Raw genomic sequence first — 176,331 nt, 5'->3', positions numbered from 1 at the left:
GGAAGATCACCAAGTCCACCCCCATGGGCTCGGTCGACCACCCCTTCAACCCCATCTCCCTCGCGCTGGGCGCCGAAGCCAGCTTCATCGGCCGCGCCCTCGACAGCGACCGAAAGGGCCTCACCGAGGTCCTCGGCGCCGCCGCCGCCCACCGCGGCTCCGCGCTGGTGGAGATCTTCCAGGACTGCCCCATCTTCAACGACGGCTCCTTCGACCTCCTGCGCAAACCCGAGACCAAGGACCAGCGCCTCGTCCCGATCCGCCACGGCGAACCCATCGTCTTCGGCCCGGAAGACAACCGCCAGGCCGTGATCCAGAACGGGTTCCGCCTCGAGGTCGTCCCCGCCGCCTCGGTCGACCAGTCACAGATCGTGGTCCACGACCAGACCAGCCACGAGCTCGCCTTCGCGCTCTCGCGACTGTCCGACCAGGACCTCACCCACACCGTCACCGGCATCTTCACGGGCGTCGACCGCACCACCTACGACGACGCCGCCCGCGCCCAGGTCCAGCAGGCCAAGGACAGGGTGGGCGGGGAAGGCGCGGCGAACCTCCAGGCCCTGCTCGACGGCCGCGACACCTGGACGATCGGGACCCCGGAGCCCGATGTGTCGCGCTAGTCGTCGCTGACGGGCATCGGGGTGCGGGCCGAATCCGAGTGGTGCACAGCTACTCCGCCGGAACCGGCTCGACGAAGGAACGCACGACGCCCGCGCCCAGCATGTCGTCGATCTCCTCGGCCGTGAAGCCGTGCTCGGCCAGGATGTCCTCGGTGTCCGCGCCTGCCAGCGGCGCCATCGAGCGGGGCGATCCCTCGCTGATGGGCAGGCCGGCGAGCCCGGGGATCGGCACGGGGATGTCGATCCCGGGCTGCCGCAGGTGCGCGAACAGTCCCTGCTCCGCGACGTGCGGCTCCCGGAGGAAGGTGAGCGAGTCGTTGATCGGCGCGCACATGATCCGGTGCCGGGTGAACCGTTCGGCCCACTCCGCGCTGGTTCGGGCCAGCAGCAGCTCGCCCACGAGTGCCCGCAGCTCCGCCGAGGCGCCGGTGTGCGGTTCGGGGGCCCGCAGGGCGTCGTAGGGGCGGAACCGGTCGGCGACCAGGCGTTCGTCCTCCCCGAGGGCGGCACGGAACCGCGTCCACTCGGCCTCGTTGAGGGCGGCGACGAAGATCTCGCCGTCCGAGGTGCCGTAGTTGCCGTAGATCGCGGGCTGCGGGGCGAGCCGGCCGTCGTGCAGTAGCCGCTCGTGGAGGGAGTGCAGGTCGAGCCAGGCCGCGGCCTGCAGCAGGGTGAGATCGAGATAGGTGCCGGTGCCGTGGACCCGCTTGTCGTACAACGCCGCCGAGAGAGCGGAGAAGGCGAACAGCGCCGCGGTGAGGTCCACCGGGATGGTGATCAGCCGGTGCGGTCCGTCGAGGAAGGTCCCGTGCTCGGCCATCAGGCCGCCGTACGCCTGCAGGACCGGATCCATCGCCGGGCGCTGTGCGTGCGGCCCGGACTGGCCGAAGCCGGAAACCGACGCGTAGACGATCTCGGGGTTGAGCGCGGTGACGGCCGCGTGGGAGAAGCCGAGCCGGTCGATCACGCCCGGCCGGTAGGATTCGACGAACACCGACGCGTCCGCGACCAGCCTCCGCAGGACCTCGGCGCCGCGCTCGGACTTGAGGTCCACGCAGATGCTGCGCTTGCCCATGTTCCCCGACACCGTGACCCCGGTGTTCCCGCCGGGGATCCGCGCCGTGGCCCGCAGCCAGTCGCCGCCCGGCGGCTCGACCTTGACCACGGTGGCGCCGTACTGCGCGAGCATCATCGTGGCCAGTGGACCGGCGATGCCCTGGCTCAGATCGACGACCACGACACCCTCGAACGGCAGGCCCTGAGTCATGTGACCCTCCGGATGACTGGGGAGTGGCCACCGTACGAGACAGGATCCGATAAGTCTACTATTGGATTCAAATGTGCTAGCGTCACCGCGTGCCTCACGGTCGGCCGGTGCGCGGACGAACGAGGTGTGCACGACGAGTCGTCCCGGACCGCGGACGCCGGCGCGTCCAGAGGCGCCGATGACAAGACAGGGACTCGCGATGGATGCTGCGATCGTCGGCCTCGGGATGACCGAGGTCGGCCGTGTGTACGGCCGCAGCGCGCCCGACTTCGCCGCGGACGCGGTGCGCCGGGCGGTGGCGGACGCCGGCCTCGTCCTCGCCGATGTGGACGGACTGCTGGTCAGCTCCGGCACCACCCGGGACGTCGACGTCTCGCTACAGCGCCGGCTCGGCCTGCGTGACCTGCGGCTGCTCAGCGAGATGCAGAGCTTCGGCGCCACCGCCGGGGCGATGCTCGGATATGCCGCAGCAGCCGTGACCAGCGGCCTCGCCGAGGTCGTGGCCTGCGTCTTCGCCGACTCCCCGCGACAGCCGGGCGAGTCGGCCGGGGCTGCGTACGCCGCCCGCCGCCGGTTCGCCCTCACCGGTGCCCCCGCGCTGCGGACCGTCGCGGGAGGGAATCCGACGGTCCAGTACGCCCTCGCCGCCCGCCGTCACATGGAGGCCTACGGGACCACGAGCGAGCAGTTCGGTGCGGTCGCGGTCGCGCAGCGGAGGTGGGCCGCGCTGAACCCGCTCGCGGAGATGCGGGAGCCGCTCACCCTGGGGCAGCACCAGGCCTCGCGGTGGATCGCCGAGCCGCTGCACCTCCTCGACTGCTGCCTGGTGTCCAACGGCGGCGCGGCCGTCGTCGTGACCAGGGCGGATCGTGCGGCCGACCTGGCACAGCCGCCGGTGCACGTCCTCGGGGTGGGGCAGGGACATCCGGGGCATCCCGCCGCCCGCGGATCCGGTTTCGGCCTCACGACAGGCGCTGCGACCTCCGGGCCGGACGCGCTGCGGATGGCCGGGATCCGGATCGAGGACGTCGACATCGCCGAGCTCTACGACTGCTACACCTACACGGTCGTCGTCACGCTGGAGGACTACGGGTTCTGCGGCAAGGGCGAGGGTGGCTCCTTCGTCGCCGAGGGTCGCACCGCACCCGGCGGCCCGCTGCCGGTGAACACCGGTGGCGGCCAGCTCTCGGGCTACTACATGTGGGGCATGACCCCGTTGACCGAGGCCGTGATCCAGGCCCGCGGCCGGGGCGGCACGCGCCAGGTCCCGAAGCACGACGTGGTCCTGGTCTCCGGCAACGGTGGCGTCCTCGACCACCACTCGACCGTGATCCTGTCCCCGCATCCGCGGGAGGGACGACGATGACCGCGTTCGGGCCACCGATCGAGTCCGACGCCGCGACCGCCCCCTTCTTCGCCGCCGCCGCGAGGGACGAGCTCGTGCTGCCGCGCTGCGCGTCCTGCGGCGGCTGGTACCCGCCGGAGGTCACGATCTGTTGCGGCGCACTGGAATGGGCCGCTGCGGCGGGGCACGGCATCCTCGTGACCTGGGCGGTCGTGCACACCGCCCCCCATCCGGCGTTCGCCTCCCTGCTGCCCTTCCGCACCGCGCTCGTGGAGCTGGCCGAAGGGCCCTGGCTGCAGGTCCGGCTCGTGGGCCCGGGTGAGCCGGCAGCCGGGTGCCCCGTCCGCATCACCTTCGCGCACCCGGCCGAGGGTGCGTCCTACCCCGTCGGCACCCTGGAGGGACCGTGATCGCAACCGTGACCGACCGTCGACCGATGGCCGGGATGCGTGTCCTCGACCTCACGTCCAACGTGGCCGGCCCGCTCGCCGGCCAGGTTCTCGTGGACCTCGGGGCCGAGGTGATCAAGATCGAGCCGCCTGCAGGCGAGGCGGGCCGCAACATCCGCTCGACGATCCCCGGCCAGGAGGACCTGCGGCCCTATTTCCTTCCTCATCACCGGGGGAAGAAGTCGGTGGTCCTGGATCTGCGGAACGCGGACGACGTCGACCGGCTCCTCGCCCTGGCCGACACCGCGGACGTCTTCGTGCAGGGCTTTCGGCCGGGCGTCCTGGACCGGCTGGGGCTGGGGCCCGACGCGCTGCGCCGGCGCAATCCCGGGCTCGTCTACGCCTCGCTGTCGGCCTTCTCCGGACACGGCGAGCAACACCGCCGGCCCGGGATCGACGCGCTGATCCAGGCGGAGTCCGGCCTGCTCACCGGCTTGACGAGGGCGGACGGGGCACCGTCGCTGCCCGCGCCGACCGTGGTCGACGCCAGCAGCGGGCACGTGCTCGCGCAGGCGATCCTCGCCGCGCTGCTGGGGCGGGAGCGGCACGGCGAGGGGGACGTCGTCGAGGTCGCGCTCTACGACGTGGCGGTGAGCCTGCAGGCCCCTCACGTCACCCGTCAGCTGCACACCGCGCCGGAGCACGCCCATCTGACCGAGACCGGGCGCGCCTCCCTCGCGGTCGCCCCGTCCGGTCCCTTCCGCGCTGCCGACGGCTGGCTGATGCTCTTCGCCTACGTACCGAAGCACTGGAACCTGTTGGTCGAGGCGCTCGACCGCCCCACGCTGCGGACCGATCCGCGGTTCGCCGAGCAGGTCGAGCGCGCCCGGCACCCCGTCGAGCTGGCCGCGGCACTGGAGGAGGCACTCGCAGGGCACACCGTGGCCGAGTGGGTGGAGATCCTCACGGCGGCGGGGGTGATGGCCTCGCCGGCGCGGAGCTGGAGCTCGGTGATCCGCTCGGCGGCCTTCGTCGAGGCCGGGCTGGCGGTCACCGTGGGGGAGGGGGAGCGCACCGAGCTCGCCGTCCGCACGCCCGCCCGGTACCGGGGTTTCACCCCGGCCGGTGTCACCCCGACGCCGCGGCTCGGCGAGCACACCGACGAGGTGCTGGGAGCGGTGCAGGCGTGAGTGGGTGCGACGCGGTCCTGGTCGAGGAGGCCGACGGCATCCTCGTGATCACGATCAACCGGCCGCGGGTCCGCAACGCCGTGAACAGCGCGGTGGCGCAGGGGCTGGCCGCGGCGATGGACCGGCTCGACTCCGCTCCCGGGCTGCGTGCCGGGATCATCACCGGCGCCGGCGGCTACTTCTGTGCCGGGATGGACCTCAGGGCCTTCGGGGCGGGCGAGCGGGCGAGCGTCGAGGGACGCGGATTCGCTGGCCTGGTGGAACGGCCGCCGGACACCCCGCTGATCGCGGCCGTCGAGGGCCCCGCGCTCGGTGGCGGCACGGAGATCGCGCTGGCCTGCGACCTCGTCGTGGCCGCGGAGTCCGCGACGTTCGGGCTGCCCGAGGTCAAGCGCGGTCTCATCGCCGCCGGCGGCGGCCTGCTCCGCCTCCCCGGGCGGGCGCCGCACCACCTGGCGATGGAGATCGCGCTGCTCGGCGACCGGTTGACCGCGACCGCGGCGCATCGCTTCGGCATGGTCAACCGCCTGGTGCCGGACGGCGCCGCGCTGGGCACCGCTCGTGAGCTCGCTGCCCGAATCGCCGCGAACGGCCCGCTCGCCGTCGCCGCGACCAAGCAGGTGCTCACGGCCGGATGGGCCGCCGACGCCACCGGCTTCGCCCGGCAGGCGGAGCTCGCACACCGGGTGCGGACGTCCGAGGACGCGGCCGAGGGTGCACGAGCCTTCGTGGAGAGGCGGGCACCCGTCTGGAAAGGTCGGTAAGAATAGGATCCAAGATTGACTAAGCAGTATCCCAAAGGTTAGCGTTCCCCTGAAGTGAGGCGGCCCGCCGCGCGCGCACCGATGCGCCGTCCGGCCGGTCGCAAAGGAGTCGGCGAGTGAACGAGACCGAACGCCGCGCCGCGATCATCGCCCGGCTGACCGGCGGGGACGGCGAGTTCGCGCTCCGGCACGCCCGGGTCGGCGGTGTCGGGCAACCCGTCTACGAGTACGCCCCCGCGAGCCTGCGTGAGGTCGTCGCCGGAGGCGGGCGCTGGGGTGAGCGGCGCGCCCTGACCTACGAGGACGACCACCGCACCTGGGTGGAGCACCAGGAACTCGTGGACCGGTTCGCGATGCTGCTGGTCGACCGGTACGGGATCGGCAAGGGCGACCGGGTCGCCGTGGCGATGCGGAACTACCCCGAATGGATCGTGGCCTTCGCGGCCACGGTGAGCGTCGGCGCGGTGTGTGTGCCGCTCAACGCGTGGTGGACCGGCGCCGAGCTGGCGGGCGCCCTCGCCGACTGCGGGGCCCGGCTGCTGGTCGCCGACCGCGAGCGCACCGAGGCGGTCCAGCTCCGGCGCCGCGAGCTGCCCGCGCTGCGGGCCGTGGTGGAGGTCCGTCCCGGCGACACCGTGCGAGGTGACGACGAGTGGGCCGCGGTGCTGGCGGGGGAGCACCGCCGGTTCGACCCGGCCACGGTCCCGCTCGAGCCGGACGACGACGCGACGATCCTCTACACCTCCGGCACGAGTGGCCGACCCAAGGGCGCGGTGGCCACCCATCGCGCACACCTCACGACCCTGATGAACATGCGGGTCCACGCCCAGGTCGAGGCGGAGCTCGCGCGCGCCCGCGGCGAGGATCCGCCGCCGCCCCCCGAACGGCCGACGATGCTGGTCACGGGCCCGTTGTTCCACGTGGCCTACCTGCCGCGTGTCATCGCCGCCGCGACCACCGGGCTGCACCTGGTCCTCATGTACCGCTGGGATGCCCGGCGGGCGGTCGAGCTGATCGGGAGGGAGCAGGTCGACTCGCTCACCGCCGTGCCGCCGGTGGCCCGGCAGCTGCTGGACGAGATCGAACGGTCCGGCGTCCGGCTGCCGTCGCTGCGGACGCTCGCCACCGGCGGGGCACAGTCGACCGCCGCGCTCATCGGCCGGATCGGGAGCCTGTTCGGGGGCCGGACGGGCACCGCCACCGGCTACGGCCTCACCGAGACCACCGGCGCGATGATGATGATCGGCTCGAGGGACTACTTCCGCCGCCCGCTCTCCGTCGGCCGGGCGTTCCCGACCTCGCAGGTCAGGGTCGTCGGGCCGGACGGCGCGGACGTGGGCACGGACGAGGTCGGTGAGGCCTGGTTCCGCGGCCCGAACGTCGCCCGCGGCTACTGGAACCAGGACCCTGCGACCAGCACCGCGTTCACCCCCGACGGCTGGTTCCGCTCCGGTGACCTGGTCCGCCGGGACGCCGAGGGCTTCGTCTTCATCGTCGACCGGATCAAGGACGTCGTGATCCGCGGCGGCGAGAACGTCTACTGCGCCGAGGTGGAGGAACGCCTCGGCGACCATCCCGGTGTCGAGGACGTCTCCGTCGTCGGTGTGCCCCATCCGCACCTCGGTGAGGAGGTCGCCGCGGTCGTGCAGGTGCGGCCCGGAGCGGTCGTGACCGCCGAGGACCTGCGCGCGCACGCCGGGCTCCACCTCGCACCGTTCAAGGTCCCCACCCGGTTCCTCATCGGGTCGGACCCGTTGCCGCGCAACGCCGCGGGCAAGGTGCTCAAACGGGAGCTCCGCACCCGCATGGACAACCTCGGCCCAGCCGGCCCGGCCGGGCCCCTGACCAGATCGGACCGCTCGTGAGTACCACAGACCCCGAGCCGGCGTACGAGGAGATCCTCTACGCGGTGGCGGACCGGGTGGCGACGGTCACCCTTAATGTCCCGGACAAGCGCAACCGGCTGAGCTACCTGATGCGCCGCGAGATCATCCACGCGTTGCGCACCGCCGAGGCGGACGACGACGTGGCGGTCGTGCTGATCCGGGCGAACGGGCCGTCGTTCAGCGCGGGGTACGACCTCTCGACGGGCCCGAAGACCAGCGGCCGGCAGGACGGCAGCTACTACCGCGACGACGGGATCCGGCCCGAGCGCTGGGTGGACGCGGCCGAGTTCGACGGGTGGACCGACCAGTGGGCGCGCAGCTGCGTGCGCGACTGGTACACGGTCTGGGACCTGCTCAAGCCCGTCGTCGCGATGGTGCACGGGCACTGCGTGGCGGGCGGCACCGAGCTGATGTCGATGTGCGACATCGCCTTCGTGGCCGACGACGCCCGGATCGGCTACCCGCCGATGCGCGGGATGACCAGCCCGGACGTGCCGTACTTCCCGTGGAAGATGACCATGGCGCACGCCAAGTACCTCCAGCTGACCGGCAACTCGGTCACCGGCGCCGAGGCCGCGCGGATGGGCTGGGTCGTGAAGTCCTTCCCCGCCGAGCGGCTGGAGGAGGAGACGCTCCGCGAGCTGCGCGCGATCTCGTCGATCGCCCCGGGGTTGCTGGCCGCCAACAAGCACTCGGTCAACCAGGCCTACGAGATCCAGGGCATGAAGACGCACTTCGACCAGTCCTGGTCCTGGCACTCCTTCAGCGGCAACTTCCGGCCGGGCGCGCGTGGCTTCCGCGAGCGGCTCGACGCCGGTGGGCTGCAGGCCGCTCTCGACTGGCGGGACGGCGCCTTCCGGGCCGAGGGATTCGTCTGATGGCCGACACCGACCTGGTGATCGGCAGGGTCGAGGAGCTCCTCCGCGACCACCCGCCCGCGACCACCGCACGTCGCGACTTCCTGGGGGCGCAGTTCGAGGCCGGGCTGGCCTGGGTGCACTTCCCGGAGGGCCTGGGCGGTCTGGGGGTGGCGCCACAGCTGCAGCGAGAGGTCGTGCTGCGGTTGGCCGAGGCGGGCGCTCCCGACGGTGCCGGGACCAACCGGCTCGGCTACGCGATGGGTGCCCCGACGGTCGTCGCCTGGGGGGACCGCGCGCAGCAGGAGCGCTACCTGCGGCCGCTGTTCGTCGGCGACGAGCGCTGGTGTCAGCTCTTCTCGGAGCCGGGTGCCGGCTCGGACCTCGCGGGCCTGACCACCCGCGCGGTGCGCGACGGCGACGACTGGATCGTCAACGGGCAGAAGGTCTGGAGCTCGATGGCGACGATCTCGGACATCGGGATGCTGATCGTCCGCACCGATCCGGACCTGCCCAAGCACCAGGGCCTCACCTACTTCCTGCTCGACATGCGCGCGCCCGGCGTCGAGGTCCGGCCGCTGAGGCAGATGACCGGTGAGGCCGAGTTCAACGAGGTCTACCTCACGGACGTCCGGGTCCCCGACCCGGCGCGGATCGGCGCACCCGGGGCGGGCTGGAAGGTCGCCATGACGACGCTCATGGAGGAGCGCGTCCTGTTCAACCGGGAGCGCGACGAGAAGGGCCCGACGGACATCGCGCTCGAGCTGTACCGGCGCCGGGAGCGGGACGCCGGGCAGCGCACCCGGATGATCGAGCTGTGGATCCGGGGCCGCGTCCAACGGCTCAACACCGTCCGTGCCGCCGCCAACCGGACGGACGGCATCCCCGGTCCGGAGGGTTCGATCGGCAAGCTGGTGTACGCCGAGCTGAACCAGGACGCCCTGGAGCTCTGCCTCGACCTGCTCGGCGACGAGAGCCTGCTCTACGACTCCTACGAGCCCGTCGCCTACACCGAGGAGTCGTTGCGGCGCAGCGGAGAGGCCGATCTGCGGCGCCGTTTCCTGCGCTCGCGGGCCCAGACGATCGAGGGCGGCACCTCGGAGATCATGCGCACGATCCTGGCCGACCGGGTGCTCGGCCTGCCGCCCGAACCCCGCGGCGACAAGCACCTCCCCTTCTCGCAGATACCTCGGGGCTGACACCGATGAGCAGCAGCGATGCCCGCGAGGACCTCCGTCGGGAGGTCCGCCGGTTCCTGGAGCGGCGGTCGACCGAGGCGGACGTCCGCCGGTTGATGGCGGATCCCGAGGGGTACGACCGCGAGGTCTGGACCGTGATGGCGGGCCAGCTCGGCCTGCAGGGGATGGCGCTCCCGGAGGCCCACGGCGGTGCCGGGTTCGGCTACGAGGAGCTGTGCGTGGTGTTCGAGGAGATGGGCCGGGCCCTGCTGCCGTCTCCCTTCCTCGCCACCATCGCCCTCGCCGCGAACGTGCTCCTCGAGAGCGGGGACCCCGCGGCGTGCGAGCGCTACCTGCCCGCCATCGCGAGTGGGGAGCTGGTCGCCACCCTCGCGCTCGGCGAGGAGGAGGGCGGCTGGGACGACACCGCCGTCCGGATGCGTGCCGAGCCGGACGGCACCGGATGGACGCTGACCGGGGTGAAGCGGTTCGTGCCCGCCGCGCACGTCGCGAACCTGCTGCTCGTCGTCGCGCACACGGCGGACGGGCTCTCGCTCTTCGCGGTCGAGCCACCGGCGGAGGGGTGCACGGTGGAGGTCGAGCTGACCCTGGACCTGACCCGGCCGCTCTCGCTCGTCACCCTCGACCGGGCGCCGGCGGTGCTCGTCGGGCGCAGCGGACAGGCGTGGGACGGTGTGCGGAGGGCGCTGCGGTTCGCCGCGGTCGCCCTGGCGGCGGAGCAGGTCGGTGGCGCGCAACGGGTGCTGGAGATGACCGTCGACTACGCGAAGGTCCGGCACCAGTTCGGCCGGCCGATCGGGTCCTTCCAGGCCGTCAAGCACAAGCTGGCGGACATGCTCGTCGCCATCGAGTCGGCCCGGTCGGCGGCGCAGGACGCCGCACGGGCCGTTGCCCAGGGCGATCCCGAGGTCGAGCTGGCCGCCTCCGTCGCGAAGGCGGTCTGCTCGGACACGTTCACCCGGGCGGCCGCGACGGCGATCCAGCTGCACGGCGGCATCGGCTTCACGTGGGAACATCCCGCACAGCTGTACTTCAAGCGGGCCAGGAGCAGCGAGTTCCTGCTGGGCACCCCGGGTCACCACCGTGACCTGGTCGGCCGGTCGATCGGAGTCTGAGCAGATGGAGCGTTTCCGCGAGGTCGGCCGCCGGCTGAGCAACTGGCACCGCTGGGGGCCGGACGACGAGCTGGGCACCCTCAACCTCATCACCCCCGAGACCGTGGTCGCGGCCGCCGGGCTGGTCCGGACCGGCCGGATCTTCGATCTCGGCATCCCCTTCGCCCCGGACGGGCCGCAGCCGGGCGGTGGCCGGATCAATCCCGTCCATCTCATGCGGGACACCGGAGCGGGCCAGGTCTACCCGGGCGGGATGCACTTCGCCGACGACTACATCTTCATGCCGCTGCAGGCCGCGTCGCAGTGGGACGGGCTGTCCCACGTCTTCTACGACGACCTGCTCTACAACGGCTATCCGGCGGCGGAGGTGGGCCCGCGCGGGGCCGGGAAGCTGGCGATCGACAAGTTCGGGAAGGGCATCGCCGGCCGTGGGGTGCTGCTGGACATCGCCCGGCTCAAGGGCGTCGACCGGCTCGAGCGCGGGTATGCCATCACGCCGGCGGATCTCGACGCGGCCGCCGACGCCCAGGGAGTGCGGGTGGGGCCGGGGGACATCCTGCTGATCCGCACCGGCTGGCGGAGCCTGTTCACCACGACCGGGGACGCGAAGGCCTTCATGGACGGCGAGCCGGGCATCGGGCTGGCCTGCGCCCAGTGGCTGTACGACCGGGACGTGGCGGCGCTGTGCTCGGACAACTGGGCGATCGAGGTGCTGCCCGGCGAGGGGGACGAGAAGTTCGCCGTGCACTGCGTGCTCATCCGGGACATGGGCATGCCGCTGGGCGAGATCCTCGACTTCGAGGAGCTCGCCGCGGACTGCGCGCTGGACGGGGTCTACGAGTTCCTGTTCTCCGGCCCGCCGATCAAGTTCGTGGGCGCGGTCGGGTCCCCGGTGAACCCGCTCGCCATCAAGTAGCCGCACGGGGTGGCGGCGGTCGCCCGGCGACCGCCGCCACCCCGCGATGCGGTCAGCCGACGCCGCGGGCCCACTCCTCCAACGAGGTCGGCCGCAGGCCGAAAGCCCGCAGGTACTCCGGGAACGCCGGCGCGGGGTGCGCGCTCAGGTAGCCCTGGGACTGCTGGAACACCTCCGGCAGCCCGTCTGCGATCGCGGCCGTCCGGCTCTGCGGCAGGGTCAGCGACCGGCCCCAGACCCGGGACAGGGTCGCGACGGCCTCCCGCAGAGCCAGCCGGTCGCCCGCCAGCTCCAGCTCGACGGCGTCGAATCGCCGCGGGTCGGCGAACGCGGCGGCCGCGGCGGCCGCAATGTCCGCGACCGCCACGAAGGCCTGCGGCACGTCGATGTCGTAGCCCACGAGGATCTTCTCGGTGGAGCCCGGTGCGTAGAAGTACGAGGGCGCCAGGAAGTTCTCCATGAAGGCGGACGGCCGCAGGATGGTGGTCGACGCGGCTCCGGCGTCCCGCAGCGCGTCCTCGGTCAGGGTCTTGACCCGGAAGGCGTGGCCGACGAATGGGCCCCAGCGGTCCTCGTCGATGATCCGGGTCGCACCCGACGCCGACGTGTGCACGATCTGCGGCACGCCGGCCGCCGTGGCCGCCGTGGCGAGGGTGCGGGCGCGCTCGATCTCGGTGTCCCCGCCCAGGTTCGTGAAGTCCGGCGTCTGGACCGAGAAGAGGCCGCGGGCCCCGTCGAGGGCGGGCTTGAGCGACTCCGGCTGGTCGAGGTCGCCACGGACCAGCCGCACGCCGAGATCGGCCAGTGCCCGCGCCTTCGCGCTCGTGGGTTCGCGGACCAGCGCGTGGACCGGTGTCCCGGCCGCGACGAGGGCTCGGGCCACGGCACCGCCCTGTTGCCCTGTCGCGCCCGTGACCAGGACGAAATCGCTCATGATCGTGCTCCTCACAATAAGTGGGGTGGTACCCCGGTTATACCTGGGCTACGATATCGAGGGCCACCCCACTTGTCGAGGAGAGGAGCGCCGTGCCTCCGGTGAAGACGTTGCGCGCGGACGGGCGCCGCAACCGGGAGCGGCTGCTCGTGGCCGCCGCGGAGCTCATCCGCCAGGAGGGTGCGCAGGCATCGCTCGAGGAGATCGCGCGCCGCGCGGGTCTCGGCTCGGCGACCCTGCACCGGCACTTCCCGTCCCGGCACGCGCTCCTGGAGGCGGTGTACCGCGAGGGCGTCGAGCAGCTGTGCGACCACGCCGCGGCGCAGCCCGGCACGGACCCGGCCGCCGAGCTGGACACCTGGGTCGAGCAGACGACGGCCTACATCGCCGACAACCGCGGGCTCGGGATCGCCCTGCTCGGCGGGTCGGACGGGGACGGCCTCTCCGCGGACGAGATCTGCGTGACGGACCGGCTGATCGACGAGCTGCAGATCCTGGTCGACCGGGCCGCGGCCGCGGGCGTGCTGCGCGCCGGCGTCACCGGTGCCGACCTGATGACCCTGATGAACGCCATCGGGGCGGCGACCGAGAAGGACTCCGTGACCGCCCGGCGCCTCGTGCGCCTGGCGCTCACGGGCGTCCACCCCTGCCCCTGACCGGCGCTCAGGGGTCGAGGCGGCGCGCCACGGCGGCCATCCTCGCCAGCTCGACCAGGACGTCCCGGATGTGCGGGGGATGGGCATCGGGATCCTCCAGCGGTGGCCGGCTCAGCCCGTAGGCGTCGACGAGCGGCGCCGGTCGGTCGACCGTCCGCTCCCTGCGGGCCAGCGCGGCCTCGACGTACGGGGCCAGTTCCGCGTCCCGCCGTGCCCGGATCGCGGCGTGCTCCGCGGCGAAGGCGGGCAGCACCTCGGCCGCGAACAGCTCCAGCGAGGCCCGGACCTGGTCGTACGGAAGCCGTCCGAACTGGTGGAGCAGGATCGTCTGGTCGAGCCCGGCCTCTTGGTACTCGCGCAGCCGCTCGGTGAGCTCGGACGGGGAGCCGATGGCGTGCCCGCCGCGGTGCGGGATCGTGCCGCCCAGCTCCTCACGCACGATCTCCGAGCGCTCCCACACCTCCGTCGCGCCGGGCCGGTGCCGACCGAACACGTGGTAGTGCCGCACGGCGTAGGTGAAGAAGCTGCCGGCGCGCTCGCCACGGTCGCGCGCCACGTCGGCGTCGGGGTGGCAGTGGAAGGGCACCATGGTCGCGACCCGTGGGTTCACGGTGTGCCCGATCGGCACGCACTCCCGCCGGAAGATCTCGTGGTACTCCTCGACGACGGCCCTGGCCTCGGCCGCGTCGAAGAAGGAGTGGGCCAGGGCGCCGAGACCGAGGCGTGCGGCGAGCCGGACCGTCTCGTCGTCCGAGCAGGCGATCCACAGTGGTGGATGGGGGCGCTGCGTCGGCTTGGGCACGACGTTGCGCGCCGGCATGGCGAAATGCGTGCCGGTGTACCCGGGATAGGGCTCCCGGGCCATCATCTCGGTGACCTGACCGAGTGCCTCCAGCGACATCGCCTGTCGCAGTACGGGATCGACGCCGAAGCCCTCCAGCTCCACGCGGGTCTTCGAGTGACCGACGCCGAACTCGACGCGGCCGCGCGAGAGCAGGTCCAGGGTGGCGATCCGCTCGGCGACCCGCGCCGGCTCGTTGTACCCGGGGGGCAGCAGGACGACGGCGTGCCCCAGCCGGATCGTGCGCGTCCGCTGGCTCGCGGCGGCGAGGAAGACCTCGGGGGCCGACGAGTGCGAGTACTCCTCCAGGAAGTGCTGCTCGGGAGCCCAGGCGTAGCCGAATCCGAGCCGGTCCGCGAGCTCGACCTGGTCGAGGCTCTCCTGGAACAGGTCCAGCTCGGCATCGGGTCCCCAGGGCCGGGGGAGCTGCTGGGCGAAGTAGAGCCCGAACTCCACCACGGCCTCCTAGCTCGCCGGGACGGCCACACGGACCGTCTCGACCACCGACTCGGTGGTGCCCGCCGCGATGGCCTCCACACCACCGAGCAGGCACAGGACGAACAGGGTGCGGCCGTCGTGCCCGCCGAGCGCGCACGCCAGCGGCATCTTCGCCGTGATGTCGTCCGAGATCGGGACGACGTCGGTGACCGTGCCGCCCTCCACGATCCGGCGGAGCACCCCCTGCAGCGGCGACGCCGTCCAGATCGCGCCCTCCCGGTCGGCGGCGATCCCGTCGGCGCTGCCCGGGGCCAGGTCGGCCCAGACGCGGCGGTTCGTCAGGCGGCCGTCCGGCTCGCGGTCGAAACCGATGAGCCGGGCCGAGGGGAACGAGGCGACGACGTAGGTGCCGTCGGGGAGCAGGACCGGGCCGTTGGGATCGTCGACCTCGGTGGCGACCACGCGCGCCGAGCCGTCGGGCTCGACCAGGATCACCCGGCCGTCCGCGGCGACCGGGCGCGGCGCGGCGGGATCGTGGGTGCCCATCGAGCCCACGTACGCGCGGCCCTGTGCGTCGACCACCATGTCGTTCAGCCCGCCGACGGCCAGCTCGGCGAGATCGGCGTGCACGGCGACCTCGCCCGGCGCGTCGAGGCGGAGGATCTGCGGGCGCGCCATGTTCGCGACCAGCAGCCGGCCGTCCGGGAGGAACCCGAGGCCGCAGGGGTGCTCCCCGTCCGCGAACTCGTGGACCGTCTCCAGGTTGCCGGCCTCGTCGACGCGCAGCACGCGATGGCCGAAGATGTCGGAGAACCAGAGCCGCCCCGCGTGCCAGCGAGGCGCCTCGGCGAACCGCAGGCCGCCGACGAGCGGGACGGCCGGGCTGGTCAGGGTCGGATCGGGCACCTGGGCTCCTTCGCGGACAGCGGCGTCGGGACGCGAGATTCGAACGTGAGTAGGTTCGAAGTCGAGTCGGAATGAGACACCTGCTCACGAGTGCGCGTCAAGTGGGGGACCCCTCCGTTCCGGTCTTGACGGGGGTGGGGCCGCCTGCGATCCTGGCTCGACCAGATTCGAATCGGATTCGAGTTGCTGTGCTCCCGCGCCTCGGCAACCGCTCCGCCCGCGGCTGCCGTCGTCGGACTCCCGAGGAAGTGACCATGAAGATCGGCGTCCATCTCTACTTCCAGAACTACACGGACTGGGACCGCTTCAAGTCGAAGCGGCCCGGCCCTCCGGCGATCACCGACCAGCAGATCTACGAGGAGGACCTCCACCTCGCCGGCCTGGTCGAGCCGCTCGGCTTCGACTCCTACTGGGCGGTCGACCACCACTTCACGCCCTACGCCATGACCGGTGGCGCACTCCAGCACCTCACCTACATGGCGGGGAGGACGACCACGCTCGACTTCGGCTCGATCGTGGTGGTCCTTCCCTGGTACGACCCGCTCGCCGTGGTCGACCAGATCAGTGTGCTGGACAACATGCTGCAGGGCCGGCAGCTCACCATCGGCCTCGGCCGGGGCGCCGCGAAGCAGGAGTTCGACCGGTTCCGCGTCCCGATGCCGCACGCCCGCGGCCGGTTCGCCGAGTCGGTCGAGATCCTCCGCCGGGCGCTGACGAACGAGTGGTTCTCGTTCTCCGGCGAGCACTTCGAGATCCCGGAGACCTCGATCCGCCCCGGCTTCCGCAATCCCGAACGGTTGCTGGAACGGATGCGCATCGCCTGGCAGAGTCCCGACACCCTGCCCATCGTGGCCAACTCCGGCCACGGCGTGATCATGACCAACACGAAGAGCTGGGACGAGTACGCCGAGGACATCCAGCAGGTCAACAAGATCCGCCGGAGCATCGGTCTCGAGCCGACGCAGCCCACCGTCCAGGTCATGCTGTCGTGCTTCGACACCGAGGCCGAGGCCTGGGACGTCATGTCGACGCACATGCTGGAGAGCTACAACAGCAGTGCCAAGCAGTACGGTCTCGACGACCCGTCGCAGTTCATCGGGGTCAAGGGTTACGAGCACTACGCGAAGGTCCCGCCGTACCTGGGCCCGGGCACGGACCCGGAGAAGGACGCGCAGATGCTCGAGTACGCCGCGCGTCCACAGGCCTGGGGCACACCGGACCAGGTCTTCGAGAAGCTGCAGTTCATCCAGCAGAAGACGGGCGCCGTCGAGTTCATCGTCAACCCGCGGTTCGGCGGGATGTCCGCCGAGGCGGCGGAGCGCTCGATGCGGTTGTTCGCCGCCGAGGTACTGCCCCGGCTGCAGGCGATCGACGCCCCGTTGCCGGAGACCCTGCAGGGGGAGTGATTCCCCGGGCGCCGGTGCACGCCCGCACCGGCGCCCCGTCACGACCGAGGAGAGCAGTGACCAGCACGCCGACCAGCACGGCGACCGAGCTCGACCGCCCCCGCTTCTTCGTCGACGGCGAGTGGGTGACCCCGCGGGGGAGCGAGACGCACCGCGCGATCGAGGCCGCGACGGGTGAGCCGTTGGGCACCGCCGCACTCGGGACGGCGGCGGACGTCGACGACGCCGTGCGTGCCGCACGCCGGGCGCTCGACGCGGGCCCCTGGGGCCGCACCACCCCGGCCGAGCGGGCCGCGGTGCTCCGCCGGGTCGCCGACGCGCTCGCCGCGCGGGCCGCGGACACGTCACGGCTCGTCAGCCGCGAGAACGGGATGCCGATCCGGCTCTCGGAGGGCAGCAACGGCATCGTCCCGCCCGTATTGCTGCGCATGTACGCGGACCTGGTCGAACGCCTGCCGTTCGAGGAGGTACGGCGCAGCCCGACCGGCGCGACGATCGTGCGGCGTGAGCCGGTCGGCGTCGTGGGCGCGATCACGCCGTGGAACTACCCGCAGGCCCTGGCCATGTTCAAGATCGCCCCGGCCCTCGCGGCGGGCTGCACGGTCGTGCTCAAACCCTCGCCGGAGACCGCGCTGGACTCCTACGTCCTCGGCGACGCCGCGGTCGAGGCCGGTCTCCCGCCGGGTGTGCTGAACATCGTGCTGGCCGGACGCGAACCCGGGCGCTCGCTGGTGTCCCATCCGCTCGTCGACAAGATCGGGTTCACCGGCTCGACGGCCGCGGGCCGTGCCATCGGTGCCGAGTGCGGCCGGCTGATCCGCCGCTGCACCCTCGAGCTGGGCGGCAAGTCCGCGGCGATCGTGCTCGACGACGCCGACCTGGACCTGCTGCGCGCCGGGCTGTCGACCGCGGCCTTCCAGAACAACAGCCAGACCTGCACCACCCAGTCCCGCATCCTCGCCCCGCGCTCGCGCTACACCGAGGTCGTCGACGCCGTCGCCCAGTTCTGCCGCGAGCTGGTGGTCGGCGACCCGCTCGACCCGGCGACCACGCTCGGCCCGATGGTCAGCGAGGACCATCGTGACCGCGTGCTCGGCTACGTCGACATCGCGCGGGCCGCCGGGGCGCGGCTCGTCACCGGAGGTGGCCGGCCCCGAGGTCTGGACCGGGGGTGGTTCGTCGAACCCACCGTCTTCGCCGACGTCGACAACGCCGACCGGCTCGCCCGGGAGGAGGTCTTCGGCCCGGTCATCGCCGTGATCCCGTACGACGACGACGAGGACGCCGTCCGGATCGCCAACGACTCGGAGTACGGCCTGGCCGGGTCCGTCTGGACCGCGGACGAGGACCGCGGGCTCGCGCTGGCCGGCCGCGTGCGTACCGGCACGATCGGGCTCAACCGCTACAGCATCGACCTCGGCGCCCCGTTCGGCGGGATGAAGGCCTCCGGGCTGGGCCGCGAGCTGGGACCCGAGGCCCTCGACGCGTACCTCGAGTACAAGTCGCTCTACGTCGGTGCGGACCGTCTGGGCTGATCGCCCACGAGATCGGGGAGCCGGTGTTCCACCGCCGGCTCCCCGGCTCTGCTGTGACCGCGGTCTCGACAAGTGGGGGGCCACTCCCTATGCTGGCCGAACCAACCGGGGGGATACCCCGTTTTCGTGTCGGTCGGCGGTGGGCGGGCCGGCACGGAAGGGAGATCACCATGTCGCACCTGACCGTCACCCTGGCCGAGGGGATCGTGCAGGGAGGCCGGGATCGCCGGTTTCCGCAGGTCCGCACGTTCTTCGGGCTTCCGTACGCCGCTCCGCCCGTGGGCTTCCTGCGCTTCGCCCCGCCCGTGGCGTGCCCGAGCTCCGACTCCTGGTCGCCGCTCGGGAGTGCCGGCGCTCCCCGGGCCCTCGATGCGGCGTTCGCGGAGGCCTCCTGTCTCACGCTCGACGTCTGGGTTCCCGCCGAGGCGCAGGACCGCCCGGTGCTCGTGTGGCTCGACGACGAGCCGCAGCTTCCGGGGCGGACGCACCGGTTCTGCGCCGAACTCGCCGCCGAGCAGGGGATCGTCGTCGTCGCGCCCCGATACCGCCGGGGTGCGCTGGGCTATCTCGACCTGACCGCGCTGCATCCCGGTCTCGGCAACGGCAACTTCGGACTGCTGGACCAGATGGAGGCCCTGACCTGGGTCGCGACCCACGCTCGCGCCTTCGGTGGTGATCCGACCGCCATCACGGTCTCGGGACGGGGGGAGGGGGTGCACGCCGCAGCGCTGCTCGCCGGCCTGCCGCGGACGAGCCCGCTGGTCCGCCGGTTGCTGCTGCCGGCGGGCGCACCCTCGATCCGGGTGCAGACCCCGGTCGCGGCGGCCCGGGTGGCGGCCGCGTTCCTCGACGTCCTCGCCACCGATCCCGCCGCACGGGGCGACCTGCGGGAGATCGACGCGGGGGCGATCATCCGGGCCGAGGCCGCGCTCGGGTGCCCCGCGGGGAGCTCCCCGTTCGGCCTGGTGGCCCACGACGACCTGCCCTTCGGTGACCTGACCGCGCTGCTGCGCGGGGCGATCTCCCCGGTGGAGGTCCTGGCCGGGAGCTACTGCACCGAGTACCGCGGGAGATCGGCGATGTGGACGGTGTGGCGCTGCGGCGAGGACCGCGCCGCCGAGCGACTCCCGACGGCGGTCCTGCGTACCCCGGCCGATCGCGGCAGCGGGTTCGGCGCGGTGGTCGGGGCCTTCGTGCGGACGGGTGAGCCTGCGATCGGTCGATCCGCGCTGCCGCTCGTCCGCAGCGCGGTCGGAGTGGTGCCGCGGGATCGCGCCGTCCGGTAGGCCGGTCGGACCCCGGGTGTCACCGGCGTCCTTGTTCGGAGCGCGAGCGCCGTGTTAGTTTCAAAGTGCGTTCGAAAGCTGCGGCGGACCGATCCGGGGTCGGCAGCATGCTGCAGCCGGGCCCGGACGTCGAGGCCTTCCGTCGCAACGGTTCCTCCGCGCCCGGCGTGTGGCTGCGAACGGATCGTGGAGCCCTGGCGCCCCGCCGGGCGCCGCGGCGACCTGCTCGTCGACGGATCCCCGCCTCCCGGCCGCGCTGACCGACACCACCACTACCCGAGGGTGAGGAACCGATGACCGCACCAGAACTTCCCCAGATCATTTCCGTGGACGACCACCTGGTGGAGCCCGCGCACCTCTTCGAACAGTGGTTGCCGAAGAAGTTCCACTACGGAGCACCCCGCGTGGAACGCCGGACGGTCAGCATGGACACCGATCTGTTCGGCTTCGAGGAGGACCCCGACGGGATACCGAGCGACGTCTGGGTCTTCGGCAGGTCCGTCTACGTGCCGCGCCGTGCCGTGGTCGTGCTCGACGGCGTCCACACCTCCTCCGAGATGCGGGACAAGGAGCCCGTCACCTTCGACGAGATGGACCCGGCCTGCTACGACCCGCAGGCGCGGATGAAGGCGATGGACGAGCAGGGGGTCGAGGCGTCGCTCGGGTTCCCCTCGTTCCCGCGGTTCTGCGGGCAGGCCTTCAGCGAGGAGACCGAGAACGACCGCGACCTGGGCGTGGCGCTGATCCGCGCCTACAACGACTGGCAGGTCGAGGAGTGGGGTGGCGACTCGGGCGGACGGCTGGTCCCGGTCCCCGTCGTCCCGCTCTGGGACGCCGGGCTGGCCGCGGCCGAGGTGCGGCGCAACGCCGCCCGGGGGGTGCACGCGGTGGCCTTCAGCGAGGTCGTCGGGCACCTGGGCTACCCGAGCATCCACCACGGCAACTGGGATCCCTTCTTCGCCGCGTGCCAGGAGACCGAGACGGTGGTGTGCATGCACATCGGCTCGTCGTCGCTGCTGATGCCGCTGCCGCCGCAGGCACCCCTGCTCCTCCTGCCGGTCATGCAGTTCGCGAACTCGTACGCGTCCATGGCGGACTTCGTGTTCTCGGGCGTGCTCGACCGGTTCCCGAACCTCAAGCTCGCCTACTCCGAGGGCCAGGCCGGCTGGATCCCGTACGCCATGGAGCGGATGGACCACGCGTACGCGCACCACACCTGGGCGCTGGGCGACGAGAAGCTGAAGGAGAAGCCCTCCACCTACGTGCGGCGCAACATGTGGGGCTGCATCTTCGCGGACAAGCACGCGATCGCCAGCGCGGAGCACATCGGCGTGGGCAACCTGATGTTCGAGGTGGACTTCCCCCACAGCGACGGGCCGTTCCCGCACACGCGCAGCCACCTCGCGGACCAGTTCGCCGGTGTCGATCCGGTGACCACCTACCGCATCGTGCGGGGCAACGCCATCCGTCTCTACCAGCTGCCCTTCGACGAGCACCTCGACGCCGACGGCCGCCCGCTGGACACGGCGTGACCGTGCCGGACAGACCGGTCCCGCATCCGTCGCCGCTCACCGCGCCCTTCTGGGCCGGATGCCGGGAGAACCGCCTGCTGGTCCAGCGCTGCGACAAGTGCGGGACCCATGTCTTCACCCCGCAGGAGTTCTGCCGGGAGTGCCACGCCGATGCCCTGACCTGGGTGGAGTCCGCGGGTACCGGGAGTGTCCTGACCTTCACGGTCGTGTGGCGCCCCCAGACGCCGGCGTTCGAGGTGCCGTACGTCGTCGCCGTCGTCCGCCTCGACGAGGGCTACGAGATGCTCACGAACATCGTCGACGCGGCCCCCGACGCGGTCGCGATCGGCGCGCCCGTGCGGGTGCGGTTCACCCCGGTGACCGAGGCGATCACGTTGCCCTGCTTCGGGATCGCCGCGTGAAGCGCCGCGAGGTCGTCGTGGCCGGGGTGTACAACACACCTCAGGCACGGGTGCTCGAGGGTCAGACCTCGGAGTCGGTCACGCTGGCCGCGATCACCGGGGCGCTCGACGACGCGGGCCTGACCGTCGCCGAGATCGACGGGCTGACCGTGCTGTCGGGCCTGCAGTACCGCGGCGGCGCCGACGCGTTCGGGTACGCGCTCGGCATCGCGCGCTTCTGGACCGGTGCGCAGGTGCCCGGTCCGGCCGCGGTCGTCGAGGCGGCAGCCGCGATCGAGGCCGGGGCGTGCGACACCGTCGTGCTCGCGGGCGGACAGGCCGGGGTCTACACGGACCGGTCCGCGGTCGCCCCATGGGCGCGGCCGGCACACGAGTTCATCGAGTGCTGGGGCCTGATGACCCCGGCGGAGTGGGCGCTGGCGGCACAGCAGTACCTGCACCGCTTCGCGGTCCCGCGGGAGAAGATCGCGCACGTCGCCGCGGTCATCCGCAACAACGGCTCCCGCAACCCCGAAGCCGTGTACCACGGTCGCGGCCCCTACACGGCCGAGGACGTCCTGGCGTCGCGGATGATCGCCGATCCCTACCACCTGCTGGACTGCGCCACGACCAGCGAGGGCGGTTCGGCGCTGGTGCTGACGACCGCGGAGCGTGCCGCCGATCTCGACGTGCACGCCGTGCGCGTGCTCGGCGGGGCCTGGGACAGCTGGGGGCCGACCTACACCCACCCACCGACCTACGACCGGGTCGCGATGTGGGGCCGCAAGGCCGGGGACGCCGCGTTCGCGCAGGCCGGGATCGGCCGCGAGGACGTGGACGTCTTCGAGCTCTACGACAACTTCTCGTGGGAGATCGTCCGGTACTTCGAGGCCCTGCGGTACTGCGACGTCGGCGAGGGTCCCGATCTCGTCGCCGGGGACGCGATCGAGGCGACCGGCCGCTATCCGATCGTCACCGACGGCGGGACGATGTCGCACTCGCACACCGGCGAGTCCCAGCGACTGCAGCGGGTCGTCCAGGCCGTGCGCCAGCTCCGCGGGGAGAGCGCGGCGAACCAGGTCGCCGGGGCCGAGATCGCGCTGGTCGCCGTGATCGGCGAAGTCCTGCTGCTCGGGGCCTGAGATGACGGGTACCGATCTCTCACCGATCCGTCCGCCGTTCGATCCGGAGCTCGCCGCCGCGCTCGCCGCCGCCGAGGACGTCCCGACGACGGTCACCCCGGAGATGCTGGCCGGGTTGCGGGAGTCCGCATCGGCGTCCGCCCCGTCGCTCACCGCGATCGCCGCCACCCACGGGGTCGCGGTCCGGACCGTCACCGTCTCGCGGGCGGGGGCCCCGGACCTGCGACTCCTCGTGGCCGAGCCGCCGACCGTCCGCACCGCATCGCCTGCGGTCTACTGGATCCACGGCGGCGGGGTCGTGCTCGGCGACTTCCGCTTCGGTCTCGACCTGGTGCTGCCGTGGGCCGTCCGGTTCGGGGTGCCGGTCGTGTCCGTCGACTACCGGCTGGCGCCGGCCCACCCCGATCCCGCTGCCGTGGAGGACTGCTACGCGGGGCTGGCCTGGCTGGCCGTCCACGCCGACGAGCTCGGTGTGGACGGTTCCCGGCTGGTCCTCGCCGGGCACAGCGCCGGCGCGGGGCTCGCCGCCGGGACCGCCCTGCTGGCCCGGGACCGCGGTGGCCCCCGGGCCGCAGGGCAGCTCCTGCTGTGCCCCATGCTCGACGACCGCGAGCTCACCCCCGCGAGCCGCCAGCTCGACGGCGTGGGTGTCTGGGACCGGACCGCCAACCGCACAGCGTGGGAGGCCCGGCTCGGGGCGCGCCGGGGCGGCCCCACGGTCTCGCCGTACTCCGCCCCGTCGCGGGCCGGGGACCTGAGCGGGCTCCCGCCGGCCTTCGTCGACGTGGGCTCGGTCGACACGTTCCGGGACGAGGCCGTCGACTACGCCACCAGGATCTGGCAGGCGGGCGGCGCGGCCGAGCTGCATGTCTGGCCGGGCGCGTATCACTGCTTCGAGATCCTGGCCCCCGCCGCCGCCCTCTCGGTGGCCGCCACGGAACGGCGCACGGACTGGCTGCGGCGGATCCTCCGGCCGTCCTGACCGGCCGGAGGTGCGACGGTCAGCGCCGGCCGCGCGGAGCGGGACCGACCGCGACCGGGACGTTGCTCATCCGCGGCTGGCCCGAGAAGCGGTCGAACACGCCGTCGTCCGCGATGAGCCGGCCCGGGTTCGAGCCCAGTGCCCGGACGTCCTCGTCGTGGCCCGGCAGGTCGCCGAAGGAATGGCTGAGCGACACCGTCCCCGGCCGGACGGTGTCGTCCGCCTCCGCCACGGCGAGGATCGCGGCCCGGTCCGAGCGGATCTCGACGACGTCGCCCGCCTCGATGCCGAGCCCGGCGAGGTCACCGGAATGCAGGAACGCCGGATTGTGGCGGCTCCGCCCCGCGGGCACGGCGTAGGTCGGGGCGTTCATGACGTGCATCAGGCGGCGCGAGACCAGCCGGAACGGGTAGTCGCCGGGATCGTCCGCGGCGGTCAGCTCGGCCTGCAGATCGGCCATCATCACCGCGTTGCCGACCTCGAGCCGGCCCTCCCAGCCGGGATCGCGGGGCTTGACGTGCACGGGCGGGTCCGGGAACAGCGCGCCGCGCGGATGCCGTCGGATCTCCGCCAGCGGGATGCGCGAGCCCGTGTGGATGTGCTCCAGCAGCTCGTCGATGTCCGGGTCCCGTGACATGTCCGGCACGAGCGGGACGCTGCCCTCGATGTGGATCACCTCCCCGAGCGCGGGGTACAGCTCGAGCTGCAGGCCCATCCGGCCCGCGAGCCGGTGGAGCAGGCGCCACTGCTCGATGACGTCCGAGCCGGCCGGTGGGTCGACGATCGCCGGGGTGTAGTGCGCGTAGGACTCCGGCAGGCCGACGCCGTTGGCGTACAGGGGCAGGAAGTCCACCATCAGGTTCGTGCCCGGCATCTCGAAGGGCAGCGTGGTGGCGATGACGTAGTCGGCGAGCGCGGCGGTGGGCGACATCTGGATGTCCACCTGCACCAGCAGGTCCAGCGAGCGCAGCGCCTCGACCATCTTCAGCTGGTCCGGCACGCACGCCGCCGGGTTGCCACCGAGGCTGACCACGGCCCGCACCTGGCCGTCGCCGGGGAGCAGGATCTCGTCCGCCATCGCGGCGGTGGGCAGACCCGCCGCCGTCATGGTCAAGCCGCGCACCCGCAGCTGCTCGCCGTAGCCGTACGCGGGGAAGGGCGACAGCGCCTGCGCCTTGTCCGGCTGAATCACCGCCGGGACCAGCGACAGGGCGTTGCGCACCCGGTCACCGGCACGCATCCAGTGCCCGCAGAGGGTGTCCAGGCACAGCAGCAGGTACTCGACGAGGGTGCCCTTGGCGGACATGTTCGGCCCGGTCCCCGCCGCGGCGTAGCCCTTGCCGGCGCCGGCGAAGATCCGGGCGGCGGCCACGACGTCCTCGGCGGGGACGCCGGCGCGCTCGGCAACGAGATCGGGGGTGAAGGGCGCCACCGCCTCGCGCAGGGCGTCGACCCCGGTCACGTTCTCGGCCACGAACTCCGCGTCGCCGAGCTCCTCCGCGAGGACGACCCGCAGCATCCCGGCGAGGAGGGTGGCGTCCTCACCCGGGCGCGGCTGCAGGTGCAGGGTGGCTCGTTTCGCGGTCTCCGTCCGGCGCGGGTCGATCACGATCAACCGGCCCCCGCGTGCGGCGAGCCCGCGGAAGAAGTCGGCGGGGGCGCCGTTGCGGCCCTGGTGGCTCACGAACGGGTTGTTGCCCACGAGCAGGGCGACGTCCGGGTCGTCGAAGGCCTGGCTCGGGGCCATCCAGGCCCCGTGGAAGCCCTTGGCCAGCGGCTTGCCCGGCTGGTCGATCGTGCTCGTGGTGAAGGTGAGCGGCGAACCGACGGCCGTCATGAAGGCGTCGATCATCGACAGGTTCACGGGGCTGTCCATGGCCATGTAGGTGCCGCCGAACAGCGCGACGGCACGGGGCCCGAAGCGGTCGACGATGCCGGTCAGCTTCTCCGCGATCGCGCCGATCGCCTCTGCTGTCGGGATCGGGACGAACGTTCCGTCCGGACGGCGCTCCAGCGAGTGCAGCAGGCGTGCCGGGCTGGTGTAGCGAGCCGCCTGCGTGCGGCCCTTCACACACGTGTAGCCGCGGTAGATCGGGTTGGTGCGGTCTCCCGAGACGCTCTGCACGACGCCGTCCGCGATCTCGACGTCGACCGGGCAGAAGTTCATGCAGACCCGGCAGATCGACGGCACGGTGCGGCTCACCCGGAGACCTCCCGCCCGCGCACGAGCGGCCGGAACACACTGAACGCCAACGGGTACAGGTTCGCCGCGAACTCCGGCCGTCCGCGCCACCGGCAGATCCCGGGCGTCCGCTCGATGGGCTCGAACGCGACGCCGCCGCCGATCTCGCCGGCCGGGAAGACGAAGCCGACGAGATCGAAGAAGCGGGCAGTACGGTTCAGCTCGGGGTGGGCGTGCAGCACGGCACCGCCTTCCTGCAGGTTCGCGCCGACCTCGTCGGGTGCCAGCGCCGCCCGGGCGTCGTCCGGAGAGGTCGGCCCGGGGAAGCGCCGGCCCCACCTGGTGAACCAGGCCGCGTAGGGCGCCTCCCGGTGCGCCGAGTCCGGGTGCCAGGGCACGGGTTCGGGGAAGAACGCCATGAACGGCGAGACCCGGATCCCGGTGAGCTCGTACTGGCGTCTCCACGGGATCCGGGTCTCGACGACGACGGGAGCGTCGAACCGGCCGCGGTACGCGGCAGGCTGGGCCGCGAAGCGGGGGAGCGACGCGACGTAGTCCGGGCCGCTCATGCCCAGCTCGGCGGCGAAACCGGCGGCGACGAGCCCGTCGACCTGGCGCCGCCACTCCGCGTCGAGGTCGAGCTCGACCTCCTGCGAGGGATGGACCCCGCGCTGCGGTGCGGGGGGTTCCGGCGGGAACCCGACGTCGCGCTCGCGGCGGGCGACCCCGGCCGAACGACCGCCCGTGTAGGGCGCGCGGAAGTCTGGGTGCAGGTCGTACCCCGTCAGCAGCGAGCCGGGTACGGGTGGTTCGTCGCCCAGCCCCTCGGCCATCTCGTCGCCGTCGAATCGCGCGCAGACGATGCGCCCGCTGACCCGGATCCCGATCCGGGGCCACGTGCGCCGCTCGTCGAGGTAGTGGCCGGTGAACAGCCTGCTGTCCTGGGCGGCGACGATGTACTGGTTCATGCTGAGCAGCTCGCGGCCCTCGGCCCCCACCTGTTCGAGCAGCTCGGCCTCGTCGGTCCCCGGGTACGGGGCGTCGATCGCGGCCTCGTAGTCGAACCAGCCGGGCCGGCCACCGATGTTCTCCACCTCGGTGTCGGGATGGAGGCTGTAGCAGTCCATCGCCGGGAAGATCACCCCGAGCAGGTGGCGCGTGGCCCGGGTGGCGACCGCGGGCGGCAGGTACCCCACCCGGCGGCCCGCCCGGTCCAGCTGCGCCAGCTCGTCGGCCGTGTACGGGCACGGCGCGACCACGAGGCGCAGCCCCGCGATCTCGCCGCGCGCCGTCCAGATCCGCTGGTGGAGCGCAGTGAGGTGCGCCGGTGTCAGCTCCCCACCGCGTGGCTCGTCGAGGGCCTGGCCCGGAACCGTCACAGCGACATCCCGCCCCCGACGTCGACGGTCGTGCCCACGATCGAGCTCGCCGCGTCCGAGGCCAGGAAGGCGACCATGTTCGCCACCTCCTCGGGCAGCTGGTAGCGCTGGATCGCCGTGCGGCCGTGGTCGTAGAGGGTCTGCCAGGTGTCGGGCAGCAGCTCCCGGTCCGGGCCCCACATGCTGCCGGCGTTGACCCCGTTCACGAAGACGCCGTGCTTGGCCACCTCCTTGCCGAGGTGCCGGTTGAACGCGGCGACACCGGCCTTGAGCGTGCCGTAGAGGCCCAGGTCCGGGAGCACCGTCCGGGAGGCCTCCGATCCGATGTTGACGATGCGGCCGTAACCCTGCGGGATCATGTAGTCCAGCGCCGCCCGGCACGAGTGGATCGGCGCGGCGAGGGTCCCCGCGACCGCGGAGTCGATCTGCTCCGGGGTCACCGTGGCCAGCTCGCCCACGTAGGTCGTGACCGCGCTGTTGACCAGGATGTCGATCCGGCCCAGCCGCTCGTTCGCCTCGGCCAGGATCGCCCGGATGCCGGTGTGGTCGAGGGCGTCGCCGTAGATCCCGATCGCCTCGACGTCCCACCGGTCGGAGACCGTCTTGGCCAGCTCCTCGGCCGACGGTCCGGGCTTGCGGCCCCACGACTCCTGGAGCGCCGCCGCCGCGGCGGGCTCCATGTCGACGATCGCGACGTCCGCGCCCAGCCCGGCCAGCCGGTGGACGATGGCCTGGCCCAGGTTGATCCCCGCGCCGCCGGTCACGACCGCCTTGCGGCCCTTCAGGCTCATCACGTCCGTGACGCGCTGGTCGATGGTGTGGAGCGGGATGCGTGCCTCGTCCCACCAGACGGTGTTGTCGGAGCCCGCCGCGACGTGCTTCTCCAGCACGTCCTTGAGGAAGTCCTCGGGCATCGGTGTGGTCCTCTCCTCGTGCGGGTCAGAGACCGGCGCGCGTGCGGACCAGGTCCAGTGCGCGGAGGGTCTCGTCGGGGGTGGGTGCCGGGGAGGTCGCGGCGACCGCGCTGACCTCCAGCCACTCGTCGGGGGTCACGGCTCGGCCGGGATGGTTGTAGAGCATCACGACGAGCCGGTCGGCGCCGGCCTCGGCGTACGCCTCCTGCAGCGCGGGGTCCGCCTCGTGCGTGAGCACCGAGATCTCGATCTCCGCCGGGTCCCGCCCGATCGCCTCGCACTCCGCGGTGATCGCTTTGCGCCCCACGGCGATCTGCTCGGGCGTGGGGAGCGTGGCCAGCCAGCCGTCCCCCCAGCGTGCGACGCGCCGGTAGGTGTACTCGGTGTTCATCCCGCCGATGACGACCGGCGGGCCCGGCCGCTGCGCGGGCAGCGGATCGATGATCACCTCGGGATACCGGAGGATCTTGCCGTCGTAGTCGGCCTGACCGTCCTTCCAGAGTCTGCGGCAGAAGTCGATCGTCTCCCGGGTGTAGGACCACCGGGTGTCGAAGTCGACGCCGAAGAGCTCGATCTCCTCGCGCATGTAGCCCACGCCGATGCCCAGCAGCAGCCGGCCGCCGGAGAAGTTGTCCACCGTGCTCGCCGCCTTGGCGAGGTTGAGCGGATGGCGCCCCGGCACCACGCAGACGCCCGTCGCCACCTTGAGCGTGGTCGTGGCGGCGGCGAGGAATCCCATCGTCACGAACGGGTCGGCCATCTCGCCGTAGAGCCGCGGGAAGTCGCCCCCGGTCATCGGGAACGGCAGATCGGTCTTCACGGGCAGAGCGGGATGGTCGGGCAGCCAGACCGAGTCGAACCCGGCCGCCTCGACCGCCCGGCCTAGCGTCACCGGGTCGATCGTGTACCCGGTGACGTAGAACAGCACTCCAACCTGCACGGCAGGGTCCCTTCGGAAGAGGTCAGGCCTGGGCGGGCGTGAGCGTCGCGGCGGTGGTCCGCGCGGAGCGCCGCCCGGCGAGCAGGTAGCTCAGGCCCACGCTCGCGACGCCCAGCGCGACGAGGAACAGGATGTTGGCGAGGATCGCGCCCCAGGACGGCGCACCCTCCGGGGTCAGGCCGCCGGAGAAGATCGCCGCGGCGATCTGGCCGCCCAGTACGCCACCGACGGACCGGACCACGTACACCGCGCCGCTGGCGCTGGCGACGCGTTCGGCGGGCACCACCCGGACGATCGTGTTGAGCGACTGGGTGAACCCGATGCCCAGGCCGAGGCCCATCAGCGCCGAGCACAGGTACGGCGTCCACGGCGCGCTGCCGATCGGCAGCAGGACCAGACCGGCGGCGACGATGAAGACCGCGCCGAGGATCATGGTGCCGCGCCGGCCGAGGAGCGGCTCGAGGCGCTGCGCGGTCGGCCCGGCGACCACGACCAGCAGGGCGTACGGCAGCAGGACGAGGCCTGCGGTCGAGGCGTCCCCGCCCATTCCGTAGCCGATCGCGACGGGCAGCAGGGCGATGGTCGGCAGGATCACGTACATCACGAAGGTGGCGATCGCGTGGGCGAAGTTGATCGACATGACGCCACGGATCTCCCGCTCGGCCAGCCCGTGCAGATCGACCAGGGGCGAGGAGTGCCGGCGCTCGACCACCACGAACAGGGCGAGCAGCAGGATCGTCGCGACGAGCAGGCCCAGCACGAGCGGAGAACCCCACCCCAGCGTCGTGGGGAAGGTGAGGCCGAGCAGGAGCGCCACCAGGGCCGCACCGAGGATCAGCGCGCCGGTCCAGTCGACCTTGCCCCCGACGACCGGCGGGCAGGTGGGGAGGGCACGTAGACCGATCAGCACCACGGCGGCGATCACGATCGTCGGGAACCAGTAGATGTAGGAGTAGTGCAGGTGCGTGACGATCGGGCCGACCGCGACGTAGGCGACTGCCGCGCCGAGACCACCACTGACCACGAAGATCGTGTTGGCGGTCCGTGCCCGCTCCAGCGGCTGGCTGTCCCGCATGATGCCGATGGCGATCGGGACGACGGCGACGCCGACCCCCTGGAGCATCTGCCCGGCGATGAGCAGCGGTGCGGTGCCGGCGAGGGCGGCGATGACGGCACCGAGCCCGGAGAGCCCGAGGACGACGAGGAAGACCTTCTTCTTGTCCGCGATGTCGGCGTACCGGGTCGCGAGCGGGAGACAGACCGCGCCGACGACCAACAGCCCGGTCAGCATCCACGCGCTCTGGGACCCCGTGATCCCGAGCTCCTTCTGCACGAACGGAACGATCGGGGCGACCATCATCTCCATCGTGAGATAGGCGAAGACGCCGAGTACGAGCAGGACGAGGGTGGTCAGGGATCCCTGGGACCCGGCGCCGTCCGCCGTCCCGGCGGCGACGGCGGGTGGCGCGTCCTGGGGATCGTTCGAGGTGGGGAGGCCATGACTGGACATGCTGATCCTCTCGACGGGTGACGTCCGGCCCGCGTGCTGCGGGCCGGACCAGGGACGCGGCGCGCCCCGCCACGAGGGCACGGCGGCGCATCCGCTCGGGACCGTGCCGAACGGTGCGGAACGGGCCGGTGCGGCCCGTTCGCGGAGTGCAGGGGTCGAACGAAGCGGCTGCCGCGTGGGGCCGCCGGAACCAGCCGTCGACGGGGCGCGCTCCGGATCCGTGGGTGCGCCCTGTTCGCCGGCGTCGGACGGCAGGACCTACCGGCCAACAATTCGAATCGCCTTCGAAATATGGCACGCGACACGTTCGGGGTCAAGCGCCGCGCAGGTCACGCTCCGGGCACGGTCCCGCGGCCGTCCTCCCGACGGCGTGGCCTGGCCGGTCCCGGCTCCGTGGTCAGGCCGGACCGGCCTCGGCGTCGTCCGCAGCCGAACCGGCGGCGAGCCCCGACCAGGCGATGTGGAGCTGGAGGGCGGCCATGGTGGCGGGGGAGCGACCGGGACCGGGCGGGGGCCAGGCGGCGGGCGAGATGCACATGCCGAGCAGGGTCAGCACGGTGATCGTGGGGTCGATGCCGGGCGAGATGTCACCGGCGGCGATGCCGTCCTTCAGGATGGACTTCCAGGCCTCGCGGTAGCGGGCCAGCAGCCGGGTGTCCTCCTCGGCCTCGATCTCGGTGCGCCGCGGGTCGTGGGCCTCGGTGAACCAGCGCGGCGAGGCCGTCCGGTGCCGGTCGACGTAGCGGTGCTGCGCCAGGATCGCCTTCTTGAGCTTCTCGCGAGGCGGCTCCTGGCCGGTCACGAGCTTCTCCAGCTTCACCACGACCTCGGTGAACTGCTGGCGGGTCACGAGCCGCAGCAGTGCCGCCTTGCTGCTGACGTGGTAGTACAGGCTGCCCTGGAGGACGCCGAGCTCCTTGGCGATGTCCTCGATCCGGGCGTTGTCGTAGCCCTTCTCGGCGAACACCTTGGCGGCCGCGTCGACGACCTGCTGCCGGCTGCGGATCTTGGTCATTCGCCCCTGCCCCTGCCCCCGCCACGATGGCGACCGGGTCAGCATAGCGAGAAAACCGAACCCAGCTCGAGAACCTGCCGGGCGGTGCTCCGGTCGGTTCAGCCGGCGCGGGGGACGGCGATCCCGGACCAGACGAGCTCGTGCTGCAGCGCCGCGACCTCCTCGATGCGCTTGTCGCCGTCGCGCCGGAACCAGTAGGAGACGTAGTCGCACATGCTGATCAGGGAGATGGCGACCGCCGTCGCGTCCGTGCCGGCGACGATCTCGCCCCGGGTGATCGCCTCCTCGACGACCGCCGCCCATCCGGCCCGGTACCGCAGCACCAGCTCCCTGTGCTCGGCGGTCTCCTCGTCGGTGATGTCCGTCGAGCGGGTGGGGTTGCTGAACCAGTCCGGCGCCTCGAGCAGATGCTGCTCGACGTGGACGAGGTGGCCGAGGATCGCGAGCCGCAGCTTCTCCGCGGGCTCGGCGCGGGACTCGACGATCGCCTCGAGCCCCGAGGTCAGCTGCCGGAGGTGGTGCTGGACCACGAGGCGGTGCAACGCCGCCTTGCTGCCCACGTGGTAGTAGAGGCTCCCCTGCATGACGCCCAGCGCGGCCGCGATGTCCTCGATCCGGGTGGCCGCATAGCCCTTCTCCTCGAACACCTTGGCGGCGGCGTCGACGAGCTGCTGCTTGCTGCGGATCTTCGTCATCGGTCGTCCCTCGGCAGGTGTCGCGGAACGTCGAGTCTAGGCCGGGACGCCCCCGGGACTCAGTCCGACGCGGGGAGCGGTTTGGCGGCCTTGAGGCTCAGCGCGATGCCGCCGAGGCTCAGCGGTCCGGCGCCGGCCTTCGTGACGAGCACCTCCAGGGTGCGGGACTCGTCGGTGTAGCGCTTGCCGAGCAGGACGCCCGGGCCGGTCGCCGGGACGGTCGCAACGGCCGGGGCGTCGTCGGAGGTCATGGGCAGGCCTCCGCATTCCAGGGTTCCGGACGCCTCCCCGGGACGGACGACGACGACCTCGGTCGTGCAGGTGCGGCTGCGGAGCCGGACGCCGGGGCGCAAGGGGGGTGTGGTCATGACTCGCCTCTCCGAGGGGGAGTGCGGCGGTGACGACCAGCGGTCACCTCCGCCGCGGGGTGCTGTCCTGTGCGATCTCGTCCACCGTGCGGACGAGCAGGTCGCTGGCACGCCTGACGTGCTCGGTCAGTCGGTCGCGGGCCGCGGTCGCGTCTCCGCGGCTGATGGCGTCGAGGATGCCGGCGTGCTCCGCCGCGTCCTTCTCGAGCCGCCGGACGTCGTTGCCCAGCGCGATCCAGGTCAGGTTGCGGGGCACCTTGTGGTGCAGGTTCTCCAGCACCTCGGCGAGGTGCCTGTTGCCGCCCGCCTCGATGATCACCAGATGGAAGTCGGTGTTTGCCTCGTGCCATCGGTGCTGGGCCGTCGAGGTGTCGCCGTCGGCCGCGCGCAGGTCCTCGACGGCCACCCGGAACATCGCCTCGGCTGCCGCCAGCCGCTCGAGCTGGTCCGTGGTGATCAGCTCTGCGGCCGCTGCGCCGGCATGGCCCTGCAGGATCCCGTGCAGCTCGTAGACCTCGATGATGTCCCGGGTCGAGGGCAGCCTGACCCGGGCACCGCGGTTCGCGATCAGCTCGACCGTGCCCCGCACCTGGAGCTGGCGCAGCGCCTCCCGCACGGGCATGCGGCTGACACCGAGCTCCTTCGCCACGGCCTCCTGCCGCAGCCACGACCCGGCGGGGATCTCGCCGGAGTTGATCCGTTCCTGGAGTGCGGTGACCAGGGAGTCGACGAGGTCGTGCTCGTCCGCCCGGCGCGGGGTCCCGGGCTGGGCGGAGGCGCTGTCGGTGGCTGTCACCTCGGACGTCATGGATCCAGTCTACGGCCTGACGGATCTCGGACGTGTCCAGGACGCGCCCTCGGACCCGCATGGTCGTCCTCCGATCGACTCTCGACTATCGTCAAACTGGATCCTAAACTGCCAATCATGGATACAGCAAGCGTCTGCGATCGGCCATGAACATCACGATGCTCTCGGCGATGGCCGCCGACGGGATGGGGGGACGCGTCGCGGCGGGCCGCCTGACCGACGGGCTGACCTTCGCGGAACTGGACCTGCGCGCCCGACGGGTCGGCACCCTGCTCGCGGGGCGATCGGTCGAGCGGCTGGGCATGGTGGACCTCAACTCCGACGCCGTCCCGCTGGCGTTGCTCGGCGCGGCCTACGCGGGCGTCCCGTTCGCACCGCTCAACTACCGGTTGACGGACGAGCGGCTGCGCGCGGTCGTCCGTCGTCTCGCCCCGGCGACGATCGTGGTCGGGGACGACGCCGTCGCCGACCGGATCGGGGCGCCGCCGGGCATCACCGTGCTGTACCGCCAGGAGCTGCTGGAGGCCGCGGGCGATCCCGGGGTGCCGCCCGTCGCGGAGGCGCCGGCCGACCCGGACGCGATCGCCGTCCTGCTCTTCACCAGCGGAACCTCCGGCGAGCCGAAGGCCGCGATCCTGCGGCACCAGAACCTGGTGTCCTACATCCTGTCCACCGTCGAGTTCGCGGGCGCGGCGCCCGACGAGGCGGCGCTCGTCGGCGTCCCGCCGTACCACGTCGCGGGCGTCTCGGCGGTGCTGTCGAACCTCTTCGCCGGCCGGCGCGTCGTGCGGCTGGAGTCCTTCGACGCCCGGGTCTGGATCGACCTGGCGCGCCGCGAGCGGATCACGCACGCGATGGTCGTGCCCACCATGCTGGGCCGGATCCTCGACGAGCTCGACGGCGCGGGCCTGCCCGATCTGCGCGCCCTCTCCTACGGGGGCGGGCCGATGCCGCTGCCCGTCGTCCGGCGTGCGCTGGAGGCGCTCCCCGGCGTCGGGTTCGTCAATGCGTACGGGCTCACCGAGACCTCGAGCACCATCGCGGTGCTGGGGCCGGACGATCATCGGGTGGCCCTGGCGTCGCCGGATCCGGAGGTCCGGGCGCGGCTCGGTTCGGTGGGCCGGCCGGTGCCGGGGCTCGAGGTGACCGTCCGCGGTGCGGGCGGCGAGGAGCTGCCGGCAGGGGAACGCGGCGAGATCTGGGTGCGCGGGGAGCAGGTGTCGGGGGAGTACGTCGGCCATCGCGCCACCAGGGCCGACGGCTGGTTCCCCACCAAGGACGCCGGGATGCTCGACGCCGGCGGCTTCCTCCACGTCTTCGGCCGGCTCGACGACGTGATCGTCCGGGGCGGGGAGAACCTCTCGCCCGGCGAGATCGAAGCGGCCGTCCAGGAGCACTCCGCCGTCGCGGACGTGGCCGTCTTCGGGGTGCCCGACCCCGAGTGGGGCGAGGCCGTGGCGGCGGCGATCGTGCTGGAGCCCGGTGCCGAGCTGACGGTGGACGAGCTGCGCGCCCACGTCCGCGAACGGCTGCGCTCGACGTGCGCGCCGGCCGTCGTCGAGTTCCGTGAGCTGCTGCCCTACACCGACACCGGGAAGCTGTTGCGACGGGTCGTCCGGGACGAGATCCTGAATAGGATCCAATCTTGACTAGACTGAATCCTAAAGGGTAGCGTCGCTGCACTGTCCACAGATACGGGAGGCGCCCTCGTGGGAACGAAGAACGACGGGGTGTCCGGGGACGCGTCCGCAGACGTGATCGTCGTCGGTGCCGGCCCGGGCGGGATCTGCACCGCGATCCAGCTGCGCCAGGCCGGGATCGAGCACGTCCTCGTCCTGGAGCGGTCCGCGGGGATCGGCGGCACGTGGTTCAACAACCGCTACCCGGGCCTGGCCTGCGACGTCTCCACGGACCTGTACTCCTTCAGCTTCTTCCTCGACCACGAGTGGGTGCGGCCCTTCGCCACCCGGGCGGAGATCGTCGAGTACCTGGAGGCGGCGGTCGACCGCTTCGGCGTCCGGGACACCATCCGGCCGGACACCGAGGTCGTGTCCGCCCGGTGGGACGAGGAGGCCGGCCTCTGGAGGGTCCTCGACACCCGGGGCCACCGGTGGACCGCCCGGGTGCTGGTCGGGGCCGTGGGCATGTTCAACGAGTTCGTCCCTCCGGCCATCCCCGGCCTGGACACCTTCGCCGGCCCGGTCACGCACACCGCCGAGTGGCCCGACGGGGACCTCGCCTTCCTGGCGGGCCGGCGGGTGTCGGTGATCGGGACGGCGGCGAGCGCGACCCAGGTCGTGCCGACCATCGCCCCGCACACGGGTCACCTGACGGTCTTCCAGCGCACGTCGAACTGGGTGTTCCCGAAGGACCACGGGCTCTACAGCGAGGAGCAACGGCGCAGCCGCCGCGAGGACCGGTCCGTCGTCGAGGCCGGGCGTGCCAAGGCCGCCCGGGAGCTCGACGACCTCTTCGTCGACCTGAACAACGAGGCCAAGACCGCCGAGCAGGCGGCCTTCGCCCTCGCGAACCTGGAGGCCGTCCGCGATCCCGCCACCCGCGAGGCGCTGCGACCCACCGCCCAGCTCGGCGCGCAGCGGCCGCTGCTGTCCTCGGAGTTCTACGAGGCCTTCAACCGGGCGGACGTGACCCTCGTGACCAGCCCCATCGCCGAGATCACCGCCACCGGGGTCCGCACCGCCGACGGCGAGGAGCATCCGGCCGACCACATCGTGCTCGCCACCGGCTACCTGGCGCACAAGTTCCTGTCGGTCGTGGACGTGGTCGGGCGGGACGGTGCGGCGCTGCGCGAGCAGTGGGCCGACGGCGCCTACGCCTACCTGGGCATGACGGTGGAGAACTTCCCGAACCTCTTCATGCTGTACGGCCCCAACACGAACGGCGGGTCGATCATCGACAAGCTCGAGACCCAGACCCGCTACATCGTCGGCAAGACGGCGTACCTGCTGAAGAACGGGGTACGGACGCTGGAGGTCCGGCCCGAGGCCGTGACCGAGTACAACGAGCAGCTCCAGGCGGACATCGGGGCCGTCCGGGCGTGGCAGGTCGAGGGCAGCCGCTACTACCGGGCGCCCTCGGGCCGGGTCGTCACGCAGTGCCCGTACACGGTAGTCGAGTACGACCGGATGACCCGCGAGGACGATCTCGCCGCCTACTCCGTGACGCACGCCGAGCCCTCGTGATGTCCGGCGGAGGAGGACCGATGACCGACCGCGCGCAGATGATCCTGCAGGCGGGTACGCGCGGCTTCGTCGCGACCCGGACCTCGGCGGGGCTCGCCGTCGTCCACCCGATCTCGGTGTTCCACCGGGAGGACGGGCTCTGGATGAACACCTACCTGAAGTCCGCGAAGGCGCGCAACATGATCCGGCACCCGGCGGTGGCCGTCGTGGTCGTCGGGTCCGGGACGGGGCCACCGCGCCCGCCCGGGGTCGTGGTGCGCGGGCGGGCCGAGCTGATGCCGGAGGACGCCGGCCCGCCGCCCGCCACCGTGGAACCCACCTATCTGCTCCCCGGTGTGACGGCCCCGAACCCCGGCGATCCCGCCTGGTCCCTGGACGGGCGGCGGCGCTGGTTCCGGGTCCCGCTCACCGAGGTGAGGCTGCTGGAGGCCCCCGATGCCCAGGCATGACGTCCGGATGACGCCGGCGGAGGTCGAGGCCTTCCTGCACGCCGAGGAGGGCGGGGTGCTCGCCCATCTCGACGAGCTCGGCGACCCCACCGCGAGCCTGGTCACCAGCCGCGGGCTCGGGGGCGGTCTCGCGATCGGCCCGGCCACCACCGCGGACCCGCTCCCGCCGGACAACACGGAGGTCTGCGTGGCCTACGAACGGGAGCCCTCGTACTCGGGCCTGCAGGCGGCACTCGTGCTCGGCCGACTCGCCGGTGGCCGCCTCGTGCCGCACCGCACGATCAGCTTCGACTTCGGCAAGATCCCCGCCCCTGACAGCCCCGCCCCTGACAGCCCCGCCCTCGTTCGGGAGGACGACCACTGATGGCCGGGAACCGGTACACCATCGCCACCGACATGGGCGGCACCTTCACCGACCTCGTCCTCGAGGACCGGCACACCGACCAGGTCCACATCGTCAAGAGCCCGACGGTGCTCGACGACCCGATCCGCGGCATCCTCGACGCCGTCGACCTCGCCGCGGCCGAGACCGGTGTGGGCCGCCGCGAGCTGCTCGCGGACACCGACACCTTCGTGCACGGCACCACCCGCGCGCTCAACGCCATCCTCACCGGCACCACCGCCCGTACGGCCTTCCTGACCACCCGCGGCCATCCCGACGTCCTGCTGTTCCGGGAGGGCGGACGGGTCGATCCCTTCGACTTCACCCGCCCCTACCCGGCCCCGCTGGTCCCGCGGGCGCTGACCTGGGAGGTCGCCGAGCGCATCGGGGCGGACGGTGGGGTCGTCACCCCGCTCGACGAGGCGGCGCTGGTCGCCCAGCTTCGGGAGATCGTCGCGGCCGGGGTGGAGGCGGTCGCCGTCTGCCTGCTGTGGTCGATCGCCAACCCGGCCCACGAGCGGCGGATCGGCGAGCTCCTCGAGGACCATGCGCCCGGGATCCCGTACACGCTCTCGCACCGGCTCAACCCGATCGTCCGCGAGTACCGGCGGGCCTGCTCGACCGTGCTCGACGCCTCGCTCAAGCCGCTGATGACCGAGTACCTGGAGGCGATGAAGCGCCGGCTCACCGCCGAGGGGCTGGCCGGGCGGCTGCTCATCGTGACCTCGGGCGGCGGGGTGATGGACTCGGCCGCCGTGGCCGCGGCTCCCGTCCACGTCATCGGGTCGGGGCCGGCGATGGCGCCGATCGCCGGGCGCGACGTCGTCGACCGGACGACCGGGCACCAGACCGTGCTCGTCGCGGACACCGGCGGGACCAGCTACGACGTCGGTGTCGTCCGCGACGGCGACGTCTCGTCGACCCGCGAGGCCTGGCTCGGCGCGCCTCACCTGAGCCACATGACCGGGCTGCCGTCCGTCGACATCAAGAGCGTCGGCGCGGGCGGCGGGAGCATCGCCGCGGTCGTGTCCGGGCTGCTCACCGTCGGGCCGCGCAGCGCCGGGGCCCGCCCCGGTCCGGTTTGCTACGGCCAGGGCGGCACCGAGCCGACCGTCACCGACGCCGCGGTCGTCCTGGGCTACCTGGACCCCGACTACTTCCTCGGCGGCCGGGTCACCCTCGACATCGCCGCGGCGACGCGGGCGATCGAGGAGAAGATCGCCGGGCCGCTGGGATTCTCGACGTCGGATGCGGCCGCCGCGATCATGCGGCTGGCCACCGAGCACATGGTCCGCGCCATCGAGGACACCACGGTGCAGCAGGGCATCGACCCGGCCGCCGCCGTGCTCGTCGCGGGTGGTGGCGCGGGCGGGTTCAACGCGGTCGACATCGCCTCCCGGCTGCGCTGCGTCGCGGCCGTCATCCCGGACACCGGCAGCGTGCTCAGCGCGGCGGGAGCCGCGATCTCCGACCTCTCGTCGGACTTCGCCGCCGCCTGCCCGGCGACCACACAGGACTTCGACTTCGCCCGCGTCGGCGCCGTCACCGACGGGCTCGTGCAACGGGCCCGGGAGTTCGTCGCCTCCACCGGGGTCGCCGACGAGCTCGCCGACATCCGGCTCGTGGCCGAGGCCCGCTACCCGCACCAGGTCTGGGAGGTCGAGGTGCCGTTGCCCACGCTGCGGATCTCCTCGGCCGCCGACGTGGCGGCGCTCGCGGACGCCTTCCACAAGACGCACGAGAAGCTCTTCGCGATCAGCGATCCCGCATCGGTGGTCGAGGTCGTCGGCTGGCGGGTCCGGGCCTCCTGCCGGACGCGCACCACCCCGCTCGGCCAGGTCGACGCCGGCCCGGCGCGGCCCCGGGGCCAGCGTACCCGGCCGGTCTACTTCACCGGGCACGGCGAGGTCCAGGCCGTGGTGCGGGCGCACGACGACATCGCCCCGGGTGAGGTCGTCGAGGGCCCGGCGATCGTCGAGACACCGGTGACGGTCGTGGTCGTCAACCCGCACGCGACGGCCACCCGGGCCTCGACCGGGGCGCTCATCCTGCGACGGAACGGAGACGACCGATGACCCCCGGGACCCTCGACGGCCTGCAGCTCGCGGTCCTCACCAGCCGGACCGAGCAGGTGGTCCGAGCGATGGCCAACACGCTCGCACGCACCGCGCGGTCCGGCGTGATCAACACCGCGCGCGACTTCTCCTGCTGCGTCCTCACCGCGGACGCGCAGCTGGTCGCGACGGCGGAGTCGCTGCCGGTGCACGTCATGCGGGGGCCGGACATCATGGCAGCCTACACGGCCGAGATGCATCCCGACCTGCGCCGCGGGGACGCGTACCTGCACAACTCGCCCTACCACGGCAACTCGCACGCGGCCGACCACTGCATCCTCGTCCCGGTCGTCGATCCCGAGGGCCGGCACCGGTTCACGGTGCTGGTGAAGGCCCACCAGGCGGACTGCGGGAACGGGACGCCGACGACGTACTCGACCTCCGCCGCCGACGTCTACGAGGAGGGCGCGCTGATCTTCCCCGCGGTGCGGGTGCAGCGCGACTTCACCGACGTCGACGACGTGATCCGCATGTGCCGCATGCGGATCCGGGTTCCGGACCAGTGGTGGGGCGACTACCTGGCCATGGTCGGAGCGGCCCGGATCGGCGAGCGGGAGGTCGAGCGACTCGCCGCGGACGTCGGCTGGGACGCGCTCGAGCAGTACGCGGCGGAGTGGTTCGACTTCTCCGAGCAGCGGGTCGCCGCGGCGATCCGCGAGCTGCCCGGCGGGCGCGTCACCCTCGGCGGGGCGCACGATCCCTTCCCCGGGGTGCCGGACGGCGTGCCGGTGTCGGTGACCGTCGACGTCGATCCCGCCGCCGGCCGGGTCACGGTGGACCTGCGGGACAACCCGGACTGCCAGCCCTGCGGGCTCAACCTGACCGAGAGCACCTCCGCGAGCTCCGCGCTGGTCGGGGTGTTCAACTCGCTCCCGGCCTCGGTGCCGGCCAACGCGGGCAGCCTGCGCCGCGTCGAGGTGCTGCTCCGGGAGAACTGCGTCGTCGGGATCCCGCGGCACCCGGCCAGCTGCTCGGTGGCGACCACGAACGTCGCCGACCGGGTGACCAACCTCGTGCAACGGGCGATCGCGGAGCTCGGCCCGGGCGTCGGGATGGCCGAGGCGGGGCTCGTGCAGCCCCCGGCCTGGGCCGTGATCTCGGGTGCCGATCCGCGGACCGGCGCTCCCTTCGTCAACCAGATCCTGTTCCCGGGCGTGACCGGCGGCCCGGGCACCCCGTGGGCGGACGGCTGGCTGACCTTCGGCCACGCCGGCAACGCCGGGATGATGCTGCGGGACAGCGTGGAGATCGACGAGATCCACCATCCGATCCTCGTGACCGCGCAGCGCATCCTCCCCGACACCGAGGGCGCCGGTGAGTTCCGTGGTGCACCCGGCGCCCTCGTGGAGTACGGCCCGACGACCGCCCCGCTCACCCTGACCTACGGCAGCGACGGCGCGGTCCACCCGGCCCGCGGAGCGGGCGGAGGAAGGGCGGGCGCCCCCGCCCGTCAGCAGCTGCGGCGTGCGGACGGCACCGTCGAGGACCTGCCGGCGAGCGGGCTCGTGCAGCTGCGGCCCGGCGAGACCGTGGTCTCGGAGAGCTGCGGGGGTGGGGGCTACGGCGACCCCCACCGACGGGACCCCGCGACGGTCGCCCACGACGTCGCCGAGGGGTGGATCACCCCGGGCCGGGCACGGGAGGTCTACGCGGTCGCCGTCGTGGCCGGGCGCGTCGACGAGGCGGAGACCACCAGGCTCCGCGAGGACGTCCAGCGAGGAGAGAGATGAGCACGAGCGTGACCCCCGAGTCCATCCTGACGGCGCAGGGTCTGCCGACCGGCGACGACTACGAGCTGCCGACCTCGCCGCGGTCCTTCGCCGACGGCGGCCGGTTCCGGCTCGAGGTGTCCGGCGTGGAACGGCTGTCCAACCTGGAGAGGCTGCTCACCGAGGCCAAGGCGCACGACGTCTTCGTCCACCGGATCATCTCCTTCGGCGGCGGCGCGACGCTGCTCGACAAGGGGGAGCTGCGGGCGTTCGGGCAGCTCGCGGCCGAGAACGGCATCGAGGTCGTCGCCTGCCCCGGCCCGCGCGCGGGCTGGGACTCCGGCCGCCAGCTGACCAGCCGCGAGGGGATCACCTCGGGCAAGCGGATCCGGGGCGTGGACAACATCCGCTATCTGCTGCACGACGTCCTGCGGATCTTCGACGCGGGCCTGCGCGGCCTGCTGGTGATCGACGAGGGTGTCCTCGACGTGCTGAACGAGGCCCGCGCGCGCGGCGACATCCCCGAGGACGCCTTCTTCAAGGTCTCCGTCTACGCCGGCCACGCGAACCCGGCATCGGTGCGGGTGCTGGAACGGCTGGGTGCGGACAGCGTGAACCCGGTCGGCGACCTCAGCCGGCCGATGCTCGCCGCGATCCGGTCCGCGGTGTCCGTGCCGCTGGACATCTGGGCGATCACCTTCGACTCCTTCGGCGGCATGACCCGCCTGTGGGAGGCGGCCGACATCGCGCGGGTCGCCGCACCGGTCTACTTCAAGATCGAGCCGGGCGAGTCCGAGGAGGTCATGTACAACGGCTACACCGACGCCGAGTTCCACGACCGCCTGATCGTGCACAAGGTGCGGCAGGCCGCGATCCTGCGCGAGCTGGCGTCCACCGTGGACCCCGGCGTGCCGATCTCGCCGCGTCCCGCGGCCTGATGGCCGCGCTGCGCAGCAGCCGGTGGTTCTCGGGCGAGCACGTCCCCGGTTTCGTGCACCGCACCGCGATGCGGGCCTCCGGTTTCTCCCGCGCGAGCTTCGAGGGCCGGCCCGTCGTCGGGATCTGCAACTCCTGGTCGGAGCTGATCAGCTGCAACCTGCACCTGCGGGCGCTCGCCGACAGCGTGCGGCGCGGGATCCTGCAGGCGGGCGGGGTGCCGCTGGAGTTCCCGACGATCTCGCTGGGCGAGCAGCTCATGAAGCCCACCACCATGCTCTTCCGCAACCTCATGGCGATGGACGTCGAGGAGTCGTTGCGCGCCTACCCGTTCGACGCCGTCGTCATGCTGGGCGGGTGCGACAAGACCATGCCGGCACAGCTCATGGGGGCGGCGAGCGCGGACGTCCCGACGATCGTCGTCCCCGGAGGGCCGGCCGACCCGGCGACCTTCCGCGGGCGTCAGATCGGTGTCGGCACCGATCTGTGGGGCTACGTCGACGACGTCCGCGCGGGCCGGATGTCGCAGGCCGAGTACGAGGCGCTGGAGGCGTCCGCCGGGCCGTCGGTGGGGCACTGCCCGGAGATGGGGACGGCCTCGACGGTCGGGGCGGTCGTCGAGGCACTGGGTATGACCCTGCCGGGGGCCAGTGCGGTCCCGGCCACGGACGCCCGGCGGAGCCAGGTCGCGGAGGACTGCGGGCGTACCGCCGTGCGGCTGGCCGAGGAGGGGGTCCGCCCGTCGCGGATCCTGACGGCCGAGGCCTTCCACAACGCGATCGTCGTGCTGGTGGCGCTGGGCGGGTCGACGAACGTGATCCTGCACCTGCTCGCACTGGCCGGACGCGCCGAGATCCCGCTGCGGCTGCAGGACTTCCACGACATCGCCGCCCGGGTTCCGCTGATCGCGAACGTCCGGCCGGCGGGGGAGCACCTCGTCGAGCAGCTGTTCGAGGTCGGGGGGCTGCCGGTGGTGCTGCGGGAGCTCGCACCGCTGCTGCAGCCGGGCGCCCTGACCGTGAACGGCCGGACGATCGGCGAGAACCTGGCGGACGCCCCGGCGGTCGACGGCGAGGTGGTCCGGCCGCTCGCCGACCCGGTACAGCCGCCGGGAGGGCTGGCCGTGGTGCGGGGCAATCTGGCGCCGGGCGGGGCGGTGGTGAAGTGCAGCGCGGCCAGCGAGGCCCTGCTGGTCCACTCCGGGCCGGCTGTGGTCTTCGACGACATGGACGACCTGCGCGCGCGGATCGACGATCCCGACCTGCCGGTCACCGCGGACTCGGTGCTCGTGCTGCGCAACGCCGGGCCGGTGGGGGGCCCCGGGATGCCGGAGTGGGGTGCGCTGCCGATCCCGCAGAAGCTGCTGCGCGAGGGTGTCCGGGACATGGTCCGCGTCTCGGACGCCCGGATGAGCGGCACCGCGTACGGCACGACCGTCCTGCACGTGAGCCCCGAGTCGGCGGTCGGGGGTCCCCTCGCGCTCGTCGAGGACGGGGACGTGATCCGGCTCGACGCCCGCGCGGGAGTGCTGCATCTGGAGGTCGACGACACGACGCTCGCCGCCCGGCGCCGCCGCCGCGCGAGCGGTCTCGCCCGACCGGCGTACCGGCGCGGCTACGGCGCGCTCTACGCGGCGCGGGTCCTCCAGGCCGACTCGGGCTGCGACTTCGACTTCCTGCAGGGCCGGTCGGCCGACCCGCAGGCGGAACCGTACGGGATCTTCGACGGCTGGATCGGAGGGTGGTGACGCCGCACCCGACGCGGCCACGAGCAGCGGTCATCACGTGGCCGTACGGCGGATCCCGGGTCTCCACCCGATGAGGCGGTAGCGCCGGTGCCCCGCGTGCGGGCCGAGCTCGGGGCACCGCTCGTCGGCGTCGCTCCGTCCGGCGCCTGGCATCCTGGTCCCGTGAGCACGGCGAACGACACCAGCGCGACCGACGACCCGGCGGCCGTGCCGCGCCGCGGTGGCCCACCCCGCGGATTCCTGGTCCCCCTCGCGGTCGTCCCGGCACTGCTGTTCGGGGTACCACTGTGGACGGTGGTGCTCGGCGGGCAGGGCTGGCCGCTCGGGGTCCGGGTCGCCGGGATCGTCCTCGCGGTGCTCGCCTACGCGGGCCTGCCCCTGCTGATGGCCGCGGGCCACGGTCGGCGGCGGTCCGACGCCGCGGCGCGCGTCGGCGACACCCTGCTCGGTCTGGCCTGGCTGTTGTTCGCCTGCAGCGTCCTCGGGCTGGTCCTGGAGCTCGTCCTGCTGGTCGCCGGGACACCGGGGCGGGAGCGGATCGTCGCGTACGCCGTCGTCGCCGCGTGGGTGCTGCTCGTCGGGTACGGGCTCGTCGAGGCCCTGCGGGTGCCCCGGGTCCGTGAGCGCGAGGTGGTGCTCGACCGTCTCGGCCCCGGGCTCGACGGCGCCCGCGTCGTCGTCCTGACGGACACCCACTTCGGCCCGCTCGACCGGACCCGCTGGTCGGAGCGGGTCGCCGCCGTGGTCCGGGGGCTGGAGCCGGACCTGCTGGTGCACGCCGGGGACATCGCGGACGGCGACGTGGCCCGGCGCGGGGGCCAGGCGCGGCCGATGGTCGAGCTGACCGCCCCGCTGGGCAGGTTCTCCATCGTCGGCAACCACGAGCACTTCTCCGGTGCGGAGCAGTGGGTCGCGCACCTGCGCGACCTCGGCTGGCAGGTCCTGGTCAACGCCCATGCCGTCGTCGAACGCGGCGGAGACGAGCTGGTCGTGGCCGGCGTCGACGACCCCGCCGGGCGGGGCCGTCCCCTCTCGGGTGGCCCGGACCTCGACGCCGCCCTGACCGGCGCCGCCCCGGACCTGCCGGTCCTGCTGCTCGCGCACCAGCCGAGCCAGGTTGGTGCGGCCGTCGCCGCCGGCGTCGACCTGCAGGTGTCGGGCCACACCCATGGCGGCCAGATCTGGCCCTTCCACCTGATCGTCCGTCTCGAACAGCGCGCCCTGGCCGGCCTCAGCCGCCGCGGTGAGCGCACCCAGCTCTACACGAGCCGGGGTACCGGCTTCTGGGGCCCGCCCCTGCGGGTCTTCGCCCCGAGCGAGATCACGGTGCTGGTACTGCGCGCCGGTCGGTGAGCCGGGCGTGACCTCACGGTGCGGGGCGACCCGTGCTGGCTCCGCCTCCCCGTGCGCGAGCCCGGGACCCCCTGAGGCCCCGTCCGGCTCGCCCACTACCGTCGAGGGTTCGGTACCGGCGAGGGGGGCTCGTGGCTGAGTTCGGGGAGCGGGAGCCCGTGGGGCTCGTCATCGGCACGGAGGACTCGACGCCGCTGCTGTTCTCCGTCGGCCTCGCCCCCGGCCAGTACCTGCAGCTCGACGACGTGGTCACCGCGCGACGCGGGGTCCCCGGCGTCGGCGAGGTGACGACGTCCGGTGTGGTGACCGAGGTCCGGGCCCGCCACGAGGGCGCCACCTTCGGCTCGGACGTCTTCCTGATCGCGGACGGGGTGCTGCCCGCCCACGTCCAGGAGGTCGCCGAGGTGACCACCACCCGTGTCGATCCCGAGTGCTACGTCCCGCCACTGCCGGGCTCGCGCGCCTTCCGCGCGACCGGCGACGAGCGGGCGCGGGCGCTGTACTTCGACCAGATGGAGAAGACGGTCGCGGTCGGCCTCGGGCGCGACGGCGAGCCCGTCTACCTCAATCTCGAGTTCCTCGACGGCACCCGCGGCGGCCACGTCTCGATCAGCGGCATCTCCGGCGTCGCCACGAAGACGAGCTTCGCGTTGTTCCTGCTCTACTCGATCTTCCGCAGCGGTGTGCTCGGCACGCGGTCGCTCAACACGAAGGCGCTGATCTTCAGCGTCAAGGGCGAGGACCTGCTGTTCCTCGACCAGCGCAACACCAAGCTGGTCGACGTCGAACGCTACGCGCGGCTCGGGTTGCCGGCCGAGCCCTTCGCCTCGGTCGGCTTCTTCGCCCCGCCCGTCCCGGACGACCCGACCGGGCGCCCGTACGTCACCGGCCGGACCAGCGGGGTCACCCCGTTCTGGTGGACCCTCGCCGAATTCTGCCGCGGCGAGCTGTTGCCCTACGTCTTCGCCGACGCCGAGGACGAGCGCAACCAGTACACGATGGTCATCCACCAGGTCGCCTCGCAGCTCAAGCGGCAGGCGGTCGAGGTCGGCGAGGGCGCCGTCAGCCTCGGCGGCCACACCCTGCGCACCTACGAGCAGCTCGTCGAGTACGTCTCCGACCAGCTGACGGACGAGGAGCTGCGCCGGGACTGGGCCGGTCCCGTGACCGGCACCGGCACGATCAACGCCTTCCTGCGCCGCCTCCGGTCGAGCCTCAAGCCGATGCGCACGCTGGTCCGCGGCGACCTGCCGCTGCTCGCCGGCCGCGAGGTGACGACCGCGAACCACCAGGTCACGGTGGTCGACCTGCACAACCTGCCGGAGCGGGCACAGCGGTTCGTCGTGGGCGTCGTGCTGGCCTCGGAGACCGCCGCAAGGAGACGGCCGGCACCAAGGGCCTGCTGTTCACGATGCTCGACGAGCTGAACAAGTACGCCCCGCGCGAGGGCTCCAGCCCGATCAAGGAGGTGCTGCTGGACATCGCCGAGCGCGGCCGCTCGCTGGGCATCATCCTGATCGGCGCCCAGCAGACCGCGAGCGAGGTCGAGCGGCGGATCGTGTCGAACTCGTCGATCAAGGTCGTCGGGCGGCTGGACCCGGCGGAGGCCGGGAGGCCCGAGTACGGCTTCCTCCCGCCGTCGCAGCGCGCGCGGGCGGTGCTGGCCAAGCCGGGCGCGATGTTCGTGTCGCAGCCCGAGATCCCGGTGCCGCTGGCGATCGAGTTCCCGTTCCCGGCCTGGGCCACACGGGAGTCGGAGTCCGCGGGCGATCCGCTCCCCGCGCGCAACGGCGACCCGTTCGCCCGGCTCCCCGCGGTCGACGACGAGGCCCCCTTCTGATGCGGTTCCTGCACACCGCCGACTGGCACGTCGGGAAGACCCTCAAGGGCCACAACCGGATCGACGAGCAGGAGCAGGTCCTGCGCGAGATCGTCCGGATCGCGCGGGAGCGGGAGGTCGACGCGGTCCTCGTGGCCGGCGACCTCTACGACTCCGCCGCGCCCTCGGCCGCCGCGCAGAAGCTCGTCGTCCGCACGCTGCTGGGGTTGGCGCAGAGCGGGATCCGGGTCGTCGCGATCGCCGGCAACCACGACCACGCCGCCACGCTCGACGCCTACCGCCCCTTGGCCGACGCCTCGGGCATCACCCTGGTCGGCGCGCCCCGCAGCGCGGAGCAGGGCGGCACGATCCAGTTCACCGCACGGACCGGTGAGCCGGTGACGATCGCGTTGCTGCCCTTCGTGTCCCAGCGGTTCGCGGTGCGCGCCGCGGAGATCGTCGCGCGCACGCCGGGGGAGAACACCAGCGCCTACGACGGGGAGCTCCGCCGGATCCTCGCCGCGCTCACGCAGGGCTTCCGCACCGACGCCGTCAACCTCGTGATGGCCCACCTGACCGTCCTCAACGGCACCATGGGCGGCGGCGAGCGCATGGCCCAGTCGATCTTCGAGTACGCCGTCCCCTCGGCGATCTTCCCGGTCGACGCGCACTACGTCGCCCTCGGGCACCTGCACCGCCGCCAGCGCATGGAGGCCGCGAGCCCGGTGCACTACAGCGGCGCCCCGCTCGCCGTCGACTTCGGGGAGCAGGAGAACACCCCGGTCGTCTGCCTGGTCGAGGCCGCACCCGGTACCCCGGCGCAGGTCACGGACATCCCGATCACCGCCGGCCGGCGGCTCCGGACCGTGCGCGGGACGCTCGACGAGCTCGGTGCGTTCGCGGGCGACGACTTCCTCCGGGTCTTCGTGCGCGAGCAGGCCCGGGCGGGTCTGCGCGAGGACGTCCTGAACGTCCTGCCGAACGCGCTCGAGGTGCGGATCGATCCCGAGTTCGCCGCGCCCGTCACCCCGTCGCGGCCCGCGGGAACCGCTGCGCGCGAACGGCATCCGTCCGACCTCTTCCACGAGTTCCTCACCGCGAACGGCATCGCCGACGAGCGGGTCGAGGCACTCTTCGCCCGCCTCCACGACGAGACCACCCACGACCAGACGGGGAGCAGCGCGTGAGGCCGGTCCTGCTGCGGATGGACGGGTTCGGCTCCTTCCGCGAACCCACCACCGTGGACTTCGCGGACACCGACTACTTCGTCCTCGTCGGTGCCACCGGCTCCGGCAAGTCCACCGTGATCGACGCGATGACCTTCGCGCTCTACGGCTCGGTCCCGCGCTGGGACGACCAGCGCGCCGTCTCGTTGGCGTTGGCGCCCACCGCGAGCCGCGGCACCGTCAGCCTGGAGTTCGCGGTCGACGGGCGCCGCTACGTCGCGGCCCGCGAGCTGCGGCGCAACGCCTCCACCGGCAAGGTCACGGTCCGCGAGGCCCGTCTGGAAGAGATCGTCGGGGAGGACACGACCCCGCTGGCGGCGGGCCGGGAGGTGACGCCGCACGTCGAGAGGCTGCTGGGCCTGCCGTTCGCGGACTTCTGCACCTGCGTCGTCCTGCCGCAGGGCGACTTCGCGGACTTCCTGCACGCCCCGACCAACGAGCGCCAGCAGAAGCTCGAGCGGATCCTCGGCATGGGGATCTACGACCAGATCATGCGCAGGGCCAACGCCGAGGCGGCCACCCAGCGCAGCCGCGCCGAGCTCCTCACCGAGCAGCTCGGCCGCTACGCCGACGCTACGGAGGAGGCGGAGCAGCGGGCCGCGGCCCGGGTCGCGACCGTGCGGGAGCTCGCGGCCCGCGTCGACGCGCTGCTGCCCCGGATCGCCGCGGCGGACACCGATCGCGCCGCGGCACAGGCACTCCGCGACCAGCTGGTCGCCGAACACGGCCTGCTCGTCGCCGTGTCCACACCGGACGGCGTCGGCTCGCTCGACGAGCGGCGCAGCCGGGCCGCCGCCGCGGTCGACGGGGCCCGCACGGCCGCGGACGAGGCCGAGCAGCGCCGCATCGCGGCGACCGAGCGGGCGGCGGCCGGCCCCGACGCCGCTCGCCTGCAGCAGGTCCGCCGCGATCACGCCGACCACGGCGAGCTCACCGCCGCCCGCCCCGCACTCGAGGGGCGCCGGCAGGTCGCCGAGCGCGAGCACGCGGCGGCCTCCGCCGGGACCCGGGCGGCCGAGGAGGCGGGGGAGAGGGCCCGGATCCGTGCCGACGCCGCGGCGGACGCGCTCACGGTCGCGCGGGAGACCGTCGAGCGGGTGGTCGCCGAGCTGGCCGCCCTGCGCCGGCCCACGCTGCCGGCGGGGCTCTACGATCTCGCCGGGTCGCTCGCGGAGGCGACCGCGGCGCTCGGGACCGCCCGGACCGCCTCCGACGCGGCGGAGGTGGCCGAGAGCGCGGCCCGCTCGGCCGTCGGGACCGCCGCCGAGCGCGCCGACCTGGAGAGACTCCGCCGTGACCAGCAGGCCCTCGTCGCGGCCCGCGCCGCCGCCGACCGCGCCGCCGGGGAGTGGGAGGCGGCCCGCAAGAGCGCCGAGGCCGGGGCCGTCGCGGCCGCGGAGGCGGGGCACCTCCTGCACGAGCACCGCGCCCGGCTGACCACCGCCCAGCGGCTCGACGTCGCGGCGGCGCTGCGCCCGACCCTGACCGCCGGCGACGACTGCCCGGTCTGTGCGCAGACGGTCGCCACCCTGCCCCCGCCGCTCGCGGGCACGGACCTCGCCGGGCTGGAGAAGGCGGTCGCCGAGGCCGAGGCGGCGTCGCGGACCGCCATGCAGGAGAGCGGCGCCGCGGAGTCGGCCCAGGCCACGGCGCTTCGGGCGGCCGAGCGCGCCCGGGCCGCGGTCGCGGAGCTCGAGTCGGCGGTGGCGGGCCGCCCCACCGACGCCGAGGCGCAGCGGCTGCTCACCGGGCTCGACGACCGGTCCCGGGCCGCCGAGACCGCCGCGGACGCCGCCCGGAACGCCCGGCGCGACCGCGACCGCGCGGCCGCTCGGGTCGACGAGCTGCGCTCGGCGCTGTCCGGGGCCGAGGTCGCACTGCGCCGCAGCCGGGATCCGCTCGTCGGGCTCGGGGCCCCGGACCCCGGCGAGGACGTCGCGGCCGGTTGGCGGTCCCTGATCGCCTGGGCGGCAACGGAAGCGGCCGATCGCGAGAAGCGGATCGCGGACCTGCGCACGGTCGTGGCGGGCGCCGAGACGGAGGAGAAGGTCGCCCGCCGGGACCTGGGGGCCGCCCGCGCCACCTGGTCGACCGCGCGCTCGGCCGAGTCGGCAGCGCTCACGGCGGAGCAGCAGGTCCTCGGGGAGATCGAGGCGGCGGACAAGCGCTTGCAGGCGCTCGCCGCGGCCCTGGCCGGGCAGCCGGACGACGCCACCGCCGCCGCCGAGATCACCCGTGCCGCCGAGCTGGCCGCCGCCGCACAAGCCGCCGACCTCGCCGCCCGCGGTGCCCGGGACACCCTGCGGGACACCGAGTCCGCGGCCCGCGCGGTCGAGGCCGGGTTCACCGCGGCCTGGGACGTCGTGCGTCGCACCCGGGACCCGCTCGTCGGCCTCGGCGCCCCGGCCCTCGCCGGCGACGACCTCGCCGGCGCCTGGGCCGCCCTCACCACCTGGGCGGCCGAGTCCGCCGCACAGCGCGTCGCCCACCGCACCGAGGCGGCCGCCGCGGCCGCGAAGGCCGCCGAGCTCCGATCCGTTCTCGAAGCAGAGCTCGCCGAGGACCTGACGCAGGCAGGCCTGCTCGACGACCAGGCGGACAGCGACCCGCCCGCCGCCGAGTCCACCCCCACCCCCCGCGAGTCGGCACTTTCGGTAGCCCGAAACACACAGCCACGACGCGTCCCCGGGGGCCCCGAGAGCGCCGCGGCGCTCGTCGCCGCCGCGCTCCAGGAGGCCCGCGGCGCGCTGGCCCGGATCGTCGAACGCCGCGCCGAGGTGAGCGACCTGATCACCGAGCGGGACGGGGCCGCGACCGCCCACCAGGTGGCCAAGCTGCTCGGGGACCAGCTGCGCTCCAACCACTTCCCCCGCTGGCTGGTGGCCTCCGCCCTGGACGTCCTCGTCGCCGACGCCTCCGAGAGCCTGCGCGAGCTCTCCGGCGGACAGTTCGAGCTGACCCACGACAACGGCGACTTCCTGGTCGTCGACCACGCCGACGCGGATGCCCGCCGGCCGGTCAAGACGCTGTCCGGCGGTGAGACCTTCCAGGCCAGCCTCGCCCTGGCGCTGGCCCTGTCCTCGCAGCTCGCGGGCCTGGCGGCGGAGGGCGCACCCCGGCTGGAGTCGATCTTCCTCGACGAAGGCTTCGGGACCCTGGACGAGTCGAGCCTCGAGACCGTCGCCGGCACGCTGGAGAACCTGGCCACCCGCGGCGACCGGATGGTCGGCGTGATCACCCACGTCCCGGCCCTGGCCGAGCGGATCCCGGCCCGGTTCGCGGTGACCCGCGACCAGCGCACCTCGACGATCGTGCGGGAGGGCCCGTGAGGTTCAGCGTCGACCCGTGGGACCCGAGCTACGGCACGAGCGACGACGGTGAGCGTGGCGAGTCGACCTCGGAGGTCGACGCGGCCGTCGAGCTGGCCCCTGGGCAGTGGCGGCCGATCCCGGTCGATCCGGCGGTCGTCGCGCCGCAGGCGGTCCTGTTCGTCGACGGCGTCCGACGGGTCGACGCCCAGGTCTGGGTCGACGACGGCGATGGCGGTGCCGCGCCCGGCCTCTGCGCGTCCTACGCGGCCGGGGTGATCTGCAGCTGCGACGAGCAGGGCGCCCACCTCGTGGATGCCGTCGTCCGCCACGGGGTCTTCACCACCGCGACCGACGCCGAGGACATCGCCACCCCCGCGGGCCGGTACGCGGCCCACACCGCGTCGCCCCGCCGGGACATCCCACCGATGCAGGCGCTCTCCTTGGCCCTGCAGGTCGACCTCGCGGCGGCCGAGCTCTGGGCGGCCGGGACGGCGCGCGACCTCTCGGGATCCGCCGACGACCTGCTCGTCGTCGACGGGCCGCTGCACGGCCGCGAGAACCTGCCCCGCGCGATCGGTTTCATCAAGAGCCACCGCACCGAGTACCTGGAGAACGGGCTCCGCAAGGTCGTCGGGACCCTGGGGCCGCGGGAGCGCACCCCGGTGTTCCGCATCGACGGCTCCTGGGCCCGTTACAGCTGGTACCTCCGCCTGCCGTGCCCGCCGGGCACCCCGTGGGCCGGGATCGTGCGCATCGAGTGCAGCGCCACCCTGCCCGCCGCGGGCGCGGCGCTGCTGGCCTCGCTGAGCCAGACCACGTTGCCGCGCTTCGCCTCCACCGCCTACAAGGACTCCCGCGCCCCGCAGAACCTGTATCCGATCGGCGGGCTCGAACGGGCGCTGCGCCGCCGCCTCGGCGATCCGGCGTTGATGTACCGGGCCCTGCGCCGGGCGGCCGCGGCCTGACTCAGGAGGCGGTGAACGGTGCCGGCGCGAGCGTGGCGGCACAGGACGTGTCGACCCGGCCCGGATCGGCGAGGAAGCCCTGCATGATCTGCAGCGAGCACGTCGGGGACCAGAGCAGGACGTCGTGGGCCGCGTCCGGGAACAGCACCCGCGTGGCGTTCGGGAGGGTCCGGGCGACCTCGGCGCCGTTCGCGGGCGCGGTGATCGCGTCGAGGCCGCCGTCGAGGACGAGGACCGGCCGGTCGCTCGTGGTGGGAACCGATGCCGGCGCCGCCGGGACGTCCCACGCCGCGCAGTCGCCGGCGAGGTGCGGGGACTGCGGGGTCAGCGCGAGCAGGGCGTCCGGCAGCTCGGGCAGGGCCTTCCGCCCGGCGGCGAGGGTCGCCTGCTCGTCGAAGGGCGACTCGGAGCAGAACACCCCGAGGGCCAGGCCGTAGGCCGTGACGCCGGCCGGTGGGCGCCCGGCGAGCAGCGCGGCTGCGGTGACCTTCCCGTCGCCGCGGGCGAGGTCGTCGACGACGGCCGGGATGCCGGCGATGGTGCCCGGCACCAGGCTCGCCGTGATCGCGAGGTTGACCAGCTTGTACCCGTCGACGACCACGGCGGTCGGTGCCCCGGTGGCCGGATCGGGCACGGTGACCGTCCGCGGGGCGGTGGTGAGGTCCGAGGCCAGCTTGAAGAAGTCCGCCCGCAGGTCCGGATGGGCCGTGCGGCAGGCGGGTTGCGCGGTGCAGGCGTCGAACAGCGCGGACAGCCCGCTCGCGGCGGAGGGCCAGAAGCTCAGCGGCGTGTTCGTCTGCGGCGGCACCACCGAGTCGAGGACGACGCCGCGGATCCCCTCCGGATGGTCGCGCAGCGTCTGCAGCGCGAGATCGGTGCCGTAGGAGACCCCGTAGAGGTTCCAGCTCGCGATGCCGAGCGCGGTGCGCAGGTCGGCGACATCGGCGGCGTTCTCGCGGGTGTCGTACGCGGCGAGGTCCCGGCCGGCGCCGGCGAGCCGGGCGCGGCAGGCGGCGGTCGCGTCGGCGCTGCGGCGGGCGGTCTCCGGCGCCGCGGTGACCAGGCCGACCGAGTCGGCCAGGAACGCGTCGATCTCCGGGCAGGACAGCAGGGGATCGGACTTCCAGGTGCCCCGCTGGTCGAGGAAGATCACGTCCCGGTCGCGGTTCCAGCCGGCGGCGATCCGCGGTGCGGCGCTGAGCAGGCCGCTGCCGCCGGGCCCGCCCGCGAGGTAGACCAGCGGATCAGGTGCCGGGTGCGGCGAGGTCGCCCTGGCCCGCGCCACCGCGAGCCGGACGGTGCGCCCGTCCGGCCGGTCGCGGTTCTCCGGCACGGTGAGGTAGCCGCATTCCACGCCGGCGCCGAGGTCGAGCTGGGGCACCCCCGGGTAGATCGGGTTCGGGCAGGCCGCGGGTGCGTACGAGGCGGCGGGCCCGGAGGGGGCGGAGGTGGCAGCGGGGGCAGGGGGCGCTGCAGGGGTGGTCGGCGAGCCGGCCGGACCCGCGCATCCCGACAGCGCCCCCGCGACGACCACCGCGACCGCGAGAGCCGGCCCCCACCGATGGGTGCGGAATCGCGGGTGCACGCCCATTCGCCGTCTCCTCCTGGCCGTCCGGCTCGCCGACGGAGATCGTCGCTGCATCCCGTGGGGCGGACAACCGATCTGTGTCCGTACGGGAGGGGACCCAGGTCCTCCACCGTCCGGGCCACGGGGGTGCCGCGGATGCCGCAGCGCTAACGCCGTCGGACGGGGCCACGACGGTTCGACTGTGACGACTCCTGCGCGACTCGACGGCGAGACCCATCGGGCCGACGGGCTCGCCGGAACGGACCGGCCGGCGATCCCGTCGCAGCCGACGTCGCTCCTGATCGTCGCGTTCGCGGTCGTGCTGGGCGCGGTCGCCGCCGGCGGGGTCGCGGCGGCGAAGCCGGACGGCTGGTGGGACGCCACCGAGGCGCTCGTCGGGCTCCTCTACGTCGGCGTCGGCGTGGTCGCCCGCAACCGCCGCCCGGCGAACGGGATGGGCCTGCTGATCTGCGTGACCGGGCTGCTGTTCCTGCTCGCGACCCTGTTCAACGGCGAGCAGCCGGTGATGGTCCTCCTCGGCGTGTTCGGCGGGCAGGCGGTGCTGGCGGGGGTCCTGCACCTGCTGCTGGCCTTCCCGTCGGGCCGCCTCGCCGGCCGCGCCGACCGGGCGCTGGTGCTCGCCGGCTACCTGAGCACCGTCGTCCCGCTGTTCGTGCAGTACGCGGTCAGCGGGAACCCGGGCGTGCTGCTGCCGTGGCCGGCGCCCGGCGCGTACCCGGAGATCGCCGCCCTGGCCGACCTGGCCCACCGGGTGGTCGCGACCGCGGTACTGCTGACGGCCGCGGTGGTCCTCGCCCGGCGGTGGCGGGCGGCCCGGTCCCCCGCGCAGCGGCGCAGCCGTGCCCTGGTGTCGCTGTGGGGGATCGGGGTGCTGGTCGCGATCCCGGTGAGCGCCCTCGTGGTGGCGCCCGCGGCCGGCATGGGCGCGCAGGCCCTGTTCCTCGTCCAGCTCGGGTTGCTCTCGACACCGCCCCTCGTGATCGCCGCGGCGATCCTGCGCGGTGGTTTCGCGCGCACGCTGCGGATCGAGGAGCTGGGCCGGTGGCTCGGCGTGGGGGCCACCGAGCCGGTCCGCACCGCCCTGGCCGTCGCCCTGGGCGACGACTCGGTGCAGCTCCACTACCCCGGACCCGACGGCGCCCTGATGGATGCCGACGGCCGGACGGCCGATCCGCCCCCGGGCGCGCGGACGACGATCGCGTCCCGCGACGGCACCGGGGTGCTCGCCGTGATCACCTACGACGACGCCCTGATCGCCGATCCGTCCACGGTGGAGCAGGCCGGCCGCGTCGTCGCGCTGGCCCTGGAGGGGGAGCGCCTCACCGCCGAGCTGCTCGCCCGCGGCCGCGAGCTGCGGGAGTCCCGGGCCAGGCTCGTCGAGATCGCCGACGTCGAGCGGCGCACCGTCGCCCAGGACCTGCACGACACCCTCCAGGGTCGGCTGGTCCTCGCGACCCTGCGCGCCGGGACGCTCGCCGAGCGTCCCGGCCTGGACGAGCGCAGCCGCCGGGACGCCGAGGCCCTGCGCGCCGAGCTCACCGACGGCATCGCCGAGGTTCGCCGGCTCGTGCACGGCCTGATGCCCGCGCTGCTGCTCGAACGCGGCCTGCACACCGCGGCGGAGGACCTGCTGGACCGCTCGCCCATCCCCGTCGACGCCCGCTGGCACGGCCCGCTCGACGCGCTGCCGCCCGCGGTCTCGACCGGCGCCTACTTCATCCTCGCCGAGGCCCTCGCCAACGCCGTGAAGCACTCCGGGGCGTCGCGGATCCGGGTCCGGATGGCCCGGACGGCCGACGGGCTCGAGCTCGACTTCGCCGACGACGGCATCGGCGGGATCGGCGGTCTCGCCCCGACCGGCGCGGGCCTGCGCGGCCTGCGCGACCGCGTCGACGTCCTCGGCGGCCACCTGGCGCTGGCCGGCCCGGCCGGGGGCGGGACGACGATCGAGGTGAGGCTGCCGTGCGCGTCGTGATCGGGGAGGACGAGACCCTGCTGCGCGAAGGTCTCACCCTGGTGCTCAGCGGCGCCGGCATCGAGGTCGTCGGCTCGGCCGGGGACGCCGTCACGCTGCTCGACGTCGTCGACCGGACGCATCCGGACGTCGTGGTCACCGACATCCGGATGCCGCCCGGGCGCGCCGACGACGGCCTGGTCGCCGCCACCCGGATCCGGCGCACCCGGCCGGGCACCGGCGTGCTCGTGCTCTCGCAGTTCGTGCAGCGCCGCTACGCCCTCGAGCTGATCGGCACCGATCCCGCCGGGGTCGGGTACCTGCTCAAGGAACGGATCGGGGAGGTCTCGCGGTTCGTGGCCGACGTGCGCCAGGTCGGGTCGGGCGGCACGGTGCTGGACCCGGAGGTGGTGCAGGCGATGATCACCACGGCCTCCCGCACCCACCGCGACCTGGACCGGCTCACCCCGCGGCAGCGGGAGGTGCTCGAGCTTGTCGCGCAGGGCCGCAGCAACGCCGCGATCGCCTCCCGGCTGGCCATCGCCGAGAAGTCCGTGGTGCAGCACGTCTCCCGGATCTACGACGAGCTCGGCCTGGAGACGAACGCCGGCGACCACCGGCGGGTGCTCGCCGTCGTCCGCCACCTCAGCGGCTGACCGTCCCGATCACCCTCCCACCCCTCCGCACGAGATCGAGGCGGGCGATCTCGGGCAGCCCGCTGCGCAGTCGCTCCAGGAACCGGACGACGGTGGCGGCCGCGGTGCGGTGGCTCTGGTCGTTGAGCGCGTCGTGCCGCCCGCCGACGATCCCGACGAGCTCGACCTCGGCCAGCCGGCCGTACCAGTCGCGGGCAGCGGCGACCGGGGCGACGGTGTCCGCCAGCCCGTGCAGGCCGAGGACCGGCACCGTGATCCGCGCGGGATCGGCCGCGGTCGGCCATCCGGGCGGCACGGCCTCCGCGAGGGTGCCCCGCCGTACCGAGGGGTCGCCGTCGAGCAGGGCCTGGTGGACGGGGCAGGCGGTGCGCGCCTCGAGCTCGCTGCCCCAGTCGACCTCGACCGTGGGCGCGGCGATCGGGAGCGCGGCGAGGACGAGGGCGTCGACCTCCACGGCGCCGCTCGCCACGAGACCCGCCGCGAACAGGGCGCCCGTGTCCGACCCGACCAGGACCCGGGGATGCGGACCGGAGCCGGTGTCGCCGAGGAGCTCGCGGATCCGGCCGGTGGTGGCCCCGGGATCGGTCGTCGGGTCGTCGACGACCAGGACCCGGTAGCCGTCCGCGGAGATCCGGCGCCCGAACCGGGCATACACCGCGGGGTGCTCGCCGCGCCCCGGGACCACGAGCAGCGTGCCGCGGGGGACCACGCCCTCGGGCTCGGCCCAGGCGGCCACGAGCTCGGTCGTCGCGGTGGTCATCGGGTCGCCTCGCGACCACTGTGGAAGGTCGGGATCCGCTCGCCGGCCTCGACGGCGAACGGCAGGTGGTTGCTCGCCGGGGCGAGCGGGCACGGCGCGTGGTCGGTGTAGGCGCACTGCAGGTTCTGCGCGCGGTTGAGGTCGAGGACGAGCCGGCGCTCGCCCGCCGCCGGGAGGGTGACGAGCAGGCTGCGGCTCGCACCGTAGGTGGTGACCCCGCTCGTGGCGTCCCGGAACAGCACGATCCCCAGTTCGTCGGCACGGTCGTCGGCGCGGTCGTACGCCAGCACGACCAGCCGGTGCTCGGCGCCCTCGTGGCGGAAGACGATCTCGCCGAGGGCGTCGTGCACGTGCTCGATGCCCTCCACCGCCGCGCGGATCCGCTGCGGCCGCGCGGCCGGGTGCCGCTCGAGCTCCGCCTCGATCACCCAGGCGGGGTCCGGCGCGTAGGCCGGGGTCTCGATGTAGTCCGCGCGAAGCCCGTTCGCCGGGTCCAGCGGCCGCAGCAGGTCGCGTCCGCCCCGCTTCGACAGCTCCAGGACGACGTCGCCGTCCCGGAGCGTCGCGGCCCGGCGGAACTCGCGCTCGGCGACCGGTCCGAAGACGTGGCGCCCGCCGATCTCGTGGCCGTCGACGGTGAGCGTCTCGCCCGGTCCGAGCTCGACGGCGGGGCCCTCCTGCCCGGTCGTCCACCGGCCCGGTACGCCGGTGAAGGCCTGCGGTTCGGCGGTGAGGAAGTGCACGTCGCGGTAGGCGAGGAAGCCGTGCGGCTCGCGGCGCTGCCGTTCGCGCTCCGCCTGCCACGCGGTCCAGTCGCCGACGAAGGTGCCGGGCTCCAGGGTCTGGGTCATGGTCGCTCCAACGGGTCGGGGGTCAGGAGACGGGGCTGGTGGCGCGCACGCGCGGATGGATCTCCTGCGCGATCTGCCGCAGGCCCTCTGTGAAGGCCGGCGATCCGGCCGGGACGGGCAGCGAGAAGAGGTGGTCGGTGGACCGGACGAACGCGGCGTCCTGCCCGAGCTGCTCGACGATGTCGTCCGCGGTGCCGTACTTGACGTTCAGCGCGCGCAGGTAGTCCTCGGGGGTCTGCACGGCCGGCCCGGCGAAGGTGACGAACCGCTCCGGCGTGCGCTCCCTCTCGCGCGCGATCAGGGCGACGGCCGCCGCGCGCGACTCCGCCGGCAGCACCCCGCGCGAGATCCCGATCCGGGGCGTCGCGCCGAGCGGGAGGGCCTCCAGGTAGGCGTCGACGAGGCGGGCCTGGACCTCGCCGGGATCGCCCTGCGGGGTGGTGCGGAACAGGAGCAGGCCGTCGCCGGAGCGCCCGATCCCCGCCGCGGTCACGGGGTTCCCGGTGGCCTGCCACACCCGGCCGGCGAGCGCGCCGGTCGGGGGGTAGAGCTGCACGTGCCGGTCGCCGGCCGGAATCCCGTGGGAGACAGCCCCTTTCAGGCCACCGAGAGCGTCCGCGTACAGGGTCTCGCGGTCGTCCTCCGAGAGCCCGAAGGCGGTGAAGATCGCGGTCGAGGCGGCGCCGGGGTTGCTCTTGCCGACCCCCAGCTCCAGCCGGCCGCCGCTCAGCGCGTCGACCAGGGCCGCCGTCTCCGCCACCCGGACCGGGTTGTCGAAGGCGAGCGGCAGGACCGCTGTCCCGAGCCGGATCGTGGTGCTGACCTGGGCCGCGGCCGCGAGGAAGGTCAGCGCGGAGGGCACACCGAGGAACTGGAAGTGGCCCTCGGCGACCCAGGCCGTCTCGAATCCGAGCTCCTCGGCGAGCCGGAGCGAGGCGAGGGCGTCGGCGTAGACGCGGCCCGGATCGGGATCGACCGGGATCGTCAGGAAGAACGACAGACCCGGGACGGGCGGGTGGCCCCCGATCTCCTGTGCCGTGCGCAGGGCGGCGGCGGTCATGCCGGCACCGACCCGATCAGCGCCGGGACGTCCGCACGGCCGAGGGCGACATCGAGGACCCGGCCCGCGTCCACCGACGTCCCGTCCCCGCGCCACGCCACGTGGTGGTCCGGGCGGACAAGGGCGTAGGCCGCGCCGTAGCGCCGGTGCGCACCGGGATCGGGCAGGTGGATCACCTCGATCTCGGTCCCGCGGTCCGCGGCGGCGGCCTCGAACGCGGCCACGGCCGCGGTGTCCGTGGTGAGCACGAGCAGGGCGAGGTGCGAGCCCAGCCGGTCGTAGACGGTGTAGCCGAAGGGATCGAGGTTGCCGTTCGGGGCGCGGTGCCCGGGGCGGCCCTCGTCGGTGTAGGCGTGCGCGTCCCAGGGCTCGTCGCTCTCGAGCTGATCGTCCTCGTAGGACACGACCGAGGAGCTGTCGTACCGCTCGTCGAACACGACCCCGAGCGGGATCGCGTGCTCGGCGCCCAGGATGTCGCCCACGGCCGTCCGCCGCCGGGCGGCGTCCTCGCTGGTGTCGGCGTCGTCCGGCACCCCGATCCCGAGGATCCGCCGGTACGCGTCGGCGCCGCGGCGGTCCCGGTCCAGGGCGTGCGCCGCGATCCGCTCGTTGTGCGGCCGTCGTTCCTCGTCGTAGGAGCGCAGGAGTGCCTCGCCCGCCTCGCCGCGGAGCACGGCCGCGAGCTTCCAGCCGAGGTTGGCGATGTCGCCGATGCCCTCGCACAGGTTCCCGCCGGGCGTCCGGACGTGGGCGGCGTCCCCGACCAGCGCGATCCGGTCCCGGTAGAAGGTGTCCGCGATCCGGGTGCTCTTGTAGAACGGGGTGAGCGACACGACCTCCAGCTCGACCTCGAACCCGAAGGCCGCCTTCACGTGCTCGACCAGCTCCCGCTCGTCGGGTTCGTGGTCGAGGGGGTACGGCCCGGCGTAGGTGCGCCAGTCCGTCGCGTTCAGCGCGGCGAGGAAGCCGGTGTAGCGGTCGTTGTAGACGATCGACGTGCCGCGCGGGAACGGGCCCAGCACCGCGGAGGTGTCCGAGGTGGTCCGGACGACCACGCGGTAGTGGCGCTGCGAGGCGTACTCGCCGGAGCGGGTGATGCCGGCGAGCGTGCGGACGGTGCTGCGCGCCCCGTCCGCCCCGACGACGTAGCGGGAGCGCACGGTGCGCCGCCGCCCGCTGCCGACCTCGGTCACCGTCGTCGTCACCCCGTCGGCGTCCCGGGTCAGGTCCTCGACCCGCCAGCCGGCGGACACCACGGTGCCGAGCTCCGCGAGCCGGTCGAGGAAGGCCTTCTGCAGCACGGTCTGTGGGCGGCGCAGGGGGATGTGGGTGGAGTACCGGGGGCCGCCACCGAGCTCGAACGAGCGCGTGTGGCTACCGCCGAGCTGGTGCCCGGCCAGCGAGGTGAGCAGGAGGTTGCCGGTGTTCCACTCCGGCGGGAAGGTCCATCCGTCGCGGATCTGTTGCAGCACACCCCAGCCGTGGATGATCTCCAGGGCGCGCGGGGTGTACCCGGCCGCACCGGCGCGGACCAGCGTGGCCTCCGTCGCGGCGTCGACCACGGCGGCGCGCACCCCGTGCCGGGCGAGCTCCAGCGCGGTGCCCAGCCCGTTCGGGCCCGCCCCGACGACCAGCACGTCGACGTCGTCGACCGGCTCGGCCCGGGGATAGTGCAGGATGTCGACCTGCCGGCGTCCACGGGTGATGTCGTTGTGCGCCAACATCAGACGCGGTCCTTCCCGGTCGGGACCGCTCCTGCGACGAGCGGACGGGGGGACACGCCGAGGTTCTCCCGGAGCGTCTCGTGGGTGTACTCGCGGCGGAAGCGGCCGCGGTCCTGCAGCTCCGCCACGACGCCCGCGGCGAAGGCGGCGAACCCGGCGGGCTGGACGTCGATGTTGATCGTGAAGCCGTCCGCGGCGCCGGTGTCCACCCAGCCCACGATGTCGTCCGCCACCTGCTCCGGCGTCCCGACGATCATCCGTTGGCCTCCCGAGAGGTTGTTGAACAGAAGCTGGCGGACGGTGAGCCGGCGGCGCCGGGCGTCGGAGATCAGCTGGTCGCGGCGGGCGAGGCCGGCCGGGCTCACCGCGCGGTCCTCGAGCGCGGAGTACGGCAGCTCGGCGTCCAGGTCGAGGCCCGAGACGTCGAACTCCAGCTGCGCGGTCAGGGCGTCCTGCAGCGGCCCGAGGGCGAGGTGCTCGTCGAGCGCCTGCCGGCGGTCGCGGGCCTCGGCCTCGGCGGCGCCGAGGATCACGTAGAGGCCGGGCAGGACCAGCAGGTCGTCCGGATCGCGCCCCTGGCCGGCGGCCAGGGCCTTGACCTCGGCGGAGAACTCGCGGGCGAGCTGGGGTACCCGCTGGGAGGTGAAGAGCGCGTCCGCCCAGCGGGCCCCGAACTCCTTGCTGCGCTGCGACGACCCGGCCTGGAAGAGCACCGGCCGCTGCCCTCGGTACCCGCCGGTCAGCGGCAGCACCCCCGAGGCCCGGACGAACTCGCCGTCGATCTCGACGGGCCGGGTGCGGCCGGGGTCGATGTAGGTGTCCGCGGCCGGGTCCGCGACCACGGCCTCCTCGGGCAGCGAGCGCCAGAAGGCGTCGACGGCCGCGACGAACTCGCCGGCCTTGCGGTAGCGGGTCTCCGGGTCGAGCACCTCGCCGCCGCCCAGCGCCCGCCGGGTGACCTCCTCCTGGCTGGTCACGATGTTCCAGGCCGCGCGGCCCTTGCTGACGTGGTCGAGCGTCGCGATCGCCCGGGCGCGGGTGAACGGATCGCCCCACAGCGAGGGCTGCGTCGCGACGAGTCCGATGTGGTCGGTCTCGCGGGCGAGTGCGGCGAGCAGGACGACCGGATCGGCACCCCGCCACGGCCGGCGGTGCGAGGCCTCGTCCAGCGACCCGAGCCGGTCGGCGATGAAGATCGCGTCGAAGCGGGCGCGCTCGGCCAGCCGGGCGATCTCGATGTAGTAGTCGATGCCGGCGAGCCAGTCGCTCGTCGGGTCCAGGGTCTTCCAGGCGGCGTCGTGCCGGCCGGTGGCCTGCAGGTTGAGGCAGAGCCTGATCTGCCTCGGGGGAGGGGTGGCCATGACGGGGTCCTTCCTCGGATCAGGGGACGAGCAGCTCGGCGCGCAGCCTCGCGCGCTCGGTGCCGTCGACGGGGCCGGAGCGCAGCGTCGGGGCCGACCCGACGAGCAACCGCGTGTACGGGTGCTCCGGGGCGGTGACGACCTGCGCGGTCGGCCCGTCCTCGACGATGCGGCCGCGGTAGAGCACGATCGTGCGGTCGGTGATCCCGGCGACGGACCCGAGATCGTGCGAGATGAACAGCAGCGTGACGTCCGTGGTGGCGCGGAGCCGTTGCAGGAGGCGGAGGATCCGCACCCGGTTCGCGGAGTCCAGCGCGCTCACCGGCTCGTCGAGGATCAGTAACCGGGGGCCCGCGACCAGCGCCCGGGCGATCGCCACCCGTTGTCGCTGCCCGCCCGAGAGCTGCGCTGAGAAGCGGCCGAGCAGCGACTCGTCGAGCTCCACCGCGAGGAACTGCCGGCGGACGGCCTCGGCGATCTCCGCCCGCGACAGCTCACCCTGCAGCTGCAGCGGCTCCGCCACCGCGGCCTCGACCGTGCGATCGGGATCGAGGCTGCGCAGTGGGTCCTGGAACACGTACTGGACCAGCCCGCTGCGGCCGAACTCGCGTCGTTCGCGACGGGAGAGCCGGGCCACGTCGCGGCCGAGCACGCGCACCGTGCCGGCGGAGACCGGGGCCAGCCCGAGCACCGCCCGGGCGAGCGTCGACTTGCCGGCGCCGGACTCGCCGATGATCCCGACGGCCTCGCCGGGCGCGACCCGCAGCGTGGCCCCGGACAGGGCTTGCCTGCGGGCTCGCCGTCCGAAGTGGACGCCGAGGCCGTCGATGTCGAGGACCGGCTCAGACATAGTCGAACTCCTGGGCGTCGGACCTCGCGGGAGCGGTCGGGCCGAGGTAGCGCTCCAGCCCGAACTCCTCGTGCTCGGCGACCAACAGGCGCGTGTACTCCTCCTGCGGGTCGTGCAGGATCCGCGAGGTGGGGCCCTGTTCCACGACGCTCCCGTCCCGCATGACCAGAACCTCGTCGCACAGCTGGGCCACGACGGCGAGATCGTGCGACACCACCACGAGCGCCAGCCCGAGCCGCTCGCGCAGCTCCACCAGAAGGTCGAGGATCTCGGCCTGCACCGTGGCGTCGAGGGCCGTGGTGGCCTCGTCCGCGATCAGGACGTCCGGCTCGAGCGAGATGGCGATCGCGATCAGCACCCGCTGGAGCATCCCGCCGGACAGCTCGTGCGCGTACTGCTCGTACACCCGCTCCGGCTCCCGCAGGTGCACGGCGTCGAACAGGTCGATCGCCCGTCGCCGGGCGTCGGCCCGGTTCAGGGCCCCGCGCACCCGCAGCACCTGCTGGAGCTGCTTGCCCACCTTCACCGACGGGGTGAGGTAGGAGGCCGGGTCCTGGAACACCGCGGCGATCGAGGCACCGCGCAGCGCCGTCCACTCCTTCGGGGTGAAGCCGGCGGTGTCGCGCCCGAGCAGCGAGACGGACCCGCCGGAGACCTCCAGCAGCGGGGGCAGGAGCCCGAGCACGGCGCGGCAGGTCAGCGACTTGCCGCTGCCGGACTCCCCGACGATGCCCACGACGCCGCCGCGGGGCAGCCGGAACCCCACCCCGTGAACGAGCTCGGTGTCGTCGAGATCGTTGTGGATGCGGAGATTCTCGACGACGAGGACGGGCTCGGCGGGGGCGACGGCGGGGGCGACGGAGCCGGCGGAAGCGGTGGCGCTCATGCGGTTTCCTCTCGGACGCCGGCGGCCAGGCGCCGGGCGCGGTTGGCCCGGGCGTTGCGGGTACCGGCGAGCGTGCGGCCCGCCGCCCCGGTCGCGTCCCGGATGGCGTCGGCGAGCATGTTGAAGGCGAGCACGGTGACGAGGATCAGGACGGTCGGGAAGATCGGCGCGTACGCCTTCTGCGCCAGGTACTCCAGGTCCGAGGCGAGGATGCCGCCCCACGTCGGGACCGGCGGCTGCACCCCGATCCCGAGGAAGGTGAGGCTGGAGATCACCACGAGGCCCACGCCGAGGGTGCTCGCGAGGGTGATCGCGATGGGCGGCAGCACCTTCCCCCACACGTGCTTGCGTACGACCCAGGCCGTCGACGCCCCGGCGAGGAGCGCGGCCTCCACGTACTGGGAGCGGGCGACGGTGAGCGTCGCGGCCCGCGCGACCCGGTAGAACAGCGGCGCGACGAGCAGGCCGACGGCGATCATCGCCTGGGTCACGCCGTTGCCGAGCAGCGCGGTCATGGACACGGCGAACACCAGGAACGGCAGGGCGACGAGGGTGTCGATGACGCGCAGCGACACCCACTCGAACACCGAGCCGACGTAGACGGACAGGATGCCCGGGACCGTGCCGAGGACCAGCGCGATGCCGGCCACCTCCAGCGTGCTGAGGATGCTCAGGGGTGCCCCGGCCAGGATCCGGCTGAGCACGTCACGGCCCAGGTAGTCGGTCCCGAGCCAGTGCGCGGCGGACGGCGGGGCGAGCGTGAGGTCCGTGCCCTGGATCGGGTCGTACGGCGCCAGGGCGGGGCCGAACACCGTGAGCACCACGACGACGCCGAGCAGCGCCAGCGCGATCCGCGCGCTGCGGAGCTTCAGGAGTGTCTTCAGCACCGGTCACACCCCCCGCGCCGCGGCCGGCGAGAGCCGGTTGAGGGCGACGTTGACGATCAGGTTGAACACGACGACGAGCACCACGGACGTGACCAGCACGCCCTGGACGGACGGGACGTCGCCCCGGACCGCCGCCTGGCTGGCGAACACCCCGAAGCCGGAGAGCCCGAAGATCGCCTCGGTGACCACCGCGCCGCCCAGCAGGTTCGGGAACTTCAGCCCGAGCACCGCCAGCGAGGGCCCGACCGCGTTGCGGAGCACGTGCCCGAAGAAGACCTGCCGGCCGTCGAGCCCCCGCACGAGCGCGCCCGTCACGTAGTTCTCGCGCTTGGCGGACACGAGCCCGTCGCGCAGCTGGCGGGCGACGTCGGCCACGGTGTCGAAGCTCAGGGCCAGCGCCGGCAGGATCAGGTGGCTCAGCCACGGGCCGAAGCCTCGCCCAAGCGGGATGTAGCCCGCCGCGGGCAGCAGGTGCAGGCTCACCGCGAAGATCGCGACGAGCGCGATGCCGACGATGAACGGCGGCAGCACGGAGATCGCCGTGGTGAACCCGGTGACGGCGCGGTCGACCCAGCGTGTGTGGAAGGTCGCGGCGAGCGCCCCGAGGGCGGAGCCGACGACCACCCCGATCACGAGGGCGAGCCCGGCCGCGGACAGCGTGATCGCGGCCCGGTCGAGGAGGACCTGCGCCACGCTGTGGCCGTTGAACCAGCTCTCGCCCAGGTCGCCGTGCAGGATCCGGCCGAGCCAGTCGACGTACTGCACCAGGAACGGCCGGTCGAGCCCGTACTGGTGCTCGACCTCGGCGACGGCCTCCGGGGTGGCCGCGTCGCCGAGCTGGATGTAGGCGGGGTTGCGCCCGGACAGGTGCCCGAGCAGGAAGGTGAAGAAGGTGCCGAGCAGGAAGACCGGCACGAAGATCGTCAGGGGGCGCAGGACGGAGGTCAGGACCCGCCGGACGCGGTAGCCCAGCAGGTTCGGGGTGGTCGGGGGTCGGGTGGCGGGGATCGGGGGTGCGGGCGGGGCGAGGGTCACGGCTCTCGGGCTCCGGGGATCGGGGGAGGGACACCGGTCGCGGGGCGGGAGGCCCGCCCCGCGACCGCGGCGGTCAGCTGCTGGACGAGATCCGGACGCCCTTCCAGCTCTGGAAGCCGTCGATGGCGGGCGGGTCCGAGATGGACTTGTCCTTCGCCACGACGCTCGGATAGGTGTAGAGCGAGACGGTGCTGCCGTTCTCGTACCCGGCTTTGGCCGCCGCCTGGAGCTTGGCCTTGTAGTCGGGCGCGTCGATCGGCGTCGCGCGCACCGCCTTCAGCGCCTCCTGGAACTGCGGCGAGGTGGTCGGCGAGCTGAGGTTCAGCACGCCGCCCGTGTCGTAGTGCTCGGTGAGGGCCTGGACGTTCGAGTCGCGGCCGACGTAGCCGTAGAGCGAGGCCGCGATGGTCTTGCCGAAGTAGCCCTTGCCCCAGTTGGCCTGGTCCTGCAGGCGGATGTTCGCCGTGATGCCCACCGCCTTGAGCTGCTGCTGCAGCACCTCGGCCGCCTGGTCGAAGTTGTTGGCGATGCCGCCGAGGTCGAACGAGATCGCCCCGTCGGCGTAGCCGGCCTTGGCCAGGATGTCCTTCGCCTTCGCCGGGTCGTACCTGTGCTCCGAGTCGAGGTCGGTCACGTAGGCGGGGTGCCCGGTCGGGAAGGGCTGGTGCGCGGGCTGACCCAGCCCGAAGCTCAGCTTGCTCGCGAACTCGTCGGGGTTCACCGCGTAGCGGACGGCCTCGACGACGGCGGGATCGGTGAACGGCGCCTTGTTGATGTTGAGGCTGAGGAACGTCGAGCCCCAGTTGCGGTCGACGCCCGCCAGCACGTCGAGTCCGGCCCGCTTCGCCTCGGCGGTCTGCTGCGGGTCGAGCTGCGCCCAGTTGTAGACGCCCGACTGCAGGCCGGCGACCAGAGTGGACGGGTCGATGCCGAAGTTGATCTCGATGCGGTCGACCTTGATGTTCGCGGCGTCCCAGTAGCCCGCCCACTTCTCGAGGACGATCTTCGACTCCGGCTGGAGCTCGACGACCTTGAACGGCCCCGCGCCGACGGGCGTCGCGGAGTTCAGCTTCGTCGGGTCCTGGGCCGCGGCCTTGCTGGGCAGCATCCCGCCGCGCACCGCGAGCAGGTACGGGATCTGGTAGTCCTGCTGGGCCAGGTCGAGGCGCACCGTCAGCGGGTCGACGACGGTGGCGGCCTTGACGTTGTTGTACGAGCCCTTCAGCGCCGAGTTGGCCTGGGACTTGATCCGGTCGATGTTGAACTTGACGGCGTCCGCGTCGACGGGCGAGCCGTCCTGGAAGGTCAGGTTCGGCTTGAGGCGGACCGTGATCTGGTCGCCCGCGGCGTTGTACTCGTAGCCCGAGGCGAGTGCCGGCTTGACCGCGCGCCTCTCGTCGAGGGTGAACAGCGACTCGTAGATCGGCGTGAGCAGGATCGTCGCGCCGGTCGAGCCGGTCACCACCGGATCCCAGTTGGCCTGGATCTGCTTGGTGCCCCAGCGGATGGTGGCGTCCCCCGATCCGTCGCCACCGGCCGCGGAGCTCCCGCATCCCGCCACGACCGTCGCGATCACGGCGGCCAGCGCGGCCACCGTCACGGCGAACGATCGCCTTCTCCTGAGGGTTGTCATGTCTCTCCGAATCGGTTGTCTCACGGGGATGGGGAACTCAGGCGGTGAGCGTCGCGGTGCGCTCGCGGGCCGCCGTATGGACGTTGCGGGGGATGGGCAGGCCGAGGTTGCCGCGCAGCGTGTCCGACTCGTAGGCCGAGCGGACCAGGCCTCGTGCCCGCAGGATCGGCAGCACCTCGTCGGTGAAGCGGGCGAACGCGCTCGGCACCGTGACCTGCACGTTCAGCCCGTCGAGCGCGCCGGCCTCGAACCATTCCTGGATGCGGTCGGCCACGGTGGCGGGCGAGCCCACGAAGGGCGCCGGCAGCGGCCCGGAGAACCGGCGCACGGTCTCGCGCAGGGTCAGGCCCTCGGCGGTCGCGACCTCCACGATCCGGGTGGTCTGGCTGCCGAAGTTCCCGTGCCCGATGTGCGAGACGTCCGGGAAGGGGGCGTCGAGGTCGTACTGCGAGAAGTCGTGCCAGCCGAAGGGGCGGCCGAACTGGGCGAGGTCCTTGGCGAAGTCGCGGTCGGTGCGGCGCCGTTCCTCGATCTCCCGCGCCTGTGCATCGGTGTCGGCAACGATCACGTCGACCCCCGGGAGGATCACGATGCCCTCCGGATCCCGGCCGTTCGCGGCCGCCCGGTCCCGGATGTCCTTGGCGAACGCGACGCCCTCGTCGATCGTCGGATGGTGCGTGAAGATCCCCTCGCCGATCGCGCCGCCCAGCTCGCGACCCTCCTCGGAGTTCCCCGCCTGGAAGATCACCGGATGGCCCTGCTCCGACCGGACGAGGTTGAGCGGGCCACGGACGTGGAAGTGTTCGCCGCGGTGGTCGAGCCGGTGCTGGCGGTCGGGATCGACGAAGACACCGGTCGCGGTGTCGCGCGGGAAGGCGTCGTCCTCGTAGGAGTCCCAGAGGCCCTGCGCGATCCGCACGGACTCGAGGGCCCTCGAGTAGCGGGTCGGGTGGTCGAAGTGCTCGTCGCGGCTGTAGTTCGCGGCGGTGCCGCCGTCGCCGGTGGCCACGACGTTCCAGCCCGCCCGGCCGCGGCTGATCACGTCGAGCGAGGCGAACCGGCGGGCGAGGTTGAACGGGCTGTTGTAGCTGGTGCTGACCGTGGCGACCAGGCCGATGTTCCGGGTCGACACCGCCACCGCCGACAGCAGCGTCAGCGGCTCCAGCCGGGCGAGGTAGTGGGGCGGCGAGTCCGGCGTGATGAACGCACTGTCCACGATGAACACGAGGTCGAACAGGGCCGCCTCGGCCTGCCGGGCGCGGGCGATGTACCAGTCGATGTCCACACTGGCGTCGCCGGGGATCTCGTCGTCCTTCCAGACGTCGTGCTGGCCGGGGCCGCCGACGCCCATCAGGACCGCACCGAGCTTGAGTTGACGGGCCATGCCACGTCCTTCCTGGAGATCGTCGAGAGCGCAGGACGATGCCGCCCGGGCGCGACGGAGCGCACGGGCGGAACGGGAGGGGAACCGGGGGAGATCAGGAGATCGCCGGTCGGGCCGCGCGCGGACGCCGGACCGCGTCCGGCACGGCGGAGCCCGAGCGGCCGATGCCGTGACGGCGACGACGGCGGCGTGTCAGCGACGAGAGCGCGGCGGGATCAGCGACAGGGGCGCGGACACGCGGCGGCCGTGGTGCGACCGAGGTCGATCGCGAGGCGCCGGGTCAGGCCGGCCGAGAGCACACGCAGGCGCAGGTCACCCGACAAGGTGACGAGCGCGAAGGGGTGCACGGCAGGCATGCACAGATAGTGACATCCCGGACATGGTCCGTCCAACTCACGGAACTGATCGCTACCGATAGAGGAACCTGATCGGCCGGCGCGGGGCGGAAGCGGCTGTGCCGCAGGGGAAGGTGTCCGGACCTTTGCCCGTTCCGACCTCGTCCTCCCGCCCCTCGGAACCTGAGCGTTCATGTTCTTGACAGGGTCGTTCCGCTCGGGGTTCAGTGCAGGGGACTCCATCCGGAGCGGCCGAGAGACCCGGCTCTGTGACGCCGCAGCAACCCGCAGACCACTGCAGGGTGCTTCCGCCGGGATTCGATGGGAGAACATCGTGCTCGCCTCACCGCGCGTGCCGGGCTTCGGTGCCTGGTCGAAGAGGCGCCATGTGGACTTCTGCCGGACCGGGGCCGCGCTCTGTCGGTGACGGCCGCCCCCGCCTGCCGTCCACCTCGCGCCCCGCCCGGAGACGATCATGTCCGCATCCCTGTCCTCGCCCTTCTCCTCGCCGTCGTCCGCGTCCTTCCCCACCCGCGACGACCGCCTCACCGACATCGGCGACCAGCTGCTGGAGTCGCTCGAGGCCCTCGTCGACCGGCACCGCTCGCTGCGGGCCGCCGCCGGGGAGGCCTCACCCAGCGAGCTGATCGCCGCCGAGGTCGCCCAGCACCTGGCGACCGCCCGCTCGGCGCTGCGGCGCACCCCGCGCCTCCACTGACCGGGCCGGTCAGCGGAGCGGGTGGATCGCCCAGCCGGCGAGGTCGGTGCCACCCCGCCACGCGTGCAGCACGGCGGCGCTGGGGGAGAAGAGCGGCTCCGGGAGGTCGTCGGGCCGGCACCACCGCCACTCGTCCATCGCGTGGGGTTCGAGCACCTCGGGCCGGGCATCGGCACCGACCTCGGCGTGGACCGCGAAGGTCACGTTGCTGCCCGCGGTGCGGACGCAGACGGCCAGGACCCGCGTCCCGGCCACCCGCAGCCCGGCTTCCTCCGCAGTCTCCCGGACGGCGGCGGCCACCGGCGTCTCCCCACCCTCGAGATGTCCGCCGGGCAGACACCAGCTCGGCGACTCGCCCGCGGTCACGCGATGCCCGACCAGGACGGTGCCGTCGGGCCGGGTGAGGACGACGCCGACCCCGACGGCCGGGCGGGGGAGGGGCGCGTCCACGGAGCGAGGGTCTCACCTCGCCGGCCCACCCGGCAGCCGGGCGTCACCGACAGCACCGGCTCCGCGACCGCCGCACCGAGTCAGTGGATCTGGCGCTCCCGACCCGCCCAGTGGACGGCCCGGAGCTCCCGCTTGAGGATCTTGCCCGCCGCCGAGACCGGCAGGGCGTCGACGAACTCCGCGCTGCGCGGTGCCTTGTACCCCGCGATCAGGGTCTTGGCGTGCTCGCGCAGCTCCTCGGCCGTCAGGGTCTGCCCCGGCCGGAGGACGACGACCGCGTGCACCCGCTCGCCCCACTCGTCGTCGGGCACCCCGATCACGGCGCAGGAGGCCACGGCGGGGTGGGCGGCGAGGGCGTTCTCGACCTCCGCCAAGTAGACGTTCTCCCCGCCGCTGACGATCATGTCCTTGATCCGGTCGACGACGTGGACGTAGCCCTCGTCGTCCATGAAACCGCCGTCGCCGGTGTGCATCCACCCGTCCCGCACCGCGGCCGCGGTGGCCTCGGGCTGCTCCCAGTAGCCGAGCATCACGTGCCCGCCGCGCGCGACGATCTCGCCGACCGTGCCCCGCGCCACCTCCCGGTCCTCGGCGTCGACGATCCGGACCTCGGAGTGCGGCGCCGCCCGGCCCGCGGCGCGCAGCCGCTCGGTGCGGCGGTGGTCGTCCGGGCTCAGCAGGGTGGCGACGGGGGACAGCTCGGTCATCCCGTACGCCTGGGTGAACGCCGCGTTGGGGAAGGCCTTCATCGCACGCTCCAGCACGGCCTGGGCGATCGGGGAGGCGCCGTAGAGCACGGTGCGCAGGCTGGTGAGGTCGTGCTCGGTGATCTGCGGGTGGTCGATCAGGATCTGGATCATCACCGGGACCAGCAGCGCGTCGGTGGCGCCGTGCGTCGCGATCGCCTGCATCACCGCGACGGGATCGAACGCCGGGACGATCACGTGCGTGCCGCCGGCCGTGGTCGTCGCGTTCCAGGCCGCCAGGTCGGCGAGGTGGAACATCGGTGCGGCGTGCAGGCACCGGGTCCCGGGGCCGAAGAGGTAGCCGGTCGAGAGGAGGCCCATGGCGGACACCATCAGGTTGGCGTGCGAGAGCATCACGCCCTTCGGGTGCCCGGTCGTGCCGCCGGTGTAGAAGAGGCCGGCGAGCGCGTCCCCGCCGCGGCGGGCGTCGGGAACCGGATCGTGGCCCGCGACGAGGTCCTCGTAGGAGACGGCGTCCCCGGGTGTCGGGCCGTCGCCGGTGTGGATCACGGTGCCCAGGTCCGGGGCCGCCTCGCGCAGCGCCGGGATCATCGGGGCGAACGCGTCGTCGACCAGCAGCACGCGGGTGCCGGAGTCGCGCAGCGAGTAGGCGATCTCGACCGGGCTCCACCGGATGTTGACCGGGTTGAGCACGGCGTCCGCCCACGGCACCGCGAGCAGGTACTCGTGGTAGCGGTCGGAGTTGAGGGCGAGCATCGCGACCCGGTCCCCGGGGGCCACGCCGTGAGCCCGAAGGGCCGCGGCGAACCGTGCCACCCGGTCGGCGACCTCGGCGAAGGTGCGCGTCCGGTTCCCGAAGACCGTCATGACGGCGTCGGGATGCTGCTGGACCGCGCGGTGCAGACCCTGCGTGAGGTACACGAGACCACTCCTTCGTGAATCGCCGTGAGTGTGTGGAGCCCCACACTACGACGAATCGGCCAGAAAGTGAACCGGTGCTAGTCCAGATCCAGCGTGGCGACGGCGAGGGCGGCGGTGTGGGCGACGTGGCCCGGCCGGGCACGCAGGTGGGGGATCCGGCACAGGCTGTTGACCACCGAGAGCGCGGCGTGGGCGCGCAGCCGGCACTCGGCCTCGTCCCGGTCGGGGCGGTCCCGGCGCAGCAGGGCGACCCACTCGGAGACGTAGTCCCGCTGCGCGCGGCGGAAGGTGCTCCGCAGGTCCGCCGGCACGTGGACCACCTCGCTGAGCAGCACGCCCACGATCGCCGGATCGTCGGCGACGAAGGCGCTGTAGCGGGCCGCGAGCCGGCGCAGGGCGTCGGCGGGGTCGGTCGCCCTGGCGAGGTCGTGGTGCAGGGTCAGCCAGAGTGCCTCGTTGCCGCGCTGCAGCACCGAGGCGAGCACGTCCGCCTTGCTGGCGAAGTGGTTGTAGACACTCGGGCCGGCGATCCCGGCGGCCGCGCCGATGTCGTCGAGGCCGACCGACGGGTAGCCCCGCTCCGCGAACAGCCGGGCCGCGACACCGAGCAGTGCCTCCCGGCGCGAGGCCGGCCGCAGGCCGCCGTCCATGGGGGCGACGACCCCGTCGGCCTCGGGCAGCGGCGCCGAGCACACGGCGCGGGCGGCGCCGAGCAGCACGGCGGAGAGCCGGTCCGGGTCGACGTCCATCCCGTGGTGGGCGGGGCTGTCCAGCACCGAGAGCGCGGCCCAGGAGCGGAGGTCGCGCTGGTCCGCGGGGGCGGCGGGGATCCCGGCCGCCACGGTCGCGGCGATCCCGCGCAGCCGGTGGCGCACCGCCCGGCGCGCCTCCGGGCGGAGGTGGCCGGCCTCCCGGCCCCACAGCGCCCCGAACTCGCGCAGGTCCGCGGTGTGCGCGGCGAGGGCGGCCACCGGATCCGCGGAGGCGGAGGCCACCTCCTCCATGCGTGCGAGCTGCCCCTCGAGCACGGTGAGCAGCAGCTCCTCCTTGCTCCGCACGTGCCGGTAGAGCGCTCCCGCCCGGATCCCGACGTCCTCGGCGATGTCGGCCATCGCGACCTGGTGGTAGCCGTCGCGGCGGAACCGGCGGGCGGCCGCGGCGAGGATCTGTGCGCGCCGGTCCGCCGGTCGCCGCCGCGGGACCTCGCGGGCCTGCACGGTCATCGAGTGCCTCCTGCTGGTGTCGGCCCGAACTCTAGCGGTTGTTCTCTTCCGTCGGACGGGATCGGTGTTACCGTGCTGCTGCTACTAACCATAATTCACATAGGAGGACCGACATGGGCCAGCGGGTGACGGTCGCGGGAGTGGGCATGGTGCCCTTCGCGACACCCAGCCGGAGCGAGCCCTACGACGTGCTGGCCGAGGGGGCGGTCCGCGCCGCGCTGGCCGACGCGGGGGTGGAGCTGGACGCGGTGCAGCAGGCCTACGCCGGCTACGTGTACGGCGACTCCACCAGCGGTCAGAACGCCCTCTACCGGGTCGGGATGACCGGCGTCCCGGTCGTCAACGTCAACAACAACTGCTCGACGGGCTCGTCGGCGCTGTTCCTCGCCCGGCAGGCGATCGCGTCGGGTGCGGCGGACTGCGTGCTGGCCTTCGGGTTCGAGCAGATGCAGCGCGGTGCGCTCACGGAGCACTGGGACGACCGGCCGAGCGCGTTCGGGCGGTTCGAGGTCGCCCTCGGGGACGCCGGCAACCCGGACGTCCCGCTGGCGCCGCGGTACTTCGGTGCCGCGGGACAGACCTATGCGGACCGCTACGGCACGGCCCCCGCCGTGTTCGCGCAGATCTCGGTGAAGGCCCGTCAGCACGCGGCGAACAACCCCTACGCGGTGTTCACCGGCCAGCTCACCGTCGAGGAGGTCCTCGCCTCCCCGCACATCACCGGCCCGCTGACCCGGCTCCAGTGCTGCCCGCCCACCTGTGGTGCGGCCGCGGCGGTCCTCGTCAGCGAGGAGTACGCCCGGCGGCACGGCCTGCGCACGGACGTCGCGATCAAGGCCCAGGCGATGACGACCGACACCCCGTCGAGCTTCGCGGGCGACCCGATCCGGCTGGTCGGGTACGACATGTCGAAGGCCGCGGCCACGCAGGTCTACGAGGCGGCCGGGGTCGCTCCCGAGGACGTCCGGGTCGTCGAGCTGCACGACTGCTTCACCACCAACGAGCTGCTCTCCTACGAGGCGCTCGGGCTGACGCCGGAGGGCACGGCGGAGAAGTTCATCGCCGACGGCGACAACACCTACGGCGGCCGGGTCGTCACGAACCCGTCGGGCGGGCTCCTCTCCAAGGGCCACCCGCTCGGCGCCACGGGGCTCGCGCAGTGCGCCGAGCTCACCTGGCAGCTGCGCGGGGCGGCCGGCGATCGCCAGGTCGACGACCTGTCGATCGCCCTGCAGCACAACATCGGTCTCGGCGGCGCGGCCGTGGTGACCCTGTACGAGAAGGTGTCCCGATGATCGATCCCGACCGGGCCAGGGCGGTGGTGTTCGAGCCGGTGACGGTCACGCTCGACCGCGGCCGGCTGGCGTTCTTCGCCGCCGCCACCGGACAGGAGGACCCGGTCTACTCCGACCTCGACGCCGCGAAGGCCGCCGGTCACCCGGACGTCCCGGTGCCGCCGACGTTCCTCTTCGGACTGGAGACCGAGCGGCCCGGCGCCTTCGCCTACCTGGTCGAGCTGGGCGTCGACCTGCGCCGGGTGCTGCACGGCGAGCAGTCCTTCACCTACCACTCGCTCGTGCACGCCGGGGACACCGTGACGCTGCGGCCGAGGATCACGGAGGCGTACCCGAAGAAGAACCTGGACTTCCTGGTGAAACACACCGAGATCACCCGGGACGGCGAGCCCGTCCTGGACGCCGTCACGACGATCGTGGTGCGGTGATGGACGTCGGCGACACCCTGGAGCTGGGGGTCCCGGCGATCAGCCGGACCACGCTCGCCCTGTTCGCCGGCGCCTCCGGCGACCACAACCCCATCCACATCGACCTCGACGTCGCCCGCGGCGCCGGCCTGGACGACGTCTTCGCCCACGGCATGCTGTCGATGGCGTACCTGGGCCGGCTGCTCACGGACCGGTTCCCGCAGGAGCGGATCCGCTCGTACCGGGTGCGCTTCACCGCGATCACCCCCGTGCACGCGCAGCCGACCTGCACCGGACGCGTCACCGCCGTGGCCGACGGGCTGGCGACGATCGAGCTCGCCGTCACCCTCGCGGACGGCACCACCACCCTCACCGGCGACGCCGTCGTCGCCCTCGACCACTAGGGACTCCTCATGGGAAAGCTGGACGGCAAGGTCGCACTGGTCACCGGCTCGGGCCGGGGGATCGGTGCGGAGATCGCCCGGAAGCTGGCGGGCGACGGGGCCGCCGTGGTGGTCAACGACCTCGACGACGCCCCGGCCAAGGAGACCGTCGCCGCGATCGAGGCGGCGGGTGGGCGGGCGGTGGCCTGCGTGGGCAGCGTGACCGAGGACGGCTTCGCCGAGCGCTTCGTGCAGACCGGCGTGGACGCGTTCGGCGGGCTGGACATCCTCGTCAACAACGCCGGCTACACCTGGGACTCCGTGGTCCAGAAGATGTCCGACGAGCAGTGGGACGCCATCCTCGACGTGCACCTCAAGGCGCCCTTCCGGATCCTGCGCGCCGCGCAGCCGGTGATCTCCGGCCTCGTCAAGCAGGCTCGGGCGGCCGGGGAGCCGGTGCCCTGCCGCAAGGTCGTGAACATCTCCTCCATCGCGGGCCTGGGCGGCAACGCCGGGCAGGCCAACTACGCCGCCGCCAAGGCCGGCGTCACCGGGCTGACCAAGGCCCTGGCCAAGGAGTGGGGCCGCTACAACGTCACCGTGAACACGGTGGCGTTCGGGCTGATCGCCACCCGGCTCACCGAGACCCCGGCGGGCGGCGACGGCACGATCGACATCGAGGGCCACGAGATCAAGGTCGGGGTGAACCCGGACCTACTGGTCGCGATGGAGCAGCTGATCCCGCTGGGCCGCAGGGGAACCGCGGCCGAGGCGGCGGGTTCGGTGTACCTGTTCTGCATCCCGGAGTCGGACTACGTCAGCGCCCAGACCGTGATCTGCGGCGGCGGTCTGCTGCTGTGAAGCGGCTCCTGTTCGGCGCCGACCACGAGGACTTCCGCGCCGCCGTGCGGACCTTCCTGGCGAAGGAGGTGGTCCCGCACGCCGCGGAGTGGGCCGAGGCGAAGATCGTCCCGCGCTCGTTGTTCGCCCGGGCCGGGGAGCTGGGACTGTTCGCGGCGGTTCCCGAGGAGCACGGGGGAGCGGGCGTCGCGGACTTCCGGTTCAACGTCGTCGTCGCGGAGGAGGCGGCCGCCGCCGGGGTGGTCGCGCCGATGCTCGGCCCGCAGCTGCAGGCCGACATCTGCATGCCCTACTTCCTCGGGCTCGCCGATGTGGCACAACGGGAGCGCTGGTTCCCGGGCATCGCCGCGGGCGGGCTGATCACCGCGGTGGCGATGACCGAGCCGGGTACCGGATCGGACCTCGCCGGGATCCGCACGACGGCGGTCCGGGAGGGCGACCACTACGTCGTCGACGGGGCGAAGACGTTCATCACCAACGGCATCAACGCCGATCTGGTGATCACCGCCGTGCGAACCGGCGACCATCCGCACCGCGGGCTGTCGCTGCTGGTGGTCGAGCGGGACACGCCGGGGTTCGCGCGCGGCCGCACGCTCGACAAGATCGGGCTGGCCGCGCAGGACACGGCGGAGCTCTCGTTCACCGGCGCCCGGGTTCCCGTGGCGAACCTGTTGGGGGAGGAGGGGACCGGGTTCGCCGGGCTCACCCGCAACCTGGCCCAGGAGCGGCTGTCCTGTGCGGTGTCCGCCGTGGCCCAGTCGGCCGCGGCACTCGGCTGGACGGTCGAGCACGTGCGCTCCCGGCAGGCGTTCGGCTCACCGATCGGCGCGCTGCAGAACACCCGTTTCCGGCTCGCCGAGCTGGCGACCGAGATCGACATCGCGCAGCAGTGGGTGGACCGGTGCGTCGCCGAGCACCTCACGGGGGAGCTGACGGAGGTCGACGCGGCGAAGGCCAAGTGGTGGACCACCGAGCTGCAGGGCCGCGTGATGGACACCTGCCTGCAGCTGCACGGCGGCTACGGCTACATGCGCGAGTACCCGATCGCGCACGCCTGGATGGACTCCCGGGTCTCCCGGATCTACGCCGGGACCACCGAGATCATGAAGGAGATCATCGGGCGGTCGCTCGCCCTCACGTGAGCCCGTCCCCGACGACCGTGTCCGAGGGGGGCTCGACCGTGAGGCCGTGCGCAGCCGCGGCTGCGGCGAGCCGGTCGTCGCAGGTCACGAAGGACCCGAGATCGTCGCGCACCAGGAGCGCCGTCGCGAGGTGGATGGCGGAGAGCGAACGGAGCCGAACGGCGGCAACGGCTGACCCCCGCCGCCGCCGTTGCCTCCACCATCGCCTCTACTGCGCTCACAACCCGTGGACCGGGCGCCCGTCCCAGGCGGTGCGTTCGGGGCCGGCGGCGTCGGACACGGCGGCGGACACCGCGTCGAACACCATGGTGGTGCGCGCCGAGGGCTCGTAGCGGGCCCAGCCCGGGTCTCCGGTGCTCGCGAACCTCACCCAGGTGGAGTGCATCTCCCCGGCCAGCTCCTTCGGGGGTTCCGGGCCGAACAGCTCCCGGGCCGCGGCACCGCCCGTCGTCAGGAGGTCGAGGTCGTCCCGGACGAAGGGCAGCTCGAGGCCGTGTGCCGCGTGCCGCAGCGGCGGCAGTGTGTCCGGCTGCCAGCGGAACTCGTAGATCCACGTCGGTGCCGGGCGAGACTCCGCGAAGCGCAGCGTCGGGATGCGGAAGCCCCAGTCCGTCCAGGCGGCCTCGACCAGCGAGGCGTGGTCCGTGATGCCGCGCGTGCCCCGGTAGACCGCGCGCAGGGCGCCGTCGACGCGCACGGCCCGCCCGATCCCGCGGCGCAGCATCGGGGCCAGCGGCCCCGCCACGTCCGCGATCGCGGCGGTGAGCCCGATCATCTCGTTGCGCGTGGTGCCGGCCAGGACGGGCACGTCGGCGGTCCCGGGGACCGACGGCAGTGTCTCGGTGTCGTGCACGCCACGGAACGGGCTGATCAGCAGGGGTGCGCGGCGCCCGACGAGCAGGCCGAGGGCGAAGCGTTCGAGGGCCTTGCGCGTCGCCTCCGCCGTGCGCGGGAGCGACACCCCGGACAGCCCCTCCACCGTGGGCGCCACCCGCAGCATCCGCGCGACCTGCCGGGTGACCTTCCGGGCCTCGTCCGCGTCGACCGTGGCCGCGGGATGCCCGCTCTGCGCGATCGCCCGCGCGAACAGGCCGCGCGAGGCCGGCATCGCGAGCTGGTCGAACGTCGCCACCGCCCCGCCGGACTGCCCGAAGACCGTGACGTTGCTGGGGTCCCCGCCGAACGCGGAGATGTTGCGCTGCACCCACTCCAGCGCCGCGGTCTGGTCGCGCAGCCCTCGGTTGTCGGCCGCGCCGTCGACGTGGAGGAAACCGTCGATGCCCAGCCGGTAGTTGACGCCGACGTGCACCACCCCGGAACGCGCGAACGAGTGCCCGCGGTAGCCCGGGAGCGAGCCGGCGCCGAACACGAAGCCGCCGCCGTGGAAGTGCACGAGGACCGGGAGCCCGCGGGCGCCGGGGTCCGGCGTGGTCACCTCGAGGGTGAGGCAGTCCTCGCCGGTCTCCGGCGCCGCGTACAGCGCGGTCATCGGGTTCGGGTCGGACGGCTGCGGCGGGGCGACCCCGGGCCGGGTGGCGTCCCGCACGCCGTCCCACGGTTCGGGCGGTTGCGGCGCCCGGAACCTGTTGCGGCCGAACGGCGGCGCGGCGTAGGGAAGCGCGCGGAAGAGGTGGACGCCGTCGTCGAGCAGGCCCTCGACGGTGCCGTACTCCGTGCGGACGCGGGTCATGGGTGCTCCCGTCGTGCGTTCGCGGTCAGCTCGGCCACGATCTCGGGCCAGAGCGGGCGGGGCAACTCGTGGCCCATCCCCGGGAGGATCGTCAGCCGTGAGCCGGGGACGGCCTCGTGCAGCGCCTTCGACGCGACGGCGCTGATCAGCCGGTCCCCGTCGCCGTGCAGGATGGTCGTGGGCACCGTGACCCCGCGCAGGGCGTCGGTCCGGTCCCCGGAGGTCAGCACCGCCGCCATCTGGCGTTCGACGCCGTCCGGGTCATGGCCGCGGTCGTCCATGAGTCCGCCCAGCTCGCGCAGCCAGTCCAGGTCGGCCGGGTAGCCGGGGGACAGGCACGGCTGCTCGTTGCGCAGGTACAGCTCCACCGCCTCGGCCCGGTCGCGGGCGCGGGGCGCCGCCATCCGCTCGTCGACCAGGTCTCGGCCGGTGAAGTACGCCGAGCCGGGCGCCGTGTAGACCAGGCCGAGCGAGCGCACGTCCTCCGGATGGTCGAGCACGAGCTGCTGCGCGATCAGCCCACCCATCGACTGGCCCACGACGTGCGCCGGCGCGAGCTCCAGGGCGGCGAGCAGGCCGTGGGCGTCCCCGGCCATGTCGGCCACGCCGTACCCGCCGGCGGGGAACTTCTGCGACAGCCCGACGTCCCGGTTGTCGAAACGGACCACCCGGAACCCGGCGTCGGCGATCTCCCGGCACAGCTCCGCCCGCCAGCCCAGCAGGTGTGCCCCCAGGCCCTGGATCAGCAGCATCGGCTCCGCGCCGGCGTCCCCGATCGCGTCCCAGCAGATCCGAACGCCCGACGGGGTGGTCGCGATCGGCATCAGCGGACCCCTCGCACACCCATGATCACCGCACCGGCGACGATGGCGCACACCGCCCCGAACACGTACAGCGCCACGTACCCGCCGAGCCAGGTGATCAGGGCGCCGGCCAGCGCGGCGGACAGGATCTGCGGCAGCCCGGTGGCCACGGCGAGGATCCCGAAGTCGCGACCCTCGTTCTGCTTGTCCGGCAGGACCAGCGACATCACCGCGAGGTCGACGGCGAAGTAGGTGCCGATGAACGCCCCGGACAGCACGGCGTAGACCAGCATGCCCGTCCAGGTGGGGCTCAGGACCGGGATCAACAGGCTCAGGCACAGCCCGACCGAGCTGATGCCGCAGAACAGCTTGCGCCGGTCGAGCTTGTCGGCCAGCCACCCCAGGCCCGTGGCGACCAGGACCCAGGCCAGGACCGTGATCGTCGTCAGGGTGCTGACGGCCACCGCGACGTCGCCGCCCGGGAGGTTCTCGACGCCGATGTAGTCCTGCAGTGTGTAGTAGAGGTAGCCGCTCACGGTGAAGTAGGCGAGGAAGAAGCCGAACCGGCTGACGAAGGCCAGCGAGAAGTCGCGGCTGCGGAACGCCGCGAGGAAGGCGCCGGGGGAGCGGGTGGCCCGTTCGGGCCGCGGCATCCCCACCGAGGACGGCTCGCGGGCGCCGCCCAGCAGCAGCCCGGTGCCGACCAGCACCATCACCGCGACCACGGAGTATCCCCAGACCTGGCTGACCCGGCTCGCGATGTTGACCCCGACCAGCACCCCGATCGGCGTGGCGAGGCCGATCAGGGCCGAGGCCAGGCCGCGCCGCCGCACGGGAACCCGGTCGGGCAGGATCGCCGCGGCCGCGCCCTGGTAGAAGTTCGCGACGAACCACAGCAGCGCGTACACGACGGCGAGCAGCGGAAGTGTGCTGGTCAGGCCCATCAGGACGGCCAGGACGGCGGAGAGCACCGCGGTCACGGCGATCCAGGGCGCGCGGCGCCCGAACCGGGACCGCGTGCGGTCCGAGACCGCCCCGCCGATCGGCAGCGCCAGCATCGACGCGACCGCGGCGAGCGTGGTGAGCACCGCGAGGCTGCCCACCTTGCCGGCCGGGTCGATCGCGGCGACCTGGGCCGGCAGCAGGATCTGCTGGATGCCCTGGAACAGCGCGAACATCGCGGACAGGGCCGTCACGAAGAAGGTCAGCAGCCGGCCGAGGCCGACCCGGTCGGCGTCCGTCGGTCTGGTGGTGGTCTCGACTTCGCTGTCGATCATGGCTGCTCCGGCGCTGGTCGGCGGTACTAATTCGTATTAGTGATGCGGTACGGTAGACCGGGTCCCGCGAGGGCGCAAGAGAGGTGGGCAGGTCGTTGGCACGGGTGACTGCGCGAGACGTCGCGCGGGCGGCGGGGGTCTCGCAGGCCACGGTGAGCTTCGTGCTCAACGAGCGCGCCGACCAGTCGATCTCCGAGGGCACCCGCCGGGCCGTGCTCGAGGCGGTGCACCGGCTGGGGTACGTCCCCTCGGGTGCCGCCCGCAGCCTCCGCCGGGGCCGGAGCAACGTGGTGCTCTGCCTGATCCCGGACATCCCGGTCTCGCAGGCGATGGAGGAGTTCCGGCGCACGCTGAGCCAGGTGCTGGGGGAGTCCGGACTGACCTGCGTGTTCCTGCACACCGAGGGCGGGATGCGGCTGGCCGAGCTGTGGCCGCACGTCCATCCCGCGGTGGTCCTGTCCTTCGGCCGGCTCGACGACGCGGACGCCGAGCAGATCCGGCGCACCGGCGTGGCCCTGGTCGACGACGTCCTGGGGCCCAACGGCGTGGCGGCGCACGGCCTCGACCAGGCGCAGGTCGGCGACCTGCAGGTGCGACACCTCGCCGCGCGCGGGCACACCCGCCTCGGGTACGGCGCCGTCGTCGACCCGCGGGAGGACGCCATCGCCGGCCAGCGCCTGTGCGGCGCCGAGGAGGCGTGCCGCGCTCTCGGGCTGCCCGCGCCGGTGGTGGTGCCGGTCGACTACACCCCCGAGAGCGGGCTCGAGGCCGTGGGCCGCTGGACCGCGGCCGGGGTCACCGCGGTGGCGGCGTTCAACGACATCGTGGCCCTCGCCCTGCTGTCGGGCGCCCGCGCGCTCGGGCTCGACGTGCCGGGCCGGCTCGCCGTCGTCGGGGTCGACGACCTGCCGGTCGCAGCCCTGGCCCGCCCCGCCCTGACGTCGGTGGCCATCCACGCCACGGTGCCCGCCACCGCGCTGGCCACCCTGATCCTGGCCGAGGCCGGGAAGCCGGCACCCGCCGGCTCACCGCCGGGGCCGGCACTCCGGCTGGTCGTGCGCGGGTCGTCGTGAGCGTCGGCTCGGCCCGTCACTCCGCCCAGCGGGTGATCCGGGCCGAGATCGCCTGCACCGCACGGAGCATGACGAAGGTCAGCAGCACGAAGACCACGGCGATCACGGTGATCCGGTCGACCAGGGTGAACTGCACGGCCTTGCCCATCATCCAGCCGAGGCCCTCCTGGATCCCGTAGATCTCCGACGCCAGCAGCACGCTCCACGCCAGCGGGACGGCGACGAGTGCGGCGCCGCCGAGCTCGGGCAGGATCGCGGGCAGCACCACGCGGCGCTGGACCGCGAACGCGCCCAGGCCGAGGCTCCGCGAGTAGCGGACGACGTCGAGATCGAGGTTGGCGACCGCCGTCATCGTGGCGACCAGCATCACCAGGCCCACCGCGAAGGCCACGAAGGACACCGACATCGCCGAGGTGGCGCCGAACCACAGGGTGAACAGCGGGCCGAGCGCGAGCACCGGGAGCGTGCGCAGCAGGGTGGCGATCCCGAAGCCCGCGTTGCGGACGGCCCGCGACGCGGACATGAGCAACCCGAGCAGGACGCCGGCGGCGAGGCCGAGGACGAAGCCCACGAGGATGCGGCCGACCGAGATCGCCCCGTGCTCGACGAGCGCGGCCAGCCCCATCGGCCAGGTCCGCTCGCCGCCCGCGGACGGCGGGGTGCCGCCGAGCCAGCCGGTGTAGTAGTCCGCGAGGCCGGGCAGGCCGTAGCGGGCCACGTGCACCAGGTCCGGCATGACGAACTCCGGATGCTCCACACCCCGGGTGACCAGCAGCGACACCGCCTCCCAGAGCAGGGCCAGCACCACCACCCCGACGGCCACCCGCCGGGGCCGGAACAGGGTCCGCGACCGCGTCCCGAAGGAGCCGGGCGCCGCGCGATCCGGCCGCCGTGCTCGCCGGTCCAGGACGGGAGCAGCCATCGCTCAGCCCTCCCCGAGGATGTCGAGCAGCTCCCGCCGCAGGTCCTGCGCCTCGGGCAGGGCCCGGAGCTCCTCGCCCCGCGGGCGCGGGAACGCCACCGGGACGTCCATCGCGATGCCGCCGTCCTTCACCACGACGATGCGGTCCGCCAGCACGAGGGCCTCGTCGATGTCGTGGGTGACGAAGCAGATGGTCTTGCCCGTCTCGGCCCACAGCTGCAGCAGCAGGTTCTGCAGGCGGCTGCGGGTGAAGAAGTCGAGCGCGCTGAACGGCTCGTCCATGAGCAGCACGTCCGGGTCGTTGGCGAACACCGCGGCGATCGCCACCCGCTTGCGCATGCCGCCCGAGAGCTGGCGCGGCCAGGCCCGGCGCCGGTCGTCCAGGCCGACCTCGGTGATCAGCCGGTCGACCCGCTCGCGGTACTCCCGCGGCGGCACCCCCCGCATCCTCGGCCCGAACGCGACGTTGTCCTCGACGCGCAGCCACATCGGGATGGCGTCCTGCTGGAAGACCATCCCGCGGTCCGCGCCGGGGCCGCTCACCTGCTCGCCCGCGGCCTCGACGGTGCCGCCGGCCGGCGCGATCAACCCCGCCAGGCAGCGCAGGAGGGTGGACTTGCCGTGGCCCGAGGGCCCGAGGATGCAGGTGAACTCGCCCTGCGGCACCTCCAGGTCCACCCCGTCGATCGGGCGCACGACCTGCGTGCCCTCGCGGTACTCCAGCACCAGGTCCCGGAGGCGGAACGCGGGGGCCGCGGTGTGACCGGTCGCCTCCGCCCGTGGTGCCGCGGCGAGGTCGACCGCTCCTGCGGACTTCACTGCCATGGACTTCACTGCCATGCTCCGCTCCGTTTCGCGAGTCTGGCCACGGCCAGGTCGCACACCAGTGCGACCAGGCCGAGCACGATGATCACCGCCATGACCGACGGGACGTCGCCGGTCTTGGCGCGGACGGCGATGACCCGTCCGACACCGGTCTCCGAGCCGAACAGCTCGGCGACGACCTGCAGGCTCCACGCCGCGCCGAGCGCGACCCGCACCGCGGACGAGGTCGCCGGTGCGACGGCGGGGAGGACGACGGTCCGCAGCCGGGCCGCCATGGCCACGCCCAGCGTCGCCGCGTACTCCTCGTAGCGCGGTGCCAGCCGCAGGGCCGCCGCGAGGGAGGCGACGGCCACCGTCACGTAGCTGAAGAACGCCACCAGGATCCACTGGCCGACCGGCCCGAAGCCGAACCAGATCAGCGCGAACGGTGCGGCGACGACGACCGGCACCACCCCGAACACGTAGAGCACCGGATCCGTCAGGTCCCGGACCCACTGCAGCCGTGCGGCGACGACCCCGGAGAGCCCGAGCGCGCTCCCGACCAGCCAGGCCGTCAGCACGATGCCCGCGGTGTAGCGCAGGTTCCCCAGGTAGCTCGTCTCGGACAGGCCCAGGTAGGCCAGGCCGGCGCTGCCGCCGAAGTTCCGGACGAGGTTCTCCACGACGTCGATCGGCGCGGGCAGGACGGCCAGGTTGTAGACGGCCAGCGCGATCAGCTGCCACACCGTGAGCAGGACGGCCACGCCGACGGCCCGCCAGAACCAGGCGGACCACCGGGCGCGTGCCGGGACGGCTGCGGTCACGAGGCCGCCTTGGCGGCGAGGGCGACACGGTAGGCGTCGAGGTAGTCGAACTGCGCGTACAGCTCCTGGGCACGCGCCTTCTGCGTGCCGTCGGGCAGCTGCGCGAGCAGGCCGTCGGTGGCGGTCCGGTAGGCGCGCAGGTCCTCGTACACCTGGGTCGCGATGCTGACCTCGGACGGGCTGTGGTCGCGGACGAGCGCGCCGCCGGCCTTGAGGTTGGCGATCCGGGCGGCCACGGTGCGGTCCAGGTTGGACGGGTCGTTCGTGTCCGTGAGGAACTGACCGGCCTGGTCGAAGCCCCGCAGGGAGTACAGGCCGTTGGAGAACATGCTCGCCGTCTGCGCCACCGTCAGGTTGCTGCCGGTGTAGCTGTTGACGTAGTCGGTGTACTGCGCCGCCGCCTTCTGCGGGTCCTTCTCGAGCTGGTCGATGATCCGGTACAGGACCCCGGAGAACCGCAGCAGGGTGTTGTAGTTCGCCTCGGCGAACTGGGTGGTCGTGACGTAGACCGAGTGGGCGTTGCGCAGCTCCAGGGTCTGGTCCGGCGGGAGCGCCTTGATGATCTGACCGACGGTGATCAGCGGTTCCCAGCCCGCTTCCTGCAGCTGGGTCTGCCCGACGGCACCCTCGGGTGCGGCGAACACGTCCTGACCGGCCTGGGCCGAGCGGATGATGTCGGGCTCGGAGAGCCGGACGGCCTTGACGTCGTCGAGCGTCAGCCCCGCCTGCTTCAGGGACAGGGTGTAGAAGGTGGGGGCGGTGCCGTCCGGCAGTAGCAGGGTCTTGCCCTTGAGCTGTGCCATGACGGTGCTCGCGGCCTGCTGGAACGTCTGGCCCTGGGCCATCAGGGCGTCGACGGTCTGGTAGCGGCCCTTGGGCGCCAGGATCCGGTTGCCCATGAAGACGTTCGACACCATGAAGGCGCGGACGTTGCTGACCGTGTCGAGCTGGGGAACGATCGCCGGCATGTAGCTGGACCCGACCTGGACCTGGCCCTCCAGCACGGGGGTCAGCGACTTGGCGAGGTCGGTCTGCAGGCCGTCGGGCTGGGTGAAGGTGATCCCGGCGTTCTCGAACCAGCCCTGGCGGGCGCCGATCACGCCGATGAGCTCGTCGCCGTACGGGGTGAACCCGACCTTGAGCTCCTTGCGGGGGATGTCGGTCCCGGGTTCGGGGTTCAACCCGCGCGGCAGGGCCGGTGCCGTCGACTGGTCCTGCTGCGGGGCGGCGACGCTGCAGGCGGTCACCGCGAACAGCAGTGCCGCGGCCGTGACCAGGGCCCGGACGTGTCGTCTGGACATAGTGGACAGAGCTCCTCGGGATAGGGGTGCCGCGGTGTCGTGCCCGCAGGGGCGGCGTCGGGCCGTGGCAGGGGGAACGGGTGTTCGTGCCGGTCGGCCGGCGGCGCTGCCGGGTGGTGGGGTGGACGGGCGGGCACGGCCGGTGCCCCTAGTGCACCGGCGTGTCCTCGGCGCGGCGGAGGTACCTTTCGTAGGCGGCGATCCCCTCGGCGAGCGACCATCGGGGCCGGTAGCCGATCTCGGCCGCCGCCAGGTCCCCGACGAGCGGGCCCTGCCGTTCGGGCTCCTCCGCACCGGGGTCCGGATCGAAGCGGACCTCGGTCCCGGGGACGACGGCGGCCGCGGCCTCGGCGACCTCGGCCGCCGTGGTGGCCCGGGGCCCGGTCACGTTCATGACCCGCCGGGTGACGGCGGGTGCGGCCCAGGCCAGGACGACGGCCTCCACGGCGTCGTCGACGTACACGTACTGGGCCGGGACGTCGCCCGCGTACGGGACGACGGTGGGGACCCCCGCGCGGGCACTGTCGAGCAGGTCCCGGATGAAGCAGGACGTGCGTCGGCCGGGCCCGTAGACCGCCGCGATGCGCAGGGCGACGCCGTCGACCCCGTGCTGGGCGGCGTAGGCGAGCACGAGGGACTCGCCCGCGGCCTTGCTGGCGGCGTACACGCTCGTCGGGTGGGTCCGGGTCTCCTCGGTGACGGGGACCGGGTCGGTCGGGCCGTAGACCGACAGCGACGAGCAGTACACGACCCGGCCCAGCCCGTGGGTCCGGGCGGCTTCCAGCAGCGTGGCCGTGCCGCCGATGTTGACGTCGACGACGGCGCGCGGGCGGTCGACCGCCACCATCGGACCGGAGAACGCGCCGCAGTGGATCACCGAGCCGACGGACTCGCGCTCGACGATCCCGCCGACCGCCGCCACGTCCGTCACGTCGCAGGCGACGACGCCCTCGCCGGGCACGATGTCGATCGCGACCACCGGCACCCCGTCCGCGCGCAGCCGGGCGGCGACTCCGCTGCCGATCAGGCCGGACGCGCCGGTGACCAGGACCTTGCCGGTTCCGCTGCTCATCGGCGGACCTCCCTTCCGGACGAGGAGCACATCAGGTGAGCAGGGCGTCGTCGAGGGGGTGGGTCTCGAGGAACCGGCCGACCGGGCCGGGATCGTGGAAGCCCGCCTCGTCGAGGACGACCCGGCCGCCCGAGACGACGTGCTCCGGCCATCCGTAGAGGGTGAGCCCCTGGTAGGGGGTGTAGTCCGTGGCCATGTGCAGGTCCGCGGCCTCGGTGGTGCGGCAGGCCGCGGGATCCACCGTGTAGAGGTCGGCATCGGCGCCGGGGCCGATCCAGCCCTTGCCGTGCAGGCCGTTCAGCCGCGCCGCGTTGGTCGAGGTCAGCGCGACGAAGCGCTCCAGCGAGACACCGGCCTGCTCCACGAGCGCGGTGTACGCGGCCGGGATCCGGGTCTCGACGCCGGGCAGGCCGTTGGGCATGTGCCGCACGTCGTGCTTGGTCGCGGTCTTCTGCCCCAGGGTGAAGCAGCAGTGGTCGGAGCCGATCGTGTCGACGTCCCCGACCAGGGCGGCCGTGACCAGGCCCGCGCGGGCCCGCTCGTTGCGCAGCGGGGGACAGCACACGAACCCCTCGGCGCCGGGCTTGTCGTAGACGGACTCGTCGAGCAGCAGGTAGTGGGGGCAGGTCTCGGTGTAGGCCCGCAGCCCCTGGCGCCGGGCCGCCCGCACCTGGGCCACGGCCTCGGGGGTCGACTGGTGCACGAAGTAGACCGGGGCGCGCAGGTGCTGCGCGGTGGCGAGGACCTGGGCCACCGCGGCGTTCTCGGCGAGCTCCGGGCGGGTGGCGGGCAGGTGCCCGGCGGAGATCCGGCCGTCGTCGACGGCCAGGGCGAGGGCGTCGGAGATGACATGGTCGGCCTCGGCGTGGACGTAGCCCATGCCGCCGAGCCGGTGCAGCGCGCGCAGGACCGCCAGCACGGTCTCGGGTTCGATCATCCGCTCGCCGCGGTAGGTCGTGAACATCTTGATCGTCCGGATCCCGAGCGTCGCCAGCTCGGTGATCTGCCCGGCGAGCTCGGGCTCCCAGCGGACGAGGCCGCCGTGCAGGGCGTGGTCGGTCCGCGCGATCGATCCCTCGCCGAGCCGGCGCCGGGCGCAGTCGACCGGGCTCTCGGTGGCCGACTCGGGGATGGCGAAGTTGACCACCGTCGTCGTGCCGCCGTGCAGGGCCGCGATGGTGGCGCTCTCGTAGTCGTCCTGGCCGGCGTGGTCGCCGACGATCTCCCCGATGTGGCAGTGCGGGTCCACCCCGCCGGGGAGCAGGTACCTGCCCGTGGCGTCGATGTGCCGCGCGGCCGGCGGGACGGGGGCGTCGGGCGCCAGCAGCGCGCGCACCGAACCGCCGGAGACGACGACGGTCGCGGGCTGCCGGTGCGAGGCGTTGACCACCGTGCCACCGGTGATGACGAGATCCGCCGGGGCGGGGCCGTCGGGGTTCATGTCGGGCAGGTCCTCTCGTGGATCGGGTGGGGCACAGCTGGGCCCGGTGGGCTCGGTGGCTCAGCCCAGGATCGTCTCCAGGTCCACCTCGGGGGTCTCCCGGTGCGGATCGATGCCGGCCTCGATGGCGTCGAGGTGGTCGATGACGGCCCGGCGAGCGCCGTCGGCGTTCCCGTCGGCGATTTGCCCGACGATCGCGTCGTGCTCGCCGAGCCGGCAGCTGTCGGGGGTGGCGCCGCCGTAGAGCAGGATGGTCAGGCAGGTCAGTGTGGCCAGCTCGCGCATCGGCCGGGCGAGGAAGGCGTTGCCCGCGAGCTCGGACGCCACGATGTGGAACTCGCCGGAGAGCCGGATCACCGCGCGGTCGTCGTTGGCCGCCCGGGCGTCGGTCTCGAGCAGGACGTGCTTGCGCAGCAGGTCCACCCGGTTCTGGTCGCGGGCGGTGGCCAGCGCCGCGACCACGCTGGGCTCGATCACCCGGCGGGCCTCGAACACCTGCCTGGCCTGCTCGAGGGTCGGCTTCGCGACGTGCGCGCCGCGGTGCGGCACGATCTCGACGATCTGCTCGTGGCTCAGGCGGCTGAGCACCTCGCGGATCCGGGCCCGGCTCACCTTGAACACCGCCCCGAGGCGCTCCTCGGCGAGCTTGGTGCCCGGCGGGAGCCGGTGCTCGAAGATCGACGTGAAGATCTTCTCGTAGATCTCCTCGTTCGTCCGCTCACCGGTGCCGCGCCGGGTGGCGTCCGGCGGCTGCGCGTTCTTCACAGGGTCCGTCCTCGTCCTCGTGCCCGCGGATCCGTTGCGGCTCCGCGCATCTCGTTCAGGCCACGCTCATGGCGTGGTACTCGCGGCCGAAGTAGACCAGCCCGGACGGGGTGTCCCCGACCTGTACCGCGAGCACCTTGCCGACGATCACCGAATGTGTCGCCACCTCCGTCACCGAGAGCACCTCGCAGTCGAAGGACGCCGAGGCGCCGTCGAGCACGGGGGACCCGGTCGCCAGCGCGGCCCAGGAGGCGGCGGCGAACCGCTCCGGCATCGCGAGCCCGGCCAGACCGGCGAACACCTCGGAGAGCGGGCGCTGGTCCGCGGCCAGGCTGTTGACGCAGAACACGCCGTTCTCGCGCAGCGGCCCGTTCTGCGTGCTCCGCCGGTTCATGCAGAGCAGCAGCGTCGGCGGCTGGTCGCTCACCGAGCACACGGCCGACGCGGTGAAGCCGAGCCGCCCGGCCGGCCCGTCTGAGGTGACGACGTTGACGGCGGCGCCGAGGCGCGCCATCCCGTCCCGGAAGCGGCCGCCGCTCGCCTCGGCGGGGTCGGGGGAGTGCGGGGTCATGCCGGCACCGGCTCGGCGACCCGCGCGGGGTAGGTCCGGGCGAACTCCTCGGCCACGCGCCGGTCCTTCAGGGCCGGGAGCATCCGGTCCGGGCGCACGAAGCCGTTGAACAGGGTGTCACCCGCGTCGGGGTTCTGCGCGGCCGTCCGCATCACGAGCCGGGTGGTGTCGTCGGCGACGCCGAGGAAGTGGTTGTTGAAGGTCCACGAGTTGCGGCCGAAGTGCGTCCACAGGTCGGTGCTGATCCGGGTCAGGAACTCCTCGTCGTAGTGCTCGCCGCCGTGCTCGTTGATCACCGACGCGAGGAAGTCCGCCGACCGGTTGGCGAAGTTGCCGCCCTGCCCGGCGATCGGGTCGAACGTGATCGCGGTGTCGCCCACCGGGATCACGAGTCCGCCGGAGGGCAGCCGGCCGAACGCCTCGCGCACGACCGGGGTGAACCGGCCGGCGAGCCAGCCGTGCGGGTCGTCCTCGATCAGCTCCATGTCGTCGGCGATGTGTGCCTCGTAGGGCATCGTCGCCCTGACGATCTCGCGGGCGGCGTCCAGGACGTCCCCGGCGCTGCGGGCGGTGCCGAACCGGTCCATCAGGCTGCCGGGCCGGGCCTCCAGCAGGAGCGACATCGTCGCGCCCGCGGTCTTGTGGTGGTAGGGGACCCAGAAGTACTCGCCGGTGTCGTCGATGCGGTTGAACTTGATCGGCGCGTAGGGGACGCGGTCGGCGAACCAGTCCCGGACGTGGCCCGTCCGGCTCCGCACGATGACCATCGCGAGGTTGCGCTGCGGCTCGGTGAAGCTCCGCGCCGGATCGACCGCGATCGCCGACGCCAGGTCGGCCTTGCCCGCGGCGAGCACGGTCAGGTCGGAGGCCGCGGCGATGGCGTCGAGCCGGGCCGGGGTCACGCTCTCGATGACCAGCCGGCCGCCGCGGGGCTCGAGGTCCTCCAGCCAGCGGCTGACCCGAAGGCGCTGGTCGATGGCGCTGCCCGGGCGGCCGTACTCGTTGCGGCCGGCGATCGACAGCGGCGCCGCCCCCGGGGTCGGGATCCCGTCGTAGAGGAAGCCGTGGCCCTGGAAGGCATCGCGGGACCAGAAGTCCATCCCGAGCTTGCGCTCGATGTCCACGACCTCGTCGTAGATGTAGGCCGAGCCGGTCGGCTTCGACTCGTTCAGCCACTGGTCCGGAGTGCGGTCCGAGTAGAGCGTGACGTCGTGGCCGCCGGCGAGCAGGCCGTAGGCGAGCACACATCCTGCCGGGCCCGAGCCGATCACTGCGATACGTGACATGAGTCCTCGGTTCGTCGTCTCGGGAAGCGCCGGACGCGCGCCCCCGTCGGCTGCCGACAGTATGGTCGACACCGTTGTCAACAAAGAGGTCGGCAAGAACGTAGCGCGGTGTTCACAATCCGACACGTCGCTGTTGCACGAGGTCGGAGGCTCAGCCGGCCGCCGGCCGGGGCGGCCCGCCGAGCGGCGGGAGGTCGACGTCCAGGCGGCTCGCGACGGCCAGCGGATCGGCGACACCGAGGGCGGCGAGCGCCGGGTCCGCGGTGAACTGGGCGAACTGGGTCCGCAGGTAGAGCTGCATGGCGGTGGTGGCGCCCTCGCCGTCGTGCGCGGTGACGAAGGCCAGCAGCCGCCGGCGGTCGGTCCGGAAGGCGGACACCCGCTCGAGCCAGAAGTCGCGGCCACGCCCGTCGAAGGCGGTCAGCTGGAGCTGGACGGTCACCTTGACCAGGACGCTCTCGATCGCGAGCAGCAGCGGATCGTGCGCCGCCGCGGACACGGCGATCTGGAAGGCCGCCGGTGCGGTCGCGATCTCGCGCACCGTGGCGCCGTGCGGCGGCGCGTCGGACCGGTCGAGGAGCGCGGTCATCCGTGCGATCTCCTCCTCGGTCGCGTGCTCGGCGGCCCGCCGGGCCGAGTAGCCGCCCAACAGGGTCCGCAGATCGAGGACCTCGACGATCCCGACCCGTTCGACCTGCATGAGGGTGCGCAGCGAGGTGTCCAGGAAGGCGCCGACGTCCGCCGTCACGTAGACGCCGCTGCCGTGCCGGACGTCGACCAGCCCCATCAGGTCCAGCGCCCGGACGGCCTCGCGCACGGTCGGCTGGCTGACCCCGAAGTGCCGGGCGAGATCGCGCTCGCCGGGCAGCCGGGCGCCGCGGGGGAGCCGGCCCGCGGCGATGTCCCCGCGCAGCGACGCGACGATCTCCCGGGCGGCGCGGTCCTTGCCCGGGATCGGGGACAGGCCGACGGTCGGGGCGGGCCGGCGGGTCCCCGGAGCGGCGCTGTCCGTCACACCGGAAGCCTACTCGGCGACCCGCCGAGACACCTGGACACTCACGGCCAGCGCAGCCACTCCAGCAGGCTCCGGCCCAGGACCGCGTCCGCGTCGCCCGGCGAGAGCCCGAGCTCGTCCCGGACCAGGCTCAGGCAGTCCGAGTAGGGGCCGCGCAGGCGGGAGAGATCGGATCCCCAGAACACCCGCTCCGGCCCGAACGCCTCCAGCACGCTGCGCGCCGGAGCGTGCAGCGCGGGGTGCGGATAGGGCTCGGTGCTCGCCACCGGCAGGGCCGTCATCTTGACCGACACACCGGGCTCGGCCGAGAGGGCGAGGAGGGGAGCCAGCTCGTCGGCGATCGCGCCGTCCGTGACCGTCCCGCTCAGTGCGAGGTGGTCCACCGCGATCCGCAGCCCGGGATGGGCGCGGGCGATCCCGCCGAGCTCCGGGAGCTGGCCCGGGCAGAAGACCATGACGGGCAGGTCCCGTTCGCGCGCAGCGGCCCACACCGGCGAGTCGGCCGCGTCGGCGAGCGGGCCGGCGTCCAGCAGCATGAAGGCGACCCGGATGCCCGCGAGACGGGGATCGGCCACGACGGCGTCGAGGCGGGCCCCGAGGTCCGGCGCGTCGATGTCGAACTGGGGCACCACGCGGAAGCGGTCCGGGTGCGCGGCCGCCGCGGCCAGCGCGTAGTCGTCCCGGCGGCCCTCGAACAGCGGCGGGACGATCACGGCGCGGTCCACCCCGGCCGCGTCCATCTCGGTGAGCAGGTCCGCCAGGTCGAGTGACGGCCGGTGGGTGCGCTCCCGCCACTGCTGCCCGTTGGGTGGCCACGGCCGGTCCGGTCCCTCGGGCAACCAGATGTGGACCTGCGCGTCCACCACGGGTGACGCGGACCGCTCCGGCATCGCCGCCTCCAAGAGTCCAGGTATCTTTTTCGACCGTAGGCACGGCGCGCCGCGGAGGCAAGCGACGCCGGGCATACGGTTCCTGCCATGCTGGTCCACGGGATCGGGCGGACTCCGATCCCGATTCCCGGCGAATCGCGTGGCGAATAGCGCGACCACGGTCACCTCCTCTCCGCATCGGGCGTGATCTAGGGATATCTTCGGCGAACACGAAAGGGGTTCGATGGCAGACGAGAAGGACTCGACGGCCGCGCTGTCGATCCAGGGCGAGCAGCAGCAGGACGCGGGTTGGATCAAGGCGTCCGAAGAGGACGTCGACCTGTATGTCGACCGGGTGTCGGACGAGGTGCTGGCCTGCCGCGAACGCGGCCGCCACCTGTTCCCGACGATCCGCCAGGCGGGGATCCATTTCGCCCAGGTCGACGACGAGGGATTGTTCATCCGGCGGCTCTCCTGCACCTGCTGCCTGCTGGCGGTACGGGTGGAGAAGTGGGAAGGGGTCCGCCGGGGCGGTCGCACGCGGTTCGCCCGGGTCGCGTCGACCCTGGAGTACCGCACCGGTCTCAACGGCGAGGAGTACCTGGCGCCGTCGGGCCGCGGGCACATGACGCCGCGCCAGATCGGCGACTCGGTGGCCTCGAAGGCGCTGGCCGGTCAGACGCTCACGTCGCTGCGCAAGGCCGCCCGGGACGCGGCCAAGGCGGCGAAGGTCGCGGAGAAGGAGTAACAGGCAATGGGCGTCCGGCAGATCCGGTACTGCGACATCAGCGGTGTCGAGAACGACGTCTCCTCCCACGAACTGCACATCGACCAGATGCGGGTGGAGCTCGACCTCGCGGGCAAGGAGTACGAGAAGCTGCTCGTGCTGCTGCGGCCGTACCTCGACGCGGGCCGCATCGAGGCGGCGCTCCCCGAGGGATCCGGATCGCGGGCCTCGCGGGCCCCGAAGCTCTCGCTCCAGGAGCGCCAGCAGGTGCGCCAGTGGGCCGAGCAGCGGGGAATCGAGGTGCCCTCGAACAACCGGTTCAAGACCGCGTTGATCGAGCAGTGGCGCGAGGAGACGCAGGCGGGCTGAGCGGTCGGTAGGCTCCGCTCATGCCGCGTCCCAGCCGGTGGTCGGAGATCCTCGCCGCCGCGAGTGAGGAGTTCCGCGAGCGCGGGTACGACAACGCCACGCTCGAGGGCATCGGTGCGCGGGTCGGCATTCTCAAGGGCAGCATCTACAACTACGTCGGCAGCAAGGAGGAACTGCTGCTGGCGGTCGTGGAGCAGCCCGCGAAACAGCTGCTCGCCGAGCTGGAGCGGCTGCAGGCCGACACGGGGACGAGCGTCGCGGTGCGGTTGCGCGAGTTCGTCCGCATGCAGGTGCGCATCTTCTCCGAGCATCATCCGGCCGCGTTCGTCTATGTGGCGCACATCGGCCGGATGACCGCTCCCCGGTTCGCCGAGTTCCGGGAGATGGACGCGCAGTACATGCGACTCGTCGAGTCCCTGGTGGCGGAGGGCGCGCGGACCGGCGAGTTCTCGCTGGCCGCGAGCCCGAGCACGGTCGCCCGCGCGCTCGTCGGGATGATCGACTGGATGCACCACTGGTTCACCCCGCGGGGCGAGCAGGCCGATCGGGAGCTGGCGGACCAGCTGTTCGCCCTCGCCCTGGGCGGGCTGGTCGCGGGCGGGGGGATCCGGGAGATCGCCCGGTCGTTCCCCGAGCCCCCGGTTCCGGACGTGCGCTAGAACTCGACCGGGAAGGCGGTCATCCCGCGGGACAGCAGGACCGGATGCCACTCGGGCGTCCCGGTCGGCCGCAGGGCGGGGAGCCGGCGGAACACCGCCGGGATCGCGATCGAGGCCTCGAGCCGGGCCAGCGGCGCGCCGAGGCAGTAGTGCAGGCCCACGCCGAAACCGAGCTGGCGGCCGGGCTTGCGGCCGACGTCGAACCGGTCCGGGTCGGCGAACACGTCGGGATCGCGGTTGGCCGCGGCGGGGCAGAGGAACACGCGCTCGCCGGCGCGCAGTGTGCGCCCGCCGAGCTCGACGTCGGTGGCCATCAGCCGGGCGATGGTCTTCGCCGGCCCGTCGAAGCGCAGCGTCTCCTCGACCGTGCCCGGCGCGTCCGGGGCCTGGCCGGGGTGCTCGAGCAGGGCGCGGATGCCGTTGCCGATGACGTTGGTGGTGGTCTCGTGGCCGGCAAAGAGCAGCAGCACACCCGTCGCCACGACCTCCTCGTGGCTCAGCGCGTCGCCGGAGTCCCGGGCCCGGACCAGGGCGCTCAGCAGGTCGTCGGCCGGTTCGCGCTCGTGGTGCGCCACCAGCTCGCCCAGGTAGGCGGTCAGCTCCGCCATGCCCCCGGCGCCGTCGGTGTGGCGGTCCGCGTCCCCCATCCCGCCGAACACGAGCCCGGTGATCCGGTCCGACCAGTCCTTGAACCGGTCCCGGTCCACGCGCGGGACACCGAGCATCTCCGCGACCACCGACGCCGTCAGGGGATAGGCGAACTCGCCGATCAGGTCGGCCTCGGAGCGGTCCGCCAGCGCGTCGAGCAGCTCGTCGGCGATCTCGGCCACCCGCGTGCGCACCCGTTCGACCGCGCGCGGGGTGAACGCGCGGCCGAGGAGCTTGCGCAGCCGCGTGTGGTCCGGCGGGTCCTTGAAGACCATCCAGTTCTCGAGCACCCCGAACGCCGCGCGCACGGCCGGATCGGTGTCCGGCCCGGAGAGCCGGGCGCGACGGTAGGGGGCGATGCGGTCGGAGGAGAAGCGGGGATCGCGCAGGGCGGCGTCGACGTCCGCGTAGCGGGTGACGAACCAGGAGCGGTACCGCTCGCTCCAGTGCACCGGATCGCGCTCACGGAGGTCCGCGAGCATCGGGTACGGATCGGCGACGGCCTCGGGGGAGAGGAGATCGGGCTGGGCCAGGGTCACGGCGCCTCCAGCACGGTGACCACGCACGCGTTGCCGTCGAGCACGGACACCCCGCCGCCCATCGTCTCGACGAGGCCGATCCGGGCCCCCGGTACCTGGCGGCCGCCGGCCTCGCCACGCAGCTGCCACACGATCTCGGCGACCTGGGCGAGCCCGGTCGCGCCGAGCGGATGTCCTCGGGAGAGCAGCCCGCCAGAGGGGTTGACGGGCTGCTCCCCACCGAGGGCGGTCCGGCCGCTCTCGGCGGCCTTCCCGCTCTCACCGGGGCCCGTGAGCCCCAGGGCTTCGGTGGTGACGAGCTCACCGATGGTGAACGCGTCGTGCATCTCGGCGACGTCGACGTCCGCGGGGCCGAGACCGGCGGCCTCGAAGGCCTCCGCCCCGGTCGCCCGGACGACGTCGTGGCCCCAGACGTTCTCCGACCGGTGGTTCCACGGCCTGCCGGAGCGCAGTGCCACCGACCTGACCCGGACCGCGCCCGGCCGCAGCGGCCCGAGGACCGCGGCGGCGGCACCGTCCGACGTCGGGCAGCACTGCAGCAGGGTGAGCGGGTCGGAGATCATCCGTGAGCCGAGGACCTCCTCGGCCGTGAAGGAGCCGGAGTACTGCGCGCGCGGGTTGTGCAGGGCGTGCGCGTGGTTCTTCACCGAGACGGCGGCGAGCTGGGCCGGCGTGACCCGGCCCTCGTGCAGCCACCGGGTCGCGGCCATCGCGTACAGGGCGGGCAGCGCGAGCCCGCTGCGGCCCTCGGGATCGGTGGGCTCGGGGGTGATGGCCCCCTCGAAGGCGGTGCTCATCTGCTCGATGCCCAGGGCGAGCACGCGCCCGTACCGGCCGGTGCGGACGGCCTCGTGGGCCTCGGCGAACGCGGTGGTGCCACTCGCACAGGCGTTCTCGACGGTCAGGACCGGCATCCCGGTGAGCCCCATGGCGCGCAGCACCCGCTGGGCGACACCCGCCGGGGCGAAGACGGTGCCGACCCACACCGCGTCGACGGTCCGGGGTCCGCCCGCGTTGCGCAGCGCCTCGTCGACCGCCGCGAACGCGAGATCGACGAGGTCGAGTCCGGGTTGGCGGCCGAAGTGGGAGGTGCCGACCCCGTGCACGGCGACGGTCACGGGACCACCTCGACTTCCACGTCCCCGTCGCCGGGGACCAGCCGGACCCGGGCGCCCACGGGGACGGGCCCGCCGGTGTGCGCGAGGACCCGCGGACCGTCGTCGAGGTCGACGTAGGCGAGGCCGTACGGCGGGGTGCGGCCGGGCACCGGGATGCGGACGACGGTGGCGCTCCAGACCGTGCCGAGCGGCCCGAACTCGGCGGGCTCGACGGCCCCGCCGCACTCCGGGCAGGCCGGCCAGGCGAACGCGCAGACCTCGCCGCAGGCGGTGCAGCGGCGGCCGGCCACCCGGCCGCCGCCCTCCCCGGCCACGACGCGGGGGCGTGGATCGGCGCTCGTCACGCCGCTCATGAAACCAAACAACAGGTCGGGTATCAACGCCACCGGGCGACCCGGGCGGCTCCTCTTGACAGCGTTCGTGAGCCGGGACACAGTGAGATCGCTGAGGACAGCAAACCGTCGTTTGTCCATTTCGGCGGCTCGCCGGAGCAGGACAAGAGCCCTCGTCGACTGAGAGAGCGAGAGGACCCCGACCGATGAAGTTCGGCTTCTTCACCATGCCCGAGCACCCGCCCCGTGAGAACTGGACGCTGTCCTACGACCGCGACATCGCGAACATCGTGGATGCCGAGCGGCTGGGCTTCCACGAGTTCTGGGTGGGCGAGCACCACACCGGCGGCTACGAGAACGTCCCGGTGCCGGAGTACATGATCGCCAAGGCGTCCGCCGTGACGCACCGGATCCGGCTCGGCACGGGCGTGATCAACCTTCCGTACCAGGACCCGTTCATGGTCGCGGAGCGGATGGCGTTCCTCGACCACCTGACGCACGGGCGCCTGGAGTACGGCTTCGGCGGCGGCGGCCTGCCGACGGACAAGGAGCTGTTCGGCCTCGAGCCCTCGGAGGCCTCGCCGCGGACCAACGAGGCGCTGGAGATCATCTGGCAGCTGCTCACCTCGGACGATCCGGTCAGCTACGAGGGCCAGTACTGGAAGTACGAGAACCGCCAGCTGCAGGTCGGGCCCTACCAGGACGTCCCGCCGTTCGCGATCGCCGGTCTCACCGGCGTGCACAACTACGCCAAGTGCGGCGAGCGGGGCTGGAAGCCGCTGTCGGTGCACTTCGCGCCCACGGACAACGGCACGTACACCGACGCCCCGGACCTCAAGGCGATGGGCGCCGCGATGCTGCAGGCCGGTGCGTCGGCCGGCATCGACCCGGCGGTGACCAGGGAGAACTGGCGGATCGTCCGCGAGGTCTACGTCACCGACGACAAGGACCAGGCGCTGCGCGACATCCGGGAGGGCGTGAAGCTCTCCTACGACTACCTGCTCGGCCTGGGCCTCGGCGCGCTGATGAAGATCGGCGACGGGATGGTCGACGCCGACCTCACCCTCGAGTGGATGGCCGACAACATCCCCTGGATCATCGGCAGCCCCGAGGACTGCACCCGCCAGCTCAAGGAGCTGGAGGAGGAGACCGGCGGCTTCGGCACCCTGCTGATCAACGTGCGGGACTGGGTGACCTCGGACAAGTGGAACCGGTCGAACGAGATGTTCGCCCGGTACGTCATGCCGCACTTCACCAAGCGCGAGCGCCTCGACCGGCGGCAGCGGCTGGCGAACCGCGCCCTCGGCATCGACTGACGCCCACAGGGCCCTCCCCGGCCTCGCCGGTCGTACCGCGCCCCTGATCCCTGGAGCAGCTCCGCGGCCCCGGGGATCAGGGGCGACCGGTCGTTGTCGACGGCCCCGGGGTCGTCCCCGGAGCGGTGCCTGTCCCCGAGGCCGTGGTCGTCGGTGAGGCCGTGGTCGCGTCCGGGGGAGGGCTCGGCGTGGTGGGCGGTGAGCTGGGCGGGACGGTCGGTGACGTCGGGGTGCTCGGCGATGTCGGGGTGCTCGGCGACGTCGCCGGGGGTGTCCGTGTCGTCGTCGGCGGCGGGCTCGGTGTGGTCGGCGTGCTCGGCGGGGGAGCGGCCGGTGTGGTCGACGGCCGGCCTGATCCCGGGCCACTGCGGACCGGGATCCCGGTGCTTCCGGCGGCGGCACCCTCCGCCGCGGCCGACGGTGTCTCCGCGGCGGGCGGTATCGCCGGGGCCGGCGTCGAGACCGTCGGCGCAGGCGGGACCGTCGGCGCGGGAGCGGGAACGGCCGACCTGATCGGGGCGGGCCGCGCGGAGGCCGCCTGCGCGGTGCGGACCGGGATCCTCGCGGCCGGTACCCGTCCGATCGGCAGCGGCGCCGCGGTCGGCGCCGCGGGCGGGTCCGCGACCGGCGCCGCGCCGGCCACCGGCCCCGGTGTCGTCCCGATGTCCGCTGTCGGCCCCGGTGTCGTCCCCGTCCCCGAGGTCAGCCCCACACCCGGCGCCGGCGCGGCGGCCGCGATCCGCGGGCTCTCGGTAGCCGACGACGTCAGGAACCACGCCGAGGCCACGGCGCCGACTCCGAGCACCGCCGCCACGCCGACCACCGTCATCCGCGCCGCCCGCTGCAGGCCGCCGTGCCGCAGCAGCATCGTGACCACGACGCCCGCCCACGCGGCGAACAGCAGCGCCGCGGCGACGACTCCCCACTGCTGCGTCATACCCCCATCCTGCCCCTCCGGGGCGATCGTTGCGTCATGAAGCGATCGTTGTGCCCGTCACCCGGCGACTTGCCGGGCCGGTCCCGCACGCCGGCGCGGCGCTGTTCCGGTCCCGCCCGATCCACGCCAGACTGGTCGGATGCTGACCTTCGCGTCGATGCGCTCCGCGGTCACCGCACCGGGTTTCGACGGCATCGCGCGCGTCATGTACTGGCTGATGACGCGCAACGTGGCGAGCCGGGTGATCAGCTACACCGACCCGCTGACCGGGGCGCGCTCCCTGCCTGGCGCGATCGTCGCCTCACCCTCCTTCGCCACGGACGGCACCGGCGACACCACCCAGAACTACGTCTTCCACTGGGTCCGGGACGCCGCGATCGCCGCGGCCGAGATCGCCGCGAGCGGGTCGCGGGCCGGGGACCCGCTCGTCGACCTGCGGATGGCGCAGTACGCCGAGTTCGCCGCGACCTGCCAGGCTGCCACGGACGATCTCGCGACCGCGGTCTTCACGATCGACGGCAGGCCCCGTCAGGGCTGGTCGCTGCAGCACGACGGGCCGGCCCTGCAGGCCCTGATGCTGCTCGGTGCCGCCGAGCGCCTGGACGGCCCGGCGCGGGACGCGGCCCGCGGTGTGGTCGAGCGGGATCTCGCCTTCGTCGTGGAGCGTGCCCACGATCCCGCGACGAACCTGTGGGAGGAGGTCAGCGGCCAGTCCCTGTTCACCCGCGCCGTCCAGCTGCGCGCCCTGCGTGCCGCGCCGGACAACGCGCTCGGCGCCGCGATCCCGGCCGGGGCCCCGGACGTCGAGGCCTGGCTCGCGGCCCGGATCCCGGACCACGTCGACGGGAACGGCCGCTACCTCTCGGTCCTCGACGCGCAGCTGCGACCGGACTACGACCCCAACATCGACGTCGTGCTCGCGTGCCTGCACGGCGCGATCCCGGCGACGGACCCGCACCTGCTGGCCACGGTCGCCGAGCTGCGCCGGATCTGGACGGACCCCGCGTCGCCCTTCCGGTACCCGATCAACGACATCGACGCCGCCGAGGACCTCGGCCCGCTCGTGGGCCGGTACCCGGGTGACGTCTACGACGGCGACAACGACCCCACCGACACCACCCGGGACGTCGTGGGGCACCCCTGGCCGGTCTGCAGCGCCGCGCTCGCCGAGCTCCACTACCGGGTCGCCGCCGCGATCGCGAACGATGCCGCGCCCCCGGCCGACGACCTGTCCCGGCCCTTCTTCGCGCAGGTCGGGGCCTCGGGGGTGGCCACCTCGGAGGCCGTCGCCGCCCTGTGCCGTGCCGGGGACCGGATCCTGCGCGCGATCGTGTCGCACTCGGACCACCTCTCGCTGTCGGAGCAGTTCGACAAGGAGTCGGGCTTCGAGAAGAGCGTCCGCGAGCTCACCTGGAGCTACGCGGCGTTCCTCTCCGCCGTGCGGGCGCGGCGCCGGGTCCGTCCGGGTGGCGGCGGCTGACCCGACCCGACCCGACCCAACGCGGCCCGGCCCGGCGCTGACCGCTCGCACACGCCGTCGGGCCCCGGCACACCGGTGACGACCGTTGTGCGACGGATCGGAGGTGTGTGCGAACCGCGCGTATCAGGGGCGCGTGCGGGCCGCTCTGCTCACCGGGGGCCTGCGGGCCCGTGGGCGTGGGCGTGAGAGGGGCCGGACGATGGGGCGAGCAGCCGAGATGGACGTCGCCGACGAGTCCGACGACCGGGCCGGGCCGCCGGCCGTCGTCGTCGGCGGCGCGTCGGTCCTTCCCGTCCTCCCGGTCGTCCCCGACGTGACCGGGATCGAACCCGAGCGGTTGGTCGAGGCGTTGGCCGCCGCGCCGGGAGGGGCCGAGCGGGCCGCGGCGCTGGCGGCCGAGGACCTGCCCGCGCCAGGCGGACGGACCGCGCTGGAAGCTGCACGGCTGCGCGGGTACGTCCTGGCGGCGTTCTGCCGAGCCGGGCTGCCGGCGGAGGTGGAACCCCACGTCGTCGCCTCGCTGGAGTCCGGGCTGCCCTACGAGGTGGCCGGTGCGGCGCACGCCCTGCAGGGGCTCGAGCGGGCCGCCCCGGACTTCGCGGGGCCCCTGGCCCGCGCCCTGCGGTCCCTCGCGGGCGCGGACGCCCGGATCAGCTTCGAGGCCTACCGGCCCTCCTGGCCCTACGCCGAGCCGACGACCGCGCTGACCGAGGTGGTCCGCGCGATCGGCCGGCTCGGCCCGGACGCCGGTGAGGCCGCCGCGGCACTGGCCGCCCTCGACGTCGGCACCCTCCCCGAGCACCTCCGCCCCGAGGTCGCGAAGGCGCTCGCCGATCTCTGACCTGCCTCGTGCGGGACCGGCTCAGCCGATGACCGTGCCCAAGGTCGTGGCCGGCGTCGTGGGCGCCTCCGACAACCCCAGGTGGGAGCGCAGGGTGTCGCCCTCGTACTCGGTGCGGAAGACCCCGCGCTCCTGCAGCAGGGGCACGACCTTGTCGGCGAACTCGTCGAGGCCGCCGGGGGTGATGTGCGGGACGAGGACGAAGCCGTCGCTCGCGTCCGCCTGCACGAACTCGTCCATCGTGGCCGCGACCCGCTCCGGGGTGCCGATGAAGCTCTGCCGCCCGGTCATCTCGATGACGACCTCGCGGCTGGTGAGGTTCTTGGCCGCGGCCAGCTCCCGCCACTCGTTCGCGGTGGCGACCGGGTCCCGGTACATCCGCACGCTCGCCCGGCCACGGGAGATCGTGTTCTCGCCGACGACCGGGTCGACGCCGGGCAGCGGGCCGTTCGCGTCGTGGTCCGACAGGTCCCGGTTCCACAGCTGCTCGAGGAACTTGATCGCCGTGGCGGAGCTGACCTGCTGCAGGCGGACCTCGTGCGCGCGCTCGGCGGCCTCGGACTCGGTGTCGCCCAGCACGAACGTGGTCGCGGGCATGATCTTGAGGTCCTCGGGGGCCCGGCCGTACTTCGCCAGCCGGCCCTTCACGTCGGCGTAGAACTCCTTGCCGGCGTCGAGCGTGCCGTGCCGGGTGAAGATCGCGTCCGCGCCCTGGGCGGCGAACTCGCGGCCCTCGTCGGAGTCCCCGGCCTGCAGGATGACCGGGCGGCCCTGGGGGCTGCGCGGCACCGGGAAGCGGCCGGAGATGTCGAACTGGTCGGAGTGGATCGCGAACTCCCCGGCGTGGGGATCGGCGAGGAACCGGCCGGACTCCTTGTCCGCCACGATCTCGTCGCCCCGCCAGGAGTCGAACAGCTCCCAGGTGGCGGCCAGCAGCTCCTTGGCGCGCAGGTAGCGCTTCTCCTGGGGCAGGAAGCCACCGCGGCGGAAGTTCTCGCCGGTGAACTCGTCCCACGACGTCACCACGTTCCACGCGGCCCGGCCGGCCGAGAGGTGGTCCAGGGTGGCGAACTGACGGGCCACCTCGTAGGGCTCGTTGAAGGTGGAGTTGATCGTGCCGGCGAGGCCGAGCTTGTCGGTGACGGCGGCCAGCGCGGACAGGATGGCGAAGGTGTCCGGGCGGCCGACGACGTCGAGGTCGTAGATCTCCCCGCCCTGCTCGCGCAGGCGCAGGCCCTCGGCGAGGAAGAGGAAGTCGAACTTGGCCCGCTCGGCGGTGCGGGCGAAGTGGACGAACGAGCGGAAGTCGATGTGGCTGCCCGCCTCCGGGTCGCTCCACACCGTGGTGTTGTTGACGCCGGGGAAGTGGGCGGCGAGGTGGATCTGTTTGGGCACCGGTGTCCTCCTCAGGCGGCGTAGCGGTTGGCGGGGCGCTCGAGCCCGAAGTGCCCGCGCAGGGTGTCGGCCGTGTAGGCCGTGCGGAAGGCGTTGCGGCGCTGCAGCTCCGGCACCAGGGCGCGGGTGATCTGCGGGAGGTCGTGGTCCACCGCGCCCGGGCGCAGCCGCGCGCCGGAGAGCCCGGCCTCCTGCCATTCCAGGATCAGGTCAGCCAGCTCGGCGGGGGTGCCGGTGAGGATCCGCGCGTCGCTGATGAGCTCCCGGCCCGCGCCGTTCGTGCTCAGGCGGGAGTCCATGCGGCCCTCGCGGTCCCGGGCGGCCTCGGCGCTCTCGTCGAGGAACACCACGACGTCCCCCAGGACGTGCAGCGGCTCCTCGCCGCGCCCGGCCTCCTCCTGCGCGCCCCGGATCTCGCCGAGGATCCCGGCGATGTCGGCGGTCTCGTGCGGCGTGACGAACCCGATGTCCGCCGAGCGCCCGACGAGCCGGTAGGCGTAGTCCCGGTGGGCGAGCGCGGTGACGAGCGGCTGGCCCTGCGGCGGGCGCGGGGTGATCGACGGGCCCCGCACCGAGAAGGTCGCGCCCTCGAAGTCGATGTAGTGCAGCTTGTGCCGGTCGACGAAGCGGCCGGTCGCGGCGTCGCGGATCTCGGCGTCGTCCTCCCAGCTGTCCCAGAGCCGGCGGACGACCTCGACCCAGTCCGCTGCCTCGTCGAACATCGCGACGGAGTCGTCCCGGGTCAGCGCGCGGCGCCCGACCAGCGCCGCCTCGTCCGGCCGCGACGACACACGGACCCGGACGCCGGCGCGGCCGGTGCTCACGTAGTCCAGCGTGGCGACGGCCTTGGAGAGGTGGAAGGGCTCGGTGTGCGTGGTGACCGCCGTGGGCACGATCCCGATGTGCTCGGTCAGCGGCGCCACGCGGGCCGCGAGCAGGACCGCCTCGAGCCGGCCGCGGACCTGGTCCGTGCGGTCGTCCGGCTCGAAGGGGCGGGAGGACTGCAGGCCGAAGGTGTCCTCGAGGGTCACGAGATCGAGCAGCCCGCGCTCGGCCTCCTGGACCTGGGCGGTCCAGTACCGGGCGTCGAACAGCTCGGTGGGGCGCGCGTCCGGCTCGCGCCAGGACGCGGGGTGCCAGCCGGTGCCGTCGAGGGCGACGGCGAGGTGCAGGGTGCTCACGGGGTTCTCCGGGTCGGGACGGGTGAGGGACCGGTCAGCGGACCGGACACGCACAGGTCGTGACGCGGCAGGCGTCGATCCACCGCCGCTTCGTCAGGACCCCCGGGAGCACGTGCTCGACAGTAACCCCGTCGTGCGCCCGGTGTGAGGGCCTTCGCGCGGCTACCCTGCCGATGTGCCGAGGACCTCACCGGACGCCGACGGGTGCGCGCTCGCCTACGACCGGGGTGGCTCCGGCGCCCCCGTGCTCCTGCTCCACGGATGGCCGGGGGACCGCTCGGACTGGGCGGACGTCGCGGTCCTGCTGCCGGACCGGGATGTGGTCGTCCCGGACCTGCGTGGCTTCGGGGAGTCGGACCGGGCCGAGGACGTGACCGCGGCCGGGCAGGCGCGCAGCCTGCTGGCGCTGCTCGACGAGCTGGGGATCGCCCGGGCGGTCGTGGCCGGGTACGACGTCGGCAGCCGGGTCGGGCAGACCCTCGCCGCCGCGCACCCGGACCGCGTGGCGGCCCTGGTCGTGGCGCCGCCGCTGCCCGGGGCGGGGCGCCGTGTCCTGGAACCGCAGGCCGTGCCCGAGTTCTGGTACCAGCACTTCCACCAGCTCGCGCTCGTCGAGGAGCTCGTCGACGGTCGGCCGGACGCCGTACGGGCCTACCTGCGGCACTTCTGGGAGCACTGGTCGGGGCCCGCGTTCACCGTGTCCGAGGAACGGCTGGACCGGCTGACGTCGCGCTACTCGCCGCCGGGAGCGTTCGCCTCGTCCGTCGGCTGGTACCGGAGCGGGAACGCGATGATCGCGCGGTCGCTCGCCGAACGGCCTCCCGAGAACCGGATCACGGTGCCCACCACCGTGCTCTGGCCGGAGCACGATCCGCTGTTCCCGCGGGCCTGGTCGGACCGGCTCGACGAGTTCTTCGCGGACGTCACGCTGTACCCGCTCGACGGCGTCGGGCACTTCTCGCCCGTCGAAGCGCCCTCCGCCTGGGCCACGCACCTGCGGAGCGTCTCGTGAACCGTCCCCCGCTGTCCGTCCTCGATCTCTCCCCGGTCCCGGCGGGCGGCACGGCCGGGGACGCCCTGCGCGGGTCGATCGCGCTGGCCCGGGCCGCGGAACGCGCCGGCTACCACCGGTACTGGGTGGCCGAGCACCATCTCGTCACCGGGGTCGCGTCGTCGTCGACCCCCGTGCTGGTGGCGATGATCGCGGACGCCACCAGCACGATCCGGGTCGGTTCCGGGGCGGTGCAGCTGCCGATCACCCGGCCCGTGCAGGCGGCCGAGCAGTTCGGGACGGTCGCGCAGGTGCACCCGGGGCGGATCGACCTGGGGCTCGGGCGGTTCGACCTGCACCGCATCCTGCGGCCGCGCAAGCGCAGCGGGCCGCCGCGGGTCCACGAGTCCCGGGTGGTGGACGGGCTGCTGCTCGCCGCGCCCGCCCGGGTCTTCCAGGGCGATCCGTGGATCTACGGCTGCCTCGCCGAGATGATCGACGTCGACCTCGACGCCCCGGCGCCCGACTACGGCACGCAGGTCGACCAGATCCTGTCCTACCTCGCCGGCACCGCGACCTCGCCGGACGGGCGGCCCCTGCACGTCACTCCCGCCGAGGGTGCGGAGCTGGACGTGGCGGTGCTCGGGTCGACGCCCGGGGTGAGCGCGGAGGTGGCCGGCAGCCGCGGGCTGACGTTCGCCGTGGCGCACCATCTGCTGCCGTTCACGGTGCTGAGCACCGTCGAGGCCTACCGGAAGGCCTTCCGGCCGGGGCGGATCGCGGAGCCGCACGTGATCGTGTCGGCAGACGTGGTCGTCGCGGAGACCGACGAGCGGGCGCGCGAGCTCGCCGCCCCCTACGCCGAGTGGGTGCTCGGGATCCGGACGGGCAAGGGCGCCCAGCCGTACGTCACGCCGGCCGAGGCCCGCTCCCGGGAATGGACGGACGAGGAGCGGGCCGGGGTCCGGGACCGGACGGAGACGCAGTTCGTGGGCTCGCCCGCGACCGTCGCCGAACGGCTCGACACGCTCGCCCGGGTCACCGGCGCGGACGAGCTGATGGTCACGACGATCACCACCGACCCGGCCGATCGGGTGCGCAGCCACGAGCTGCTGGCGGCGGAGTGGGGGCTGACCCCGAGACCGGACTCGTACGGCTAGCTAGGCCGGTGCGAGCCGGGCCATCAGCGGGGCGAGGTCCACGGCGACCCGCATGGCGGTGATGCGGCCGTCCGGGCCCCGGTCCAGGGCGTCCATCGCGGGCACGGTGACCTGCGCGCCGTCGTGCAGGGTGAAGGTCACGGTCAGCTCGCAGACCGCGCCGCCGGGGACCTCGTGGACCGCCCGGTACTCGTGGTGCAGGCCGGAGAGGGCCGCGAACATGCCGCCGAGCACCCCGGTGATCTGGTCCTTCCCGACGGCGGGGGGCTGGTTGCCCAGCACGAGGACGGCGTCGTCGGTGAAGCGGGCGAGGAAGGCGGCGAGGTCGAGGGCGTCGAGCGTGGCGTAGAAGTCGCGTACCCAGTCGGACATGGTGGCTCCTGGCGGATCGTCGCGGTGACGGGGTGGGCACGTGGCCCCGCCGGGGGTGCGTCAGAGTGTCGGGGTCGAGTGTGACCGGGAACACTGAATCGGCGGGCCGAGACCCGATCGTGACCTGTCCGGGCAATCCGGGGAGGCGTGGCGGGCCGTAGGAGGGGACATGGGAGTGCGTGGGGGGCCGATCGGCGGCTCCTTCTTCCCCGCGGGAGCCGCGCTCGCGGACGACCTCCTGCTCGCCGGGCTCGCCGAGGGGGACGCGCAGCTGTCCGTGGCGTTCGTCCGGCGCTTCCAGCGGAAGGTCTTCGGGGTGGCGGTCGCGGTGCTCGGGGACGCGAGCCTGGCGGAGGACGTCGCGCAGCAGGCGTTCGAGCGGGCCTGGCGGCACGCCGCGCTGTTCGACCCGCGCCGGGGGACCGTCGGTGGCTGGCTGGCCGGGATCACGCACAACCTGGCCGTCGACGTGGTGCGGTCGCGCCGGCCCGCGCCGATCGATCCGGGGGACATCGAGGCGCTGCTGGGGGCGGTCACGCGCACGCCGGAAGGGGTGGCGCTGGCCTCGGAGTCGGCCGCCGAGGTGCGGGCGGCGATCCGGGAGCTGCCGGTGGAGCAGGCCCGGGCGCTGGTGCTGTCGGCCTACCGCGGGTTGACCGCGCGGGAGGTCGCGGAGGTCGAGGGGATCCCGCTGGGGACGGCGAAGACCCGGATCCGCACGGCGATGCTGCGGCTGCACGCGGCGCTCGAGCCGGGGAGGAACGGATCATGACCGTGCTCGTTCCGGCGCTGGTTCCCGTGCTCGTTCCGGCGCCGGCTTCCGGGGAGGTGGCGTCGTGACCGACTGCGAGGGCTGCCGGGAGCTCGCCCCCGAGCTGGCGTTGGGGCTGGTCACCGGGTCGGAGCGGGCCGCGGCGCACGCCCACCTGCAGCAGTGCGCGGAGTGCCGGGAGCACGTGGCGGAGCTCGCCGGGATACACGACCGGCTGCGCGACCTGATCCCGCCTGCCGAGCCCCCGGTGGGGTTCGAGCAGCGCGTGCTGAACCGGATCGGGACCCCGCGCGCACCGGCTCCCCGGGGGAGCTGGTGGGGGCGCTTGGCGATCGCGGCCGCGGCGGTGGCGGTCGTGTTCGGCGGCGGCTGGGCGGCCGGGAGCGCGACCTCCGGCCGCCCGGTCCCCGCGGCGGTCGCGGCGCCGCTGGTGGCCGGGGACCGGCACGTCGGCGATGTCGTGGTGGCGCGGGACAGGCCCGCCTTCGTCTCGCTGTACCTGGATGTGCCTTCCGCGGGCCGGTTGAGCTGCACGTTCCTGCGCAAGGACGGTTCGGTGGCCGGGGAGACCTGGTACGACGCGGACCGCGGTACCTCGTGGTGGGGTGTGGCGCTCCCCGCGGGCGGGGCCACCGTCCGGATCGCCGACTCCGCCGGCGCGGTCGTCGGCGCCGGCTCGATCCCGTCCCCTTAGGGAGTGTCTGACGGATCGCCGGCGGGGGTCCGTCAGACGCTCCCTAGCCCCCGCGAGTCGGCACCTCCAGTAGGTCGAAAAGCACGCTCACGACGTCGTCAGCGTGTGTTTCGGCCTACGAAATGTGCCGACTCGCGGGTTTCTCACGGGGTGTGGGCGCTGCCGAAGGCCTGGAAGAACCTGTCGCGGAAGGCCTCCATGGGCCAGACGGGGGCGTCGTGGGCGGGCCGGAGGCCGTCGTCCCAGTGCCAGTCGGCGATCTTGTCGAGGACCGCGGGGTCCTTGGCGACGATCGTGATCGGCACGTCCCGGCTCGCGCCGTCGCCGGTCACGGCGGGGATGGGCTGGTGGTCGCCGAGGAAGACCAGGACGGTGTTCTCGTCGCCGTAGGTCCGCACCCAGGAGATCAGGCTCTGCAGCGAGTAGGCGATCGAGCGCGCGTACTGGACCTTGTCGCGCTGCGGGTCCGGGAGGTCGGAGGTGATCGGGGGCTGCGTCGCGAAGACCGAGCCGTCGCCCAGCTGGTCCCAGCCGACCATCGATGGGACCGCCGTCCACGGCTGGTGGCTGGAGGTCAGCACGACCTCGGAGAACAGCGGGCCCCGGCCGGGGCGGGCGTTCTCGCGGTCCTGGAACTGGTGCAGCGCGTACTGGTCGGGCATCGACGACCAGCCGTAGGCCGGGCCGCGGTAGCCCAGGGTGTCGACCGGGTACGGGCGGTCGAAGCCGTAGAACTTCCCCTCCGGCCAGGCCTCGCTGGTGCCCGGCATGATCGCCGTGGTCTCCCAGCCGGCGTCCCTGAACGCCGCCGAGAGGGTGAGCCGGTCACTGGTCACCAGGCCGCGGTAGCGCTCCTGGTTGTCGATGTGCAGGCCGGACAGGAAGGTGGCGTGGGCCATCCAGCTGCCGCCGCCGGCGATCGGGCTGGTGAGGAACCCGCTGCGGGCGGCGAACCCGGCCGCCTTCAGCTCGGCCGAGCCGGCGTCGAGGACCTGGTCGACCTGGGCGTCGAGCGCCGGGTCCTCGATCGCGGAGCGGCCGTAGCTCTCCACGAAGGTGAGGACGACGTCCTTGCCCTGCAGGCCCGAGAGCCGTTGCGCGGCAGGGACACCGCGGTAGGCGTCGGACGCCGCCTGCTGCGCGAACACGGCGCGGTCCCGGATGCTGGTGGGGATCTGCTCGGCCTCGAACTTCGCCAGGGACGCGGTGCTGCGCGAGGCCACCGGCACGGTCGGGACGATCTGCGCGCCGACCAGCGCGCACGCCGTCCACACCACGGCGAGCCCGGCGACCGCGCCGGCCGAGCCGCGGCGGTGGGCCGTGACGAGCCGCCCGATCCGGGCGCCCGCGAGCGCGAGCAGCGTCACGAGCGCGATCGCGAGCAGCGCCGCGGCCGCGGCGATCGCGATCGCACCCGCCTGGCCGGCCGTGCCCACGAGGAAGGCGTAGGCGTCGCCGAGCAGGGGCCAGTCCGTGACCGGGTCGAAGGGGCGCACGAGGGTCTCGAGGAACCCCATGTCGAGGGCCCGCACGATCAGCAGCACGCCGAGCAGGCCACCGAGCACCGGGGCGATCCAGCGGCGGGCGCGGGGGAGCAGGAGCAGCAGCAGCGCCGCGGCCGCCAGGCCCTCGACCGGGATGCGCAGGAACGCGAGCGGGGTGAGCTGCTCGAGACGGGTGGGGACGACGAGCGCGGCCCACACGGCGACGACGGCCAGGGCGGACAGGGTGCCGGAGAGCCAGGGCCGGCGGGGCCGGGTCGCGGCCACTGCCGGCCGGTCGGGATCGGCCCCGGTCCCCGGGGGATCGCTCGCCTCGCGGGGAGTCGGCGCGTCCGGGTCGGCCGGGTCGGGATCCGCGCTCGGTGAGCCGCTCGGGTCGGCCGCGGGAGAGTCGCTCACGGCGCCACCCGGGGTGCCGGCACGACCGGTCCCGCGTCACCCCGCCCTGAGGGAACGGGCCGGTGGCGCCACAGCCAGCCGACGCTCTGCCCGAACGACCAGGTCAGCAGTGCCAGCGCCACCGCGACGATCGCGATCGAGGCCGCCACCGGCAGCACCCCCGAGATCGCGACGACGAGGGCGATCCCCTGCACGGCCGCGACCACCTTGGCCGACCAGCGGGTCGGCAGGCTGCCGCGCAGCCACGGGAGCAGCCAGGAGGCGCCGACGTAGGCGTAGCGCATCGCTCCGATCGCGAGCGTCCACGGCCCCAGCAGGGTCGCGGCGTACACGCTCAGGACCAGCACCGCGACGGCGTCGACCTCCATGTCGAAGCGGGCACCCAGGGCGGAGACCGTGCCCGTGTGGCGGGCCACCTTGCCGTCGACGAAGTCCAGCGCCAGGGCCACGGACGCCACGGGGACGAGCAGCCAGACCGGCGCCGCACCCGTCGCGAGATGGTCGGCGACCAGGGCAGCCACGCCGCCGATCAGCACCGCGCGGCTCAGGGTCACGAGGTCCGCCGGGCCGAGCGCCACCGCTCCCGCCCGGCGGGCGGCGCCGGCGAGCAGCACGATCAGGGCGGCCCCGTACCCCGCCCCGGCGGCCCAGCCCACCGGGCCCGGGCCGAGGGCGGACAGCAGCGCCACGAGCCCGACGGCCGCCGCGACCAGCGGGCGGGTCGTACCATCGACCACAGTGGACGACGGCCGGAGCGGATCCAGGGCGGCGGTCATCGAGACTCCTTGCGCATGTCCCACAGCACGGATACGGAGTGGGAATGGTTCACGATCTCGGACAAGGTAGTGATGTGAGTCACACTGTTGGTCGGGCGGAGGCGTTCTGGATCGAGGAGCCCGGCCGCGGGGCGATCCGGCCGGTGGAGCTGCGCGCGCCGGGGCCGGACGAGGTGCTGGTGCGCGCGGTCGCCTCGGGCATCAGCCGGGGCACGGAGGCCCTGGTGTTCCGCGGCGGCGTGCCGGCCGCGCACGCCGCGGAGATGCGCGCGCCGTTCCAGGAGGGCGAGTTCCCGGGGCCGGTCAAGTACGGGTACCTCGGCGTCGGCGTCGTCGAGGAGGGGGCGCTGCGGGGGCGGACGGTGTTCTGCCTGCACCCGCACCAGACCCGGTACGTCGTGCCGGCCGCGATGGTCGCGCCGGTGCCGGAGGACGTGCCGGCGGGCCGGGCGATCCTCGCGGGGACCGTGGAGACCGCCGTCAACGCCCTGTGGGACGCCGCGCCGCTGGTCGGGGACCGGATCGCCGTCGTCGGGGCGGGGATGGTGGGGTGCGCGGTCGCGGCCGTGCTCACCGGGTTCCCGGGGGTGCGCCTCGAGCTGGTCGACGTCGATCCCGCGCGGGCCGCGGTGGCGGCGGCGCTGGGGGTCCCGTTCCGGCTGCCGCAGGAGGCGACCGGAGGCTGCGATCTGGTGGTGCACGCGAGCGCGTCGGAGGCGGGGCTCGCGCGGAGCCTGGAGCTGCTGGGGCAGGAGGGCGAGGTGATCGAGCTCAGCTGGTACGGCGACCGGGAGATCCGGGTGCCGCTCGGCGCGGCCTTCCACCCGCGGCGGCTGGCGATCCGCTCGAGCCAGGTCGGCGCCGTCGCCCCGGCCCGACGGGTGCGGCGGAGCTTCGCCGACCGGCTCGGCCTGGCGCTCTCGCTCCTCGCCGACGACCGTTTCGACGCCCTGATCGGCGGCGAGGTGGCCTTCGCGGACCTCCCGCGCGAGATGCCGCGGATCACCGGTGAACCGTCCGCGCTCTGTGTCCGTGTCACCTACTGACAGGCCCCACCGACAGACAGGAGGAGGAACCCCGGTGTTCGGCATCACCGTGCGCGATCACGTCATGATCGCCCACAGCTTCCGCGGCGAGGTCTTCGGACCGGCCCAGCGGCTGCACGGCGCGACCTACGTGGTCGACGCGACCTTCCGCCGCGCGGAGCTCGACGGCGACGGGCTCGTCGTCGACATCGGGCTCGCCACCGCGCGGCTCGGCGCCGTGCTCGCGGAGATCAACTACCGCAACCTCGACGAGCTGTTCCCGGGGATCAACACGTCCACGGAGTACCTGGCGAAGTGGGTCGCGGACAAGCTGGTCGCCGAGGTGGAGGCCGGCGCCCTCGGCGAGGGGGCGCGGGGGCTGGCGGGGGTGTCGGTCGTGCTGCACGAGTCGCACGTCGCCTCCGCGAGCTACGAGCGATCCCTGTGACCCTCGGGACGCTCGCCGTCGTCGTCCCCGCCGGCCTCGACGACCCGGCGCTGACCAGCGGCGGGAACGCCTACGACCGGCGGGTGATCGCGGGGCTCGGCGCGCGTGGGCTCGAGGCGGGGGACCCGGCGGCGCTGGACCGGGTGCTCGCCGGGCTCCCGGACGGCGCGGTGGTGCTGCTCGACGGTCTCGTCGCCTGCCCGGCCCCGGAGGTCGTGGTGCCGCAGGCGGAGCGGCTGCGGATCGTGGTGCTCGTCCACCTGCCGCTCGGGGCGGAGATCGGCGCGGACTCGTCGCTCGACGCGCGGGAGGGCACCGTCCTGCGCGCGGCCGCCGCCGTGGTCGCGACGAGCCGGTGGACGGCGGAGCGGGTGATCTCCTGGCACGGCGTCGACCGGGAGCGGGTGCACGTCGTCCCGCCCGGGGTGGATCCGGCGCCGCGGGCGACCGGCACGGACGGGCGGGGGCGGCTGCTCTGCGTCGGCTCCCTGACCCCGACCAAGGGGCAGGACCTGCTGGTCGCGGCACTGGCCGAGGTGGCGGAGCTGGCCGAGGTGGCGGAGCTGCCGTGGACGTGCGACCTGGTGGGGCCGGTCGTCCGGGACCCGGAGTTCGCGGCGGCTCTGCGGCTCGGTCGGGCCCCGGGAGCCGGTCCCGCCCAGCCGGACCTCGCCGGGCGGGTGCAGGTCACGGGGCCGCGCACGGGGGCCGCGCTGGAGGCGACGTACGCGGCGGCGGACGTGCTCGTGGTGCCGTCGCGGGTGGAGTCGTACGGGATGGTGGTCACCGAGGCCCTCGCGCGGGGGATCCCGGTGATCGCCTCGCGGGTGGGTGGGGTGCCGGAGGCGCTCGGGGTCGCCCCGGGTGGTCGCGTGCCGGGACTGCTCGTGGAGCCCGGGGGGTTGGCGGAGGCTCTGCGGCGGTGGCTGACCGAGCCGTCGCTGCGGGCGGAGCTGCGGCGGGTGGCGGACGGGCGGCGGTCCACCCTGGAGGGGTGGGAGGTCACGGCGGCGCGGGTGGGGGAGGTGCTCCGGATCGTCGGGGCGGCGCCTCCGACCGGGAGGTCGGTCGCTGCGGGGAGCGCTGTGTCCGCGCAGGTCGTGCCGGAGCAGGGGGCGCCGTGGTCGGCGCGGCTGAGCGCCACGGGATCACCCGTGTGCACGCCGGACTGGCTGGCGTTGCGCGAGCCCGCGGACGCCGAGGCCCGCGACCGCTCGCTCGTCGATCGTCTGTCGGGCATCCGGACGGTCACCGATCTCGGGTGCGGCAGCGGGTCGATGGGCCGCTGGCTCGCGCCGCTGCTGCCCGGGCCGCAGGTCTGGCGCCTGCACGACCGCGATCCGGTGCTGCTGGACCGGGCGCTCGCCGGAATGCCGCGGTGCGGTGCGAACGGGGGACCGGTGCGGGCCGACGCGGTCCTCGGCGACCTCACCGGGCTCACCGCCGCGGACCTCGGGGGCACGGACCTGGTCACGGCCTCGGCGCTGCTCGACCTGCTGACCTCGGACGAGGTCGTCGACCTGGTGGAGGCCTGCGCCGGGCGGACCGCGCTGTTCGCCCTGAGCGTCAGCGGGCGGGTGCGGTTCGGTCCGGCCTCGCCGCTCGACGCGGAGTTCGCGGCGGCCTTCGACGCGCACCAGCGCCGCCGGGTGGGCGGGCGACGGCTGCTCGGGCCGGACGCCGGACCCGCCGCGACCGCCGCGTTCGAGCGGGCGGGGTACACCGTGACCGTCCGGGAGACGCCGTGGCGGCTCGGTCCTGCGCGGGCCGCGCTGACGGAGGAGTGGTTGCGGGGCTGGATCTCCGCGGCCTGCGAGCAGGAGCCGCGGCTGGCCGCGGCGGCGCCGGGATATCTGGGTCGCCGGCTCGCGGAGCTCGCGGCGGGGGAGCTGACCGTGGAGGTCGGGCACGTGGACCTGCTCGCGGTGCCGGGAGGTGGGTCGTGACGATCGTCGGAGCGCCCGGGGCCGAGGCCGCCGGTCCGGCAGGCCCGGGGTCCTGGTTCACGCGGACCCGGGCCGCCGGTCCCACGGACCCGGGGCACGGCCCGCGGGGGACGACCGGCCTGCCGAGCACGCGACCGGGTACTCCCCCCGAGGACGGACCGGTCCGCAACACCGACGGACCACGTCGCAGATGTGTGTTTCGGCCTACGAGAAGTGCCGACTCGCGGGGTCGGGGGTGGTCCGGGCTGCGGGTGCTGGCCGGGGTGGTCGTGCTCGGGGTCGTGGCGTGGCGGGTCGATCTCTCCGCCGTGCTCGCCGCGGTCCGGGGGATCTCGGTCCCGGCGTTGCTGACGGCGCTGGGGCTCGGGATGGGCACGACGCTGGCGGCGGCGGGGCGGTGGTGGGTCGTGGCGCGGGGGCTGGGGCTGCCGCTGCGGATGACGACGGCGGTCGCCGCGACCTATCGCGCCACGCTGCTGAACTCGGTGCTGCCCGCGGGGGTGCTCGGGGACGTGCACCGGGCCGTCCGCTACGGGCGGGAGGTCGGGGACGTCGGGCGGGGGGCGCGGGCAGTCGCGATCGAGCGGGTGGCGGGTCAGGCGGCGATCGTGGTCGTCGGGCTCGGGGTCGTGCTCGCCTCGCCGGGCGTGCGGGAACAGCTGCGCGCCTTCGCCCTGCCCGCCTCCGTCCTCCTGCTGGCGGTCGGGCTCGTCGCCGTGCTGGCGCGGGGGCGCCTGGCCCGGCACGCGACCGCGCTTCGGGCGGACCTGCGCACCGGGGTGCTCGCGCACTGGCCGGCGGTCCTCGGGCTGTCGGTGCTCGCGCTGGCCGGGTACCTGGCGCTGTTCGTGGTGGCCGCGCGCTCCGCGGGCGTCGCCGCGCCGCTCGGCACCCTGCTGCCGCTGCTCGTGCTCGGGCTGCTGGCCATGGCCCTGCCCGTCACCATCGGCGGCTGGGGTCCGCGCGAGGGCGTGCTGTCCCTGGCGTTCGGGGCGGTCGGTCTCGGTGCGGCGCAGGGGCTCGCGACCGCGGTCGTCTACGGCGTCCTGGCGCTCGTCGCCTGCCTTCCCGGCGTCGCCGCCCCCCTGTTCCTGCGGGCACCCGCCCGCGAACCCGAGAGGAGCGCCTCGTGACCGGCGTGTACGAGGACCTGCGGATCGCCGTGGAGGTGCCGCTGCCGACCCGGTTCGGCGAGTTCCGGGCGGCCGCCGTGGAGATCCGGCCGCTGACCTATCTGGCGCTGTGCCGCGGCGACGTGACGACCGGCGGCCCGGTGCTGACCCGGCTGCACTCCGAGTGCCTGACCGGTGACGTCCTGGGCTCGCTGCGCTGCGACTGCGGCGTGCAGCTCGCGGCGGCCCTGCGCCGGATCGCCGTCGAGGGCCGCGGTGTGGTGCTCTACGCGACCGGGCAGGAGGGCCGCGGGATCGGGCTGATCGGGAAGCTGCGCGCGTACGTCGAGCAGGACGCCGGCGCCGACACCGTCGACGCCAACCTGCGGCTGGGCCTGCCGGTCGACGCCCGCACCTACGACGACGCCGCCCGGGTGCTCGCCGCCCTCGGCGTGGACGAGGTACGGCTGCTCACCAACAACCCCGACAAGGCCCGGGGGCTGCGGGCCGCCGGCATCGCCGTCGGGACCACGGAGGCCCTGCGGACGGCCGCGCACGCCCGCAGTGCCGCCTACCTGCACACCAAGGAGCAGCGGCTCGGCCACGGGGACCCCACCGGCATCCCGCTGCCCCGGCCGCGGCTGGCCCCGCCGGACGCGCTCGCGCTGCTCGGCGCGGTCGAGCCGCCGCCGGACCGGCCGTACGTGCTGGTCAAGTACGCCCAGACGCTCGACGGCCGGATCGCGACCGCGTCGGGGGACTCGAAGTGGATCAGCGGGGAGGGCGAGCGCACCGTGTCGCACGCCCTGCGCGCGGCCTGCGACGCGATCATGGTCGGCGTCGGCACGGTGCTCTCGGACGATCCGCGCCTCGACGTCCGGCTGGTCCCGGGCGCCTCCCCGGTGCGGATCGTGCTCGACTCCACCCTCCGGATCCCGGCGGGCGCGAACCTGCTGGCCGGCGAGCCCCCGACGATCGTCCTGACCACCTCGCGCTCGAGCGAGCGCGACCGGGAGCGGGTGCGCGCGACGGGGGCCGGCGTGCGCGTCCTGCCGGACGGGCCCGGCGGTGTGGACCTCGCCGCGGCGTTGGCGGCGTTGCGGGCCGAGGGCGTGCGCAGCCTGATGGTCGAGGGCGGCGGCCGGGTGATCACGTCGCTGCTCGCGGCGCGGCTGGTCGACCGGCTCGTCGTCGGGACCGCACCGAAGATCATCGGGGCGGGCCGGGAGGGCGTCGGGGACCTGGGGACGGCCCGCGTCGCCGAGGGCATCGTGCTCACGAACCGCGCGGTCCACGTCGTGGACGACGACGTGCTGATCGCGGGGGACGTGGTGTACGGCGGGTGATCGTCAGGTGCGGTGCGCGGCGGCCACCGACGGCCGCCGGGCAGCGCTCACGATGATCACGGGACGAGGAGGCGGGCGTAGACGTCGCCGGAGCGGCCGAGGGGGCGGCGGCGGGTCAGGATCGCGTCGAGCCCCGCGCGGTCGGTCCAGCCGTCCTCGGTGAACCGCATGGTCTCCACGGGGGAGTAGGCCCACTCGTAGGAGCCGAGCTCCTCGATGCGGTCGAGGACGGCGAGGGTGGCGTCGTGCGCGGGCGGCAGGTACTCCACCGACAGGGCCGGCAGCGCCCGCGTGAGCCCGGCCAGCACCTCGCCCTCGAAGCCCTCGACGTCGATCTTGCAGAAGGCCGGGACGCCGTGCGTGGCCACCAGCGCGTCGAGCGTGGTCACCTCGACCTCGACCGTCGAGTCCCAGCGCACGGCCGCGAAGCTGCGGTCCGTGCTCACCGAGTCGATCCAGTCCGGGGCCATCGACGAGACGGTCGGGGTGGCCGTCGAGATGCCGAGCCGGGCGGTCCCGGGTTCCGCACCCAGGGCCACCGGCAGGATCGTGACGCCACGGTCCCGGCCGAACAGCAGCCGCAGCACGCGCAGGCAGTCCGGCTGCGGCTCGACGGCGACCACCCGGGCCCCGAGCGTCCGCCAGGCCCGGACCCGGCTGCCGACGTGCGCCCCGACGTCGATCGCGACGTCTCCCGGGGCCAGGAACTGCCCGTAGAAGGCGACGAGCCGGCGGTGCCGGCCCGGGATGCCGTGGTACATCGCGAGCGAGCGGGCGATCCCACGGACCCGGCGCAGCCGCGAGCGCAGCGGGGGAAGCATCGGGCGACCGTACCGGGGGCGCCGGGTGGCGGCCCGGACTCGCCCGCCCGCCCGAGCGGGCTGGGCCGCCCGGGTCAGCTCCTGCCCGTCCCGGCACCGTGCGCCCACTCGCGCAGACGCACCTTGTCGGGCTTGCCGAGCGCGGTGCGCGGCAGCTCGTCGAACACGTCGAGGCGCTGGGGGATCTTCTGCACCATCAGCCCCGCCGCGACGCAGAAGTCGTACACGTCGGACAGCGTGGGGACCGCGGCCGCCGCCGGCACGACCGCGGCGCACACCCGCTCGCCGAGCTCGGGATCGGGGATGCCGTAGACGACGACGTCGCGGATCCCGGGCATGCCGTACAGCACCTCCTCGACCTCGCGCGGGCTCACGTTCTCGCCCTTGCGGATGATCACGTCCTTCAGCCGGCCGGTCACCTGGAGGCACCCGTCGGCGCGCCGGCGCCCCAGATCGCCGGTGCGCAGGTAGCCGGCGGCGTCGACGACCTCCGGGCCGGCCGCCACCTCGCCGGTCGGCGGGTCGAGGTAGCCGCGGAACACGCCAGGGCCGGCCACGCGGATCTCGCCGACCTCCCCCGTCGCGACCACCTGCTCGTCGGAGCCGACGATGCGCACGTCGAGCCCGGGCATCACCCGGCCCACGGTGGCGGTGAGCTGCTCGTCGGTCGAGTCCGGCACCGGCGCGGCGATCGTCCCGGCCTCCGACATGCCGTAGCCGGTGAGCAGCCCGCGGCCTCCGAGGACCGCACGCACCTCGGTCCACAGGCCCGGGGTCTGCGGTGCCGTGCCGCTCGCGCCGTAGCGCAGGTGCGGGAACAGGGTGCGGTCGGGCGTGCGGCGCTGTGCCTCGACCAGCCCGGTGTAGACCGCCGGCACCGTGGAGAACACCGTGACGTCGTGCTCGGCGAGGGCGAACGGCGTGCGCTGCGGGTCGAAGCCCTCGGTGACGACGGCCGTGCAGCCGCTCACGAGCGTCGAACCGACGATGTACGCGCCACCGACGTGCGCGACCGGGATGACGAAGGCGACGATGTCGGCCGGGCCCAGCTCCTGGAGCAGCGGCTGGCCGACCGACCACGAGAGCAGCGAGCGATCGCAGTGGGCGACGAGCTTGGGGGTTCCCGTGGAGCCGGACGTGGCGTAGAGGTAGCGGACGAGCTCGGGATCGTCGACCCGGCCACCGAGCGGTTCGCCGGGCTCGAGGCCGGCGAGCGTGGCGAGCCGCGGCGTGACGCCGGCCGCGGTGGCGGCATCGGAGGCGACGGCGACCCCGTCCGGCGCGACGAGCACCACCTCCGGCCCCGTCGCCGTGAACACGGAGGTGAGCTCCCGGAGGCGATGGCTCACGAGCAGTGGCGCCTGGCGTGCGCCGAGCACCGACAGGGCCGTGAAGGTGACGACGGTCTGCACCTCACCCGGCAGCTGCCAGCACACCGTGGTGCCCCGGCCGACGCCGAGTCGCGCGAGCTCGCCCGCGCGCAGGCGGACCCGCTCGCCGAACTCGGCGAAGGTGGCCGCGTCACCTCCGGTGTCGGTGATCATCGGGGAGTCGGGCGTCGCCGCGACACGGCGGTCGAGCAGCTCGCCGAAGCTCGTCGCGTCGACGATCGCCTCCTCGCACTGCTGCGCGTCCGACTGCGGCACGACCATCGCGACACTCCTGTCCCCGGCGGGTCCGGCCACGTCCGGACCGGGCTCCACATGATCCCGGGTGCCACACTCGCGCATCGGCGCCGGCCGGCGCCAGACACCCCGCCCAGGTCGGCCCAGGTCGGACGGGGCCCGCGGGGCTGCGCCGTTCACGTCCCGGTCATGCGCCGGAAAGGAATGCGACGAGCGCCTCCTCCCGATCATCGCGGCCGGCGCCGCGGGCGGGGCCGGGCGGGCCCGGAAGGGCTAGGGTCAGCGGCTGACGAGCAAGTCTGCCCGCCCGCCCGCAAGGAGCTCCCGTGACCGACCCGCGGTCCCACCGGCCCCAGACGATCGCCTACCCCGGCCCGGGCTCGCGCCCCTTCCGGCGCGATCCGGAAACCCTTGCGCCGCACGTGATCGTGCTCTTCGGCGCGACGGGCGACCTGGCCAAGCGCAAGCTGCTGCCGGGTCTGGCGTATCTGTCCGAATCGGAGCTGACGCCGTCGGTGCGGATCGTCGGCACCGCGATGGAGGACCTCTCCACGGACGAGTTCCGCCAGCTCGCGCACAACAGCGTGCAGAACTTCGGCACCCACCGGCTGCCGGAGGAGGAGTGGGCGGACTTCGCCGAGAAGCTCACGTACGTGCCGCAGAGCGCCGGGCCCGAGGGGCTGACCGCCGCGGTCAAGGAGGCGGAGGCCAAGCTCGGCGCGGACGCCAGGCGGCTGCACTACCTGTCCGTGCCGCCGAAGGCCGCCCAGGCCGTGATCGCGATGCTGCGGGACGCCGACCTCGTCGGGAACTCGCGCGTGGTCATGGAGAAGCCCTTCGGGCACGACCTCGAGAGCGCCATCGAGCTCAACGACTACGTGCACCACGTCTTCGACGAGTCGCAGATCTTCCGGATCGACCACTTCCTGGGCAAGGAGGCGGCGCAGAACATCCTCGCCTTCCGCTTCGCCAACGGACTGTTCGAGCCCATCTGGAACCGCAACTTCATCGACCACATCCAGATCGACATCCCCGAGACGCTCGGGTTGGACCAGCGGGCCAACTTCTACGAGTCCACCGGCGCGTACAAGGACATGGTCGTCACGCACCTGATGCAGGTCATGGCGTTCGTCGCGATGGAGCCGCCGACGGCGCTCGAGCCCCGCGCGATCAGCGAGGAGAAGAACAAGGTCTTCCGCTCGCTGCTGCCGGTGCACCCGTGGGACGTGGTGCGCGGGCAGTACTCCGGCTACCGCGAGGAGGAGGGCGTGGCGAAGGACTCGGACACCGAGACCTTCATCGCGCTCAAGGTCGGCCTGGACAACTGGCGCTGGGCGGGCGTGCCGTTCTACCTGCGCACCGGCAAGAAGATGGCCGAGGGCCAGCGGATCATCTCGATCGCGTTCAAGGAGGCGCCGCGCTCGATGTTCCCCGCGGGCTCCGGGGTGGGCACCGGGGGGCCGGACCACCTGACGTTCGATCTCGCCGACTCGTCGAAGGTGTCGCTGTCGTTCTACGGCAAGCGGCCCGGCCCGGGTTTCCGGCTGGAGAAGCTGTCCATGCAGTTCTCCACCCAGGAGACGGACTCCGCGGGGGACGTCCTGGAGGCCTACGAGCGGCTGATCCTCGACGCCATGCGGGGTGACCACACGCTGTTCACCACCGCCGACGGCATCGAGTCGCTGTGGGACCGCTCGGCGCCGCTGCTCGAGGACCCGCCGCCCGTCAAGACCTACCCGGTGGGTTCGTGGGGGCCGAACGCGATCCACCAGCTCATCGCGCCGAACGCGTGGCGGCTGCCGTTCGAGCGCGCCTGGCGCGAGAAGCGGTAGCTCAGCGGTCCCACAGGGGGTGCGGGTCGTGGCCGGCCACCATCACGAACCGGTCCCGCCACGAGACGTCCGCCGGGACGGGTTCGACCGGCTGACCGAAGACCCCGGTCTCCTGCCAGCGTGCGAGGTCCGGCGTGACGTGGTCGTACAGCGCCCGCGCCAGCCCCTCCGTCAACGGGTTCACCGAGCCCCGGTGGATCGAGACCTCGTGGGCGAGCAGGGCCCGGCCCACGGCCTCCCGCCACAGGAAGGCGCCCGCGGGGATCCGGTCCGGGCCGACCGGGGCGTCCTCGTCCTCCACCCCGGCGACCGCCGCGCACGCCTTCTCCGAGACCTGGCGCGCCAGCGCGGGGAGCTCCTCCCGGTGCGGCGGCAGCACGTCCCCGGCCAGGTGCTCGCGCCCGGCCAGCAGGTCGACGAGCGCGGCGGTGCGGGCGATGTGGTGGCGGACCAGGGCGTCCAACGCGGTGGGTCGGGTCGGGTCGGGGGAGTCGGGGAGCGGGGGGATCCTCGTCCGCCACTGGTCCGGACGGACTCCGTCCAGGACGGTCCCCATCACCCGCTCGGCCTCCACCAGGCACTCCGCACCGGGCAGCATCGATCCTCCGTCCGTCCCCGGTCTCCGTCGACCGGTGCATCCGGTGCGCATGACAGCACGCTCCGGCGCCGAAGCGGCCCGGATGGAGCAAAGTGAGGCACTCGTTCGCCGCGCCCCGCGTTCCCGGGCACGGTACGGTCGAGCTCCCCGCACAGGTCGGAGTCGAGCAGCGCGCTCCCCCTCGCGAAAGGACTCCCGCTCGTGTGCAGCCCTGCCGACGGTTCCGTCCGTCCGGATGCCGCCGTGACCTGGGAACGTCGTGACGCCCCGGGGGACGCGGTCGAGCTGCACGTGCTCGCGCCCGCGCCCGGTGAGCGGCTGCTCGTGGTCCGCGGCGAGATCGACGCCGCCGAGGCGGACGCCGTGCAGGAGGTGGCCACCCGGCTGCTCGCCGAGGCGTCCTCGCTGGTCGTGGACCTGTCCGAGCTCGGGTTCCTCGCGTCCCGCGGGCTCGCCGCGCTGGTCCACGTACAGCGGGCCGCCGAGCGCGCGGGGGTGTCCCTGCAGGTGGTGACGGGCGGGAACCGGGCCGTGCTGCGCCCGCTGCAGGTCACCGGGGTGGACACCCAGCTGCACCTGGTGGCCCACCGGGACGGGCCGGCCCCCGGGTAGGAGCCGGCCCGCTCGTCGTCGGATCCGGTCAGCGGGTGTGGTGGACCTCCTGCAGCCCGTAGACCGGCGTCGGGATGCCCTCCTGTCGCGCCTTGAGCTGCAGCGCCAGGTAGAGCGAGTAGTGGCGGCTCTGGTGCAGGTTGCCGCCGTGGAACCAGAGCGCCTCCTGCTGGGTGGGCTTCCACATGTTGCGCTGCTCGCCCTCCCACGGGCCGGGGTCCTTCGTGGTGTCCGAGCCCAGGCCCCACACCTTCCCGACCCTGTCCGCGACCTCCTGGCTGATGAGGTCCGCGGCCCAGCCGTTCATCGAGCCGTAGCCGGTCGCGTAGACGACCAGGTCGGCCTCCAGCTCGGTGCCGTCCGCGAGCACCACCGCGTTCTCCGTGAGGCGCACCACCTGGCCCTGGACGAGCCTCACGTCGCCGTTCGCGATCAGGTCCGCGGCCCCGACGTCGATGTAGTAGCCCGAGCCCCGCCGCAGGTACTTCATGAACAGGCCGGAGTCGTCGTCGCCCCAGTCGTGGCGGAAGCCGGCGCCCTCGAGGCGGTCGTAGAACTCCTGGTCCCGCTCCTTGATCGCCGCGTAGACCGGCTGCTGGAAGGTGTGCATGATCCGGTACGGCAGCGACGCGAAGATCATGTCGGCCTTCTGCGTGGTGACGCCGGCCGCCACCGCCCGCTCGGAGTACAGGTCACCGAGGCCGAGGTCCATCAGGGAGTCCGACTTGACGATGTGCGTGCTCGAGCGCTGCACCATCGTGACGTCCGCGCCGACCTCCCACAGCGCCCCGCAGATGTCGAACGCGGAGTTGTTCGACCCGATGACCACGACCTTCTTGTCCTTGTAGGCGTCGGGCCCCGGGTGCTTCGAGGAGTGGTGCTGCTCGCCCCGGAACACGTCCTGCCCGGGCAGCTCCGGCACGGTGGCCTTGCCGGACATGCCCGTCGCGAGGACGAGCTGCTTCGGGTGGAGGGTGATCTCCTCCCCGTCTCGGTCCAGGACGACGGTCCACTCACTCCCGTCGTAGGACGCGCTCTTGCAGGTCGTCCGCGACCAGTAGTTGACCTCCATGACCTTCGTGTAGAACTCGAGCCAGTCCGCGATCTTGTCCTTGGGCGCGAACACCGGCCAGTTCTTCGGGAAGTCCAGGTACGGCAGGTGGTCGTACCAGACCGGGTCGTGCAGGCAGAGGGACTTGTAGCGGCTGCGCCACTGGTCGCCGGGCCGCGCGTACCGGTCGACGACGACGTGCGGCACGCCGAGCTGCTTCAGCCGCGCCCCCAGCGCGATCCCGCCCTGCCCGCCGCCCACGACCACGACGTACGGCTCGCGGGTGCGGCCCATCTCCTCCGACTCCGCGCGGCGGGCCTCCGACCAGGTCACGCGGTCGCGGTTCGCGCCGTGCTCCGCGCCCATCGGCCGGTTCTCGCCCTGGGGCTCCTCGTGGCCGGTGAGCTCGTAGAGGGTCGTGAGCAGGGTGAAGGCGCCCTCGTCGGTCAGCCGCAGGTGGCCGCGGGCCCTGCCGACGGCGGTGTCGAAGCCGATCCAGGCGTCGACCACGCCGTCCGCCTCGGTGGGCTCCTCGGTCGCCGCGAAGTTCCGGGCGTCCGTGGACTCCATGGTGGCGCGCAACAGGTCCGCCACGCCGTCGCGGTTCTCGACGGTCTTGAGGTTCCAGGTGAACGCGATCAGGTCCCGCCAGAACGACGTCGTCGCGAAGAGGCCGGCCGCCCGCTCGGCGTCCCGGGCCACGAGCGCCGCCTCGAAGTCGGCGAGCCAGGCCTCGACGCGTTCGCGGGGGCTGGTTCCGGTCTCCGGCTCGAGGGTCTGGGTCATGCGGACCTCCCTGTTCGTGCTGCTCGCTGTGGTGCTGGTCACAGGACAGGGGACTCCTCCCGCTGCGGCGTCGCAAGGGTTGCAGCACGGTTGCAGCGTCCGTGTGGCAGCGTGGAGGGGTGACCTCCGTGCGACGTCTCGGGATCGGGCTGGCCGCCGTCGGGCGCCCCGCCTACATCAACGCCGGACGCGAGCACGATCTCGGCGCCCACCGCACGGTCGACGACCTGCGGGAACGCACCTGGTCGGTCCTCGACGCGGCCTACGCGGCGGGGATCCGGTACGTCGACGTGGCCCGCTCCTACGGCCGGGCCGAGGAGTTCCTGGCCGGCTGGCTCGCCGCCCGGCCCGGCACCGACGACGTCGAGGTCGGGTCCAAGTGGGGGTACCGGTACGTCGGCGGCTGGCAGCTCGACGTGCCCCGGCACGAGGTCAAGGACCACTCACCCGAGGCCTTCGCGGCCCAGTCCGCCGAGTCGCTGACCCTGCTCGGCAGCCGGCTGTCGATCTACCACGTGCACTCGGCGACGCTGGACACCGGCGCGCTGGACGACGCGGAGCTGCACCGCGCCCTCGCGGACCTGCGCGAGCACGGGATCCGCGTGGGCATCTCGACGTCGGGCCCCCGCCAGGCCGAGGCGGTGCGCCGCGCGCTCGAGGTGACGGTCGACCGCGATCCGCTCTTCACCTCGTTCGAGAGCACCTGGAACGTCCTCGAACCCTCGGTGGGCCCGGCGCTCGCCGAGGCCGCGGACGCGGGCGCGCGGGTGATCGTCAAGGAGGTCGTGGCGAACGGGCGGCTCGCCCCGGGCGGCGCCGCGGGCGCGGCGGACGACCGGGCCGCCGCCCTCGCCGGGGAGCTCGGGACCACGGTGGACCGCCTCGCGATCGCGGCCGCCCTGGCCCAGCCCTGGGCCGCCACCGTCCTGTCCGGGGCGGCGGACGCGGCCCAGCTGCGCAGCAACGCCGAGGCCACCCACCTCAAGCTCGACCCCGACACCGAGGAGCAGCTCCTCGACCTCGCCGAACCCCCGCAGCTCTACTGGAGCGAGCGCTCCCGACGCCCCTGGTCCTGAGGCTCCTCGGGTGGCGTCATGGAACCATAACGCTGCTCAGGACGCCCGAAACCGACGTTATGGTTCCATAACGCGCCTCAGCGGACGCGGAGGACGGGCTTGCCGGGGGCGCGGTCGGGGGAGTCGATGTACTCGTGGGCCTCGCGGACCTCGTCGAAGGCGAAGATGCGGTCGATCAGCGGGACCAGGGCGCCCGTGGTGAGGCCGGCTCGCACGAAGGCCTCGGCGCGGCGCAGCGCGGCGGGATCGCGGGTGATCTCCGAGACCAGGTAGCGGCGCAGCCACACCGGGGCGTAGGCGCCGCCCGGCAGGGGCGTGGGCAGGCCGGACAGGCCACCGTGGACGAGCACGGTGCCGCCCGGGACCGTGGCCCGGACGAGCTGGGCCACCTGCGGACCGCCGACCGCGTCGAGGACCAGGTCGGCCTTCCCCAGCGCATCGCCGAGGGAGTCGGGTGCGCTGTCGTAGGGGCCGGTGACCACGACCTCGGCGGCGCCCGCGGCCCGCAGGGCGTCGCCGTGCGCGTCGGTGGGGGTGGTCGCCACGGGCGTCGCCCCGAGGGACCGGAGGACCTGCAGGGCCGCGACGCCGATGCTGTTCGCGGCCGCGGTGACGACCACCCGGTCCCCGGGCCGCACGCGGGCGACCTCGGCGACCATCCCGTAGACCGTCACGTACGGCATCCAGACACCCGCGCCCGTGACCGCGTCCATGCCCTCGGGGCGGCGCACCAGGGACCGGGCGGGGACGACCGCCTCCTCCGCATAGACGGGATAGTCGTTCTGGGAGAAGGACGGCACGACGCTGACGGCGTCGCCGGGGGCCCAGCCGTCGACCTCCGGCCCGAGCTCGAGGATCTCCCCGGCCGCCTCGGTGCCGAGCCCGGCGGGCAGCCGCGGCGCCTCGACGTAGGTCCCGCGGCGGAAGTTGACCTCGGCCCGGTTGAGCCCCACGGCGTCGACCCGGATCCGGACCTCGCCGGGGCCGGGGGAGCGGACCGGCAGCTCCTCGACCGTGAGGACCTCGGGGCCGCCGAGGGTGTGGAAGCGGATCGCGCGGGGCATGCGCCGAAACTACTGCCGTCGCCGCCGCCACCAGCGGGCCACCGCACCCAGCCGGCCCGCGACGGCGAGCAGCACGAGCGTGAACGGCGCCCACGAGGGGACGAGGTACGCCACCGGGATGCACAGGGCGAAGACCGCGAGGTTCCCGCGCACCTCCAGTCCGGACTCGAACCAGCTGCTCCGGTCGGTGGGTCCCGAACGCAGCTCGTAGGCCCTCAGGTCGCGGCGCAGGGAGAGGATCACGAGGCTCGCGACGATGTTGACCCCGGCGTAGATCACCAGCGCGATCGGCCTGCTCCCGTACTCCGCGAGCAGCGAGCTGGGGAACGGCAGGGCCGCGACCAGCAGCAGCAGGGCCAGCGTGTGGACGATCAGCCGCGGATGGGTGCGGGTGACCGAGCGCATCAGCCGGTGGTGGCCCAGCCAGTAGTTGGCCACGACGTAGAAGCTCAGCAGGTAGGTGCCCACGCTCGGCAGCTCGTCCCGCAGCGCGGCGAGCAGCTGTGCCTCGGTGGCACCGTCGGGCAGCTGCGGCACCCGCAGGTCCAGGGCGAGCAGGGTCATCGCGATCGCGAACACCCCGTCGGCCAGTGCGAGCAGCCGGCCGAGCGAGTTGTCGGCGACGGGAGCCCCGTCCGCCCTGCTCTCGTCGTCCTCGGTGCTGTCCATCCGGCCTCCCCGGTGATCGTCCCGGGGGGAGGGTAGGCCCGCCCGCGCGATGCGCGGATGACGCTGTCCCACACCTCGGTGGAGCAGGACCGGGAAGGCCCGCCCGCGCTGTGCGCGGACGGGCCTCCACCCCTCCGGTCAGGCCTGGGCCGGCAGCACGTGGTCGCCGACCTTGTCCGTCGACAGGCACAGCGAGCAGACGACGGCGTCGTGCGTCTCGCACCGCGCGACGTCCGGGCGCTCGAAGTCCTGGCGGCACACGTGGCAGTGCAGCGTCTCGGCCGACGGGTTGCCGTGCTCGTCGAGCATCGGCAGGTCGATGCCGTCGTCGGTGCGGCGCAGGTAGTACTTGCCCTTGGTGGCGATCGCCAGCAGCGGCGGGAGCACGATGGCCAGGCCGATCGCGACGAGCGGGCTGAACGGCTGGACCGCCGCGCCGAAGGCACCGAAGAAGACCAGGATGGACACCCCGGCCGAGACGATCATCGAGCCGAAGCCGACGGGGTTGACGTTGTAGAGCATGCCGCGGCGGAACTCCGGCTGCAGCGGCGAGAGCTTGAGCAGGTACTTGTTGATCGCGATGTCCGTGGCGACCACGACCACCCAGGACATGCCGCAGTTGGCGTAGAAGCCGAGGATCGTGTTCAGGAAGCTGAACATGTTGGCTTCCATCAGGACCAGCGCGATGAGCAGGTTGACGCCGAGGAACACCAGCCGGCCCGGGTACGTCTTGGTGATCCGGGTGAAGGAGTTGGTCCAGGCCAGCGAGCCCGAGTAGGCGTTCGTCACGTTGATCTTGATCTGGGAGATGACGACGAGGATGACGGCCACCGTCATGGCGGCCCACGGCGGCATGATGTCCTTGTAGATCTCCAGGAACTGGTGGACGGGCTCGTTGGCGACCGTGGCGCCGTCGGCCACGTTGGCGATGATGTAGACGGCGAGGAAGAGCCCGACGATCTGCTTGATCGCGCCGAAGAACACCCAGCCCGGGCCGGCGAGGATCAGCGAGGTCCACCAGCGCCGCGAGTTCTCCGGCGTCTTCGGCGGCATGAAGCGCAGGTAGTCGATCTGCTCGGCGATCTGCGCGATGAGCGAGAGGCACACGCCGGCGGCGAGCATGACGGCGCCGATGCTGGGCGCGCCCTGGCCGTTCTCGCCCTGGTAGGCGAAGAAGGAGCTCACCGAGTCCGGGTGGCTCACCAGCAGGTACACGAAGGGCGCGACCATCAGCACCAGCCAGAGCGGCGTGGTCCACAGCTGTAGCTTGGACAGCAGCGACATCCCGTAGATCACCAGCGGGAAGATGATCAACGTGGAGACGGCGTAGCCCACCCAGAGCGGGATGTTGAGGCCCAGTTTCAGGCCCTGGGCCATGATCGAGCCCTCGAGGGCGAAGAAGATGAAGGTGAACGTCGCGAAGATGACGTTGGTGACCACCGAGCCGTAGTAGCCGAAGCCCGAGCCACGGGTGATCAGGTCGAGGTCGAGGTTGTAGCGGGCGGCGTAGTAGGCCAGCGGGAAGCCGGTCGCGAAGATCACCACGGCGAACACGAGGATGCCCCACAGGGCGTTCGTGGTGCCGTACGAGATCCCGATGTTGGCGCCGATGGCGAAGTCGGCGAGATAGGCGATGCCGCCCAGCGCGGTCACCCCGACGACGCCGGTCGACCACTTGCGGTAGCTCCGCGGCGCGAACCGGAGCGTGTAGTCCTCGAGGGTCTCCTTGGCGGCGGACTCGCGGGGCAGTTCGCCGGGTTCCGGCGCGGGATCGCGCCGGGCGTTCTCGATGCTCATCGCAGCCCTTCGGAGCAGGGACGGGGGATCACGGCCCGGGGACGGCGGCGGCCCCGTTCCGCGAGCGAACCCGTCCGCGCTAAACGACCGACAAATGCGCAGGTCAGACGCGGTGGCGCAGGGCGCCGGCCACCCGTCCGAGCTCCTCGCCGATCTGTCCGGCGAGCGCGGGAGCCGGCCGGGGGACCTCCGCCCGCCGGCACAGCTCCGCGAGCGCGGTGGCCCCGAAGCTGTCGCCGAGGCCCTTGAGGGTGTGGGCGGCGTGCTGCGCGGCCGCGGTGTCGCCCCCGTCGAGGGCGGTGCGCAGGCTGTCGAGCAGCTCCGCCGCCTCGTCGAGGAACCCGTCGACCAGGCCGCCGATCTCCGCGTCCCCGACCAGCTCGCGCAGCCGCACCAGGGCGACCGGGTCCAGGGTGGGCCGGACGCCGGCGAGCGCGCGGTCCAGCGCACGCGGCTCGAGCGGTTTGGTGAGGACCTCGTCCATGCCGGCGGCCAGGCACTCCTCCCGGCCGCCCGGCCGGACGTCCGCGGTCACGGCCACGATCCGCGGCCCGGGGCCGGGATGCTCGGCGCGGATCCTGCGGGTGGCCGCGGGGCCGTCGAGCCCCGGCATCCGGACGTCCATCAGGACCACGTCGTAGGGCCGCTCGCGCAGGGCGACGAGCACCTCCTCGCCGTCGGCCACGATGTCCGCGCGGTGCCCGAGCCGCTCCAGCAGCAGCGCGGTCAGGCGCTGGTTGACGGGATGGTCCTCGGCCACCAGGACCCGCAGCGGCGGTCCGGTGGGGGCGGGCGGCTCGACCGGCGCGGGCGGTGGCAGGGGCGTCGTGGCGGCCGGGGCGCGGACGGTGGCGGTGACGGTGGTGCCGGCCCCGAGGACGCTCCGCGCGGTGATCGTGCCGCCCATCAGCGCGCAGAGCCGTCGGCAGATCGCGAGGCCGAGGCCGGTGCCGCCGTAGCGCCGCGAGGTCGACGCGTCCGCCTGGGTGAAGGCCTCGAACACGGCGTCGAGCCGGTCCGGGGGGATGCCGACGCCGGTGTCGCGGACGGCGAAACTCCACTCGAGGACCGCACCGGGGGACGCGGACACGGCCACGGACACGGCCACGGTGATCCCGCCGCGCTCGGTGAACTTCACGGCGTTGCCCAGCAGGTTCACCAGCACCTGCCGCAGCCGCGTGCCGTCCCCGACCAGCCCGGTCGGGGTGCCCGGCGCGATCTCCAGCCGCAGGGCCAGGCCCTTCGCCGCGGCATCGGCGGACACCAGGTCGAGCGCGCCGCGCACGCAGTCGGCGACGGCGACGGGCGCGTGGTCGAGGTCCAGGCGGCCCGCCTCGATCTTCGCGAAGTCCAGCAGGTCCGTGAGCAGGAACAGCAGCGATCCCGCGCTGTCGCGGACGATCTCGGCGTACTCCCGCTGGTCGGGTGCGAGCTCGCCGTCGAGCAGCAGCCCGGACATGCCGATCACGGCGTTCATCGGCGTGCGGATCTCGTGGCTGACGGTGGCGAGGAAGGTGCTCTTGGCCGAGTTGGCGGCCTCCGCGGCGGCGACCGCGGCGTGCAGCTCGGCGGTGCGTTCGCGGACCCGCCCGGCCATCCCGTTGAAGCGCTCGGCCAGGGCCCGGACCTCGCTCACCCCGCTCACCGGTGCCCGCGCGTCCGGTTCACCGGCGGCGATCCGGGCGGTGGCGGCGTCGAGCTCGGCGACGGGACGGAGGACGGCCCGCCGGGTGAGGCCCACGAAGACCGCCATGCCGGCGAGGAGCAGGAGCGCCACGGTGATGGCCGTGGCCGTCCAGGCCCGCGCGCGGTCCGCCGCCTGCGCGGTCTCGCCGGCCGTGCGGGTGTCGACGAGCGAGAGCACCTGGCCGATGGGTTCCATGATCTCGGCCTTGGCGTGGAGGTAGTCGGCGTCGTACAGAAGCCCGCTGGCCTCCGGCCTGCCGACCAGGGTGAACGCCCGTTCCTCGATCTGCGCCAGCGCGTCGGACCGGCTCTGCGCGGTGCGCAGCAGGTCCAGCTCCCGCGGGCTGAAGCCGGCCTGCGCGGCGAGGGTGGCGAAGGCGACGGGTGGTCCGGCGGCGGTGGGGCGACGGCTGCCGTCCGGGTTGTCGACGGGGTCGCTGACGACGTCCCAGTAGATCCCGTCGTAGCCGAGCGGGCGCGGGGCGGTGCCCGCGCGGATCGCGAGGATCTCGCGGAACCAGCCGAGGTAGCGGGGATCGGCCGTGGCGACGTAGCTGCGCGCCATCCGGGTGAGGTCGTCGGAGGTCTGGCGCAGCTCGTAGGCGAGCCGCAGCGACTCCGAGCGGCGGGCCTCGGCGGATGTCGCGTCCTGCATGCTTCGCTCGGCGGCCAGGCTGACCAGCAGCAGGACGGCGAGCAGCACGACCCCGGCGCCGAGCCCCCCGGTGACGAGGGTCCGCAGCGAGCGTCTCACCGCACGGCGGCCCGGGCGTGGTCGACCTGGCGGCGCAGCTGCGCGATCTCGGCCCGCTCGGCCGCCCGGCTCCGCTTGAGCGCCAGCGAGGTCCGCAGCCGGGCCCGCAGCATCTCCGCGCCGAACGGTTTCGGGAGGTGGTCCGTGGCGCCGAGCTCGATGCAGCGCACGACGCTCGCGGTGTCCCCGACCGCCGACACGATGATCACCGGGAGGTGCTCGAGGCCCGGATCGGCCTTGATCGCGGCGAGGGTGGAGTAGCCGTCGAGGACGGGCATCATCAGGTCCAGCAGGACGACGTCGAACTCGTCGGCCCGCAGCAGGTCGAGGGCCTGCGTGCCGTTCTCGGCGGTGTGCACCTCGTGGCCCTGGGCGGCGACGGCGGTGGCGAGGAGCCGCCGGTTGAGGCCGCTGTCGTCGACCACGAGGACCCGCCCGGGGGCGTCGGGCCGGGGCGCCGGCCGCGGGGCCGCGCTCCCGTCGAGGCGGGGGTCCTGGCGGAGGACGGCGGCCTCCAGCGCGCGCAGCCGCGGGCTGGGCTCGAGGCCGAGCTCCTCGCCCAGCACGGCCCGTCCGGCCCGGTAGGCGCCGAGCGCGTCGGCCTGCCGGCCGCAGCGGTACAGCGCGAGCATGAGGTGGCCGCGCGACCGCTCGCGCAGTGGATGGCGCTGGACGTGCCGTTCCAGGTCCGGGACGAGCGCGAGGTGGCGGCCGAGGCCGAGCTCGGCCTCCGCGCGGTCCTCGGCGGCGGTGAGCCGCAGCTCCTCCAGGCGGGCGGCCTCGGCCTGCACGAACGGCGACGCCGGGACGCCGGCCAGTGCGGGCCCGGCCCACAGCTCGGCGGCCCGGTCCAGCAGGTCGGAGGCCTCGCGGTGGTCGTCCGCGGCGAGGGCACGGCGGCCGCGGCCTGCGAGGTCGGCGAAGGCGTGGGCGTCGACGGTCAGCGGGTCCACGGCGAGCCGGTAGCCGCGCCCGGCCGTGACCAGCACCCGGGCCGGGGTGCCGCGGGTGCGGCCGGGCTCCAGCGCGCGGCGCAGGTTGGACACGAAGACCTGGACCGTGGCGGCGGCGCGGGGCGGCGGCTCGTCGGGCCACAGGTCGTCGACCAGCTGCTCGAGGGACACGGTGCGCCCGGCGCGGACCAGCAGCGACACCAGCAGCGCCCGCTGCTTGGGCCCGCCGAGCTCCACCCGGCCGCGGCCGTCCCACGCCTCGACCTCGCCGAGCACCCGGAACCGCAGCGGCGCACACTCCGCCGTCATGCGTCGAGGATCGGTACCGCGTGTGCCGGGGACGTCAGGGCTGGGTGACGATCACGTTGCCGGGCCGCGGGACTGCTGCTCCCGCTCGGCGCGGCGCAGCACGGCCGCGGAGATCCGCACGGCCGACGAGTCGACGATCACGGCGGCGATGCCCCAGGGGCCCACCCAGCCCGCGACCGGGGACCCGCCCGCCGCGAGCGCCGCACCGAGCACGGCGAGGAAGCTGGCGACGCCGACCATCCCGTAGAGCGCGGTCGCGAGCACCGTGTGCGGCACCGGCCGCTGCAGCAGCAGGGCGACGATCGCGAGGGCGGCCAGCGCCAGCACCGCGGACATGACCTGGGCCCAGAGCGCCCCGCCCACGACGGCCAGCCCCGCGTGGGCCACCACGGAGGCGCACACGAGCCCGAGCAGCAGCTTGGGCGGGGACAGCAGACCGGTGGGGGGTGTGGTCACGGGAACGAGCGTAGGCCCACCCGTCCGTGCCCGGGGTGCCGACTTCCCCCGGCCGCCGGTGCCCTCCACACTGTGCTCCACCACTGCACGAGGGGGATGGATGTCCAGCGGCTACGGATCCGGCGGCGGCTACGGCACCTGGGACGACCGGGAGGAGGAGCCGACCCGGCAGTTCGCGGGTTACGAGTCGAGCTGGGAGCGGCAGGGGCAGAACCCGCAGTCCTCCCCGCCGCCCCGCGAGCCGGCCCGCCCGACCGTCGACGCGGCCCGGCTCTGGGCCGCCGGGCTGGCGACGGCGATCGTGGCCGCCCTGGTCGCGATGGTCGGCACCCTGATCGTGCGGGCGGTGCTGCGGATCGCCTTCAACGGCCCGGCCAGCTCCGGGGCGCTCGGCGACTCCCGGACCGTCCTGCTCTGTGTGCTGTCGGCCGTCGCGGCGCTGGCGGCGACCGGGCTCGCGCACCTGCTGCTGCTCTCGACGCCGCGGCCCATGACCTACCTGTCCTGGATCGTCGGGCTGGTGACGGTGGTGGCCGCGCTGCTGCCGCTGCTCGGCAGCGCGCCGATCGGGGAGCGGGTGGCCACCGCGGTGATCCACCTGGTCGTCGGTCTGGTGATCAGCAGCCTGGTGGCCGGCGCCGGCGCGTCGGCCCGCAAGGTCCGGCGGTAGGGGTCAGCTCCGTGCGGTCACATTTCGGGCGGGGGATCCGACACCGTGGTGAACCGACCCCACGGAGGATCCCATGCTCGGCCGCAACAGCTACACCCGTGACGAGCTCGACGTCGCCCGCGCGCACGTCGACGCCCTGCTCACCGCCGTCCGCGCCACCCCCGAGCCGGCGCTGCTCGCCGGCACCGTGCTCGTCCTCGACCGGTTGTTCGTGCACCGGGTGCGGGCCGTGTCCGGCAAGGACACCAACCCGGTCACCGAGGTCGAGCTGTTGGCGACGTCCCTGCTGGCCGGCGGCACGATGGTCGACCAGAAGGCCGTGAAGTGGGTGCCGGCGAGCTCGGTCACCGGGATCGCGGCGGGTGCGCCGGTGGTGCTCGACCTCGCGACCGTCGAGAACCTCGCCGAGGCGTACCTCACCGAGATCGAGAAGCGCTTCGTCAGCTAGGGAGCGCGGCGCGGATCGCCGTGGCCAGGACCGTCCGGCCCCGGACGGTGGGATGCACGCCGTCCGGCCCGAGGACCGACCTGTCCCGGGCGACGAGCGCGGCCCAGTCCACGAACGCGACCTGCGGTGCGTGTCGCTCGGCGGCGGCCCGCAGGACGCGGTTGTTCGGGTCCTGCCAGCGGCGCGGCACGGAGACCCCGACCAGGACGACGGGCCGGTCTCCCGCGGCGGTGATGACGCCCTCGACGTCCGCCGCGTCGACGGTGCCGTTGGCCCCGAGATCGACGACCACGGGCCCGCGGTGCGCGGCGGCCCACGCCCGGACCGCGGCCGGGGCGCCGGCGTACTGGCGGCCGACCTTGGCGTCGACGGTGGTGCCCGGGCCCAGCGCCTGGGTGAGGGCGTCGGCGCTGCCGAGTGCGATGGAGTCGCCGAGGACGTAGGCGGGGCCGGTCGCGGCCGGCTGGGTCGGCGCGGGCTGGGTCGGCGTGGGCTGTGTGGGCGCGGGCTGGGTCGCGGCCGGAGCCGGGGTCGTGGCAGGGGGCGTGGTCGGTGCCGGGGCGGGGGCTTCGCTCGTGGTCGCGGGCGGTGCGGCGAGCGGCAGGGTGGGCTCGGCGGGACGGGTCAGCGCGACCACGGCGGACACCACGAGAGCCGCGACGACGGCCGCGACGGCGCCCGACGCGAGGCGCGTGAGCCGTGCCCGTTGTGCCATCCGCCGGATCGCTCCTCGCCTGATCGGGGTCTCCAGCCACCGATACGATGCCTCGGCGACCAGCAAGGTCGCCAGTACCCGCCCGCAGTCGACCAGCCACACGGGACCGGGCAGGTCCGCTCCGGGCCTGGTCAGCACCAGGATCGGCCAGTGGTAGAGGTAGATCCCGTAGGAGCGGCGGCCGATCGCGGTGAGCAGCCTCACGGAGAGCAGCCCGCGCACGGCGGGACCGGCGCCCGTGGCGGCCACCAGCACCGCCGCCGTCAGCAGGGCGGTGCGCAGGAAGCCGCCGTGCTCGTAGAGGTCCGCGGAGAACTCCGAGGCGACCGTGAAACCGACCAGTAGGGCGACGAGCGCGGCGACGCCGACGAGGTCGTACACCGCGCGGGTGCCGGCGGAGCGCGGCCGGTCCCAGCGTTCCGGCGTCCAGAGCAGCGCGGTCGCGGCGCCCACGAGGAAGCCGGAGGCCCGGGAGTCCGTGGCGTAGTAGGCGAGCCCGCTGGCGTCCGGGTCGAACTGCCAGGCCGTCGCGACCGCCGACACCCCGGCCAGCACCAGGGCCGCGAAGGCCGCCCGGCGGCGGCCGAGCACCGCCAGGACCCCGGCGAACAGCAGCGGCCACAGCACGTACAGCTGGCCCTCGACGGCCAGCGACCAGATGTGCAGGAAGGGCCCGGGCCGCTCGAAGGACTCCGCGTACGGCACCCCGCCCAGGACCAGGTGCCAGTTCTGGACGTAGAACAGTGAGGACAGCGCGTCCCCGCGAAGCCCCGACGCGGTGGCCGGGAGCAGCAGCCGGAACAGCAGCAGGGTGCCCAGGACGCAGGCCACGAGCGCCGGGACCAGCCGCCGGGCCCGGGCGAGGGCGAACGCCCGCACGCCGATCCGCCCGTGCCGGCGCAGCTCGGCCGACAGCAGCTGGGTGATCAGGAACCCGCTGAGGGTGAAGAACACCTCGACCCCGAGGAAACCGCCGCCCGCCCAGGTCAGGTCCAGGTGGTAGGCGAGGACGGCCAGCACCGCGAGCGCCCGCAGCCCGTCGAGACCCGGGGCGTGGGGCACGGCGAAGGGGTTCGGGACGGGCCGGACGCGAACCGGTGACGCGCGGGGGAGATCGCCGGCGCGGGGCCGGGGGAGCTCGCTGCGGTGCTCCTCGAGCAGAGACACGCGCACCCCCTTCTCCCGATCGGGTGAGGGTGGCACGAAAGATCGAATCTGCCCAGCCCGTCGACCGCGTGTCGCGCGCAGCCCGCCCGGAATTCGTGTCCGGAATTAGATCATGAATGGCGGGAACGGGACATCGCACGGTCGGGTGCAATCGCCGGGAGGGCCGAGTCGGGGACCGGGAAGCGCTGCGCCGCATGCTTTCGTGCACGGGCCGCGGCGGTGCGGCATTCACATTCGGACGTCGGGTGATCGCCCGTGCACATGCGCACGGGCGAAGGTCCGTTATGGAGGAACGATGGCGGGGAACGGGGAACCGGGCGGGGTCGCCGGGCGTCCGGCGACCGCGACGGCGGCCAGGGTCGCGGCGCGGTGGGGCGGCACCCGGCTCGACCCGCACGGCCAGGCCCGCCGGGCCCGCGCCGAGCCGCTGCAGGCCGAGGCGCGCACCGGCCTGCGGGAGGTCCTCGAGGCCGTGATGCTCACCCGCGAGGTCCGCGGCGTGGTGGAGGTCGGCGGCACGGAGGTCGGCGGCACGGAGGCCGGGGTCGTGGGCGGGCGGGATCTCGCGGGCGCGGCCGTGCGGGTGGGTCAGGGGGGAGCGGCCGGGGGCTACCGCGAGCTCGGTGCGACGACCGTCCACCGGGTCGGGTCCGGTCCGGATGCCGCGCCCGGGGTCGTGCCGGTGGAGTCCCTGGTGGAGGCGCCCGTCGCGGATCTCTACGTGCTCGACGGGCCCACCGACCACACCTCGGTGCTCGACGCCCTCACCGTGGTGCTCGCCGCGGCACCGGACGCCGTGGTGCTGGTGCACGACGTCCTGTGGCCCACGGGCCGGCGGGACCGGTACCCGGCCGGGGCCGCCGCGGCCCGGTCCACCGGGCACGAGGGCGCCCTCGTGCGGCACGACGGGGTGAGCCCCGCCGGGATCGTCGGCGCCTTCGCCACCGCGGTCGAGGCCGGCGGGCAGCGCAACGGCGTGCTGACGGCGGTGGAGGACGCGATCGCCGGCGCCCCCGAGCCGTGGAGCCTCGCGATCGTCCCCGCGCTCTCCGGGCTCGCCGTGCTGGCCCGGGACGGGGCGCCGTTCGCCGAGGAGCTGTGGGAGGCACTGCTGCCCTGGACGAACTCCGAGCTGCTCGCACTCCTGGAGCGGAACCGGATCGCGCTGTACTCGCAGGTCCAGGAGCTGCGCCACGGGGCGGCCCTCGCGGCGGCGGAGACCGAGGACCTCCGGTCGCGGCTGCGCTCCTGCTCGCGGCGGCTCGACGCGGCCTGGGACGAGGTCGCCGAGCAGCGCGCCACGATCGCCCGCTACGAGACCACGATCGAGCAGCAGCAGGCCCGCCTCGACGAGCCGGCGAACCCGCTGGCCGCGGTCCTGGCCCGGGCACTCCACCGCCACACCCCCCGACCTTGACCCTCATGATCGCCGAGCCGGACCCATGGGCGCCGCTATCGGCGCTCATCGGTCCGAGGTGCTGATCACCGGTCTCGGGGAGCGGGGTGGCCGTGGTCGGGGAGGGTCCCGGGGGGCTCGTCAGGCGAGCAGGCTGCGGAGGTGCTCCACGCTGGTGTGGACGTCCGCCGCAGGGCCCACGCCCGTCGGGGCCTCGGTGAGGATCGTGTCCTGCTCCAGTACGTACCAGCCCTGGTAGTCGCGGGCGCGCAGGGAGCCGACGATCGACCCGAAGTCCACGTCCCCGCTGCCCAGCGGCCGGTACATGCCGGCGCGGACGGCGTCGGTGTAGCTGCGCCGCCCGTCCTGCACCTGCCGGGCCAGCCCGAGGTCGACGTCCTTGAAGTGCGTGTGCGCCACCCGTTCCGGCGCCTGCCGCGCCAGCTCGGCGGGGTCCGTGCCGCCGATCAGCAGGTGGCCGGTGTCCAGGCACAGCGCGACGGACGAGCCCTCCAGGACCCGCCGGACGTCGTCGCCCGTCTCGACCATGGTGCCGACGTGCGGGTGCAGCACGGTCTCGACGCCCGCCGCGGCGGCCGCGGCCGAGATCCGGTCGAGGTTCTCCAGCAGGGTCTTCCAGCCGGCGTCGTCGAGCTGCGGGCGGGAGTCGTAGCCGGTGAGGCCGGTGTCGGCGGAGAGCACGAGGGTGCCCGCGCCGGCGGCCCCGTACGCCGGCAGCAGCGCCTCGACGCCCGGGACGGGATCGTGGTCCGCCAGGTGCAGCAGGGTCGGGGTGAAGCCGCCGACCGCGGTCAGGTGATGGGCGGCCAGGGTGGCGGCCTTCGCGGCCGGGGCGTCGGGCAGGAAGCCGTCCGGCCCGAACTCGGTGGCGGCGAGGCCGACCTCGGCCATCTCGGCGAGGACGCGCTCGGGGGTGAGCTGGTAGCCCCAGCCGGGCACCTCGCACACGCCCCAGGAGATCGGGGCTCCGGCGATCTTGTTCTGTCCCATGGGAAACACTCCTAGTCGTGGGCGCCGATCACGGCCTGGTCCCACTCGACGACCGAGCCGGTGACCACGCCGCTGCGGTCGGAGAGCAGGAAGACGACCATCTCGGCGATCTCCGCCGGGTCGCCGAGCCGGCCGGCGGGCAGGCCCGCCGCCGCGCGCTCGCGCCAGTCGTCGCCGGCGGCGTGGAACGCGCGCTGGGTCGCGTCCTCGCCCTCGGTGTCCGTCCAGCCGATGTTGAGCTGGTTGACCCGGACGCGGTCGAAGCGGTGGGCATGGGCGACGTTCTTGGTCAGCGCCGCGAGCCCGCCCTTCGCCGCGGCGTAGGGGGCGAGCACCGGCGCGCCGCCGTAGCCCTGCTCGGACCCGATGTTCACGATCGTGCCGGGCGCCTTGCGCCGCAGCATGTCCCGCACCACGGCCTGCATCGCGAAGAACGGCCCGCGCAGCCCGACCGCGACGTGCCGGTCGAACAGCTCCGGTGTGGTGTCCAGCAGCGTCCCGCGGTCCGTCAGCCCGGCCGCGTTGACCAGCGAGTCGACCCGCCCGAACTCGGCGACGACGGCGTCGACCGCCGCCCGCACCTGCTCCGGATCGGCGACGTCGCAGGGCACGAACACCACTCGGGCGTCGAGGGGAACGTGGGCCACGTCCCGGGGACCCGGGACGTGGCTCGCGTTCATCTCGGCGGCGAGCTTCTCGCCGTGCTCGCGGCGGCGGCCCGTGATGGCGACGCGGGCACCGGCTGTGAGGGCGGCCCTCGCCACGGCGGCGCCGACCCCGGAGGTGCCGCCGCTGACCAGGACGACCTTGCCGTCGAGCAGCGGGGGCATCAGGTGGTCCGCTTCGCGGAGTGGGCGGTGAGGGCGGCGTCGAAGGTCGCGTCGTCCTGCCCGAGCAGCACCGCCTCGGTGAGCAGGTCGGCCTGCGAGGGCGGGGCCAGGCCGTCGACCGGGGGATCCCGGTCGAGGTTCGTGGGGAAGGCGTAGCCCTCGGCGGCCGAGGCGATCACCGCGCGCAGCGACTGCTCCGAGGCGCCCGCCGCCCGCATCCGGCGCAGCGCCGGCAGCACCGCGCGGCTGACCCGGGCCCGGTCGACGTGCTCCATCGCGCGCCCGAAGGCCGAGCTGACCTGCAGGAGGTTCGCGATCCGCTTGACGTCCGACGTCCGGTTGGTGCCGGCGCCGTGGATCACCGCGGGATTGAAGAACACCGCGTCGCCGGCCTGCAGCGGCAGCTGGACGTGGTGCTCGGCGAAGTAGGCGCGGAAGTCCTCGCGCTCGGCGACGAGGTAGCCGTGCGCGTACTTCTGCGAGTGCGGCAGGTAGAGCGTCGGTCCGGTCTCGAGCGGCATGTCGCAGTGGGCCACCGCGCCCTGCAGCGTCAGCGCCGGGGTGAGCGCGTGCTGGTGGGCGGGCCAGCGGGCCGCACCCGCCGGCGTCATGAAACCGAGGTGGTAGTCGCGGTGCGGGCTCTGCGCCGTGCCGCCGGGGTTCACGACGTTGACCTGGCTCGTGACCTGGTAGGCCGGGCCGAGCCAGGCCTCGCAGACCAGGGCCAGGACGTCGTTGGCGTAGTAGGCGGCGAAGGTGTCCGCGTCCGCGAGCGCGAGCTTCTCCAACGCGTTCCAGACCCGGTCGTTGCTGCCGGGCCTCGCGAAGTGGTCGCCGATCGTGATGCCGGCGTCGTGCTGCGCCCGGATCAGCGCGAAGAACGCCTCGGTGGCCCGGTCCAGCACGCTGCGGTCGCCGAAGGCGCCGCGGATCGCGACGATCCCGGGGCCGTCGAGCAGGGCGCGGGCGAGCTCGTCGCGGACCTCGGCGGGATCGCCGAGCCGCAGGCCGGCGGCCTGGTACACGGTGACACCGGAGACGATCTCGGCGCGGGGGAAGTCGGCCGGATCGGTCTCCCGCTCGACCACGGCGCGCAGGTCGTCGACCCGGGCGCTCGCCGGATCGAGCCGGGCCGGGGTGCGGACGGAGCTCGTCATCGGGTTCCTCTCCGAGGGATTTGAAGCGCTTTAAACACGAGTATGGTGCGGGGTGCGGGAAGATCGTGTCAAGGGTGGGGGAAGGATCGGGCGGTCGGTTCCGCGTGGACCGGTCGTCGTCGCCTCGCTCCGCCGCAGCGGGATCGGCGGGGGAGGACCGGCCGGGCGGGCGAGGTGCGGCGGGGCCGGCGCGGCGGAGTCGGTGCGGGGCGGTTCGGCAGGGCGGGAAGGGTGAGGGTGTGGCGGGGAAGCGGGTCCGGCTCGGTGACGTGGCCGCGGCCGTGGGCGCGTCGCCGGCATCCGTGTCGCTCGTGCTCCGCGGGGCGCCCGGGCCGAGCGCGGAGATGCGCGAACGGGTCCTCGAGGCGGCGCAGCGGCTCGGCTACCGGCCCGACCGCGCCGCGAGCTCCCTGGCGAGTCGCCGGTCCCGGCTGATCGGCCTGCTGGTCGACGTCCGCAGCCCCTTCCACGCCGACGTCGCCGCCCACCTCCAGGATGCCGCCGAGGCCCGCGGCTACGATCTCGTCCTCTCCACCGTCACGCCCAGCCGCGGGGAGGACCGCGCGGTCGAGACGCTCCTCGACTCCCGCTGCGAGGCGCTCGTCCTCATCGGACCGGACGCGCCGGCGGACCGGCTCGGCGAGCTCGCCGCGACCGTCCCGCTGGTGGTGCTGTGCCGGCGGCTCGAACCGGTGTCGGTCGCCCCGGACGTCGTGCGGACCGCCGACGAGGTGGGCACCGCCCTGGCCGTCGAACACCTGCACCTGCTGGGGCACAGCATGATCGCGTACGTCGACGGCGGGCCGGGCACGGTCGCCCGCGACCGCCGGGACGGCTACCTGCACGCCATGGCCGCCCGCGGTCTCGCGCCGCGGGTGCTGCCCGGCGCCGGTACCCCGCCCGGCACCGAGATCATCGGCATCCGGGCGGCCGAGGCCCTGCTCGACGGGGGCGAGCTGCCCACCGCGGTGGTCGCCTTCAACGACCGCACCGCCGTCGGCCTGCTCGACACGCTGTCCCGCAACGGGATCGACGTGCCGGGGGAGGTCTCCCTCGTGGGCTACGACGACGACCCCTTCTCCCGCATGGCCCACGTCGACCTCACCACCGTCGGCCAGGACACCGAGGCCCTCGCCGGGCGGGCCGTCGAGGCGGTCGTGGCGCGCCTCGACGGTGGTCGGGAGGAGGCGGCCCCGGAGCAGGTCCTGGACCCCTACCTCGCGGTCCGCCGCACCACCGGCCCCCGCCGGGCGTGAGATCGGCACCAGCGCTGTTCCCGGCTCGCTTCACGACGCAGGTGCTGATCTCACGACCGCCTACGGCCGACCCGATCGCCGCTCGGGGCGTGTCCGGTGAGCGCTCTGGGCCTGATGATCACGCCCGCGGGTGATCACCAGGACCTCAGCGTCGGATGATCATGGAAAATCCGCGCTGGTGTCCTGATGATCACTCAGGCGGACCTGCCCGCAGGCCGTCGCAGGTGTGTGTTTCGGCCTACCGAAAGTGCCGACTCGCGGGGTGGGGGTGGTGCCGTCGGGGCGGCCCGGCGGCTGCTCCACTCCCGCGTCAGCGTTCGAGCTCGTGGGCGAGCTCGGCGAGCTCCTGGCCGCCGGCCATCTCGCCGGTGAGCTCCTCGAGGGAGACCTCGGAGCGGGTGCGGTCGAGGACCCGGCGGCCCAGTTTCAGGATGATGAAGTGGTCGCCGACCATGTAGGCGTGGTGCGGGTTGTGCGTGATGAACACGACGCCCAGGCCCGCGTCGCGGGCGGCGGCGGTGTACTTGAGGACCACGCCGGACTGCTTGACGCCCAGCGCGGCGGTGGGCTCGTCGAGGATCAGCACGCGGGCGCCGAAGTACACCGCCCGCGCGATCGCCACGCACTGGCGCTGGCCGCCGGAGAGTGTGCCGATGGGCTGGTTGATGTCCTTGACGTGGATGCCCATCTTCTTGAGCTCGGCGTCGGCGATCTCGCGCATGCCGGTGATGTCCAGCGGTGCGCCGGGCCAGCGGCCCTTGCGGATCTCGGAGCCGAGGAAGAAGTTGCGCCAGACCTCCATGAGCCCGACGACGGCGAGGTCCTGGTAGACGGTGGCGATGCCGTGATCGAGGGCCTCGCGGGGGGAGGAGAAGCGCACCTCCTCGCCGTCGACGCGCAGGGCGCCCTCGGAGTGGGAGTGCAACCCCGAGATGATCTTGATGAGGGTGGACTTGCCGGCGCCGTTGTCGCCGAGTACGCAGGTGACCTCGCCGGCCTTGACCGTCAGGTTGACGCCCTCGAGGGCGCGGATGGCGCCGTAGGCCTTGCCCACGCCTTCCATCTCGACGAGCGGGGTGCCGACCTGCAGGGTGTTGTCGGCGTGCTCGATGATCGTGTCAGTCATGATCGTTTCTCCTGTCCGCCGCTGCTATTTGCGCCGTGAGGCGGAGTTCTTGACGTACAGGTTGACGAGGACGGCGAGCAGGAGCATGACGCCGAGGAAGGTCTTGAACCAGTTGGGGTCCCAGCCGGCGTAGACGATGCCCTGGGTGGTCATGCCGAAGATGAACGCACCGATGGCGGAGCCGAGTGCGGAGCCGAAGCCGCCGGTGAGCAGCGCGCCGCCGACGACCGCGGCGACGATGTAGATGAGCTCGTTGCCGACGCCGAGCCCGGCCTGGACGCTGGCGAAGTTGAACAGCAGGTGCTGGCCGAGGAACCAGGCGCAGAACCCGACGCCCATGAACAGCCCGATCTTCACCTTCGCCACCGGGACGCCGACCGCGCGGGCGGAGTCCTGGTTGCCGCCGACGGCGAAGATCCAGTTGCCGGTGCGGGTGCGCAGCAGCAGCCAGGTGGCGGCGAGCATGAACAGCAGCCACCACAGCACGCTGATCTTGAGGCTGATGAAGCCGAGGTTGATGTCCGAGGCGAAGATCGCCTTGGCCGAGGCGAAGCCGTCCATGTTCGAGATGTTGTTGGTGGCGACGGTGCCGGTGACCAGCTTGGTGACGCCGAGGTTCACGCCCTGCAGGACGAAGAACGTCGACAGGGTGATCAGGAACGAGGGCAGCTTCGTCTTGACCAGCAGCCAGCCGTTGAGGAACCCGATGGCCAGTGAGATCAGCAGCGAGACGACGACACCGACCCACACGTTCACGGAGAACTGGAAGCTGATCATCGCCGAGGCGAGTGCGGAGGTGGTGACCGCGACGCCGGAGGACAGGTCGAACTCGCCGCCGATCATCAGCAGCGCGACGCCGAGGGCGACGATGCCGATGGTGGAGGAGGCGTAGAGGATCGTCGAGAGGGCCTCGGCGCTGCGGAACGGCGGGGCGATCGCGAAGAAGAACACGAAGATCGCCACGGCGGCGGCGAAGGCGCCGATCTCCGGGCGGGACAGGATGCGGGCGCCCAGCGACCGCTGGACGCGGACGGGCTCCTGCTTCGACCTGGTGTCGGGTGCGGACGGTGGGGTCGCGACGGGTGAGCTCATGCGCTGCTCCAACGGGCGGATGTGGCGGGTCGGCGGGGACGGGACCGGGGCGGCCGGTGCTGTGTGCGAGCAGGCCGGCCGCCCCGGGTCCGGGTCACCGCTTGTTGTTGGCGGTGTACGGCAGGATCTGGGCGATGTTGGTCGAGTCCACGAGCGACGGCCCGGTCAGCACCGGCTTGCCGCCGCCGATGTCGTTACCGTTGCTGAGGTTGAGCCACAGCGACTCGACGGCCATGTAGCCCTGCACGTACGGCTGCTGGTCGACGGAGAACTCGATCTTCTTGTCCTGGATCGCCTTCGCGGCGTCCTGGTTGAGGTCGAAGGTGATCAGCTTGACCTTGCTGCCGATCGTGCCGCCGGACTGCAGGGCGGCCATCGCGATCGGCGCACCGAGGGTCACGACGTCGGTGATCGACGGGTCCTGCGAGAGCTTCGCACCGATGGTCTGCTGCACCGAGGGCAGGTCCGCTCCGTTGACCTGGAGGTTCTCCGTGTTCGGGAAGGTCTTCTTGACACCCGCGCAGCGCGCCTCGAGCGCGACCGAGCCCTGCGCCTGGATGACGCAGAGGGTCTTGCCGCCCGGGGTCTCCGAGGTGATCTTCTGCCCGATGGTCTGCCCGGCGAGGTCCTCGTCGGAGCCGAAGTACATCTTGGCGCCGGCGGCCTTGTACTGGTCGAGGCCCTGGTTGAACGCCACGACCGGGATCCCCGCGTCGGCGGCCTTCTTCGCGACCGGGACGACGGCGTCGGCGCTGGACAGCGTCACGGCGAGGCCGTCGACCTTGGAGTCGATCGCGTTCTGCACGAGGGTGGCCTGGTCGGGACCGTTCTCGTTGTTCGAGTACTTGAGGGTGATGCCGTGCGAGGCGGCCGCGTCCTGGGCGCCGGCACGGATCTTGTCCCAGAAGGTGTCACCGGCCTGCTCGTGGGTGACCATCGCGATCGTGTAGTTCTTGCCGCCGGTCACGGCGGCGCCCCCGGAGGAACCACTGCCGCCCGTGTTGGTGGCAGCCGCGCCGCCTGTGCTGCTGCAGGCCGCAAGTGTGAGTGCGGCGCCCGCGAACGCCGCCACGAGGGCCATCGTCCGCTTCCCGGATCGGAACATCGTCGTCCTTCCTGAAACTGCTCTCGTCTTCGAGTCGTGCGGGACCGCAGGTGGGCGTCCGGTCCGTTGTGACTCCGAACACCGGGGTCAGGTGTACGCTCGTCAGGGTCGTACGTCAATACTTTGTCCTGACATAATTTGTCAGGACATAGAGAGGAGCGGTGGCGCGTGGACCGTCAGCAGGGTGCCGGATTGGTCCCGGACGTCACACTGGATCGCACCAGCCCGGTGCCGCTCTACTACCAGGTCGCGACGCGTCTGCAGCAGCAGATCGAGGAGGGGGACATCCCCGTCGGGTCGCGGCTGGAGAACGAGGTCGAGCTCGCGGACCGGCTCGGGGTGTCCCGGCCGACCATGCGCCGCGCCATCTCCTACCTGGTCGAGCGCGGCATGCTGATCCGCAAGCGCGGGGTGGGCACGCAGGTGGTGCACCCGAAGGTGCGCCGGCCGGTGGAGCTGTCCAGCCTCTACGACGACCTGCTCAAGTCCGGGCAGTCGCCGCGCACCGAGATCCGCGAGCTGGACGTGCGCCCGGCGCCGGACCAGATCGCGGAGGCGCTCGGCATCCCCTTCGGGGCGGACGTCGTGTGGATCGAGCGGCTGCGCTACGCGGGCGACGAACCCCTGGCCCTGATGCACAACGCCGTGCCCGCCGGCCTGCTCACGCTGCGCCGGGAGGATCTCGAGCGCAACGGGCTCTACGACCTCCTCCGGGCCGCCGGGCACGTGCCGCGCATGGCCAACCAGATCGTCGGCGCGCGGGTGGCCACCTCGGCAGAGGCCCGCACGCTCGAGGAGTCCCGCGGGGCGCCGCTGCTCACCATGACCCGCACCGCGTGGGACGCCGCGGGCAAGGCCGTCGAGTACGGCAACCACCTCTACCGGGCCAGCCGCTACTCGTTCGAGCTCAACCTGACCAGCTGAGCCGCCCACCGCACGGGGGTGGGAAGCTGCCCTCGTGCGGGACGGGAGCGGGACGGGACCGGGTGCGGCGCTCGGCAGGGCGGTCGCGCTCCTCGCCTCGATCTCCGCGGTCGCCGCACTCGCGGTCCCCGTGCTCCTGATCGGGTTCGCCGCGCGCAGCCCCGGGGCTGCCCTGCCTCCGGTCGCGCCGGCTCCGGCGGTCGCGGTTCCCGGTGTGCCGCAAGGAGAGGCCGGCCCCCTGCGGCCATCGGAGCCCACGAGCGGCCCGGGCTCCGTCCCGGCTCCGACCACTCCCGCCCCGACCACCCCTGCCCCGACCACCCCGGCGCTGCCCACGGTCGACCTGCTCGCCGGGCTCACCGCGCGGACGGTGCCGATGCAGGGCAACGGCAATCTCGTCGTCGTGCCGGGCGGCAGCGCCGCGCCCGGGACCGGCCCGGTCCGCGTCCTGCGCGTGGAGGTCGAGGACGGGCTGCCGGTCGACGCCCAGGCCTTCGCGCAGTTCGTGATGGACACGCTCAACGACCCGCGCGGCTGGGGTGCCGGCGGCCGGATGTCGTTCGCGCGCACGGACGGCGAGGCCCCGATCCATCTCGTGCTGGCCACCCCGGACACCGCGGACCGGCTGTGCGCGCCGCTCGACACGGCGGGCGAGGTGTCCTGCCGCAACGAGCAGAACGTCGTCCTCAACTTCCGGCGCTGGGTCGAGGCCACGCCCGAGTTCGCCGCGAACCCGACGGGCTACCGGCAGTACCTCGTGAACCACGAGGTCGGCCACGCGCTGGGCCACGGTCACGAGCTCTGTCCGGGACCGGGACAGCTCGCGCCCGTGATGCAGCAGCAGACCCTCGGCCTCGACGGATGCACCGGCAACAGCTGGCCCTACCCGTAGGGAGCGCACCGCGCGGCGGTGAGCCGTTCACCCGGACGTCGCCCGGCCGCCGCCGGTTGCTCATCCGCACACGGTGGGCTGCACGGATGCGGTTGGCGGTCCTCGATCTCGCCGGCACCACCGTGGTCGACGACGGTCTGGTGCTGGATGCGGTGCGCCGCGGCCTGGTGTCGGTCGGCGTGCCGGTGGCCGGGCCGCGGATTCCCGCGCTCGAGCGGCAGGCGGTGGCGGCGGCGGACCGGCCGACGCTCGCCGTGTTCACGGACCTGCTCGACGGCGACGTCCGGCGCGCGCGGCTGGCGGCGGAGGCGTGCGAGGCCCGCCTGCGGGACGCGGCGGCGGAGGGCGCCGTGCGGCCCGTGGCCGGTGCGGCGGAGGCGATCGGCGCGCTGCGCGAGGCGGGCCTGACGGTCGCCCTGGTCAGCGGCTTCGCGGCCGAGACGCGGGACGCGCTCGCACAGGCGGCAGGGCTCGCCGTGGACCTGATGCTGGGGCCGGCGGACGTGCGGGGGCGGGGACTGCCCGAGCCGGACCTGCTGCTGGCCGCGGTCGACGCGGCGGACACCGAGCGGGCCGAGACGGTGGTGGTGGCGGACTCGACGGCGGGCATCGCGGCGGCGACCCGGGCCGGGACCGGCCTGGCGCTGGGGGTGCTGGGTGGCGCGAACGCGGGCCCGCGGCTGCGGCGGGCCGGCGCCCACGACGTGATCCGCTCCGTGGCGGAGCTACCGGCGCGGCTGGGGCTGCCCCAGCCTGCGCCGGCGCTGCTCGTGTCGGTCCCCGAGCAGGCGGTACCGGCTCAGCCGGTCTCCTCGTCGACACCGGGAGGCAGCGGAGCCGTGATGCCGTAGGCGCCGCGGTAGAACAGTAGTGGCAGCCGGGCCGGGTCCGCACCCAGGTCCGACACCTGGCCGACGACCATCGTGTGGTCGCCGCCGTCGTACTCGTTCCAGAGGGTGCAGTCGATCCAGGCGCTCACGCCCTCGAGCACCGGCGCGCCCGACGGGGCGGGAGCCCAGTTCACGCCGGCGAACTTGTCCGTGCCGGAGCGGGCGAACCCGTTGCTGTACTCCTGGTGGTCCTCGGCGAGGACGTTGACGCAGAACCTGCCGACCTCGCGGATGCGCGGCCACGTGGTGGACGAGCGCGCGGGGGAGAAGGTGATCAGCGGTGGATCCAACGACAACGAGGCGAAGGACTGGCAGGTGAAGCCGATCGGCTCCGCGCCCTGCGCGGTGATCACGACCACCCCGGAGACGAAATGCCCGAGGACCTCGCGCATCGCCTGCGGAGTGACGGGCTGGGGAGTCTGCGTCGAACCCGGCGAACCACTCATGGGCGCGAGCCTAGGCACCGGCGCCGCTCCTGACCATGGTTACGTGTCCCGTTCCTCAGTGCGCCACCGGGCGAGCCCGGTGCGCCACCGGGAGAGCCGGACACCGCGAGAACACGACGGCCCTCGCACCCGTTCGGTGCGAGGGCCGTCCTCGTGCTCGGGGGTCAGCTGGCGTAGGCGCGCAGCCGGTCGGCCCGCTCGCCGACCCGCAGCTTCGCCATCACCTCGCGCTCGATCTGCCGCACGCGTTCCCGGGAGAGCCCGAACCGGCGGCCGATCTGGTCCAGGGTGCGCGGCTGGCCGTCGTCGAGGCCGTAGCGCATCCGGATGACCAGCTGCTCGCGCTCCTCGAGGGTGCCGAGCACGCGGCGCAGGTCGTCGTGCAGCAGGTGGCTGATCACGGTGTTCTCCGCGTCCGCCGCCTGGTCGTCCTCGATGAAGTCCCCGAGCGGGGCCTCCTCGTCGGAGCCGACCGGCATGTCGAGGCTCACCGGGTCCCGCGCGTGGTCGAGCAGGTCCGCGATCTTCTCCTCGGGCAGGCCGGACTCGGCGGCCAGCTCCTCGTGGGTGGCCTCGCGGCCGAGGCGCTGGTGCATGTCCCGCTTGATCCGGGCCAGCTTGTTGACCTGCTCCACCAGGTGCACGGGCAGCCGGATGGTGCGGGCCTGGTCGGCCATGCCGCGGGTGATCGCCTGGCGGATCCACCACGTGGCGTAGGTCGAGAACTTGAAGCCCTTGGCGTAGTCGAACTTCTCGACCGCGCGGATCAGGCCCAGGTTGCCCTCCTGGATCAGGTCCAGCAGCGGCATCCCGCGGCCGGTGTAGCGCTTGGCCAGGCTCACCACGAGGCGCAGGTTCGCCTCGAGCAGGTGGTTGCGCGCCCGCTCGCCGTCGCGGACGACCGCGCGCAGGTCGCGGGCGTAGTCGGCGTCGAGGGCGGTGCCCTCGGTGTCGAGGACGTGCTTCGCGAAGACGCCCGCCTCGATCCGCTTGGCCAGGTCGACCTCCTGCGCCGCGGTGAGCAGCGCCGTCTTGCCGATCCCGTTGAGGTACACCCGGACCAGGTCCGCGGCCGGGCTCTGCGCGTCCAGGTCCTCGGCGGTGAGCTCCGGGCGCTTGCGCGCGGCGGTGTCCGCCTCGTCCCAGTCGGTCTCGGCCACCGGAGCGGTCGCCTTCACCGGGTTCACCCGTGCGGCCGCCGCAGCCCGTGCCGGCGAGGTACGCTGGCTCGGAAGACGGCCCGCGGAGCCGCGCCGAACGGGGGCCGACTGGGCCGACTCACGCTGTGCGGGGTCGAGTGCGGGTTCCATCGTCGGTGCAGTCATTGACGTTCCTCCCCTTACGCGACCCGGGCGGCGCCGGTGTGGTGCACCGCCGGGGTTCTACAGGGTTGAACGTCGCCTCCGGGATAAACGTTCCCGGCCCCGCACACCGCCGTGCGGGTGAACGACGGGCGTCCTGACGGGGTCGCCGACGCCACCCCTGCTGTCCGACATTTCCCCCGGTGAGGGCGTCGTGGCCGCCGGTTTCGTACCGGAATGTGATCCCGCCCACGACGCCGGACACCTGCGGCTCAGGCCACCTCGGACAGCCCGTCCACCGACCGCCGGAACACCTGCGCCATGAGGGCGGGCCAGTCCTCGGCGAGGGCCTTCTTGCCCGTGAACAGGCCGAGGTGGCCGCCCGCGGCGGTGCGCTCGACGATCTCCGCCGCCGGCGTCGACACGTGGTCCGCGATCGCGAACAGCTGAGCGGGTGGCGTGATGTGGTCCGTGGCGCCCGCGAGCAGGAACAGCGGGCAGGAGATCGCCCCGAGCTTCGCCGGACGGCCGCCCACCGTGAGCTCGCCGCGGACGAGCCGGTTGCGCCAGAACAGGTTCTCCACGAGCCAGAGGTAGAAGGCGCCGGGGATGTCCTGGGTGTGCTTGAACCAGTCCTCGAAGACGCGGTAGCGCTCGACGTGCTGGGCGTCGTCGATGTGGGCGAGCAGCTGGAGCTGCCGGCCGATCTCCACCTGCGGCTGCATCATGACGAAGTTGCTCAGCACCGCAGCGCCGGACATGGTGCCGCCGTTGGCCGCGACGAGGCCGCGGTAGGGGAGCATGCCGAACCGGCCGGCCAGCGCTGCCGTGGACGCGGCGATCACCGAGTCGCCGGCGTGGAAGTCGATCGGGGCGCCCGCGAGGGTCAGCGTGTGCACCCGCTCGGGATGCAGGGTGGCGTAGATCGCGGCCAGCCAGCCGCCCTGGCAGTCCCCGACCAGGTTCGCCCGGCCGCCCATCCGCCGGATGGAGCGGTCGACGACGTCGATGTAGTCGTCGATCGTGACGTGCTTCGTGGCGGAGGTGGCCGGCCGCCAGTCCAGCGCGTACAGCCGGGTCAGGCCGGACTCGCGGATGGCGGCGAGCTGGCTCTGCCCCGGCGCGAAGTCGGCCACCGTGGAGCTGTGCCCGGCCTGCGGCGGCAGCACGAGGGTGGGCACGACCGCAGCGCCGCGGTCGGCGTCCCGGGTGAAGTCGCGGAGCACGGCGAAGTCGGTCTCGAGCGCGATCTCGTGCTCCAGACGCCAGCGCGGCTCGGCCCGGTCGACCATCGTGGAGGCCCACAGCATCGTGCGGGTGGGTGCCGTCCAGGGCCGCTTCGCCAACGAGAGCCAGGCCGAGCCGGCGGACGACGCCGCCTCCCTGAGGGTGCGCGCGGTCGTCTGCGCCCCGTGGCGGGCGAGGTAGCGGTAGGGGCGGTCGAACGACGGTGCGTCGGCCGTGACGGGCGTGCCGGCGAGATGCTCGCTGCCCTCCTCGTCCAGCAGGGTCGTGTCGGCCCGCTGGTCGCGGGCGCCGCTGGTGCTGCTCATGGCATTTCTCCGATCCCCGGTGACTCGGTTACCACAGAGTAGGTGGTGATGGGGATACTGAGCAACTCAGGCGTACTCGGAAGTAGCGCTTGGGATACCGATCGGAAGTGGATCTGGTGAGCGGGGACACGGACGTGACCTCGTGCGGTGACCGGATCACTACCGACGGGTACCCCCCACCATGGGACCCCCGCCGGTGGTTCGACAGGGCCGCCCCGGGGAATGCACGCGACATGGGGAGGCGCAGGCGGATGACGTCCACGGGACCGGTCACCGACACGGAGGGCCCGACGCAGGAACGGGCCCGGGGGATCCTGGAGGAGACGGTGGGCGTGGTGAATGCCGTCCGCGATCGTCTCGACCCCAGGTCGGTTGCGGCCCGGGTCGATCCGGTGGGCTTCGGCTCCGCCCTCGCCGGCGCCGTGAGGTCCGCCGTGAGCCACCCCCGTACGTCCGCCCGGATCGGGCTCGGCTGGGGGCTCGACACCGTACGGGCGAGCGGCGTCTCGGCGGTGCGGGCGGTCGGGGGCACCGCCAAGGGTCCGGCCGTGCTGCCGGAGTCCGACCGCGCCTACGCCGATCCGGTGTGGGAGGAGAACGCCTGGTACTGGCTCTGCCGTCAGCAGTCGGCGCTCTTCTGCGCGCGGCTGCGCGAGCTGGCCGGCGCCGTCGAGCTGGACCCGGTCGCGCAGCGCAAGATCGACTTCCTGGTCGCCCAGATCGTCGAGGCGGCCGCACCCGCGAACTGGCCCGTCAGCAGCCCGGCCATGGTGCAGTCGGCGTTCCGTACGGGCGGCAGGTCGCTGGCGCGGGGCCTGCGCAACGCGGTCCGCGACATCACGCAGAACGGCGGCATGCCGCGCCAGTTCGTGCCGGGCGCCTACGCGGTGGGGGAGACCCTGGCGGCCACGCCCGGGACCGTCGTGTTCCGGAACCGGCTGGTCGAGCTGATCCAGTACGCGCCGCAGACGCCCACGGTGCACGAGATCCCGCTGCTCATGAGCCCGCCGTGGATCAACAAGTACTACATCATGGACCTCGCTCCGCAGCGCAGCCTCGTGGAGCGGGCGGTGCAGGACGGGCACACCGTGTTCATGATCAGCTATCGGGACCCGGACGAGTCGCTGCGCGAGCTCACCATGAGCGACTACCTGCGCGAGGGCCTGCTCGCCGCGCTCGACGCGGTGCAGGAGATCACCGGCGCCCCCAAGGTCAACGTCGCGGGGCTCTGCCTTGGCGGGACCATGGCGGCCGCCGCGCTGGCCTGGCTCGCGGCCCGTGGGGACGAGCGGGTCAACTCGCTGACCCTGATGAACACGCTGCTGGACTTCAGCCGGCCGGGCCTGCTCGGGGTGTTCACCGACGAGGCGACCGTCGACCGGCTCGAACGCGTCATGCGCAAGGACGGGTACCTGCCCGCGGCGAGCATGAAGCGCACGTTCGACCTGCTGCGCGCCACCGACCTGGTCTGGGGCTACGCCGGCTCGGGCTGGCTGCAGGGGCAGGACCCGGCGCCGTTCGACATGCTGACCTGGAACGGCGACTCCACCCGGATGCCGGCCGAGATGCAGACCGAGTACCTGCGCACCTGCTACCTGGCCAACGAGCTGGCCGAGGGCAAGCTCGAGCTGGCCGGCGAGCGGCTCGAGCTCGGCGCGATCACCCAGGACAGCTACGTGATCACCGCCGAGCGGGACCACATCGCGCCCTGGGACTCCGTCTACATCGGAGCGCGGCTGTTGGGCGGGAACGTCCGGTTCGTGCTCTCGAACTCCGGGCACATCGCCGGCGTCGTCAACCCGCCGTCGGCCAAGTCGAGGCACTGGTTCGCCGACTCGTCGGAGCTGCCCGAGCGCGCCCAGGACTGGCGGGACGACGCCGTCGAGCGCCGGGCGAGCTGGTGGGAGGACTGGACGCCGTGGATCGCGGAGCACGCGGGGGAGATGCGCACGCCGCCGGCGACCGGCTCCGCCGCCCACCCGCGGTTGGTGGAGGCGCCGGGGACGTACGTCCTGCGGGGATGAACCCCCCTAGGCTGGCGGGCATGGCGAACGACGACGGATGGCCGGGGCGGGTGAACGCGCTGGGTGGGTTCATCCGGGCGCAGCGGCAGATGGCCAACCTCTCGCTGCGGGAGATGGCCTCGATGACCCGGGTGTCCAACGCCTACCTGTCCCAGGTCGAGCGCGGCCTGCACCAGCCTTCGCTGAAGGTCCTGCACTCGATCGCGGACGCGCTGCACCTCAACGCCGACGAGCTCCTCAAGCAGGCCGGCTGGGGCGGCGACCCGGAGGGGGCGCAACCCGAGGACCCCACGCCCCGGATGTGCACCGTCGAGGAGGCGGTGCGCGCCGAGACCCGGCTGACGAACGAGCAGAAGGCCGCGATCATCGGCGTCTACCGGAGCTTCCTGAGCACCTGAGGCCTGATTGACATACTTAACGGAGACGCGTAGTTTAGTGCGCATGGCCGAGAACACCAGCACCACCGAGAAGCTCACGGGTTTCGTGAACGCCTGGTCGGACGCGCTCACCGCGCTGACCCCGTTCCGCCCCTCCACCGCCGACGCGAAGGCCCTGCTCGACAGCTCCTTCATCGCCGCCGAGAAGGTCCTCGCCGGGCAGCGCGACCTCGCCCGCACCGTGCTCGACGCGGGTGTGTCCCTCGTGGACCGGGTGACCCCGGACCGTTAGTCGGCTCGCTGCGCCGGTCGGGGTGCAGCGCGGGTCGGGGTGCCGGGCCGGTCGCGGTGCGGAGCCGGTCAGGTCTCGACGAGCACGGTGAACGGGCCGTCGTTGACCGACGACACCCGCATGTCGGCGCCGAAGATCCCGGTCTCGACATGGCTGCCCGCCTCGCGCAGGGCTGCCACCACCGCGTCGACCAGCGGTTCCGCCTCCTCGGGGCGGGCCGCGGCGGACCAGGAGGGCCGGCGGCCCTTGCGGGTGTCCCCGTAGAGCGTGAACTGGCTGACCACCAGCAGCGGCGCGCCTGCATCGGCGCAGGAGCGCTCGCCCGCGAGCAGCCGCAGCTCCCGGAGCTTGCGGGCCATCCGCGCGGCCGACGCGGCTCCGTTCTCGCCGTCGCCGGCCGCCACGCCGAGCAGGACGAGCAGCCCCTCGCCCTCGATCGCGCCGACGACCGTCCCGTCGACCTCGACGGAGGCGCCGTCGACCCGGGCCGCCACCGCTCTCATGCGGCGCTCACGCCGGGAGCAGGACGCCGTGGCGCACGAACTCGCGCACCGCGGGCAGGGTGGCGCGCACCAGCTCGTCGGCCGGGCGGTCGTGGGCGAAGGACAGCAGCGCGACCAGCTCCTCCAGCGGCAGGGCGCCGGAGCAGCCCGCGAGCAGGGCCGCGGCGGGCTCGTCGACCTCGTGGCGCCACTGCGGGCCGTCGGCAAGGACGACGGCGGCCCCGGCCTCGGACCACCCGTCGCTGCCGGCCACCGAGTAGTGCTCCAGGGTCGCGCTGGGGGACAGCCGGAAGCGCGCGCCGAGCAGTGCATCGTCACTCGGGTGGTCGCGGAGCCAGGCCACGCGCTCGAGCCAGCCGGCCATCTCGCCGTGCAGCGGATCGGCCAGCTCGCCCGGCAGGTCCTCGATCACGATCTCGGGCGACCGCCCGTCCGGCACCACACGGAGCAGCAGGAAGCCGAACCCGACGGCCTCCACCCGCTCGGCCTCGAGCCAGTCCAGCCATTCGGCGGCCTGGGCCCGGGTCGACGGCGCGGTGAGGTCGAGCCCGGCGTCCCGCTGCCAGGTGCCCACGTGCAGGGCGGGATCGGTGACCTCGCGCTGCACGATCCACGCGTCGCACCCCGGCGGGATCCAGGAGCGGACCCGCTCGGGCCAGTCCTCGCCGCGGACGTGCAGCCAGGAACCGAGCAGCTGGGCGCGCCCACCGGGCCGCAGCCGCGACGGCAGGTCGCGCAGCAGGCCGGCGAGCGCCGCGTCCCCGGCCTGGCCGGAGTCCCGGTAGACGTAGTCGACGCGTGCCGGGCCGGGCACGAACGGCGGGTTGGACACGATCGCGTCGAACGTCCGCCCGGCGACCGGCTCCAGCCAGGGCCCCTCGGCCAGCTCGACGTTGGTGATCCCGGAGAGCGCGAGCGTGGCCCGGGCGGTGGCGAGCGCGCGCGGCGCCACGTCGGTGGCCGTGACGACCGTGGAGAAACGGGAGGCGTGCAGCGCCTGCACCCCGCAGCCGGTGCCGAGGTCGAGGGTGTCCGCCACGGGCGTGCGGACCAGCGAGGACGCGAGGGTGAGCGAGGCGCCGCCGACGCCGGTCACGTGGTCGCGGTCCTGCCGCGACGCCGGGGTGTCCAGATCGGACAGGACGAACCAGTCCGTCTCCTCCTCGCCGTACGGGCGGAGGTCCATCGCGGCGCGCAGCCCGTCCGGCGCGCGGGTGAGCAGGCCGCCCTCGACCAGCGCGTCGATCTCCGGCAGCGGCGGGGCCGCCTCGGTGCCGCCGAGCAGGAACAGCCGGACCAGCGAGCCGAGCCCGCCGGCCTCCCGGGTGGCGCGGGCCGGGGCCTCGAGCTCGCCGCGGGTCAGCGCGGCGTGGGCGCCGGGACCGAGCAGTTCGCGGACCCCGGTGGTGGTGTAGCCCGCGGCGAGCAGGGCGTCGCGCAGCCGGGCGCAGGTGGAGTCGGAGAGCACCGGGCCATCCTCACCGATACCGCGGCGGGGCCCGTGCCCGGTACCGTCCCCGTGTGCCCGGAACAGGCGACTCGGACCGTCCGTCCCGGACCTGGCAGCACGTCGGCGCCGATCCCCGGCTCGGCAGGCTGCCCGTCCTGATGCTCGCGCTGACCGTGGTCAGCGGGGTGGTCGACGCGGCGAGCATCCTCGGGCTCGGGCACGTGTTCGTCGCGAACATGACGGGCAACATCGTGTTCCTGGGTCTCGGCGTGGTCGGGGCGCCGGGCTTCGACATCGTCCGCAACCTGATCGTGCTGGCGGCCTTCGCGGCCGGGGCGGTACTCGGCGGGTACCTGGCGCAGCGGGTGGGCAGGCACAAGCCGTCCGTCGCGCGGGACGCCGCGGCGGTCACCGCGCTCGGCCTGCTGGTGTGCCTGGTCCTGCTGCTCACCCTGGACCTGGCCGGGGAGGGGGAGCTGCGGGTCGTCTCGGCGATCGCGGCCGCGTCCCTGGGCGTGCAGTTCGCGGGCGCGCGGACGGTCGCGGTGCCGGACATGACGACGAGCGTGGTCACAGGCACGCTGTCCGGCCTGGCCGCCGAGCACGTGCACGCCGCTCCCGGTGCGGCCTCGCGGCGGGCCCTGGTCCTGGTGGCGCTGCTGCTCGGCGCGGCGGTGGGCGGGTTGCTGATGCTCGCGGTCGGCGGGGTCAGGGGGACCGCGGCCGCCGTGGGTCTGGCGGTGGTGCTGCTGGCGGGGGTGTCGGTGACGGCCGGGATCGACGTCCGGCGGGAGCGCGCGTCTGCGGCCTGATCTGCGGTCGCGCGTCGCCGGGCCGATCGGCGGTCGCGCGTCAGCGGGTTGATCGGCGGTCGCGCGTCAGCGGGTTGATCGGCGCAGTCGGAGGGACTCCACGTGCCAGCGGCAGGCGGCGGCGCGGGGGTCGGCGGCCATCCGTTCGGCCAGGCCGGCGTAGAAGGCCTCGGTGACCGCCTCGCGTTCGGCGGGGGAGCGGTCGCCGTCGAGCCAGCGGAAGAAGGGGCGTTCGGTGATCGCGCGCACGAACGGGGTGTAGCGCTCCGCGAAGCCCGGTGCGGTCGCGTCGTACGTGATGGCGTCGTCGGTGGCGGAGAGCTCGTCGGCGAGCAGGTCGAAACCGGACTCCGCGAGCGGTGCCCGCCACTCGTCGGGGGTGCGGTTCCAGGTCGGGTAGAAGATCTTCTCCGACTCGCCGGCGCGCAGTGTGCCGGCTCCGACGAGCGCGGCGAGCTGTTCCTCGATCATGGTGAACAGCCCCTCGGCGCCGGAGGTGCGGTCCGGTTCGGACGCTCCGGCGACGAGGACCAGCTCGCCGCCCGGGACCAGCTCGCGGGCCCGTTCGGCGAGGAACCGCCGCCAGTCCTCCTCGGCCCGCGTCCGGAACGGCGCCGCCTCGGCCTCGGTGAGCAGGTTCGAGTAGACCCGGCCGGGCACCGTGGTGGGGGCGGTGCTGAGCCAGTGCAGCGTGATCGAGCTCCAGCCGAGGTGGAGGCGCCCGGCGGGGAAGAGCGGGCCGTAGAGCGTCCGGCCGACGACGTGCGGGTACACCTCGCCGCGCCCGGCCGGGTAGCCCCGCGGCCCGCGGAGCAGCGCGAACAGTGGGCCGAAGTCGTTCTCGGGGAGGTCGGTGTGGGCGACCTCGATCGGCGCCGCGGCGTCCCGCGAGCGCAGCGCGTCGATGGCCTCGGCCATGGGGGCGATCTCGTTGGCGCCGCCGGCGCAGCCGAAGTCCCCGATCAGGACCGGGGTCGGTGCGGCGGGTAGGGGAACGGTGAGGGCCGCCTCGACCAGCCAGGCGTCCGCGGCCCGGGCCGCCTCCCGCTGGGCCTGCGAATGCTCGCTGTAGAAGCCCCTGCCGAGCATCACGCTGTCCGGAACGGCGCTGGTCACCGGGGGGACGCTAGCGGAGATCGGGCCGGTACCGTGAGGGCGTGCTGAGCCTTTCCCAGGATGCCGCGGCCGACGCGCTGCTGGACCGCGATCCGCTGGCCCTGCTCGTGGGCATGCTGCTGGACCAGCAGGTGCCGATGGAGCGGGCGTTCGCCGCGCCGGCCGAGCTGGCCCGCCGCCTCGGCGTCGAGCAGCTCGACGCGAGGCTGATCGCGGAGCACGACCCGGAGGGGCTGGTCGAGGTCTTCGCCTCCACGCCCGCGCTGCACCGCTACCCGAAGTCGATGGGCGGGCGGGTGCAGGCGCTCTGCGCGGCGATCGTGGAGCGCTACGACGGCGACGTGACCGGGATCTGGCGGGACGCGGCGGACGGGAAGGACCTGTTCCGCCGGCTCTCGGCGATGCCCGGCTTCGGCACCCAGAAGGCACAGATCTTCGTGGCGCTGCTGGGCAAGCAGCGCGGCGTGACCCCGCCCGGGTGGCGCGAGGCCGCCGGGAACTACGGGGACGAGGGTTCCTTCCGGTCCGTGGCCGACGTCGTCGACCAGGGGTCGCTGGAGAAGGTCCGGGAGTTCAAGCAGGCGGTCAAGGTCGCGGCGAAGAACACCACCAAGGCCGCGACGTGATCTCGCGGGGTTAGGATCGGCACGTGCACAAGGTCCCGCTCGACCGCCGCGGTCAGCGCGTCATCGACCCGGATCAGGTCTGCGACGCGACCGCCGTCCTCGCCGACACCGAACGGGTGGCCCAGGCGGCCACCGTGCTCGACGCGCTCGGCGAGACCAACCGGCTCTCCCTGCTCCTCGCGCTGCAGCACGCCGGGGACCTCTGCGTGTCCGATCTCGCGGTGGCCGTCGGGATGAGCGACAGCGCCGTGTCGCACGCGCTGCGGCTGCTCCGCGCGCACGGCATGGTCACCGCGCACCGGGAGGGCAGGCTCGTGCGGTACCGGATCGCGGACGGGCTGGCGAAGCGGCTGCTCGAGGTCGTGTCGGCCGAGGCCGTGGGGCCCGTGACCCTGCACGCGCACGGCGCGCACGACGAGTCCTGAGCGGCTGCCCCGCGGGGTAACGCCGTTGCGCCCGGAACGCGCGGTTGCGTCGGGAAATCCGTGCCGGGGTGAACGCGCGTACCGTCGCGCCTGGTGACACGATGAGGGCGGAGGTGGTCCGGTGACGACCGACCCGCGCCGGGATTCCGATCCCGTGCTCATCACGGATGCGCAGCGCTCGTACGAGGAGGAGCTGGCCGTCCGGAAGCGCCGCTACAAGATCATGATGGGGATGCGGATCCCGTGCATGATCCTGGCGGCGGTCTTCTACCAGATCCCGTGGCTGGCGGTGGCGCTGCTCGTCGTGTCGATCCCGCTGCCGTGGATCGCCGTGCTCATTGCGAACGACCGGCTGCCGCTCAAGGCGGAGAAGGTCAACCGGTACTCCGGCGACAAGCTCGAGATCGAGGGCCCGAAGGCCGAGACGAAGGTCGACAACACGGACCACCGCGTCATCGACGGCTGACCCGTCCACCGCCGACCCGTCCAGCGCCGACCCGTCCAGCGTCGACCCGTCCACGGCTGAGCTCCACCGCGATCTCGGCGGCCAGGCCGGCGTTGGCCCGCACGAGGGCGACGTTCGTGGCCTGGCTCGCGCCGCCGCTCGCGGTGTGGAAGTGCTCGAGCAGTGCCGGCGTGACGTCCTTGCCGGTGATCCCGCGCTCGGCGACCAGCGCCAGGCCCTCGGCCAGCAGACGGTCGTGCAGCGCGGCGTCGAGCTCGGCGGCCTCGGCGACCGGCTGGGCCAGCACCATCCCGGCGCCGCCACCGAGCTCGACGTGGCCGGTCCAGGCCGCGGCCGCCTCCGCCGGCCCGTCGATCCGCCAGGGCACGGCGAAACCGGAGTCCCGCCGGTAGAAGCCGGGGAACCGGTCCGTCCGGTACCCGGCGACGGGCACCGAGGCGGTCTCCAGGTACTCGAGGGTGGCACCCACGTCGAGGATCGACTTCACGCCCGCGCAGACCGTGAGCACCGGGAGGCGGGCGAGGGCGGGCAGGTCCGCCGAGACGTCCCAGGTCTCGCGGGCGCCCCGGTGCACGCCGCCGAGGCCGCCGGTCGCGAACAGGGCGATGCCGGCGCGGGCGGCCAGGGCGGCGGTGGCCGCGACCGTGGTGGCGCCGGAGCGGCCCAGGCCCGCGGCGAACCCGAGATCGCGCACCGAGAGCTTGACGAGGTCCTGCCGGCAGACCCGGTCCAGCTGCGCCGCGTCGAGGCCGACGTGCGGGCGGCCGTCGAGCACGGCGACCGTCGCCGGGACCGCGCCGCGCTCCCGGACCTCGGCCTCGAGCAGCCCGGCGGCCTCCCGGTTCAGCGGGGCGGGCAGGCCGTGGGCCAGCAGGGTGCTCTCGAGCGCGACGACGGCGCGGCCGCCGTCGAGCGCTTCGCGGACCTCGGAATGCACCGTGATCGCCGGAACTCTGGTCACGTGGGGCATCATGGAGCACATGGCCACCCAGGTTCTGCCCGACACCGAGACCCGGCCGCAGGGGACCGACTCGACCGGCTCCGACGAGCCGAAGATGTTCCACTACGTCCGCAAGGCGAAGATCGCCGAGAGCGCGGTGCTGGGGAACATGGTCGAGGCGCTCTGCGGCGAGCGCTTCCCGGTCACCCGCTCGCCCAAGCCGGGCTCGCCGGTGTGCCCGGACTGCAAGAAGATCTACGAGGGGCTGCCCAAGGGCGGCGGCGACGGCGGCGAGTGATCAGCTCCGCCTGACCCGCCGGGTGGGCTCCGCCGTGCGCGGGTCCTCCGGCCAGGAGTGCTTGGGGTAGCGGCCCCGCAGCTCGGCGCGGACCTGCGGGTATCCCGTGCTCCAGAAGGACTCCAGGTCGTCGGTCACGGCGGCGGGGCGACCGGCGGGGGAGAGCAGGTGCAGCAGCACCGGCACTCCGGCGACCTGCGGTGTCCGCTGCCAGCCGAACGCCTCCTGCACGCGGACCGGCAGCACGGGGCGCTCGCCCGAGTAGTCCACCGCGAGGTTCGAGCCGCTGGGTACGGCGAGACGCTCGGGGGCGAGCTCGTCGATGCGCCCGGCGAGCGGCCAGCCCACGATCGCGCGCAGCGCGTTCCCGGCGTCGACGGCGGCGAGGTCCGCGCGGCGGCGGGCACCGCCGAGCCAGGCGTCGGCATGGGCCAGCAGGGACTCCTCGTCGACGGCGGGCCACGGGTCGCCGAGGGTGCGGTGCAGGAAACCCAGGCGCTCGCGGAGCGCCCGGTCCGCCTTCGACCAGCGCAGCAGCCCGGTGCCCTCGGCGCGCAGGCCGTCGCGGAGCGCCTCGCGCACGCGTTCCGGATCGGGGTCGCGGAGCGGCTTCTCCTCGAGGGTGATCGCGCCGAGCCTGCGGATCCGGCGGGCCCGGACGTCGGCCGGGCCGCTGCCGGCAGGAGCCCACGTGATCTCGTCCGTCTCGGTGAGCAGGGCCTCGCCGGCCCGCTCGGCCAGCCCGCGGTCGGCGGCGGCCGCGAGCCGGACCGTGCCGTGGACCGCGCCGGGGGTCCGGTCGGCGATCGCGACGGCCAGCCACTCGTGGGCGCCGAGCCCTGGATCCCGGACCTCGACGCCCGTGCCGCCGGCCAGCAGGAACACCCCTGAACCGTCGGCGCGTCGGCGGGCCAGGCGCTCGGGATGGGCGAGGGCGGTGACCAGCGCGGTGGCGTGCGCGGGGCGCCGACCCTCGCCGCGGTCCCGGGCGACCTGCCGGGCGAGCCGGCTCACCTCGGCAGCCCACCGCCCCCGGGCCGGCGCGCTCCCGTCCCGCAGCCGCCGCAGCTCCCCGTCGAGGTCGGGGCCCTGCGTGAGGGTGTCGTCGTCGAGCACCGCGACGATCTCCGCCGCCGTGCGCGCGCCGACCGCCGCGGCGCCGTCGAGCAGGGCACGCGCGAGGCGGGGGTGCAGGCCGAGGCCGTTCATGCGCATGCCCCGCGGGGTGGCCGTGCCCGATCCGTCGACCGCGCCGAGCACCCGCAGGACCTCCCGGGCGACGGCGAACGGTCCCTCCGGCGGGGCGTCCCACCAGCGCAGGCCCGCGCCGTCGGGGGTGCCCCAGCAGGCCAGGTCGAGCGCGAGCCGGGCCAGGTCGGCGACCTTGATCTCCGGCTCCGGATACGGCGTGAGCAGCTGCCCCTCGGGCCAGCAGCGGACCGCGACACCGGGGGCCTCGCGCCCCGCCCGGCCGGCCCGCTGGTCCGCGACGGCCGCGGACACCGTCGTCGTGACCAGGCCGGCGAGGCCGCGCCGGTGGTCCACCCGCGGCACGCGCGCGAGCCCGGCGTCGACGACGGCCCGGACGCCGGGCACGGTCAGACTGGACTCCGCGATGGCGGTCGCCAACACCACCCGCCGTCCGGTGTCCCGCAGGGCCGCGTCCTGCTCGGCGGGCTTCAGCCGCCCGTGCAGGGGCAGCACCGGCACGCCCAGACCGGCGAGCGCCGCCTCGGTCCGCCGGATCTCCGCCACCCCGGGCAGGAAGGCGAGGACCGAGCCGGAGCCGAGGACCTCGCGGATCCCGCGGGCCACGCACGCCTCGATCCGCTCGCCCCTCAGCGGCGGCCGGTGCCGGACGTCGACGGGGAAGGTGCGCGCGTCGATCTCGACGACCGGCCCGCCGAGCAGCGCCGCGAGCCGCGGCCCGGCGACCGTGGCCGACGCGGCCAGGACCGGGAGATCGGGGCGCAGGCCCTCACGGGCGTCGAGGAGCAGGGTGAGCAGCAGGTCCGCGTCGAGATGGCGCTCGTGGCACTCGTCGAGCACCACGGCGCCGACGCCGGGCAGCTCGGGATCCGCGGTCAGCCGCCGCAGCAGCAGCCCCGAGGTGACGACCTCGACGCGGGACCCGGGCTTCGCGTCACCCCGCACCGCATACCCGACGCTGCGCCCGACGGGCTCCCCGAGCAACGCCGCCATGCGGGCCGCGGCGGCGCGGGCGGCGACCCGGCGGGGCTCCGCGACGACGACCTTCCCGTCGACCGCCCCGGCCAGGGCCAGCGGCACCAGGGTGGTCTTCCCCGTCCCGGGCGGTGCGACGAGCACGGCCGCCCCGTGCGCGACCAGGGTCGCGGTGATCTCGGGCAGCGCCCGGCGGACCGGCAGATCGGGCAGGGACCCGAGATCGCGGACGAGGGGGGCGGGCACGCGTCCAGTCTCGCGCCGGGGGAGGTGAGCGGCTCCACCGGGCACAGCACGGACCGTGGGAAGGGGTGGGACTCCGCGCGCGAGGGCGCGGCGGGGGACCTGGGTGCGGTCAGGCCTCGGCGGCGTCGGTCCCGCGGGTGGTCTCCTCGACCACCGCACGGGCGCGCGACGCCGTGTGGTTGACCAACATCAGGATCCCGGCGGTGCCGGCGACGGCGACGGCCACCGCGGCGGCGCCGCCGAGCCCGCCGACGACGGCGGCGACCGCGATCATGGCCACCGCGAGCACGGCGAACACGATGCGGGCGATGCGCCGCTCGAGCGGGGGCGCGCTGTCGTGACGGGCCGCGCGGAAGCGGCCGTCGAGATCGGGGTACTGGCCGCGCAGCTGCTGCTCGAGCGCATCGAGCTGCTGCCGCTCGGCCTCCGTCAGACGCGGGGGGCGGGACTCCGGAACGCTCACCCCTCCTTAGTACCCCTGTTTGCCGTGAGAGGAACCCCTGGCCGGGGTTTGCCCGGTCACTCGTTCGGTGAACGGACGGTCGGCGGGGGCCGAGCGGCCGAGTCCGGGTGCTGTCCCGGGTGCGACCGGCCGAGGTGTCCTATCGTCCGGGCATGAGCACGGGTACCACCGACGCGACCCGGGTCGCCGACGCCGCGCGGGCCGTCGTCCGCGAGCACGATCCGCGGGAGGTCCCGGTCCGGGAGCTCCTCGCCGCCTGTTTCGACGCCGGACTCGCCTGGGTCCACTTCCCGGTCGGGCTGGGCGGGCTCGGCCTGTCCCGCGGCCTGCAGGCCGTCGCGGACGGCGTGCTGCAGGAGGCCGGCGGGCCGGTGCCGTTCGCGCTCAACCCGATCGGCATCGGAATGGCGGCGCCGACCCTCGTCGAGCACGCGCAGACCGCCGAGCTGAAGCGGGAGTGGCTGCGCCCGCTGGCCTCGACCGAGCACATCTGGTGCCAGCTGTTCTCCGAGCCGGGCGCCGGCTCGGACCTCGCCGGCCTCGCCACCTCGGCGGTCCGCGACGGCGACGAGTGGGTCGTCACCGGGCAGAAGGTCTGGACGACCCTGGCGCACCGGGCCCGCTGGGCGCTGCTCCTCGCCCGCACCGATCCGGACCTGCCGAAGCACAAGGGCCTCAGCTACTTCGTGCTCGACATGCACGCCGACGGCGTCGAGACCCGGCCGCTGCGGCAGATGACCGGGCAGGCCGAGTTCAACGAGGTCCACCTCGACGGGGCCCGGATCCCGGACGCCCACCGGCTCGGCGCGCTCGGCGACGGCTGGCGCGTGGCGATGACGACCCTGATGAACGAGCGCAGCTCGATCGGCGCGAGCGGCAGCCGCCGCGGCGCCGGGACGATCGGCGAGGCCGTGGCGCTGTGGGCCGCGCGCCCGGACCGGCACACGCCGGTGCTGCGGGACCGGCTCGCCGCGCTGTGGCTGCGGGCCGAGGCGCAGCGGCTCACCTCCGAGCGGGCGCGGGCCGCCGCGACCTCGGCGGGCCCCGGCCCGGAGGGCTCGGTGGGCAAGCTGGTCGGCGCGGAGCTCAACAAGGAGGTCTACGAGTTCTGCATGGACCTGCTCGGCCCCGAGGCGGTGCTGTACTCCGACTACACGATGCAGGACGTGACGCGGGTGGCGGACATGGACGCCTACCGCGGCCCGCTGCAGCAGCGGTTCCTGCGTTCGCGGGCCAACAGCATCGAGGGCGGCACGTCCGAGGTGCTGCGCAACATCCTCGGCGAGCGCGTGCTCGGGCTGCCGGGCGACCTGCGGGCCGACGCCGGCCGCCCCTGGAAGGAGATCCCGCGTGGCTGAGTTCGTGTTCAGTACCGAGCAGCGCGAGCTGCGTGCCGCCGTCCGGCGGTTCGCGGCGGCGACCTCGGACGAGCGGACCGTCCGCCACCTGATGGAGACGACGGTGGGGTTCGACCCGGAGAGCTGGCGGCGGCTCGGCGCGGAGCTGGGCGTGCTGGGGCTCGCCGTGCCCGAGGAGCTCGGCGGTTCGGGCGGCGGCCTGGTCGATCTTGCCGTGGCGGTGGAGGAGCTTGGCGCGGCGCTGGCCTGCGGCCCGGTGTTCGGCACCCTGATGCTGGCGATCCCGGCGCTGGTCGCGGCCCCGGACGGCCCGGTGCGCGAGTCCGTGCTCGGTCCGCTGCTCGAGGGCTCCCGCACCGCGGCGCTGGCCGTGGGGGACCGGGCCGGCCGGTTCGTGCCGTCCGAGGTGACGGTCGGGGCGACCCGATCGGAGCAGGGCTGGGACCTCACCGGCACCGTCGAGCGGGTGGTGGACGCGGCCGGCGCGGACGACCTGCTCGTGGCCGCGAGCGGCCCGGACGGCGTGTGCCTCTACGTCGTCGAGGGCCGCGACACCGAGCGCACCCCGCTGACCACCCTGGACCTGACCCGCCGCCAGGCCACGCTGCGCTTCGCCGAGACCCCCGCCCGGCTGCTGGCCGGCCCGGACGAGCTCGAGCGGGTGGTGGGGCAGGCACTCGGCGTCGGTTCGGTCCTGCTGGCCGCGGAGCAGGTCGGGGCCGCGCAGCACCTCCTCGACCTCACCGTGGGCTACGCGACCCAGCGGCTGCAGTTCGGCCGGCCGATCGGCTCGTTCCAGGCGGTGAAGCACCGGCTCGCGGACATGCTCGTCGACCTCGAGCACGCCCGCTCCGCCGCGTACCACGGGGCGTGGGCGCTGCAGGACGGCACGGACGATCCCGCGCTCGCCGCGAGCATCGCCCAGGCCACCTGTTCGGCGGCCTTCGCCCGGATCGCGGGGGACGCCATCCAGCTGCACGGCGGCATCGGCTTCACCTGGGAGTACCAGGTGCAGCTGTACTACAAGCGGGCGATCACGGACGCCGCCCTGCTGGGCAGCGCCGAGGAGCACCGGGCGCGGATCGCGGCCCTGGTGCTCGCCGTCGCCTCACCCGAGGGCGCCCCGCCGGTGGCGAGCGGCGTGGGCTGAGCGGCTGGGCTGAGCGGCTGGGCTGAGCGGCTGGGCCGAGCGGCTGGACTGAGCGGCTGGACTGAGCGGTGTGGGCCGAGCGGGTGCCAGGAGCGCGCTGACGGGCTCGGGCCTACTGCGCGCCTCGGCCGGAGCGCGTCAGCACCCTCCTAGGCGATCAGGACCCAGAGCCCGTATCCGACGATCAGCGCGGCCGCGAGCAGGCACACCACCGCGACGGCGGTGCCGGCCGCGGGGCTCATCCCCCGCGCTCCGGCCACACGCGTCCCGGCCGCGCCCGTGCCGGCCCCGCCGACCTCACCGGGCCGGGCCCGGGCGGAGAGCCCGACCAGCGCGAACGACACCAGCACGATCAGGGCGACGCCCGCGACGAGCGACACCAGCGCGACGACCCCGAGGGAGCCCCAGGCGACGGTCATGTGCGGCCTCCCGCGCTCAGGCCGCCATCCGCACCGGCGGGTCGGCCGGTGCGGCGGCGGGGACGTCGTTGACGTTGCCGGAGTGGACCGGCCTGCGGCGCGAGACCGCGTAGATGCCGGCGGCGAACGCGACGCCGACGACCGCGACGATCACGGTGCCGAGGGTGCCGCCCGAGGCCACCCACGCGGCGGCGGCGCCGACGACCGCGGCCGCCGGCAGCGTGAGGACCCAGGCGATCGCCATCTGCCCGGCCACGCCCCAGCGCACCCCGGCGAGGCGGCGGCCGGCACCGGCCCCGAAGATCGCACCGGTGCACACCTGCGTGGTGGACAGCGCGAACCCGAGGTGCGAGCTGGCCAGGATGACCGCGGTGGACGCCGTCTCGGCGGCGAAGCCCTGTGGCGACTCGATGTCGCTGACCCGCTTGCCCAGGGTGCGGATGATCCGCCAGCCGCCGATGTAGGTGCCCAGCGCGATGGCGAGCCCGGCGGAGGCGATCACCCAGAACGGGGGGCCCGAGTTGGGCGCGAGCACCCCGGCGGTGATCAGGGTCAGCGTGATGACGCCCATGGTCTTCTGCGCGTCGTTGGTGCCGTGGGCGAGCGCCACCATGGACGACGAGAGGATCTGGCCCGTGCGGAAACCCTTCGTGACCACGCCCTTGTCGGCCCGCGCGGTGGTGCGGTAGGCGAGGTAGGTGCCGATCAGCGCGACCACCCCGGCCAGGAACGGCGAGATGAGCGCGGGCACCACGACCTTGGTGAGTACCACTCCGAAGTGGACGGCCCCGGTGCCCGCCGCCACCAGCGACGCCCCGATCAGGCCGCCGAACAGCGCGTGCGAGGAGCTCGACGGCAGCCCGAGCAGCCACGTCAGCAGGTTCCAGACGATCGCGCCGACCAGCCCGGCGAAGATCACCACGGGGGTGATCCGCGTTTCGTCGACCATGCCGGAGGAGATCGTCTTCGCGACCTCGACCGACAGGAACGCCCCGACCAGGTTCAGCACCCCGGCCACCGCCACGGCGACGCGGGGCCGCAGGGCGCCGGTCGCGATGGACGTGGCCATGGCGTTGGCCGTGTCGTGGAACCCGTTGGTGAAGTCGAAGACCAACGCGGTTGCCACCACCACGACCACGATCACCGAGAGATCCATCGCGCCGCCTTCACGGAGAGTTTTGCTGCGCGAAACGGTAGGGACGTAAAGCAAACGGAAGGTGAACGGACGGCCACGGTGAGGTGGACCACCCTCGCCGGCGGGCGAGGCGTGGATCACCCGGCCGAACCGGCACCCTCCAGGCGCTCCGCCAGCCGGTCCAGTGCCGCCCGGATGCCGTCCGCGTAGCCGGGTGCGGCGTCCTCGGTGCCCGCCAGCGCGTCGAGCCGGGCCCGGGCCGCCGCCAGGTGCTCGCGGGCCCGCTCGGGATCGCCGAGCCTGCGGTGGTCCTCCGCCAGGTTCAGGTGCAGCGAGGGGTAGAAGCCCTGCAGCTGCAACGCCGGATGGTGCGCCTCGGCCCGGCCCTGCGGCACCTCGCCGGCGGCCGCGAGCGACCGCTCGTCCCATTCCAGCTCCGCGTGGGGATCGTCCTGCACGTCCGCCGCGTAGTGGGCGAGCACGCAGCGGTGGAAGGGATCGGTGAGCGCGGGCCAGAGCTCCTCGAAGCCCGCACGGGCGGCCGCGCGCTCGCCGGCGTGCGACGCCTGGATCAGGGCGGTGATGCGGTCCATCACGGGATCGGGGGAGGCGGGGGCGGGGGAGCTCATGGCGCGGACGCTAGCCGCGCCCCCCGACAGTTCCGGGCGGATCCGCGACCCCTGCGCGATTTCCGTGACGACATCGCGATCACGCAGGTGATCCGCTCGGACGCCGCGGGTGTCACCATGGGACGGTGGACGTGCGGACCCGGATCCTGGAGGCGGCCGTCGAGTGCCTCTCCGCCGTGGGTTTCGACGGCACGTCGCTCAGCGAGGTGGCCGAACGCGCGGGGGTCTCCCGGCCCACCGTCTACCGGCACTTCGGGTCGCGGGAGAAGCTCGTCTCCGAGGCGTTGCTGCAGCTCTCCGGCCGGATCGTCGAGCGGATCTGGGAGTCCGCGCAGGGCGCGACGTCGGCCGCGGAGCTGGTCGTCGAGACCACGCTGCGGGCCCGCTACGAGTTCCGCACCCAGCCCGCGCTCTCCCCGATCGCCTTCCCGGAGCGCGCCACGTTCTCCCTCGCCCGCGCCAGCCTGTCGGCCGAGGCACTGGCCATGACCAGGCGCTTCCTCGCGCCCGTGCTCGAGTTCGAGCCGGACCTGGCCGACGACCTCGACGAGATCGCCGAGACCGTCATCCGCTTCCTGCTCTCCCTCGTGTGGTTCGACGTGCCGAGTGAGCCCGGGGCCGGCGCCGACGAGGAGCGGCTGCGCGGCTACCTGCACCGCCGGCTCGTCCCGGCGCTGGGGATCAGGCCCGCTCCGGGCGTCCCGGCCGAGCCCGTCCGGCACGGCGCGCGGTACTGAACGAATGTTCTGTATGCCACACCGCGAGGCGTCGGAACTGTCGGTTTCCCCTGCTACCGTGCGAAAAGTGGCGGTGACCACCCCGCCGGACATGGTCAGAGGCAAAGGAGCTCGCCAGTGCGCGACGCAGTGATCGTCGAAGCGGTTCGGACCCCGGTCGGCAAGCGGAAGGGCGGCCTCGCCGGCGTCCACCCGGCGGACCTGTCGGCGCACGTGCTCCGCTCGCTGGCCGAGCGCAGCGGCGTCGACCCGGCCGTGATCGAGGACGTCATCTGGGGCTGCGTCGGCCAGGTCGGTGAGCAGACCTTCGACATCGGGCGCACCGCGGCGCTGGCCGCGGGCTTCCCCGAGACGGTCACCGGCGTCACGATCGACCGGCAGTGCGGCTCCTCGCAGCAGGCCGTCCACTTCGCGGCGGCCGGCCTGATCGCCGGCCAGTACGACCTGGTGGTCGCCGGTGGTGTCGAGTCGATGACGCGGGTGCCGATGGGGGCCGCGGTCGCCGGCACCGACGACGTGATGGGTGAGAGCTTCCGCGAGCGCTACGGGCAGGGGATGCCGAACCAGGGCGTCGGCGCCGAGATGATGGCCGAGAAGTGGAACCTGTCCCGCACCCAGACGGACGAGTTCGCGCTCGGCAGCCACGAGAAGGCCGCCGCCGCGCGGGCCGAGGGCCGGTTCGAGGGCCAGATCGCGCCCGTCACCACCCCGGACGGCACCGTGGTCAGCCTCGACGAGGGGATCCGCCCGGGCGGCACGCTCGAGGGCCTCGCCCAGCTCAAGACCGTGTTCAAGTCCGACGGCGTGATCCACGCCGGCAACGCCTCCCAGATCTCCGACGGCTCGGCCGCCCTGCTCATGACCACCTCGGAGAAGGCGAAGGAGCTCGGCCTCACCCCGATCGCCCGGGTGCACACCGCCGTCCTCGCCGGCGCGGACCCGATCATGATGCTCAGCGCGCCCATCCCGGCCACCCAGAAGGCCCTCGCCAGGTCCGGCCTGCGGCTCGACGAGATCGGCACCTTCGAGGTCAACGAGGCGTTCGCCCCCGTCCCGATGGCGTGGCTCGCGGACATCGGCGCGGACCCCAAGTCCCTCAACCCGCTCGGCGGCGCGATCGCGCTGGGCCACCCGCTCGGCGGCTCCGGCGCCCGGATCATGACGACGATGGTCCACCACATGCGGGACAACGGGATCCGCTACGGCCTGCAGACCATGTGCGAGGGCGGCGGGCAGGCCAACGCCACCATCCTCGAGCTGCTCTGACCCGGGCCGCCCCGGCCTGACCGAGCACCCCACCTCCGACGAGGAGACCCCGTGAAGCGCACCCTCTACGACAGCGACCACGAGGCCTTCCGCGAGGCGTTCCGTGCGTTCGTGGCGAGCGAGATCGTGCCGAACGACGAGCGGTGGGCGCAGGACGGCATCGTCCCGCACGCGCTGTTCACCACGGCCGGCAAGTCGGGATTCCTGGGCATGGACGTGCCCGAGGAGTACGGCGGCGGTGGGGTGCCGGACTTCCGGTTCAACGCGGTGGTCGCCGAGGAGCTCATGCGCACGGGCTCCGCGGCGGCCGGGCTCGGCCTGACCCTGCACAACGACATCTGCATGCCGTACTTCCTCGCCTACGCGAACTCCCAGCAGAAGCAGCGCTGGCTGCCGGGGATCGTGTCCGGCGAGCTGGTCACGGCGATCGCGATGACCGAGCCGGGCATCGGCTCGGACCTGGCGTCGATGGCGACGACGGCGCGGCGCGAGGGCGACCACTACGTCGTCAACGGCGCCAAGACCTTCATCACCAACGGGATCAACTCCGACCTGGTGATCACCGCGGTGAAGACGGACCCCTCGCAGAAGCACAAGGGCATGTCCCTGATCGTGCTCGAGCGCGGGATGGAGGGCTTCGAGCGCGGCCGCAACCTCGACAAGCTGGGCCAGCACGCGCAGGACACCGCCGAGCTGTCGTTCACCGACGTCCGGGTGCCGGTGGCGAACCTGCTCGGCCCGGAGGAGGGGCAGGGGTTCACCCAGCTCGTGACCAACCTGCCGCAGGAGCGGCTGTCGATCGCGGTCGCCGGGGTCGCGGCGGCCCGGGCGGCGCTGACCTGGACGCTGGAGTACGTCAAGGAACGCAAGGCCTTCGGCAGGCCGGTCGGCTCGTTCCAGAACTCGAAGTTCGCGCTGGCCGAGATGGACACCGAGATCGACATCGCACAGCACTACGTCGACGACTGCGTGCGCGCCCTCAACGCCGGGGAGCTCGACGCGGTGGACGCGAGCAAGGCGAAGTACTGGTGCACGGAGCTGCAGGGCCGGGTCGTCGACCGCTGCCTGCAGCTGCACGGCGGCTACGGCTACATGAACGAGTACCCGATCGCCCGGGCCTACGCGGACGCCCGCATCACCCGCATCTACGGCGGCACCACGGAGATCATGAAGGAGGTCATCGGGCGCTCGCTGGGCGTCTGAGGCCCCTCACCCGCCGGACAGGGTCCTCAGGCGCGGGAGGGGGTGCGCCCCCGCCGCCGCAGCTACGGTCGGACGAGTCCCGCCCGACGATGCACGGAGGACCCATGTCCGATCTCACGACCCTGCGCGCGGTGAGCGGCCTCCCGGCCGAGCCGCCCGCGCTGTCCGCCTCGACCCTGGTGATGGTCGACTGCCAGAACACCTACACCCGCGGGCTCATGGAGCTCGACGGCGTACAGGCGGCGCTCGACCAGGCCGAGGAGCTGCTCGACCGGGCCCGCAGCGCGGGGATCCCGGTCGTCCACATCCAGCACGACGCCGGCGCCGGCTCACCCTACGACGTGCGCGAGGAGATCGGCGCGATCGTGGACCGGGTGGCTCCGCGCGACGGCGAGCCGACGGTCGTCAAGAACTTCCCCAACTCGTTCACACAGACCGAGCTGGACACGATCCTCAAGCGCCACGGGGAGCGGCCGCTGCTGCTCGCCGGGTTCATGACGCACATGTGCATCAACTCCACGGCCCGCGGCGCGTTCAGCCTCGGGTACTCGCCGACGGTCGTCGGGGGCGCCACCGCCACGCGGTCGCTGCCGGGGTCCGCGGGGAGCGCGGAGGTGCCGTCGGGATCGCTGCAGGCCGCGAGCCTGGCCTCGATCGCCGACCTCTTCGGCGTCGTGGTCGCGGGGCAGTCCGACATCCCCGACTAGCTCCCCTCCGATTCTTCCGGGCCGATTCTTCTGCGCAGATTCCTCTGGTCCGATTCCTCTGGGCCCCGGCCGTCGTCTCCATGGTGTCGGCACACCGCCGGCCGGGACCGCCCGGCCGGGGTGCGCCGGGGAGGAGAGCCGATCGCCGTGCGCATTCCCGCCACGATGCGGGCCCTGCAGCAGACCTCGCTGCGGGGGCCGTCCGACACCCACCTGGTCGCCGACGAGCCGGTGCCCCGCCCCGGACCGGGGGAGATCCTGGTCCGGGTGGAGGCCGCCGGGGTGAACCTCGCCGACCTGTCGCGGGCCCGCGGGACGTTCCACGGCGGACCGCGGCCGCCGTACGTGGCCGGGTTCGAGGCCGCGGGCGAGGTCGTGGCGCTGGGCACCGGCGTCGAGGAGCCCGCACCCGGGACCCGGGTCGTCGGGGTCGGCGACGGCGCGTTCGCCGAGTTCGCCGTGCTGCCCGCCGCCGGTGCGGTGCGGATACCGGAGGGCTGGGCGGCCGCGGATGCCCTGGGCCTGGTCGTGAACCGCCCGGCGGCCCTCGCGGCGCTGCGGCTGGGTCGCGTCGGCGCCGGGGAGACCGTGCTGGTCCACGCCGCGGCGGGGGCGACCGGCCAGGCTGCCGTGGTGCTGGCGAAGCGGTTCGGCGCCGTCGTGATCGGGAGCGCGTCGCCCGCCAAGCACGACACCGTCCGCGCCCTCGGGGCGGACCACGTCGTCGACTCGGTCGACGGCGATCTCGTCGCGGAGGTGCGCGCGCGGACCGGAGGGGCCGGGGCGGACCTGGTCCTGGAGTCGGTGGGCGGGGCCCGCTTCGCGGAGAGCCTCGCCGCGACCCGGCGCGTGACGGGCCGGGTCGTCGTCGTGGGCCTGGCCGGCGGCGAGGCCGCCCTCACCAACTGGGACCTGGTCTACCGGCACCAGGTGCAGCTCGTCGGCCTCAACATCGGGGTGCTGGCCGAGGCCGCCCCGCAGCTGTTCGGCGAGCTGATGGGGGAGCTGTTCGCGCTGGTCGCCGCCGGTACGCTCGGGCCCGCCCGGCCGGCCGTGCACGACCTGGCCGAGGGCCCGGCGGTGCTCGCGGCGCTGGAGGAGCGGGCGACCGTGGGCAAGCTGGCGCTGCGACCGTGAGAGGGGCGGCCGTGGACGAGGACCGGTTCGCGGCCGAGACCGCCCCGTTCCGCCGGGAGCTGCTCGCCCACTGCTACCGGATGGTCGGCTCGGCCCACGACGCCGAGGACCTCGTGCAGGAGACCTACCTGCGGGCCTGGCGCGGGTACGGCGGCTTCGACGGCCGGTCGTCCGTGCGGGTCTGGCTCTACGCGATCGCCACCAACGTCTGCCTGACGGCGCTGCGCCCCCGCTCGGTCCGGATGCTCCCGTCGGGACTGTCCGGGCCGCAGCAGGAGGAAGCGCCGCCACGGCGGGCCGCGCCGGGCGCGGTGTCGTGGCTGGAACCGCTGCCGGACAGCCGGATCGGCGATCCGGCCGCGGCGGCGGTGACCCGGGAGTCCGTGCGGCTCGCGCTGGTCGCGAGCCTGCAGCACCTGCCGGCCCGGCAGCGGGCGATCCTGCTGCTGCGCGAGGTGCTGGCCTTCTCGGCGGCGGAGACGGCCGAGGTCCTCGGCACCACCGTCGCCGCCGTCAAGAGCGGGTTGCAGCGCGCCCGGGCCCGGCTGGCCGAACCCGGGCCGGGCCATGACCTGCTCGAACCGGAGGACCCGCGGGCCCGGGCGCTGCTCGAGGGCTACATCGCGGCCTTCGAACGCTCCGATCCGGCGCTGCTCGAACGGGTGCTGCGGGCGGACGCCACGCTGGAGGCCACGCCCTTCCTCGACTGGCGGGCCGGGCGGCAGGGGTGCGTCGGGCTGCTCGCCGCGTACGTCCTGGGCGCGCCGGGGGACTGGCGGCTGCTCCCCACCACGGCCAACGGCCAGCCCGCGGCCGGTGTGTTCCACCGGGGCGAGCCGCACGGCGTCGTCGTCCTGTCGGTCACCGCGACCGGGATCGCACGGGTCGTCGAGTTCGGGGATCCCGGGCTACTGGCCGGGTTCGGCCTGGTCAGCCCTGCCCGTACACCGAGTGCGGCGCGATCGTGAGCAGCACCCGCACCTGGTCGCGGCCGCCGTACCACTGGTAGGGCCGGCCGGTGTAGCGCTTCGCGAGCTCCTCGATGTGGTCGACCGCGCCGTCGGTCGTCATGGCGACGACCTCGCCGCGGGCGCCGAAGTAGCGGTGGCCGGCCGCGGGATCGCCGACGGTCACGGCGACCCGCGGATCGCGCTCGACGTTGCGCACCTTCTGGTGGCCCTGCACGGAGTTCACGAGGATGTGCGTGCCGTCGGTGTCGATCCACACCTGCGTGAGCTGCGGGGAACCGTCGGGCATGAGGGTGGCGATCTGGGCGGGGCCGGTGCCGCGGAGGAGCTCCAGCATGGCGTCGGGGAGTGCTTGCACCCTGCAACGCTAGTCGCGGGCCGCGCGCAGCGCCTGCCAGAGCCGGTCGACGTGCTCGGGCCCGGTGCCCAGCGCACCGACCGCGACCCGGATCGCGTAGCGGCCGTCGACCGTCGTGTGCGTGACGAAGGAGTCCCCGTCCGCGTTGACGGCCTCCAGAGCCGCGCGGGTGGCCGCGTCGTCGGGTGATCCGTCGGGGCCGGTCAGGTGCAGGCACACCAGCGCGAGCGACGGCGGGGCGGCCAGCGCGAAACCCGGCTCGGCCTCGATCCGGGTGGCCAGGGACGTGGTCAGGGCGACGTGCGCGCGGATCTGTTCCCGCAGCCCGTCGAGACCCGTGCCGTGCACGACCGCCCAGAGCTTGAGGGCCCGCATCCGGCGGCCGAGCGGGACCTGCCAGTCCCTGTAGTCGACGACCGCGCCCGAGTCCGTCGCCGCGTTGCGCAGGTACTCGGGGGTGATCGACAGCGCCGCCGGCAGCGCCCGGCCGTCCCGCACCCAGAGGAACGACGCGTCGAAGGCGGTGCCGAGCCACTTGTGGGCATCCGTGCACACCGAGTCGGCGAGCTCGGCGCCGTCGAGGACGTACCGGAACTCCGGGCAGAGCGACGCGACCCCGGCCCAGGCAGCGTCGACGTGCACCCAGACCCCTTGGGCGACACCGCAGATCGCGCGGACCGGGTCGATCGCCCCCACGCCCGTCGTGCCGACGGTCGGGCAGACCAGCACCGGCCGCAGCCCGGCTGCCCTGTCCGCCGACATGTGCTCTGCCAGCGCATCCGCGTCCATCACGCGGGTCCCGGGGGAGAAGGGCACGATCCGCAGGGCCCGGGAGCCCAGCCCCGCGACCCGCACCGCCTTGGCCAGAGACGAGTGCGTCTCCGCGGTCACGTAGACGCGTTCCGTGCCCTCGATCCCGGTCTCCTGCCACGCCGGCGACGAGCGGTGCAGCGCCGCGAGCAGCGCGACCAGCGCGGCCGACGACGCCGAGTCCTGCAGCGACCCGCCGCCCCCACCGGCGAAGGTGAACGCCTCGCCGAGGCCGAGCGCGGTCGCGAACCCGTCGACCAGCACCTGCTCGATCTCGGTGCCCGCGGGCGCGGTGGACCACAGCATCCCCTGCGACCCGATCCCGCCGGACGCGATGTCGCCGAGCAGGGAGAGCAGCGAGGCCTGCGCGGGGAAGTAGCCGAAGAAGCCGGGATGCTGCCACAGGAGCGAGCCGGGGACCACGACGTCGTCGAGCAGGGAGGTGAGCGCCGCGCCGACGTCGGCCACGGGTGCGTCCGGCAGGGCGGCGGGCAGGGCGGCGCGGATCGAGCCGGGCTCCACGGAGGGCCGCACCGGCAGCTCCGCCATCCCCTCCCGGTGCGCCGCCACCCAGTCGACCAGCGCGTACCCCGCCCGCCGAAACTCCGCGCCCGAGAGATCCATCCCCGCAGGCTAGGCGCTCGCACACCGGCCGCGGTCCCCGCACACCGGCCGGAACCGGTG

General features: G+C 73.7%; 164 protein-coding genes, 1 pseudogene and 1 riboswitch. Of the genes and pseudogenes, 83 read left to right on the top strand and 82 right to left on the bottom strand.

From position 1 onward, the window contains the following. Positions 1-620 (top strand): annotated as a pseudogene (locus tag ABD324_RS06435) (2-oxoacid:ferredoxin oxidoreductase subunit beta); the annotation flags it as partial. A 49-nt stretch (positions 621-669) separates the two neighbouring features. Here the strand turns inward: ABD324_RS06435 and ABD324_RS06430 are convergent. After that, positions 670-1,887 (bottom strand): CaiB/BaiF CoA transferase family protein, encoded by a 1,218-nt coding sequence (locus tag ABD324_RS06430; RefSeq protein ID WP_344413362.1) that lies wholly within the window; start codon positions 1,885-1,887, stop codon positions 670-672. Between the two features lie 199 nt (positions 1,888-2,086). On the opposite strand from ABD324_RS06430, the gene ABD324_RS06425 reads away from it, so the two are divergent. The 9 genes from ABD324_RS06425 to ABD324_RS06385 all read left to right on the top strand — a co-directional run bounded on the left by ABD324_RS06425 (position 2,087) and on the right by ABD324_RS06385 (position 11,548). Further along, positions 2,087-3,253 carry a thiolase family protein gene (locus ABD324_RS06425; RefSeq protein WP_344413360.1) on the top strand — a complete coding sequence of 389 codons (1,167 nt, stop codon included), beginning with the start codon at positions 2,087-2,089 and terminating at the stop codon, positions 3,251-3,253. Then, positions 3,250-3,642, top strand: coding sequence for a Zn-ribbon domain-containing OB-fold protein (locus ABD324_RS06420; protein WP_344413358.1), 393 nt, complete (start codon positions 3,250-3,252; stop codon positions 3,640-3,642). The genes ABD324_RS06425 and ABD324_RS06420 overlap by 4 nt, the downstream gene beginning before the upstream one ends. Before the next feature lie 26 nt (positions 3,643-3,668). Further along, the gene (locus tag ABD324_RS06415) at positions 3,669-4,811 is read left to right on the top strand and encodes a CaiB/BaiF CoA transferase family protein (protein ID WP_344413356.1); all 1,143 of its coding nucleotides are present in this window, start codon (positions 3,669-3,671) and stop codon (positions 4,809-4,811) included. Next, positions 4,808-5,575: a crotonase/enoyl-CoA hydratase family protein gene (locus ABD324_RS06410; protein WP_344413354.1), complete on the top strand. Its 768-nt coding sequence runs from the start codon at positions 4,808-4,810 to the stop codon at positions 5,573-5,575. The genes ABD324_RS06415 and ABD324_RS06410 overlap by 4 nt, the downstream gene beginning before the upstream one ends. A gap of 116 nt (positions 5,576-5,691) precedes the next feature. Beyond that, complete coding sequence (locus tag ABD324_RS06405) at positions 5,692-7,440, top strand: class I adenylate-forming enzyme family protein (RefSeq protein WP_344413352.1); 1,749 nt, start codon at positions 5,692-5,694, stop codon at positions 7,438-7,440. Further along, entirely contained in the window at positions 7,437-8,339 is a 903-nt protein-coding gene (locus tag ABD324_RS06400) for an enoyl-CoA hydratase-related protein (protein ID WP_344413350.1), read from the top strand. Before ABD324_RS06405 ends, ABD324_RS06400 begins: the two co-directional genes overlap by 4 nt. Beyond that, positions 8,339-9,517 (top strand): acyl-CoA dehydrogenase family protein, encoded by a 1,179-nt coding sequence (locus tag ABD324_RS06395; RefSeq protein WP_344413349.1) that lies wholly within the window; start codon positions 8,339-8,341, stop codon positions 9,515-9,517. Before ABD324_RS06400 ends, ABD324_RS06395 begins: the two co-directional genes overlap by 1 nt. Before the next feature lie 5 nt (positions 9,518-9,522). After that, positions 9,523-10,632, top strand: coding sequence for an acyl-CoA dehydrogenase family protein (locus tag ABD324_RS06390; RefSeq protein WP_344413347.1), 1,110 nt, complete (start codon positions 9,523-9,525; stop codon positions 10,630-10,632). A gap of 4 nt (positions 10,633-10,636) precedes the next feature. Then, complete coding sequence (locus ABD324_RS06385) at positions 10,637-11,548, top strand: cyclase family protein (RefSeq protein ID WP_344413345.1); 912 nt, start codon at positions 10,637-10,639, stop codon at positions 11,546-11,548. Positions 11,549-11,600: 52 nt separating this feature from the next. On the opposite strand, the gene ABD324_RS06380 is transcribed toward ABD324_RS06385, so the two are convergent. After that, a complete protein-coding gene (locus tag ABD324_RS06380; protein ID WP_344413343.1) occupies positions 11,601-12,482 on the bottom strand; it encodes an NmrA family NAD(P)-binding protein in 882 nt (293 codons plus the stop codon). 92 nt (positions 12,483-12,574) lie between these two features. Here ABD324_RS06380 and ABD324_RS06375 point away from each other — a divergent pair, with 92 nt between their 5' ends. After that, on the top strand, positions 12,575-13,138 hold the full coding sequence (locus ABD324_RS06375) for a TetR/AcrR family transcriptional regulator (protein WP_344413341.1): 564 nt from the start codon (positions 12,575-12,577) through the stop codon (positions 13,136-13,138). Positions 13,139-13,145: 7 nt separating this feature from the next. Here ABD324_RS06375 and ABD324_RS06370 read toward each other — a convergent pair whose 3' ends face one another. Together ABD324_RS06370 and ABD324_RS06365 are read right to left on the bottom strand one after the other, a co-directional pair. After that, positions 13,146-14,435, bottom strand: a complete 1,290-nt coding sequence (locus ABD324_RS06370) for an LLM class flavin-dependent oxidoreductase (protein ID WP_344413338.1) — start codon at positions 14,433-14,435, stop codon at positions 13,146-13,148. Between the two features lie 9 nt (positions 14,436-14,444). Next, positions 14,445-15,323, bottom strand: coding sequence for an SMP-30/gluconolactonase/LRE family protein (locus ABD324_RS06365; RefSeq protein ID WP_344413336.1), 879 nt, complete (start codon positions 15,321-15,323; stop codon positions 14,445-14,447). A gap of 254 nt (positions 15,324-15,577) precedes the next feature. Between ABD324_RS06365 and ABD324_RS06360 the strand changes: the two genes are divergently transcribed. From ABD324_RS06360 to ABD324_RS06330, 7 genes are all read left to right on the top strand, one after another. Beyond that, positions 15,578-16,729, top strand: coding sequence for an LLM class flavin-dependent oxidoreductase (locus tag ABD324_RS06360; RefSeq protein WP_344413334.1), 1,152 nt, complete (start codon positions 15,578-15,580; stop codon positions 16,727-16,729). A 56-nt stretch (positions 16,730-16,785) separates the two neighbouring features. Beyond that, positions 16,786-18,264 carry an aldehyde dehydrogenase gene (locus ABD324_RS06355; protein WP_344413332.1) on the top strand — a complete coding sequence of 493 codons (1,479 nt, stop codon included), beginning with the start codon at positions 16,786-16,788 and terminating at the stop codon, positions 18,262-18,264. 170 nt (positions 18,265-18,434) lie between these two features. Continuing rightward, positions 18,435-19,550: a carboxylesterase family protein gene (locus ABD324_RS06350; RefSeq protein WP_344413330.1), complete on the top strand. Its 1,116-nt coding sequence runs from the start codon at positions 18,435-18,437 to the stop codon at positions 19,548-19,550. 293 nt (positions 19,551-19,843) lie between these two features. Further along, complete coding sequence (locus tag ABD324_RS06345) at positions 19,844-21,082, top strand: amidohydrolase family protein (RefSeq protein WP_344413328.1); 1,239 nt, start codon at positions 19,844-19,846, stop codon at positions 21,080-21,082. Beyond that, complete coding sequence (locus ABD324_RS06340) at positions 21,079-21,483, top strand: Zn-ribbon domain-containing OB-fold protein (RefSeq protein ID WP_344413326.1); 405 nt, start codon at positions 21,079-21,081, stop codon at positions 21,481-21,483. Before ABD324_RS06345 ends, ABD324_RS06340 begins: the two co-directional genes overlap by 4 nt. Beyond that, positions 21,480-22,604, top strand: coding sequence for a thiolase family protein (locus ABD324_RS06335; RefSeq protein ID WP_344413323.1), 1,125 nt, complete (start codon positions 21,480-21,482; stop codon positions 22,602-22,604). Before ABD324_RS06340 ends, ABD324_RS06335 begins: the two co-directional genes overlap by 4 nt. Position 22,605: 1 nt before the next feature. Next, positions 22,606-23,586, top strand: a complete 981-nt coding sequence (locus ABD324_RS06330; protein WP_344413321.1) for an alpha/beta hydrolase — start codon at positions 22,606-22,608, stop codon at positions 23,584-23,586. A 19-nt stretch (positions 23,587-23,605) separates the two neighbouring features. Here the strand turns inward: ABD324_RS06330 and ABD324_RS06325 are convergent, their stop codons facing one another. From ABD324_RS06325 to ABD324_RS06285, 9 genes are all read right to left on the bottom strand, one after another. Further along, positions 23,606-25,789 carry a molybdopterin-containing oxidoreductase family protein gene (locus tag ABD324_RS06325; RefSeq protein WP_344413319.1) on the bottom strand — a complete coding sequence of 728 codons (2,184 nt, stop codon included), beginning with the start codon at positions 25,787-25,789 and terminating at the stop codon, positions 23,606-23,608. Beyond that, complete coding sequence (locus ABD324_RS06320) at positions 25,786-27,147, bottom strand: hypothetical protein (RefSeq protein ID WP_344413317.1); 1,362 nt, start codon at positions 27,145-27,147, stop codon at positions 25,786-25,788. Before ABD324_RS06320 ends, ABD324_RS06325 begins: the two co-directional genes overlap by 4 nt. Beyond that, positions 27,144-28,061, bottom strand: a complete 918-nt coding sequence (locus tag ABD324_RS06315) for an SDR family NAD(P)-dependent oxidoreductase (RefSeq protein WP_344413315.1) — start codon at positions 28,059-28,061, stop codon at positions 27,144-27,146. The genes ABD324_RS06320 and ABD324_RS06315 overlap by 4 nt, the downstream gene beginning before the upstream one ends. Before the next feature lie 25 nt (positions 28,062-28,086). Next, positions 28,087-29,001: an LLM class F420-dependent oxidoreductase gene (locus ABD324_RS06310; protein ID WP_344413313.1), complete on the bottom strand. Its 915-nt coding sequence runs from the start codon at positions 28,999-29,001 to the stop codon at positions 28,087-28,089. A 22-nt stretch (positions 29,002-29,023) separates the two neighbouring features. Further along, on the bottom strand, positions 29,024-30,511 hold the full coding sequence (locus ABD324_RS06305) for an MFS transporter (RefSeq protein ID WP_344413311.1): 1,488 nt from the start codon (positions 30,509-30,511) through the stop codon (positions 29,024-29,026). Between the two features lie 397 nt (positions 30,512-30,908). Further along, a complete protein-coding gene (locus ABD324_RS06300; RefSeq protein WP_344413309.1) occupies positions 30,909-31,526 on the bottom strand; it encodes a TetR/AcrR family transcriptional regulator in 618 nt (205 codons plus the stop codon). 98 nt (positions 31,527-31,624) lie between these two features. Continuing rightward, the gene (locus tag ABD324_RS06295) at positions 31,625-32,221 is read right to left on the bottom strand and encodes a TetR/AcrR family transcriptional regulator (protein WP_344413307.1); all 597 of its coding nucleotides are present in this window, start codon (positions 32,219-32,221) and stop codon (positions 31,625-31,627) included. A 59-nt stretch (positions 32,222-32,280) separates the two neighbouring features. Then, a complete protein-coding gene (locus tag ABD324_RS06290; protein WP_344413305.1) occupies positions 32,281-32,589 on the bottom strand; it encodes a hypothetical protein in 309 nt (102 codons plus the stop codon). Positions 32,590-32,632: 43 nt separating this feature from the next. Next, positions 32,633-33,397 (bottom strand): GntR family transcriptional regulator, encoded by a 765-nt coding sequence (locus ABD324_RS06285; RefSeq protein ID WP_344413303.1) that lies wholly within the window; start codon positions 33,395-33,397, stop codon positions 32,633-32,635. 146 nt (positions 33,398-33,543) lie between these two features. On the opposite strand from ABD324_RS06285, the gene ABD324_RS06280 reads away from it, so the two are divergent. The 14 genes from ABD324_RS06280 to ABD324_RS06215 all read left to right on the top strand — a co-directional run bounded on the left by ABD324_RS06280 (position 33,544) and on the right by ABD324_RS06215 (position 52,611). Continuing rightward, positions 33,544-35,046 (top strand): class I adenylate-forming enzyme family protein, encoded by a 1,503-nt coding sequence (locus ABD324_RS06280; protein WP_344413301.1) that lies wholly within the window; start codon positions 33,544-33,546, stop codon positions 35,044-35,046. 60 nt (positions 35,047-35,106) lie between these two features. Next, positions 35,107-36,600, top strand: a complete 1,494-nt coding sequence (locus tag ABD324_RS06275) for a flavin-containing monooxygenase (RefSeq protein ID WP_344413299.1) — start codon at positions 35,107-35,109, stop codon at positions 36,598-36,600. A gap of 20 nt (positions 36,601-36,620) precedes the next feature. Next, positions 36,621-37,049, top strand: coding sequence for a pyridoxamine 5'-phosphate oxidase family protein (locus tag ABD324_RS06270; protein ID WP_344413297.1), 429 nt, complete (start codon positions 36,621-36,623; stop codon positions 37,047-37,049). Then, complete coding sequence (locus ABD324_RS06265; RefSeq protein WP_344413295.1) at positions 37,036-37,413, top strand: hypothetical protein; 378 nt, start codon at positions 37,036-37,038, stop codon at positions 37,411-37,413. Before ABD324_RS06270 ends, ABD324_RS06265 begins: the two co-directional genes overlap by 14 nt. Further along, positions 37,413-39,506 (top strand): hydantoinase/oxoprolinase family protein, encoded by a 2,094-nt coding sequence (locus tag ABD324_RS06260; RefSeq protein ID WP_344413293.1) that lies wholly within the window; start codon positions 37,413-37,415, stop codon positions 39,504-39,506. The genes ABD324_RS06265 and ABD324_RS06260 overlap by 1 nt, the downstream gene beginning before the upstream one ends. Continuing rightward, positions 39,503-41,275, top strand: coding sequence for a hydantoinase B/oxoprolinase family protein (locus ABD324_RS06255; protein WP_344413291.1), 1,773 nt, complete (start codon positions 39,503-39,505; stop codon positions 41,273-41,275). Before ABD324_RS06260 ends, ABD324_RS06255 begins: the two co-directional genes overlap by 4 nt. Continuing rightward, entirely contained in the window at positions 41,272-42,192 is a 921-nt protein-coding gene (locus ABD324_RS06250) for a hypothetical protein (protein ID WP_344413289.1), read from the top strand. The genes ABD324_RS06255 and ABD324_RS06250 overlap by 4 nt, the downstream gene beginning before the upstream one ends. After that, entirely contained in the window at positions 42,192-43,937 is a 1,746-nt protein-coding gene (locus tag ABD324_RS06245; RefSeq protein WP_344413287.1) for a dihydroxy-acid dehydratase, read from the top strand. Before ABD324_RS06250 ends, ABD324_RS06245 begins: the two co-directional genes overlap by 1 nt. Before the next feature lie 162 nt (positions 43,938-44,099). After that, entirely contained in the window at positions 44,100-45,290 is a 1,191-nt protein-coding gene (locus ABD324_RS06240; protein ID WP_344413285.1) for a metallophosphoesterase, read from the top strand. A gap of 131 nt (positions 45,291-45,421) precedes the next feature. Beyond that, positions 45,422-46,717, top strand: coding sequence for an ATP-binding protein (locus tag ABD324_RS06235; RefSeq protein WP_344413283.1), 1,296 nt, complete (start codon positions 45,422-45,424; stop codon positions 46,715-46,717). Next, positions 46,702-47,130, top strand: coding sequence for an ATP-binding protein (locus ABD324_RS06230; protein WP_344413281.1), 429 nt, complete (start codon positions 46,702-46,704; stop codon positions 47,128-47,130). Before ABD324_RS06235 ends, ABD324_RS06230 begins: the two co-directional genes overlap by 16 nt. Further along, positions 47,130-48,296, top strand: coding sequence for an exonuclease SbcCD subunit D (locus tag ABD324_RS06225; RefSeq protein ID WP_344413279.1), 1,167 nt, complete (start codon positions 47,130-47,132; stop codon positions 48,294-48,296). The genes ABD324_RS06230 and ABD324_RS06225 overlap by 1 nt, the downstream gene beginning before the upstream one ends. Further along, positions 48,293-51,664 (top strand): AAA family ATPase, encoded by a 3,372-nt coding sequence (locus tag ABD324_RS06220; RefSeq protein WP_344413276.1) that lies wholly within the window; start codon positions 48,293-48,295, stop codon positions 51,662-51,664. The genes ABD324_RS06225 and ABD324_RS06220 overlap by 4 nt, the downstream gene beginning before the upstream one ends. Then, complete coding sequence (locus ABD324_RS06215; protein WP_344413274.1) at positions 51,661-52,611, top strand: DNA double-strand break repair nuclease NurA; 951 nt, start codon at positions 51,661-51,663, stop codon at positions 52,609-52,611. The genes ABD324_RS06220 and ABD324_RS06215 overlap by 4 nt, the downstream gene beginning before the upstream one ends. A 1-nt stretch (position 52,612) precedes the next feature. Here the strand turns inward: ABD324_RS06215 and ABD324_RS06210 are convergent, their stop codons facing one another. Next, complete coding sequence (locus ABD324_RS06210; protein WP_344413272.1) at positions 52,613-54,202, bottom strand: alpha/beta hydrolase; 1,590 nt, start codon at positions 54,200-54,202, stop codon at positions 52,613-52,615. Between the two features lie 178 nt (positions 54,203-54,380). On the opposite strand from ABD324_RS06210, the gene ABD324_RS06205 reads away from it, so the two are divergent. Both ABD324_RS06205 and ABD324_RS06200 read left to right on the top strand, forming a co-directional pair. Next, a complete protein-coding gene (locus ABD324_RS06205) occupies positions 54,381-56,174 on the top strand; it encodes a histidine kinase (protein WP_344413270.1) in 1,794 nt (597 codons plus the stop codon). Then, on the top strand, positions 56,162-56,809 hold the full coding sequence (locus tag ABD324_RS06200) for a response regulator (protein ID WP_344413268.1): 648 nt from the start codon (positions 56,162-56,164) through the stop codon (positions 56,807-56,809). Before ABD324_RS06205 ends, ABD324_RS06200 begins: the two co-directional genes overlap by 13 nt. Here the strand turns inward: ABD324_RS06200 and ABD324_RS06195 are convergent. The 12 genes from ABD324_RS06195 to ABD324_RS06140 form a co-directional block, all read right to left on the bottom strand. Then, positions 56,799-57,569, bottom strand: a complete 771-nt coding sequence (locus ABD324_RS06195) for an alpha/beta hydrolase (RefSeq protein ID WP_344413266.1) — start codon at positions 57,567-57,569, stop codon at positions 56,799-56,801. The two genes, ABD324_RS06200 and ABD324_RS06195, sit on opposite strands and share 11 nt — an antisense overlap. Next, positions 57,566-58,420: a DUF1684 domain-containing protein gene (locus ABD324_RS06190; RefSeq protein WP_344413264.1), complete on the bottom strand. Its 855-nt coding sequence runs from the start codon at positions 58,418-58,420 to the stop codon at positions 57,566-57,568. Before ABD324_RS06190 ends, ABD324_RS06195 begins: the two co-directional genes overlap by 4 nt. A 22-nt stretch (positions 58,421-58,442) precedes the next feature. Beyond that, the gene (locus ABD324_RS06185; RefSeq protein ID WP_344413262.1) at positions 58,443-59,480 is read right to left on the bottom strand and encodes an LLM class flavin-dependent oxidoreductase; all 1,038 of its coding nucleotides are present in this window, start codon (positions 59,478-59,480) and stop codon (positions 58,443-58,445) included. Then, positions 59,477-61,204 carry an FAD-dependent monooxygenase gene (locus ABD324_RS06180; protein ID WP_344413260.1) on the bottom strand — a complete coding sequence of 576 codons (1,728 nt, stop codon included), beginning with the start codon at positions 61,202-61,204 and terminating at the stop codon, positions 59,477-59,479. The genes ABD324_RS06185 and ABD324_RS06180 overlap by 4 nt, the downstream gene beginning before the upstream one ends. Continuing rightward, positions 61,204-62,565: an NtaA/DmoA family FMN-dependent monooxygenase gene (locus ABD324_RS06175; RefSeq protein WP_344413258.1), complete on the bottom strand. Its 1,362-nt coding sequence runs from the start codon at positions 62,563-62,565 to the stop codon at positions 61,204-61,206. The genes ABD324_RS06180 and ABD324_RS06175 overlap by 1 nt, the downstream gene beginning before the upstream one ends. 19 nt (positions 62,566-62,584) lie before the next feature. Beyond that, positions 62,585-63,415 carry an ABC transporter ATP-binding protein gene (locus ABD324_RS06170; RefSeq protein ID WP_344413256.1) on the bottom strand — a complete coding sequence of 277 codons (831 nt, stop codon included), beginning with the start codon at positions 63,413-63,415 and terminating at the stop codon, positions 62,585-62,587. Then, positions 63,408-64,301 carry an ABC transporter ATP-binding protein gene (locus ABD324_RS06165; RefSeq protein ID WP_344413254.1) on the bottom strand — a complete coding sequence of 298 codons (894 nt, stop codon included), beginning with the start codon at positions 64,299-64,301 and terminating at the stop codon, positions 63,408-63,410. The genes ABD324_RS06170 and ABD324_RS06165 overlap by 8 nt, the downstream gene beginning before the upstream one ends. After that, complete coding sequence (locus ABD324_RS06160; RefSeq protein ID WP_344413252.1) at positions 64,298-65,188, bottom strand: ABC transporter permease; 891 nt, start codon at positions 65,186-65,188, stop codon at positions 64,298-64,300. The genes ABD324_RS06165 and ABD324_RS06160 overlap by 4 nt, the downstream gene beginning before the upstream one ends. 3 nt (positions 65,189-65,191) lie before the next feature. Beyond that, the gene (locus tag ABD324_RS06155) at positions 65,192-66,223 is read right to left on the bottom strand and encodes an ABC transporter permease (RefSeq protein WP_344413250.1); all 1,032 of its coding nucleotides are present in this window, start codon (positions 66,221-66,223) and stop codon (positions 65,192-65,194) included. Positions 66,224-66,296: 73 nt separating this feature from the next. Next, entirely contained in the window at positions 66,297-67,856 is a 1,560-nt protein-coding gene (locus ABD324_RS06150; RefSeq protein WP_344413248.1) for an ABC transporter substrate-binding protein, read from the bottom strand. A gap of 37 nt (positions 67,857-67,893) precedes the next feature. Beyond that, a complete protein-coding gene (locus ABD324_RS06145; protein WP_344413246.1) occupies positions 67,894-69,240 on the bottom strand; it encodes an NtaA/DmoA family FMN-dependent monooxygenase in 1,347 nt (448 codons plus the stop codon). Between the two features lie 215 nt (positions 69,241-69,455). Beyond that, positions 69,456-69,596, bottom strand: a complete 141-nt coding sequence (locus tag ABD324_RS06140) for a hypothetical protein (protein WP_344413244.1) — start codon at positions 69,594-69,596, stop codon at positions 69,456-69,458. A gap of 215 nt (positions 69,597-69,811) precedes the next feature. Further along, a riboswitch (SAM riboswitch) is annotated at positions 69,812-69,903 on the top strand. A 147-nt stretch (positions 69,904-70,050) separates the two neighbouring features. Between ABD324_RS06140 and ABD324_RS06135 the strand changes: the two genes are divergently transcribed. Continuing rightward, a complete protein-coding gene (locus ABD324_RS06135) occupies positions 70,051-70,293 on the top strand; it encodes a hypothetical protein (protein WP_344413242.1) in 243 nt (80 codons plus the stop codon). Positions 70,294-70,302: 9 nt separating this feature from the next. Here ABD324_RS06135 and ABD324_RS06130 read toward each other — a convergent pair whose 3' ends face one another. The 3 genes from ABD324_RS06130 to ABD324_RS06120 form a co-directional block, all read right to left on the bottom strand. Continuing rightward, positions 70,303-70,743, bottom strand: a complete 441-nt coding sequence (locus tag ABD324_RS06130) for a nucleotide triphosphate diphosphatase NUDT15 (protein ID WP_344413240.1) — start codon at positions 70,741-70,743, stop codon at positions 70,303-70,305. A gap of 80 nt (positions 70,744-70,823) precedes the next feature. Then, on the bottom strand, positions 70,824-72,371 hold the full coding sequence (locus ABD324_RS06125; protein WP_344413239.1) for an acyl-CoA synthetase: 1,548 nt from the start codon (positions 72,369-72,371) through the stop codon (positions 70,824-70,826). Between the two features lie 77 nt (positions 72,372-72,448). Then, positions 72,449-73,594, bottom strand: a complete 1,146-nt coding sequence (locus ABD324_RS06120; protein WP_344413237.1) for a TetR/AcrR family transcriptional regulator — start codon at positions 73,592-73,594, stop codon at positions 72,449-72,451. Between the two features lie 113 nt (positions 73,595-73,707). Here ABD324_RS06120 and ABD324_RS06115 point away from each other — a divergent pair, with 113 nt between their 5' ends. From ABD324_RS06115 to ABD324_RS06095, 5 genes are read left to right on the top strand one after another with little or no spacing between them, the layout of a single operon-like run. Beyond that, positions 73,708-74,889, top strand: a complete 1,182-nt coding sequence (locus ABD324_RS06115; RefSeq protein WP_344413235.1) for a lipid-transfer protein — start codon at positions 73,708-73,710, stop codon at positions 74,887-74,889. Then, positions 74,886-75,317, top strand: a complete 432-nt coding sequence (locus ABD324_RS06110) for a MaoC family dehydratase N-terminal domain-containing protein (protein WP_344413233.1) — start codon at positions 74,886-74,888, stop codon at positions 75,315-75,317. Before ABD324_RS06115 ends, ABD324_RS06110 begins: the two co-directional genes overlap by 4 nt. After that, positions 75,317-75,700 carry a MaoC/PaaZ C-terminal domain-containing protein gene (locus tag ABD324_RS06105; protein WP_344413231.1) on the top strand — a complete coding sequence of 128 codons (384 nt, stop codon included), beginning with the start codon at positions 75,317-75,319 and terminating at the stop codon, positions 75,698-75,700. Before ABD324_RS06110 ends, ABD324_RS06105 begins: the two co-directional genes overlap by 1 nt. Positions 75,701-75,709: 9 nt before the next feature. After that, on the top strand, positions 75,710-76,540 hold the full coding sequence (locus tag ABD324_RS06100; RefSeq protein ID WP_344413229.1) for an SDR family NAD(P)-dependent oxidoreductase: 831 nt from the start codon (positions 75,710-75,712) through the stop codon (positions 76,538-76,540). Beyond that, positions 76,537-77,682: an acyl-CoA dehydrogenase family protein gene (locus ABD324_RS06095; RefSeq protein WP_344413227.1), complete on the top strand. Its 1,146-nt coding sequence runs from the start codon at positions 76,537-76,539 to the stop codon at positions 77,680-77,682. Before ABD324_RS06100 ends, ABD324_RS06095 begins: the two co-directional genes overlap by 4 nt. Before the next feature lie 217 nt (positions 77,683-77,899). Here the strand turns inward: ABD324_RS06095 and ABD324_RS06090 are convergent, their stop codons facing one another. From ABD324_RS06090 to ABD324_RS06080, 3 genes are read right to left on the bottom strand one after another with little or no spacing between them, the layout of a single operon-like run. Beyond that, entirely contained in the window at positions 77,900-79,372 is a 1,473-nt protein-coding gene (locus tag ABD324_RS06090) for a carboxylesterase/lipase family protein (RefSeq protein WP_344413224.1), read from the bottom strand. Beyond that, on the bottom strand, positions 79,369-80,196 hold the full coding sequence (locus ABD324_RS06085) for an alpha/beta fold hydrolase (protein WP_344413222.1): 828 nt from the start codon (positions 80,194-80,196) through the stop codon (positions 79,369-79,371). Before ABD324_RS06085 ends, ABD324_RS06090 begins: the two co-directional genes overlap by 4 nt. Further along, positions 80,196-81,452, bottom strand: a complete 1,257-nt coding sequence (locus ABD324_RS06080; RefSeq protein ID WP_344413220.1) for an MFS transporter — start codon at positions 81,450-81,452, stop codon at positions 80,196-80,198. The genes ABD324_RS06085 and ABD324_RS06080 overlap by 1 nt, the downstream gene beginning before the upstream one ends. Positions 81,453-81,556: 104 nt before the next feature. Between ABD324_RS06080 and ABD324_RS06075 the strand changes: the two genes are divergently transcribed. Then, positions 81,557-82,525: a LacI family DNA-binding transcriptional regulator gene (locus ABD324_RS06075; protein WP_344413218.1), complete on the top strand. Its 969-nt coding sequence runs from the start codon at positions 81,557-81,559 to the stop codon at positions 82,523-82,525. A 16-nt stretch (positions 82,526-82,541) separates the two neighbouring features. On the opposite strand, the gene ABD324_RS06070 is transcribed toward ABD324_RS06075, so the two are convergent. The 11 genes from ABD324_RS06070 to ABD324_RS06020 all read right to left on the bottom strand — a co-directional run bounded on the left by ABD324_RS06070 (position 82,542) and on the right by ABD324_RS06020 (position 93,416). Continuing rightward, positions 82,542-83,447: an ABC transporter permease gene (locus tag ABD324_RS06070; RefSeq protein ID WP_344413216.1), complete on the bottom strand. Its 906-nt coding sequence runs from the start codon at positions 83,445-83,447 to the stop codon at positions 82,542-82,544. A 3-nt stretch (positions 83,448-83,450) separates the two neighbouring features. After that, a complete protein-coding gene (locus tag ABD324_RS06065) occupies positions 83,451-84,287 on the bottom strand; it encodes an ABC transporter ATP-binding protein (RefSeq protein ID WP_344413214.1) in 837 nt (278 codons plus the stop codon). Next, positions 84,278-85,075, bottom strand: coding sequence for an ABC transporter permease (locus tag ABD324_RS06060; RefSeq protein ID WP_344413212.1), 798 nt, complete (start codon positions 85,073-85,075; stop codon positions 84,278-84,280). The genes ABD324_RS06065 and ABD324_RS06060 overlap by 10 nt, the downstream gene beginning before the upstream one ends. After that, complete coding sequence (locus ABD324_RS06055) at positions 85,072-86,376, bottom strand: ABC transporter substrate-binding protein (RefSeq protein WP_344413210.1); 1,305 nt, start codon at positions 86,374-86,376, stop codon at positions 85,072-85,074. The genes ABD324_RS06060 and ABD324_RS06055 overlap by 4 nt, the downstream gene beginning before the upstream one ends. Before the next feature lie 148 nt (positions 86,377-86,524). Next, positions 86,525-87,448 carry an NAD-dependent epimerase/dehydratase family protein gene (locus ABD324_RS06050; protein ID WP_344413208.1) on the bottom strand — a complete coding sequence of 308 codons (924 nt, stop codon included), beginning with the start codon at positions 87,446-87,448 and terminating at the stop codon, positions 86,525-86,527. A 31-nt stretch (positions 87,449-87,479) separates the two neighbouring features. Beyond that, positions 87,480-88,889 (bottom strand): amidohydrolase family protein, encoded by a 1,410-nt coding sequence (locus ABD324_RS06045; RefSeq protein ID WP_344413206.1) that lies wholly within the window; start codon positions 88,887-88,889, stop codon positions 87,480-87,482. Positions 88,890-88,949: 60 nt separating this feature from the next. Then, the gene (locus ABD324_RS06040; RefSeq protein WP_344413205.1) at positions 88,950-89,654 is read right to left on the bottom strand and encodes a GntR family transcriptional regulator; all 705 of its coding nucleotides are present in this window, start codon (positions 89,652-89,654) and stop codon (positions 88,950-88,952) included. 55 nt (positions 89,655-89,709) lie between these two features. Further along, positions 89,710-90,225 (bottom strand): flavin reductase, encoded by a 516-nt coding sequence (locus tag ABD324_RS06035; protein ID WP_344413204.1) that lies wholly within the window; start codon positions 90,223-90,225, stop codon positions 89,710-89,712. Continuing rightward, on the bottom strand, positions 90,222-91,511 hold the full coding sequence (locus ABD324_RS06030) for a styrene monooxygenase/indole monooxygenase family protein (RefSeq protein ID WP_344413202.1): 1,290 nt from the start codon (positions 91,509-91,511) through the stop codon (positions 90,222-90,224). The genes ABD324_RS06035 and ABD324_RS06030 overlap by 4 nt, the downstream gene beginning before the upstream one ends. 151 nt (positions 91,512-91,662) lie before the next feature. Further along, the gene (locus ABD324_RS06025; RefSeq protein ID WP_344413200.1) at positions 91,663-92,526 is read right to left on the bottom strand and encodes a FadR/GntR family transcriptional regulator; all 864 of its coding nucleotides are present in this window, start codon (positions 92,524-92,526) and stop codon (positions 91,663-91,665) included. A 41-nt stretch (positions 92,527-92,567) separates the two neighbouring features. Further along, positions 92,568-93,416, bottom strand: a complete 849-nt coding sequence (locus ABD324_RS06020; RefSeq protein ID WP_344413198.1) for an amidohydrolase family protein — start codon at positions 93,414-93,416, stop codon at positions 92,568-92,570. 223 nt (positions 93,417-93,639) lie between these two features. On the opposite strand from ABD324_RS06020, the gene ABD324_RS06015 reads away from it, so the two are divergent. From ABD324_RS06015 to ABD324_RS06005, 3 genes are read left to right on the top strand one after another with little or no spacing between them, the layout of a single operon-like run. After that, the gene (locus ABD324_RS06015) at positions 93,640-94,143 is read left to right on the top strand and encodes a hypothetical protein (protein ID WP_344413196.1); all 504 of its coding nucleotides are present in this window, start codon (positions 93,640-93,642) and stop codon (positions 94,141-94,143) included. Between the two features lie 6 nt (positions 94,144-94,149). Next, positions 94,150-94,491, top strand: a complete 342-nt coding sequence (locus ABD324_RS06010) for an Lsr2 dimerization domain-containing protein (RefSeq protein WP_344413194.1) — start codon at positions 94,150-94,152, stop codon at positions 94,489-94,491. Positions 94,492-94,511: 20 nt separating this feature from the next. Then, positions 94,512-95,150, top strand: coding sequence for a TetR/AcrR family transcriptional regulator (locus ABD324_RS06005; RefSeq protein WP_344413192.1), 639 nt, complete (start codon positions 94,512-94,514; stop codon positions 95,148-95,150). Here ABD324_RS06005 and ABD324_RS06000 read toward each other — a convergent pair. Genes ABD324_RS06000 through ABD324_RS05990 form a run of 3 tightly spaced genes read right to left on the bottom strand, consistent with a single transcriptional unit; the run spans position 95,147 to position 97,808 of the window. After that, the gene (locus tag ABD324_RS06000) at positions 95,147-96,337 is read right to left on the bottom strand and encodes a cytochrome P450 (RefSeq protein WP_344413189.1); all 1,191 of its coding nucleotides are present in this window, start codon (positions 96,335-96,337) and stop codon (positions 95,147-95,149) included. The two genes, ABD324_RS06005 and ABD324_RS06000, sit on opposite strands and share 4 nt — an antisense overlap. After that, positions 96,334-97,455, bottom strand: a complete 1,122-nt coding sequence (locus ABD324_RS05995) for a thiolase family protein (protein ID WP_344413187.1) — start codon at positions 97,453-97,455, stop codon at positions 96,334-96,336. Before ABD324_RS05995 ends, ABD324_RS06000 begins: the two co-directional genes overlap by 4 nt. Continuing rightward, on the bottom strand, positions 97,452-97,808 hold the full coding sequence (locus ABD324_RS05990; protein WP_344413185.1) for a Zn-ribbon domain-containing OB-fold protein: 357 nt from the start codon (positions 97,806-97,808) through the stop codon (positions 97,452-97,454). The genes ABD324_RS05995 and ABD324_RS05990 overlap by 4 nt, the downstream gene beginning before the upstream one ends. 185 nt (positions 97,809-97,993) lie before the next feature. On the opposite strand from ABD324_RS05990, the gene ABD324_RS05985 reads away from it, so the two are divergent. From ABD324_RS05985 to ABD324_RS05970, 4 genes are all read left to right on the top strand, one after another. Then, positions 97,994-99,103: an LLM class flavin-dependent oxidoreductase gene (locus ABD324_RS05985; RefSeq protein ID WP_344413183.1), complete on the top strand. Its 1,110-nt coding sequence runs from the start codon at positions 97,994-97,996 to the stop codon at positions 99,101-99,103. 125 nt (positions 99,104-99,228) lie between these two features. Beyond that, positions 99,229-100,080: a hypothetical protein gene (locus ABD324_RS05980; RefSeq protein ID WP_344413181.1), complete on the top strand. Its 852-nt coding sequence runs from the start codon at positions 99,229-99,231 to the stop codon at positions 100,078-100,080. A gap of 99 nt (positions 100,081-100,179) precedes the next feature. Next, positions 100,180-101,520: a glycoside hydrolase family 15 protein gene (locus ABD324_RS05975; protein ID WP_344413179.1), complete on the top strand. Its 1,341-nt coding sequence runs from the start codon at positions 100,180-100,182 to the stop codon at positions 101,518-101,520. A gap of 217 nt (positions 101,521-101,737) precedes the next feature. Next, complete coding sequence (locus tag ABD324_RS05970) at positions 101,738-102,361, top strand: hypothetical protein (RefSeq protein WP_344413177.1); 624 nt, start codon at positions 101,738-101,740, stop codon at positions 102,359-102,361. 21 nt (positions 102,362-102,382) lie between these two features. Here the strand turns inward: ABD324_RS05970 and ABD324_RS05965 are convergent, their stop codons facing one another. Further along, positions 102,383-103,756, bottom strand: a complete 1,374-nt coding sequence (locus tag ABD324_RS05965; RefSeq protein WP_344413175.1) for an NtaA/DmoA family FMN-dependent monooxygenase — start codon at positions 103,754-103,756, stop codon at positions 102,383-102,385. A gap of 11 nt (positions 103,757-103,767) precedes the next feature. Further along, a complete protein-coding gene (locus ABD324_RS05960) occupies positions 103,768-104,937 on the bottom strand; it encodes an LLM class flavin-dependent oxidoreductase (protein WP_344413173.1) in 1,170 nt (389 codons plus the stop codon). Positions 104,938-105,112: 175 nt separating this feature from the next. Here ABD324_RS05960 and ABD324_RS05955 point away from each other — a divergent pair, with 175 nt between their 5' ends. Together ABD324_RS05955 and ABD324_RS05950 are read left to right on the top strand one after the other, a co-directional pair. Beyond that, entirely contained in the window at positions 105,113-105,949 is an 837-nt protein-coding gene (locus ABD324_RS05955; protein ID WP_344413171.1) for an alpha/beta fold hydrolase, read from the top strand. Then, positions 105,946-107,088: an LLM class flavin-dependent oxidoreductase gene (locus ABD324_RS05950; RefSeq protein ID WP_344413169.1), complete on the top strand. Its 1,143-nt coding sequence runs from the start codon at positions 105,946-105,948 to the stop codon at positions 107,086-107,088. Before ABD324_RS05955 ends, ABD324_RS05950 begins: the two co-directional genes overlap by 4 nt. On the opposite strand, the gene ABD324_RS05945 is transcribed toward ABD324_RS05950, so the two are convergent. Next, the gene (locus tag ABD324_RS05945; protein ID WP_344413167.1) at positions 107,089-107,460 is read right to left on the bottom strand and encodes a nuclear transport factor 2 family protein; all 372 of its coding nucleotides are present in this window, start codon (positions 107,458-107,460) and stop codon (positions 107,089-107,091) included. Between the two features lie 169 nt (positions 107,461-107,629). On the opposite strand from ABD324_RS05945, the gene ABD324_RS05940 reads away from it, so the two are divergent. After that, complete coding sequence (locus tag ABD324_RS05940; protein ID WP_344413165.1) at positions 107,630-108,232, top strand: RNA polymerase sigma factor; 603 nt, start codon at positions 107,630-107,632, stop codon at positions 108,230-108,232. Between the two features lie 64 nt (positions 108,233-108,296). Beyond that, positions 108,297-108,926 (top strand): hypothetical protein, encoded by a 630-nt coding sequence (locus ABD324_RS05935; protein WP_344413163.1) that lies wholly within the window; start codon positions 108,297-108,299, stop codon positions 108,924-108,926. 143 nt (positions 108,927-109,069) lie between these two features. On the opposite strand, the gene ABD324_RS05930 is transcribed toward ABD324_RS05935, so the two are convergent. Both ABD324_RS05930 and ABD324_RS05925 read right to left on the bottom strand, forming a co-directional pair. Further along, positions 109,070-110,827 (bottom strand): sulfatase-like hydrolase/transferase, encoded by a 1,758-nt coding sequence (locus ABD324_RS05930; RefSeq protein WP_344413161.1) that lies wholly within the window; start codon positions 110,825-110,827, stop codon positions 109,070-109,072. Beyond that, positions 110,824-111,603: a CDP-alcohol phosphatidyltransferase family protein gene (locus tag ABD324_RS05925; protein ID WP_344413159.1), complete on the bottom strand. Its 780-nt coding sequence runs from the start codon at positions 111,601-111,603 to the stop codon at positions 110,824-110,826. The genes ABD324_RS05930 and ABD324_RS05925 overlap by 4 nt, the downstream gene beginning before the upstream one ends. A gap of 74 nt (positions 111,604-111,677) precedes the next feature. On the opposite strand from ABD324_RS05925, the gene ABD324_RS05920 reads away from it, so the two are divergent. The 5 genes from ABD324_RS05920 (at position 111,678) to ribA (ending at position 117,480) form a co-directional block, all read left to right on the top strand. Then, positions 111,678-112,649 (top strand): zinc-dependent alcohol dehydrogenase, encoded by a 972-nt coding sequence (locus ABD324_RS05920; protein ID WP_344413157.1) that lies wholly within the window; start codon positions 111,678-111,680, stop codon positions 112,647-112,649. Between the two features lie 34 nt (positions 112,650-112,683). Then, positions 112,684-113,076, top strand: a complete 393-nt coding sequence (locus tag ABD324_RS05915; RefSeq protein ID WP_344413155.1) for a 6-pyruvoyl trahydropterin synthase family protein — start codon at positions 112,684-112,686, stop codon at positions 113,074-113,076. Next, on the top strand, positions 113,073-115,022 hold the full coding sequence (locus ABD324_RS05910) for a glycosyltransferase (RefSeq protein WP_344413153.1): 1,950 nt from the start codon (positions 113,073-113,075) through the stop codon (positions 115,020-115,022). Before ABD324_RS05915 ends, ABD324_RS05910 begins: the two co-directional genes overlap by 4 nt. A 251-nt stretch (positions 115,023-115,273) precedes the next feature. Continuing rightward, positions 115,274-116,155, top strand: coding sequence for a lysylphosphatidylglycerol synthase transmembrane domain-containing protein (locus tag ABD324_RS05905; RefSeq protein WP_344413151.1), 882 nt, complete (start codon positions 115,274-115,276; stop codon positions 116,153-116,155). After that, the gene (ribA, locus tag ABD324_RS05900; RefSeq protein WP_344413149.1) at positions 116,152-117,480 is read left to right on the top strand and encodes a GTP cyclohydrolase II RibA; all 1,329 of its coding nucleotides are present in this window, start codon (positions 116,152-116,154) and stop codon (positions 117,478-117,480) included. Before ABD324_RS05905 ends, ribA begins: the two co-directional genes overlap by 4 nt. A 56-nt stretch (positions 117,481-117,536) precedes the next feature. Here ribA and ABD324_RS05895 read toward each other — a convergent pair whose 3' ends face one another. Both ABD324_RS05895 and ABD324_RS05890 read right to left on the bottom strand, forming a co-directional pair. Then, a complete protein-coding gene (locus ABD324_RS05895) occupies positions 117,537-118,301 on the bottom strand; it encodes an FkbM family methyltransferase (protein ID WP_344413147.1) in 765 nt (254 codons plus the stop codon). Positions 118,302-118,375: 74 nt separating this feature from the next. Beyond that, on the bottom strand, positions 118,376-119,953 hold the full coding sequence (locus ABD324_RS05890; protein ID WP_344413145.1) for a class I adenylate-forming enzyme family protein: 1,578 nt from the start codon (positions 119,951-119,953) through the stop codon (positions 118,376-118,378). Positions 119,954-120,252: 299 nt separating this feature from the next. Between ABD324_RS05890 and zwf the strand changes: the two genes are divergently transcribed. After that, positions 120,253-121,758, top strand: coding sequence for a glucose-6-phosphate dehydrogenase (gene zwf, locus ABD324_RS05885; protein ID WP_344413143.1), 1,506 nt, complete (start codon positions 120,253-120,255; stop codon positions 121,756-121,758). 1 nt (position 121,759) lies between these two features. Here zwf and ABD324_RS05880 read toward each other — a convergent pair whose 3' ends face one another. After that, positions 121,760-122,356, bottom strand: a complete 597-nt coding sequence (locus tag ABD324_RS05880) for a hypothetical protein (protein WP_344413141.1) — start codon at positions 122,354-122,356, stop codon at positions 121,760-121,762. Positions 122,357-122,599: 243 nt separating this feature from the next. On the opposite strand from ABD324_RS05880, the gene ABD324_RS05875 reads away from it, so the two are divergent. Next, entirely contained in the window at positions 122,600-122,968 is a 369-nt protein-coding gene (locus tag ABD324_RS05875) for an STAS domain-containing protein (RefSeq protein ID WP_344413139.1), read from the top strand. A gap of 28 nt (positions 122,969-122,996) precedes the next feature. On the opposite strand, the gene ABD324_RS05870 is transcribed toward ABD324_RS05875, so the two are convergent. Next, positions 122,997-124,805: an FAD-dependent oxidoreductase gene (locus ABD324_RS05870; protein WP_344413137.1), complete on the bottom strand. Its 1,809-nt coding sequence runs from the start codon at positions 124,803-124,805 to the stop codon at positions 122,997-122,999. A gap of 119 nt (positions 124,806-124,924) precedes the next feature. Between ABD324_RS05870 and ABD324_RS05865 the strand changes: the two genes are divergently transcribed. Further along, positions 124,925-125,881: an aldo/keto reductase gene (locus tag ABD324_RS05865; protein WP_344413136.1), complete on the top strand. Its 957-nt coding sequence runs from the start codon at positions 124,925-124,927 to the stop codon at positions 125,879-125,881. A 77-nt stretch (positions 125,882-125,958) separates the two neighbouring features. On the opposite strand, the gene ABD324_RS05860 is transcribed toward ABD324_RS05865, so the two are convergent. The 6 genes from ABD324_RS05860 to ABD324_RS05835 form a co-directional block, all read right to left on the bottom strand. Beyond that, entirely contained in the window at positions 125,959-126,945 is a 987-nt protein-coding gene (locus tag ABD324_RS05860) for a zinc-dependent alcohol dehydrogenase family protein (protein WP_344413135.1), read from the bottom strand. Positions 126,946-126,954: 9 nt separating this feature from the next. After that, positions 126,955-127,614, bottom strand: coding sequence for a TMEM175 family protein (locus ABD324_RS05855; protein WP_344413134.1), 660 nt, complete (start codon positions 127,612-127,614; stop codon positions 126,955-126,957). Positions 127,615-127,752: 138 nt separating this feature from the next. Further along, a complete protein-coding gene (locus ABD324_RS05850) occupies positions 127,753-129,411 on the bottom strand; it encodes a purine-cytosine permease family protein (protein WP_344413133.1) in 1,659 nt (552 codons plus the stop codon). Positions 129,412-129,514: 103 nt separating this feature from the next. Next, entirely contained in the window at positions 129,515-131,851 is a 2,337-nt protein-coding gene (locus ABD324_RS05845; protein ID WP_344413132.1) for a hybrid sensor histidine kinase/response regulator, read from the bottom strand. Next, the gene (locus ABD324_RS05840) at positions 131,848-133,113 is read right to left on the bottom strand and encodes a BTAD domain-containing putative transcriptional regulator (protein WP_344413130.1); all 1,266 of its coding nucleotides are present in this window, start codon (positions 133,111-133,113) and stop codon (positions 131,848-131,850) included. The genes ABD324_RS05845 and ABD324_RS05840 overlap by 4 nt, the downstream gene beginning before the upstream one ends. Positions 133,114-133,164: 51 nt before the next feature. Further along, entirely contained in the window at positions 133,165-133,569 is a 405-nt protein-coding gene (locus tag ABD324_RS05835; protein WP_344413129.1) for a hypothetical protein, read from the bottom strand. Between the two features lie 100 nt (positions 133,570-133,669). Between ABD324_RS05835 and ABD324_RS05830 the strand changes: the two genes are divergently transcribed. Together ABD324_RS05830 and ABD324_RS05825 are read left to right on the top strand one after the other, a co-directional pair. Then, the gene (locus ABD324_RS05830) at positions 133,670-134,239 is read left to right on the top strand and encodes a DUF6069 family protein (protein ID WP_344413128.1); all 570 of its coding nucleotides are present in this window, start codon (positions 133,670-133,672) and stop codon (positions 134,237-134,239) included. Positions 134,240-134,312: 73 nt separating this feature from the next. Beyond that, entirely contained in the window at positions 134,313-134,687 is a 375-nt protein-coding gene (locus tag ABD324_RS05825) for a hypothetical protein (RefSeq protein WP_344413126.1), read from the top strand. Here the strand turns inward: ABD324_RS05825 and ABD324_RS05820 are convergent. Next, the gene (locus tag ABD324_RS05820) at positions 134,680-136,569 is read right to left on the bottom strand and encodes an acyltransferase family protein (protein WP_344413124.1); all 1,890 of its coding nucleotides are present in this window, start codon (positions 136,567-136,569) and stop codon (positions 134,680-134,682) included. The genes ABD324_RS05825 and ABD324_RS05820 overlap by 8 nt on opposite strands. A 295-nt stretch (positions 136,570-136,864) precedes the next feature. Between ABD324_RS05820 and ABD324_RS05815 the strand changes: the two genes are divergently transcribed. Beyond that, positions 136,865-137,986, top strand: coding sequence for a class I SAM-dependent methyltransferase (locus tag ABD324_RS05815; protein ID WP_344413122.1), 1,122 nt, complete (start codon positions 136,865-136,867; stop codon positions 137,984-137,986). Positions 137,987-138,106: 120 nt separating this feature from the next. On the opposite strand, the gene ABD324_RS05810 is transcribed toward ABD324_RS05815, so the two are convergent. Genes ABD324_RS05810 through ABD324_RS05800 form a run of 3 tightly spaced genes read right to left on the bottom strand, consistent with a single transcriptional unit; the run spans position 138,107 to position 140,963 of the window. After that, the gene (locus ABD324_RS05810) at positions 138,107-138,976 is read right to left on the bottom strand and encodes a TIM barrel protein (protein WP_344413120.1); all 870 of its coding nucleotides are present in this window, start codon (positions 138,974-138,976) and stop codon (positions 138,107-138,109) included. Between the two features lie 11 nt (positions 138,977-138,987). Then, positions 138,988-139,806: an SDR family oxidoreductase gene (locus ABD324_RS05805; RefSeq protein ID WP_344413118.1), complete on the bottom strand. Its 819-nt coding sequence runs from the start codon at positions 139,804-139,806 to the stop codon at positions 138,988-138,990. Next, on the bottom strand, positions 139,806-140,963 hold the full coding sequence (locus tag ABD324_RS05800; RefSeq protein WP_344413116.1) for a phytanoyl-CoA dioxygenase family protein: 1,158 nt from the start codon (positions 140,961-140,963) through the stop codon (positions 139,806-139,808). Before ABD324_RS05800 ends, ABD324_RS05805 begins: the two co-directional genes overlap by 1 nt. Positions 140,964-141,202: 239 nt before the next feature. Here ABD324_RS05800 and ABD324_RS05795 point away from each other — a divergent pair, with 239 nt between their 5' ends. Continuing rightward, the gene (locus ABD324_RS05795) at positions 141,203-142,219 is read left to right on the top strand and encodes a LacI family DNA-binding transcriptional regulator (protein WP_344413114.1); all 1,017 of its coding nucleotides are present in this window, start codon (positions 141,203-141,205) and stop codon (positions 142,217-142,219) included. Between the two features lie 310 nt (positions 142,220-142,529). On the opposite strand, the gene ABD324_RS05790 is transcribed toward ABD324_RS05795, so the two are convergent. The 3 genes from ABD324_RS05790 to ABD324_RS05780 all read right to left on the bottom strand — a co-directional run bounded on the left by ABD324_RS05790 (position 142,530) and on the right by ABD324_RS05780 (position 145,542). Then, positions 142,530-143,345 (bottom strand): ATP-binding cassette domain-containing protein, encoded by an 816-nt coding sequence (locus ABD324_RS05790; protein WP_344413112.1) that lies wholly within the window; start codon positions 143,343-143,345, stop codon positions 142,530-142,532. A gap of 24 nt (positions 143,346-143,369) precedes the next feature. Continuing rightward, positions 143,370-144,437 carry an ABC transporter permease gene (locus ABD324_RS05785; RefSeq protein WP_344413110.1) on the bottom strand — a complete coding sequence of 356 codons (1,068 nt, stop codon included), beginning with the start codon at positions 144,435-144,437 and terminating at the stop codon, positions 143,370-143,372. Positions 144,438-144,531: 94 nt separating this feature from the next. Beyond that, positions 144,532-145,542, bottom strand: a complete 1,011-nt coding sequence (locus ABD324_RS05780) for a substrate-binding domain-containing protein (RefSeq protein ID WP_344413108.1) — start codon at positions 145,540-145,542, stop codon at positions 144,532-144,534. Positions 145,543-145,710: 168 nt separating this feature from the next. Between ABD324_RS05780 and ABD324_RS05775 the strand changes: the two genes are divergently transcribed. The 3 genes from ABD324_RS05775 to ABD324_RS05765 all read left to right on the top strand — a co-directional run bounded on the left by ABD324_RS05775 (position 145,711) and on the right by ABD324_RS05765 (position 148,209). Continuing rightward, positions 145,711-146,466 carry a GntR family transcriptional regulator gene (locus ABD324_RS05775; protein ID WP_344413106.1) on the top strand — a complete coding sequence of 252 codons (756 nt, stop codon included), beginning with the start codon at positions 145,711-145,713 and terminating at the stop codon, positions 146,464-146,466. Positions 146,467-146,500: 34 nt separating this feature from the next. Continuing rightward, a complete protein-coding gene (locus tag ABD324_RS05770; RefSeq protein WP_344413104.1) occupies positions 146,501-147,358 on the top strand; it encodes a DUF3152 domain-containing protein in 858 nt (285 codons plus the stop codon). Positions 147,359-147,444: 86 nt separating this feature from the next. Continuing rightward, complete coding sequence (locus ABD324_RS05765) at positions 147,445-148,209, top strand: HAD family hydrolase (protein ID WP_344413102.1); 765 nt, start codon at positions 147,445-147,447, stop codon at positions 148,207-148,209. Here the strand turns inward: ABD324_RS05765 and ABD324_RS05760 are convergent. The 3 genes from ABD324_RS05760 to ABD324_RS05750 form a co-directional block, all read right to left on the bottom strand. Then, positions 148,158-148,694, bottom strand: a complete 537-nt coding sequence (locus ABD324_RS05760) for a flavin reductase family protein (protein WP_344413100.1) — start codon at positions 148,692-148,694, stop codon at positions 148,158-148,160. The two genes, ABD324_RS05765 and ABD324_RS05760, sit on opposite strands and share 52 nt — an antisense overlap. Positions 148,695-148,858: 164 nt before the next feature. Next, positions 148,859-149,854 (bottom strand): sigma-70 family RNA polymerase sigma factor, encoded by a 996-nt coding sequence (locus tag ABD324_RS05755; RefSeq protein WP_425565745.1) that lies wholly within the window; start codon positions 149,852-149,854, stop codon positions 148,859-148,861. Positions 149,855-150,267: 413 nt separating this feature from the next. Beyond that, positions 150,268-151,548: an alpha/beta fold hydrolase gene (locus ABD324_RS05750; RefSeq protein ID WP_344413096.1), complete on the bottom strand. Its 1,281-nt coding sequence runs from the start codon at positions 151,546-151,548 to the stop codon at positions 150,268-150,270. Between the two features lie 251 nt (positions 151,549-151,799). On the opposite strand from ABD324_RS05750, the gene ABD324_RS05745 reads away from it, so the two are divergent. The 3 genes from ABD324_RS05745 to ABD324_RS05735 are packed head-to-tail and all read left to right on the top strand — an operon-like array spanning position 151,800 to position 154,241. Next, positions 151,800-153,572 (top strand): PHA/PHB synthase family protein, encoded by a 1,773-nt coding sequence (locus ABD324_RS05745; protein WP_344413094.1) that lies wholly within the window; start codon positions 151,800-151,802, stop codon positions 153,570-153,572. Between the two features lie 20 nt (positions 153,573-153,592). Further along, positions 153,593-153,970: a helix-turn-helix domain-containing protein gene (locus ABD324_RS05740; RefSeq protein WP_344413091.1), complete on the top strand. Its 378-nt coding sequence runs from the start codon at positions 153,593-153,595 to the stop codon at positions 153,968-153,970. A 43-nt stretch (positions 153,971-154,013) separates the two neighbouring features. Beyond that, on the top strand, positions 154,014-154,241 hold the full coding sequence (locus tag ABD324_RS05735) for a hypothetical protein (protein ID WP_344413089.1): 228 nt from the start codon (positions 154,014-154,016) through the stop codon (positions 154,239-154,241). 68 nt (positions 154,242-154,309) lie between these two features. On the opposite strand, the gene dtd is transcribed toward ABD324_RS05735, so the two are convergent. Both dtd and ABD324_RS05725 read right to left on the bottom strand, forming a co-directional pair. After that, positions 154,310-154,744, bottom strand: coding sequence for a D-aminoacyl-tRNA deacylase (dtd, locus tag ABD324_RS05730; protein WP_344413087.1), 435 nt, complete (start codon positions 154,742-154,744; stop codon positions 154,310-154,312). A 7-nt stretch (positions 154,745-154,751) separates the two neighbouring features. Next, positions 154,752-156,212, bottom strand: coding sequence for a DUF7782 domain-containing protein (locus ABD324_RS05725; protein ID WP_344413085.1), 1,461 nt, complete (start codon positions 156,210-156,212; stop codon positions 154,752-154,754). A gap of 53 nt (positions 156,213-156,265) precedes the next feature. Between ABD324_RS05725 and ABD324_RS05720 the strand changes: the two genes are divergently transcribed. After that, positions 156,266-157,006: a YoaK family protein gene (locus ABD324_RS05720; protein ID WP_344413083.1), complete on the top strand. Its 741-nt coding sequence runs from the start codon at positions 156,266-156,268 to the stop codon at positions 157,004-157,006. Between the two features lie 66 nt (positions 157,007-157,072). Here ABD324_RS05720 and ABD324_RS05715 read toward each other — a convergent pair whose 3' ends face one another. Continuing rightward, the gene (locus ABD324_RS05715) at positions 157,073-158,122 is read right to left on the bottom strand and encodes a class I SAM-dependent methyltransferase (RefSeq protein WP_344413081.1); all 1,050 of its coding nucleotides are present in this window, start codon (positions 158,120-158,122) and stop codon (positions 157,073-157,075) included. 41 nt (positions 158,123-158,163) lie between these two features. Between ABD324_RS05715 and ABD324_RS05710 the strand changes: the two genes are divergently transcribed. The 3 genes from ABD324_RS05710 (at position 158,164) to ABD324_RS05700 (ending at position 159,639) form a co-directional block, all read left to right on the top strand. After that, positions 158,164-158,748, top strand: a complete 585-nt coding sequence (locus tag ABD324_RS05710) for an HhH-GPD-type base excision DNA repair protein (protein ID WP_344413079.1) — start codon at positions 158,164-158,166, stop codon at positions 158,746-158,748. A 23-nt stretch (positions 158,749-158,771) separates the two neighbouring features. Then, positions 158,772-159,173 carry an ArsR/SmtB family transcription factor gene (locus ABD324_RS05705; protein WP_344413077.1) on the top strand — a complete coding sequence of 134 codons (402 nt, stop codon included), beginning with the start codon at positions 158,772-158,774 and terminating at the stop codon, positions 159,171-159,173. A gap of 121 nt (positions 159,174-159,294) precedes the next feature. Further along, a complete protein-coding gene (locus tag ABD324_RS05700; protein ID WP_344413075.1) occupies positions 159,295-159,639 on the top strand; it encodes a DUF3099 domain-containing protein in 345 nt (114 codons plus the stop codon). On the opposite strand, the gene ABD324_RS05695 is transcribed toward ABD324_RS05700, so the two are convergent. Beyond that, on the bottom strand, positions 159,626-160,609 hold the full coding sequence (locus tag ABD324_RS05695) for a pseudouridine-5'-phosphate glycosidase (protein ID WP_425565744.1): 984 nt from the start codon (positions 160,607-160,609) through the stop codon (positions 159,626-159,628). The two genes, ABD324_RS05700 and ABD324_RS05695, sit on opposite strands and share 14 nt — an antisense overlap. Before the next feature lie 10 nt (positions 160,610-160,619). Between ABD324_RS05695 and ABD324_RS05690 the strand changes: the two genes are divergently transcribed. After that, entirely contained in the window at positions 160,620-160,877 is a 258-nt protein-coding gene (locus ABD324_RS05690) for a DUF3039 domain-containing protein (protein ID WP_344413070.1), read from the top strand. Here ABD324_RS05690 and hrpB read toward each other — a convergent pair whose 3' ends face one another. Together hrpB and ABD324_RS05680 are read right to left on the bottom strand one after the other, a co-directional pair. Further along, complete coding sequence (gene hrpB / locus ABD324_RS05685) at positions 160,878-163,307, bottom strand: ATP-dependent helicase HrpB (protein ID WP_344413068.1); 2,430 nt, start codon at positions 163,305-163,307, stop codon at positions 160,878-160,880. Positions 163,308-163,416: 109 nt separating this feature from the next. After that, on the bottom strand, positions 163,417-163,770 hold the full coding sequence (locus ABD324_RS05680; protein WP_344413066.1) for a DUF3040 domain-containing protein: 354 nt from the start codon (positions 163,768-163,770) through the stop codon (positions 163,417-163,419). A gap of 152 nt (positions 163,771-163,922) precedes the next feature. Between ABD324_RS05680 and ABD324_RS05675 the strand changes: the two genes are divergently transcribed. Further along, complete coding sequence (locus tag ABD324_RS05675; protein ID WP_344413064.1) at positions 163,923-165,128, top strand: acyl-CoA dehydrogenase family protein; 1,206 nt, start codon at positions 163,923-163,925, stop codon at positions 165,126-165,128. Then, a complete protein-coding gene (locus tag ABD324_RS05670; protein ID WP_344413062.1) occupies positions 165,121-166,278 on the top strand; it encodes an acyl-CoA dehydrogenase family protein in 1,158 nt (385 codons plus the stop codon). The genes ABD324_RS05675 and ABD324_RS05670 overlap by 8 nt, the downstream gene beginning before the upstream one ends. A gap of 149 nt (positions 166,279-166,427) precedes the next feature. Here ABD324_RS05670 and ABD324_RS05665 read toward each other — a convergent pair whose 3' ends face one another. The 3 genes from ABD324_RS05665 to ABD324_RS05655 all read right to left on the bottom strand — a co-directional run bounded on the left by ABD324_RS05665 (position 166,428) and on the right by ABD324_RS05655 (position 168,461). Beyond that, positions 166,428-166,697 carry a hypothetical protein gene (locus ABD324_RS05665; RefSeq protein WP_344413061.1) on the bottom strand — a complete coding sequence of 90 codons (270 nt, stop codon included), beginning with the start codon at positions 166,695-166,697 and terminating at the stop codon, positions 166,428-166,430. Between the two features lie 16 nt (positions 166,698-166,713). Next, positions 166,714-167,853 (bottom strand): inorganic phosphate transporter, encoded by a 1,140-nt coding sequence (locus tag ABD324_RS05660; RefSeq protein ID WP_344413060.1) that lies wholly within the window; start codon positions 167,851-167,853, stop codon positions 166,714-166,716. A 116-nt stretch (positions 167,854-167,969) separates the two neighbouring features. Beyond that, a complete protein-coding gene (locus tag ABD324_RS05655; protein ID WP_344413058.1) occupies positions 167,970-168,461 on the bottom strand; it encodes a hypothetical protein in 492 nt (163 codons plus the stop codon). A gap of 125 nt (positions 168,462-168,586) precedes the next feature. Between ABD324_RS05655 and ABD324_RS05650 the strand changes: the two genes are divergently transcribed. The 6 genes from ABD324_RS05650 (at position 168,587) to ABD324_RS05625 (ending at position 174,479) form a co-directional block, all read left to right on the top strand. Further along, on the top strand, positions 168,587-169,198 hold the full coding sequence (locus ABD324_RS05650; RefSeq protein WP_344413056.1) for a TetR/AcrR family transcriptional regulator: 612 nt from the start codon (positions 168,587-168,589) through the stop codon (positions 169,196-169,198). A 117-nt stretch (positions 169,199-169,315) separates the two neighbouring features. Continuing rightward, the gene (locus ABD324_RS05645; protein WP_344413053.1) at positions 169,316-170,464 is read left to right on the top strand and encodes a thiolase family protein; all 1,149 of its coding nucleotides are present in this window, start codon (positions 169,316-169,318) and stop codon (positions 170,462-170,464) included. A gap of 51 nt (positions 170,465-170,515) precedes the next feature. Further along, complete coding sequence (locus ABD324_RS05640) at positions 170,516-171,667, top strand: acyl-CoA dehydrogenase family protein (RefSeq protein ID WP_344413051.1); 1,152 nt, start codon at positions 170,516-170,518, stop codon at positions 171,665-171,667. A 104-nt stretch (positions 171,668-171,771) separates the two neighbouring features. Continuing rightward, positions 171,772-172,374, top strand: a complete 603-nt coding sequence (locus ABD324_RS05635) for a cysteine hydrolase family protein (RefSeq protein ID WP_344413049.1) — start codon at positions 171,772-171,774, stop codon at positions 172,372-172,374. 147 nt (positions 172,375-172,521) lie between these two features. Further along, positions 172,522-173,511 carry a zinc-binding dehydrogenase gene (locus ABD324_RS05630; RefSeq protein WP_344413047.1) on the top strand — a complete coding sequence of 330 codons (990 nt, stop codon included), beginning with the start codon at positions 172,522-172,524 and terminating at the stop codon, positions 173,509-173,511. An 11-nt stretch (positions 173,512-173,522) separates the two neighbouring features. After that, the gene (locus ABD324_RS05625; RefSeq protein WP_344413045.1) at positions 173,523-174,479 is read left to right on the top strand and encodes an RNA polymerase subunit sigma-70; all 957 of its coding nucleotides are present in this window, start codon (positions 173,523-173,525) and stop codon (positions 174,477-174,479) included. Here ABD324_RS05625 and ABD324_RS05620 read toward each other — a convergent pair. Further along, positions 174,442-174,837, bottom strand: coding sequence for a PPOX class F420-dependent oxidoreductase (locus tag ABD324_RS05620; protein WP_344413043.1), 396 nt, complete (start codon positions 174,835-174,837; stop codon positions 174,442-174,444). The two genes, ABD324_RS05625 and ABD324_RS05620, sit on opposite strands and share 38 nt — an antisense overlap. A gap of 9 nt (positions 174,838-174,846) precedes the next feature. Then, positions 174,847-176,271, bottom strand: a complete 1,425-nt coding sequence (locus ABD324_RS05615; protein ID WP_344413041.1) for a pyridoxal phosphate-dependent decarboxylase family protein — start codon at positions 176,269-176,271, stop codon at positions 174,847-174,849. Positions 176,272-176,331: the final 60 nt, after the last annotated feature.

Source organism: Pseudonocardia ailaonensis, assembly GCF_039531635.1.
Taxonomy (GTDB): domain Bacteria; phylum Actinomycetota; class Actinomycetes; order Mycobacteriales; family Pseudonocardiaceae; genus Pseudonocardia; species Pseudonocardia ailaonensis.
Note: the sequence above shows the minus strand (reverse complement) of the source record. Positions and strands in the feature narration are given on the sequence as shown.

Excerpts from the sequence above, each read along its gene's own strand:
- ABD324_RS06330 (WP_344413321.1), top strand. The coding sequence starts at position 22,606 with ATGACGGGTACCGATCTCTCACCGATCCGTCCGCCGTTCGATCCGGAG.
- ABD324_RS06350 (WP_344413330.1), top strand. The coding sequence starts at position 18,435 with ATGTCGCACCTGACCGTCACCCTGGCCGAGGGGATCGTGCAGGGAGGC.
- ABD324_RS06105 (WP_344413231.1), top strand. The coding sequence starts at position 75,317 with ATGGACGTCGGCGACACCCTGGAGCTGGGGGTCCCGGCGATCAGCCGG.
- ABD324_RS06255 (WP_344413291.1), top strand. The coding sequence starts at position 39,503 with ATGACCCCCGGGACCCTCGACGGCCTGCAGCTCGCGGTCCTCACCAGC.
- ABD324_RS06305 (WP_344413311.1), bottom strand. The coding sequence starts at position 30,511 with ATGTCCAGTCATGGCCTCCCCACCTCGAACGATCCCCAGGACGCGCCA.
- ABD324_RS06195 (WP_344413266.1), bottom strand. The coding sequence starts at position 57,569 with ATGACCACCGCGACGACCGAGCTCGTGGCCGCCTGGGCCGAGCCCGAG.
- ABD324_RS05735 (WP_344413089.1), top strand. The coding sequence starts at position 154,014 with ATGGCCGAGAACACCAGCACCACCGAGAAGCTCACGGGTTTCGTGAAC.
- ABD324_RS05660 (WP_344413060.1), bottom strand. The coding sequence starts at position 167,853 with ATGGATCTCTCGGTGATCGTGGTCGTGGTGGTGGCAACCGCGTTGGTC.
- ABD324_RS05840 (WP_344413130.1), bottom strand. The coding sequence starts at position 133,113 with ATGACGGCGGAGTGTGCGCCGCTGCGGTTCCGGGTGCTCGGCGAGGTC.
- ABD324_RS05990 (WP_344413185.1), bottom strand. The coding sequence starts at position 97,808 with ATGAGCGGCGTGACGAGCGCCGATCCACGCCCCCGCGTCGTGGCCGGG.
- ABD324_RS06430 (WP_344413362.1), bottom strand. The coding sequence starts at position 1,887 with ATGACTCAGGGCCTGCCGTTCGAGGGTGTCGTGGTCGTCGATCTGAGC.
- ABD324_RS06010 (WP_344413194.1), top strand. The coding sequence starts at position 94,150 with ATGGGCGTCCGGCAGATCCGGTACTGCGACATCAGCGGTGTCGAGAAC.
- ABD324_RS05745 (WP_344413094.1), top strand. The coding sequence starts at position 151,800 with ATGACGTCCACGGGACCGGTCACCGACACGGAGGGCCCGACGCAGGAA.
- ABD324_RS06165 (WP_344413254.1), bottom strand. The coding sequence starts at position 64,301 with ATGAGCGCCACCGCTTCCGCCGGCTCCGTCGCCCCCGCCGTCGCCCCC.
- ABD324_RS06190 (WP_344413264.1), bottom strand. The coding sequence starts at position 58,420 with ATGACCCAGACCCTGGAGCCCGGCACCTTCGTCGGCGACTGGACCGCG.
- ABD324_RS05790 (WP_344413112.1), bottom strand. The coding sequence starts at position 143,345 with ATGACTGACACGATCATCGAGCACGCCGACAACACCCTGCAGGTCGGC.
- ABD324_RS05780 (WP_344413108.1), bottom strand. The coding sequence starts at position 145,542 with ATGTTCCGATCCGGGAAGCGGACGATGGCCCTCGTGGCGGCGTTCGCG.
- ABD324_RS06295 (WP_344413307.1), bottom strand. The coding sequence starts at position 32,221 with ATGACGAAGATCCGCAGCAAGCAGCAGCTCGTCGACGCCGCCGCCAAG.
- ABD324_RS05830 (WP_344413128.1), top strand. The coding sequence starts at position 133,670 with ATGTCCAGCGGCTACGGATCCGGCGGCGGCTACGGCACCTGGGACGAC.
- ABD324_RS06425 (WP_344413360.1), top strand. The coding sequence starts at position 2,087 with ATGGATGCTGCGATCGTCGGCCTCGGGATGACCGAGGTCGGCCGTGTG.
- ABD324_RS06100 (WP_344413229.1), top strand. The coding sequence starts at position 75,710 with ATGGGAAAGCTGGACGGCAAGGTCGCACTGGTCACCGGCTCGGGCCGG.
- ABD324_RS05940 (WP_344413165.1), top strand. The coding sequence starts at position 107,630 with ATGGGAGTGCGTGGGGGGCCGATCGGCGGCTCCTTCTTCCCCGCGGGA.
- ABD324_RS05740 (WP_344413091.1), top strand. The coding sequence starts at position 153,593 with ATGGCGAACGACGACGGATGGCCGGGGCGGGTGAACGCGCTGGGTGGG.
- ABD324_RS05750 (WP_344413096.1), bottom strand. The coding sequence starts at position 151,548 with ATGAGCAGCACCAGCGGCGCCCGCGACCAGCGGGCCGACACGACCCTG.
- ABD324_RS06110 (WP_344413233.1), top strand. The coding sequence starts at position 74,886 with ATGATCGATCCCGACCGGGCCAGGGCGGTGGTGTTCGAGCCGGTGACG.
- ABD324_RS06265 (WP_344413295.1), top strand. The coding sequence starts at position 37,036 with ATGCCCAGGCATGACGTCCGGATGACGCCGGCGGAGGTCGAGGCCTTC.
- ABD324_RS06030 (WP_344413202.1), bottom strand. The coding sequence starts at position 91,511 with ATGTCACGTATCGCAGTGATCGGCTCGGGCCCGGCAGGATGTGTGCTC.
- ABD324_RS06420 (WP_344413358.1), top strand. The coding sequence starts at position 3,250 with ATGACCGCGTTCGGGCCACCGATCGAGTCCGACGCCGCGACCGCCCCC.
- ABD324_RS06210 (WP_344413272.1), bottom strand. The coding sequence starts at position 54,202 with ATGGGCGTGCACCCGCGATTCCGCACCCATCGGTGGGGGCCGGCTCTC.
- ABD324_RS05970 (WP_344413177.1), top strand. The coding sequence starts at position 101,738 with ATGGACGTCGCCGACGAGTCCGACGACCGGGCCGGGCCGCCGGCCGTC.
- ABD324_RS06170 (WP_344413256.1), bottom strand. The coding sequence starts at position 63,415 with ATGTCTGAGCCGGTCCTCGACATCGACGGCCTCGGCGTCCACTTCGGA.
- ABD324_RS06050 (WP_344413208.1), bottom strand. The coding sequence starts at position 87,448 with ATGAGCAGCGGAACCGGCAAGGTCCTGGTCACCGGCGCGTCCGGCCTG.
- ABD324_RS06150 (WP_344413248.1), bottom strand. The coding sequence starts at position 67,856 with ATGACAACCCTCAGGAGAAGGCGATCGTTCGCCGTGACGGTGGCCGCG.
- ABD324_RS06360 (WP_344413334.1), top strand. The coding sequence starts at position 15,578 with ATGAAGATCGGCGTCCATCTCTACTTCCAGAACTACACGGACTGGGAC.
- ABD324_RS05860 (WP_344413135.1), bottom strand. The coding sequence starts at position 126,945 with ATGCCCCGCGCGATCCGCTTCCACACCCTCGGCGGCCCCGAGGTCCTC.
- ABD324_RS06395 (WP_344413349.1), top strand. The coding sequence starts at position 8,339 with ATGGCCGACACCGACCTGGTGATCGGCAGGGTCGAGGAGCTCCTCCGC.
- ABD324_RS05810 (WP_344413120.1), bottom strand. The coding sequence starts at position 138,976 with ATGGGACAGAACAAGATCGCCGGAGCCCCGATCTCCTGGGGCGTGTGC.
- ABD324_RS06120 (WP_344413237.1), bottom strand. The coding sequence starts at position 73,594 with ATGACCGTGCAGGCCCGCGAGGTCCCGCGGCGGCGACCGGCGGACCGG.
- ABD324_RS05945 (WP_344413167.1), bottom strand. The coding sequence starts at position 107,460 with ATGTCCGACTGGGTACGCGACTTCTACGCCACGCTCGACGCCCTCGAC.
- ABD324_RS06225 (WP_344413279.1), top strand. The coding sequence starts at position 47,130 with ATGCGGTTCCTGCACACCGCCGACTGGCACGTCGGGAAGACCCTCAAG.
- ABD324_RS06085 (WP_344413222.1), bottom strand. The coding sequence starts at position 80,196 with ATGCCGATCGCGACCACCCCGTCGGGCGTTCGGATCTGCTGGGACGCG.
- ABD324_RS05870 (WP_344413137.1), bottom strand. The coding sequence starts at position 124,805 with ATGACCCAGACCCTCGAGCCGGAGACCGGAACCAGCCCCCGCGAACGC.
- ABD324_RS06280 (WP_344413301.1), top strand. The coding sequence starts at position 33,544 with ATGAACATCACGATGCTCTCGGCGATGGCCGCCGACGGGATGGGGGGA.
- ABD324_RS05815 (WP_344413122.1), top strand. The coding sequence starts at position 136,865 with ATGGCGGGGAACGGGGAACCGGGCGGGGTCGCCGGGCGTCCGGCGACC.
- ABD324_RS06115 (WP_344413235.1), top strand. The coding sequence starts at position 73,708 with ATGGGCCAGCGGGTGACGGTCGCGGGAGTGGGCATGGTGCCCTTCGCG.
- ABD324_RS06020 (WP_344413198.1), bottom strand. The coding sequence starts at position 93,416 with ATGCCGGAGCGGTCCGCGTCACCCGTGGTGGACGCGCAGGTCCACATC.
- ABD324_RS06135 (WP_344413242.1), top strand. The coding sequence starts at position 70,051 with ATGTCCGCATCCCTGTCCTCGCCCTTCTCCTCGCCGTCGTCCGCGTCC.
- ABD324_RS06250 (WP_344413289.1), top strand. The coding sequence starts at position 41,272 with ATGAGCACGAGCGTGACCCCCGAGTCCATCCTGACGGCGCAGGGTCTG.
- ABD324_RS05925 (WP_344413159.1), bottom strand. The coding sequence starts at position 111,603 with ATGACCGCCGCCCTGGATCCGCTCCGGCCGTCGTCCACTGTGGTCGAT.
- ABD324_RS06065 (WP_344413214.1), bottom strand. The coding sequence starts at position 84,287 with ATGGCAGTGAAGTCCATGGCAGTGAAGTCCGCAGGAGCGGTCGACCTC.
- ABD324_RS06230 (WP_344413281.1), top strand. The coding sequence starts at position 46,702 with ATGCTCGACGAGCTGAACAAGTACGCCCCGCGCGAGGGCTCCAGCCCG.
- ABD324_RS05880 (WP_344413141.1), bottom strand. The coding sequence starts at position 122,356 with ATGCTGCCCGGTGCGGAGTGCCTGGTGGAGGCCGAGCGGGTGATGGGG.
- ABD324_RS05850 (WP_344413133.1), bottom strand. The coding sequence starts at position 129,411 with ATGAGCATCGAGAACGCCCGGCGCGATCCCGCGCCGGAACCCGGCGAA.
- ABD324_RS05615 (WP_344413041.1), bottom strand. The coding sequence starts at position 176,271 with ATGGATCTCTCGGGCGCGGAGTTTCGGCGGGCGGGGTACGCGCTGGTC.
- ABD324_RS06345 (WP_344413328.1), top strand. The coding sequence starts at position 19,844 with ATGACCGCACCAGAACTTCCCCAGATCATTTCCGTGGACGACCACCTG.
- ABD324_RS05975 (WP_344413179.1), top strand. The coding sequence starts at position 100,180 with ATGCTGACCTTCGCGTCGATGCGCTCCGCGGTCACCGCACCGGGTTTC.
- ABD324_RS05825 (WP_344413126.1), top strand. The coding sequence starts at position 134,313 with ATGCTCGGCCGCAACAGCTACACCCGTGACGAGCTCGACGTCGCCCGC.
- ABD324_RS05695 (WP_425565744.1), bottom strand. The coding sequence starts at position 160,609 with ATGCCCCACGTGACCAGAGTTCCGGCGATCACGGTGCATTCCGAGGTC.
- ABD324_RS06180 (WP_344413260.1), bottom strand. The coding sequence starts at position 61,204 with ATGTTGGCGCACAACGACATCACCCGTGGACGCCGGCAGGTCGACATC.
- ABD324_RS05765 (WP_344413102.1), top strand. The coding sequence starts at position 147,445 with ATGCGGTTGGCGGTCCTCGATCTCGCCGGCACCACCGTGGTCGACGAC.
- ABD324_RS06140 (WP_344413244.1), bottom strand. The coding sequence starts at position 69,596 with ATGCCTGCCGTGCACCCCTTCGCGCTCGTCACCTTGTCGGGTGACCTG.
- ABD324_RS06015 (WP_344413196.1), top strand. The coding sequence starts at position 93,640 with ATGGCAGACGAGAAGGACTCGACGGCCGCGCTGTCGATCCAGGGCGAG.
- ABD324_RS06035 (WP_344413204.1), bottom strand. The coding sequence starts at position 90,225 with ATGACCCCGCACTCCCCCGACCCCGCCGAGGCGAGCGGCGGCCGCTTC.
- ABD324_RS05890 (WP_344413145.1), bottom strand. The coding sequence starts at position 119,953 with ATGGTCGTGCCGCAGTCGGACGCGCAGCAGTGCGAGGAGGCGATCGTC.
- ABD324_RS06005 (WP_344413192.1), top strand. The coding sequence starts at position 94,512 with ATGCCGCGTCCCAGCCGGTGGTCGGAGATCCTCGCCGCCGCGAGTGAG.
- ABD324_RS06145 (WP_344413246.1), bottom strand. The coding sequence starts at position 69,240 with ATGGCCCGTCAACTCAAGCTCGGTGCGGTCCTGATGGGCGTCGGCGGC.
- ABD324_RS06300 (WP_344413309.1), bottom strand. The coding sequence starts at position 31,526 with ATGACCAAGATCCGCAGCCGGCAGCAGGTCGTCGACGCGGCCGCCAAG.
- dtd (WP_344413087.1), bottom strand. The coding sequence starts at position 154,744 with ATGAGAGCGGTGGCGGCCCGGGTCGACGGCGCCTCCGTCGAGGTCGAC.
- ABD324_RS06385 (WP_344413345.1), top strand. The coding sequence starts at position 10,637 with ATGGAGCGTTTCCGCGAGGTCGGCCGCCGGCTGAGCAACTGGCACCGC.
- ABD324_RS05665 (WP_344413061.1), bottom strand. The coding sequence starts at position 166,697 with ATGACCGTCGCCTGGGGCTCCCTCGGGGTCGTCGCGCTGGTGTCGCTC.
- ABD324_RS06090 (WP_344413224.1), bottom strand. The coding sequence starts at position 79,372 with ATGACCCGCGTCCGCACGGAGTACGGCACCGTCGAGGGCCTGCTCGAC.
- ABD324_RS06070 (WP_344413216.1), bottom strand. The coding sequence starts at position 83,447 with ATGGCTGCTCCCGTCCTGGACCGGCGAGCACGGCGGCCGGATCGCGCG.
- ABD324_RS05760 (WP_344413100.1), bottom strand. The coding sequence starts at position 148,694 with ATGAGTGGTTCGCCGGGTTCGACGCAGACTCCCCAGCCCGTCACTCCG.
- ABD324_RS06285 (WP_344413303.1), bottom strand. The coding sequence starts at position 33,397 with ATGACGTCCGAGGTGACAGCCACCGACAGCGCCTCCGCCCAGCCCGGG.
- ABD324_RS06185 (WP_344413262.1), bottom strand. The coding sequence starts at position 59,480 with ATGACCGCCGCCGCCCTGCGCACGGCACAGGAGATCGGGGGCCACCCG.
- ABD324_RS05635 (WP_344413049.1), top strand. The coding sequence starts at position 171,772 with ATGTCCGATCTCACGACCCTGCGCGCGGTGAGCGGCCTCCCGGCCGAG.
- ABD324_RS05655 (WP_344413058.1), bottom strand. The coding sequence starts at position 168,461 with ATGAGCTCCCCCGCCCCCGCCTCCCCCGATCCCGTGATGGACCGCATC.
- ABD324_RS05690 (WP_344413070.1), top strand. The coding sequence starts at position 160,620 with ATGGCCACCCAGGTTCTGCCCGACACCGAGACCCGGCCGCAGGGGACC.
- ABD324_RS06315 (WP_344413315.1), bottom strand. The coding sequence starts at position 28,061 with ATGCCCGAGGACTTCCTCAAGGACGTGCTGGAGAAGCACGTCGCGGCG.
- ABD324_RS06260 (WP_344413293.1), top strand. The coding sequence starts at position 37,413 with ATGGCCGGGAACCGGTACACCATCGCCACCGACATGGGCGGCACCTTC.
- ABD324_RS06270 (WP_344413297.1), top strand. The coding sequence starts at position 36,621 with ATGACCGACCGCGCGCAGATGATCCTGCAGGCGGGTACGCGCGGCTTC.
- ABD324_RS06380 (WP_344413343.1), bottom strand. The coding sequence starts at position 12,482 with ATGAGCGATTTCGTCCTGGTCACGGGCGCGACAGGGCAACAGGGCGGT.
- ABD324_RS05785 (WP_344413110.1), bottom strand. The coding sequence starts at position 144,437 with ATGAGCTCACCCGTCGCGACCCCACCGTCCGCACCCGACACCAGGTCG.
- ABD324_RS05985 (WP_344413183.1), top strand. The coding sequence starts at position 97,994 with ATGAAGTTCGGCTTCTTCACCATGCCCGAGCACCCGCCCCGTGAGAAC.
- ABD324_RS06245 (WP_344413287.1), top strand. The coding sequence starts at position 42,192 with ATGGCCGCGCTGCGCAGCAGCCGGTGGTTCTCGGGCGAGCACGTCCCC.
- ABD324_RS06175 (WP_344413258.1), bottom strand. The coding sequence starts at position 62,565 with ATGGCCACCCCTCCCCCGAGGCAGATCAGGCTCTGCCTCAACCTGCAG.
- ABD324_RS05855 (WP_344413134.1), bottom strand. The coding sequence starts at position 127,614 with ATGGACAGCACCGAGGACGACGAGAGCAGGGCGGACGGGGCTCCCGTC.
- ABD324_RS06080 (WP_344413220.1), bottom strand. The coding sequence starts at position 81,452 with ATGATCGACAGCGAAGTCGAGACCACCACCAGACCGACGGACGCCGAC.
- ABD324_RS06290 (WP_344413305.1), bottom strand. The coding sequence starts at position 32,589 with ATGACCACACCCCCCTTGCGCCCCGGCGTCCGGCTCCGCAGCCGCACC.
- ABD324_RS05805 (WP_344413118.1), bottom strand. The coding sequence starts at position 139,806 with ATGCCCCCGCTGCTCGACGGCAAGGTCGTCCTGGTCAGCGGCGGCACC.
- ABD324_RS06045 (WP_344413206.1), bottom strand. The coding sequence starts at position 88,889 with ATGAACCCCGACGGCCCCGCCCCGGCGGATCTCGTCATCACCGGTGGC.
- ABD324_RS06415 (WP_344413356.1), top strand. The coding sequence starts at position 3,669 with ATGGCCGGGATGCGTGTCCTCGACCTCACGTCCAACGTGGCCGGCCCG.
- ABD324_RS06390 (WP_344413347.1), top strand. The coding sequence starts at position 9,523 with ATGAGCAGCAGCGATGCCCGCGAGGACCTCCGTCGGGAGGTCCGCCGG.
- ABD324_RS05895 (WP_344413147.1), bottom strand. The coding sequence starts at position 118,301 with ATGCTTCCCCCGCTGCGCTCGCGGCTGCGCCGGGTCCGTGGGATCGCC.
- ABD324_RS05800 (WP_344413116.1), bottom strand. The coding sequence starts at position 140,963 with ATGACGAGCTCCGTCCGCACCCCGGCCCGGCTCGATCCGGCGAGCGCC.
- ABD324_RS06055 (WP_344413210.1), bottom strand. The coding sequence starts at position 86,376 with ATGTCCAGACGACACGTCCGGGCCCTGGTCACGGCCGCGGCACTGCTG.
- ABD324_RS05675 (WP_344413064.1), top strand. The coding sequence starts at position 163,923 with ATGAGCACGGGTACCACCGACGCGACCCGGGTCGCCGACGCCGCGCGG.